Origin of the sequence: Methylobacterium sp. 17Sr1-1, assembly GCF_003173775.1 — a bacterium.
GTDB lineage: Bacteria > Pseudomonadota > Alphaproteobacteria > Rhizobiales > Beijerinckiaceae > Methylobacterium.
In genome coordinates this window covers 3663645-3891742 of record NZ_CP029552.1, presented here as the reverse complement: position 1 = coordinate 3891742, position 228098 = coordinate 3663645, and the positions used below count along the sequence as shown (strand labels likewise).

Below are 228098 nucleotides of genomic sequence, written 5' to 3'. Positions count from 1 at the left end.
GTGGTGATCCTGCTCGTCCTCCTCGTCACCGGCACCTTCGTCGGCGGGCAGATCCACGCCTTCGCGGAGGCCGCCTACGGGCGGATCGCGACGGGGTTCTGAGGGCCCCAACCCCCGCGCAAGCTAGCCGTGGCACACCCGTCCGCGACAATCCGCGGAGGGTGGTGGGATCATGGCGGTGGGCGCGGCAGTGGCGGTCGAGCGCAAGTCGCGGCGGGATTTCGGCTTCGCGGCCGGCATCGTGGCGATCCTGGCGGTGCTGTTCCTGCCGGTGCCGGCGGTCCTCATCGATGTCGGGCTCGCCTTCTCGATCGCCCTGTCGGTGCTGATCCTGATGGTGGCCCTCTGGATCCAGAAGCCGCTCGAATTCTCGTCCTTCCCGACCGTCCTGCTGATCGCCACCCTCCTGCGGCTGGCGCTCGGCATCGCCACGACGCGATTGATCCTGGCCAACGGCCAGAAGGGCGTGGACGCCGCCGGCCACGTCATCCAGGGCTTCTCGCAGTTCGTGATGAGCGGCGACTTCGTGATCGGGATCGTGGTCTTCCTGATCCTGATCACGGTCAACTTCCTCGTCATCACCAAGGGCGCGACCCGCATCGCGGAGGTCGGCGCCCGCTTCACCCTCGACGCGATCCCCGGCAAGCAGATGGCGATCGACGCCGATCTCAATGCCGGCTTGATCGACGACAAGGAGGCGCAGCGGCGACGCCGCGAACTGGAGGAGGAGAGCGCCTTCTTCGGCTCGATGGACGGCGCCTCGAAATTCGTGCGCGGCGAGGCGGTGGCCTCGCTCATCATCATCGCGGTCAACGTCTTCGGCGGCATCATCATCGGGACGACGCGGCACGGCCTGCCGCTCGGCACCGCCGCCGACATCTTCACCAAGCTCTCGGTCGGCGACGGCCTCGTCTCGCAGATCCCGGCGCTCATCGTCTCGCTGGCCGCCGGCCTGCTGGTCTCGAAGGGCGGCACGCGGGGCACCGCCGAGCAGGCGGTGATCGGGCAGCTCGGCGCCTATCCGCGGGCGCTCCTCGTCGCGGCGGCGATGATGGGCGTGTTCGCCCTCGTGCCGGGCCTGCCCTTCCTGCCCTTCACGGCGCTCAGCGGCCTCCTGTTCTTCGTCGCCCGCACCATCCCCCGCCGGCTCCAGGCCCAGGCCAAGGCGGCCGAAGCCAAGGCCAGGGCCGAGGAGGCGGTGAAGCAGGCCGAGGCGAAGGAGAAGGATTCGGTCAAGGACTCGCTCAAGACCCCGGAGATCGAGCTCTGCCTCGGCCGCCAGGCCGCCTCGCAGATCCAGGCTAGCCAAGCCGAGCTGACCCACCGGGTCGCCAAGATGCGGCGCAAGTTCGCCCGCCAATACGGTTTCGTGGTGCCGGACATCAAGGTCTCGGACAACCTCGCCCTGCCGCCGAAGAGCTACCAGATCCTGATCCACGGCACCGTGGCGGCGAGCCAGGAGATCCGACCCGGCGAGATGCTGGTGGTGGTCGGCGACGGGCCGAAGCCCGACGTGCCGAGCGACGAGGTGCGCGAGCCCGCCTTCGGCCTCAAGGCGCTGTGGGTGATGGATTCCTATGCCGGCGAGGTCCGCCGCGGCGGCTTCGAGCCGATCGACGGCGCCTCGGTGCTGCTCACCCACCTCTCCGAGGTGATCCGCAACAACCTGCCGCAATTCCTCTCCTACAAGGACATGCGCGGCCTGCTCGACCGGCTCGATCCCGAGTACAAGCGCCTGCTCGACGAGATCTGCCCGTCGCAGATTTCCTACTCGGGCTTGCAGGCGGTGCTGAAGCTGCTGCTCGCCGAGCGGGTGTCGATCCGCAACCTGCACCTGATCCTGGAGGCCATCGCCGAGATCACTCCGCATGCGCGCCGGTCCGAGCAGATCGCCGAGCACGTGCGGATGCGCATGGCGCAGCAGATCTGCGGCGACCTCGCCGAGAACGGCGTGCTCAGCGTCCTGCGCCTCGGCGCCAGCTGGGACCTGTCGTTCCACCAGAGCCTGAAGCGCGACGCCAAGGGCGAGGTGGTGGAGTTCGACATCGACCCGCGCCTCGTCGAGCAGTTCGGCACCGAGGCCTCGGAGGCGATCCGCGCCCGGATGCGCGAGGTGCACGGCTTCGCCCTCGTCACCGCCCCGGACGCGCGGCCCTACGTGCGGATGATCATCGAGCGCATCTTCCCGACCCTGCCGGTGCTCTCGCATCTCGAGATCGCCCGCGGCGTCGAGATCAAGTCCCTGGGCACCGTCTCGTGACGAAGATCGGGCCGGACAGCTTCCTCGCCGTCTTCCTGATCTTCTGCCGCGTCGGCGGCTGCCTGCTCGTCGTGCCGGGCCTCTCGAGCCCGCGGGTGCCGCAACAGGTCCGGCTCCTGATCGCCGGCGCCGTCTCGCTGGCCATCGCCCCCCTGATCGTGCCGCAATTCGAGCCGCGCCTCGCCGGCCAGATGCCGATGCAGACGCTCGCCTGGATCGTCAGCGAGACCCTGACCGGGCTGATGATCGGCTTCCTCGGCCGGATCTTCATCCTGGTGCTGGAGACGGTGATGAACGCGACCTCGACCATGGTGGGCTTCGGCGGCATGCCGGGCTCGCCGGTCGAGGGCACCGACCCGGTGCCGGCGGTCGAGGGGCTGATCCTGCTCACCGCGACCGCTCTGCTCTTCGCCGCCGACCTGCACTGGGAGCTGTTTCGCGGCCTCGTCGAGTCCTACGCCCGCATCCCGCCCGGCGAGGGGCTCGGTAGCCAGCTGATGCTGACCCGAATCGTCGACCAGGTCGCCAGCGCCTTCATGTTGGGGCTGCGCATCACCGCGCCGTTCATCATCTACGCGATCCTGGTCAACCTGGCGGCGGGCTTCGTCAACAAGCTCACGCCGACGATTCCGGTCTACTTCGTCGCCACGCCGTTCGTGATGTTCGGCGGTCTCCTCATGCTTTACTATCTCGCGGGCGAGTTCATGACGCAGTTCCTCCTCGGCTACGCGGCCTGGCTGGTGCGCGGATGAGGACGACCGGCGACCGGCTGAAGCGCGCGCAGCGCCTCGTCACGGTGCAGGAGCAGATGCGCCGCGCGGCGGAGATCGAGCTCGCCGCCACGCGCGAGCGCGCCGCCGGGATCGAGGCCGACCGGGTGCGGCTGCTCGCGGCCCTCGCCTCCTCCGATCACGGCCCGATGCTGCTGGAGGCGACCGCCCGGCGCCTGCGCGGGCTCGCCGCGCAAGCCACCGCGGTCGAGGCGCAGGCCGCCGCGCAGGCCGACGCCGTCCGCGAGCGCGGCCTCGCCCAGAAGCGGGCCGAGGCACTCGCCGAGCGTAGGGCCGACGACCATCGCCGCGAGGCGGACAAGCGCGACGACCTCGAACGCCTCGACGGCCTGGCCGCGCGTCCCGCCCGTCCCGACGCAAGCCTCCCGTAAGCCAGGGCCGCTAAGACCTCGTTCACCCTTCAATCCGGACCCGGCTGCCGATGAGCATCTCCCCGCCCTCCGACATCGTGCTCGACGTGGCCCGGGCCGCCGATCCGTCGCGCTACCAGGAGGCCGCCGCCAAGCTGTCGCAGCCGGGCAGCGCCGGCGCCACCGCCTTCGCGGACGCGGCCCGCGACGTCGGGCTCTCGACCCATATGCCGCTCGATGCCCGCGGCACACTCCTGACCATGCAGAACCAGACCGCGCTCACCGGCGCCGGCAGCGATCCCTACAAGAAGTTCGAGGGGCTGGTGCTGCAGCAATTCGTCGAGGCGATGATGCCGGAGAAGTCCGAGACGGTGTACGGCAAGGGCAATGCCGGCGGCATCTGGAAGTCGATGCTGGCCGAGCAGATCGGGACCCAGATCGCCAAGGCCGGCGGCATCGGCATCGCCAAGATGCTGAACGCCGCCCATCCCAACACTCCGGCCACCGCGCCGGCGGACGCCGCCAATCCCGCGGCCAAGGTGTGACCGCCATGCTGCTCGCCTGCATCAAGCGGCTCGAAGCCGTCGTCGAGGAGGAGACCGAGGCGCTGGAGGCGCATGCCCCCGCCGACCTCGACGACCTCAACCGCCGCAAGAGCCAGGGCCTCCTCGAACTCACCCGCCTCACCCGCGGCCTCGACGTCGCGGCGCTCGACGCCACCGTGGCGATCCACCTGGCGCGCCTGCGCGACAAGCTCGCCCGCAACCAGCAGGTCGTCGCCCTGCACCTGCGGGCGCTGGAGGAGATCGACGACACCCTGACCCAGGTCGCGCTGGCCGCGGATTCCGACGGCACCTACTCGGCGCGGACGAGCCCCCGGCCATGAAGATCCTGATCACCGGCCTGTGGATCTGCGCCGTCACCATCGCCTCCTGCTACGGCGCGGTGACCTTCGGCGGCGGCATCTTCTCGGGAAAGAAGACCGAGCCGTACCTCGAGGGCTTGCAGTACCAGAAGCTCGCGCCGATCAACATCCCGATGATCGCCGACGGGCGGGTGCAGGGCTACGTCATCGCCGTGCTGGTCTTCACGGCGGACGCCAAGCTGATGCACACCCTGCCGGTGCCGCCCAACGCCTTCGTGGTCGACGAGGCCTTCCGCCAGATCTACGGCGACACGGCCCTCGATTTCCGGAAATTGGCGAAATACGACATCACCAAGCGGCTGGCCGAGGTGCGGGCGAAGGTGAACGAGCGCTTAGGGGGCGACGTCGTCAAGGACGTGCTGGTGGACGAGATCAACTTCGTCGCGAAGCGGGAAGTGCGGTCGTAGAGTTGCGTTAGCACCTCCAGCGAACACTCCGCCCCTTTCCCGGACGACTGCAGCGAAGCGGAAGGAGATCCGGGAAAGGGGGCGTGGCCGTCGAGGGGGCTCCTACCCCCTGAACACCGAGGTCAGCTGCTGCCCGCCCCGGCTGATCGTCACCTCCCACATCGGAGCGGGGGTGCGGGTCATGCGATCGAGGTCCTTGGTGGTGGAGACCGGCGCGCCGTTCACCGCCACCACGAGGTCGCCCTTCTGCAGGCCGGCCTGGTTGGCGAGGGTGCCGCTCTCGACCTCGGCGATGATGACGCCGTCGCCCTGCGACTGCGCCGGCAGGTCGAGCTGCAGGTCCTCGGCCACCGCCGGCGACAGGTTGACGGCCGTGGCGCCGAGGAAGGGCGAGCGGCTCTTCACCTTCAGGGTGTCGCGGGGCCGCGTCTCCGGCGCCGGTCCCAGGCGCACCGGCACCGTGGTGCGGGTGGCGCCGCGCAGGACCGTGAGCTTGGTCTCGCCCTTGATGCCCTTCAGCGCGAAGCGGTAGCCGAAGGCCTCCGGATCGTCGACCGACTGGCCGTCCACCGCCAGGATCACGTCGCCGCGCTTCAGGCCCGCCTCCTCGGCCGGGCTCTTCGCCTGCATCGAGGCCACCAGCACCCCGGTCGGGTGGTCGAGGCCGACGCTGTCGGCGATGTCCGGCGTCACGTGCTGGAGCCGGGCGCCGAGCCAGGGCCGGCGCACCGTCTTGGCGCCGCCCTTGGCGGTCTCCACCACCGCCTTGACCATGCTGGCGGGAATCGCGAAGCCGATGCCGTGGCTGCCGCCGGATTGCGAGTAGATCGCCGTGTTGATGCCGACGAGGCCGCCGTTGAGGTCGACGAGCGCGCCGCCGGAATTGCCCGGGTTGATCGCCGCGTCGGTCTGGATGAAGAACTGGTAATCGGCCGAGCCGACCTGGGTGCGGGCGAGGGCCGAGACGATCCCCTGCGTCACCGTCTGGCCGACGCCGAACGGGTTGCCGATGGCGATCACGAAGTCGCCGACCTGCAGGTGCTCGGAATCGCCGATCTCCATCGGCGTGAGGCCGCCGCCCGGGCTCTTGATCTTCAGGATGGCGAGGTCGGTGCGGGGGTCGCGCAGCAGGATCTGCGCCTCGAACTCGCGCCGGTCGTTCAGCGCCACCTTCACCTCGTTCATGTTCTCGATGACGTGGTTGTTGGTGACGATCAGCCCGGAGGCGTCGACGATCACGCCCGAGCCGAGGGAGCGCTGCGCCCGCTCCTGCGGCAGGTTCGGGCCCGCGTCGCCGAAGAAGCGGCGCAGGAACTCGTCCATGGCGCCGCGATTGGCGGCGCGCTTCTCGACATGGGTGCCGTAGACGTTGACCACCGACGGCGCCGCCCGCTTGACCAGCGGCGCGAAGGAGAGCTGCACCTGCGCCTTCGATTCCGGGACGGCCCGGTTGTCCTGCCGAGTCTCCTGGAGGGCGCGGAACGGCGGCACCGACTCGGCCTGCGCGGCCGCCGGTCGGGCGACCCCGAGAAGGAGCGCGGCGAGCAGCAGGGAGGTCGTCGGGCGGTGCATCGGCATTCGGGTCCTTGCGTGTCTGGGTGCTCTCTCACATGACAGCTTTGCGCTGAAAAGAGGGCGCCTCGGCCGCACCGATCATCCCCGCATAGAGGTCGCGCAGCGCGCCCGCATGGGCGGCGAGCGTCATCGGCGCGTCCCAGTAGCGCGCATGGGCCGCTTCGCCGAGGCGGCGCACCAGGGCGTCGTCCCGCAGCCGGCCGAACACCTCGGCGAGCGCCGCGACGTCGGGCCCGACAACGAAGCCGGTCTCACCGTCCCGGATCTTCTCGCCGGCGCCGGCCCGGTCGGAGGCGACCGCCGGGATGCCGGCGGCGAGCGCCTCGTAGATCGTCAGCGGCCCGGTCTCGAGCCAGCGCGCCGGCGCCGCGACGGCGCGGGCCCGGGCGCGCAGCAGCGCCTCGACCTCGGCGGGCGCGCGCCAGCCGATCACCTCGGCCCCCGGCACGGCGCGCAACTCGTCGGCGAGCGGCCCGTCGCCGATGAACAGCGACGGCAGGCCCGCCCGATGGGCTCCTTGCGCCACGAGGTCGGCGCCCTTCTCGCGGGTGAAGCGGCCGACGAAGGCGATCGCGTCGCCGGCGGCCGGATCGGCCGGGGTGGTGCGCGCCACCCGGACCGGGTTGTCGATCCGATGGTGGCGGAACGGGGCGCCCCGCATCATCGGTTCGAGCCGCGCCCGGCTGCCGTCGGAGACGTGGACGAGATCGAGGGCCGGGAAGCACCGCGCGATCGCCGCCACCTGCGCCAGGGCGCGGGCCACCCGCACCGCCTTGTGCACCCGCGATTGCGGATCGCACGGCGCTGCAAGGCAGGCGGGCGAGAACGGGCGCAGGCCGCAGGGCTCGGCCTTGTCGAAGCGGTAATAGACGCCGTTCGGGCAGACCAGGAAGTAATCGTGCAGCGTGACCGCGACTGGGATCCCGGTGCGGGCGAGCACCGGAAAGATCGCCGGCGAGAGCGCGCGGGTCCATTGGTGCAGGTGCAGCACGTCGGGCCGCACCGGCAGGGCCGCCAAAGCCGCGCCGAGGCGCCGGGCCGCCTCGCGGTTCCAGATCCCCTCGACCGCGCCGCGCCAGGCCGGGCGCTCCCACACGTCGGTGAGGCCCAACCCCACCCGCCGGATGCCCGGATGATCGAGCATCGGGTCGGCCGGCCCGTCGGCCCCGTGAATCAGCGTGACCTCGACGCCGGCCTCGGCGAGACCGCGGGCGGATTCGATCGCGACCTTCTCGGCACCGCCCTTCGGCGTGGCGAAATTCGTCAGGATGGCGGCGTGCATGGGAGGAGCCCTCTCGTGCCGCGATCCTAGCCCGCGCGGCGCCACCGCCCGGTTAAACGACCATCCGGACGCAACACGCCGGGGGCCTGCGCGTTAGCTGGGCAGTCCGTCCCTTGGCCGGGACGCCCTATTGGAGGAAGGCCCCGATGGGCAACGACACCAAGACCCCGAACCAGGATCAGGCGGGTTTCCGCCGCGACAGCGCCTCGCCGGAGGACAAGGCGCGGCCGGAGAACCAGCAGAGCAAGCTCAACGAGCGCCTCGACGAGGCGCTGGAGGAAACGTTTCCGACGAGCGACCCGGTCTCGGTGAAGATCACGAAGTAGGATGGGTTCTGCTTAATCTGTTCGGAAAATATAACGCGCGTCTCCCCTCTCCCGTGTGGGAGAGGGGCCGTGGGGATCGAAGATCCCGCGTGAGGGTGGCTCGGGTTCAGAATTAAACACTCAGGGTGAAGCTGCGCAACTCAATGGTCTCAGCCTTACACGGAGGCCGAGCCACCCTGCGCGATCTTCGATCGCCCCTACCCCTCTCCCAAACGGGAGAGGGGATCCCGCGGCCCCTTTTTTCCAGCACCGCTCTCAGCGAGAGCTTGGCCCTCACTGCACTTCGAGCAGGCGCCGGGCGATGACCTGGGCCTGGATCTCGGCCGCCCCCTCGAAGATCGACAGGATGCGGGCGTCGCAGAGCAGGCGGCTCACCGGATATTCGAGGGCGAAGCCGTTGCCGCCGTGGATCTGCAAGGCGTTGTCGGCCGCCGCCCAGGCGACGCGGGCGGCGAGCAGCTTCGCCATGCCGGCCTCCAGGTCGCAGCGCTTGCCCTCGTCCTTCTGGTGCGCGGCGAAGTAGGTGAGCTGGCGGGCGATGGCGATCTCGACCGCCATCATGGCGAGCTTGTCGGCGACCCGCGGGAACGAGACCAGCGGCTTGCCGAACTGCACCCGCTCCTCGGCGTAGCGCAGGCCGACATCGAGGGCCGACTGGGCGACGCCGACCGCGCGGGCCGCGGTCTGGATGCGGGCCGATTCGAAGGTCTGCATCAGCTGGGCGAAGCCCTTGCCCTCGACCCCGCCGAGCAGGTTGCCCTCCGGCACCGCGAACCCGTCGAAGGCGAGCTCGTACTCCTTCATGCCGCGATAGCCGAGCACCTCGATCTCGCCGCCCGACAGGCCGTCGACCGGGAAGGGATCCTCGTCGGTGCCGCGGGGCTTCTCGCCCAGCAGCAGCGACAGGCCCTTGTGGCCCGGCTCCTCGGGCTTGGTGCGCACCAGCACGGTCATCAGGTCGGCACGGACCGGATGGGTGATCCAGGTCTTGTTGCCGGTGATGCGCCAGGTGTCGCCGTCCTTGACCGCCTTGGTGCGCAGGGACGCGAGGTCGGAGCCGGTATTCGGCTCGGTGAACACGGCGGTCGGCAGGATGTCGCCGGAGGCGATCTTCGGCAGGAAGCGCTGCTTCTGCTCCTCGGTACCGCCACCGAGGATCAGCTCGGCGGCGATCTCCGAGCGGGTGCCGAGCGAGCCGACGCCGATATAGGCCCGCGACAACTCCTCCGAGACCACGCACATCGAGATCTTCGGCAGGCCCATGCCGCCGTACTCCTCCGGGATGGTCAGCCCGAACACGCCGAGCTCGGCCATCTGGCCGATGATCTCGAGCGGGATGTAGGCATTCTGCTGGTGCCACTCGTGGGCGTGGGGCGCGACCTCGGCCTGGCCGAACCGGCGCATCTCGGTGCGGATCGCCTCCATGTCCTCGTCGAGGCCGGTCTCGCCCACCGTGGCGGAGCCCTGGCCCTCGCGGATCAGCCGCACCAGGGCGGCGCGGTTGGCGGCGGTGTTGCCCTCCGCGATCAGGGTCTCGACGGAGTCCGAGCGGTGGCGCGCGACTTCCTGGGCCTTGAGGCCGAGCGACGAGGTCGGGCGCACCATCTCGCCCTGGCTCATCGGGATGCCGCCGAAGAGTTGCTCCAGGTACTCGCCGAGGCCGATGCGCACGAGGAGCGTCTCGGTCTCGCCGAGGCGGCCCTGGGCGGCGAGGTGGGCGGCATAGTTGCCGAGCTGGGTGATCGCCTCGGCGTAGGTCGAGAGCCAGGCGAGGCCGTGGGCGGCGTGCTGCTCGGCCTCCAGGCGCTCGGCCGAGAGGCGGCCGTCGGGCCCGAGCAGGCCGGCGCGCACGCGCCGCGCCGCATCCGCCGCGAGGGCCTTGGCGGCGAGGCCGGCGTCCTGCGCCAGGGTGACGAGATCGGTCGGGGCGGGGGCGGCCTGGGCGGACATCGGTCAGGTCTCCGGTCGATTTTGCTGCGGCGCATACAAATAGCGGCGAATCGCCGATCTGTAGAGGGGCCGGCCTGCCGCTGGGATCGGACTTTTTGGGAAACGGGCGTTATTGCGCCGTGACGCCGCCGTCGATCACCATCTCGGCCCCGGTGACGAAGCCGGCCTCGTCCGAGGCGAGGTAGGCGGCAAGGCCCGCGATCTCCTCGGCGGCGGCGTTGCGGCCGAGCGGCACCGAGGCCTGAAGGCGCTGGCGCAGCTCCTCCGGGCTGTAGCGGCTGCCGGCGGCGAGATCGCGCAGCATGTCGGTCTCGGTGAAGCCCGGATGGATCGAGTTGCAGCGCACACCGTAGCCCTGCCGCGCGCAGTGCAGCGCGACCGACTTGGTGAGGAGCCGCACCGCCCCCTTCGAGGAGTTGTAGGCCGCGAGGTTGTGCCCGCCGACGATGCCCGAGACCGACGAGAGGTTGATGATCGTCCCGCCGCGGCCGGCCGGCGGCTTCATCGCCCGCACGGCGTGGCGGCAGCCGAGGAAGGTGCCGTCGACATTGACCGACTGGACGCGGTGCCAGTCCTCCAGGCTGACCGACTCGATCGAACCGACGACCGCGATGCCCGCATTGTTGACCAGCACGTCGAGGCCGCCGTGGCGGCCGACCGTGCGGTCGACGGCCCTGGCCCAGTCCTCGTTGCTGGTCACGTCGAGGAGGCAGGGATGGAAGGCCGGGTTCTCCGGGGCCACACGCGCGGCCTCCGCCTCGTCGCGATCGGCGAGGATCACCGCCGCCGCGCCCTCGCGGGCGAAGCGCCGCGCGATCGCGAGGCCGATGCCCCGCGCGCCGCCCGTGACCAGGGCGACCTTGCCGGCCAGACGCTGCATCCGGAACCTCCCACCTGCTCCGCCTCTTTCCGGGCGGCAACTGAAGGTGATGCGCGTATGAGCCGCCCGCAAGCCCGATCGGTCAGAACTTCACCGCCGCGCCGCCCCGCACGGTGTTGACGTTCAGCTTGTGGCCGTCGAAATCGTTGAACAGGATGTACTGGTACTCCGCCCGCAGCAGCAGGTTCGGGGTGATGGCGTATTCCAGGCCCGCGCCCGCCGCGATGCCGCCGACGATCTTCTCCTTGGACGGCGTGAAGATGTCCGGTGGGGCGAGGACGCTGCTGCCGGGATTGTCCTGAGAGAAGGTCGTGTAGCCGGAATGGCCGACATAGACCGGTTTTGCGGGGGGAGTGAGCGCCTGGTTGCTGCGATAGGCCGCTTGATCGTACTCGTAGCCGCGCACCGCCACCGTCTCGGCGATCTGGGCCCGGCCGATGGCGAAGCCGCCGGTCAGGAACGGCATGAAGCCGGCGACGGTGTAGCCGACGCGGGCCCGGATTGTGGCGTAGTCCTTGATCTGCGTCGTCGCGTCGCCGGAGAGGTCGGCTCCTCTGAGATAGCCTGTGGCGTCGACCATCTCGCGGCCGATGGCGTCGCTGCTGCGGCCCCTCAAGCCGGAATGGGTGTAGTCGACCTCGACGCCGATCACGGTCTCGTCGAACTGGTAGTTCACGCCCGCGTAGGCGCCGAAGGTCGTCCCGTCCCGCCGCGCGTCCCGCGCGTGCAGCAAGGTGGAGGCGCTGAGGGTGGATTCGATCGCGGTGGCGCGCAGGGCCTGGGCGACCGTCGACTGGAAGACGTTGCCGAAGCCGAAGCTCGCGCTCGACCAGCCACCGTGACCGCCGACATAGATGCCGTCCCAGACATCGACGACCGGCGCGGCGGCCGGTTCGAATTCGCTGCCGCGCAGGGCACCGAAATCGAGGTCAGCGGCCCGCGCGGTCGTCGTCGCCGCAACGCTCAGGCTGACCAGAACACTGCCGACGAGAAAACCAAAGCTCGCGAAACGCATCTGGGCCGCCCCTCGGCTGGTCGATCGGCAAAATTTGCCGTGCCGCTGGCAGGATCATGTCTCGGTAACCTTAATGTTCGGTTACGGACGGTGGAATGACGCTAGGGAAATTCCGGAGCGCCGGTCGCGCGGCGCACCGAGCCTGCGGCGCCCGTGCAAGGGGACCAGGGCTCGCGTCATACGATGTCCGCTCGATCCGCTTAGGTAAAGATCGAGCGCGTCTCCCCTCTCCCGAGTGGGACAGGGGCCGTGGGAATCGAAGATCCCGCGTGAGGGTGGCTCGGTCTCCGCGATGACCCTGAACCGTCGAGCTGCCAACACGACGATCTCGGCTCTACTCGCAAGCCGAGGCACCCTCGCGCGATCTTCGATCGCCCCTACCCCTCTCCCACACCTTGCAGCGATACCGGGCAAGGATCTCTGGCAAGCCCGGCATCGCCCGGAGAGGGGATCCCGCGCTCGACTTGCGTCGGAACTGACCAGACGGAGACGGTATCACTCCTCCCCCTCGACCAACGACCATTCCCTGACCCGCGCCAGGTGGTCGTAGTCGGAATAGGCCTTGGCGTATTTCGGATAGGGCCGCGACAGGTAGGCGGCCTCGCCGGCCATGAAGGCGCCGACGAGCTGGCGCAAGCCCGCGACATGAGCCTCGACCAGATCGGGAAGCGTGCGCCCGTCGCCCCGCGGGGCCTTGAGCGGCACGGGATCGAGGGGCGTCTTGCCGCCGCCGGCCCGGATGTAGAGCAGGTCGGGCGTGTCGCGCGCCGGATCGAGGCCCCGGAAGGCGCCGGCCCGCAGCATCGCAGCCTCAAGGGTCAGCTGGGGCGAGAAGCCGGCGAAGACCTCGCGGGTGCTTGGCGGCTGGCCGGTCTTGAAGTCGATGATGGTGTGGCCGCCGTCGCGGCGGGTCTCGATCCGGTCGGCCCGGGCGCGCAGGGTCAGGACGTGGCCGCCCGGGATCTCGAGCGTCCAGCGCCCGCCGGATTCCGCGTCCACGCGCCGGAGGCCGGGGCGGCGCTCCGCCTCCCAGGCGAGGAACGCGTCGGCCAGCCGCACGAAGCGCGGCCACCACTCGGCGTAGAGCTCCGGATAGGCGTCCGAGATCGGCGCGAAGGCGTTGGCGGCGAGCGCGTAGAGGACCTGCTCGGCCTGGTCGGGGGCGGGCAGCGCCTCCGGGTACCGCTCGGCGAAGCCGCCGAGCACATTGTGCACGATGGTGCCGCGGTCGCTGGCGCTCGGCTGCACCGCCACCGGCTCGAGCGCGTCGAGGCCGAGCACGTGGCGGGCGAAGATCCCGTAGGGGTCGCGCACCAGGGTCTCGATCTCGGTGACGCTGAGCGAGCGCGGGAAGAGGGCCGGGTCGGGCCGGGGCGCCGGCCGGCGCAGGCGCGGCGGCAGCGGCTCCGTGCCGGCATCGAGTGCGGCCGCGAGCGCCCGGAAGCGCTGCCCGCCCTGCACGAGGCCGGCCCACGCCCCCTCGCCCGCGAAGGCGCGCAGGCGCTGGAGGAAGCGCGACGGCACGGTCGGCGCGCCCTCGCGCTTGTGCGCCCGGGTGACGACGGCGTCGGAGCAGCCGAGGGCCTGGACGAAGTCGTGCGCGGTCTGGCCGAGGCGCTTCTCCGGCGAGGGCAGGCCGACGCGGTGGCGCATCGGCCGGTTGAGGAAGGCGTCGGTCTCGGCCTTGGGCGGCCACACGCCCTCGTCGAGACCGCCGAGCACCACCCGATCGACGGAGAGGAGCCGCGCCTCGAGGAGGCCGAGGATGCGCAGCCGCGGATGCGGGCTGGCATTGCGCCGCGACACCACGCGCTCGCGGGCGAGGGCGGTGAAGAAGGCGGGATAATCGGAGAAGCGGCCGGCCAGCAAGCCGGGCTCGGCCAGCTCCATGTCGTCGAACAGGGCGTCGAGCACCGTGACCGAGGCGTCGACCTCCTCGTCCTCGTCGGGCTCGGGGCCCTCCATGAGGAGGTCGCAGGTGGCGCGGTGGCGCTGCGCGATGGCGATCAGGTCGTCGGGGGCGTCGTCCTCGTCGGCGAAAAAATCCCGGAAGGCGACCGAGAGGCGCAGCAGCAGCTCGTCGGCCGCCTCCCACTCCTCGGCGGTCAGGCGCCGACGCGGGCGAGGATCGTGCGGCCGCTCCTCGGTCCGGGCGAGGCGGAGCGCCTCCTCGATGCCCGAAAAGCCCTTGGCCGGGGCCGGGCCGCGCAAGACGCCGATCTCGAGCGCGCTCGCCGCCCGCTCGACCTCCGCGCGGGTCAGGCCGAGGCGCACCAGCGGGTGGGCGAGGAGCGCCAGCACTCGCTCGGGCTTGGCGTCGAGCGCCGCGACGTCGGCGGCGAGCCGCGCGAGGCGCCCGGCGGGGCTGCGTGCCAGCGGCTCACCGGCCGAATCGTCGGCGACGATGCCCCAGCGCTTGAGCTCGGCGGCGACCCGGAGCGCCAGGGCGCGGTCCGGGGTGATGAGGGCGGCGGTGCGGCCGGGCTCGTCCAGCGCCTCGCGCAAGGCGACCGCGATGGCGAGCGCCTCCTCGCGCTCGTCGGCGGCCTCGACCACCCGGATGCCGGCGGCGCCCTCGCGGGCGAGTTGTTCACGGTGAGCCGGATCGAGATCGGCCCAGGCATCGGTGGTCTCGGCCGGGCGCAGGGCCTGGGACAGCAGCCCGGCCCGGGACGCGGCGGCCGGTTCCGGGGTGCCGAGCGGGATCACCGCCGCCCGATCGAGGGCGAGGCCGTCCTTGCTCAGGAGGCGGTGGAGCACCGCCTGTGGATGGGCATGCGCCGCCGCCTCGCCGTCGCCGGCCGGATCGATGGCGGTCCAGCCGGCTTCATCGAGGTCGCGGTCGAGGCCCGGCAGCACCACGGCGCCGCGGGGCAGCCCGGCGATGGCCGCGATGAGCCGGGCGGTGGCCGGCACCGAGCCGGTCGAGCCGGCGACGATCACCGGATCGGCCGGGCGCTCGCGGGTCAACCGCGCGGCCTCCGCCAGCACCAGGGCGCGGCCGCGCGCGGTCGGATCGCTGACGCCGCGATCGGCCAGGATCTGCGGCCAGTGCTCGGCGGCGATGCGCACGAAATCGAGGGTGAGGGAGAAGTAGCGCGAATGCTCGGCCTCGACCGCGCCGGCGATGTCGTTCCACGGCAGGCCCTCGACGGTGAGGGAATCCATCAGCCCTTCGAGGTCGGCGGCGAGGCCGACCGCGTCGGCGGGCGAGGACGGCACCCGGAACGGCACCTCGTCGCCGAGCGGCAGGAGCTGGCGGTCGACGGTGCCGGCCCAGGCCTGGACGAGGCGCGCCAGGATCAGCCGGCGCTCCAGCGACGGGATCGGCGGGCGCAGGATCTCGTCGCGGCGCTCCCCCGCGGGCGCGGCGAGCAGGTCGAGCTCGGCCTCGTCGGCCTCGCCGAGGGGCACCATGCGCGGCAGGAGCGCCGCCGGGCCGCATTCCCTCGCCAGGATCGCGGCGAGCGCCCGGGCGGCGCGGCGGGTCGGGAGGTAGAGGGTGACGGCGGCGAGCCCGAACGGCCCGGCGGCGAGGTCGCCGACGAGCCGGCCGGAGAGCAGCCCCTCGGCCAGGGTGTCGAGGAAGCGAGAGCCCGGCGCGATGGTGAAGACGTGGCCCTCGCTCACCGGGCGGTCTCGCGCAGGAGGTAGCGCACGGTCTTCGCCCCATCATGGATCGCGGCCGAGCCGACCTCCGTGAAACCGAGGGCGGCGTGGAAGGCGTCGGAACCGGGGTTGGGCGGCACGCGGTTGACCTCGCAGGCGATCCGCCCGTGGCCGGCGGCGTCAGCGCGGGCGAACAGGTCCTCGTAGAGGGCACGCGCCAGCCCGCGGCCGCGCTGCGCCGGCGCGGTGACGATCCGGTCGACGTACACGAAGCGCGGGTAGCGGGCCTGGAACCAGCGGAAATTGGGGCTGGCGTAGCGGGCGTCCTGGTCGAGGGCGATCAGGAAGGCGGCGAGACCCTCGGGGCCGGTGACGGCGGTGGCGAGGAAGGCCTGGTCGATGAGGGCGCGGAGCGCCGCCTCGTCGAGGTGGGAGGTTTCGGCGGCGTGGGCGGTGTTGAGGGTGAGAACTGGGCCTAGATCGTGCAGCGGACGAATGGAGAAATCGGGGATCATGCGAGGTCCGTGTGATCTGTCCCGGCGAAGTAAGCCGCGGGATCCCCTCTCCCATGTGGGAGAGGGGTAGGGGTGAGGGTGCTACGGTTCTGAGTCAGGCTTCGACCGTCCAGCTCCCAGCACGACGCTCAGCGTTACACACTGAAGCGTGTCACCCTCACCCCTACCCCTCTCCCACACGGGAGAGGGGATCCCGCGCCATATTCTTGAAGGTGGTCGAGCGCCGTCTGATGCCGCCTACGGCTGCGTCGCGCTCGCCCGCACCCGCTCCTCGGCCTCGCGCAGGGCCTCCGGCGTGCCGACATGGAGCCACTGCCCGTCGAGCCGCAGCCCGAACAGGCGCTCGGCCGCGATGGCGCGGTCGAACAGGAGGTTGAGGGAGAACGACCCCTCCGGCGTGTCGGCGAACAGTTCCGGCTTCACGATCGCGACGCCCGCATAGACGAAGGGGGAGACCTCGCGCTCGGCCCGGCGGGTCAGGCGCCCCTCCTTGTCCATGTGGAAGTCGCCCGGGCCGTCATAGCCGAGGCTGGTCGCGGCGGAGGCCAGGAGGAGGAGCATGTCCATCCGCTCCGGGTCCCAGGCGGCGACGAGGCGGCGCAGGTTCGGCTGCGGCCCTTCGAGCCAGAACGAATCGGAGTTCAGCACCATGAACGGCGCCGGGCCGAGACGCGGGAGCGCCTTCTTCACGCCGCCGCCGGTCTCGAGCAGCTTGTCGCGCTCGTCCGAGATGGTGATGGCCGGCCCCGAGCGGCGGCGCACCAGGTGCGCCTCCATCAGGTCGGCGAGGTAGTGCACGTTGACCACCGCCTCCGGGATGCCGGCCTCGGCGATCCGGTCGAGGGCGTAGTCGACCAGCGACTTGCCGGCGACCTCGACCAGGGGCTTCGGGGTGGTGACGGTGATCGGGCGCATGCGCTTGCCGAGGCCCGCGGCCAGCACGAAGGCGCGCGTCACGGCGGGAGCAGGTGTGTCGGTCATCGCGGGCGGTGGTTCGTCACGGTTCGGGGCAGAGGCGCGGCAGGTGCGCGGCGTACCAGGCCCGCACCCCGGCGAGCGCCGGATGGGCGAGGTTGCGGGCGAGGTAGCCCTCGATGCGCGGCAGGTGGGCGAGGTAGCCCGGCTTGCCGTCGCGCCGGTCGAGGCGGGCGAAGATGCCGAGGATCTTGGTCGCGCGCTGGGCCCCCAGCACCGCGTAGGCGCGGGCGAAGCCCTGCATGTCGAACTCGGCATCCCGCATCTTGCGTTCGCGGGCGTAGAGGCCGAGCAGGCGCAGCTCGAACTCGGCGCTGGCATCGACCCGCGCGTCCTGGAGCAGCGAGGCCACGTCATAGGCCGGGTGGCCGAGGACCGCGTCCTGGAAGTCGATCAGGCCGATGCGCTCAATCCCGTCGCGCTCGGGCAGCCAGATCAGGTTGGGCGAGTGGTAGTCGCGCAGGGTCCAGGTCCGGGCCTCGGATTCGAGGCCTTCCAGCGCATCGCTCCAGGCGGCGACGAAGGCGGCCTTGGCGTCCGGCGCCAGCGGGATGTTGGCGACGAAGGGCGCGTACCATTCGGGCAGGAGCTCGGCCTCGAACAGCAGCGCCTCGCGGTCGTAGGGCGGCAGGACGTGGTCGCGGCCCTCGGCCACCGGCAGCACGCCGGGCAGGGTCGTGCCGTGCAGGCGCGCCAGCACCTTCACGGCCTCGGCGTAGCGCTCGGGCCGGGGCCCGTTCTGGTCGACGACCGGCTCGGTGCCGAGGTCCTCGAGGATCAGGAGCCCCGCCTCCAGGTCCTCGCCGAGGATCTTCGGCGCGCTGAGCCCCAGGGCCCGCAGGCCGCGATCCATCGCCACGAAGGCGTGCACGCTCTCGGCGAGGTGGACGATGGCGCTGTAGGGCTTGCCGTCCCGCACGGGCGGCCCGTCGGGCTTGGGCGGCGAGATCATCAGCACCGCTTTTGCGCCGTCCGGGTTGGTCAGGCGCTCGTAGGAGCGGCTCGACGCATCGCCCTGCATGTGGGCCCGCTCGGCCTCGCCCCAGCCGGAGCGGTCGAGCAGCACGCGGAGCGCCCGGGCCCGCATCAGCCGGCCGCCGAGGCCCCCGCCGCCGATCAGGCGGGCGAGGCGCGCATCGTCGCCGAATTCGGGCTTGAGGGAGAGGTCGATGGCCAGCGTCGGGCCGTGGCGTGGCGGCAGCCGGTCGGGCCACTCGACCAGCGCGATCGCCCGCTCGGTCATCTCGTCGAAGCCGAGCTCGACCAGTTCGTCGGGCCCGCGCAGGCGGTAGAGGTCGGCGTGGACGACCGCCTGCCCGCCCCGTCCCTCGTAGGGCTGGAGGAGCGTGAAGGTCGGGCTCGGCACGTCGAGCTCGGGATCGCCGACGATCTCGCGGATGATGGAGCGCGCCAGCGTCGACTTGCCGCCGCCGAGCCCGCCGGAGAGCGCCACCAGGTCGCCGGGCCGCAGGATCTCGGCGAGGAAGCGGCCGAGATCCTCGGTCGCGCTCTCGTCCGGCAGCACGATCTCCCAGGGTGTGCGCTCGGCCATGCCCTCCTGGTCCACTCCGCCATCCTCGCTCACGGGCCCGTCACGGGCGTCGGGTCCCGGTCATAGCCCATGAACCTTAACCTTTCGAATCGTCGCGTTTCCCGCGGCCGCGGGGTCGTGCGGCACCCTGACCGGGATGATCGGCCAGGGACGATCGACGGACGACAACGCGGCCAGGGTGCCGGAATATCCCGACCCCGTCACCCGCCGGCACGAATCGCTGTCCCCGGCGGCCGCCCTGCCGGCTACTCGGCCGCCGCCAGATGGGCCTCGCCGTCGCCGACCGGGAAGGTGCAGGCGACCCGGGTGCCCGCGCCGGGGGAGGACGCGATGTCGATGCGACCGCCATGCAGCTCGACGAAGGAGCGCACGATCGACAGGCCGAGGCCCACGCCGCGGTGGCGGGTGCCCAGCGTGTGGCTCTCGAAGCGCTCGAACACCCGCTCCATCACCTCCGGCGGCATGCCGCGGCCCTGGTCGATGACCTCCAGCACCAGGCTCTCGCCGTTCTTGCGGGCGCAGACACGGACCTGCTGGCCCGGGGCCGAGAAGCCGACGGCGTTGGAGAGCAGGTTGAACAGGATCTGGCGGATGCGCTTGCCGTCGGCGACGAAGCTGCCGATGTCCGGCGGCACGTCGAGGACGAGGGCGATGTCGGCCTCCGCCAGCCGGTCGCCGATGCCGCGCACCGCCGCCGCGATCGTGGTCTGCACGTCGACCCGCTCGCGCGTCAGCTCCATCGAGCCGGCATCGATCGAGGCGAGGTCGAGGATGTCGTTGATGATGACGAGGAGCGCCGCCGAGGAGCGCATGATGTGGTCGGCGTACTCGCGCTGGCGCGGGTTGAGGGCGCCGACGGTCTCGTCGCCGAGGAGCTCGGTGAAGCCGATGATGTTGGTGAGCGGCGAGCGCAGCTCGTAGGAGACGTGGTGCACGAACTCGTCGCGCAGGCGGGTGGTGCGCTCCAGCGCCTCGTTCTTGTCGGTCAGCGCCCGCTCGACGTTGACGCTCGCCGTCACGTCGATGTGGGTGAGCAGCGTCGCCCCGTCCGGCAGCGGCTCGGCGGCGCAGTCGAGCATCGTGCCGTCGGCGAGCGCCAGCCGGCAGGCGAGGCCGCGGCGGGCATCGACCACGCCGGTCACCGCCTCGCGGATCTGCGTCCACGGCTCCTCGGCCGGGCTCAGGGTCCGGCAGACCGCGATCACCTGGTCGATGTGGGGCTGGACCTCCAGCATCTCGGGGCCGATGCGCCAGACCTGCGCGAAGGCGCGGTTGGCGAATTTGAGCCGCCCGTCGGTGCCGAACACCGCCACCGGCTCGCGCAGGGTGTCGAGCGTCTCGCTCTGCACCTGCATCAGCACGTTGTAGCGCGATTCGAGGTGGACCCGCTCGGACACGTCCTCGAACAGGTAGGTCAGCCCGCCCTGCGGGTTCGGGTCGGCCAGCACGCGCAGGGTCCGCCCGTCGGGCAGGTGCCACCAGGTCTCCTGCGCCTCGGCCGCCCGGTAGGCGGCGAGCACGCCGGCCTTCCAGCTGCGGAAATCCGCCTGCTCGGGCAGCTTGCGGGCGTTGCGCAGGGCGTCGAGGATCTCGCCGTCGAGGGGCCGGCTCTCCAGGAAGGCGGGATCGAGGTCCCAGAGCTGGCGGTAGGCGGCGTTGTGGAAGATCAGCTGCTGGCGCGCGTCGAACATCGCGACGGCGGTCGGCAGCTGGTCGAGGGTGCGGACGTTGGCGTCCATCTGGCGCTGCAGGTCGGCGCGGACGCTCTCGAGCTCCGAGACGTCGACCGCGATGCCAACGGTGCCGGCCTCGGTCGCGACCTCGGTGACGTCGAGGGTGCGGCGCGCGCCCGCCACCACGGCGGAGACCCGCAGGGGCCCGGCGCCCCCCGGGAGCGGCGGCGCTCGGCCTCCTCGCGGGCGGTGCGCTCGAGGAGTTCGGCGCCCTCGCGCACGGCGCGGGCGGCGTCGCCGGCCTCCGCCGCGGCGGCGTAGGCCGCGTTGGCCCAGGCCAGCCGCCCGTCGGGGCCGCGGTGCCAGACCGGCTGCGGGATCGCGTCGAGGAGGCCGGACAGGGCCGAGAGGCCGTGGCGGGTCTCGTCGAGGGTGGCGCGCAGCTCGACCAGTTCCTGGCGCTCGCCGGTGAGTTCGCGCAGGCGCAGGAGCGCTTGGCCGCCCACAGCCTGCCCCTGCGCCTCGACGGTGCGGCCCTGGAGCGTGCGCACGGTGCGGCGGAAGCGCTCGCCGCGGCCGCGCAAGCTCTCGACCGCGGCGTCCAACGCCGCGGCGTCGGCGGGCACGAGCCAGGCCCCGAAGGCGAGCACCCGGCGCACCGAGCCCGGCCGCGACCCGTCCGCGGTGATGCCGACATCGCCCTCGACCAGCGGCTCGCCGCGGGCGTCCCAGGTCACGACGACCTGCGGCTCGGAGCCGAGCAGGAGATCGGCCCGGTCGTGGGCGCCGCGCAAGTCGGCGAGTTCCGCGTTCAGGGTGTGCTCGCGCCGGGCCCAGCGGGCGCGCTCGCGCAGGTAGAGCAGCGACAGGATCGTGGCGAAGATCGTCAGGCCGATCAGCACCGCGAAGCCGACGGCGTTGTGCGCGTGCAGCCCCGGTGCGGTCTCCGCCGCCTGAGCGGCGGCCGCGAGACCGAGTGCGCCGCCCAATACGCCGGCGCCCGCGCGGCCGCCGAGCCGTCGCGGCGTACGTCCAACCCCCATGATCCGTCCGTCTCCACGCGAACCGGCGCACCGGCCCTCGACCGGACCGGTGCGCCACACGACCTGAACGCTACGCCACGATGAACGCCGGGAGCCGCGTCCGTCATGCGGACCGGCTCCCCTCCCCAGAGATTCGCCCGGAGTTTAGCGCGGTGCGGATTCAGCCCGGAAGGGGTGAATTGGGGGGAAGCCGGGCCGGGCTGCACGGAGCAGCGTCAAGAGCACAGAAATGCCACACCTTGGACAGAACAAAGGCAGAACCCAGGTTCCAGCCTCGACCGTGCAACCGCCACCTTGAACCGTACACGCAAAAAGAAGAGCCCGGCCTGGCGGCCGGGCTCCCCATTCCATCACTTGGTGACGGGCGCGATCTTAGAGGACTTCACGATCGCGCTGCAACCGCGAAGCTCTCCAAGTCTTTCGTTGACGCATTTTCTTCGACGAACCGGCAACCACTTCGTCGGAAAATGCTTTAGTAACGGTAGTGGTCGGGCTTGAACGGGCCGCTCTGCTTGACGCCGATATAGGCGGCCTGGTCCTCGCGCAGCTTGGTCAGCTTGACGCCGATCTTCTCGAGATGCAGCGCCGCGACCTTCTCGTCGAGGGCCTTGGGCAGGGTGTAGACCTTCTTCTCGTACTTGCCCGGGTTGGTCCAGAGCTCGATCTGGGCCAAGGTCTGGTTGGTGAAGGAGGCCGACATCACGAAGGACGGGTGGCCCATGGCGTTGCCGAGGTTCACCAGGCGGCCCTCCGACAGGAGGATGATACGGTGGCCGTCGGCGAACTCGATCTCGTCGACCTGCGGCTTGATGTTCTGCCACTTCAGGTTCTTGAGACCCGCGACCTGGATCTCGTTGTCGAAGTGGCCGATGTTGCAGACGATCGCCCGGTCCTTCATCGCCCGCATGTGGTCGAGGGTGATGACGTCCTTGTTGCCGGTCGCGGTCACGAAGATGTCGGCGCGCGGCGCGGCATCCTCCATGGTGGTGACCTCGTAGCCCTCCATCGCGGCCTGGAGCGCGCAGATCGGATCGACCTCGGAGACCAGCACGCGACAGCCGGCGTTGCGCAAGCTGGCGGCCGAGCCCTTGCCGACGTCGCCGAAGCCCGCGACCATCGCGACCTTGCCGGCCATCATCACGTCGGTGCCGCGGCGGATGCCGTCGACCAGCGATTCGCGGCAGCCGTAGAGGTTGTCGAACTTCGACTTGGTGACCGCGTCGTTGACGTTGATCGCCGGGAAGAGGAGCTTGCCCTCCTTGGCGAGCAGGTACAGGCGGTGCACGCCGGTGGTGGTCTCCTCCGAGACGCCCTTGATCGACTCGGCCAAGCCCGCGAACCAGCCCTTCGGCTTCTCGGCCAGCATGCGCTTCAGGAGCGCGAAGAAGATCTCCTCTTCCTCCGAGCCCGGCTTGTCGAGGAAGGCGGTATCGCCGTTCTCGGCGCGCAGGCCGAGATGCACGAACATCGTGGCGTCGCCGCCGTCGTCGAGGATCATGTTCGGCATGCCGCCGTCATGCCACTCGAACAGCTTGGCGGTGTAGTCCCAGTAATCCTTCAGGGTCTCGCCCTTGATGGCGAAGACCGGGATGCCGGCGGCGGCGATCGCGGCGGCGGCGTGGTCCTGGGTCGAGTAGATGTTGCACGAGACCCAGCGGATGTCGGCGCCGAGAGCCTTCAGGGTCTCGATCAGCACCGCGGTCTGGATCGTCATGTGCAGCGAGCCGGCGATCTTGGCGCCCTTCAGCGGCTGGCTCGCGGCGTATTCCTCGCGCACGGCCATCAGGCCGGGCATCTCGGTCTCGGCGATCGCGATCTCCTTGCGGCCGAAATCGGCCAGGGCGATGTCCTTGACGATGTAGTCCGTGTTGCTCGGCATGGTCGGTCTCCCGTGTCGGCCGCTTCGGCTGCGCCTATACCAGCCGCCCGGCGGGGAGGCAATCAAGATATAAAGATGTCTTTATGCGACTGGTTCGAGGGTGGAGGGGCCACCGCACCGACCGCGTCCGCCCGCGATTTGCAGCCGCGCTTGCACGCAACTTGCAGACGTCAGGCGCGTAACGCGGCCGGACCGGCCGCGCGCCAGCCGGGGTCCTCTTCGATGCGTCATGCCTCCCTCTCGCGCCGCCAGCTCATCGCCGGCGCCTCGGCCCTCGCGGCGCTGGGACCCACCGGCGCCGTTCTGGCTGAAGGGACGGCGTCCGGCAGCCTGACCTACGGCATCTCGCTGTTCGACCTGCCGCTCACCACCGGCCAGCCCGACCGGGGTGCGGGCGGCTACCAGTTCACCGGGCTCACCCTCTACGATCCGCTGGTCGCCTGGGAGCTCGACGTCGCCGACCGGCCGGGCAAGCTGGTGCCCGGGCTCGCCACCTCGTGGGAGAGCGACGCCGCGGACCGCCGCAACTGGGTCTTCCGCCTGCGCGAGGGGGTCAAGTTCCACGATGGCTCGGCCTTCGACGCCGACGCGGTGATCTGGAACTTCGACAAGGTGCTCGACGCCAAGGCACCGCACTACGACCAGCGCCAGGCCTCGCAGGTGCGCCCGCGGCTGCCCTCGGTGGCGTCCTACAAGAAGCTCGACGCCATGACGGTGCAGGTCACCACCAAGGCGGTCGACGCGCTGTTTCCCTACCAGATGCTGTGGTTCCTGATCTCGTCGCCGGCGCAGTACGAGGCGGTGGGGCGCGACTGGACCAAGTTCGCCTTCCAGCCCTCCGGCACCGGGCCCTACCGCCTCGCCGCCCTGGTGCCGCGGGTGCGCCTGGAGCTCGTGCCGAACACGACCTACTGGAACCCCAAGCGCATGCCGCGGCTGGCGAAGCTCACGCTCGCCTGCATGCCGGAGGACCTGTCGCGGGCCAACGCCCTCCTGTCGGGCAATGCCGACCTGATCGAATTGCCCGCCCCCGACGCGGTGCCGCGGCTGAAGGGCGCCGGCATGCGGGTGACCGGCAACGACACGCCGCATGTCTGGAACTACCACCTGTCGATGCTGGAGGGCAGCCCGTGGCGCGACCTGCGCCTGCGCAAGGCCGCCAACCTCGCCATCGACCGCGAGGGCGTGGCGGCGCTGATGGGCGGGCTCGCGACGCCGGCGGTGGGCCAGGTGCAGCCGTCGAGCCCGTGGTTCGGCAAGCCGGGCTTCCAGATCAAGTACGACGTCGACGCGGCGCGCAAGCTGATGAAGGAGGCGGGCTACTCGGTGCAGAACCCGCTGCGCACCAAGTTCATCATCCCGACCGGCGGCTCGGGACAGATGCTGTCGCTGCCGATCAACGAGTTCGTGCAGCAATCCTGGGCCGAGATCGGCATCGCGCTCGAGTTCCAGGCGGTCGAGCTGGAGGTCGCCTATACCGGCTGGCGCCAGGGCGCCGCCGATCCGTCGATGAAGGGCATCACCGGCGGCAACATCGCCTACGTCACCTCGGACCCGCTCTACGCCATCCTGCGCTTCTACGATTCGAAGCAGGTCGCGCCGACCGGCGTGAACTGGAGCCACTACCGCAACCCGGAGGTGGACAAGCTGTGCGACGCGGTGCGGGCGAGCTTCGACCCGGCCGAGCAGGACAGGATGCTGGCGCGCATCCACGAGATCGTGGTCGACGACGCGGTGCAGGTCTGGGTCGTGCACGACACCAACCCGCACGCCCTCTCGGCCAAGGTGAAGGGGTACACCCAGGCGCAGCACTGGTTCCAGGATCTGACGACCCTGGGGTAAGCGGTCCGCGACCGGCCGACGGTTCTCAGCCGCGCAGGGCCGCGTAAAGCCGCCCTGCCCGGCGATCGGCCTCGACCTCCGCGCGCGCACCGACGAGCCGCGGCCTGCGCCGGTCGGCGAGCGCGTGCACCGCCATCGTCTCGCTCCGCCCCCGCAGCCGGTACGACCCGAGCGCCTCGACCGTGATGCCCTCGGGCAGGAGCGGCAACTGGCCGAGGACCGCCTCCGAGATCAGCACGTCCCTCCGGGTCTCCCGGCACAGGCCTTCGAGCCGGGCGGTCGCGTTCATGACGTCGCCGAAATACGCGATCTTGTGCCGGTCGACGCCGACCTCGGCCGTCACCACGCTGCCGCCGTGGAGGGCCGTGCGCAATTCGGGCACCAGGCCGAAGCGGGCGAGCCAGCCGTCCCGGTCGGCGTCGAGGGCGCGGCGGATCGCGAAGACGCAGGCGACGCACCGCGCCTGTTCGACACCGCGCGCGAGCGGCCAGGAGACGATGACCTGATCGCCGATATAGTCGTCGACCTGGCCGCGGTAGCGGCGCACCGGCTCCGCGATCGCGGAGAACACCGCGGTCAGCAGTTCCTGCGCGGCGATGTCGCCGTGCCGCTCCGCATAGGCCGTCGACCCGGCGAGGTCGAGGAACAGGAAGACGCGTTCCTCCCGGACCGGGCGGTGGTAGCGCCCGAGGATGAGGTTCACGAAGGTCGCAGCCCCGATCAGGTCGCGCACGCGCAGGACCGAGACGATGATCGCCGACATCGCCAGCGCGAACGGAATGGTCGAGAGCTTCGGCGTGATCGCTCCCATCAGGGGCTTGTCCACGATGCCGAGCGTCCAGAGCGCCAGTCCCGTCAGCCCCATGCCGACGACGATGACCAGCACCAGGCTGATCTCGGCGGCCGCGAAATAGGCCAGGGTGGGCAGCCGCCGCAGACGCTCGCTGTAGCCGGCGAGGAAGACCCCGCGCTCATACGCGATGGCGAGCACGCCGATGCACGTCCCGTAGAGCATCCCTGGGACATTCGGCCCGTCGCTGAACAGCAGGCCGTGCAGGGCCCCGAACGAGGCGCTGACGGCCGCGATGATGATCCAGAAGGTCGCGGTGCCGGTCGACATCGTCTTCCTCCGCTCGGGAGCGAGAGCGTATCGATGGACTAACATGAGCGGCGACACAACGATCACTGGGGATATCGCGAGCTCGACCGCACCGGCTTCGTGCGGCAGCGCACCGGGCGATGACGCGATTGCTGGAACGTCGCTGCTCGCGCGGATCGGCGTCCACGATGAGCAGGGCGGACGACGTGGCGCAGCACTGGTTCTAGGAATTTAACTCTGGTGTAGTCATCGAACCGCGGCGTCCGTCAAACCCCTTGTCGTCCCGGGGCTCGACGAAGTCGAGAACCCGGGATCACGGTGGAGAGAGTTCGAAACCGCGACGATAGGCAGAGGCCGCCTCTCTCACGCCGCCCCGAACACCCGCGCCACATCCCCCTCCCCCATCACCCGGTACTGCTCGGGCTCCAGGTCCGCCGGCAGGTCCAGCGCGCCGATCCGGTCCCGGTGCAACGCCGCGACGTGGTTGCCGACCGCCGCGAACATCCGCCGGACCTGGTGGTAGCGCCCCTCCGTCAGGGTCACGGCGGCGCGCGTCGGCTCGTGCACCTCCAGGGTCACCGGCAGCAGCGGCTTCTCCTCTCCCTCCAGCATCAGCGTGCCGGAGGAGAAGATCGCACCCTCGTCGCCGCGCAAGGGGCGATCCAGCGTCACCTGGTAGCGCTTCGAGACGCTGGCCTTCGGCGAGATGATCCGGTGCAGCAGCGCCCCGTCGTCGGTCAGCAGCAGGAGGCCGGAGGTCTCCTTGTCGAGGCGGCCGATCGTGGAGAGGGCCGGCTCGCGCTGACGCCAGCGCGGCGGCAGCAACCCGTAGACCAGCGGGCCGGCCTCCTTGTGCGAGCAGGTGACGCCGAGGGGCTTGTGCAGCATCAGCGCCACCCCGGGCAGCGGGTCGAGGGGCTTGGCCTGGACCGTGAGGCGGGCCGGCAGATCCGGGTCGAGGGCGATGCGCTGGTCGGCGTCGCGCAGGGGCGAGCCGTCGAGCACCACCTTGCCGGCGCGGGCGAGCATCTGGATCTCGCGCCGCGAGCCGTAGCCGAGATTGGCGAGCAGCCGGTCGAGCCGGACCGACGCCACCTTCGCCTTGCCGGTCATCGCAGGCTGCTCATGTCTCGCTGCTCACTTGCGCGCCTCATGGATCTTGTAGCCCTGCGCGGCGGCCCGCTGCGTCACCTCGCGAAACACCTCCCCCAGGGTCGCCTCGTAGGGCAGATGGGTGTTGGCGGTGAGCCACAGCGTCCCGCCCGGCCGCAACGCCGCCGCGGCGCGGCGGATGAAGGCCTGGCCGAGCGCCCGGTCCTCGGTGCCGCCGTCATGGAAGGGCGGGTTCATCACCACGAAGTCGAGGCGCTCGGGCACGGCGTCGGCCGCGCGGGCATCGGCCCATGTCACCGTCACGCGCGGATCGTCGACGTTGCGCCGCGACGCCTCGACGGCCCGGCGATCGTTGTCGACCAGGGCGAGGGCGGTCACCTTGGGCGAGGCCAGCACGGCGTGGGCGAGGATGCCGAGGCCGCAGCCGAGATCGGCGCCGCGTCCGGACAGGACGGGCAGGGTCTCGATCAGCAGGGCGGTGCCGGGATCGATCCGGTTCCACGAGAAGATGCCCGGCTGCGTCCACAGGCCGAGCTCGTCGAGGCGCCGCGGTGCACCCTCGCCGATCGCCTCGTCGAGCCCGGTCGGCGCGTCGGGCCGCACCGTGCGGACGATGCGGTGGTGGCTCTTGGCGCTCTCGTCGAGGCGGCAGCCGAAGGCCGAGAGTTCGCGGCCGAGCCGCGAGCCGCCCCGGTCCTTCGGAGCGAGCACGGTCAGCGGCGCCCCGGGCGCGAGCGCCCGGAGCCCCAAGGCCAGCACGTGGCGGCGCTCCAGGGTGCCGGGCGGAGCCAGCATGGTCAGGCCGGGGAGCGAGCCCGGGACCAGCTCGTCCAGGGCGGTGCCGCCGGGCACGAGCGGCGAGAGCTGCAGGGCGTCGTGCGCCACCTCGGCGAGGTCGGCGGGCGGGTGGCCGTAGACGCCCGGCCGGGAGAGAGCGAGGTCGGTCACGATCAGCCGCGCGGGAATTCCAGGCCCATCTCGCGATAGCGCTCCGGATCGTCGGCCCAGTTCTCCCGCACCTTCACGAACAGGAACAGGTGGACCTTCGCCTCCGCCGCCTCGGCGATGTCGATCCGCGCGGCCTGGCCGATGGCCTTGATGGTCTGGCCGCCTTTCCCGAGGACGATCTTCCGCTGGCTCTCGCGCTCGACGAAGATCGTCTGCTCGATCCGCACCGAGCCGTCGGGCCGGACCTGCCACTGGTCGGTCTCGACGGTCGAGGAATAGGGCAGCTCCTCGTGCAGCCGGTCGTAGATCTTCTCCCGCGTGATCTCGGCGGCGAGCATCCGCAGCGGCGCGTCGGAGACCTGGTCCTCGGGATAGAGCCAGGGGCTCGGCGGCATCCGGGTCGCGAGTTCGCGGCGCAGGTCGTCGACCCCGTCGCCGGTGAGCGCCGAGATCATGAAGATGCGCTCGAATTGCACCCGCTCGTTGAGCGAGGCGGCGAGCGCCAGCAACTTTTCGCGTGCGATCAGGTCGATCTTGTTGAGCACCAGGTATTTCGGGCGCTTCAGCTCGGGCATCCGGTTCAGGATCGCATCGACCTCCTCGTCCACGCCTTTCCGGGCGTCGATCAGGAGGCAGACCGCGTCGGCGTCCGCCGCGCCGCTCCAGGCCGAGGTCACCATCGCCCTGTCGAGGCGACGCTTGGGGGCGAAGATGCCGGGCGTGTCGACGAGCACGATCTGCGCCGCGCCCTCCATGGCGATGCCGCGGATCAGCGCCCGGGTGGTCTGCACCTTGCGCGAGACGATCGACACCTTGGTGCCGACGAGACTGTTGAGCAGGGTCGACTTGCCGGCATTCGGCACGCCGATCAGGGCGACGAAGCCGGCCCTGGTCTCCTGCGGCGGTCCGGATTCCTCGGGGCCGCCCGCATCAGTCTCGGGAATCGTGTCGTCCGTCATTCTGCCTGCTCCCCGGGCTCGTCCCCGGTCCACAGCCCCTCGCGCTCCAGCAGCGCGCGCGCGGCGGTCTGTTCGGCCAGGCGCTTCGAGCCGCCGATGCCGATGCCGGGCGCGACGCCGGAGACCCGGGCCTCGATACGAAATTGCGGCGCGTGGTCGGGCCCGGCCCGCTCCACCACCACGTAGGCCGGCGTCGGCCAGCCCTGCGCCTGCGCCCATTCCTGCAACGCGGATTTCGGGTCGCGGCTGCGCGTCCCCTCCGTCTGGCGGTCGGCCTCGAAGGCGCGGTCGATCACCGCCTTGGCGGCGCCGTAGCCGGCATCGAGGAAGACCGCGCCGAGGATCGCCTCGCAGACGTCGGCGAGGATCGCCGAGTTGCGGCGCCCGCCGCCATGAACCTCGCCGCCGCCGAGGTTGAGATGGGGCCCGACCTCCCAGGCATTGGCCACCATGGCGCAGCTCTCGCGCCGCACGAGGCTCGACAGGCGCCGCGACAGGTCGCCCTCGTCGGCGCCGGGCAGCGCGTTGTAGAGCCCGTCGGCGACCGCCAGTCCGAGCACCCGGTCCCCTAAGAATTCCAGGCGCTGGTAGCTGCCGCGGCCGTTGGTGGCGCTGACATGGGTGAGCGCCCGCACCAGGAGGTCGCGGTCGGCGAAACGGTGGCCGATGCGCTCCTCCAGCACCGACAGGTCGGGCCGGCGCCGCATCCCGCGCTTGCGCCGCGGCGGGGCCTCGCCCGGGGCGGGGGCAGGCGGCTCGGCCTGCGGCGTGGCGGCGTCGACGTCGCTCAACTCCTCGCGCTCCCGTCAGTGAATCGGCTTGAACAGGCGGTTCCAGCGCACCGTCCACGGCCAGTTCCAGATCTGCCAGGCGGCGGCGCCCTCGTCGATCGAGAAGAAGATCACCTCGGCGCGGCCGATCAGGTTCTCGTACGGCACGTAGCCGACATTGCCGAGGTCGCGCGAATCGGTGGAGTTGTCGCGGTTGTCGCCCATCATGAAGAAGTGGTTCGGCGGCACGGTGTAGACCTGGGTGTTGTCCCACAGGCCGCGGTCGCCGTCGCGCTCGATGATCTCGTGGGTGACGCCGCTGGGCAGGGTCTCGCGGTATTGCGGCACCAGGGTCGGCTGGCCGAAGGCGTCGGTGGTCGAGTAGTCGGCGATGCGCTCGCGCTTGACCGGCCGGCCGTTGATGTTGAGCACGCCCTCGATCACCTGGATCTTGTCGCCCGGCAGGCCGATCACCCGCTTGATGTAGTCCGTAGCGTTGTCCTTCGGCAGCTTGAACACCACGATGTCGCCCTGCTTCGGCGACGCGCCCCAGATCCGGCCCTTGACCTCGAACGGTAGATACTCGCTCAAGGGCAGCGAGTACTTGGAATAGCCGAGCGAGTACTTCGAGACGAAGAGGTAGTCGCCGATCAGCAGGGTCGGGATCAGCGAGCCGGACGGGATGTTGAACGGCTGGAACAGCAGGGTGCGGACCACGACGGCGATCAGCAGCGCCTGGACGCCGACCTTGACGGTCTCCTTGATCGAGTCCCAGAGGCCGGCATCCTTGCCGCGTTTCAGGTCCTGGTCCGTGCGTGCGCGATCCATACTCGTTCTCTCCGGCGGTCCGTGCAGCTATCGCCTGGGCACCCGCCGAGGGCACGCGGCCGGCTTTATGCGCGGTGCGGGGGGTCTAGACCAACGCTTGCCCGCCCGCAACGCGGTGCGGCAGCCGCGACCGAATCACCCCTCAGCAAGTCTCCCCTCAACGACTCGCTTTTCCGCGCGTCACGCTTCCGGGAGCGCCTCGATGATGACGAAGGCCTGGGCGAGGGGGGGATCGTCGGTCAGCGTCACGTGGACCACCGGGCGGTGGCCCGGCGGGATCAGGGTGGCGAGGCGCTCCGCCGCGCCGTTGGTGAGCCGCATGGTCGGCCGGCCGCCGGGCAGGTTCACCACCTCCATGTCGCGCCAGAACACGCCGTGGCTCATGCCGGTGCCCAGCGCCTTGGAGCAGGCCTCCTTGGCGGCGAAGCGCCGCGCGTAGGACGGCGCGCGGGCGGCGCGCCGGTCGCTGCGGGCGCGCTCGGCCTCGGTGAAGACCCGTTGGGTGAAGCGGTCGCCGAAGCGCTCCAGCGAGCGCTCGATGCGGCGGATGTCGCAGAGGTCGGAGCCGATGCCGACGATCATGCCACTTTCCCCGTCGGCGCATCCTGCCCGGTTCGCGCCTGCCGGCGGCCGGCCTCCATGGCGGCCCGCATCGCCCGGATCGCCGCCGGCAACCCGTCGAAGAGTGCCTCGGCCATCAGGGCGTGGCCGATATTCAGCTCGCGGATCTGGGCCAAGGCCGCCACCGGGCCGACGCTGTCGACCGTGAGGCCGTGGCCGGCATGGATCTCGAGCCCGAGGGAATGCCCGTGCTCCGCCGCCCGGGCGAGCCGCGCGAGCTCGGCCCGGATCCTGGCCTCGTCGCCCGCGATCACCGCCTCGCAATAGGTGCCGGTATGCAGCTCGACCACGGGAGCGTCGAGCGCGCGGGCGGCGTCCATCACGTGCACCTCCGGCTCGACGAACAGCGAGACCCGGATCCCCGCCGCATTCAGCCGCGCGATGGCCGGCGCCAGGTGCGCGCGACCGCCGACGATGTCCAGCCCGCCCTCGGTGGTGCGCTCCTCGCGCTTCTCCGGCACCAGGCAGGCGGCGTGGGGCTTCAGGCGGAGCGCGATGCCGAGCATCTCCTCCGTCGCCGCCATCTCGAAGTTCAGCGGCCGGTCGATCTCGCGCATCAGCCGCTCGACATCGGCGTCGCGGATGTGGCGCCGGTCCTCGCGCAGGTGGGCGGTGATGCCGTCGGCCCCGGCCGCGATCGCCGCGTGCGCCGCGCGCACCGGATCCGGCATCGTGCCGCCGCGGGCGTTGCGCAGGGTGGCGACGTGATCGACGTTGACGCCGAGGCGGAGGGGAGAGGCGGGCATCGGACGAGCTTCTCGGACGGTGTCTCGGAAGGAACGCCCGCGATGTAGCGCTGCCCGGACGCTGCCGCCAGCCGCCCGTATGGTGGAACACACCCCCCGGAGAAAGCGCGCGGCAGCCGGGCATCCGCCTGGACACCTCGCCCGCTGCGCCGCACTGTGGGCGCTCCGCGACGCGGGACCGGATGCCCTCCAGGCGCCAAGACCCCGCCGCGACAACCCGACGACCGATGCTCGGGCGGGCCGCCGCGCCTGCCCCGGAGGCCCACGATGTCTGCTCGACGGCTCGACCGCGGCGGTGACGCGCCCGCCCGGCTGCCCCTGCCGCCCCGCCCCCACAACTTCGCCGCGTTCCTCCCTCATCCGGCCCCCTCACCGTCGGAACCGCCGGCCGCGGTTGCCGGTTGGACGCTTCGTATGACCCAGCGAGAGACCCGCTTGTCAGCAACCCTGCGGACGATTCTGGCGGCCGCCGCCGCGCTCTCCGCCGTGACGGCGGTGCAGGCGCAGCAGGGCTCGGCCCCCGTGGAGGCTCCGAAGCCCCCGGTCGCGGCGCCCGCCCCGGCCTCCACGCCGGCTCCTGCCGCTCCGGCCGCGCCAGCTCCGGCGACGCAAGGACCGTCCGCGCCGGCCCCGGCGAACCAGCCCCCCGCGAACCCGGCGCCCGCCGCGCAGAATCCGGCGATCCCGCCCGGCACGCCAGCGACGGTTCTCGACACCCAGGATTACGACGGCGTCCTCGGCAAGCCGGTGCGCAGCGCCGCCGGCGAGGATATGGGCCGGATCATCGACATCATCGTCGACAAGGACGGCCGCCCGCGGGCCGCGATCATCGATTTCGGCGGCTTCCTCGGCGTCGGCTCGCGCAAGATCGCGGTCGACTGGCGCGCCCTGCACTTCTCGGCCGACAACAAGCCCGGCCGCGCGGTGCTGCAGCTGAACCGCAACCAGGTGCGCGTCTCGCCCGAGTACAAGCCCGGCGACCCGATCGTGGTGCTGGGCCCGGCCGGGCCCGTGCCGGCGCCTGCCTCGGCCTCCGTCCCGGCAGCGCCGGCGCCCTCCGCCCAAGCTCCCGCGGCATCGGCTCCCGCGACGCCCGCCCCCGCGGCGCCGGCGCCCAACGCGGCCGCACCCGCCACGCCTCCGGCCCCCGACGAGGCCGCGGCGCGCAACCCGCCGGACAAATGACGCGACCGCGCCCGGCCCATCGCCGCCCCCTCGCCCACCGCGACCGGGAGATCCCCCGCGCCGAGATGCGGCCGGATCCCCGCCCGGACTCGGCCCGCGACCGGGACCGGGCTGGCGCGTCCCTGGGCCGGCGGCGGGAGAAGCCGGCGCCCTCGCTCACCAGCAGCCGCGGGCTCGACGCCTTCACGTTCTTCGTCGCCAACCTCCAGACCGGCTTCGGCCCGTTCATCGCGGTCTATTTCACCTCGCAGAGCTGGACCCAGTCCGATATCGGGCTGGTCCTCACCATCGGCGGGCTGTTCAGCCTGTTCGGGCAGGTGCCGGGCGGCGCCTTCGTCGACTGGGTGCGCTCGAAGCGCTTCGTAGCCGCCCTGTCGGTGGCGGTGATCGGCGCCTCCGCCGCCGGCCTCGCCCTGTTTCCGACCTTCCTGATCGTGGCGCTCTCGATGGCGGCGCACTCGATCGCGAGTTGCACGCTCACCCCCGCCATCGCGGCGATCAGCCTCGGCCTCGTGGGCCATGCGGGCTTGGGCGAACGGCTCGGGCGCAACGCCCGCTTCTCCTCGATCGGCAACGCGCTCGCCGCCGCCGGCATGGGCGCCTGCGGCTACTACCTGTCGAGCGAGGCGGTGTTCTACGTCACGGCTGCGCTCGCGCTGCCGACGCTCGCCGCCCTGTGGTTCGTCCGCGCGAGCGAGATCGACCTGGCGCGCCCGCAAAGTTCCGAGGGCGGCCAGACGCCGAGCGGCTGGGAAAGCCTGAAGCTCGTCGTCACCAACCGGGCGCTCCTGTGCTTTGCCGCCTGCATCACCCTGTTCTTCGTCGCCAACGCGGCGATGCTGCCGCTGGTCGGCAGCGTGCTCACGGTCCGCACGAGCCAGACCGCCACCATCCTGATCGCCGCCTGCATCATGGCCCCGCAGCTGGTGATGGCGCTGATCGCGCCCGCGGTCGGCCGCGCCGCCCAGGCCTACGGCCGCCGCCCACTCCTGATCCTGGGCTTCGCCGCCCTGCCGATCCGCGGCCTGCTCTTCGCCTACACGGACGTGCCCGAATTGCTGGTCGCGGTGCAGGTCTTCGACGGCATCTCGGCCGCGGTGCTCGGCGTGATGGTGCCGCTGGTCGTGGCCGACTGCACCCGCGGCACCGGCCGCTTCAACATGGCGCTCGGCGCCGTCGGCACCGCGATGGGCCTGGGCGCCGCCGCCAGCACCACGCTGTCGGGCTACATGGCCGACCATTTCGGCTCCCACGCCGCCTTTCTGGGCCTCTCGGCGGTGGCCTTCGCCGCCCTCGTGCTGATCGTCGCGATCATGCCGGAGACCCGGCGGGCATGAGAGGCATGAGGGCCGCGGGAAAGCGGTGTGCATTGCAGCGCCGCTCAACTCCCGTTCAGAATCGGCGGATTAAACGACAGGCAGCACCATTCGCCTGCAACATAAGGTGACGCTTGCGCGTTGCGAGAAGCGGGTGGGGCCTGCGGGAGAGGGTGGAGAGACCGCGGCGGGATTCTTGCATCCCGTCCCTCTCCCGACCGTGGGCCGCACGCGTGCGAAGAACCGGGATCGATCGCCACGATGGATGACCTCTGCGCGTACGCCAACCGGCCCTGGGCCTTCGTGGCCCGCTACCTGCGCCGCCGCATCGTGCCCCACGCGGCCATCCTGGTCGCGGTGCTCGGCGCCGTGGCCTGCTCGGTGAGCACCCAGTATGGGCTGAAGGGCGTCGTCGACGCCCTCGGCAAGGGACCCGAGGCGAACCTGATCTGGCCGGCGCTCACCGTGCTGATCTGCTTCATCGCCGCCGACAACATGCTGTGGCGGGTGGCGAGCCTGATCGCCAGCTTCACCTTCGTGAACGTGACCGGCGACATCCGCCGCGACCTCTTTCAGCACTTGACCGGCCACTCGCCGTCCTACTTCGCGGACCGGCAGCCCGGCACGCTGGCGAGCCGCATCACGGCGACCTCGAACGCGATCTTCACCGCCGAGAACATGTTCGTCTGGAACGTGATGCCGCCCTGCGCGGCGGCGTTCGGGGCGATCCTCTACGTCGGCAGCGTGAGCGTGCCGATGGCCCTCGGCCTGCTCGTGATCTGCGGCGGCGTGGTGGTGCTGATGTTCCGCATCGCCGCCGCCGGCAAGCCGCTGCACCACGACTTCGCCGAGAAGGCGGCTTCCGTCGACGGCGAGATGGTCGATCTCGTGAGCAACATGCCGCTCGTGCGGGCCTTCTCGGCCTACAAGCGCGAATTCGCCCGCTTCGACGAAACCATCGGCACCGAGATGAAGGCGCGGCGCCGCTCGCTCCTCTACCTCGAGCGCCTGCGGATCATGCACGCCCTGATCACCGTCGTGGCGGTGCTCGGCCTGCTGTTCTGGGCGATCAAGATGTGGGAGGCGGGCGCCGCCACCGCCGGCCAGGTGGTGCTGGTCTGCACGCTCGGCATCACCATCCTGGCGGCGACCCGCGACCTCGCGGTGGCCCTCGTCGACGTCACCCAGCACACCGCCCGCCTGTCGGAGGCCCTGCGCACGCTGCTGCAGCCGCACGACCTGCGCGACCACCCGGAGGCGAAGCCTCTGGTCGGCGAGGGCGCCCGCATCACCTTCGAGAACGTGGCGTTCAACTATCCCGACGGCCGCGAGGTGTTCGGCGACTTCAACCTCGACATCCAGCCCGGCCAGCGCGTCGGTCTCGTCGGCCGCTCCGGCGGCGGCAAGTCGACCTTGTTCACCCTGCTCCAGCGCTTCTACGACCCGCAGGGCGGCCGCATCCTGATCGACGGCCAGGATATCGGCCGGGTCACGCAGGAATCGCTCCGCGAGGCGATCACGGTGGTGCCGCAGGACATCTCGCTGTTCCACCGCTCGTTGCGCGAGAACATCCGCTACGGCCGGCCGGACGCCTCGGACGAGGACGTGTGGGCCGCGGCAGAGGCCGCCCGCTGCACCGACTTCATCAACGACCTGCCGGGCGGCTTCGACACCATCGTGGGCGACCGCGGCGTGAAGCTCTCGGGCGGCCAGCGCCAGCGCATCGCGGTGGCCCGCGCCATCCTGAAGAACTCCCCGATCTTGCTCCTCGACGAGGCCACGTCTGCTCTCGACACCGAGTCGGAGGAGGCGATCCGCGAAGCGCTCGGCAACCTGATGAAGGGCCGCACCACCATCGCCATCGCGCACCGGCTCTCGACCCTGAAGGACTTCGACCGGATCGTCGTGCTCGACGGCGGCCAGGTGATCCAGGACGGCTCCCCCGACCGGCTGGTGCATCTCGACGGGTTCTACCGCGACCTGATCCAGCGCGAGACGATCAAGCTGTCGCGCGAGGCGGCGTAGGGGCCGCGCGCCCGGCAGGGCTTCCTCTCCGAAGCAGTCCCCTTCGCGGGGACAGGGGCCGGCTCGCATCGCGTGAGCCGGCGCTTTGTCGTTGGCGGTGGTTCGGAATCCTGTCAGCGGAGTCGCGGGCCCGTTGTAAGATGCTGCACCCAACTATCACGAAAATCATGCGGCTATCCTGCGGGTTGCCACGAACACTCCGCCCTTTCCGGGCCCGGTACGGGCCTGCACGACTGGAGCGAAGCGGAAGGAGATCCGGGATCCAGCAGAAGAAGTGCCGCGAAGCGGCTCTATTCTTGCAACGTTGCAGACACAAGGACGCTTCGCGACGTTTTGCGCTGGATCCCGGATCTCCTTCCGCTGGCGCTCCAGTCGTCCGGGAAAGGGCGAGGTCTACCCGGGACCGTCAGCTCTTCGGCGCGATCTCACGCCTTGGTCCGTCTCCCGCCGGCAACGGTCCCGAACGCGTCAAGCACTTGCTGCTTAACCGAAACCGCCTTTGCGAATGGAAGTCGGCCTCCTGACTGGGAGCAGGTTTTCGCACGCAACGGCATCGTCCCCTCCCCCCGCGACCACCCGTCCCCAAACCCCCCATACTCCCTTGGGGAACGACCCCACACTGGAACGGTTATCGGGTATGCCGCCCGGCTCGTGGGCCGCGCGCCCCTTTCGGCGTGCGCCGGTGCCGGGCCTCCTCACGATCGATGGCAGACCCATGCTGAGCGAAAGCGGCTCCTCCGCCCCACCGGGCACGATCCCGGTCACCCTCACGGTCAACGGGCAGGAGCGCAAGCTTCAGGTCGCGCCCTGGACCACCCTCCTCGACCTCCTGCGGGAGGAACTCGACCTCACCGGAACCAAGAAGGGCTGCGACCACGGCCAGTGCGGCGCCTGCACGGTGATCGTCGACGGCAAGCGGATCAACTCCTGCCTGGCCCTGGCGGTGCAGAAGGACGGCGCCGAGGTCACCACCATCGAGGGTCTGTCCTCCGGCAGCCTCCACCCGGTCCAGGCGGCCTTCGTCGAGCACGACGCGTTCCAGTGCGGCTACTGCACGCCGGGCCAGATCATGTCGGCGGTGGCGCTGATCGAGGAAGGCCGCGCCCGCTCGCGCGAGGAGATCCGCGAGCACATGAGCGGCAACATCTGCCGCTGCGGCGCCTATTCCAACATCGTCGATGCCGTCGAGGACGTGCTGAAGAACAAAGCATCGTCGTTCCGGGAGGCCGCGGAATGAACCGGTTCGACTATACCCGCGCCGGCACCGTGCAGGAAGCCGTGCAGGCGCTCGCGGCCGATCCGTCGGCGCGCTTCATCGCCGGCGGCACCAACCTCGTCGACCTGATGAAGTACAATGTCGAGCGGCCGGGGCGCCTCGTCGACATCACCCGCCTGCCGCTCGACGAGATCGTCCAGCACGAGGGCGGCCTGCGGCTCGGCGCGCTGGTGCCGAACGCCACCCTCGCCTACGACCCGCTGGTCAACGAGCGCTATCCCCTGCTCGCGAGCGCACTCCTCGCCGGAGCCTCGCCGCAATTGCGCAACGCCGCCACGACCGGCGGCAACCTGCTCCAGCGCACCCGCTGCTATTATTTCTACGACGAGGGCACGCCCTGCAACAAGCGGGAGCCCGGCAGCGGCTGCCCGGCGATGACCGGGGTCAACCGCATCCACGCCATCCTCGGCGCCTCGGACACGTGCATCGCCACCCATCCCTCCGACATGTGCGTGGCCCTGGCGGCCCTCGAAGCGACCGTGCAGGTCGAGGGGCCGAACGGCCGGCGTGCCATCCCCTTCGCCGAGTTCCACCGCCTGCCGGGCGACGAACCTGACCGCGACACGACGCTCCGCCACGGCGAGATCGTGCTCTCGGTCGACCTGCCCGACGAGGACTTTTCGAAGCACTACACCTACCTGAAGCTGCGGGACCGGCTGTCCTACGCCTTCGCGCTGGTCTCGGTCGCCGCAGCCCTCGAGATGGACGGCGACACGATCCGCACCGCGCGCCTGGCGCTCGGCGGCGTCGCCCACAAGCCCTGGCGCAACGGGGAGGCCGAGGCGCGCCTCCAGGGCAAGCCGGCCACGCCCGAGACCTTCCGCGAGGCCGCGGACGTGATCCTGGCCGAGGCACGGCCCTACACCCACAACGCCTTCAAGGTCGAACTGGCGCGGCGCGCCATCGTGCGGGGCTTGGTCCAAGCCGCCGCCGGCACGCCGCAATCCCAGACCGACAAGCGCATCGCCTGAGGACCCGCATGGCCACTCCCTCGCATTACGTCGGCACCGCCCGGAGCCGGCTCGATGGCCCCGCCAAGGTGACCGGCGCCGCCAAATACGCCGCCGAGTTCACCGCCCCCGACCTCGCCCACGGCGTGGTGGTGTCGAGCGCCATCGCCAAGGGCCGCATCACCGCGATCGACGCGAGCGCCGCCGAGGCGGTGCCCGGGGTGATCAAGGTGTTCACCCACGAGAACAGGCCGCGCACGGCCTGGCTCGACTACAATTACCGCGATCAGGTCGCGCCCCCCGGCTCGCCGTTCCGGGCGCTCAACGGGCCCGAGATCGTCTATGGCGGCCAGCCGGTGGCCCTGGTGGTGGCCGAGAGCTTCGAGCTCGCCCGCTACGGCGCCACCCTGGTCAAGATCACCTATGCCGAGGAGGCGCCGAACACCGACCTCGAGAAGAACCGCGATGCGGCCTACGTGCCGCCGAAGAAGCGCTCCGGCATCAAGCCGCCACCGGACCCGCGCGGCGACGCCGCGGGCGCCTACGACGCGGCGCCGATCCGCTTGAGCCACGAGTACAAGCAGGCGATCGAGCACCACAACCCGATGGAGCCGCACGCCTCGACGGTGGTCTACGAGGGCGAGGGCAAGCTCACCATCCACGACAAGATCCAGGGCGTGAACAACACGCAGGGCTACGTCTGCAGCGTGTTCAACCTGAAGCCCGACGACGTGCGGGTCATCACTCCCTATGTCGGCGGCGGGTTCGGCTCGGGCTTGCGCCCGCAATACCAGCTCTACCTCGCGGTCTCGGCCGCCCTCGACCTCAAGCGCTCGGTCCGGGTGGTGCTGACCCGCGACCAGATGTTCACCTTCGGCTACCGGCCGGAAACCTACCAGACCGTGGCCCTCGGCGCCGACGAGGACGGCCGGCTCCAGGCCCTGACGCACGATGCGGTCGCCGGCACCTCGACCTTCGAGGATTACCAGGAGGCGGTCGTCAACTGGTCGGGCCTGCTCTACCACTGCCCTAACGTCACGCTCGACTACAAGCTCGCCAAGATCGACACCTACACCCCGTCCGACATGCGGGCGCCGGGCGCCGTCACGGGCATCTTCGCCCTCGAATGCGCGATGGACGAGCTCGCCTACGCGACCGGCGTCGATCCGCTCGAGCTGCGCCTGCGCAACTATGCCGAGCGCGACGAGGGTGAGAGCAAGGACTTCACCTCGAAGGCCCTGCGCGCCGCCTACGAGCAGGGCGCGGCGCGCTTCGGCTGGTCGAAGCGCAAGGCGGAGCCGCGGTCGATGCGCGACGGGCGGGAGCTCGTCGGCTGGGGCATGGCGACCGGCGTGTGGGAAGCCATGATGATGCAGTCGAGCGCGAGCGCGACGCTCACGCCCGACGGCAAGCTCGAACTCGCCTGCTCCACCGCCGATCTCGGCACCGGCACCTACACGATCCTCGCCCAGATCGGCGCCGACGCGCTGGGTCTCCCCCTCGACCAGGTCACCACCCGCCTCGGCGACACCGCGCTCCCCGAGGCGCCGCTCGCCGGCGGCTCCTGGACCGCGGCCTCCTCGGGCGCCGCCGTGCAGGCGGCCTGCCGCACGGTGGCGGAAAAGCTGTTCGGCTACGCCCGCGGGATGGCGGAATCACCCCTCGCCAACGCCGATTTCGCCCACGTGACCTTCGCCGACGGCGAGATCCGGCTCCAGACCGATCCCTCGCGCAAGGTGTCGATCGCCGAGGCGATGCGGGCCGGCGGCACCGACAGGATCGAGGCGACCGAGAAGGTCAAGCCGAGCATGCTCACCAACATGCGCTTCTCGGCCTACACCCACTCGGCGGTCTTCGCCGAGGTGAAGATCGACGAGGATCTCGGCGTGGTGCGGGTGACGCGGGTGGTGAGCGCCATCGCGGCCGGCAAGATCCTCAACCTCAAGACCGCCCGCAGCCAGATCCTCGGCGGGGTTGTGATGGGGATCGGCGCGGCGCTGGAGGAGGAGTCGATGCTCGACCACACCCTTGGGCGGATCATGAACCACAACCTCGGCGAGTACCACGTGCCGGTGAACGCCGACATCCACGACATCGAGGTGATCTTCGTCGACGAGCACGACGACAAGGTCAGCCCGCTCGGCGTCAAGGGACTGGGCGAGATCGGCATCGTGGGGGCCGCCGCGGCCGTCGCGAACGCGGTGTTCCACGCCACCGGCAAGCGGGTGCGCGAGCTGCCGATCACCATCGACAAGATCATCGGCTGACCCATCTCGTATCCCGAAGGGGAGCAAGGGCGGGGCCTTCAGGGTCCCGCCCTTCGCGTGTGTGGACCGGGGGAGCATTGCCCATGGACGTCAACAGCGTCACGGCCGGCGAGGTCGAGATCACCTACGAGGCCTCGGGGCCCGACATGGGCCAGCCGGTCCTGCTGCTGCACGGCTGGCCGGACGATCCGCGCACCTTCGACGGCGTGGTTCCGAAGCTGAACGCCGCGGGCTGGCGCACCATCGTGCCCTACTGGCGCGGCTGCGGGCCGACGAAGTTCCTGAACGCCGAGGGCCCGAAGACCGGCGAGACCGCGGCGCTCGCCACCGACATCCTCGCCTTCATGGATGCCCTCGGCTTCTCGCGCCTGCCGGTGGTCGGCCACGATTGGGGTGCGCGCGTCGTCTACCTGCTCGCCGCCGCCCGGCCGCAGCGGGTCTCGTCCATCGCCGCCCTGTCAGTGCCCTGGGCGCCCGGCCGGATCGGCGTGCCGCCGCTGCCGCAGGTGCGGGCCTTCTGGTACCAGTGGTTCATGAACACCGAGCCGGGCGCCGCCTTCGTGCGCGAGAACCCGCTCGCCTTCGCCCGCGAGCAATGGGTCGCCTGGAGCCCGCCCGGCCCCTGGTTCACCGACGAGACCTTCGGCAAGACCGCGCCGTCGTTCCAGAATCCGGACTGGGCCGCCGTCACCCTCAACTTCTACCGCTCGCGCTGGGGCGCCGACGCGCCCGACCCGCGCTTCGCCGAGTTGAGGCAGGCGGCGGAGGAGGCGACCGGCATCGCGGTGCCGACTCTGGTGATCCACGGGGCCGAGGACACCTGCCTGCTGCCGGCCTCGTTCTCAGGGCAGGAGAAGCATTTCACCGGGCCGTATCGTCAGGTGCAGCTCGATGGTGTCGGCCACTTCCCGACCCGGGAGGCGCCGGACCAGGTGGCGGAGGCGCTGCTGACGCATCTGGGCGAGGTCGGGCAGCACTGACGAGCCGGATCGCGGCCGGTCATCCACCCGGCGACCGGGCCCGCATCCGCTCCGCCAGGAAATCGACGAGGACGCGCACCCGCGCCGGAACCGTCGCACCGCCGACGAACACCGCGTGGATACTCTCGCGGTCCTGTGGGTTGTAGGCTTCGAGGAGGGGGACGAGCCGGCCGCTCGCCACCTCCTCCTGGATGTGGAAGCTTCCGACCCGGGTGACGCCCACCCCCTGCACCGCGAGCTGCACCAGCGTCTCGCCGCTATTGGCCGTGAGGTTGCCCCGGACCGCGAGCAGAAAATCGCGCCCCGCCTCGCGGAAGGGCCAGCCGGGCTCGATGCGCCGGAAGCTGAAATCCAGGCAATTGTGTCGCGCGAGATCGGCCGGGACCCGAGGCACGCCGGCGCGGGCGAGGTAGGACGGGGCCGCGACGACCATGCGCCCGGTCTCGCCAAGGCGGCGGGCGGTCAGCGGGCTGTCGGCGAGAGGGCCGAAGCGGATCGCCACGTCGACCCGCCCCCCGAGCACATCCGCGATCTGGTCGCTCAGATCGATCTCGACGGCGATCTCGGGATAGCGCGCGACGAACTCCGCCAGCAACGGCACGACGACCAGGCGGCCGTGGGCCGTGGCGGCGCTGACCCGGACCTTGCCGCGCGGCGAGGCCTGGTCGGCGATGGTGCTCTCCACCTCGTCGAGATCGGCCAGGACGCGGCTCGCCGCACGCGCATAGGTCTCGCCCTCCGCCGTGAGGTGCAGGCTGCGGGTCGTCCGCACGATCAGGCGCACGCCGAGCCGGGCCTCGATCCGCGCGACGATGCGGCTGACGGCGGACGGCGTCAGGCCGAGGGCGCGGGCGGCGCCCGACAGGCTGCCGGCCCGCACCACGGCGGCGAAAGCCGCCATTTCCCCGGCCCGATCGGTCGCGTCCCGCCTCACTCATGACTCCAGCGCACAAATCCTGGTCCGCGAGCCTGACTACCGCCCCTGCCAATCGTCAAGACAATGCCGGTTCGGAACAAGCGGGAGTCTTTCATGACGATCAACCCACCCCTGCTGGCGCTCGCGATCGGCGCCTTCGGCATCGGGGTCACCGAATTCGCCCCGATGGGCATGCTGCCGACCATCGCCGCCGATCTCGGGGTCTCGATTCCGGCGGCGGGCCTGCTGGTCAGCGCCTACGCCGTCGGCGTCCTCGTCGGGGCGCCGCTGATGACGCTGCTCTTCGCCCGCACGCCGCGCCGGACCCTGCTGATCGGGCTGATGGGCGTGTTCACCCTCGGCAACCTGCTCTCGGGGCTGGCCGAGGGCTACATCACGCTCCTGGCGGCGCGGATCGTCACCTCCCTCAACCACGGCGCCTTCTTCGGCGTCGGCGCGGTCGTCGCGGCCGGCGTGGTGCCGGCGCAGCGGCGCGCCTCCGCGGTCGCCGCGATGTTCTCGGGGTTGACCGTCGCGACGGTCGGCGGCGTGCCGCTCGCCGCCTGGATCGGCGAGATCCTGGGCTGGCGCACCGCCTTTCTCGGAATTGCGGCCATCGGCGGCGTGGCGATGCTGGCGCTGCGGCTCTCGCTGCCGCCGCTTCCCGTTGAGGCCGGCACCGACATGCGGGCGGAACTGCGCACGCTGCGGCACGGCTCCGTGCTCTCGGCCCTGCTGCTGACGGTGCTCGGCGCCAGCGCGATGTTCACCGTCTTCACCTACATCGCGCCGATCCTGCGGGTGGAGACCGGGGCCGGCTCCGGCTTCGTCACGGCGATGCTGGTCGTCTACGGGCTCGGCCTCACCATCGGCAACGGGCTCGGCGGGCGTCTGGCGGACCGCTCCCTCGACGGGACCCTGATCGGCGCGCTGGCGAGCCTCATCGTGCTGCTGGTGCTGTTCGCGGCGTGCATGCGCTCCGCCTGGGCCTGCGGGCCGCTGATCTTCCTGTGGGGGGTCGCGAGCTTCACCATCGTCCCGCCGCTCCAGATGCGGGTGGTGAGCGCGGCAGCCGCCGCCCCGAACCTCGCCTCGGCGATGAATATCGGGGCCTTCAATCTCGGCAACGCGATCGGAGCCGCCCTCGGCGGCTTGGTGATCGATGCGGGCCTCGGCTTTCCGGCGGTGTCGCTGGCGGGCGCCGCCGCGGCCGGAACGGCGCTCGCCCTGATGCTCGGCCTGCGGCGCAGGACGCCGCGATCACCTCTCGCCACCGCGCGCGGTTGACCCAAAGGCAGAGCTGGCCCGATCCTTGGATGGACCCCGTGCTCACTCTCGCATAGGCGCGTATGATGGACCTCACGACCCTCCTCGCCTTCGCGGCCGCCTTCCTGGTCTTCGCCGCAAGCCCCGGGCCCGACAACATGACCATCGTCGCCCGCACGCTGTCGCACGGACCGGCCGCCGGCCTCGCCTACGGGTTCGGCATGGTGGTCGGCATCCTGGCGGTCCTCGCCCTCGCCGCCAGCGGGCTCGCGGTCGTGGCGCAGGAGATGGGGCTGGTCATGACGGTCCTGCGCCACCTCGGTGCCGCCTACCTGATCTTTGCCGGGATCCGCCTCTGGATCGCGGAGCCGGTGCTGCCGGCGGAGCGGGTGGGCGGCCCACGGCCTGGCCTGGCGGAGAGCGTCCTCACCGGACTCGCCCTGAACCTCGGCAACCCGAAGATGCCGCTGTTCTACCTCGCCCTGCTGCCGAACGTGGTCGGCGCCGCCCTCGCTCCGTCGCAGGTCGGGATTCTCGCCGGCGTGATCCTAGCGGTCGAGGTCCTGGTGATCGGCGGCCACGTCGTGCTGGCCGGCCGGCTGCGCCGCGCCTTGCGCACCCGCGCGGCCGTCCGGCGGGCGAACCGGGTTGCCGGCGGGGTCATGGTCGGGGCCGGGGTGGCGGTGGTCGCGGCGCGCTGACGCGGCGGGGCCTTCCGCTCCGGGACCCGGTCTGCGACGAGACGGCCTTCGATCCGTCGCGAGCCGCCCTGACGATGTCCCGTGCCGAACGCCTGCTCGACCTCATCCAGGTGCTGCGCCGTCACCGCAACCCGGTGAGCGGCCGGCAGCTCGCGGAGATGTTGGGCGTCAGCCTGCGCACCCTCTACCGCGACATCGCCAGCCTTCAGGCGCAGGGAGCGCCAGTCGAGGGCGAGCCGGGCCTCGGCTACGTCCTGCGCCCCGGCTACATCCTGCCGCCGCTGATGTTCCGCGAGGAGGAGATCGAGGCCCTGGTCCTCGGCATGCGCTGGGTGGCGGGGCGGGCCGACACGCCCCTCGCGGCGGCCGCGGACGACGCGCTGGCGAAGATCGCCGCGGTCCTGCCGCCGGACCTGCGCGACCGGCTCGACGCCTCGACCCTGATGGTCGGCCCCGCCGAGGCGGCGCCGGAGCGCGTCGACCTCGCGTCCCTGCGCGGCGCCATCCGGTCGCAGCACAAGGTGGCGATCCGCTACCGCGACGCCGGCGGGGCGGAATCCGAGCGGGTGGTCTGGCCCTTTGCCCTCGGCTTCTTCGAGCGGGTGCGGGTCGTCGTCGCCTGGTGCGAGGCGCGGGACGATTTCCGCCATTTCCGCACCGACCGGATCGAGACCCTGGCCCTCACCGGGGAGCGCTATGCCCGCTCCCGCCACGCCCTGCTGCGGGAGTGGCGCACCCTCCAGGGCATCGTCCCCTGATCGCTGCTGCCGGAATCTGTCAGCGGGGCCGCGTAGATCCCGGGGGCACCGCACCAGACCGGAGCCCCCACGATGCTTCAGCCGACCTACACCCTCCTCTACGTCGACAACCCCGAGGCGAGCGGCCGCTTCTATGCCGCCCTGCTCGGCCGCGCCCCGGTCGAGGCGGGCCCGACCTTCGTGCTGTTCGCCTTCGAGAACGGATTGAGGCTCGGCCTGTGGTCCCGCCACACCGTCGTGCCGGCCGCGGCGGCGGCCGGCGGCGGGACCGAGGTCGCCGTCACCGTCGCGGACGACGCCGCCCTCGCGGCGGTGCATGCCGACTGGGCGGCCCGCGGCCTGACGATCCTCCAGGCGCCGACCGAGATGGATTTCGGCCGCACCTTCGTCGCCCTCGATCCCGACGGACACCGCCTGCGCGTCTTCCGGCCCGGCTAGACCTCTGTCCTTTTTCGTCCGCTTCCGGTCCGGACGCGGCCTTTCGGACTCGGGGGCGGGGCCTATCCTGGCGCCGTCCCACCCGCTAAGGATCGAGCCATGCCGGACACCGCCCTCCTCGTCATCGACGTCCAGGAATCCTTCCGCCACCGTCCCTACTGGGACGAGGCGGATTTGCCCCGCTTCCTCGACCGGACACAGGCCCTGATCGACGGCGCCGTGGCGCGAAACGTCCCCGTGCTGCAGGTCTTCCACGTCGAGGAGCAGGGGCCGTTCTCCCTCGCCTCCGGCCATGTCCGCACGCTCGAGCCCCTGCGGCTGACCCCCAACGCGGTGTTCCACAAGCGGCGCCACAGCGCGCTGGTCGGCAGCGGCCTCGAGGTCTGGCTGAACCAGCATGGCATCCGCCGGCTGATCGTCAGCGGCATCCGCACCGAGCAGTGCTGCGAGACCACCACCCGCCACGCCTCCGACCTCGGCTACGCGGTCGATTACGTCGCGGAGGCGACCCTGACCTTCGCGATGACCGATGCCGCCGGGCGGCGCTGGAGCGCCAACGAGATCCGGGCCCGCACCGAGCTGGTGCTGGCCGGGCGCTTCGCCCGCATCGCCACCGTCGACGAGGCCTTGGACGGGCCGGCCTCGCGCCTCGCCGCATGAGCACGACGGCGGACAACTCGGCCGCCTCGCAGGCCATCCTGCCGGTCTTCGTGGTGTGTCCGCCGCGCACCCTGCTCCTCGACGCGGCCGGGCCCGTCGAGGTGTTGCGCAAGGCCAACCTGCTCCAGGACCGGGTGCAGTTCCGCGTCAGCCATGTCGGGCCGTGCGCGGAAGTCACGAGCTCGACCGGACTCGGGATCGCGGGCCTTCGGCCCCTGCCCGCGCCGCTGCCGGAGGGGGCGACCGTGGTGCTCGCCGGCACGGCGGAGCGGGTCCTCGACGATCCCTCGCTTCCCGGCGACCATGAGCGCGCCGCCGAGGCGGCGATCGTCGCCTGGCTGCGGGAGACGATCAGGCCGGGCCACCGCCTGGTCTCGATCTGCTCCGGGGCCCTGCTGGCCGCCCGGGCCGGGCTCCTCGACGGGCATGCCTGCACCACCCATCACGCGGCCTGCGCCGAACTCGCGGCGCTCGCTCCCGAAGCCCGGGTGCTGGAGGACCGGCTGTTCGTCGAGGACCGCGAGCGGCTGACCAGCGCCGGCATCACCGCCGGCATCGACCTGATGCTGCACCTCGTCGCGCGCCTCGTCGATCCGGCCTGCGCGGCGGCGGTGGCGCGCTACCTCGTGGTCTACTTGCGCCGGGCCGGCAACGACCCGCAGCTCTCGCCCTGGCTCGACGGGCGCAACCACCTCCACCCGGCGATCCACCGGGTGCAGGATGCGGTGAGCGCCGATCCGGCCCGGGCCTGGAGCCTGGAGGCGCTCGCCGACATCGCCGCCACCAGCCCGCGCCACCTCTCGCGACTGTTCAACCGTCATGCGGGAATGAGCCTGCCGAGCTACATCAACGGCTTGCGGGTGGCACTGGCCCGCGACCTCCTGGCCCAGACCCGCCTCGACATGGAGCGGGTGGCCGAGCGGGCGGGCTTCGCCTCGCCGCGCCAGCTCCGCCGGGCCTGGGGCCGCCTGCACGACCGCCCGCCGAGCGCGCTGAGGGAGGGTTGACGTTCAGGCGAGCAGCGCGTCCCGGTCGAGCCCGAGCGCGCCGGCCACCTCGGTCAGGGCCCGGTGCTCGGACGGGCTGATGCCCTCGAAATCGGCGACGTCGGCGGCGATGAGGAAGACGCTCTGGCGCTGCTCCGCCGGGCGCTCGGCCAGAGCCTCGATGAAATGCATGTTCTGCATCCGCCCGGCCCGGGTGCGGGCGCGGCCGATCGCGTCGTAGAGCTCCTCCTCCAGCATCAGGCTGTCGTAGCCCTTCTCGAGGATCGGATCGGCCAGCATGCCCTTGAGCGCCGCCTCGAACTCCGCCCCCGCGACCTCGCCGTCCGCCACGATCACGTTGGCGCAGGCCGACACCGCGGCCCGCATCAGCGGGGCGTCGCCCGCATAGGCCGTCACCGTCTGCTTGAACCGGCCGAAGGCCGCCTGAACGAGGCTCATCGGTCTCCCTTTTCTCGTCGATCCGTCGCGCCCTGCTTAGCAAGCGCGGGGAGACGAGAAAATCGGCAGCCTGCCGCAGCGCAGCACGAACCTCTCACAGTTCCTGCCGCACTCACAGTTCCTGTCGGACTTGGGCGTGGGCCAACAGCGCGAACAGGCCGGTACCGCCGACGACGTTGCCGACCAGCGCCGGCAGGATCATCCCGCCGAGCACGTGCCCGGGGCCGGCCTCGCCAGAGACGAGCAGCAGGAACGCCTCCGCCGCGCCCGCCACCACGTGGGTGAAGTCGCCGAGCACGATCGCGAAGGTGAGGGTGAAGACGATCCAGAATTCGCTCCCGCCCGACGCCGCCCGCAACCACGCCACGGTGGCGATCAGGAAGCCGGCCGGGATGCCCTGGAGCAGCATCTCCGACGGCGTCTTGTGCATCAGGCTCTCGCGCGACACCGCCAGCATCGCGTCGAGGAGGCCCGGGCTCACCAGGTGGCCATGGGCGTTGAGCGCCGCCGCGGCGCCGGTGCCGACGAGGTTGCCCAGCAGCACGATCCCCCACAGCCGCGCGGTCGCCGCGAGCGCCCGCCGGCTCGGCCGGGTGACGAGGGGCAGCACGGTGACGATCGTCTGCTCGGTGAAGAGCTGCAGCCGCCCCAGGATCACGATCAGGAAGCCGAGCGGATAGCCGAGCTGCGAGACCAGGGTGCGGGCCGCCATGTCGGGCGGCAGCTTGTGGTGCAGCGCGCCCTGCGCGATCACCGAGGCCGTGATGGCGATGCCGGCCGCGACGCCGGACCAGAACAGGGAGCCGGCCGGGCGCTCCAGTTCCTCCTCGCCCTGCTTGCGCACCGCCTCGTGGACGACCGTGGCGCGGGGCGCCGAGCGGTCCTCGATCTCGCCGCGCTCCGCCTCGTCCTGGTCCGCCTCGTCCTGGTCCGCCATGTGATGCCGCGCCGCACGCCGAGGGTTGATGGAGCGGGTTCGACGCGCGGCCTCTGCCCCGGTTCCGCGCCCCTCCCCGCCGGTTGCGGGCGGCCGGGCGCCGGTGCTACCCGTCGGGTGACCGGATCGAAGAACCGGAGGGGGAGGCAAGCGTGGATGCAGACGAGCGCGGCCCGGGGCGGGCCCTCGCCCCTCGGCCGTCCTCCGCCCCGACGCCGCCGCGCGCGCCGGCCCAGGCGGCCCAGGCGACCCCCGCCGCCCCGACCCGCCTGACCGCCCGGCTGCAGCGGGCCTTCGCCATCGCGGACCTGCGCGACCAGGCCGCCCGGCGGCTGCCGAAGGCGGTGTTCGACTTCATCGACGGCGGCGCCGAGGACGAGCGGACCCTGCGCGACAATGTCGAGGCCTTCGATTCCTGGATGCTGATGCCGCGGGTCGGCGTCGATGTCGGTACCCGCGACCTCTCCCGGTCTATCCTGGGCGCCCCGTCGTCCCTGCCGATCATGATGGCCCCGACCGGCCTCGCCGGCTTCTTCTGGCCCGACGGCGAGGTGGCGGGGGCGCAGGCCGCCGCCCGGGCCGGCATTCCCTACTGCCTGTCGACCAACTCCGTCGGCTCGATCGAGCACGTGGCGCAAGGAGCGCCCGAGGGCGAGCGCTGGTTCCAGCTCTACTTCCTGCGCGACCGGGACTGGATGCAGGCGCTGCTGCGCCGGGCCGCCGCGTCGCGCTACCGGGTCCTGTGCCTCACCGTCGACCTCGCGGTGCAGGGACGGCGCGAACGCGACCTGCGCAACGCCTTCACCATGCCGCTGCGGCCGCGCCTCTCCACCGCCCTCGACCTCGCCCGCCGCCCGGCCTGGCTCGCCGGCGCCGCCCGGTCGCGGCTGGGCTTCGGCAACTTCCAGGTGGCGGGCAGCGGCTTCACCAGCGTGGCGCAGCACGTCGCCTCGCTGTTCGACCCCTCGGCGAACTGGGACGACATCGCCCGCATCCGCGACCAGTGGCGCGGCCCGATGGCGCTGAAGGGCCTCCTGCACCCGGCCGACGCCGAGCGAGCGGTGGCGCTCGGGATCGAGGCGGTGATCGTCTCGAACCACGGCGGCCGCCAGCTCGACGACGTGCCGGCGGCGATCGCCGCGCTCCCCGACGTGGCCGACGCGGTGGGAGCCCGCGCCGAGATCATCCTCGACGGCGGCGTGCGCCGCGGCACCGACGTAATCAAGGCGCTGGCGCTCGGCGCCACGGCCTGCAGCCTGGGGCGGCCGTTCCTGTGGGGCCTGTCGGCCGGCGGGTCCGAAGGCGTCTCCCGGGCGATCGAGATTTTTCGGAGCGAACTCGACAACGCCATGACGCTGCTCGGCACGCCGACCCTCGACGCGATCACGCGGGATCACCTGCGGGCGCGGCGGGGTGGCGGGTGGTGAGGGAGACGCCGTACTCCCACGACCATTCCCGAGACAGTCCGGCGTCTCGCGTTTCTCCTCCTGACGATCCCATCTACGACCTCATCCTGAGGTGCCGGAGCGCAGCGGAGGCCTCGAAGGAGGCCTCCAGGGATCACAGAAATTTCTGGAGGCCTCCTTCGAGGCCGACCGATCTTCGATCGGCCGGCACCTCAGGATGAGGTTGTGAGTGAGATAAGGTAAGAGCGGCCGGCAGGCCGCGACGGAGCAAGCCCTTTACGCCGCGTGCCGCCCCGCCTCCGCTCCGAAATGCCCGATATAGCGCTTGGCGATGGCGTCCACCGGCAGCACCACGAACACGTCGGTGGTGCCGAACTGGCGATCGACCACCGCGCCGTCGCCGAAGGTGGCGCCGACCCGGAGATACCCCTTGATCAGCGGCGGCAGGGCCTGGAGGGCGGCCTTGGGGTCGATCGCCTCGCGGCTGAGGCGGTCCATGGCGACGTGGCGGCCCGGCAGCGCCCGGGCGCGCCAGCCCTCGGGGGCGCGGGCGAAGTGGTGCAGGAAGCTCAAGGGCAGGGCCAGGCGCTCGGGGTCGGTGCCCTCCAGGCTGGCGCAGCCGAGCATCGCGTCGATGCGGTGATGCAGCACGTAGGTCCAGATGCCGTGCCAGAGCAGCTCGACGGTGCGCTTGGTGCGGTAGGGCTTGAGCACGCAGGAGCGGCCGAGCTCCAGCACCCGCTTGCCGGCATTGGCCTCCAGCACCGGGCCGAGATCGTATTCGCCGGCAGTGTAGAAGCCGAAATGCCGGTCGGCCTGCTCCTGGCGCAGCAGCCGGTAGGTGCCGACGACCCGGGGTTTCGACTTGCGGAAGGGCTTTTGTTCCTGCGCGGCGTGGTCGATCACCAGGAGGTGGTCGCAGACCGCGTCGTATTCGTCGGCGTCGCGGCGCTTGAGCATCGCCATGCCGGTCGGGATCGCCGCCATCTCCTCGTAGAACACCCGGTAGCGCAGGCGCTGGGCCCGCTTGACCTCCTTCGGAGTGGTCGCGAGGCGCACTTCGAGGGAGCCGATGCGGCCGAGCACCGGGTCGAGGCCGGGCGTCTCGAAGTGCTTCAGGCGGGGGAAGATCCGCGCGGGCTGGGCCAGTCCCTTGAGGTGGATGCCGCCCTCCGCGGCCCGGCCGATGAGGCGCGCGAGGGGAATGCCGGGCGGAGCATGGCGGCCGTCGCCGGCCGGGCCGCGGGTGAGGAACGGAACCATGATCGAGGCATCCCGTGCGGCGCCGACCGATCCGGCGCCAAGAGTCCGGCGCCGGGCGGGCTTGAGCGCCCTGCGCGGCGACAAGACACCACGAAACCCCGCACGGGAATATGACAGGGGTTTACGAAGTCCGTGAACCAGTTGGCGGGGCGGTGCCGCCCCGCCGCCAAAAACCCGTCAGACGAACTGGTTCAGGCCCGGGATCGAGCCGACGATCGGCCCCATCACGTCCTCGCCGGCCTTCTCGCGGCCATAGGCGAACAGCTCGCGGCCGAGCGGCTGCATCTGGCCCATCGGCACGCCGGCCGACATCAGCTTCTGGCCGAGCGCCATCACGCCGCCGCCCATCATGCCGCCGAGCATGCCCATCAGGCCGCCGCCGCCCTCGCCGGGGCCGCCGTCGCCCGATTGGGCGATCGCCGCGTCGGCGCCCGGCATGGCGGCGATCAACTTGTTGACCTCCTCGGCCGGGCCCTCCTTCTGCAGGAAGGCCAGGATGAGCCCGATCGCCTTCTGGGCCGTGGTCGCGTCGAGTCCCGTGGCCTGCGTCACCCGGGCAACAAGCTCTTCCATCGTGGTCTCCCGCTCCTCCGGCTCAAGCCGTCCGGCCCGCCGCCGGGCGGTCTTCGGCGAAGGAGGACGGGAAATCAAGGCGGGGCGGCGAAACCGGGGGCGATGCCGTTGACAGGCGGCGCGCGCACCCGTAACGGTGCCATCTGGCGCGCGGGCTGCACGGTCCGCGCGCCGTCGCGTTCGCGATGGTCTGATCCAGACCCCCGAGCGTCAATTGTCAAAAAGACGACCCCGGCAGGGTGCCGGAGGCCGGATGGAACACGGACGAGAACGATGTTCGCAGTGATCAAGACCGGCGGCAAGCAGTACCGCGTCGCCGCCAACGACGTCATCACGATCGAGAAGCTCGAGGGCGAGGCCGGCACCGCGGTCACCTTCGGCGAAGTGCTGCTGTTCACCGACGGCGCCGGCGCGACCCAGGTCGGCGCCCCGCTGGTGTCGGGCGTCAGCGTCGCCGGCGAGATCGTGAAGCAGGCCCGCGGCCCGAAGGTCATCGCCTTCAAGAAGCGCCGCCGCCAGAACTCGCGCCGCAAGCGCGGTCACCGCCAGGACCTCACCGTGGTCCGCGTCACGGGCATCAGCGCCGCGTAAGCTGGCCGCGAGCCCTTTTTCCAGAATTCAGGAGTTAGCCCCATGGCTCACAAGAAGGCAGGCGGTTCGTCCCGCAACGGTCGCGATTCGGCTGGTCGTCGTCTCGGCGTGAAGAAGTTCGGCAGCGAGTCCGTCATCGCCGGCAACATCATCGTGCGTCAGCGCGGCACCAAGTGGCATCCCGGCGTGAACGTCGGCATGGGCACCGACCACACCCTCTTCGCGCTCACCGACGGCCGCGTGCAATTTATCACCAAACGAGGCCGCGCCTTCGTAACGGTCGTCGCCAACGACGCCGCCCCGGCCCTGGAGGCCGCAGAGTAACCCGACGGAGCCAGTGACGAGGGAGCTCCGCCGGTGTCCCCACACCGACCCGGCGACTCCTGCTCATCTTAGGCCCGATACGGCCAAGCTCCGAGCGAGATCACGAGGGGAAGGTGGGGCAACCACCTTCCCTTTCGTCGTTCTCGCAACCGTGCCCGAGCGGGAGGCTCTGGGTTCGGATCGGAGTCAGGCGATGTTTCCCGACCTCACCCGCGACGATGTCTTCCGGCTCGAGACCCGGAGGCTGTGGCTGCGCTGGGCCCGTCAGGCCGACGCGCAAGCCCTCGTCCGTTTCGCCGGTGAGAAAGCCGTAGCCGGGATGACCGCGCGCATTCCGCATCCGCTCGATCCGCCGACCGTGGACAGGTTCATCCTCGAATCGCGGCAGGCCAATGCGGACGGGCGGGCACTCGTCATGGCGATCACGCCGCGGCGGCACCCGACCCAGGCGATCGGCATCGTCAGCATCGAGCCCGATCCGGACGGCGCGCCGCATCTCGGCTACTGGCTCGGCACGCCGCATTGGGGCCAGGGCCTCGCGACGGAAGCCGCGCGGGCGATGATCGACGCCTTCTTCGCCTATACGGAGGGGAGCGAGCTCACCTCGTCGGCCCGGGTCGTCAACCCGGCCTCGCGGCGGGTGCTGGAGAAGTGCGGCTTCGCCTCGGTCGGCTCCGGCCTGCAGGCCTTCCCGGCCCGCGGCGGCGTCTTCCCGGTCGACCGTTTCCGGCTCGACCGGCGGGCCTGGGACAGCCTGAAGACCTGGCACGCCGCCGGCCTCGTCTTCGAGCGTCACGACCGGCCGGAATGCCGGGCCGGCGCCTGATCTGATACAATCATTGCGGTCGGGGTCCCTCCCCGGCCGCCCCTGAGTCATTCTGGAGTGATCCCGTGAAGTTCCTCGACGAGGCCAAGGTCTACGTCCGCTCGGGAGACGGCGGCGCCGGCTGCGTCTCGTTCCGGCGGGAGAAGTTCATCGAGTTCGGCGGGCCCGACGGCGGCGATGGCGGCCGGGGCGGCGACGTCTGGATCGAGTGCGTCGAGGGGCTGAACACCCTGATCGACTACCGCTACCAGCAGCACTTCAAGGCGCGCAAGGGCGAGCACGGCTCGGGCCGCAACCGCGCGGGGGCCAAGGGCGAGGACGTGGTGCTGAAGGTGCCGGCCGGCACCGAGATCCTGTCCGAGGACCGCGAGACCCTGATCGCCGACATGACCACGGTCGGCCAGCGGGTGCGTCTCGCCAAGGGCGGCAATGGCGGCTTCGGCAACGCCTACTTCACCACCTCGACGAACCGCGCCCCGAAACACGCCAATCCGGGACTGGAAGGCCAGGAGCACTGGCTCTGGCTGCGCCTCAAGCTCATCGCCGATGCGGGCCTCGTCGGGCTGCCGAACGCCGGGAAGTCGACCTTCCTGGCGGCCGTCACGGCCGCGAAGCCCAAGATCGCCGACTACCCCTTCACCACCCTGCATCCGGGCCTCGGCGTGGTACGGGTCGACACCCGCGAATTCGTGCTCGCCGACATCCCGGGGCTGATCGAGGGCGCGCACGAGGGCATCGGCCTCGGCGACAAGTTCCTGGCCCATGTCGAGCGCTGCCGGGTGCTGCTCCACCTCGTCGAGGGCACGAGCGAGGATGCCGGCGCCGCCTACCGGCTGGTGCGCACCGAGCTCGAGGCTTACGGCCACGGCCTGGAGGAGAAGCCCGAGGTGGTCGCCCTCTCGAAGGCGGACGTCCTCGATCCCGAGACCCTGGCGCTCCAGGTCGAGCGGCTTGAGGCGGAGACCGGCCAGAAGCCGCTCGTCCTGTCCTCGGCGACGCGGCAGGGCGTGACCGAGGCCCTGCGCACCCTGATGGCGCGGATGGACGAGGCGGCGGCGGAGGCACCGGTGGAGCGGGCGGCCTGGCAGCCTTGAGGTTGACGCGCGTCACGCGGTAGCCTCCGCGCAGACGGGAGATGCCCCATGGCCGAGCCTCTGATCATCGACAGCAACGAGACGCTGCGGCTGGTCCGCCGTCTCGCGAAGCGTCTCGGGACAACCCCGGACGACGCCGTCGCGCAGGCGCTACGGGCCTATGACGAGACGTCGGCGGCGCGTGCCCTGATGGCTCCGCGGCAACCCCTTCGGGATCGGGAAGCCTTCATCGCCGACATCCTGGCGCACGGCGCGGCTGTCAGGGCCAAGCTGCCGCCGGGGACGAACTCCGATCACAGCGACCTCTACGACGAGGATGGCCTGCCGCGATGATCGCGGTCGATACGTCGGCGCTGCTCGCCATAGCCTTCGGCGAGCCGGAGGCGCAAACCTTTCTCGCCGCTTTGGCGCGGGAAGACTGTGTCTTGGGCACACCGACAGCCCTGGAAGCGCATATCGCCGTCGAGCGCCGCGGCGAGCCCGATGCGACAGCCATCCTGCGTGATCTCATGGTGCTCTCGAATCTTACACTCCTCCCTTTTACGGCAGCCCATACCTTCATCGCTCAACAGGCATTCGATCGGTACGGGAAAGGTCGCGGGCATCCCGCGTCCTTAAATTTCGGCGACTGCTTGTGCTACGCGATCGCCAAGCGTGACAATCTTCCTCTGTTGTTCAAGGGGAACGATTTAAGCAGGACGGACCTCGTGCCTGCCGTGAGCGTACGGCCATGAAAACCGCCCTCGACCAAGTTCGCGACCTCGTGAGGCTGGCTTCGGTTCTCTCGGTCGAGAGGATGGCAGAAGCGTAAGAACTCGGATCGCAACGGAGTGGCTGATGGCGAAGCGTCCTGTCATCGATTCCGCCGATATCGCCGAGCGGATGGCGGAGTGTCCTGAGACGACGTCCGACGGCGTCGCGCGCCCCTTGCACGAATCCGGCGCACATGCCGTCGCAACGGCGTTCCTCACTCCTGCCCAACGGGAGGAGTACGACGCCCTGCGCGTCCTCGTGAAGGACGTGGCCCGGTATCGGCTGCCGGGTGCCACCTCGGAGCATTCCGACTTCTACGACGAGAACGGTCTACCGGTATGATCGCCCTCGACACGCCCGCTCTCCCGTGACACTCGGCCCCATGCTCACGATTCCAGCGCCCCGCCCGCCCGAGACCCCCACCCTCGACCAGTTCCGCCGCGTCGTCCTGAAGGTCGGCTCGGCGCTCCTCGTCGACCGGGCGCGGGGGCGGCTGCGGCATGCCTGGCTAGCGGCTCTGGCCGAGGACATCGCCGACCTGCACGGCCGCGGCGTCGACGTGCTGGTGGTCTCCTCCGGGTCGATCGCGCTCGGGCGCACGGTGCTCAACTTCGCCCCGGGCCCCCTGCGGCTGGAGGAGAGCCAGGCCGCCGCGGCGGTGGGGCAGATCGCGCTCGCCCGGCACTGGTCGGAGGCGCTCGCCCATCACGGCATCGTCGCCGGCCAGATCCTGGTGACGCCGCAGGACACCGAGGAGCGCCGGCGCTACCTCAACGCGCGGGCCACCACGCTCAAGCTCCTGGAGGAGCGCGCCGTCCCGGTCGTCAACGAGAACGACACGGTGGCGACCTCGGAGATCCGCTACGGCGACAACGACCGCCTCGCCGCCCGCGTCGCCACGATGATCGGCGCCGACCTGCTGGTGCTGTTCTCCGACATCGACGGGCTCTACACCGCCCCGCCGGCGAGCGACCCGGGCGCCGAGCACCTGCCGGTGATCGCCCGGATCACCCCGGAGATCGACGCCATGGCGGGAGGGCCCGCCTCGGAACTGTCCCGCGGCGGCATGCGCACCAAGGTCGAGGCGGCCAAGATCGCGGTCGCGGGCGGCACCCACATGATGATCGCCGACGGGCGCCCGAAGAACCCGCTCAAGGCGGTGGCGGCGGGCGCGCGCTGCTCGTGGTTCCTCGCCGGCTCGACGCCGGGCGCGGCCCGCAAGACCTGGATCGCCGGTTCGCTGGAGCCGCGCGGCACCCTGACGATCGATGCCGGCGCGGCCCGCGCGCTCCAGGGCGGGGCGAGCCTACTGCCGGTCGGCGTGGTACGGGTCGAGGGCAGCTTCAGCCGCGGCGACGCGGTGACGATCCGGGCCCGCGACGGCGGGGTTCTCGGCCGCGGCCTCGTCGCCTACGACAGCGACGATGCCGGGCGCATCCTCGGACGGTCGAGCCGGGAGATCGAGGCGGTCTTAGGCTATCCGGGCCGGGCCGCCATGGTGCACCGGGACGACCTCGCCCTGGTGGGCGACTGACCCGCGGCCGGACGGTCCATCCCTTTTCAACGACGAGGCGCCCGCCCCTCCCCCGGCGGTGGAGAGACGAGCGATGCGGCGTTCCCCCGTGCCCGGCGCGGCGCTGGCGGCCTGGACCGAACTGGACACCGGCCCGATCCCCGGCGGCGGCTCCTTGAGGCTGGTGCGGCGCGACGACGAGTACCTGATCGTCGTCGAGGGCATGGAGCTGATGGGCAGCCATCGCAGCGGCTCGGAGCGCGACCTCGCGATCCTCGCCTGTGCGCAGTTGCGCGACCATCCGGCGCCGCGGGTGCTGATCGGCGGGCTCGGCATGGGCTTCACCCTGCGGGCGGCGCTCGCCGAGCTCGGGCCCGACGCCAAGGTGGTCGTCGCCGAGCTGGTGCCCTCGGTCCTGGCCTGGGCCCGCGGGCCGCTGGCGCACGTCTTCGGCGCCTGCCTCGACGACCCGCGGGTCGAGATCCGCGAGGGCGACGTCACCCGGGTGATCCAGTCCGGGCCGCAGGCCTGGGACGCGATCCTGCTCGACGTCGACAACGGCCCGCGCGGCCTGGTCAGCCGGGCCAACGACCGGCTCTACGATGTCTGGGGCTTGAAGCGGGCGCGCTGGGCCCTGCGCCCGGGGGGCCTGCTCGGAATCTGGTCCGGCTGCCCGGACCGGAAGTTCAAGGCCCGGCTCCAGCGCACCGGCTTCTCGGTCGTGGAGCACCGCCTCCGCTCCGAGCGCCCCGGGCGGACCCCGCACGTGGTCTGGATCGCGACGCGCCCGGCCGAGGGCGTGTGATATGATTTCCGATCAAACCACGAAGTAAAGATGAAGTGCGTCTCCCCTCTCCCGAGTGGGAGAGGGGTCGTGGGGATCGAAGATCCCGCGTGAGGGTGGCTCGGCCGCCGCAGTGATCCTGACCCGTCGAGCTGCGCAGCTCGACGTTTGTTGTCTTATTCGGACACCGAGCCACCCTCACCCCTACCCCTCTCGGGAGAGAGGATCCCGCGCTTTTCCGGTATCATAATAGATTCGGCGGATATCGCCGAGACGCGGAAGCACGGCAATCCTGCCGCACCCAGCGAGGGCCTTCGAAAACACTGACGCCCACCCCTCTTGTGCCTGCTTTCTCGTGCCTGCTTTCTCTTGCCGATCGGCACGGCCATGCTACGCACTCTGCGGCCAAGCTTCGCACGGCGCGGCGTCCCGGGCTGTCTTCCAAGTCTCCCCTCGCATGCCTCTTCCCGGTCTTCTCCGCGGCCTCCTGATCGCGCTGGCACTCCTGCTCGGGCTGGTCCTCCCGGCGTCGGCCCAGACCGACGACACCCGCCGCACCGAACTCACCACCGGGATCGCGGCGGCCCGGGCGGAGGCCGAGCGGCTGCAGGGCGACTTCAAGGGCCTGCTCGGCCTGCGCGACCGGGCCGAGGCCCTGATCGCCGTGGCCAAGGCCTTGCGGCGGGAGGCGGAGGCGGGTCGCAGCCGGCTCCAGGCGCAGCTCGCCGAGATCGGGCGCGCCGCGGTGCCGGAGGCCGCCGCCGCCGAGAAGCGGCAGGTCGAGGCCGAGCTGGCGCAGGTCGAGGCGCGGCTGCGGCAGGACGGTCAGAGCCTGCGGACCGCCGAAGACCTCCTGGCCCGCGCGACCGAGGCGCGGCGCGCGCTGTTCGCCCGGCGCCTGCTCGCCCCGAGCCCGAGCCCGCTCACCCCGGCCTTCTGGGGTGAGCTCCTCGACCGGGCCCTGCCACAGGTCGGCGAGCGGCTGGCGGACCTGCGGGCGCGGGCGGCGGAGACCGGCCTGGACGACGAGGAGATGCTCGGCGCGGCCTTGGTGCTGGTCCTCGGGCTGATCCTCTACGGGATCGCCCGCTCGGCGGGTCGGCGCCTGGCGCGGCGCTGGCGGCGCGTCTGCGAGCGGGCGGGCATCGGTCCGCGCCGGGCGGCGGCGGTCCACGCCATGATCGACCTCGTCGTCACGGTGGCCCCGGTGCCGGTGGCCCTCGGCCTCCTGATCCTGCTCAACGAGGACATGGACCTGTCGCCCGGCAGCGTCGATTCCCTCGCGGTGCGGCTGCTCGCGGCCATCGCCGGCGCGATCCTCGGCACCGGCATCCTGCGGGCGCTGGCGGCGCCGCACGATCCCGCCCTGCGGCTCCTGGCGGTCGGCGACCCGGCGGCCCGGACCATCCATCGCACCGGCACCGCGATGCTGCTGATCTACGCAGGATACCTCGTCCTCGCCGAGTTCGCCGTCATGGCGCGGTTCCGGCCGGCGATCGGCGAGGCCGCCACGATCCTCGCGGTGCTCGCCTGCTGCGCCCTCCTCGCCGGCGCCCTGGCGCGGCTCGCCCATGCCGAGCCTCCAAACGCGGAGCCCCCGGACGGGGCCGCGCTGGCGGCGATGCCGGCGGCCGCACCAGTCGGCTTCCTCGGGGCGCTAGGGCCCCTCGTCTGGGCGGTGACGGCGGCCGCCGTCGCCTGCGTGCTCCTCGGCCTCACGGCGCTCGGCGACTTCCTGGTCGGGCGCCTCCTCGTCACCGGGGTGCTGGTGGCCTTGGGCTGGATCGTGCTGATCTGCGTCGACGCGCTCTCGGTGGCGCCTGAGGACGTCGCCCGCTCGGCGCGGCTGTCGCGGCTGTGCCGCACCGTCTCGCTCCGGCCCGGAACGCTGGCGCTCGCCTCGATCGCGCTCTCGGGCCTGCTGCACGCCCTCGTCGTCGGCGCGATGGCGTTCGTGGTGATCGGCCCGTGGAGCCTCGCCCACGGCGAGCTGAACCCGTTCCAGGACGCCTTCCTCGGCACCACCGTGGCGGATCTGCGCGGCTGGCTCGGCGCCGCCGGCCTCGCGCTCCTGGCCTTCGGCGCCGGCCTGCTGGCGACCCGCCTCGCCACCGGGTGGCTCGACCGGCGCTTCCTGCCCCATACGCGGCTCGATGCCGGGGCGCGCTACTCGGTCATCACGGTGGTTGGCTCAGGCGGCCTCGCCCTGACGCTGGTGATGGCGCTCGGCCAGCTCGGGGTGAACCCGCAGAGCCTCACGGTGATCGCCGGCGCCCTCTCGGTCGGCATCGGCTTCGGCCTCCAGAGCATCGTGTCGAACTTCGTCTCGGGGCTGATCGTGCTCGCCGAGCGGCCGATCCGGGTCGGCGACCTCGTCACCGTCAAGGGCGAGGAGGGCCGGGTGAAGCGGATCAGCGTGCGCTCCACCCTGATCGCCACCGGCGACCGCACCGACCTCGTGGTGCCGAACACCGATCTCATCACCTCGATCGTCCGCAACAAGACCCTCACGGACGACACCCAGCGCCTGCGCGTGCCGCTGATCCTCGACAAGGAGACCGACGTCGAGGTGCTGCACGAGATCCTGCTGAAGGTGGCGGAGCGCCACCCCAACGTCGCGGCCCATCCGGCTCCGAGCGCCCTCCTGATGCGGATCGGCGAGCACGGCCTCGAAGTCGAGGTGCGCTGCTTCCTGGTCGATCTCGCGGCGAGCGACGCGACCCGCAGCGAACTCAACACGATCTGGCTGACGCTGTTTCGCCGCGCCGGCATCAAGCTCGGCGGGCCGCCGGCGGCCTGACGGGCGGCGGCTCAGGGCGCGACCGTCAGGGCGCCCCGAGGAGCGGCGCGCCCGCCGCCGCCGCGATGGCGAGAACGAGCGCCACGGCCAGCATCAGGGAAATCGCGCGCCCGCTCATCGGGCGCTCCCAAGCCAAGCGCTCCCAAACCGTCCGCGGCCACTGTCCGACATTCGACTCGATCATGACGAAATGACTCAACGACGCCCGGGCCCCGGCACAGTCCGACGCCGGCGCAGCGGCATCATCGTAGCAGCTTCGGCCAAGTGCGGGGCCCGGCAACCCATGGTCTGCGTCTCAAAAACATGTGCGAGCGTCTCGAACCGACGCGTCTCCGGCACGATCGGCAATGCCGACCGGCGTTCAATCGTCCCTCGACCGTGCGGCAGGCCGGAGCCGTTCGAGACGTCCGGTCGGATCATGGACGAACCTCCGCTGAATGACGCAGAGCACGGGACGGTGTGTCCCTGGGACGTCCCGCATCTCGTCCGACGTAGATTTTGATGTCTCTGCGTCTCAAATGGAGAATATCGGCTGGACAGCGGTAGACGTTTTCGCGACAACCGGGGCGATCCTCACGGTCAAGCTTGTGGCGACCGGCCTGGATCCCCCCCTCATCAACCGCCCTCCTGACAGTGGACGCGGCCGCCGGCCGGCCGTCCGCGCGAGCCCGACGTGATGCGCATCATCGCCGCCAGCCTGAGCTTCCTCGCCCTGACCGCCTGCGGGACCGTGACCCGCGGCACGACCGAACCCGTCACCTTCCTGTCGGAGCCGCCGGGCGCCGCGATGCGCACCTCGTTCGGGCCGGGCTGCCCGGTCACGCCCTGCACCCTCGAAGTGCCGCGCAAGCAGGAATTCGTCTCGACCTTCTCGCTGCCCGGCCACGCCGACGTGCAGGTGCCGGTCACCACCACGGTGAGCGGGACGGGCGGCGCCAGCATGGCGGGCAACGCCCTCCTCGGCGGCGTCATCGGCGCCGGCGTCGACGTCTATAACGGCACCGCCCTGGACCATACGCCGAACCCCGTCATCGGCCGGATGGTCCCGTTCTCCTCGCCGCTTCCCGCCCGCCGCCGCCGCACCGCTCCGCAGAGCTGACGGAGGCCGCCTCCGGACGATTGCGCGCAATAGTTGCGATCCCGGGGCAATGCACGGGACAAGTGCCGTCTGCGACGCCCGCTCCGTCGTCGGCGGATTGACGCAGCGTTCCCGTTCCCGCATCCAAGCGTCAACAGGACGGCCTTCGGGCGGGAGGCAGGCGAACGCCACGCGATGGCCCACTCGGCGACGATCGACTTCACGCTCGAGCGGCTCGCCGCCGAGCAGCAATTCGCCCTCTGGCACGACCTGGTGCAACCTCTTTTCCGGGTCGGGATCGAGGACGACGCCAGAGCCGCGTTCCGGGCCGAGATGCGGGCCATGCCGGTGGCCGACGCCCTGCTGACGACCTGCACCTCGCGGGCGCAGACCTTCGAGCGCGGCATGGGCGACGTCCGCAGCTCCGGCTGGGACCACGTCGTGATCCAGCACTACGTCGCCGGCGGCTTCACGGGGTCGTGCGGAGACCGGGCCGTCTCGGTCGTGGCGGGGGACATCAACGTCCTCGACCTCAACCGCACCCTGCACACGCGGGCGACGGATTTCTCCAACCTCACGCTGATCCTGCCGCGGGACCGCCTGCCGCTCGCCGGCGCGAACGACCTGCACGGGCGAGCGATCGACCGGGGCAGCGGGCTGGCGGCGGTGATCGGGAGCCACCTGCGCAGCCTGGCCGAGCATGCCGGGTCCCTCACCCCCCGGGAGGCGGGTGCCGCCCTCGACGCGCTGTGCCTGCTCCTGTCGGGCAGCGACCTCAAGCAGGCCGATCCGCTCGTGCGCGCCGCGGCCGGCGCCAGCGTCCACGACCGGGTCTGCGCCTATATCGACCGCCACCTCGACGACCCGGGCCTGAGCCCCGCCGGCATCGCGGCGGCCTGCCGGGTCTCGCGGGCGACCCTGTACCGCCTGTTCGGCTTCGAGGGCGGCGTCATGGCCTACATCGCCGGGCGCCGGCTCGACCGGGCGTTCATGGCCCTGAGCCGGCCCGATGACGGGCGCAGCAGCATCGCGCAGGTGGCCTTCCGCAGCGGCTTCACCAGCGAAACGCATTTCAGCCGTTCGTTCCGGAGCCGGTTCGCGATGAGCCCGCGGGACGCCCGCCGCCGCGCCCACGAGGGTCTGCACCCGGCCGGCGCGGCGCCCGGCCTCGGCCCGCGCGACTGGGTGCAGGCGATGCGGCGCCTGCGCGAGACCATCTGAGTCAGGGACCGAGCCCTCGTCAGGGCAGGGCGCCGATCAACTCCTTGGCGCGGGTCATGGTGTCGTTGCAGGCCTGTGCGTCGCCGGCACGGTCCTGATCCCGCGCCGCGGCGATCAGGCCGCGCGCGTCGGCGATGCGGCCGGCCTGCGGCACGGTCGCGGGGTCGCTCGGCCGTCCCGCCGGCGGGGCCGCGAGCGCCTTGGGCGATCCCTGCGTCGTCGGTGTCTCGCCGGTCACCGCCGCGGCGCCGGGGCTCTCGAGACGGCGCTCGATCGTGGCGATCTGCTCCGCGCAGGGCGTCGCGGCGGCCGCGGCGGCACCGAGCGGGACCAGGATCGATGCGGCGATGATTGTCCCGCGCATGGGGGCGTCCTCCTGCCTGAGGCCGCCTCTCCGGGGCGGCAGCCCCGGGCAACGGATGACCCGACGTCCGGTTCGTGCGGCCGGGGCCGGCGCCGGTGTCGCACGGCGTCCGACCCCCGCCCCTCCGGCGCTTCCGCCGTCAGTTCCGACCGTCGCGCGGCGCCATGGCGGTGACGAGGCGCAGCACCTCGCCGCGGGTCGCGGGGTCGGTGATACGGCTGAAGGCGCGCAGGAGATCGATCGCCTGGCGCTCGAAGGTCATGCGGCCGTCGGTCACGCCGCCGTCAGCCGGCCCGGCGCCGGCGGCCGGGTCGATCGAGACCCCGAGCAGGGACTCGATCTCGCGCAGGCGCCGGATCGACACGCCGCCGGCCCGGACCGCGTCGTCGTCGCGGGAGAAGCTCGGCCGGCGGCCGGAATCGATCACCCCATCGGACATCGGCATCTCCTGCCCTCCATGGGCCGTCGTACCCACGATTCGTGCTGCGGGCAGCCGCGTCCTCGGCCGCCGCACCGTGAAAGTCTGATTATTGTCGTGATCGTTCGCAGACAAACAAATCGATTGAGTTCACCGAGATGTGATGAACGACCTGACCCCAAAGGGGGATCGCTCCGACACCCGGCGCCGCCGGCCGGGTCCAGCCATTCCCGACCGGCATGCCTCGCACGGCCGGCATCGCCTTACAGAGGATCAGCCCCCGAAGGACCATGAGCTGAGCGAACGATGAAGATGTCACCGAGGCGTGCCGGCCGAGACCAGGACCAAGCCTCTTCGTCGAGCAAAGCCTCTTCGTCGGGCGAAACCTCTTCGACCGGCGAGGCCGCCTCGCCCCGCGCGCAGGCGTCGCTGGCGCTCCTCGTCGCCGTGACCATGACCGGGACGGTGGCCCTGCACATCTTCGTGCCGGCACTCGCGGCGGCGGCGGCCGATCTCGGCACGACGCCGGTCGCCGCGCAGCTGACGATCACCCTCTACCTCGTCGGCCTCGCCTGCGGGCAATTGGTCTACGGGCCGCTCTCTGACCGGTTCGGCCGCCGCCCGGTGCTGATCGCCGGCCTCTCGCTCTATCTCGCCGGGCTGCTGCTCGCGATCCCCGCACCCTCGATCGAGGTCCTGATCGTCGCCCGGGTGCTGCAATCGCTCGGCGCCTGCGGCTCGCTGGTCCTCGGCCGGGCGATGGTGCGCGACGTCTCGACCGCCGCGGACGCCGCCCGCAAGATCGCGATCCTCACCATGGCGATGACGCTGACGCCGGCCCTGGCGCCCGCGATCGGCGGCCTCGTCGCCGGCGCCTTCGGCTGGCGGGCGGTGTTCGTGGTGCTGGCCGCGGTGGTGGCGCTCCTCGGCGCGCTGGTGGTGCTGACCCTGCCGGAGACGAACCGGCGGCCGGTCGCGCTGCCGGGGATCGGCGCGGTGGCGGGCGCCTATCTGCGCCTGCTGCGCAACCCCGCCTACCGGGCCTACCTGCTCGCCGGGGCCTGCGCCGGCACCAGCCTCTACGCCTTCCTGGCGGTGGCGCCGTTCCTCCTCGTCGACCGGCTCGGGCGCTCGTCGCAGGAGGTGGGGCTCGATTGCCTGATCGTGACGGCCGGCATGGTGGTCGGATCGGCGGTCGCCGGGCGCCTCGCCGGCCGGATGCCGATCCAGCGCGCCGCCCGGATCGGCAACGGCATCTGCCTTCTCGCCGCCCTGGCGCTGTTGGCGGTCGACCGCAGCGGGCATCTCACGGTGGCGACGCTCCTGGCGCCGCTGGTGCTCTACGCGGTCGGCATCGGGCTCCTCGGGCCGAACGCGGTGGCGGGGCTGATGAACGTCGATCCCCACGCCGCCGGCTCGGCCTCGAGCCTCTACGGCTTCATGCAGATGGCGCTCGGCGCCCTGTTCACCCTCGTGGTCGCCACCTGGCACGACGGCTCGGCGACCCCGGTGGCGGCGACCCTGCTCGGGGCCTCGGTGATCGCCGCCCTCTCGCTGCGGCGGGCGTGACGCCGGCCTGTGAACACGCGTTAACCTTTTCTTAACTCGGCAATTGCCCTCGCGGACCCGCCGTGCGACCAACTCGTTAACGAGAGCTTAACGGTTGCGAGTACCAGATGCGTATCGCGGGTCGCACGGGCGGAATCGGAATCGCGCAGGTCCTGGCCGTGGCCGCCGGGCTCATGGCCTCGGCGAGCGGAGCGGGCAGCCAGACCCTGGCGGCGCTCCCGGCGGTCACCATCCCGGCCGCCACCGTGGGCGAGGCCCGGCCGGTTCCGGCCTGGGTCGAGTTCTGCGCCCGCTACGCGTCGGAATGCGCGGTGGATGCGAGCGAGCCGGCGCAGGTGACCCTGACCCCGCGGCTGTGGCAGACGGTCACCGGCATCAACCGCCAGGTCAACACGTCGCTTCGCGCCGTCACCGACCAGGAGCATTGGGGCGTGCCGGACCGCTGGGACCTCGCCGAGGACGGCTCGGGCGATTGCGAGGACTTCCAGCTCCTCAAGCGCAAGCTGCTCGCCCAGGCCGGGCTGCCGCGCCGCGCGATGCGGATGACGGTGGTGATCGACGAGAAGGGCGAGGGCCACGCCGTGCTGATGCTGCGCACCGACCGCGGCGATCTGGTCCTCGACAACAAGACCAGCGCCGTGCTGCCCTGGCACAAGACCGGATACACCTTCATCAAGCGCGAGGGCGACGAGAACACCCGGTGGGTCTCCCTCGGCCGGGCGGTGTCGCCGGTTGTTACCGCGAATCGCTGAGGCCGGTCCCGTACCGGGCGGCCAGAACCTCGCTGGCGAGTTCGGCGCTGCCGTTGGTCCAGGGCAGGGCCAGCACCACCCGCACGCCGGGCGCCGGGGCCGGGGCGTGCGGCCGCGCCATCGGCACGGTGATCGGCGCCGGGTCGAGCGCCGGGCGCAAGGTCAGGGCGACGGCCTCCCGTCCGCCCCGGCTCAACAGCACACCGGACCCGATCGCCAGGATGAGCGCGGCCTGGAGACCCAACCGCCGTACAGTCCGAAACATGTGAGAACACCCGCCTGTCGTGCGGCGACGTGTTGTCGTCCGTCGCTCGCCCGGGACACACCCTCGGCCCGCGTCGCTTAACGGCCGGTCTTCATCGGGCATGGCCGGTTCTTCCGGCTTCCGGGATGCTGAACGGAGGTTTTACACTGCCCTTCATCATCCCCTAACCTTGACAGGCCGCGAACGCGGCGGCGCGGCGGCGTGGGTGGGCCGGAGCCGGTTGCCGCGCTATACTCGTCGTCATGACGAAGCGGGCGGAGCCGGGAACGATGCGGATGGGGTGGCCCGGATGAGGTGGCCGACTGGACGGGAACTGTCGCGCCTCGTTCTCTGCAGCCTGCTCGCGGGCCTGAGCGCGCCGGACGCGGCCCGGGCGCAATACTCCGACGACGGCTACGGCTATCGCCGCGCGCCCGCCTACCGGCCAGCCCCCGCGCCCGAGCCGCAGCGGCAATTCTTCTGGCCCTGGGAGGATCGCCCCACGGCGCAGCCCCAGGCGCAGCCGGATCCCGGCCGACCGGCCTATCGCGGCGCCTACCGCACTCCCCGCCCGCGGCGTGAGCGCGAACGGGAGCGCGAGCGCGAGGTGATGCACAGCCGCGAGGGCCGCTCGGTGCAGCGGCCCAAGCCCCGCCCGGCACCCGTCGTGGCGCGGCCCGCCGCGCCGAAGCCCAAAACCGATCCGCGTACCCAGATCGCGGTGTTCGGCGATTCCCTCGCCGAGCTCCTGGGTCAGGGCCTCGACACCGTCTACGAGGCGAATCCGGACGTGGTGGTGATCCGCCGCGCCAAGGGCGACAGCGGCCTCGTGCGCAAGGACGTGGTCGACTGGCCGAAGGCGGCGGAGGATTACCTCAAGTCCAACCCGAAGGTGTCCTACGCGGTGGTGATGGTCGGCGCCAACGACCGTCAGCCCCTGCGCGACGGCGACCAGACGATCGAGCCCCTGAGCGAGCGCTGGCGCGCGCTCTACCGCGACCGGGTCGACGCGCTCCTGAAGGTCTTCACCGACCGCAAGGTGCCGGTGGTCTGGGTCGGCGAGCCGCCGATGAAGAGCGAGACCCTCTCGGCCGACATCACCTCGCTCAACGAGATCTTTCGCGATCGGGTGCAGCGGACGGGCGGCGTCTACGTCGACATCTGGCCGGCCTTCGTCGACGAGAACAACCGCTACGCCGCGACCGGGCCGGACCTCGAGGGGCAGCAGGCCAAGCTGCGCACCTCCGACGGCGTGCACTTCACCCAGGCCGGCGCCCGCAAGGCGGCCCACTTCGCCGATGTCGAGATCAAGCGGCTCCTCGAGGCGACGACCGGCGCGCCCTCCCTCCCCGACGCCGTCTCGCCGCTCGCCCCGGAAGCGCCGGCGCCGGTGCCAGCGCCGGCTGCCGCGGGTGAAGCGAAGCTCGACGACGACGCGGCGATCGACCGGCTCATCACCGCGATGCTGCCGAGCCTGCCCGAACCGCCGGGCATTCCGGCCCTGCCGGTCAAGCCCGCCGCCGGCCCGGTCCTGCCGCTGACCCGCAACGAGGTCGCGCCGGGCGGCCAGCTCGTCACCGGCCGCCCGCGGATCGACCGCGACACCGGCTACACCCTGGAGCGCAGCCTGACCCGCGGTGCGGCCCCCCCGCCCCAGCCGGGGCGGGCGGACGACTTCCGCTGGCCGCGGGGGTGAACCCGCGCATGAGGGGTCGGGCGGTGGACGCTCCGGTTACATCCGGGCCGTCAGCGTCGCCAGCACCGAGAACGGCGCTCCCGGCAGGTTGTTGAACTGATTGAACGGCTGCTCGATGTAGCGCGCGTCGGTCAGGTTCTTCAGGTTCAGCGAGAACCGGGCATGCTCGTTGAGGTCGTAGAACACGGCCGCGTCGACGCGGGTATAGGCGCCGACCTTGTAGGTGTTGCTGACGTCGCCGAAGCGCGAGCCGACATAGGTCACCCCGACGCCGAGCCCGAGACCGCGCCAGGCGCCCTCCTGGACCTGATAGGTGGTCCAGAAGCTGCCGCTGAACAAAGGCGCCGCCTCCAGCCGGTTGCCGACCGGGATGGTGCTGTCGCGCGTCACCCGGGCATCGGTGTAGCCGACGCCGCCGATGATCTTCCAACCCGGCAGGATCGTGCCGGCGAGGTCGGCCTCGACGCCCTTCGAGCGCTGCTGCCCGGTGATGATCGAGAAGCCGGTATTGACCGGATCGTTGGCCGCGACGTTGTTGCGGGTGATGTCGAACACCGAGGCGGTCAGGCTGAGGTCGGGCGTGAAGTCGAAGCGGGTGCCGACCTCGATCTGCTCGCCGGTCTCGGGCGCCGGATTGACGGCGTTGAAGACGTTCGCCGTCTGCGGCTTGAACGAGGTCGTGTAGCTCGCGTAGAGGGCCAGCGGCTCGGCGACCCGGTAGATCAGGCCGATCCGCGGCGACACGCCCGACAGTTCCTGGTCCGGCGGGATCGTGCGCGAGGTCGGCGTGCGGCTGAAGTAGAACTGCGTGCCGGTGTCGTAGCGCACGCCGAGCAGGAGCTGCAGGCCATAGCCGAGGTCGATCTGGTCTTGGGCGTAGAGCCCGGTCAGCTCGTTCTTCTGCTTCAGGTCGCTCTGGAGCGAGAGCGCACCCGGCAGCGCGAGGCCGGCGACGGGATTGAGGAAGCTCACCGAGGCGAGCGCCCCCTGCGTGGTGACCGCGCGCCGGTAGCCGTTGAAATACTCGACGCCGAGGAGCGCGGTGTGGCGCAGGCCGAGGAAGTCGAACTTCGCCACAAGTTCGGTCTGGCTGTCGACGGCGGCGTAGGTCGAGGTGGCGGCGGTGGTGCGGCGCTGGACAGTCAGCCCGTTGGCCGAGACGCCGGTGGCACGGGAGGCGATGGCGTCGAAGCTGCCGCTCTGGGCGTTGAGCACCTGGCGCAGCATCAGGTGCTCGTTGAAGTCATGCTCGACTTTTAGCGTACCGAAATTCGCATTGGCATTGTAGCGCGAGAACGGCTCGCCGTAGTAGCGCGAGATGTTGTCGAGCGGCACACGGCCGTTCCGGGCGATCAAGCCCTCGTCGTAGACCGTGTCCTGGCGGGTGAACTCGCCGATGAACGAGACCCGTGTGTCCGGACTCGGGTTCCAGGTCAGCGACGGGGCGATGAAGAAGCGGGAATTGTCGCGACCGGCGAGGTCGCGGAAGGTCGGGTCGACCTGCGTTCCGAAGCTCAGGCGGGCCGCCACCCCGTCGGCACCGGGCACCGGGCCTGAGGCCGAACCCTGGACGCGCCGGAAACCGAAGCTGCCGCCCTGGATGCTGGCATCGGCGGTGGGCACCAGGCTCGGCTGGCGCGTGACGATGTTGATGACGCCGCCGGGATCGCCCCGTCCGTAGAGCACCGAGGCCGGCCCCTTGAGCACCTCGATCCGCTCGACATCGGCGAGGTCGCGCTGGACGGGATAGAAGTTGCTGGCCTGGTTCATGAACACGCCGTCGATGGCGTAGGTCTGGGTCCGGAAACCGCGGATGATGAAGGTGTCGCTGCGGCCCTGGATGGTGCCGCCCGGCTGCACGTTGCTGACGTTGAACAGGGCGTCGGTGAGCCGCGTCTCCGCGCGGTCGACCAGGACCTCGCGCGGCACGACGTTGACGGTCTGAGGAATGTCGCGCAGCGGCGTGTCGGTCTTGGTCGCGGTGGCGCTGCGGGTCGCGCGGTAGCCCTGGACCGGGCCGTAAGCGGTCTCGGTGGAGACCGGGATCCCCGCAGCCTGCGACGGGCCGGCGACCGTGATGGTGTCGAGGGCGATCTCGCCGGACTCCTGGGCCCATGCCCCGCCCGCCGCGAGGCCCGGCGCCGCGCCCGCGAGCAGCGCGAGGAGCAGCGGCGAGCGGCGCCGTTTCGCGGGGCGATGGGGAGAGCGCACGGGAACCTCGGGCGGAAGAAGCGTCTCACCCGCGGGTAATCGCGTGAGCCCCGGCAATCAATCGCTTCGTCCGCGCAAGCATTTGAACCATTCCAGGCCCGGTCGCTATCGGTCCTGGTGTTGCGTCAGCGCATCAATCATGGGGATGGAAGCTGCGTCAGGCCGGTGGATAACTCGGTCTGCATTCTGCAAACTGGAATAGATCTAATCCACCTCCCCGCCACGTGGACAGCCTACCCTGGAGGTCTACCACCCTCCTCGTCATCCCGGGGCCGCGAAGTGGAACCCGGGATCCCTAACCGCTGACGCTTGAGGACAGGGCGGAGGGCATTCGGCTGAAGCCTGCACCGTCAGCGGTCAGGGATCCCAGGTTCTCGCCGAGGCTCGCCCCGGGATGACGTTCTGGCGCGGCAGCGGAGTGCTCGACATCCTCCGAACGCGAACGGGACCCGCTCCGGTCCGGAGCGAGTCCCGTCGATCGATCAGGAGGATCTCGGGATCCCGCCGCCTCAGAGCGGCAGGGTCGTCGCGCCCATCAGCGCCTCGTCGATGGAGCGGGCCGCCTGCCGGCCCTCGCGGATCGCCCAGACCACCAGGGATTGGCCGCGGCGCATGTCGCCCGCCACCCAGACCTTGTCGGTCGAGGTGCGGTACTGGCTGTCGTCGGCGAGCACGTTGCCGCGCTTGTCGCGGGCGACGCCGGACTCCTCGAGCAGGCCCTTGGCCACCGGGCCGGCGAAGCCGATCGCCATGAAGACGAGGTCGGCCGGCAGCAGGAACTCGGAGCCGGCGATCGGCTTGCGGGACTCGTCGACCCGGGCGCAGACCACGCCCTTCACCTTGCCCTTCTTGCCCTCGATGCGCAGGGTCGCGGCCTGGAACTCGCGCTCGGCGCCCTCCGCCTGGCTCGACGAGGTGCGCATCTTGGTCGCCCAGTACGGCCACACGGTCAGCTTGTCCTCGCGCTCCGGCGGGCGCGGGCGGATGTCGAGCTGGGTGACCGAGAGAGCGCCCTGGCGGAAGGCGGTGCCGACGCAATCCGAGGCGGTGTCGCCGCCGCCGATCACCACCACGTTCTTGCCGGCGGCCAGGATCGGCTCCTCGGCCGTGGCGGGCTCGTGGCCGACGCGGCGGTTCGACTGCACGAGGTAGGGCATGGCGAAATGCACGCCCTCGAGCTCCTGGCCGGGCAGGCCGGGATCGCGCGGGGCCTCGGCGCCGCCGGCGAACAGCACGGCGTCGAACTCGTTGTGCAGGCTGGCGAAGGAGCGGTCGACGCCGACATTGACGCCGTAATGGAACTGCACGCCCTCAGCCTCCATCTGCCGCACCCGGCGGTCGATGTGGCGCTTCTCCATCTTGAAGTCGGGGATGCCGTAGCGGAGGAGCCCCCCGGCCTTCGGCTCGCGCTCGAAGACGTGGACGTCGTGGCCGACGCGGGCGAGCTGCTGGGCCGCAGCGAGGCCGGCCGGACCCGAGCCGATCACCGCCACCGTCTTGCCGGTCTTCGCCTCGGCGGGCTCGGGCACGACCCAGCCCATGCTCCAGGCCTTGTCGGCGATCGCCTGCTCGATGGTCTTGATCGCCACCGGCTGGTTCTCGAGGTTGAGGGTGCAGGCCTCCTCGCACGGCGCCGGGCAGATGCGGCCGGTGAACTCCGGAAAATTGTTGGTGGAGTGCAGGTTGCGTGCCGCCTCCTCCCAATCCGCGTTGAAGACGAGGTCGTTCCAGTCCGGGATCTGGTTGTGGACCGGGCAGCCGGTCGGGCCGTGGCAGAACGGGATGCCGCAATCCATGCAGCGCGCCGCCTGCTTCTTCAGGTCGTGCTCGTCGAGCGGCAGGGTGAATTCGAGGAAGTGGCGCACGCGGTCGGCCGCGAGCTGATACTTCTGCTCCTGCCGGTCGAATTCGAGGAAGCCTGTGACCTTGCCCATCGGTGGAGTGCTCAGTTCGTGAAGTGATCGGGCCGGCGGCGGGTCTCGACGACCCCGGCGACGGTGGCGGAAGTGGGGAGCGCCTCCCCGCAACGGGTGAGCCAGGCCCGGATGGCGGGCCGGGCCGAGAGATCGAATCCGCCCTCGTCGGCGAATTGCGTATAGGCGAAGAGTGCGACGTCCGCGATGCTGACGGCGTCGCCGACGAACCACGCGGCGGCGGTCAAGTGTCGCTCCATCAGGTCGAGGGCGGCCTCGCCGCCGTCCACCCTTCTCGGGTCGCGGGTCGCGGCCGGTTCGCCGCGGTAGCGCATGTGGAACCGGCAGACCGCGATGGTCGGCTCGTGGCTGTACTGCTCCCAGAACAGCCACTCGTCGATCTTGGCCTGGGTCCAGGGATCGTCGGGCAGCAACGCGCTGCCACGGGCGAGGTATCGGATGATCGCGTTCGACTGGGCGAGCGTCCGGCCGTCCGGGAACTCGACGCCCGGCACCTGGCCCATGGGGAATCGGGCGAGGTACTCGGGGGTGCGGCTCTCACCCCGCATGATGTCGACCGGAATCCACGTATAGGGAAGCCCGAGGTGATCGGCGACGTACCGCACCTTCAGGCAGTTGCCCGACATCGTGTCGCCGTAGATCTTCACCTCTGAAAGCTCCCCTTACTCGGCGTCGCGCAGACTGTCGTGCTTCTGCAGCCATTGCCGCAGCGCCGTGTCCAGAACCATCTCCCAACTGCTCCCGAACGCGCGGAAGCGGTCGAGCAATTCGACCGGAAGCTCGACCGATTCGAGCCGGCCGCTCTCGCCGGGCTCGCGGCCACGGCGGATCAGCTTGCCGCCGTCGTAGTGGAAGGCGCGCTCAAGGAACTCGTCGGTCAGCTCCGGTGCGTCGTCGGGATCGTGCCAAACCTCATCGGAGGAGGTGAGCGTATCGGGCTTGCTCGCGGTCATTGGCCTTCCTCATGCTGATGATCCGGCGGTCGTCCCCGCGGTCGGTCCACACGACGACGACCATCCGGCCGTCGAGACGGCCATAGGTCTGCGTGCGTACCTCCCCATAATCGGCCCTCCGGTCCACGATGTTCAACGTGCGGCCGGCGAACACCTCCTCGCAACGCGCGAAGTCCAGCCCCCGCTCGTGCAGGGTTCGCTCCCGCTTGGCCGGGTCGTAGACGAGTGCCACGGCCCGGCCTCACAGATGCGCCGCTACTCCGCCGCCACCGGCATCCGGGCCCGCTCCATCTCGCGAAGCGCCCGCCGGTACTCGACCGGCATCACCTTCACGAACTTGGTGCGGTAGGTGTCCCAGTTGTCGATGATCGCCTTGGCGCGCACCGAGCCGGTATACTTCAGGTGGTTGTTGATGAGGCCGACCAGGCGCTCCTCGTCGTGGCCGGACATGTCGGCCAGGATGTCGATGCGCCCCTTGGTCTCGAGGTCGCCGTCCTGGTGGAAGCGGCGCATGAACTCGTCCTCCTCCTCGACCGGCTCGAGATCGACCATCGACAGGTTGCAGCGCTTGGCGAAGGACCCGTCCTCGTCCAGCACGTAGGCGATGCCGCCCGACATGCCGGCCGCGAAGTTGCGCCCGGTCTCGCCGATCGACACGACCACGCCGCCGGTCATGTACTCGCAGCCGTGGTCGCCCATGCCCTCGACCACCGCGATGGCGCCCGAGTTGCGGACCGCGAAGCGCTCGCCGGCCGAACCCCGGATGTAGGCCTCCCCCGCGATGGCGCCGTAGAGCACCGTGTTGCCGACCATGATGGTGCGGTCCGACGGCGAGCCGAGGGCATCCGAGGGCCGGATGATCAGCTTGCCGCCCGACAGGCCCTTGCCGACGTAGTCGTTGGCGTGGCCGGTCAGGCTGAGCGTCACGCCGGCGGCGAGCCAGGCGCCGAAGCTCTGGCCGGCGGTGCCGGTGAGCTTCACCGTCAGGGTGTCGTCGGGCAGACCCTCGTGGCCGTGCGCCTTGGCGACCGCGCCCGACAGCATCGCGCCCGCCGCCCGGTCGGAGTTGCGGATCACGTCCTCGACGGTCGTCGCGACGCCGGTCTCGATCGCGTCGCCGATGGCGGCCAGCAGCCGCCGGTCGAGGACTTGGTCGATCGGGTGCTTCTGGGTCTCGACGTGGCGGAGCGCGACCGTCTCCGGCACGTCAGGCTTGTGGAACAGCCGGGTGAAGTCGAGGCCCTTGGCCTTCCAGTGCGAGATCGCCGCGAGCTTGTCGAGGTATTCCGAGCGCCCGATCAGGTCGTCGAGCTTCGTGACGCCCAGGGACGCCATCAGCTCGCGCACCTCTTCGGCGACGAAGAAGAAGTAGTTGATGACGTGCTCAGGGGTGCCCTTGAAGCGCTTGCGCAGCACCGGATCCTGCGTCGCGACGCCGACCGGGCAGGTGTTCAGGTGGCACTTGCGCATCATGATGCAGCCGGCCGCGATCAAGGGCGCGGTCGAGAAGCCGAACTGGTCGGCGCCGAGCAAAGCCGCGATCAGCACGTCCCGGCCGGTGCGGATGCCGCCATCGGCCTGGAGCGCCACCCGGCCGCGCAGGTGGTTGAGCACCAGGGTCTGCTGGGTCTCGGCGAGGCCGATCTCCCAGGGGCCACCCGCGTGCTTGATCGAGGTGAGCGGCGCCGCGCCCGTGCCGCCGTCGAACCCCGAGATGGTGATGTGGTCGGCGCGCGCCTTGGCGACGCCGGCCGCCACCGTGCCGACGCCGACCTCCGCCACCAGCTTGACCGAGACCTCGGCCGCCGGGTTGACGTTCTTGAGGTCGAAGATCAGCTGGGCCAGGTCCTCGATCGAGTAGATGTCGTGGTGCGGCGGCGGCGAGATCAGGCCGACACCCGGGGTCGAGTGGCGGACCTTGGCGATCTTGGCGTCGACCTTGTGGCCGGGCAGCTGGCCGCCCTCGCCGGGCTTCGCGCCCTGCGCCACCTTGATCTGCATCATGTCGGCGTTGACGAGGTACTCCGCCGTGACGCCGAAGCGGCCCGACGCCACCTGCTTGATCGCCGAGCGGCGCGAGCGGCCGTCCGGCAGCGGCCGGTAGCGCTCGCGCTCCTCGCCGCCCTCGCCCGAGTTCGAGCGACCGCCGAAGGAGTTGACGGCGATCGCCAGCGTCTCGTGCGCCTCCTTCGAGATCGAGCCGTAGGACATCGCGCCGGTGGCGAAGCGCTTGACGATCTCGACCGCCGGCTCGACCGCGTCGATCTCGACCGGGGCCCGGCCGATCTCCGCCGCGCTCTTGATCCGGAACAGGCCGCGGATCGTCTTGAGGTGGTTCTCCTGCTCGTTCACCATCTTGGCGAAGGCCCGGTAGCGGTCGGGCAGGTTGAGCCGCACGGCGTGCTGGAGCGTCGCGACGGTGTCGGGCGTCCAGGTATGGGCCTCGCCGCGCAGGCGGTAGGCGTACTCGCCGCCGACGTCGAGGGCGGTGCGGTAGACCGGCGCGTCGCCGAAGGCGTCGCGGTGGCGGCGCACCGTCTCCTCGGCGATCTCGGCCATGCCGATGCCTTCGATGGTGGTGGCCGTGCCGAAGAAGTCGCGCTCGACGAAGGTCGAGTTGAGGCCGATCGCGTCGAAGATCTGCGCGCCGCAATAGGACTGGTAGGTCGAGATGCCCATCTTGGACATCACCTTGAGCAGGCCCTTGTCGATCGACTTGATGTAGCGATAGACGATCTCGTCGTCGGTGAGTTCGGGCGGCAGCTCGTCCTTCATCGCGATGAGCGTCTCGAAGGCGAGGTACGGGTTGATCGCCTCGGCGCCGTAGCCGGCCAGGCACGCGAAGTGGTGCACCTCGCGCGGCTCACCCGATTCGAGCACGAGCCCGACCGAGGTGCGAAGCCCCTTGCGGATCAGGTAGTTGTGCACCGACGCGGTGGCGAGCAACGCCGGGATCGGGATCCGGTCCGGGCCGACGGCGCGGTCGGAGAGCACGATGATGTTGTAGCCGCCGCGCACCGCGGCTTCAGCGCGGTCGCAGAGGCGGTCGAGCGCCCCGTCCATCGCCTGCGCGCCGGTCTCGGCCGGATAGGTGATGTCGAGGGTCTTGGTGTCGAAGCGGTCCTCGAAATGGCCGATGCAGCGGATCTTCTCCAGGTCCGCGTTGGTCAGGATCGGCTGGCGCACCTCGAGACGCTTCTTGCGCGAGGTGCCCTCGAGGTCGAGGATGTTCGGCCGCGGCCCGATGAACGAGACGAGGCTCATCACGGCCTCCTCGCGGATCGGGTCGATCGGCGGGTTCGTCACCTGCGCGAAGTTCTGCTTGAAGTAGGTGTAGAGGAGCTTCGGCTTGTCGGAGAGCGCCGAGAGCGGCGTGTCCGTGCCCATCGAGCCGACCGCCTCCTGGCCGGTCACGGCCATCGGCTGCATCAGGAGCTTCAGGTCTTCCTGGGTGTAGCCGAAGGCCTGCTGGCGATCGAGCAGCGACACGTCGGTGCGCGACTCGCGCGGCTGCACCGGGCGCAGGTCCTCGAGCACGATCTGGGTGCGCTTCAGCCACTCCTTGTAGGGATGGGCGGCGGCGAGCTCGCTCTTGATCTCCTCGTTCGAGACGATGCGGCCCTTCTCCAGGTCGATCAAGAGCATCCGGCCCGGCTGGAGGCGCCAGGACGAGACGATCTTCTCGTCCGGGATCGGCAGCACGCCCATCTCGGACGCGAGCACGACGAGGCCGTCGTCGGTGACGAGGTAACGGGCGGGGCGCAGGCCGTTGCGGTCGAGGGTGGCGCCGATCTGGCGTCCGTCGGTGAAGCAGAGCGCGGCCGGGCCGTCCCACGGCTCCATCAGGGCGGCGTGGTACTCGTAGAAGGCGCGCTGCTCCTCGCTCATCAGCGGGTTGCCGGCCCAGGCCTCGGGCACGAGCATCATCATCGCGTGGGCGAGCGGGTAGCCGCCCTGCACGAGGAATTCGAGCGCGTTGTCGAAGCAGGCGGTGTCGGACTGGCCCTCGTAGGAGATCGGCCAGAGCTTCGAGATGTCGTTGCCGAACAGCTCCGAATCGACGCTGGCCTGGCGCGCCGCCATCCAGTTCACGTTGCCGCGCAGCGTGTTGATCTCGCCGTTATGGGCCACCATCCGGTAGGGGTGCGACAGGCGCCAGGTCGGGAAGGTGTTGGTGGCGAAGCGCTGGTGCACGAGCGCCAGGGCCGAGACGAAGCGCTCGTCCTTCAGGTCGAGGTAGTAGTGGCCGAGCTGGTTCACCAGCACCATGCCCTTGTAGACGATGGTGCGCGAGGACAGCGAGACCGGGTAGAACTCCTTCAGCCGCTCGTCCTTGAGGGTGTAGACGGCGTTCGAGATCACCTTGCGGACGAGGAACAGCCGGCGCTCGAAGGCGTCCTGGTCGGCGCTGGAGGCCGGGCGGCCGATGAACACCTGGCGGTGGCGCGGCTCGCTCGCCTTCACGCTCTCGCCGAGGTCGCTCGGATCGACCGGCACGTCGCGCCAGCCGAGCAGGGCCAGCCCCTCGTCGGCGATCGCCTTCTCGACGATCGCCTCGACGGTCTTGAAGCCTTCCTCGTCCCGCGGCATGTAGAGCTGGCCGACGCCGTAATGGCCGGCCTCCGGCAGCTTGATGCCGAGGCGCTCGGCCTCCGCCGCGAAAAAGCCGTGCGGGACCTGCACCAGGATGCCGCAGCCGTCGCCCATCTTCGGGTCGGCGCCGACGGCACCGCGATGGTCGAGGTTCTCCAGGATCTGCAGGCCCTGCTGGACGATGGCGTGGCTCTGGCGATTGTGCATGTCGGCGATGAAGCCGACGCCGCAGGCATCCTTCTCGTTGCCCGGGTTGTAGAGGCCCTGGCGCGCCGGCAGGGCCGGATCGCGCACGACGAGGGCGGGGACCGCCTGCCCGCGGGTGGGGTGCTGGGACTGGTCCGTGCCGCTCATGGTCTGGTCTCCCAAGGTCCGGTCTTAAGGGCGCGCGGGCGAGCGCGCGGGTTTCTGTCGATGGTGGCCGGTGCGCTCCTCCGCGCACCGCCGGTCAGGATTGCCTGCCGCAGGGGCGGGCATGCCTGCCGCAGAGGCAGGCCCGCCGCTCCGGGCAGGTATACCCGCATCATCGAGCGGGCGAAGTAGTGCGGACAGCCGCAGGGGCGCCGCGGGCGGGCGGGCCGAGGGCACGGCCGCCGCCTGTGTTGTTCAGTCCGCGGGAGGGTCGGTCGCGTCTCGCGAAGGGAGCGCCCGCACCTCGCGAGCGCCCGGCAGGCTGGTGGTCAGCCCGCGTGCGCCCGCACCGCCCGAATGGCGGCGCGTTTGGTATCTCGTTTGGCTATCGTGCAAGCCACAAGCCAGCGCCCTTGCGACCCGGGGGCGCGGGGCCCGACCGGGAAAATGGGACAGCGGTACTGTCCTAACTCGCGGAACCTGCCAGATTTCAACCGCTCCAGCAAGAGGCCATTCCGTCCAGGCTTGTGCTTTTCTTGCGTTTCGCGCGCCACACCCGCAACGAAACACCGAATCCGGCAGGGAGCGCGCATCTTTCCCCCGCGGGAGACGACCGGCGGCACATGCGAGGCAAGACATGCGAGGCATGATCCGGCGCGCCTCGCTCCGGCCGGTCCCACCCGTCATGATGCTCGGAAGGACGATGGCAGGGGCTTGGTCACGCATGAATTTCGCGAGCGACAACGTGGTGGGGGCGAGCGCTCCGATCCTGGAGGCGATCGTGCGCCACAATGGCGGGGCGATGCCGGCCTACGGCGCCGACCCGCTGACGCTCGGGCTCACCCCACGCTTCCGCACTCTGTTCGACCATGCCGACCTCGCGGTCTTCCCGGTCGCCACCGGCACCGCGGCGAACGCGCTGGCGCTCTCCGTGATGGTGCCGCCCTTCGGCCTGTGCGTGTGCCACGAGGAGGCGCACGTGATGGAGGACGAGTGCGGCGCGCCGGAATTCTACACCCACGGCGCCAAGCTGCACGGCCTGCCCGGAGCCGGCGGCAAGATCGCGGCCGAGACCCTCGGCCATTTTCTCTCCGGCCTGACCCGGCACGTGAAGCAGATGCCGCCCCGGGCGCTGACCCTGTCGCAGCTCACCGAGAGCGGTCAGGTCTACACGGTCGAGGAGATCTCGGCCCTCGCCCGCATCGCCCATGACCACGGGCTCACCGTCCACATGGACGGGGCGCGCTTCGCCAACGCCCTTCAGGCTCTCGGCTGCTCGCCCGCCGAGATGACGTGGCGCGCCGGCATCGACGTCCTGTCCTTCGGGGCGAGCAAGAACGGCGCGCTCGCCGCCGAGGCGATCCTGGTCTTCCGCCCCGACCTCGCCGAGACGCTGGAGTTCCGCCGCAAGCGCGCCGGCCACATCTTGTCGAAGGGCCGGTTCCTCGCCGCCCAGCTCGACGCCTATCTCGACGGCGACCACTGGCTCGCGAACGCCGCCCACGCCAACCGGATGGCGGCGCGGCTCGCCGCGGGCCTGAGTGACGTTCCGGGGGTGCGCCTGGCCTGGCCGGTCCGGGGCAACGAGCTCTTCCCGATCCTGCCGGCCGGGCTCGACGCGGCCCTGCGCCGGGGCGGGGCGGTCTATTACGACTGGACGAGCCGCAGCCTGCCGGCGGGCGAGACGGTGCGTGAGGGCGAGCGGATGATCCGCCTGATCACCGCCTTCTCGACGACGGAGGCGGAGGTGGAGGAGTTTTTGGGGTTGGCGCGGCGGGCGTGAGACTGGCCGGAGAAAGGATGTAGCGCGGGCTTCTCCTCTCCCCGCGGGCGGGGAGAGGGCTGTGTTCCCGTTCAGGGAACGCAGCGAGGCGCAGCCGAGGGTGAGGGGCCTCGACGCGTGAGACTCTTCTGGAAACACCCCCTCACCCTCGCCCTTCGGGCTTGCCGAGCCGCCTGGACGGCGGCTCGGCCCTCTCCCCGCCCGCGGGGAGAGGGAAACCAGCGCTCGTTCTTATCCCTGGACAGCCCCATGCCGCGGGCGGCGTCACACCGCCCCCTCCTCCCCCGGCGGCGTGACCCGCGGGCGCTCGTGATAGAGCAGGTACAGCCCCGAGGCCGCCACCACGGCGCCGCCGATCACCGTCCAGTGGTCCGGCAGGTGGCCGAAGATCAGGAAGCCGAGGAGCACTGCCCAGAGCAGATGGGCATAGGCGAAGGGCGCCAGCGTCGAGGCGGGCGCCCGGCGATGCGCCAGGATCAGGAGCCAGTGCCCGAGCGCCCCGAAGAAGCCGACCGACAGGATGCCGAGCCAGGTCGAGGGCTCGGCCGGCGTCTCCCACAGGAAGGGCAGGAACGGCGCCGTCAGCACCGAGCCGACGAGGCCGGTGTAGAACATCGTGGTCTCGGGCGGATCGTGGGCGGCGAGCATCCGCGTCACCACGATGTAGACCCCGTTGACGAGGGCGGTCACCACCGCGAGCAACGCCGCCGGGTGCATCCCCGACACGCCCGGGCGGCTCACCACCAGCACGCCCGAGAAGCCGACCAGCACCGCGATCGTCCGCCGCCAGCCGACCCGCTCGCCGAGGAGCGGCCCGGCGATCAGCGCCACCACCAGGGGCGAGGCGAAGGTGATCGAGGTCACCTGCGCCAACGGCAGGTAGCGCAAAGCCACGAACGAGCACATCGTCGCCGTCACCAGGCACAGCGAGCGCAAGACCTGGAGCCCGGGCTTTCGCGTCCGCATCAGCCCGACGATGTCGCGCCGCGCGGCGAGGAAACCCGCCACGATCACGAAGCTGACGAGGTAGCGCACGGCGACGATCAGCATCGGGCTCATCGTCCCGCTCAGGAACTTCGCCGAAGCGTCGATGGAGGCGAAGCCCGCCACCGCGCTCACCATCAGGGCGATGCCGGTCAGGGTCTCCCGCTGGCCCGCCTCCCGCAGGCCTCCGCTGCCGCGCATGCCCCGCCTCCCCCCTCGCGTCATCAAGTCTTGACTTAGACCGGAACTCCGTTCAAATCCAGAACCGCGTTCCAGATTTGAGAACGCGAGACTCGAGCACGACAGATGGCCGGCTCCCTGCTGCGGCGCGCCCTGGACCTGGTGGAACTCCTCGCGAACCATCCGCGCGGGCTGCCGCTCCAGACCATCGCCGAGACGCTGGATATCCCGAAGAGCGGCGCGCACCGGCTTCTGGCCGAGCTCGCCGAGCATTCTTACGTCGTGCAGGACGGCGAGACCGGCCGCTATCTCCTCACCACGAAATTCGCGACGCTCGGCCTCAAGCATCTCTCGCGCACCGGCGTGGTGGACGTGGCGCAATCGGTGCTCAACCGGCTGGCGGATGTCAGCGGGGAACTCGCGCGTCTCGCGGTGGTCGATTACCCGCGCCTCGTCTGGGTGGCGAAGGCGCAGGGTGCGCGCACGGGCCTGCGCTACGACGGCGACATGGGCACCGAGGCGCGGCTCTCGACCTCCTCGACCGGCATCGCGTGGTTGGCGAGCCTCACCGATGAGGAGGCTTTGAGCCTCGTGATGCGCCAGGGCCTCGGCACGCCCGAGGAATGCGGCCCCAACGCGCCGCGCACGGTCGCCGCCCTGATGGCGCTGGTGAACGAGGCCCGCGCCCGCGGCTACGCCTGGGTGCAGGACACCAACACGCCGGGCGCCGCCGCGATGGCGGCCAACATCGTCCATCCGCAGACCGGCCGGGCGATCGGCAACCTGAGCGTCGCCGGCCCGAGCCTGCGCCTCGGGGAGGCGCAGCGCGACGCCATCGCGCCGGACCTGCTGGCCGCCGCCGCCGACCTGTCGTCGGTCGGCGCCTTCTCCGAGTATCTCGGGGCGCTCGGCGGCCGGACCAAGGTCACGTCCGGATGACACCCTGAAATGGCCCGTGCCCGGCGACGGTGGTAGATCCCGCGGGCGCGTCGAACGACCGGGCCATCAAGACCCGACCGAGGATCACCCCTCGCACGACCCGCCTCCGCCAAGGAGCGCACAGGAGGAAACGATGACCCACGCCGACAGCGAGTTCCTGCAGAGGGACCGCTCGATCCATCCGCCGGCCTTCACGCCGGACTACAAGACCAGCGTGCTGCGCTCGCCGCGTCGGGCGATGCTGTCGCTGCAATCCTCCCTGTCGGAGGTGACCGGCCCGGCCTTCGGCCATTCCGAGCTCGGCCCGCTCGATAACGACCTGATCCTCAACTACGCCCGCGAGGGCGAGCCGATCGGCGAGCGGATCTTCATCCACGGCCATGTCCGCGACGAGAACGGCCGGGGCATCCCGCACACCCTGGTCGAGTTCTGGCAGGCCAATGCGGGCGGGCGCTACCGCCACCGCAACGACCGCTACCTCGCGCCGATCGACCCGAATTTCGGCGGCTGCGGCCGGACGATCACCGACGAGAACGGCTTCTACTACTTCCGCACGATCAAGCCCGGGCCCTATCCCTGGCGCAACAACCTCAATTCCTGGCGCCCGGCCCACATCCACTTCTCGGTGTTCGGCACCGGCTTCGCCCAGCGCCTGATCACCCAGATGTATTTCGAGGGCGACCCGCTGATCTGGCGCGACCCGATGGTGCTCGGCATCCCGGACCGCTCAGCGGCCGAGCGGTTGATCGCCCCCCTCGATCTCGGCGCCGCGGTGCCCCTCGACATGCTCGCCTACAAGTTCGACATCGTGCTGCGCGGCCGCCAGCAGACGTTGTTCGAGAACAAGCTCCAGGGGAACTGACGATGGTCCAGCCGCTTCCCGTCCGCCTCCAGGAAACGCCGTCCCAGACCGCGGGCCCCTACGTCCATATCGGGCTGATCCCGCACCAGGCCGGCTTCGACATCTTCGAGACCAACTTCTCCAACGTGCTCGCCGGCCCGAGTACCCGGGGCGAGCGCATCCGCATCGAGGGCCGGGTCTTCGACGGCGCGGGCTCGCTGGTGCGCGACGCCTTCATCGAGATCTGGCAGGCCAATTCTGCGGGCCGCTACAACCACCCGGCCGACCGCCAGGAGGGCAAGCCCCTCGACGAGAGCTTCCGGGGCTGGGGCCGTACCGGCTCGGACTTCGACACGGGCGTGTGGTTCTTCGAGACGGTCAAGCCCGGCCCGGTCGACGGTCGTAAGGGCCATCGCCCGATGGCCCCGCACATCAACCTCTGGATCGCCGCCCGCGGCATCAATATCGGCCTCCAGACCCGGCTCTACTTCGCCGACGAGGCCGAGGCGAATGCCAACGATCCGGTGCTGAACCTCGTCGAACGCGGTCCCCTGCGCGACAGCCTCTTGGCGAGGCGCGAGGAGCGGGACGGCAAGGCGGTCTACGTCTTCGACATCTACCTCCAGGGGCCGAACGAGACCGTCTTCTTCGACGTCTAGTTTTTTATCTTACACGATTTCCGCTCAATCCATCCGAATGAAGGTGGAGCGCGTCTCCCCTCTCCCGTGTGGGAGAGGGGTTGGGGGTGAGGGTGGCTCGGTTTCCGCAAGAATCCTGGACCGTTGAGCTGCCCGGCTCGACGCTCGGCGGATTCTTTTGAAACCGAGCCACCCTGCGCGATCTTCGATCGCCCCGACCCCTCTCCCACACCTTGCAGCGATACCGGGCAAGGATCTCTGGCAAGCCCGGCATCGCCTGGAGAGGGGATCCCGCGTTTTCCTCGGCATCAGCATCGATCAAATCGACACTCCCTCACGACAGCAACAACAAGGAGCCCCCCATGAACCCCGTCGTCATCGCCGTCGCGATCACCGGCTCGGTGCCGCGCAAGAAGGACAACCCGGCGGTGCCCACGACCGTCGCCGAGCAGATCGAGTCCACGCACCAGGCCTTCGAGGCCGGCGCCACCCTCGTCCACATCCACGTCCGCAACGACGACGAGTCGCCCTCCTCCGATCCCGAGAAATTCGCCGCCGTGCAGGAGGGCGTGCGCAAGCACTGCCCCGGCATGATCGTGCAGTTCTCGACCGGCGGCCGCGGCCGCGACCCGAGCGCCCGCGGGCTCTCGCTGGTCCATAAGCCCGACATGGCCTCGCTCTCGACCGGCTCGGTCAACTTCCCCACCATCGTCTACGAGAACCACGCGACGCTCGTGGACAACCTCGCCGGCTTGATGCGCGAGCACGGCATCCGGCCCGAGATCGAGATCTTCGACCTCTCCCACATCCACGGCGCCAAGCGGCTGATCGAGGAGGGGCTGATGGATGCCCATCCGCACGTCCAGTTCGTGATGGGCGTGAAGAACGCGATGCCGGCCGACGAGCACCTGCTCGACATCCTGCTCGCCGAGACCCGCCGGGTGATCCCGGGCGCGACCTGGACCGCCGCCGGCATCGGCCGCGAGCAGGCCCGCGTGATGGGCTGGGCGCTCGCCCGCGGGGCCGACGCGGTCCGCACCGGCCTCGAGGACAACGTCCGGGTGACCAAGGACCGCCTGGCGGCGAGCAACGCCGAACTGGTCTCGCTGGCCGCCGAGATGGTGACCCGCCACAACCGCAAGGTCGCGACGCCGGCGGAGGCGCGCGCCCTCCTCCATCTCAAGCCCGTGGCGTGATCCGATGACGCTCTCGGCCCTCGACTCCGCCCTGCTCGGGCCCCTCTTCGCCACGGACGCGATGCGCGCCGTCTTCGCCGACGAGGCCCGGGTGGCGGCGATGCTGCGGGCCGAGGCGGCCCTCGCCCGGGCGCAAGCGGAGGCCGGCCTGGTGCCGGCCACCCTCGCCCCCGCCATCGAAGCGGTCAGTTCGACCGCGCTCGATCCGGCGGCACTCGGCCGGCGCACCGCCGTGTCGGGCGTGCCGGTCATCCCGTTCGTCAAGGCGGTGCAGGGCGCGCTCCCCCCTGAGCTGGAACCCGCCTTCCACAAGGCGACCACCACCCAGGACATCGCCGACACCGCCCTGGTGCTTCAGGTCCGCGACGCCCTCGACCTCGTCGCCGCCGACCTGAAGGCGATCCTCGACGGGCTCTCCGGCCTCGCCCGCCACCACCGCGAGACTCCCTGCGTCGGCCGCACCTACGGCCAGCACGCCGCCCCCGTCACCTTCGGCTTCAAGGCGGCGATCTGGGCGCTCGGCATCGCCGAGGTGGCCGCCCTCCTGCCGGCCCTGCGCGACCGGGTGCTCACCGCCTCCCTCGGCGGTCCCGTCGGCACGCTCGCCGGCCTCGGCGAGACGGCGGAGGCGGTCGGCGACGGATTCGCCGCCGCGCTCGGCCTGCATCCGGACCTCGCGCCCTGGCACACGCGGCGCGCCCGCATCGCCGAGACCGGCGCGTGGCTCGCCCTGCTGATGGGGGCGCTCGCGAAGTTCGCCACCGACGTGGCCCATCTCGCCACCACCGAGGTCGGTGAGGTGGCCGAGCCCTACGTGCCGGGCCGCGGCGGCTCCTCGGCGATGCCGCACAAGCGCAACCCCGTCTCCTCGACGGTGATTCTTTCGGCCTTCGGCGCCGCCAAGGGCACGAGCCTGACTCTCCTCGACGGGATGGCGGCGGCCCACGAGCGCCCGGCCGGCGCCTGGCACGCCGAGTGGCACGCCCTGCCGACCCTGTTCGGCCTCGCCTCCGGCGCTTTGCGCGAGGCGCGCGGCCTCGCGCAGGGGCTGGTGCCCGACCCGGTTCGGATGCAGCGCAACCTCGACCTGACGCAAGGGCTCCTCTTCGCCGATGCCGCCGCGAGCCGGCTGGGCCCGGTGATCGGCGCGAAGGCCGCCCACGCCCTGGTCGAGGAAGCCGCCGGCGCGGTCCGCGACGGCAAGGGCTCGCTCCGGGAGGTGCTGCGCGCCCGACCCGAGGCGGCCGGCGCCGATCTCGATGCCGCCTTCGATCTGACCCCCGCCATCCGCGCGGGGGCCCGCACCGCCGACCGGGCGCTGGCGGAGGTCTCGCGCCTCGCCGCCTTCCTGCATTCCGCGTGAACCCGAGGTTCCCATGCCCCAGATCGAGGCCAACGGTACCCTTCTGAACTACGAGCTCTCCGGCCCGAGCGGCGCGCCGGTGGTGGTGTTTTCCAACTCCCTCGGCACCTCCCTGGCGATGTGGGATCCGCTGGTGCCGCACTTGCGCGGCCGCTACCGGGTGCTGCGCTACGACACCCGCGGCCACGGCGCCTCGCAGGTCCGCGACACGCGCATCGAGGTCGAGGACCTGGCCGAGGACCTGATCGGCCTGCTTGATGCCCTTGAGATTCCCCGCGCCCACGTGGTCGGGCTGTCGCTCGGCGGCATGACCGGCCAGGCGGCGGCGAGCCGCCATCCCGACCGGGTCATCAGCCTGACCCTGATGGCGACCGCCGCCTTCATGCCGAGCGAGGCGTCGTGGAACGAGCGCGCCGAGCTGGTGCGGGCGAAGGGCACGGCGGCGATCGTCGAGGCGACGATGACCCGCTGGTTCACGCCCGACTTCCCCGCCTCCAGCCCCGACGCGGTGGCGCCGGTGCGCGGGCAATTCACCGGCACCGATGCGGCCGGCTACGCGGTCTGCTGCAACGCCATCGGCCGCATGGACCTGCGCCCGGTGCTGAACCGCATCACCTCGCCGACCCTGGTCATCGCCGGGCGCGACGATCCGGCGACGCCGCCGGCCATGGCGCAGGAGATCTGCGACGGCATCCGCCACGCCGAGCTGGTGGTGCTGCCGAACGCCGCCCACCTCCTCTCCGTCGAGCAGCCGGCGGCCACCGCCGCCCATCTCCTCGCCTTCCTCGACCGGCATCGCGAGGCGCCCGACACCGCGACCGGTGCGGTGGCGTTCGAGACGGGGCTGACCAACCGCAAGAGCGTGCTCGGCGACGCCCATGTCGAGCGCTCGCTCGCCGCGGCGGGCGGCTTCGCCGGGCCGTGGCAGGACTTCATCACCCGCACCGCCTGGGGCGAGGTGTGGGGCGACCCGCGCATCCCCTGGAAGACCCGCTCCTTCGTGACGCTCGCCATGATGGTGGCGCTCGGCCGCGAGGAGGAGTTCAAGCTCCACGTCCGCCCGGCCCTGCGCAACGGCGTCACCATCCCCGAGCTGCAGGCGCTGCTGATCCAGACCGCGATCTATGCCGGGGTGCCGGCGGCGAACGGCGCCTTCCGCTGGGCCCGCGAGGTACTCGGCGACGACCTCGCCTGAGCCGATGCGCCGGGGCGGCCGGGATGATAGGACAAGCTCATCCTGCCGCCCCCAGTTGTTAGATCATGGACGCCGTCACGCCCCGCCCCTCCCGCACCAAGGATCCCGAGCGGACCAAGGCCGACATCCTGGCGGTGGCGACCGAGGAATTCGCCGCCTTCGGGCTCAGCGGCGCGCGGGTCGACGCCATCGCGGAGCGCACCCGCACCTCGAAGCGGATGATCTACTACTATTTCGGCGGCAAGGAGGGCCTGTACCTCGCGGTGCTGGAGAAGGCCTACGCCGACATCCGCCAGGTCGAGGCCGATCTCGACCTCGGCAATCTAGGCCCCACCGAGGCGATCCGCCGGCTCGTCGAGTTCACCTTCGAGTACGACGACGCCCATCCGGACTTCATCCGCCTCGTGGCGATCGAGAACATCCACCGGGCCGAGCACCTGTCGGGGTCGGAGACGATCCGCGGGCTCAATCTCGGGGTGATCCAGAGCATCACCGACATCATCGCCCGCGGGCAGGCCGACGGCCTTTTTCGCGCCGACGTCGATCCCCTCGACGTCCACCTGATGATCAGCGCGCTCTGCTTCTTCCGGGTCTCGAACCGCCACACCTTCGGGGCGATCTTTTCCGTCGATCTCGACGCGCCCGACTTGCGGGCCCGCCACAAGCGGATGGTCGGCGATGCGGTGATCGGGATGCTGGCCTTGCGCTGATCCGGCCGGGAACCGGATTCGGCGCGGGGCGATTGTTCTTCCAAGATTGCATGACATCTTCTGGAGGAGAGCCCGATGACCAGGGGCACCAGCCGCCTCATCCTGCTCGCCGTCCTGGCCGCCTCGCCGGTCGTGGCCCAGGTCACGGATACGCCGCAGCGCAGCCGCGAGCAGACCCCCAACATGCCGCCGACCCACGAGACCCTGCCCGAGAAGGTCCGGCCGGGCGATGCGGATTCGACTGGTACCGTGCGGCCGACGACGCCGGCGCCGGATCCGAAGACCAGCGACGGGGTGTTGCGGCCGCAGAAGGGGTGAGGAGGGTCTGAACGACCTTCTACGGGGCCGCAAATTACACGCGACGCCCTTTCCCGGACGACTGCAGCGTCAGCGGAAGGAGATCCGGGAAAGGGGCGTTGCGACTTGCTCGATAACGTTAGAACCGCGCCGTCAAAAACACCCGCACGTTCCGCCCCGGCAGCACGATCTCGTCCTTCTTGAACGAGGCCGAGTTGCGGATGACGTCGTTGAGCAGGTTCGTGCCCTGCACGCCCAGCGTCACCTCGCTCCAGCCGGTCACCGCGGGATCGAAGGCCTTGGTGTAGCTCACTTCCGCCCGCAGGTTGTCGTAGCCGGGCGTGCGGGTCTCGTAGGGCGCGGTCTCGGTATGGGCGAAAGCGTGGAGCAGGTTCACCCGCGCGTACCAGCCCTCCGCCCGCAGGAAGACGCCGCCGCCGACCCGATGCGGCGGGATCCGCGGCACATAGGTGCCGTCGTCGAAGGTGGCGCGCACGAAATCGTACTGCGCCTCGATGCCGGCGAATCCGTTGCCGATTGGGAGAAGGTCGAGCTGCGAGCCGATCTCGGCGCCCGCGAAGGTGGCGTTCTGCTGCGAGTAGACGACCTGGGCGAGCTCGTCGTCGCTGCCACAGCTGCCGAAGTCGTCGCCGCAGCGCAGGCCGGTCAGGCGCTTGTAGATGAAGCCGGTATAGCGGGTGTAGTAGCCGGTGGCGTCGAGGCGGAACGGGCCGACGGCGCGGCGGATGCTGGCCTCGATGGTGCGGGCGCGCTCCTTCTTCAGGTTCGGATCGCCGATCTCGAAGGTCTCGGTCGCATCGTGCGGGCCGCGGGAATAGAGCTCGAAGGCGGAAGGCGCGCGCTCGACATACTGGCCGGTCAGGCTCGCGACGAAGCCGTCGGGCAGGTCCTGCAGCACGCCGAAGCTCGCGCTCTTCGGGGCGAAGCGGCGGCGGCGCCCGTAGGCGATCGGGTCCTCGCCGTCCACCGGCACGTAGTCGCCCGGGAACAGCGTCGCGGTGCCGGTGGAGCGCGCGCCCTCGATCCGGCCCGCCGCCTGAAGGCGCAGGCCCCGCTCCAGGCGCAGTTCCTCGAACAGGTAGACGGCATTGCTCCGCGAATCGGTCGGCGCCAGGAGGCCGCCGGCCTCCCCCGAGGTGCCGATCAGCCGCCGGTCGGCTTGGAGACCGAGCGCGCCGGTGAGCGTGCCGAGGCTGGTGAGGACCGGCACGTGCTGGATCTCGAGCCGCCCCTCCGCCTCGCGGCTCTTGAAGGCCGCCTGGATGCCGTCGATCCCGTCACCGCCGATGCCGGTCTCGTTGTGCTTGTAGGTCGAGCCGCCGAGCCAGAACCGGACCGCCTCGATCGGCCCGTCGACCGGGCGATACTCGCCCTTGGCCTGGAGCTTGTCCTGGGTCGGATCGAGCCGGGTGCGGCTCTGCGCGGCCTCGCCGCCGGGGATCTGGTAGAGCGCGTCGTAGTGGCTGAACGACAGGCCGACGAAGCCGCGGTCGAACAGGTACGACATCCCGACCGCGCCGCCCTGCGACTCGTTGGCCGAGTTGCGCTGGATGCCGAGCGGCGTGCTGTAGCTGTCGGCGGCGGTCTTGAACGCGTCGGCGTGGAAGGCGACCGATGGGCCGGCGGCATCCACGGTCGCGGCGGCGTTGCGGCCGTTATCGACCGAGGAATAGCCGGTGGTCACCTGGCCGGCGATGCCGTTCGGCGGGACGAGCGTCGGGATGCGGTTGTTCTCCGCCGAGACCACGCCGCCGATCGCCTGGCTGCCGTAGCGCAGGGAGGCCGGGCCGCGGATCACCTCGATGCGGTTGGCGACGAGCGGGTTGATCGGCACGGCGTGGTCCTCGCCGAGATCCGAGACGTCGTGGACGCCGATGCCGTTCTCCTGGATCCGCACCCGGCTGGTGTCGAGGCCGCGGATGATCGGCCGGCTCGCCGCCCCCGGCGCGTAGGTGGTGGCGGAGAGGCCGGGCCGGTCGAACAGGGCGTCGCCGAGCGTGCGCGGCTGCTGGCGGACGATGTCGGCCTGGGTCACCACCGTGACCGGCGAGAAGGTGGTGGTGACGACCGGCAGCACCCCGGCCGGGAAGGTGCCGGGGACTCCCGCCCCCGCCCCGCCGCCGGACGGCGCCGCCGCGATCGGGCTCGGCGAGGCGACGTCGATCGTATCGAGGGCGATCTCCTCGGCGTGGGCCGGCCCCGCGAGGGTCACGGCTGCCACCAGCAGCACCGGACCCGCCCCGAACGATCCTACCTTGCCCATGCCCGCCCCCGTGAATGGTATAACGTTGCATTCACGCGACGAGCGGCAGGCTGGCAAGCGAAGACTCGGCGCATCCCGCACGAGGCGCGCCGAGCGTAACGTTATTACAACACGGGGGAGTATCGGCCCGCGGCGCAGTCCGGCCGCCTCATCGAGCCGCCAGGTCCCACCGTGTCAGCGGGCCGCGAGGTCCCGCCGAAGGGTCGGCAGCCCGATCCCGGCGGCGTCGAAGCCGCCATCGACGGCGAGCGTCTGCCCGGTGACGTAGCTCGCCCGCGGACCGCACAGGTAGACGATGGCGTCGGCGATCTCCCGCTCCAGGCCGTAGCGGTTGAGCGGCACGGCGTCGTGGTAATCGGCGCGGATCGCCGGGCTGTGGACCTCCTTCGCCATCGCGGTATCGACCGGGCCCGGCGCCACCGCGTTGACCCGGATGTTCAGGTGGGCGAGTTCGACCGCCTGCTGCTTGGTCAGGTGCTTGAGCGCGGCCTTGCTGGTGCCGTAGGCGACCCGCAGGGTCGAGGCGCGCTGGCCGGAGATCGACGTGATGTTGACGACAGCCCCGCCGCCGCCCCGCGCCATCACGGGGGCCGCCGCCTGCACGCACAGGAACGGGCCGGTGAGGTTGACGGCGAGCACCCGGGCCCATTCGGCGTGGCTGGTGTCGAGGAGCGGCTTGAACACCGCGGTGCCGGCGTTGTTGACGAGCGCGTCGAGCCGGCCGAACCGGGCCTCGACGGCCGCGACCGCCGCCGCCACGGCGTCCGGGTCGGCGACGTCGGCGGTGAGCGCCAGGGTGGTGTCCGGCCGGCCGAGCTCGGTCACGGCCTTGTCCTGCGCCGCGCCGTCGATGTCGAGGAGCGCGACGCGCCAGCCCTCTTCGAGGAAGAGTTGCGCCGTCGCCAGACCGATGCCCCGCGCCGCGCCGGTGACCAGCGCGACCTTGCTCTCGCCCGCCATCATGGATCCTCCCGTTGTTGTGCCCCGTGCATCGCGGCAGGGGCCCAGGAGGTCAAGCGTTCAGGAGATCAAGCCGGATCGTCCCAGGGAGCGTTGCGGGCCATGAAGCTCTTCGCCGAGCCGGCGGCGGGATCGACGAAGATCACGTCGGTCGGCGCGCGCCGAGGCGTGTCGACGGAGAGGAAGACCACCGGCTCCTCCAGGAGCTGCGGCAGGGCGTGGACCACGCCGCGCTCGAAGAACAGGAGCTGGCCCGGGCCGAACTCCGCCTCGTCGGAGGCGTCGCCGATCCAAAACGTGCCGCGGCCGGAGAGCACGTAGAGGTACTCGTCGCAGCCCTCGTGGTAATGGGCCGGCGTCGGGCGGTAGACGCGAAACACCCGGGCGCTCGCCGCCGGCCGGTCGGTCAGGTAGGTGTCGACGAGCATCGTGGTGGCGCTCACCGGCAGCGCGGCGGCGATCGCCCCAATATCGAAGCGGCCCTGCTCCCGCGCCGGTTTCCCCGTCTCGGCCATCGTCCATCCTCCCCGTCCATCATCTCAACCCACCAAGCTAGCGCGGTCCGGCCCGCCGCGGGAGGGGCTTTGGCGCTAGGTCCGTGTGCATCGGTCGCGGACGATTTTCCGCTGCGCATTAATCCCGGATCTTGACGGAATACCGGTGCCGGCTACCCTCACGGGTAATTCGCCGCCAAAAGGCGAAGCTCATCATAGAGGAGGAGAGTGGATGTCAGCATCCATGTCGCGCCTTGACCACGAGGCGGCAACGCCATGCCGCTGAAGAGGCGCGCCTTTTACTGGATGAACGGGGCGGCCGTTGCCTTGTGTCTAGGCTGCGTCCCGGCCATGGCCGGCGACATCGACGTCGTGCACGCCTCCGTCGCCCCCACCGGGACGATCGGGTCGGACATCCCCCTCCATCTGACGGTGATGAACCGCGCGGCGGAAGCCGATTCCCTCGTGCGCTTCCGCTGCCCCTTCGCGAATTTCAGCGAGCGCGTGACGGTCGACAAGGGCGGCGAGGGCCCGCCCTCGAAGCGCCCGGTCCAGACCATCGCCGTCAAGGCGTCGGGCGAGACCGCGCTGACCCCGGAGGGGATGCACGTGATGCTGCTCCAGATCCGCCAGCCGCTGGCCGCGGGCGAGCGCTTCACCTGTTCGGCGAGCTTCCGCAAGGCCGGCGCCGTCGAGGTGCCGGTGGAGGTCCGCGCCGGTCCCTGAGGCCGACGCCGCGACCAGGTATATTTTCCTAAACACGCCCGGCCGCGAGGCGGCCCGCGCCGAGGCGAGAACAGACCAAAAGGCTGCCAGGAGGAAACACCATGACGACGTCCCGTACGGCGCGGCGCATCCTCGCCGCGACCTCCCTCGCCGCCCTCGCGGCCGCCGCCCTGCCCCTCTCCCCGACCTTCGCCGCCGAGGGCGGCGTCACGCAGGAGCGCCTGCTGAACGCCGACAAGGAGGAGGGCAACTGGATCCAGCACCACAAGAACTTCGCCGGGCACCGCTACTCGACGCTGACCCAGATCAACAAGGACAACGTCAAGAACCTCAAGGTCGCCTGGACGATGCATCTCGGCGGCATCGAGGGCGGCGGCATCTGGAGCCACGGCGGGCTCGAGGGCACGCCGATCGTCGAGAACGGCCTGATGTACGTCACCGACGGGTGGGGCTCGGTCTACAAGATCGACACGCGTGGCGGCGAGGGCAAGCTCCTCTGGAAGATGGACCCCAAGACCGACCGCGAATGGGCCGGCGCGGTCGCCTGCTGCGGCGTCAACAACCGCGGCGTCGCGCTCTGGGGCGACCTTGTCGTCAGCCACACCCTCGACGGGCGCCTGATCGCCACCAACAAGGAGACCGGCCAGGTCGCCTGGCAGCGCCAAGTCGCCGATCCCGACAAGGGCGAGACGATCACCGGCGCGCCGCTCATCGTGAAGGGCATGGCGATCTCCGGCGTCGGCGGCGCCGAGTACGGCATCCGCGGCTGGATCGCCGCCACCGACCTGAAGACCGAGAAGGAGGTCTGGCGCACCCACACCATCCCGGGCAAGGGCGAGCCGGGCTACGAGACCTGGAAGGGCAACAACAACGCGGCCGTCAGCGGCGGCGGCTCGACCTGGGTCACCGGCACCTACGATCCGGACACCGACACGATCGTGTGGGGCGTCGGCAATCCGGGCCCGGACTGGGACAACGCCTACCGCCCGGGCGACAACCTCTACACCGACTCGACCCTGGGCCTCGACGCCCAGACCGGCAAGATCAAGTGGCACTTCCAGCACACGCCGAACGACCCCTACGATTATGACAGCGTGTCGGAGAACCTCCTGGTCGATGTCGGCGGGCGCAAGCTCGCGATCGAGGCCGACCGCAACGGCTTCGGCTACGCCGTCGACCGCACCACCGGCCAGTTCGTCTGGGCGACGCCCTTCGTCAAGAAGGTGACCTGGACCAAGGGCATCAACCCCGACACCGGCAAGCCGTTCGAGTACGACCCGAACAAGGACGTGCAGCGCTACAACCCGGCGGCGACGCCCTCGGCCGAGAACAAGAACGCCGATTTCTGCCCGGGCAACATGGGCGGCAAGAACTGGCCGCCGACCGCCTACAATCCGAACCTGCAATATTGGTACATCCCGGTCATCGAGAGCTGCAACCGCGTCACCCACGAGGCGATGACGCAGGCCAACCTGAAGCCGCGGGAGTTCTTCACCGGCGGCGGGCCGAGCCAGCCGTTCCGGATCACCGGCAGCGTGACGGCGATCGACGTGAAGACCGGCAAGGTCGCGGGCAAGCACGAGACCCAGTTCCCGCTGCTCGGCGGCATGCTGGCGACGCCGGACCTCGTCTTCACCGGCGAGCCCTCGGGCGGCGTGATGGCCCTCGACGCCAAGACCCTCGACAAGAAGTGGGAGTTCCGCACCGGCGGCGGCGTCAACGCGCCGCCGATGACGTTCACGGTCGACGGCAAGCAATACGTCGCGATCCTGGTCGGCCTCGGCGGCGCCTGGGACAAGTGGTTCATCGACTCGACCCCGGAGCTGAAGAACATCCAGACCGGCTCGATGCTCTACGTCTTCGCGCTCTGACCGGGCGTCCTTGCAAGGCGGGGCGCCACGTGCGCCCCGCCGCTCACGGGGTTCATGCGGATGCGGAAATTGGTGTTGCCGGCGCTGGTCGCCGGCCTCGCGCTCGCCTCGGGCGGGGCGTCGCTGAATTCGGCTTGGGCCCAATCGGCCCGGACCGGCGCGGGCGAGGGCGATCTCGCGGTGTTCAAGAAGGCCTGCTCGGGCTGCCACAAGTGGCACGGCGGCGGCGGGGGCGGCTATGGCGGCGAGGCCCTGTCCCTGCGCAAGACGCAGCTCGACAAGGAGCAGGTCGCCGAGGTGGTGCGTTGCGGCCGGCCCGGGACCGGCATGCCCTACCACCTGCGCGGCGCCTACGATTCGGTGAAGTGCTACGACTCGCTGAAGGCCGACATGGGCAGCAGCATGCCGCCGGAGACGGCAGTTTTTCTGCGCCCGGCGGAGATCGACGCAGTCGCCACCTACGTGACCACCCAGCTCAAGGGCAAGGGCGACCCGACGATCGGGGAATGCACCGCTTTCTTCGGAGCGACGTCCCGGGCCTGCGACATCTACCGCAAGAAGGAGGGCTCCGATGCCCCGGCCGTCTCGCACTGAGCTCACGGTTCTCGCCGCTCTCCTCTGCACCGGGCCGGCGCTCGCCGCCGGTCCCGAGATCGCGGACCTGCGCGATCTCCGGGTCGGGATGCCGGTCGCGGAGATCGCCGTTCACGGCTACGGCGACCTCGCCTGCCGCGAGGGTCCGCCCCGTACGCTGGCGGCCTGGAGCGACTGGCGCGCCTGCCCGGCGGACGCGTCGGGCCGCCACGCCATCGGCTTCGTCTACGCAGACGGCACCACCCGCAACGGCACCCGGGTCGCCGGGCACCCGGCCCGGCTGACCTTGCTCGTCGGCGACGATGCCCGGATCGCCGGACTGGTGATCGAAACCGACGACGCGGTGCCGCTCTACCTGCGCAAGAAGGGTCACCTCCTCGGCATCCAGGCCCGCGGCCACTGGGGCGAGGACGGCTGGGCCTGCGCCGAGGGCAAGCCCACCGGCGACGAGACGCCGCTCGGCGAGACCTTCGTCAAGGAGGAGTGCCGCAAGAGCCTCGGCGCGAAGAGCGTGACGGTGACCCGCGACCTCTACGGCCACCAGGGCGCCGACCCGCGCGCCTTCATCAGCCGCACGAAGATCGTGGTGGCGGCGACGAAGTAGAGCCGCCACCCGCCTGGCATCAAGCCGCCCGGATCGTCGCCAGGAACTGCGCCACCTCCCCGGTCAGCTGCTCGCTCCGCCGCGACATCGCCGCGGCCGAGGCGAGCACCTGGGCGGCGGCGGCGCCGGTCTCCTCCGAGGTCCGGGCGACCGTGCCGATGGTGCCGGTGACCTCGCCGGTGCCGGCGGCGGCCTCGGCGACGTTGCGGACGATCTCCTGCGTCGCCGCCCCCTGCTGCTGCACGGACGCCGCGATCGCGCTCGCCACCCCCGAGATCTCCTCGATCCGCGCCGTGATCCCGTCGATCGCCCCGACCGCCCGCCCGGTCGAGGACTGGATCGCCGCGATCTGGCTCGTGATCTCCTCGGTGGCCCGCGCCGTCTGACCGGCCAGTTCCTTGACCTCGGCGGCGACCACCGCGAAGCCGCGTCCCGCCGGACCGGCCCGGGCCGCCTCGATGGTGGCGTTCAGGGCCAGCAGGTTGGTTTGGCTGGCGATCGAGGAGATCAGCGCCACCACGTCGCCGACCCGGGCCGCGGCCCCGCTGAGGTCCTGGACCAGCGAGACCGTCTGCGCGGCCTCCGCCGCCGCGACCCGGACGAGGTCGGCCGAGCCGTCGACCTGCCGGCTGATCTCGGCGATCGACGAACCGAGCTCCTCGGCCGCCGCCGCGACGGTGTGCACGTTGGCGGCGGTGTGGCCGGCGGTCGCCGCGACCGCGTGGCTGCGGTCGGCCGTGCGGCTGGCCGTGGCCGCCATGGTCTGGGCGCTCGCCTGCATCTCGTCCGCGGCCTGCGCCACGCCGCCGACGACCGCGCTCACCGCCCCCTCGAACTGCTCGGCGAGCCGGTGCAGGTCGGCCCGGCGCCGCGCCTCCGCGCCGGCGCGCGTGGTGGACGCCTCCGCCTCGAGCGCCCGGTTGCGGACAAGGCTGTCCTTGAACACCGCGACGGCGCCCGCCATCGCGCCGATCTCGTCGCGGCGCCCGGCGCCCGGGATCGCGGCGTCGAGATCGCCCTCGGCGACGCGGCCGATCGCCTGCGCCATGCCGGTCAGGGGGCGGATCACCCGCGTCGCCACGAGGACCAGCACGCCGAGGCCGACCGCGACCGTCGCCGCGAGGGCGGCGAGCGCGAGGGCGAAGCCCCGCTCGGCCTCCGCACGACGCTCGGTCAGGATGGAGGCCGCCCGGTCGAAGGCGGTGTCGCGCAGGCGCAGGACCGGCGGCCAGATCGGCACCGCCCGCTCGCGGTAGCCGGTGCCGTCGAGCGGGAAGGCGCCGGTGTCGAAATGGGGCAGCAGGTCCTTCTTCAGCTCCGAGAACACCTGGACGTAGCCGCGGCGCATCCCTTCCATGGCGGTCACCACCGCCTCACCGGCGGCCGGGTCGGCGGACGCCTTCTCGAGGCCGGCGAGCAGCTGGTCGACGCGGCCCTGGAACGTCCAGAACTCGACTCGCTGTGCCGGCGTCACCGGCTTGCGGGGTACGACGAGGTTCTGGAGGAAGCCGGCCTGCCGTCCGCCGATGTCGCGCAGGTCGCCGGCCATGGCGGCGACCGCGATCCAGCGGTTGGCCCGGCCGTCGGCCGCGGCGAGGTCGCGCGTCAGCTCGCCGGCCGTGGCGGCGGCCTTGTCGCTGATCTCCGCCATGGCCTTGCCGAGGGCGCCCGCCCCGTCGCCGCGCTGCTCCGGCGGCAGGGCGAGCCGGTCTCGCGCCAGCTGGCGAGATGCACCGAAGGCCGCCTCGATCTCTGCGGCCCTCGCCTGGAGCGGGCCCGCCTCCGGCAGGGCCGCGGCACCGGCCTCGACCGCCCGGCGAAGCGCGGCCACGGCGTCGTCCGAGCGGCGGCGCAGATCGGCGAGCCCGGCATGCCGCGAGGCCTCGTCGAGTGACGCCGTCGGCAGGAGCAGGCCCCACACCCCGCGCTCCATGTTGACGGATTGCGGGATCGCCGCGAGGGCCCGCACCACGTCGAGGCGGAGCAGGCCGCGGTCGATCTCGTCGATCCGGGACCGGTGAAGCAGCGCCATGCTGGCGGCCAGGACGCAGGCGATCGCGCCGATCGTCACGATGGATGAGAATAGAAGCCGCTTGATGCTCATGAGTCGCGTTTCCCCTGTGAGAGCAAGCGTAGATCGGCCGATCTAATCAAACCTTACCGCAGGGGATCATCCAACGAATCCTGGATCACCGCTGCGCGGAATCTTGGCGCGTCCGTGCGCAGGGTCGGCGCGGGCGGCCCGCCCGACGCAACCTGTCTACCGGGCAACGGCCGCTTCAGCCGCGGTTCAACGCCGGGGCGCGAGGATGCTCCCATGCCGGCGGTCATCACCGCCCCCGCTTCGCCAGCCAAGAGCCCCGTCATGACCGTGCGCCCCCCGCGCCCGACCGCCCGCCCCGCCCTCGGCGCCCTCGCCCTTCTGGTCCTCGCCGGCCCGGTCGCCGCGGCCGATCTCGACGACTATCCGCCGCCCCGCTTCGAGGGCCGGGGCGAGTGGCGCGCCCCGCCCCCTCCCCCGCCGCGCTTCGTGCAGGGGCCCGGCCCGTGCCGGGTCTTCGTCAAGCGCCACATCGACGCGTATGGCGACGAGGTGGTGCGCCGGGTGCGGGTCTGCGACGAGGGCCCCGGGTACCGCGACGGCGGCTACCGGGACGGCCCGCCGCCCTGGCACCGCCATCGGCACTGGGACGACGAGCCCGGGCCGGGGCGCTGGTAGCGCCTCACGCGACGATCGGGATCTCTTCCCCGATCGTCACCTCCGTCCGGTCGATCCGGCAGGTGAAGGCGTGGGCCGCCACCCCCGCCGCACGGGCGCGCCGGAACGCGGCGTCGAAGCCCGGGTCGAGATCGCCCGCGACCGAGAACCGTTCGGCCCGCATCTGCACCACCCAGATCACCAGGGCGCGGCCGCCCTGGCGCACCACCTCGGCGAGCTCGTCCATGTGGCGGGCGCTGCGGGCGGCGACGCAATCCGGGAACTCGGCGAGGCCGGGCCGGCGCATCAGGTGGCAGTTCTTCACCTCGACATGGATCGGCCCGGCGGCGTCGCCAGCCAGGAAATCGACCCGGCTCGCTTTTCCATAAGCCACTTCGGCCCGCCAGGACGTGGCGCCGGCGAGCGGCGGAAGACGCCCCTCGCGAAAGGCCTCGGCCACCAGGGCGTTCGGCCGGGCGGTGTTGATGCCGACCCATTGCGGCCCGCCGGGCAGGTCCGCCTCGACCAGCTCCCACGACCAGGCGAGCTTGCGGGCCGGATTGGTGGAGCCCGAGAGCAGCACCGGCCGGCCAGGCTCGACGAGGCCCAGCATCGCCCCCGGATTGGCGCAATGCGCGGTGACGAGGCGGCCGTCCGCCAGCTCGACGTCGGCGAGGAAGCGCTTGTAGCGGCGCACCAACCGCCCCTCGGTCAGCGCGCCGGGGAAGTGCATGGGGTGACGGATTCGATGGGCATTCCCGGCGCTTAACCGGCGCGGGCCGAGGTGTCACGCTTGAGCCCCGGGAGGCACCGCGATAAGGCGGGCGTAACCCTGTCGCCGCCGCGGCGGCGGGCCGCCAAGAGCGCCTCAACGGCGCCTAAGGAAATCCCCAGATGCCTGACGCCAGCCCCGCCCCGGTCACGGCCGCCATCCTGGTCATCGGCGACGAGATCCTGTCCGGACGCACCAAGGACAAGAACATCGGCTACATCGCCGAGTACCTGACCAATTCGGGCATCGACCTGCGCGAGGTGCGGGTGGTGCCGGACGTGGCCGAGGAGATCGTGACGGCGGTCAACGCCCTGCGCGGCCGCTACACCTACCTGTTCACCACCGGCGGGATCGGGCCGACCCACGACGACATCACGGCCGATTGCGTGGCGCAAGCCCTCGGCGTCGGCATCGACGTCGACCCGCGGGCGCGTGCCATGCTGCTCGAGCGGATCAAGCCGGAGGACCTCAACGAGGCCCGCCTGCGCATGGCCCGGATCCCGTTCGGGGCCGAGCTGATCGAGAACCCGATCTCGAAGGCGCCGGGCTTCATGATCGAGAACGTGATCGTGATGGCGGGCGTGCCCTCGATCATGCAGGCGATGATGGATTCGGTCGCCCCGCGGCTGAAGACCGGCGCGCGGGTCACCGCAGAGACGATCGAGGCCGGCAACCTGCCGGAGGGCGGCTACGCCGAAGGGCTGGCGCTCATCGCCAAGGCGCATCCCGGCGTCTCGATCGGCTCCTACCCGTCGATGACCCCGGTGGGCTTCCGCAACCAGATCGTGGTGCGCGGACGCGAGCCGGAGGCGCTCGCTGCGGCGCGCACCGAGATCGAGGCGCTGGTCTCGCGCCTGCAAGCCGAACGGACCTGACCATGGCTTCTCCGAGCGACAAGGCTTTTCCCGTCTCCTGGGACCAGTTCCACCGCGACGCCCGGGCGCTGGCCTGGCGGCTCGCCGGCGCCGGACCGTTCGAGGCCATCGTGTGCATCACCCGCGGCGGGCTGGTGCCGGCCGCGATCGTGGCGCGCGAACTCGGCATCCGGCTGGTCGAGACGGTGTGCGTGGCGAGCTACCACGACTACCAGGAGCAGGGCACCCTCAAGGTGCTCAAGGACGTGGCGCCGAGCATCCGGGCGATCAGCGACGGCCGGGGCCGCGGCGTGCTGGTCCTCGACGACCTCACCGACACCGGCAAGACCGCCCAGGTGGTGCGCGCCATGCTGCCGGAGGCGCACTTCGCCACGGTCTACGCCAAGCCCGCCGGCCGGCCCCTGATCGACACCTTCGTCACGGAAGTGAGCCAGGACACCTGGATCTACTTCCCGTGGGACATGGGCCTGTCCTACCAGGCGCCGATCCAGCCCGGAACGTCCGGTTAAGGTATTCCACCCCCTAACGCGGTCCGGCGAATGCGCCGGACCCGATGAGCGAGGTCTTGGTCCTGTCCGCGGGACCGGTCCAGGGCCGGCCAGATCGATAAAATTGTGCGGATCCATTTCAGCGCCGCCGAGCAGGTCGGGGGCCAGTCTCCTTCATAACGAAGGGGATGGCGCAGATGACCACGGGTTTCGAGCGGCAGGTGAAGCGGGTTCTGGTCGGCGCCGGCATGCTCGCGGCGGCCCTGGTGTCGTCCCCGAGCAACGAGGCGGCGGCCCAGACCCTCGCCGCCCTGCCGATGCCGAGCGCCGGCGCCCCGGATCTCGGCCATGCCCGGCCGATCGTCGGCTGGGTCGAGTTCTGCGCCCGCTACGCGTCGGAATGCGCGGTGGATGCGAGCGAGCCGGCGCAGGTGACCCTGACCCCGCGGCTGTGGCAGACGGTCACCGGCATCAACCGCCAGGTCAACGCGTCGCTTCGCGCCGTCACCGACCAGGAGCATTGGGGCGTGCCGGACCGCTGGGACCTCGCCGAGGACGGCTCGGGCGATTGCGAGGACTTCCAGCTCCTCAAGCGCAAGCTGCTCGCCCAGGCCGGGCTGCCGCGCCGCGCGATGCGGATGACGGTGGTGATCGACGAGAAGGGCGAGGGCCACGCCGTGCTGATGCTGCGCACCGACCGCGGCGATCTGGTCCTCGACAACAAGACCAGCGCCGTGCTGCCCTGGCACAAGACCGGATACACCTTCATCAAGCGCGAATCGCAGGACGCGACCGCCTGGGTGTCGTTAGGGGGTGCCACCGCTCCGACCGTCACCGCCAATCGGTGACAGTACGAATCAGCCGAAGAATCTGCGTACCGAATTGGAACCAAAGTGCGGCAGGGGCGTTTACTGGGGTTTAAATTTTTCGGTTGAGCGCCGTCCGCCCCCGTGGCAGCTTGGATGCAAGAACCAAGCGACGAGTCGATGGGGCAATGCGGGCAGTGATGGACGGCCTCGGCCGGGCGAGCCATGTCGACGTGCGGCATGTCGATCGCCAGGGCCTCCTGAAGCGCGGCGCCCGGGCGGCGCAGGTGGGACTTCTCGGCACGCTGCTGCTGATCGGCGGCGCGACCGCCCAGGGGCAGACCCAGACCCTCGCGGCCCTGCCCGATGCCAGCGTGGCGATCGAGCGCGGCGGGGCGGCGAAGCCGGTGAGCGCCTGGACCGATTTCTGCACCCGCTACCCCGCGGAATGCGCCGTCGACACCAGCGAGCCGGCCACGCTGACGATGACGCCGGCCCTGTGGCGCACGCTGACGGCGGTGAACCGGCGCGTCAACGGCCGCATCCGCCCGGTGATCGACCAGGACCACTGGGGCGTCGTCGACCGCTGGGACTTTCCCGATGACGGCATGGGCGATTGCGAGGATTACCAGCTCCTCAAGCGTCGGATGCTGGTGGAGCGCGGCCTCGCCCGCCGCGCCCTGCGGATGACCGTTGTGATCGACGAGATCGGCGAGGGCCACGCGGTCCTGATGGTCCGCACCGACCGCGGCGACTACATCCTCGACAACAAGACCAACGCGATCCTGCCCTGGCAGCGCACCGGCTACACCTACGTGAAGCGCGAGGGCCAGGACGGCCTCGCCTGGGTGGCGCTCAACGGCGTGACGTCGCCGGTCACCACGGCGAATCGCTGAGGGCGACAGGCGCAGCGACGTCGATCCGACGAGCTGCGCAGATCTGGCCAGACAACCTTGAAACCCTCCGCCTCGTCCCGGGGCCGCGAAAGCGGAACCCGGGATGACGCGGAGAAGCTCAGATCGCGGGTTGAGCGAGCAGGGCTCTCAAGCACCCGAAACCAGGTGCGCCAGGTCGAGCACCACCCGGCCCGAGACCAGGCTCCAGCCGCAGGCCAGCATCGTCGCCAGCATCACGAACGGGATCGGGCGCCCCTCGATCCGCCGCCCGCGCACGGTGTTGCGCAGGATGATGAACGGCGCCCCGAAGGCGAGGACCGGCAGGGAGGCGATGGCCACGAGGCCGCCGCCCGACAGGAGGCCGAAGCTCGCGCGCCGCGCCGTCGCCCATTCGAAGGCGCTCGCCAGGAGGCCCGCGAAGGCGAGGCCGAGCACGAGGGTCTGGATGTTCTCGAGGGCGGAGGGCGAGAGGTTCATGGGAGGTTAAACTCCGGCAAGCGCGTTCGTCCCACCCTGCGCCAGGTGCGATTTGGGGTTATGGTTAATTTTTCGTTATCCACAGATCTCTGAAGCCGGTCCCGTTGCGGGATTCCCCTCGGCATGGGTCGCCCGCGCCACAGAAATTCATCCCATGACCGGGTTCCGGTAAGGAGCCGTTAACGGTCGGAGCCGAACGTTCCGGGACATGCCCGCTCCGGGCATCGATCGAACGAATCGGAGGCGGGCGCCATGGGGCCTGCACTGAGCGCCACCGTGGCGCGCCTCGAACGGGACGTGATGCACGCGGCGCGGGTCGGCCGTCCCACCGTTCCTCCTGTCACCGGCCATCCGGTCGACCGGCGCCTGATCCTGGCGGCGGCCCTGGGCCTCGCCGGTTCGCTCGCCCTCACGGGCGTCGTCGCGGCCTGGCTCGCCCGCCCGATGGCCCCGGCCGGACCGGTGGTGGTGAGCGCCCTGACCGCCCGGCCCCTGGTCCTGCCGGCGGCCTGGATCGTGCGGCCCGGCGCCGCCGCGGAGGCGACCCCCGAGCGGATCGACCTCGCGATCCCGTGGACCGAGCTGACCGGCAGCGCCCTCCCCGGCCTGATGCGGGTGACCGCGACCCGGGCACCGGAGACCGAAGCGCCGCTGAGCCCGGCCCGGCGCTACGCCCGCTTCCTGACCGCCGAGGCGCAGCCGCTCACCGACGGCCTGATGCGCCGGCGCTTCCGGGCCGGCACGCCGTTCGAGGGCGAGGATCTCTATCTCGCGCAGGGCGAGGGCAGCCGGTTCGCGGCGCGCTGCGCCACCGAACGGGTGCCGGAGCCGGACGCCGCCTGCCTCAGCGAGATCCGGGTCGGCAGCGTGAGCCTGCGCCTGCGCTTCTCGGCCGACCGGCTGCCCTCCTGGAGCGCCGGCCTCGCGGGGCTGGAGCGGCTGTTCGGCTCCAACCCCTGACGCGGGGGACTACTCGTCCAGATCGGTGTCGAGGATCGCCATCGAGAAGTTGAACGAGCGGTCGCCGTCCTCGTCGTCGACCGACAGCACGCCGACGAATTCCTCGCCGATATAGACCTCTGCCGAATCCGTCTTCTTGGGACGGGCGACGAGCCGGATGTTGTGGTTGGCGAAAGTGCGGCGAAGGTAGCCTTCCACCTTCGTCATCTCGGTCTTGTTCACGCTGGCCTCTTCACGTGCTTAAGGCTCGGCCGCGACCGTGCCCCGAGCGGGCGCGGGCCTCGGCCGCCTTCAACCAGGACCCCGAGAGCCGTGGGCGGGCTCGGGATGCGACGACGACCCTCCCCCGCCGGGCGTGCCGCGCGGGCGGTCCACGGGGGCTCGGATCGGTAGGGCCCCCGCCTTGCCACGGCGGGGCCGGGCGGGCAAGGCGGGGTAGGCAAGGCAGCCGGCGCCCGGCCGTCAGATCCCGTCCATCAGGTGGATGAACTGATCCATCGCCCGCGCCGGGTCGGAGCAGCCGGCCGAGCCGACGACGCGGGCCGGCACGCCCACCACCGTGGTGCAGGGCGGCACCGCCTGGAGCACCACCGAGCCGGCGGCGACCCGGGCGCGGGCGCCGACCTCGATGTTGCCGAGGATCTTGGCGCCGGCGCCGATCATCACGCCTTGCCGGATCTTCGGGTGGCGGTCGCCGCCGTGCTTGCCGGTGCCGCCGAGGGTGACGTCGTGCAGCATCGAGACCTCGTCCTCGATCACCGCCGTCGAGCCGACGACGAGGCCGGTGGCATGGTCGAGGAAGATGCCGCGGCCGATCCGCGCCGCCGGGTGGATGTCGGTCTGGAAGACCTCCGACGAGCGGCTCTGGAGGTAGAGCGCGAGGTCGCGCCGGCCGCGGGTCCAGAGCCAGTGGCTCAGGCGGTGGGCCTGGATGGCGTGGAAGCCCTTGAAGTACAGGACCGGCTCGATCGCCCGGCCGGCTGCGGGATCGCGGTCGATCACCGCGCCGATATCGGCCCGGAAGGCCTGGCCGATGCCGGGATCGTCCGCCACCGCCTCGCCGAAGCTCTGGGCGATCAGGTCGGCGGTCAGGGCCGCATGGCCGAGCCGCGAGGCGACGCGGTGCGCCACCGCCGATTCGAGGGTGGCGTGGTTGAGGACGCTGGCGAACAGGAAGGAGGCGAGGCGCGGCTCGTCGCGCATCACGGTCTCGGCCTCCTGGCGCAGCCGCCGCCAGACCGGATCGACGGTGCCGGCGACCGGATCGGCGCCGGAGAGGGTGGGAGCGGGGCTGGGCGACAACGGCCTTCTCCTCGGCAGCGGCGGCGGGCGAACGATTCCCTAGCCCGCCCTACATAGCGCGACGGCATTCTGCTGGGATAGCGTGGCGAGGCCCCCGATCTCGATCAAGTCCCCGGTTGCGGAATCGTGCCGCGGGGCAGCCCCGCCCTCAATCGCCGTCGGGCCGGAACACGTAGCCCATCCCCCTGACGGTCTTGATGAAACGCGGATTGGCCGGGTCGGGCTCGACCTTCTTGCGGATACGGTTGATCCGCACGTCGATCGCCCGGTCGAACGCCTCGGGGTCGCGGGCATCGGCGAGGTCGAGCAGGCGCTCGCGGGTCAGCACGCGCTTGGGGTTGTCGAGGAAGGCCTTGAGCAGGGCGTATTCGGAGCGGGTCAGGATCTGCTCGCTGCCGGCCTCGTCGCGCAGGCGCAGGGTCTCGGTGTCGACGATCATCCGGCCGAAGCGGACGCCGTTCTCCTGCCGGATCTCGGGCTGGATCCCTGGCTGAACCGGCTCGGGAACGGTGCCGCGCGCCTGCGCCGCCCGGCGCAGCACCGAGCGGATGCGCGCCACCAGTTCGCGCAGCTCGCAGGGCTTGGGCAGGTAATCGTCCGCCCCGAGCTCGAGGCCGACCACCCGGTCGATCGGGCTCGCGGTGGCGGTGAGCATGATGATGGGAATGGTCGAGCGGCCCTTGAGGTCGCGCACGATCGACAGCCCGTCCTCCTCCGGCATGTTGAGGTCGAGGACGATCAGGTCGGGGGCGACCTCGGCGAGGCGCCGGCGCAGGGCGCGGCCGCCGTCGCACAGGCTGACCTCGAACCCGTGCATCCGCAGGTAGTCGCCCACCATGGCCCGGGCATCGGGCTCGTCGTCGACCACCACGACGTGCGGGGCGGCACCCGTCATCACGCCGCTCCCGGACGGGCCGACCGCCCTCGTCCCCGCCTCGCCACCATCGCGCGCCCCCGTGCCGCAGCGGCCCCGAAATCCCGGGTCGCCGGTGACGACAATGCCGTCTTGGGTGCATTCCGTCCACGTGCCGTGCCGCCGGCCGGGGCGCAGCACCGAATTTGTCCTCAGGTCCATCCGTCGCGGTCTCCCGCTTCGAGTCAGGCGAGGATCCCGGCCAGCCGCTCGGCGATCCGGGCGCGGGACGCGGCCGAGAGGGCGCCGGGCGCCTCGGCCTCGATCAGGGCGGCGATCTGCGCCCGGCTCGGGCGCCGCGGGCGCGAGTCCTGCAGGAGCGCGTCCAGGGCATCGAGATCGCGCTGCCAGGGCGCATCGTCGGGCAGCGGAGCGGCGATCGCGCCGACATGTTCCGGGACCACGTGAAGCATGGCGTGCCTCCCTGTTCTGCAAGCGCGGCGCTTGTAGGCGGGCTCTGTTGCACGATCATTACGTGGTGAACGTCGTCGCGCGGGATGTGCTCTCGCGCACCCGACGTGCCGTGTCGTCGCTGGGGCGGGCGCCCGATCATCCGGTGGTCGCGCGGCGGCGGCGTCGATCCGCCGAACGGTCGAGCCCTGACAAGTCATATTGGAGCGGGCCGGTTCGTCTGTCGTGAGCTTGTCGTTTCGCGTCCTCCCGGCCAGGATGCCGGCGCGAAGCTTCGCGCGCCGCCGGCGCGGCCGGGGCCACGTGCACGGACGGTTGATGAGCGACGACGACATCCTCTTCCTGCTGCCGGACGACGAGCCCGGCGCGGACCTGCAAGCTGCCGCCTGGCCGGTGATGGTGGTGGACGACGACCCCGCGGTGCACGAGGGCACCCGCTTCGCCCTCTCGGGCTACGGGCTCGACGGGGCGGGGCTGGAGCTCATCTCGGCCTACTCGGCGGCCGAGGCCCGCTCCCTGCTCTCGGCCCGGCGCGGCATGGCGGTGATCCTGCTCGACGTGGTGATGGAGACCGACGATGCCGGCCTGCGCCTCGTCGATTTCGTCCGGCGCGAGCTGAAGGACGACACGGTGCGCATCATCCTGCGCACCGGCCAGCCCGGCCAGGCGCCGGAACGCCGCGTCATCGTCGATTACGACATCAACGACTACAAGGCGAAGACCGAGCTCACCGCCGACAAGCTGTTCACCAGCCTGACCGCGGCGCTCCGCGCCTACCAGCAGCTCAAGCGCCTGGAGGAGACCCGGCGCGGGCTCGAGATCATCATCGACGCCGCGCCGATGCTGCTCGACTACAAGTCGATGCAGCGGCTCGCCGAGGGCGTGCTGACCCAGGTCTCCTCGCTCCTCAACGTCGCCTGCGAGGGCATCCTGGTCCTGCGCGAGCAATCCGGCCCGCAGGACGCGGTCAGCGTGCTCGCGGGCTCGGGCTGCTACCAGCACCTCGCCGGCGGCGACGGGCAGCGGCCCCTCGACGACGACGTGCGGGCGATCGTCGCCCAGGCCTTCACCGAGCGGCGCCACACCTTCGGCGACCGCTGGTCGACCCTCTACGTCCACACCGCCAGCGGCAGCGAGATCGTCGCCCTCCTGAAGGCGGACCGCTCGCTCTCCGAGACCGACCGTGCGCTCATCGGCCTGTTCACCTCGCGCCTGTCGGTCGCCTTCGACAACGTGATCCTCTACGAGCAGTTGCAGCGGGCCAATATCGGATTGGAGCAGCGGGTGGTGGAGCGCACCGCCGAACTGATGCGGGCCAACCGCCGGCTCGCCATGCAGCGCTCGGACCTGCGCCGCGCCAACCAGCTCAAGACCGAGATCATGGGCACGGTCGCCCACGACCTGAAGAACCCGCTCGCCGTCATCCTCGGCCGGACCGAGATGCTGGGCGACATGATCGAGGCCAAGCCGCCGCCGACCGAGGCGATGCACGCCCAGATCGGCCATATCCGCGAGACGGCGCGCCGCCTCACCGGCATGATCGAGACCCTGATCGCCGACGCGATGACCGACGCCCTCGACATCGTGCTGCGGCGCGAGCCGGTCGACTTCGCCGCCCTCGCCCGGGAGGTGTCGCAGGCCAACGCGCCGCTCGCCGAGACCAAGGGCCAGACCCTGCGCTCGGACATCCCCGACAGCCTCACGCTCCACGGCGACGCCGAGCGCCTGCGCGAGGCGATGGACAACCTGATCTCGAACGCCATCAAGTATTCGCCGACGGGCGCCGAGATCGTCGTCTCGGTGGCCCAGGAGGCGACGGAGACGGTCTACGCCGTGCGCGACCACGGGCCCGGCCTGTCGCCGGAGGATATCGGCCGGCTGTTCGGCCGCTTCCAGCGCCTCTCGGCCAAGCCCACCGCCGGCGAGGGCTCGACGGGGCTCGGGCTGTCGATCGTCAAGCGGATCGCCGAACTGCATGGCGGGCGGGCGACGGCCGAGACCCACGCGCCCGAGCCGGGCTCGACCTTCGCGATCCGGTTGCCGAGCGGGACCGGGGACTTGGCGTAGAGTCATCAACGGGCGTTGACTGTTCGTCAACGGGCCATACAATTCAGCCCAGGAGTGGGGCGAGGAGCTTCCGCTCCTCGCCCCTTTTCGGTGGGGTTGGCTACCCGAGACTAAAGCGGAGGATCAGAGTCACGCTGGTCCTCCGCACTCGTTTGTAGACCACCGAAACGCGAAAGCGTGGCAAAAACCACACCATCGGCGCCTCTTGGGTTCGTCATCGGCGATGCTCCCGCCCGGAGACACCCGGCCGCTTGCCGGATGGGGGGCCGTGACGCCCTGGCGCTTTCCACTCGATCACGCGGTCAGATGACCATCGGTCAGATCCGCCCGCAAGACGCCCTGCCGGCTTGCCTCACCCGGCGTCGCTCGCCCCAAGCCCCTGCGACTGCGGGTCCGTCACCGCATCCCGGATCGGGCTCTTCGCCTTCGGGGTGATCTTCAGGGCGGTGAGCGCCAGCGGATCGAGGCCGTGATCGGCCTCCCCGCAATACGTCACGAGCTGGTCGCGCATGCGCGGGGTCCAGAACGCCGTGACGTGCTTGTGGATGCCCGCCACCGCTTCGTCCTCCGGGTAGGAGCGGAAGAAGGCGGCGATCTGGTTCGCCATGCGGACGAGCTTCTCGTTGGGATCGACGGCGCTCATTGCGGATCACTCTTGGCGAGACTCACGGGACGGTCAGGCGCTCGGGCGCGGTGAACAGGGTGACGGTGTCGTGGCGGGCGATCGCCGCCAGGGTCAGGCCGTGCAGGGCGGCGCGCTCGACGGCAAGCGAGGTCGGGGCCGAGATCGCCACTAGGATCGCCGCGCCGAAGCTCGCCGCCTTCTCGACCATCTCGAATGAGCAGCGGCTGGTGATGACGATGAAGCCGTCCGCAGGCGCAGTGCCGGCCCGCAGGAGCGCGCCGATCAGCTTGTCGAGGGCGTTGTGGCGGCCGACATCCTCGCGCACGGCCAGCACTTCGCCGTCGCGGGTCGCCCAGGCGGCGGCGTGGACCGCCCTCGTCTCGCGGCCGAGCACCTGGAGGTCGTCGAGGTCCTGCAACGCCCGCTCGACCGCCGAGAGGGACACCGTGACATCCTCCGCCGCGCGCCGCTCGGCCCGGGGGATGTCCTTCAGGTCGTCGATGCCGCAGACGCCGCAGCCGGTGCGGCCCGACAGCGCCCGCTTGCGGGCGAGGTGCTCGCGCAGGCGCCCCGGCGCGAGGTCGACGACGAGGCGCAGGCCCCCCTCGCCGTCCTCGACCACGGCGCCGCGGATCTCGTCGGCACCGGCGACGATCCCTTCCGTCAGGCTGAAGCCGTAGGCGAAATCTTCCAGGTCGGCCGGCGTCGTCATCATGACGGCGTAGGGCACGTCGCCGTAGATCACGTTCACCGGCATCTCGACGGCGAGCGGGCGCGTCCCGTCCCGCTCCTCGCCGCGCCCATAGGCGACGACGCGGGTCGGGACGGAAGAACTAGTCGCGACGCCGCTACTCGGCGGCATCGAGGCTCTGTGCGATGCGGGTGAGGGAGATGTCTTCCTCATAGAACCGGGCCTGCCAATCGGAGGGCCGGTTGGTACGCCGAACCTGCACCGCCGTCACCTTGTACTCGGGGCAGTTCGTCGCCCAGTCCGAGTAGTCGGTGGTGATGACGTTGGCGCCGGTCTTGGCGTGGTGGAAGGTGGTGTAGACCACGCCGGGCTGCATCCGCTCGGTGACCCGGACCTTGAGGGCGATGTCGCCCGACCGGCTCTCCAGGCTGACGAGGTCGCCGTCGACGATGCCGCGGCTCTCGGCGTCGAAGGGATGGATTTCCAGCACGTCCTCGGGGTGCCACAGGGAGTTGGCGGTGCGCCGCGTCTGCGCCCCGACATTGTACTGCGACAGGATCCGCCCGGTGGTCAGGATCAACGGGAACTTCCGCGTGGTGCGCTCGTCGGAGGCGACGAACTCGGTCAGCATGAACCGGCCCAGCCCCCGCACGAAGCGGTCGACATGCATCATCGGCGTGCCCTGCGGCGCCTTGTCGTTGCAGGGCCACTGGACCGAGCCGAGTTCCTCCAGCTTGGCGTAGGAGACGCCGGCGAAGCTCGGGGTGAGGGCCGCGATCTCGTCCATGATCTCGGACGGGTGCGTGTAGCTCATCGGGTAGCCCAGCGCGTTCGAGAGCAGCATCGTGCCCTCCCAGTCGCCGTAGCCGCCCATCGGCGCCATCACCTGGCGCACCCGGCTGATCCGCCGCTCGGCATTGGTGAAGGTGCCGTCCTTCTCCAGGAACGAGGCGCCCGGCAGGAAGACGTGGGCGTATTTCGCGGTCTCGTTGAGGAAGAGGTCCTGGACGACGATGCATTCCATCGCCCTCAATCCGGCCGTGACGTGGTGCGTGTCGGGGTCGGACTGGGCGATGTCCTCGCCCTGGATGTAGAGCCCCTTGAACGTGCCGGCGACGGCCTCGTCGAGCATGTTGGTGATGCGCAAGCCGGGATCGGGCGAGAGCTGCGCCCCCCACAGGGCCTCGAAGGTCTCGCGGGTGGCGTCGTCCGAGACGTGGCGGTACCCGGTCAGCTCGTGCGGGAACGAGCCCATGTCGCAGGAGCCCTGGACGTTGTTCTGGCCCCGCAGCGGGTTCACGCCGGCGCCCGGCTTGCCGATATTGCCGGTGGCCATGGCGAGGTTCGCCATGCCCATCACCATGGTCGAGCCCTGGCTGTGCTCGGTGACGCCGAGCCCGTAATAGATCGCCGCCGCGCCGCCCTTGGCGTAGAGCCGCGCCGCCGCCCGCACCTCGACCGGGTCGCACCCTGTCAGGTCCTGCACCGCCTCCGGGGCGTGGCGCTCGTCGGCGATGAAGCGGGCCCAGATCTCGAAATCCTTGAGGTCGCAGCGGGCGCGGACGTAAGATTCGTCCACCAGCCCCTCGGTCACGACGACGTGGGCGAGCGCGTTGACGATCGCCACGTTGGCGCCGGGCTTGACCGGAAGGTGATGCGCCGCCCGGATGTGGGGCGACTTCACGAGGTCGATCCGGCGCGGATCGATCACGATCAGCTTGGCGCCCTGGCGCAGGCGCTTCTTCATCCGCGAGCCGAAGACCGGGTGGCCGTCGGTCGGGTTGGCCCCGATCACCAGGATCACGTCGGATTGCTCGACCGACTTGAAGTCCTGGGTGCCGGCCGAGGTGCCGAGCGTCGACATCAGGCCGTAGCCGGTGGGCGAGTGGCAGACCCGGGCGCAGGTATCGACGTTGTTGTTGCCGAAGCCGGCCCGCACCAGCTTCTGGACGAGGTAGGCCTCCTCGTTGGTGCAGCGCGACGACGTGATGCCGCCGATCGAATCGCGCCCGTACTGGGCCTGGATGCGCTTGAAGGCGGAGGCTGCGTGGGAGATCGCCTCCTCCCACGTCACCTCGCGCCAGGGATCGGTGATACGCTCCCGCACCATCGGGGTGGTGATGCGGTCCTTATGGGTGGCGTAGCCGTAGGCGAAGCGGCCCTTGACGCAGGAATGGCCTTCGTTGGCCTTGCCGTCCTTGTAGGGCACCATGCGGACGATCCGGTCGCCCTGCATCTCGGCCTTGAACGAGCAGCCGACGCCGCAATAGGCGCAGGTCGTCACCTTGGAATGCTCGGGCTGCCCCATGGCGATGACGGACTTCTCCTGAAGGGTCGCCGTTGGGCAGGCCTGCACGCAGGCGCCGCAGGAGACGCACTCCGAATTGAAGAAATCGGTCGGCCCGGCCGCCACCCGCGAGTCGAAGCCGCGGCCGGCGATGGTCAGCGCGAAAGTGCCCTGCACCTCCTCGCAGGCCCGGACGCAGCGGTTGCAGACGATGCACTTCGACGGGTCGTAGGCGAAGTACGGGTTCGACTCGTCCTTCGGGAGATACAGTTCGGAATTCTTCGAGACGTGGTTGGCGCCGTCATAGCCGTAGCGCACCTCGCGCAGGCCCACCGTGCCGGCCTGGGTCTGCAGCTCGCAATCGCCGTTGGCCGAGCAGGTCAGGCAGTCGAGGGGGTGATCGGAGATGTAGAGCTCCATCACGCCTTTGCGCAGGCGCGCGAGCTTGTCCGACTGCGTGTGCACCACCATGCCGGCCTCGGCCGGGGTGGTGCAGGAGGCCGGCGTCCCGCGCCGCCCGTCGATCTCGACGAGGCAGAGGCGGCAGGAGCCGAAGGGCTCGAGCGAATCGGTGGCGCAGAGCTTCGGGATCTGGGTGCCGGCGTGCATCGCCGCCGCCATCACGGAGGTGCCGGCGGGCACCGTGACGCTCTGGCCGTCGATCGTCAGCGTCACGGTCTGGTCCGAGACGCGGATCGGGGTGCCGTAGTCGATTTCCTTGATGAGGGCCATCGGACGCGTCCTCACTCGGCGGCCAGCGGCAGACGGGCGCCGCGGCCGGAAAAATCTTCCGGGAAATGGGTGAGCGCGCTCATCACCGGCACGGGCGTCAGCCCGCCCATGGCGCAGAGCGAGCCGTCGGTCATGACCTCGCAGAGGTCGGTGACGAGGGCGAGGTTTTCGCGGGGCGACTCGCCGGCGATCACCTTGTCGATCGTCTCCAGGCCGCGCACGGCGCCGATCCGGCAGGGCGTGCACTTGCCGCACGACTCCGCGGCGCAGAACTCGAAGGCGAAGCGGGCCTGGCGGGCGAGATCGACGGTGTCGTCGAACACCACGATGCCGCCGTGGCCGAGCAGGCCCTTCTTGGCCGCGAAGGCCTCGTAATCGAGGGGCGTGTCGAACAGGCTCTCGGGGAAGTAGGCGCCGAGCGGCCCGCCGACCTGCACCGCCCGCACCGGCCGGCCGGAGGCGGTGCCGCCGCCGAACTCCTCGATGACCTGGCGGAGCGTCAGCCCGAAGGCGGTCTCGATCAGGCCGCCGCGCTTGACGTTGCCGGCGAGCTGGATCGGCAGGGTTCCGAGGGAGCGGCCCATGCCGTAGGCGGCGTAGGCCGGTCCCCCATGCTCCAGGATCCACGGGACGGCGGCGAAGGAGAGCACGTTGTTGACGAGCGTCGGCCGGCCGAACAGGCCTTTCAAGGCCGGGATCGGGGGCTTCGCCCGCACGATGCCGCGCTTGCCCTCCAGGCTCTCGAGCAGCGAGGTCTCCTCGCCGCAGATATAGGCGCCGGCGCCCAGGCGCGCCTCGAGGTGGAAGGCGCGTCCAGAGCCCATCACGTTCGCGCCGAGGAAGCCGGCCCGCTCCGCGGCTTCGATCGCGGTCTCCAGCGCCGCGAAGGCGTGGGGGTATTCGGAGCGGCAGTAGATGTAGCCCCGCGTCGCCCCGACCGCGACAGCCGCGATGGTCATGCCCTCGATCAGCGTGAGGGGATCGCCCTCCATCAGCATCCGGTCGGCGAAGGTGCCGGAATCGCCCTCGTCGGCGTTGCAGACCACGTATTTCTGCTCCGCCTCGGCCAGCATCACCGTGTGCCACTTGATGCCGGTCGGAAAGCCGGCGCCGCCGCGGCCGCGCAACCCCGAGGCCTTCACCGCCTCGACGGTGCCGGCGGGCCCGGCCGCCAGGGCGGACTCCAGCCCGCGATAGCCGCCATGGGCCCGGTAATCCTCGACCGAGGCGGGATCGACGATGCCGCAGCGGCAGAAGGTCAGGCGCTGCTGGCGCGCGAGATAGGGATGGTCCTCCGGCCGGCCGATGCGGAGCGGGTGGGCGCCGCCCTCGGTGAGCCCGGCATCGAGCAGCGCCTCGACGTCGCCCGGCCCCACCGGCCCGTAGGCGATGCGCCCGTCCGGCGTCGCGACCTCCAGCAGCGGCTCCAGCCACAGCATGCCGCGCGAGCCGGTGCGGACCAGGGTGATGTCGAGGCCGCGCGCTTCGGCTGCGCGGGCGAGCGCCTTGGCGACCCGATCCGCACCCAGCGCGAGGCTGGCGGCGTCCTTCGGCAGGTAGAGTGTGATGCTCACGCGGCCCGCTCCGTCAGCGCATCCGCCAGGGTGTCGAGATCGAGGCGGCCGACCGGCTCGCCGTCGACAAGCGCCGCCGGGCCGCAGGCGCAGAGCCCGAGGCAGAAGACCGGCTCCACCGTCACCCGCCCGTCCCGGGTGGTGCCGTGCCAGGCGACGTCGTAGCGGGCCAGCACGTCCTCGTGCAGGGCGTCGGCGCCCATCGCCTGGCAGGCCTCGGCCCGGCACAGCTTCACGGTGTGGCGGCCCGCCGGCTCACTGCGAAAATCGTGGTAGAAGGTGAGGCAGCCGTGAACTTCCGCCCGCGACAGGTTCAGCGCCTCGGCGATCAGCGGCACGGCCTCCCGATCGACGTAGCCGAAGGTGTCTTGCAGCGCATGCAGGATCGGCAGCGTCGCGCCCTCGCGATGGGCGTGGGACGCGACGATCGCGGCCGCCCGGTCGGCGTCCCAGGGCTCGCGGCCCGCTCCGCGGCCAAGGTCGTGGCTCGGCATGGTTTCCAGCCCAGATCGTTATCGTTCTAGGCTGGAGCGTGGGCGGCCCGGGCCGCCGGATCAACCGGGCGGTTCCGGTGAGGCAACAAGGAATTTTTGTTGAACTGACTTTCCACGAGGGAGAAAGCACGAACGACCGTGGAGTCTGCGACGAAAGTTCAGGGTCGGGATCCGACCGTCGAGCGGTGCGCGCGGATCGCGGCGGTGGCGTTCACCTCATGGCCTCGAGGCGCTACCGGTCGACCGCGCCGAGATGGTGCGATGCAACGCGATATCGGTCGAGGCTACGATGTCTCCGGCTAACGCATCCATTCGGGCCGATCGACCAACTCGGGTCCCGTGACATCCTCGATGTCATCCTGGGGCCGTGCAGAGGAACACGGGATGACCGTGTTGACGGCGATCCGGTCGCGACGTCTCGGAGGCTTGGTCAATCCCAGCGGGGCGAGGGGCAAGGACGCTCTCTGGTCCCGCCCTCGACCTCATCCTGAGGTGTCAGTCGATCTGAAATCGACTGACCTCAAGGGAGGCCTCCAGCGGATCGCGGAGGTTTCTGGAAGCCTCTTTCGGGGCTGCTGCGAGGAGCAGCACCTCAGGACGAGGTCGTGGGTGGGATTGGAGGAGAGTCCTCAGGACCCTCCTCGCGTCTCCGGCACCCTCGCCAGCCGGCGGCACGACCACCGCCTCACGCCGCCCTGACCGTCGCCAGGAACCGTTGCACCTCGGCAGCGAGGTGCTCGGACTGGCGCGACAGCTCGACGGAGGAGGTCAGCACCTGGCCCGCCGCGGCGCCGGTCTCCTCGGAGGCCTGGGCGACCCCGGCGATGGTGTGGGTGACCTCGCCAGCACCGGCCGCCGCCTGGTTGACGTTGCGCACGATCTCCTGCGTCGCGGCGCCCTGCTCCTCCACCGCCGCGGCGATCGAGGCCGCCACGGTGTTGATCTCGCGGATCCGCCCGGTGATGCCGCCGATCGCGGCCGCCGCCTGGTCGGTCACGCCTTGGACCTCCCCGATCTGGCGCGCGATCTCCTCCGTGGCGCGGCCGGTCTGGTTGGCGAGTTCCTTGACCTCGGCCGCGACGACCGCGAACCCGCGCCCTGCCTCGCCAGCGCGCGCCGCCTCGATCGTGGCGTTCAAGGCCAGCAGGTTGGTCTGGCTGGCGATCGAGGAGATCAACCCGACCATGTCGCCGATCCGGCCCGAGGTCTGGCGCAGGGCCTGGACCAGCTGGCCGGTCTGGTCGGCCTCCGTCACGGCGGCCTGGGCGAGCTGGGCCGAGCCCGAGACTTGGCGGCCGATCTCCTGCACCGAGGCGCCGAGTTCTTCCGCAGCGGCCGCCACTGTGTTGACGTTGGCGCTCGCCTCCTCGGCGGCGGCGGCCACGGTGGTCGACTGGCTCGCGGTCTCGGTGGCGGTCGCGGTCATCTGCTGGGCGGTCGCCTGGAGCTCTGTCGCCGAGTCCGAGACCTGCCGGACGATGCCGCCGACGGCGTGCTCGAAGCCGTTCGCGAGGTCCAGCATCGCCTGCTGGCGCGCCGTTGCGGCGGCCTCGTCGGCGCGCCGGCGGATCTCCGCCTCCTCGGCGGCCTTGCGGGCGACCATCGCCTTGATGCCCTCGACCGCCCGGGCAACCGCCCCGACCTCGTCGCGGCGCGCGGCCTCCCGGATGCTCGCGTCCACGTCGCCCCGCGCCATGCGGTCGAGCACCCCGACGAGGCTCTTGAGCGGCCGGGTGATGCCGAGGATCGCCACGGTCGCGGCGGCGGCGAGGCCGAGGAAGATCGCGGCGGCGCTCGCGGCGATCAGGGCCTGGCGCGTCGCCTCGGTCTCGCCGTGGAGACGGGCGGCACCGGAATCGAGGTAGCGCTCGAGATCGGCGGCGAGGCCGTTGCCCGCGTCGATCATGGCGGTGAAGGTCGGGTCGAGCGCGTTGTGGACGAGCGTGAGCGCCTCGGCATTGTGGTTCGCCCGCCCGAGGCGGCGCACTTCGGTCACGTTCCGCACGAAGGTCTCGACCCGGGCCGCCTGTGCGTCGACCAGTTCCCTGAAGGCTGGCGCCTGGACGCGCAGGGCGTCGATCGATTTCGCGACGGTGGGCACCGCGGCGTCGAAGCCGGCATTGGCCGCATCCATCTGCGCGTTGTCGGTCTCGGCGATCAACCGGTAGACCCAGTAGTTCAGCTCGAAGATCGCGCGGTTGAGCCGGCGGGCATTCGTCGCCGCCTTGCCTTCGCGCAGCACGAAGGTGCCGTAGGTGGCGTCGATGGTCGCCATTCGCGATTGCGCGAACCAGACGCTGCCCGCGGTGATCGCACCGATCACCAGCACGATGCTGATGATCTTTGACAGAATTCCTATATTTGACAGCTTCAGCATGGCGTTCACCGGCTGCACATCGTGGGTGCAGGGAACTCCACTCCATAGACATTAAACATGCATTTAGCCGGCAAGTTTAACGGGTGAAACGTACGAGGGCCGAAAGACCCTGCGGCAGTCACCCGGTGTTCGCGCGGCCCTGCTCAGAGCGCCGCCACCTCCGCCGCGAGGCCCGGCGCGATCGCCCGTGCCTCGGCCAGGAAGGCGGCGACGAGGGGGGTCATGGGATCGCGCTCAGGGACCACGAGGCCGATCGTGTGGCTGACATCCGGCTCGGTGATCGGCACCGCCCGCACCCGCTCGGTGAGGCGGAAGGTCTCGGCGAGCGCCGCCGGCATGATGCTCGCCCACTTGGCGGTGCGCACGTGGGTGACGAGCACGATCATCGAGTTCGACTCGAGAAGGGGCGCCGGCTCGGCCCCGGCGGCGCGCAGGTGCCGGTCGATGATGCGGCGGTTCTGCATCGCCGGGGTCAGGAGGCAGAGCGGGATGCGGCCGACCTCGGCCCAGGTCACGCTCGCGCGTGCGCCGTAGATCCCGTCGGCGGCGGTGAGCAGGCGGTAATGCTCGCGGTAGAGCGGCAGGGCCGTGACGCGCCCCAGCGGCTCGTCCTCGATGTAGGTCAGCCCCGCATCGAGTTCGAGATTGGCGATCTGCCGGGTGATCTCGTGCGAGGTTGCCGATTGCACCGAGAAGCGCACCGCCGGGTGGCGGGCGCGGAACGGGGTGGTGAGTGCGGCGACCATCGGGGTCGCGGTCGGCACCGCCGCCATCCGGAGCGTGCCCGACAGGCCCCGGCGCAGGGCCGCCACCTCCTGGCGCATCGCCCGGGCGTCGCCGACGATGCGCCGCGCCCAGTCGAGCACCCGCTCGCCCTCCGGGGTGAAGCCCTGGAAACGCGAGCCGCGTTGCACCAGGAGCACACCCAGGCGCTCCTCGAGCTGCTTGACGCCGGCCGACAGGGTCTGCTGCGACACCCCGCACGCCTGGGCGGCGCGGCCGAAATGCTGCTCCTGGGCGAGCGCCAGGATGAACTCGAGACGATCGATCATCGAAGGGTGGAGGCCAGGTCCGGCGTGTCGCGATAGCCCCGAGCCGTCGCGCGCGCTTTTGCGGAATCATTCGAGCCTCACGACGAATGTCCAGTGCCCACAGGCGAATTCGGAACGCCGATGCGACGCCAACGCCGTTGCGCTTGCGGCGCCATTGTGGTGAGAGACGCCGACCGGGTCTCGGCCGGCTTCACGGCCGCAGGGCGGCGGGCCGACACCGTGAGGCCGAGATTGACGGCGCTCCCGCCGCGCGGGCAGCCGTTACCGGCAGACAGCCTGTTGGGGAGCATCGAGGGCACCATGGGGATGGCGAGGGCGCAAGGACGGCCGAAGGGCCGCGGATTCTGGGGACGCGCCGCGGCGCTGGCAGCGACCGGGATCCTCGGCACCGCCACGGCCGTGTCGGCGGCGGGCGTGGGCCAGCCGGTGCCGTGGCAGATGGACCTGCAGCGGCCGGTGACCGAGGTGGCGACGGAGATCTACAATTTCCACCATCTCCTGAACTGGATCATGCTCGTCATCGTCCTGTTCGTGCTCGGCCTGCTGATCGCGGTCGTGGTCAAGTTCAACGAGACCAAGAACCCGACCCCGTCGCGCACCACCCACAACACGATGCTGGAGGTCGCCTGGACGATCGTTCCGGTGCTGATCCTGGTGGCGATCGCGATTCCCTCGTTCCGGGTGCTGCGCACGCAGCTGTCGGATCCGAAGGCCGACCTGATGGTCAAGGTCATCGGCCACGCCTGGTACTGGTCCTACGAGTACCCGCAGGATGTCGGCGGCTTCAAGTTCGACGCCAACCTGCTCGAGGGCGAGGACCAGGTGAAGTCCGGCCAGCCCAAGCTGCTCGCCACCGACAACGAGATGGTGGTGCCGGTGAACAAGATCGTGAAGATCCAGGTCACCGCCGCCGACGTGATGCATTCCTGGGCGATGCCGTCCTTCGGCTTCAAGATCGACGCGATCCCGGGCCGCCTCAACCAGTTCTGGTTCAAGGCCGAGCGCGAGGGCACCTATCACGGCCAGTGCTCCGAGCTGTGCGGCCAGCGCCACGCCTACATGCCGATCACCGTGAAGGTGGTGAGCGAGCAGGCCTTCCAGGCCTGGACCGCCGAGGCCAAGACCAAGTTCGCCCGCACCGACGGCGGCGCCAAGTTCGCGGAAGCGCAATAAGGCCGTTCGCGGACGCCGACTGATTTCGTGACGCGGGGCGGCGCGACGGGCGCCCCCCGCCCCTTTCGACAGACCGACCGAGACATTCCTCGAAGAGGCTGACCCCATGGCTCAAGCCGTCACGGCAGGGCACGACCACGCCCACGACCACACCCCACCGTTCTTCACGCGCTGGTTCAACTCGACCAACCACAAGGACATCGGCACCCTCTACCTGCTGTTCGCCTTCTCGGCGGGCATCGTCGGCGCCTTCCTGTCCTTCGGCATCCGGATGGAGATGGAGGCCCCCGGCCTGCAGTACTTCTCCAATCCGCAGACCTACAACGTGTTCGTGACCGGGCACGGCCTCATCATGGTGTTCTTCATGGTGATGCCGGCCCTCATCGGCGGGTTCGGCAACTGGTTCGTGCCGCTGATGATCGGCGCGCCGGACATGGCGTTCCCGCGCATGAACAACATCTCGTTCTGGCTGACGGTCGCGGGCTTCATGAGCCTCGTCTGCTCGCTGTTCGTCGAGGGCGCGCCCGGCGCGGTCGGCGCCGGCACCGGCTGGACCGTCTACCCGCCGCTCTCCACCGCCGGCCATCCCGGCCCGGCCGTCGACTTCGCGATCTTCGCCCTGCACCTGTCGGGCGCGGGCTCGATCCTCGGCGCCATCAACTTCATCACCACAATCCTGAACATGCGCGCGCCGGGCATGACCCTGCACAAGATGCCGCTGTTCGCCTGGTCGATGCTGGTGACCGCGTTCCTGCTGCTGCTGTCGCTCCCGGTTCTCGCCGGCGCGATCACGATGCTGCTCACCGACCGCAACTTCGGCACGACCTTCTTCGACCCGGCCGGCGGCGGCGACCCGATCCTGTACCAGCACCTGTTCTGGTTCTTCGGCCACCCCGAAGTCTACATCATGATCCTGCCGGCCTTCGGCATCGTCTCGCACATCATCTCGACCTTCTCCCGGAAGCCCGTGTTCGGCTACCTCGCGATGGCCTACGCGATGGTGGCGATCGGCGTCGTCGGCTTCGTGGTGTGGGCGCACCACATGTACACGGTCGGCCTGACGCTCCAGACCCAGTCCTACTTCGTATTCGCCACCATGGTGATCGCGGTTCCCACCGGCGTGAAGATCTTCTCCTGGATCGCCACGATGTGGGGCGGCTCGATCCGCTTCACCGCCGCCATGCACTGGGCCGTCGGCTTCGTGTTCCTGTTCACCGTCGGCGGCGTCACCGGCGTGATCCTGGCCAACGCCGCCGTCGACCGCTACCTGCACGACACCTACTACGTCGTCGCGCACTTCCACTACGTGCTGTCGCTCGGCGCGGTGTTCATCATCTTCGCCGGGGTCTACTACTGGTTCCCGAAGATGACCGGCCGCATCATCCCCGAGTGGGCCGGCAAGCTGCACTTCTGGCTCGCCTTCATCGGCGCCAACGTGCTGTTCTTCCCGATGCACTTCCTCGGCCTCGCCGGCATGCCGCGGCGCTATGCCGACTACCCGGAGGCCTTCGCGGGCTGGCACTGGGTGGCCACGATGGGCGGCCACATCTTCGCCCTCGGCATGGTCGTGTTCGTGATCGGCGTGGTGCTCGCCTTCCGCTCGAAGGAGCGGGCTGCGGACAACCCGTGGGGCGAGGGTGCCACCACCCTCGAGTGGACCCTGACCTCGCCCCCGCCCTTCCACCAGTACGAGACCCTGCCGGTGATCGTGGACGAGCCGTCCCACGCCCACTGACACGAAGGACGACGGTTCGCCGCGGAAAAACCGCGGCGGACCAACATAGCGCGGAGACTTCCCGGCCCGGCCGGCGCAAGTCTCCCGCGGGAGATCCGGGGACCGGCACGGTCCCGGCTCTTCCCCCGAGCGCCCGGAGGGGCGTTCCGGCGAGGAGCGCGACACCTTCACATCCCTTCCCACGATGGCCGCGACACCCAGCATGACCTCCCTGACGAACAGCGCGATCTCCGACCGTCCCTTCACCGAGGCGAGCAGCTCCGGCGGCGAGGTCGCGGATTACTTCGCGCTCCTGAAGCCCCGGGTGATGGCGCTGGTGATCTTCACCGCCCTCGTCGGGATGACGGTGACGCCGTCGCACGTGAACCCGGTGATCGGGGCGATCTCGCTCCTGATGATCGCGGTCGGGGCCGGCGCCTCGGGCTGCCTCAACATGTGGTGGGACGCCGACGTCGACGCGGTGATGACCCGCACCCGCACCCGGCCGATCCCGGCTGGGCGGATCCAGCCGGGCGAGGCGCTGTCCTTCGGTCTCACCCTCTCGGTCGGCTCGGTGCTGGTGCTCGGGCTCGCGGCGAACTGGCTGTCGGCGGGGCTGCTCGCCTTCACCATCGTGTTCTACGCTGTGATCTACTCGATGTGGCTGAAGCGCTCGACGGCGCAGAACATCGTGATCGGGGGTGCCGCGGGCGCCCTGCCGCCGATGATCGGCCAGGCGGTGGTCACCGGCTCGATCGGGATCGAGGGTACGGTCCTGTTCCTGATCATCTTCATCTGGACCCCGCCGCATTTCTGGGCGCTGGCGCTGGTCAAGGCCGGCGAGTACGCCCGGGCCGGCATCCCGATGATGCCGAACACCGCCGGGCCCGACTCGACCCGCCGCCAGATCCTCGCCTACTCGGTGCTGCTGGCCCCGCTCGGCCTCGCGCCGGTCTTCCTCGGCTTCGGCGGAATGATCTACGGCGTCGTCGGCCTGATCGGCGGCCTCGCCATGGTGGCGCTCAGCGTCCAGGTGCTGCGCCGGCGCGAGGGCGAGGCGGCCAACAAGGCGGCGATGAGCCTGTTCGGCTTCTCGATCCTCTACCTGTTCCTGCTCTTCTCCGCCCTGCTGGCGGAACAGGGCCTCGGGCTGTTCCGGCCGGTCTTCGGCTGAGCGCCCTCCCCTTCGGTCGACGCAGCGATGAGTGCGGTGCCCCAGCAACTGACCCCCGACGAGATCCAGCGCCGGCGCAAGCGCTCCATCGCGATCGCGATGGTGCTCGCCGCCCTGGTCCTGATCTTCTACGTGCTGACGATCGCCAAGCTCGGGCCCCAGGTCCTCAACCGGCCGCTGTGACGCGAAGAGGCGATGCCGCCATGACCGATGCGCGCAACCACCAGCAGAAGCGGGCCCGCAACACGGCGCTCGCCTGCCTCGGCATCGTGGTCGGGATGACGGCGCTCGCCTTCGCCTTCGTCCCGCTCTACGACCTGTTCTGCAAGGCGACCGGCTACGACGGCACGCCCTTGCGGGGCGCGGCCGCCGCCGGTCCGGCAAGGCAGAGCGACTCGCAGGACAGCATGCTGGTGCATTTCGACACCAACGTCGCGCCGGGTCTCCCCTGGCGCTTCGCGGCGGAGACTCCGCAGATCGAGGCGCAGCTGGGGGCCACCAAGACGGTGTTCTTCCGCGTCACCAACACCGGCAGCGTGCCGAGCACCGGCATCGCGACGTTCAACGTCCAGCCCGGGCTGACCGGCGGCTACTTCGTCAAGGTGCAGTGCTTCTGCTTCAACGAGCAGACGCTGCAGCCCGGCGAGACCATGGACTTCCCGGTGGTGTTCTACCTCGAGCCCGGCATCAAGGCCGATGCGAACACCCGCGACCTCACCGAGATGACCCTGTCCTACACCTACTTCGCGTCGAAGAACGGCCAGCCGCAGGCCGCCCTCGCGACGCCGGCGGGGACGAAGGCCAATTGACGGGATGGGCCAATTGACGAGGTGACAACCCCGCCGGGGCGGCATTAAAGCGTAGCCGCGAGCGCCGACGGCGAAGAAAGCCGGGGCGCCGGGAGCGAGCCGCCCCGCGTCAAACGAGATTCACGGCCGGCGCGGGGCGCGACCGGTCGCAAGAGCAGGCAGGAGACCCGACACGATGGCCGAGGCGCACGGGAAGCATCACGACTACCACCTCGTCAATCCGAGCCCGTGGCCGCTCGTCGGCTCGATGAGCGGCTTCACGATGACGACGGGCGCCGTCCTGTGGATGAAGAGCCTGACCATCGCGAATCTCGCGGTCGGTCCCTACGTGTTCTTCGCCGGCCTGATCGGCGTGCTCTACACCATGCTGAGCTGGTGGCGGGATGTCACGCACGAGGCCAATACCGGCGATCACACCCGCGTGGTGCAACTGTCGCACCGCTATGGCATGATCATGTTCATCGCCTCCGAGGTGATGTTCTTCGTCGCCTGGTTCTGGGCCTATTTCGAGGCCGCGCTCTATGCCGGCGACCCGATCCAGGCCTCGCGGGTGGACTTCACCGGGGGCATGTGGCCGCCGAAGGGCGTCGAGGCGTTCGACCCCTGGCACCTGCCGCTGCTCAACACCCTGATCCTGCTCACCTCGGGCACGACGATCACCTGGGCCCACCACGCCCTGCTGCACGGCGACCGCAAGGGCGTGAAGTACGGCCTGTGGCTGACCATCGCGCTGGGCGCGCTGTTCTCCTGCGTCCAGGCCTACGAGTACGGCCACGCCCATTTCGGCTTCTCGGGCAGCATCTACTCCGCCACCTTCTTCATGGCGACCGGCTTCCACGGCGCCCACGTGCTGATCGGCACGATCTTCCTGGCGGTCTGCCTGTACCGGATCTACCTCGGCCAGTTCACCCCCAAGCAGCACCTCGGCTTCGAGTTCGCTGCCTGGTACTGGCACTTCGTCGACGTGGTGTGGCTGTTCCTGTTCGCCGCCATCTACGTCTGGGGCTCGGGTGTCGGCCACGCCGCCGCGCATTGAGCCAGCACCTCACGCGCCAGGATCATGAGAGGGCGGCGAGAGCCGCCCTTTTCTTATGACGAGAAACCCCCAGATCGCGTTGGCACCCCCGCGTTCAGGAGTTGAGCCCATGGACGAGAACCGCACCGTCGATTCCCCGGCGACCGTGGGCCTGCGCGGCCGCTGCCCGCGCTGCGGCGAGGGGCACCTGTTCAAGGGCTTCCTCAGCTTCCGTCCCTCGTGCGAGGTCTGCGGGCTCGATTTCCGCTTCATCGATTCCGCCGACGGTCCGGCCTTCTTCGTGATGTCGATCGTCGGCATCGTGGTGGTGGCGCTGGCGATGTGGGTCGAGTTCGCCTACGAGCCGCCGATGTGGGTGCATGCCGCGCTCTGGGCGCCGCTCTCGATCGTCTTGAGCCTGCTCCTGGTCCGGCCGCTCAAGGGCATGATGGCGGCGCTGCAATATTCGAACAAGGCGGCGCAGGGGCGCTTCCGGTGACGGCGCCGGCCGGCTCCGCGGAGCGGCGCGCGGCCCTGCGCGATCTCGTCGTCCCCGCCCTCGCGAGCCTGGTCTGTCTGGCGATCCTGATCGGCCTCGGGGTCTGGCAACTCGAGCGCAAGGCCTGGAAGGAGGCGCTGATCGACCGGATCGTCGCCCGCTCGCGCATCGAGCCGCCAGCGCCGCTGCCGGCCTTCGAGGGCTTCGATCCCGCCCGTGACGAGTTCGAGCGGGTGCGCGCCACCGGCCGCTTCCTGCAGGACAAGGAGACGCTGGTCCACGGGCTGGCGCCGGGCGACACGCCGGGCCGGGCGCTCCAGGGCTACTACGTCGTGACCCCCTTGGCGCTCGACGACGGCCGGACCGTGCTGGTCAACCGCGGCTTCGTGCCGACCGAACTCAAGGATCCGGCCCGCCGCGCTGCCGGACGGGTCGAGGGGGAGACCACCGTCACCGGCATGCTGCGCCAGAGCGAGGCGCGGGCGATGTTCGTGCCGGCGCCGAACCCGCAGACCGGCGAGTGGTTCAACCGCGACGTACCCGGCATCGCGGCGGCCAAGGGCTTGTCGGGCGTCGCTCCCTACCTGATCGAGGCCGACGCCACGCCCGTTCCCGGCGGCTGGCCGAAGGGCGGGCAGCTGCGGGTCGACCTGCCGAACAACCACCTGCAATACGCCTTCACGTGGTTCGGCCTCGCGCTCTGCCTTGTCGGGGTGTTCACGGCCTTCGCCCTGCGGCGCCTGCGGGACGAGGCCGTGGACCCTGCCGCTCCGTCACCGGCCTCCCCGCCGCGTCCTTAAAACAGCCGCGTTGTCGATGTCGGGTCCGTCCATGTCCGGTTCAGGCCGCCGGGCGCCTCCTGCCGCAGGCCTCGTCCCGGCCCCTGGTCATCGATGAACGCGATCCTCATCAAGCTGTTTGCCACGGCCCTGACGCTGAGCCAGGTCACCACCCGTCCCGACGCGATCCGGACCCAGTTCGATCCGGGCAAGGACGGCCCGGCGGTGGTACAGCTCCTGCGCGACGGCTGCGCCCACATGCGCAAGGCCTTCGACATCGAGGACATCAACCTCGACGACCTGATCTCGACCGCGATGGAGGATCCGAAGGCGGTCGCGGGCGAGTCGAAGCTGCTGCACGGCCTCGACATCGGCGAGCTGAACACAAGCTACAAGCAATTCTGCAAGGGCGAGAACCCGGCGAACTCGCCCTTCGAGGCGCGGGCCGTGATCGAGTTCTACAACAAGGCGGTCACCGACCTGCCGGACGCCAATTCTCTCAAGACCCTGCGGCTGCCGGGCGCGACCACGATCCTCGACGGGCGGGGCCAGCGCTTCTCCGAGACCTTCGAGCCCAACGGCCGGCGGGTCGCGGTGCCGATCGGCGAGATCCCGCCGCTCGTCCAGAAGGCGTTCATCGCGGCGGAGGACAAGCGCTTTCTCACCCATCGCGGCATCGACGAGCGCGGGGTGATCCGCGCCTTCATCGGCAACCTCGCCTCGCCGGGCCGGCCGCAGGGCGGCTCGACCATCACCCAGCAGGTCGTGAAGAACCTCTCGGTGGGCGACGACGTCACCTACGAGCGCAAGATCCGCGAGATGATCGTCGCGGCCCGGGCCGAGCGGGTGATGACGAAGCCCGAGATCCTCGGCCTCTACCTCAACGGGATCTATCTCGGCCGCGGCGCCTACGGCGTCGAGATGGCGGCGCGCAGCTATTTCGGGAAGTCGGTCAAGGATCTCAACGTCGCCGAGGCGGCTTTGCTCGGCGGCATGCCGAAGGGCCCGAACTTCTACAATCCCGACCGCTACCCCGACCGGGCGCGGGAGCGCCGCGCCTACGTGCTCACCCGCATGAAGGAGGAGGGCGCGATCACGGAAGCCGAGATGAACACGGCGCTCGCCGCACCCCTCGGCCTCGCGCCGCTGGAGCGGCTGCGCCAGGATGCCGGGTTCCACTTCGTCGACCACCTCGCCCGCGAGGCGCGTACGCTCGCCGGCCTCGATTCGCTGACGGCGGGCGCCTACACGGTGCGCTCGACCCTCAATGCCGGCCTCCAGGAGGCGACCGAGGGCATCCTCCAGGAGAGCCTGTCACGCTACGAGGCCGCGACCGGCCGCGCGCGTTACGAGGGACCGGAGGCGAACCTCGCGGATGCCGTGCGCCGCATCGAGTCCGCCGGAACCCCGCCGGCACCCGAGCCCGCTCCCGTTCCGACCCCTGAGCCGAAGGGGAAGAAGGGATCGAAGCAGGCCAAGGTCGTGAAACCCGCCGGGCCGAAGCCCGCCTGGCAGCGGGCGCTCGAGACCGCGCGCCTGCCGCTCTACGACGTGCACTGGCCGGCAGCCGTGGTGCTCTCGACCGGCGGCCAGGGCGGCGTGCGGGTGGGCCTCGCCGACGGGCGGGTCGCGAGCCTGAACCCGGGCGCGGCCCGCGGGCGGCTCTCGCCCTACGACGTGGTGCGGGTGAAGGTGTGGGAGGGCAAGGGCGCCCCGCGGGCGGATCTGCGCATCCGCCCGCAGGTCCAGGGCGCGGTCCTGGTGCTGGAGAACCGCACCGGGCGCATCCTCGCCATGGCGGGCGGCTTCTCCTATCCGTTGAGCCAGCTCAACCGGGTGACGCAGAGCGTGCGCCAACCCGGCTCGACCCTGAAGCCCCTCACCTACCTCGCCGCGCTCAATGCCGGCCTGCAGCCCAACACCCTGGTGATGGATGCCCGCGTGACCCTGCCGCCGATCGGCGGGGTGGGCGATTCGTGGTCGCCGAAGAACTACGAGGGCGGCGGCGGCTCCGGCCCCATCACCCTGCGCCGCGGCCTGGAGCACTCGAAGAACCTCGTCACCGCCCAGCTCCTGCGCGGCGGCATCGCCGAGAAGGCGCCGGCGAGCCTCCAGAAGGTCTGCGACATCGCGCTGGAAGCCCAGCTCTACGCGGAATGCGAGCGCTACTACCCCTTCGTGCTCGGCGCCCAGCCGGTGCGGATGATCGATCTCGCGACCTTCTACGCCGCCGTCGCCAACGAGGGCGAGCGCCCCTCGCCCTACGGCCTGGAGAGCGTGTCGCAGGGCGACAAGGTTCTCTTCCAGCACGCCGACCGGCCCCTCGCCCGCATCGGCTCGGCCGACCGGGTGGCGTTCTACCAGTTGAAGAGCCTGCTTCAGGGCGTGACCCAGCGCGGCACCGCCGCCGCGCTCGGCCGGTTCTCGCCATACGTCGCCGGCAAGACCGGCACCTCGGAGGACGAGAACGACGCCTGGTTTTCCGGCTTCACCAACGAGATCACCATCGTGGCCTGGGTCGGCTACGACAATGCCGACGGCAAGCGCCGCACCCTCGGCCGCGGCCAGACCGGCGGCCATCTCTCGGTGCCGATTTTTTCCCAGGTGCTCCAGGCCGCCTGGGCCAACGGGGTGGCGAAGTCCCCGCTTGCCGGCCCGAGCCCCGAGGCCAAGCGGCTGATCGCCGACGAGCCGATCGACCTGCGCTCCGGCAGCCGGGTCGCCGGCGGCGGCTTCATGGAGCATTTCCGCCTCACGGTGGACGGGCGCCTCGCCGAGACCCGCTTCAAGCTGGTGCCGCAGGAGCAGATCTACGCGATGCGGCCGGACAGCGAGCAGGACGGCGACGCGCTGGAGGGCGGTCTGCCGGGCGAGAACCCGGGGCGGATGCCCGACGAGGCGCCGGATGCCGACCGCTACGACCCGTTCGGCGCCCTGTTCGGCCGGCCCGAGCCGCGCCCCTATGCCCGCCGGGCCCAGCCGGTCCCCGCGCCCGAGCCGTACTGGCCGGGAGCGCGCAGCCGCTCGCCCTTCGGCGACGAGGACGAGGGCATCCGCCGACCGCGCCGGCGCGACCCCGACTACCCGTTCGGCGACGACCCGAATTACTGACCTCCAGACAGGACGATTTTCCGTGCGTGACAGCCTGACGGCGCACCCGCGCCTCTTTCCGCTCGTGCTCGCCGCTCTTCTCGCGGCCTCCCCCGCGCTCGCCGATTACCGCACCAAGGACGTGCCGGCGGTGACCGGCCTCGATCCGGCCGGCATCGCCCCCAACACGATCGCGTTCACCGATCACCGCGACAATCCGGCGAGCCCGGAGAGCGGCCTCGTGCCCTTCACCGAGTGGGGCAAGCGCAGCCCGGCGCAGAAGGCGCTGCTCGCCCCCCACCCGGCCTACGCCGAGCCGGACTACGTTCAGACGGTGAACGGCGTCGCCAAGCCCCGGCACGAGGCGCTGAAGGTCTACGTCGCCGAGGCGCGGTTCATCGTAGCCCGCAGCGCCGACCGCATCGACCTGAAGCGCTTCGCCACGATCCCGTTCCTGTCGCGGATGGACCCGGCGATCAAGCACAAGGCCTTGAGCCCCGCGGACGCCACCCCGACCAAGGACCCGGCCGCCGCCTTCGCCCGCCGGCCCGACCGGCCGTGGTGCGAGGCGCCCGACACCACCTGCATCGAGTCGCGCTACGACCTCGAGGGCAAGCTGCCGCTCGGGGTCAAGCTGGCGAACAAGCTCGAGGACGGGGGCAAGAAGATCGCCGAGTTCGTCTCGTTCCAGAGCGAATTGCGGGTGCTGCCGCCCGACGAGGCGGCCAAGCTCGTGCAGCTGACCAAGATCGAGGCGCCGGTGGCCGGCGCGATGGAGCAGAACATCTTCTGGGTCAACCAGATCCTGCGCTTCGGCAAGTTCCTGGCGGTGATGCAGCCGGTGGCGGCCGACCCGAACAAGACGGTGGTGACCGCCTACATGACGCTCGGCATCAAGGCCGACGTGCTCGACCGCAAGAAGGAGTACGAGCGGGTGCCGGTTTTGCGCAACCTGCTGCCGGCCCAGGTGCTGATGGGCAATTCCTCGTTCAACACCGGCACCTCGATCAGCGCCGGCCTGCCGACCTACGCCCGCAACCGCATCGCGGCCTTCGCGGATGCGCTGGCGAAGGAGTGATCGGCTTCGAACGTGGTCTCTGTCGTCGAAAATAGAGCGCGGGATCCCCTCTCCCGTTTGGGAGAGGGGTAGGGGCGATCGAAGATCGCGCAGGGTGGCTCGGCTTCAGTATAAAGCGCTGAGCGTCGAGCTGCGCAGCTCTGCGGTCAGTGCTCAATCCTGAAACCGAGCCACCCTCACCCCCGACCCCTCTCCCACACGGGAGAGGGGAGAAGCGCTTGATTTTTATTCGGAAAGATCAAGTAGACCGCGATCCATCAACCTCCGCCAGGACCAGCCGCTCGCGCCGGAACCGGTGGAAACACGATCCTCACCCGCAAGCCCGGCTCACCGCCCGCCCCGTCGTGCAGCGTCACCGCCGCACCGATCCGGTCGGCGAGCGCCCGAACGACGGCGAGGCCGAGGCCGCTGCCCTCCGGTCCGTCGCTTCGCGCGATGCGGTAGAACCGCGAAAACACCGCCTCGCGGTGCTCCGGCGGAATGCCCGGCCCGTCATCCTCGACCTCGGCGAAGGCGCCCACGCCCGAGTCCGCCACCCGCACCACCACCCGGGCGCCGGTCCCGGCGTAGCGGATCGCGTTGTCGATGACGTTGCTGAGGATCTCGCCCACCAGGGTCGGGTGGCCCGTCACCATCACGGGCCCGTCGGGCCCCTCGTACTCGACCTCGATGCCGGCGCGAAGCGCCCGCGGCACGTGGTCGGCGAGCACCGTCGCGGCGATTGTTGCGAGATCCAGCTCCGTCAGGGCGATCGCGCCCGGATCCTCGTCGGCCCGGGCGAGCGCCAGGAGCTGCGCGAGCAGGTGCTCCAGGCGACGCGCCGCGCCCTCGATGTCGTCGAGGGCGGCGCGGCCCTCCGGCGCCGTGCCCGCCTCGTGCCGGCGGGCGAGATCGACGTGCATGCGCAGGACGGCGAGCGGCGTGCGCATCTGGTGCGAGGCGTCGCCGGTGAAGCGGCGCACCGCCCCCATCACCTCGTCGAGCCGCCCCAGCAGCGTGTTGAAGGCGAGGACCGGCGCCCTGGCCTCCACCGGTACCGCCGAGACGTCGAGGGGCTGGAGGCTCACCGCGCCGGGGGCGGCGCGCCCGGCAATCTCGGCGCTCAGGCGGTCGAGGGGCGCGAGGCCGCGGCCGATCCCGTACCAGGTCAGGATTCCGACGAGCGCCAGGAGGACGCCTTCGAGCAGGACGAGGCCGCCGAGGAGCCGGAGTTCGAGGCTGCTGCGCGCGTCCCGCGTCTCGGCCACCTGCACCAGCACCGCGCCGGGCTTGCCGTAGACCCTCCGCGCCCGGGCGGCGATCCGGACGGCCGCGCCGCGCATCACCGCGTCCCGGTGCCGGGTGGGGCCGGGCTCGACCTCCTCGTCGGGGCGGGGCAGGTCGCGGTAGCCGGTGACGAGCTGACCGCGGTAGCTGACGCTGTAATAGACCCGGTCCTGCGACTGGCTCTCCAGCATGCCGAGCGCCACCCGCGGCAGGTCCACCGTCACCTCGTTGTCCTCGTCGAGCGCCAGGCGCTCGGCGATGGCCAGCACCGAGCCGTCGAGCAGCCGGTCATGCGTCGTCTCGACCACGTCCCGGATGACGAGGGCGCCGCCGAGGCCGAGCACCCCCGCCAGCACCGCGGCCGGCAGGAGCATCCTGAGCATCAGCCCGCGCCGGAGGGAAGGCGGGCGCCGGCTCATCGGGCGTCGAGGAGGTAGCCGAGGCCGCGGATCGTGCGGATCTCCGGCCCGTCCGGCTGCAGCTTCTTGCGCAGGCGCGCGACGTAAAGCTCAAGGGCGTTGGGCGCCACCTCGTCGTCGAAGCCGAACACCTCGCCGGCGAGCCGCTCCTTCGGCACGACCTGCCCGGCCCTCGCCATCAGCACCTCCAGCACCGCGAGCTCCCGGCGCCGCAAGGACAGGACCTCGCCGGCGAGGGTGACGGCTCCCGACGAGCGGTCGAGGACGAGGCCCCCGCATTGCAGGACCGGGCTGCGCTGGCCCTGGCCGCGCCGGATCAGGGCGCGCACCCGCGCCTCGAACTCGGGCAGCGCGAAGGGCTTCGCCAGGTAGTCGTCGGCCCCGAGATCGAGCCCGTGCACCCGGTCGGTCATGCCGTCGCGGGCGGTGAGGATCAGCACCGGGACGGCGCTCGCCGCCCGGATGCGCCGCAGCACCTCGAACCCGGACAGGCCCGGCAGGCCGATATCGAGCACGATCAGGCTGTAGGGCTCCGACAGGGCGATTCCCGCCGCCGCCGTGCCGTCCGGCTCGTGATCGGCCGCGTGCCCGGCCGCCCGGAGCGCCGCCACGAGGCCGCGCGCCAGGGCCGCGTCATCCTCCACGACGAGCACCCGCATCCCGCCGTCCCCTCCCCTTCGGATCGTCGCGCGCCCTCGCCCCGGCGACGAGGAATCGCCGCCCGGGTTAGGAGATCGCCGCGCGAGCCTGTAGCGTGCGATCCTCGCCGCGGCGACCGCCGCGGGCAACCGGAAACCTTGGGGCAGGAAGAGGTTTTTGAGAGTGAGGACCCTGACGGCCGCATGGGTGAGCCTCGCCCTCCTCCTCGGCTCCGCCTGGATCCCGATTGCTCGCGCCCAGGTCGACCCGCCCGTCGACGCGCAGGCCGCAGGCCGCGCCGAGGCCGTGCGGGAGGGCACGGTCGTGGTGCGCGCGACGACCGACGAGGCGGAGGCCTCGGCTCTTCTCGCCGGCTTCCGGCAACGCTTTCCGGCCGTCGCGGTGTCGTATTCCAAGATGAACTCGTCGCGGCTCTACGACGAGTTCCTGGCCGAGGCCGGATCGGGCGGGGGCACGGCGGACGTCCTCTGGAGCTCGGCGATGGATCTCCAGATCAAGCTCGTCAACGACGGCTACGCCGAGCGCCACGTCTCGGGCGAGACCGACGGGTGGCCGGCCTGGGCGGTGTGGCGCAACGAGGCCTACGGCATCACCGCCGAGCCGGTCGCCATCGCGTATAACCGGAACTTGCTGCCCGAGGCGCGGGTGCCGCGCAGCCACGCCGAATTCGTCCAGAGCCTGATCCGGCATCCCGAGGAGTGGCAGGGCAAGGTCGCGACCTACGACCCCGAGCGCAGCGGCGTCGGCTTCCTGTTCCTGACCCAGAACCTGGAGGTGACGCCGCGGACCTGGGACGCGGTCCGGGCTCTGGGCCAGGTCGGGGTGAAGCTCTACACCGCCACCGCCACGATGCTCGACCGGGTCTCCGCCGGCGAGGCGCTGCTGGCCTACGACGTGCTCGGCTCCTATGCGCGCGAGCGGGCGAAGCAGGATCCGGCCGTCGGGGTGGTGCTGCCGAGCGACTACACGCTCGTCACCTCGCGCATCGCGCTCATCCCGAAGCAGGCCCGGCACAAGGCGGCGGCCCGGCTGTTCCTCGATTACCTGCTCTCCCGGGAAGGCCAGGCGCTGCTCGCCGCCCGCTCGGTCACGCCCGCCCGCGCGGACGCCCGCGCGCCCGACGATCCGATGACCCGCGCGGCCGCCCTGCGGCCGATCCCGGTCGGGCCGGAGCTCCTGACCTCCCTCGACCAGATCAAGCGCAGCCGGACGCTGCGGCAGTGGAGAAGGGCGATCGAGGGGCGGTGAGGGGCAGCATAACTTCGCTTTGAAGATTAAGCGCGGGTCTCCCCTCTCCCGTGCGGGAGAGGGGCCGGGGGTGAGGGTGGCTCGGCTTCCGCAATGATCCTGAACCATCGAGCTGCGCAGCTCGATGCTCAGTGCTGAATTCTGAACCCGAGCCACCCTCACCCCTACCCCTCTCCCACTCGGGAGAGGGGATCCCGCTCTTGATTCTCGAAAGGGTTTTCCCCTGAGGAGCCCTGCTGACCGCGGGGATAGGGGGAAGTCCCCGCGCCGATTTCTTCCACCCGAGCGCCCCGCCCGCCCCGCGACAGGTTACTGACAGTTTCGCTCCCTACCGTGCAACTCAACGAGCACGGAGGAAACGATGCAAGTCACGGGCATGCTGCACGGCGCGAATCTCCTGCAATTCGCAGGATTTCCCACGGCCGAGGTGCTGGGGCCGGACGCGAGCGAAGAAGAGATCAAGGGCCTGATCGATCGCCACGGCTCGGTCTTCATCAAGCCGGTGTTCAAGGGCGGCGTCGGCAAGAAGGGCAAGGCGGGCCTCCTCGGCCGCGCCCACGACCTGAAGACGGCTCTGCGCGAGAAGGAGCGGCTCTACTTCGTCGAGCATCGCCACGGCAACGTCGTCGCCAAGGCCAACGGCGTCACCTTCGAGGGCGCCGTGCCGGCCGAGCACGAGGTCTATTTCTCGATCTCCGACAGCACGCGCTACCGCGCGCCGACGATGACCCTCACCCACAAGGGCGGCGTCGACATCGAGGAGCTCGACAAGGGCGAGGTCGTCCAGGTCCCGTTCGATCCGCTGACCGGTCTCAAGGCCTTCGTGGTGGCGAACGCCCTCTCGGAGCTGAACGCCCCGAAGGCGCTGATCTCGCCCCTGGTGCAGCAATTGCCCAAGCTCTGGGAACTCTATCACGGCTTCGGCATGACCACGGTCGAGCTGAACCCGATCCGGATGCGGCCCGACCGCAACGGCCGGCTCACCCCGGTGGCCTGCGACTTCAAGTGCGGCTTCGACCGCGACGACCCGCGCTGGCAGCGGCTCGGCCTGCCCGGCCACCTGTTCTCGGTCGATTACTCGGACTTCGAGGCCGAGATCAACCAGCTCCGGACCTACCAGGGCCAGAGCGACGTCTGCATCATCAATTCATCCGGCACCATCCTGGCCCCGACCTTCGGCGGCGGCGCCAACTCGCTGGTCACCGAGATGCTCGGCGACGACGCGATCATCTCCTCGGATTTCGGCGGCAACCCGCCCTACGAGAAGATGAAGGAGGTGGCGCGCATCTGCTTCAAGCACTGGCTGAAGCAGTCGAACGTCCTGTTCATCATCGGCGGCAAGTCGAACAACACCGACATCTTCGAGACCTTCCGGGCGATGGCCGACGCCCTGCGCGAGCATGTCGGCCGGCACGGGCCGACCCCGCTCTACATCGTCGCCGGGCGCGGCGGCCCGAACCTCATCCGCGGCATGGGGGCGCTGCGCGACACCGCCGAGGCGCTCGGCCTGCCCTACCGGCTGTTCGGCTTCGATTCGGACATGAGCGAGGTCGTCGCCTACGCCCGCCAGGCCGATCAGTGGATGCGCCAGGGCGGCCGCGAGCAGGTGGCCCGCGCCATCGGGCTGGCGAAGCCGGTGCTCGAAAAAGCGTCGCTCCAGGCGGCCGAATAGGAAGGGGAGGACACCATGCACAAGCCAGGCATCGGCAGCTTCAAGTACTACGTCGGCATCAGCTCGCTCGACCAGGTCGCCACGCGCGAGGACCGGGTCTGCGTGCTCAACATCCTGGGCGGCGAATCGAGCGACGTCACGCCGGTCGGCCACGCCTATTCGGGCGGCAACGTGGTGTTCGGCACCTCGCCCGGCCGCCGCGGCCAGGTGCTGGAGACCCCGCTCGGCACCATCCCGGTCTACAACAACGTCCGCGAAGGCCTGGAGGCCGGGCACCGCTTCAATTGCGGCGTCGTCTACCTGCCGCCGTCGGGTGCCCGCGACGGCGTCGCCGAGCTGATCCGGGTCAATCCGGACCTGCGCAAGATCTTCATCGTCACCGAGAAGCTGTCGGTCCACGACAGCCGCGAGATCCGGGCGCTCGGCCAGCAGAACGGCATCGACATCTTCGGCGGCAACAGCCTCGGCGTGGCCGATGCCCACCATCAGGTTCGCATCGGCGGGGCGCTCGGCGGCGACGGCCCGGGCGAGGCGCTGAAGGCCGGCTCGATCGCGATCTTCTCGAACTCGGGCAACTTCACCACCACCATCGCCACCTACCTGCGGATGAGCGGCTGGGGCACCACCACGCTGATCTCCTGCGGCAAGGACGTCTACATCCAGTACGCGGCGCCGGAATTCGCCTTCGCGCTCGCCAACGACGCGCGCAGCAAGGCGGCGGTGCTCTACGTCGAGCCCGGCGGCTACTACGAGCAGGACGCGCACTTCACCAAGCCCGTCGTCGCCTGCGTCGTCGGGCGCTGGAAGAGCCGGCTCACCCGGGCGGTGGGCCATGCCGGCGCCATGGCGGGGGGCGACGACGACGCCGCCGCCAAGGAGCGGTGGTTCATGGACAAGTTCGGGGTCGACGGCGTGTTCACGCCCGAGAACCCGGTCGTCTCGGCCAAGGGCGCGGTGGTCACCAACATCGCCCATATCCCGGCGGCGCTCACCGCGGTGATGCGCGAGAACGGCGCGCGGCCCGACTTCGCGCCCGAGAGCAACCTCGCCCTCAAGCCGTGGTTCGGCTCGAATGCCGGCCTGACCCTGCCGCCGGAGCTCGACTTGGCCCCCGTCGAGGCGATGGCGCCCTACGGCGAGCAGATCGCCCGGCTCAACCGCCAGGTCGGCGTCGTGCTGCCGCGGCAAGCGATGAAGGACGCCTCGGGCGCCTCGCAGATGGACCCGAAGACGCAGGTCACGAGCCTCAACGGCGTCTCGATGCTGGAGGCGGCACGCCTGCCGATGGAGTCGAACGTCGTCCTCGCCCTGCTGCGCGAGCAGGCGAGCGAGAACGACCGCGCCCTGGTCAACGCAGGCATAGCCGCCGGCGTCAACATGCATGGACGCCCCGAGCTCGCGGCGGCCGAAGCCTCCCGCGAGGCCGGCAACGCCCCGAACGTGGTGCTGGCGGCGGCGGCCAGCCTCGTCGGCCCGCGCCGCGCCGAGGCCGCCCGGCGGCTCTGCCGCCTGCTGACCGATCGCTTCGCGGAAGCCGGGCTGCCCAACGCCCTCGACGAGGGCTTCGACCTCGCCAAGGTCGCGGCGGATGCGGAACTCGCCGGGCTCCTCGTCGGGCGCGAGCCGGACCCGCAGGCAGAGGCGCTCCTCGCCGGTCTGGACGCCCGCGGCGCGCGCTCGGTCTTCGTGCGCTACCTGCGCGGCCTCGACGGTCACCCGACCCGCGAGGCGGTGCTGGCGGCGGTCGCCACGACGCTGACCTGGGGCCCGCTGATGCGCAAGCGCATCTCGCGCCTCACCGCCGAAAGCCTGCCCTGGTGGCTGCAGCTCTTCGGCACGCTGCTGGGCGCCGCGGTGCCGGCGGAGCTGCACAAAGCGGACGGGTTCTGCGGCGTGGCGCAGGCCGACCTCCTCGGGCGCCTGAGCCTCGGCGAGATCGGCTGCCTCGCGCTCCTCGGCCGCGCCGGCACGGCGGACGACGTCTTCGTGTTCGAGACGCTGATCGGGCTCCTCCTGTCGAACGGCCCGGGCACGATCTCGGCGCAAGGGTGCAAGGGCGCGGTCTCGGCCGACGGGCCGGAGAGCCCGGAGCGGGTGCAGCTCAACAAGGCGATGATCGGGTTCCTCACCCATGCCGGCTACACCCATGGCGGCAACGGCTACGAGGGCATCGCCTTCCTGATCGAGCAGTTCCGCGACGCAAACCTCTCGGATCCCGCCGATCCGGATCACGGCGTCGACCTGAAGGCGGTCGCCGAGCGGACGGTGGCGGAGTATGCCCGCTACAAGTCCGACCGGAAGAACGCCGGCAGCCTCGACATCCAGAAGATCCCGGGCGTCCACCACCCGGTCTTCAAGGACAAGGCAGTGAACCACGATCCCCGCGAGGTCTGGATCCACGATCTGCTGACTGAGCGCGGCGACTACAACGCCTTCCACGCCTATTACCGGACCCTGGTGCAGGCCCTGTTCGACGCCGGCGTGTCGCGCACTATCTACTGCGTCAACATCGACGCGGTGATCGCGGCCCTGCTGCTGAAGATGCTGTGGCAGCCCTACCGCGACGGCACCCTCTCCGGCTCGGCGCTCGAGACCGCGGCGTTCACGATCTTCCTGTTCGCCCGCATGCTCGGCTGCGCGGCGGAGGTGGACGACCACATGAACCGCGGCCGCAACATGGACACGCGGACGGCCGCCTCGCGCTGCCAGTTCGTGGCCTGACGGCGCGTCCTTCCCGCATCGCCCCCGGGTCGGGCCAGCACACATCATCCTGTGAGAGTTGGCTTGACTCGGGGCTGCCGTAGTGTGAACAGTCCATCATCTTCCAGAACCTGAATAATTCCCTACGGCAGGAACGGGATCACCTGAAAAACGGCCGGACAGGCCTCAAGAATATCACTCGAAGCGGATCGCTCGGAAGAACAGCGTTCGGGAGGACATCGATGGCATCTGGAACCGTGAACCTCGCCAAGCCCGGCGAGACCCCCGCCCCGGCGGCCGAGATGGGCGCGGCGCGCTCCCAAAAATTCTGGCCGCAGGGCTGGTGGCGGCTGATGGACATCAAGATCGGCATCATCCCGGTCCCGGTCTACCTGATCCTGGTCGTGCTGCTGACGATCCTGACGCTCGAGCGCGAGATCAAGCCGGATTCGCCGACGATGATCGCCGTCCTGGTGCTCGGCGGCTTCACCTGCGCCGAGATCGGCAAGCGGCTGCCGATCCTGCGCAACATCGGCGCCGGCGCCATCTTCGCCACCTTCATTCCGTCGGCCCTCGCCTACTACAAGCTGATCCCGCCGCAGATCGAGAAGTCGATCATCGACTTCACCAAGTTCACGAACTTCCTCTACCTCTACATCGCGGCGATCATCGTCGGCAGCATCCTCGGCATGGACCGCGGCGTGCTGATCAAGGGCTTCCTGAAGATCTTCGTGCCGCTCGGCATAGGGTCGATCGCGGCGGGTATCGTCGGCACCCTGGTCGGGACGGCGTTGGGCTTGGGCGCCTACCACACCTTCTTCTTCATCGTCGTGCCGATCATGGCCGGCGGCGTCGGCGAGGGCGCGATCCCGCTCTCGATCGGCTACGCGGCGATCCTCGGCGCCTCGCAAGGCGACCTGTTCGCCCAGGTGCTGCCGCCGGTCATGCTCGGCAGCCTCACCGCCATCGTGTTCTCGGGCATCCTGAACTTCGTCGGCAAGACGTATCCGCACCTGACCGGCGAGGGCCGGCTGCAGCCGGGCGAGCACGACGACATGGATCCCAAGGACGAGGCCGTGACGGCCGAGAAGGGCGGCGGCGCCATGGACGTCTCGACCATCGCGGCGGCGGGCCTCACCGCCGTGACGCTCTACCTCCTCGGCGTGATGCTGCACCACGTCATCGGCCTGCCGGCGCCGGTCGCGATGCTGTTCCTGGCGGTGCTCGCCAAGCTCACCAGCGCGGTCTCGCCCCACCTCCAGGCCGGCGGCTTCGTGGTCTACAAGTTCGTGCAGACCGGCATGACCTACCCGCTGCTCTTCGCCATCGGCGTCTCGCTCACCCCCTGGGACAAGCTGATGTCGGCCTTCACGGTGCCGAACCTGATCACCATCATCGCGACGGTGTTCACCCTGATGGTCACCGGCGCCTTCGTCGGCCGCCGCCTCGGCATGTACCCGATCGAGGCCGCGATCGTGAATGCTTGCCACTCGGGCCAGGGCGGCACCGGCGACGTTGCCATCCTCACCGCCGCCAACCGCATGCAGCTGATGCCCTTCGCCCAGATCGCGACCCGCATCGGCGGCGCCGTCACCGTCACGGTGGTGCTGGTGGTGATGCGGTGGATCGCCTGACAGGCGGGGCTGAAAGGTAATTCCATGAGGACGCGCCGCATCGTTCACGGTGCGGCGCGTTCCGTTGCCGAACTCTCTCGTCACGAGAAGAGGCGCGGATCTCTCCTCTCCCCGCCCGCGGGGAGAGGAGAGATTCCAGCGCCAAAGTCTATGTCTGGACAGCTCCGCCGCCCGCCCAGAGAAGCCTACCGGGAGACGCCGCATGACCGACCCGCGAATCTCCGCCGACGCCCTGCTCTCCTTCGTCACCGCGATCTATACCGCCTCCGGCCTGAGCCCCGACGACGCGCAAATCTGCGCCGACAGCCTCGTCCAGGCCGATCTCTTGGGCCACCAGTCGCACGGCGTGATGCGCCTGCCCTGGTACGCCGCCCGCCTGGCGTCGGGCGCCTGCGATCCGCGCGCGATCCCGGAGGTCGTGGTCGATGCCGGCGGGCTCGCGGTGATCGACGGGCGCGAGGCGATGGGCCAGGTCGTGGCCGCACGCGCCATGGACGAGGCGATCGCTAGAGCGCGCGCCCACGGGATCGGCGCCGTGGCGGTGCGCCACTCCAACCATTTCGGCACCGCCATGTACTTCACCCTGCGGGCGGCGCGGGCCGGGTTCATCGGCTTCCTCTCCACCAATGCCAGCCCCGCCATGGCCCCCTGGGGCGGGCGGGTGAAGGCGCTCGGCAACAACCCGTGGTCCTGGGCCGCCCCGGCGGGCCGGCACGCGCCGCTCGTCCTCGATATCGCCAACACGGCGGTGGCCCGCGGCAAGGTCTACCTCGCCCGCCAGCGCGGCGAGGCGATCCCGCTCGGCTGGGCCATGGACGCGGAGGGCCGGCCGACCACCGACCCGCAGGCGGCGATCGACGGGCTGATCGCCCCGATGGCCGGGCACAAGGGCTACGCGATCTCGGCTGTGATGGACGTACTCTCGGGCGTCCTGACCGGCAGTGCCTTCGGGGCGGGCGTCGCCGGCCCCTACCAGGCCGAGCGCCGCAGCGGCGCCGGGCACCTGGCGCTCGCCATCGACATCGCGCGGCTCCAGCCGCTGGCCGAGTTCGAATCCCGCATGGAACGCTTCATCGCCGAGATGAAGGCGGTGCCGCTCGCGGCAGGGGCCGAGGCGGTGTTCTACCCCGGCGAGATCGAGGCCCGGGCCGATGCCGCGAACCGGCGCGACGGCCTGCTCCTGCCCGAGGACACCCGCGCCGACCTGCACCGGCTGGCGGAGGCCCATGGCCTCGATCCTGCGTCGCTCGCGCCCATGCCCTGACGCACAGTCAGACTCACCCTTCCATGCCCTCCCCGCGACCGAGCCGCCGATGACCGACCCCTCGTCCGCCCCTTGCGCCCCCGATGCCGGCTGGGGACCGCCGGTGATCCGCACCATCGCCATGCCGGCCGACACCAACCCGGCCGGCGACATCTTCGGCGGCTGGCTGATGGCGCAGATGGACCTCGCCGCCGGCAACGTGGCGGCGCGGCGCGCCCGGGGCCGCTGCGCCACCATCGCGGTCGAGGGCATGACCTTCCTGCAGCCGGTGGTGGTCGGCGACGAGGTCAGCCTCTACGCCCACATCGTCTCGGTCGGCCGCTCCTCGATCCGCATCCAGATCGAGGCCTGGCGCCGCGCCCGGGAGAGCGAGGAGACCATCAAGGTCACCCAGGCGCTGTTCACCTTCGTGGCGATCGACGAGAACCGCCGCCCGCGGCCGGTGCCGGCGGACGCGACGGGCGCCGGCCCGGCCTGAGCCCAAAGGCCTGCCGTCCCCGGTCTTTTCCCGCCCGCCGATCGCGCGCAGAATGGGACAAAAGATCGGGGAGGACGCGATGCGCTCTGCCGTGATGGCGCATATCGACGAGCTCGTGCGGGCCGCGAGCGACGGCGGCGGCGCGCGCGATCCGCTGATCGACCAGTCCTGGCGGCGCTGCATGGCCGAGTACCGCCTCGACCCCGCCGCCCCCCGGCGCGCCTACATCCACAGCCAGGCCCGCCTGCGCGAGCACCGCGACGCCCTCGACGACCTGATCCGGGTGGCGCGCTTCGGCGTCGAGGCGCTGTACCGGCAGGTCTCGGGCCTCGGCTACGTGCTGATCCTGGCCGACGCAAGCGGCGTCGCCGTCGACTTCATCGGGGACCCGAGCCGCGACGGCGATCTGCGCCGCGCCGGCCTCTATCGCGGCTCGGACTGGAACGAGCACCTCGCCGGCACCTGCGCGGTCGGCACCTGCATCGCCACCGGCGAGGCGCTGTCGGTCCATCTCGACGACCATTTCGCCGGCGACCATATCGGGCTCACCTGCACGGCCGCTCCCGTCTACGCCGCCGACGGGACGCTGGCGGCCGTCCTCGACATCTCGGCGCTGCAGGCGCCGGCGCCGAAGGCGAGCCAGCACCTCGCGCTCCAGCTCGTCACCTCCTTCGCCCACCGCATCGAGACCGCGAGCCTGCATAACGGCTTCCGGCGCGAGTGGATTCTCCACCTGTCGCGCTCGCCCGAATTCGCCGACATCGAGCCCGAGCTGGCGCTCGCGGTCGATGCGGGTGGGCGCATCCTCGGCTTCAACAGCCGGGCGCGGGCGCTGATCGACCGCGCGCTGCACCGCCCGCGCGGCCCTTCCGATCTCCGCCACGCCGGCTTAGGCCTGCGCCTCGATGCCCTGTTCGAGGCCTCGGTCGACGACCTGCCGCTGTTCACCCGGGCGGTGCCGGTCGAGCGGCGGGTGCTGCGCCTGCGCGGCGGCGAGCGTTTCTACGCCCTGGCGCTGGAACCGGCAGAGGCTCCGGCTCGGACGCCCGCCCGCAGCAAGCGGCCGGCCCGGCCGCCCGTCCTCGCGGATGATGCGACGCTCGGTCCGATGGCGCGGCAGGCCGCGCGGCTGTTCGAGGCGGGTGTGGGCCTGCTCGTCGGCGGCGAGACCGGCACCGGCAAGGAGTTCTTCGCCAAATCGCTGCACCGGGCGTCCTCCCGTGCCGCAAAACCTTTCGTCGCGGTCAATTGCGCGGCTTTGCCCGAGACCCTGATCGAATCCGAGCTGTTCGGCCACGAACCGGGCGCCTTCACGGGCGCGGCGGCCAAGGGCCGGACCGGGCTGGTGCAGCAGGCCGAGGGCGGCACCCTGTTCCTCGACGAGATCGGCGACATGCCGCTCTCGGCCCAGACCCGCCTCCTGCGCGTGCTCGCCGAGCGCGAGGTGACGCCGGTCGGCGCCGCGACGCCGCAGGCGGTGGACATCCGGGTGATCGCCGCGACGCATCGCGACCTCGCCGCCCTGGTGCGGGAGGGCCGGTTTCGCGAGGACCTGCTGTACCGTCTCGCCGGCGCCCGCTTCGTCCTGCCGCCCCTGCGCGAGCGCGGCGACCTGACCGCGCTCACGGCGCGGCTGCTGGCGGGACGGCCGGGCTCCCCGCGCCTCTCCGCCGAGGCTGCCGCGGCCCTCGCGCACCATGCCTGGCCCGGCAACGTGCGGGAACTCGTCAGCGCGCTCGACTATGCCTGCGCGCTCGCCGAGGGGCCGGAGATCGGCCTGTCCGACCTGCCGCCCACGGTGCTGCCCGGCGATGCCGGGGCCTCCCCGCCCGCGGCGGCCCCGACCGGTGACGACGCGCTGGACGCGGCCCTGCGCCGGCGCGCCTGGAACGTCTCGGCGGTCGCTCGCGACCTCGGGCTCGACCGCTCCACCGTGCACCGGCGCATGCGCCGGCTCGGGCTCGTCTCGCCGAATCACGGAGGATGAGGGGGATGCGTCACCTGTGGCGGGGCTGGTCCCATGCAACAGGTGGGGCGCCACAGGTGGGGCGGCGGATCATGGCCGTCGGACCTGTTCGAGCCGCCGGCTGCATCGACTCCCGCGCCTTTTTTTGACGATCCCTGCACCCACGCTCGCAATCATACCCTCCCCTTTCCCGGACGACTGAAGCGTCAGCGAAAGGAGATCCGGGATCCAGCTCAGGACGTGCCGCGAAGCGGCTCCATATTGGCACTGGTGCAGACAGAAGGACGCTTCGCGACTTCTTGTGCTGGATCCCGAAGCTGCTTTCACGTCGTTGCCGTCGTGCAGGCCCGTTCCGGGCCCGGAAAGGGGACCGGGATTGAAACAGAACGTCCGTTGATCTGGATCGGCAATGCATCGCTGCCGTCTGCCGGGCTCCGCGCGAACGAACTCCGCCCGCTGCCTGGAACGACAATTCCGTCCCCCCGCTCCCTGGCACACCGCTTGCGCAACCCTCCCCGCATAACACAAGGAGGAAACCCCATGGACGCCATGGTTCGGGACGTCGAGCGCCTGTCGCCCACGGACGCGCGGGTGATCGCCTGGCTCGACCGGTTCGAGGCCGCCCTCAAGGCGGGCGACGCCGGGGGAGCCGCGGAGCTGTTCGCCGAGACCTGCTTCTGGCGCGACCTCGTCGCCTTCACCTGGAACATCACCACGATGGAGGGCCGCGGGGCGATCCGCGACATGCTGGAGGCGCAGCTCGGCGCCGTCTCGCCCGGGGGTTTCACCCTGGAGGAGGCGGCGAGCGAGGCGGACGGCGTCACCGAGGCCTGGATCGCCTTCGAGACCGCGACCTTGCGCGGGCGCGGCTACCTGCGCCTGAAGGGCGACGAGGCCTGGACGCTGCTCACCGCGGCGCGGGAACTCAAGGGACACGAGGAGCCGGGCGGGACGCGGCGCGAGCGCGGGGTGCATCACGGGGTCGAGCCCGGGCGGCGCTCGTGGTCGGAGCGGCGGCGCGACGAGGAGGCCGAGCTCGGCCGCACCCGCCAGCCCTACGCGCTCGTGGTCGGCGGCGGCCAGGGCGGCATCGCCCTCGGGGCGCGGCTGAAGCGCCTCGGCGTGCCGGCCCTGATCGTCGACAAGCACGACAGGCCGGGCGACCAGTGGCGCAGCCGGTACAAGTCGCTGCACCTGCACGACCCGGTCTGGTACGACCACCTGCCCTACCTGCCCTTCCCCGATCACTGGCCGGTCTTCGCCGCCAAGGACAAGGTCGGCGACTGGCTGGAGATGTACACGAAGGTCATGGAGCTGAATTACTGGTCGAAGACGGAAGTCCATTCCGCCCGCTACGACGAGGCCGCGGGGGAATGGGAGGTCGCGCTGACCCGCGACGGCGAGCGGCTGACGCTGCGGCCCAAGCAGCTCGTGCTCGCCACCGGCATGTCGGGCGTGCCGAACCTGCCGACCTATCCGGGCATGGAGCGCTTCCGGGGCGAGAGCCACCATTCGAGCCGCCACCCGGGCGGCGAGGCCTATCGCGGCAAGCGCGCGGTCGTGATCGGCTCGAACAACTCGGCCCACGACATCTGCGCCGATTTCTACGAGAACGGCGCCGACGTCACCATGGTGCAGCGCTCCTCGACCCACATCGTCAAGTCGGACACGCTGATGGAGCTGGCGCTCGGCGGCCTCTACTCGGAGGAGGCGCTCGCCAAGGGCATCACCACCGACAAGGCGGACATGCTCTTCGCCTCGGTGCCCTACCGCATCATGCACGAGTTCCACGTACCGGTGTACGAGGAAGCCAAGAAGCGCGACGCCGACTTCTACGGACGGCTCGCGAAGGCCGGGTTCAAGCTCGATTTCGGCGACGACGAGTCCGGCCTGTTCATGAAGTACCTGCGGCGCGGCTCCGGCTACTACATCGACGTCGGCGCGTCCGACCTGATCGCCGACGGCCAAATCAAGCTCGCGCAGGGCAAGGTGCGCGAGATCACCGAGGACGCGGTTCTGCTGGAGAACGGGACGCGGCTGCCCGCCGACGTGATCGTCTACGCCACCGGCTACGGCTCGATGAACGGCTGGGCGGCCAGGCTCATCAGCCAGGAGGTCGCCGACAAGGTCGGCAAGTGCTGGGGCCTCGGTTCGGACACCACCAAGGATCCGGGACCCTGGGAGGGCGAGTTGCGCAACATGTGGAAGCCGACCCGGCAGGAGGCTTTGTGGTTCCACGGCGGCAACCTGCACCAGTCGCGCCACTACTCGCTCTACCTCGCCCTGCAGCTGAAGGCCCGGATGGAGGGGCTGGACACGCCGGTCTACGCGCTCGCCAAGACGCACCACACGGCCTGACCGGCGGCTCCCGCGCGGTGCGCCCCGCGGGAGCCGATCCCGCACGTGGAGCGGCGTCTCGTACGATCTCCGCTTGATCCGGTCAGATAAGGATTGAGCGGAGACCGTCTCAGAAGCGCGCCTCCGTCAGGTGCGCGAGCTGGGCGCCCACCTCGTAGGCGGCCTCCTTCAGCCGCCGTCGCGGCGCCGCCACCGGATCGGTGACCGGAAGCGGCAGGTCGCCCTCGCCGATCTCTCCCTGGACGAGACGGGCGAGGCAGCGGCCGAAGACCGTGCCGGGCGCGATGCCGCGGCCGTTATAACCGCTGAACGCGATCACGTTGCGCCCCAGGCGGTGGAAGCGCGGCAGGTTGTTGGCGGTCATGCCGATCTGGCCGTACCACTCGGTCTCGAACGGCACGCCCGCGAGTTGCGGAAACAGCCGCGCGAGCGCCCGCCGGCCCCAGCCGCGGTGGATCGCCAGGCCCGGACCGCGCAGGGCCCCGACGCTGCCGAAGACGAGCCGGCCCCGGCGGTCGAACCGGAACGAGCTGAGCACGCTCCTGGTGTCCCAGGCGCCCTGGCGCTCGGGCAGGATCGAGCGGCGCAGGTTGTCGCTCAAGGGGGCGGTCGCCATGTTGAAGTACGGCAGGTGGACGAGCTCGGCCCGGATCTCCGGCCAGACCGCGCTGGTATAGGCGTTGGTCGCCACGATGACGTGGGCCGCCTCGACGCTGCCTTGCGGCGTGTCGAGGCGCCAGCCCATGCCGTCGTCGGCTGCGGCGACGACGGGGCTTGCCGTGTGGATCCGGGCCCCGGCTGCGATCGCGGCGCCCGCGAGCCCCCGGGCATAGGCGAGCGGCTGGATCGTGCCGGCCCGGGCGTCGAGGAGCGCGCCCGCATAGGCCCGGGTCCCGACCATCCGGGCGGTCTCCTCCGCGTCGAGGAGCCGGACGGGCGCGCCTTGCGCCTGCCACTGGCGGGCGCGTTCCTTGACCTCGGCGAGGCCCGCCGGGCCGACGGCGCAGTGCAGCGTGCCCTGCCGCTCGGGCTCGCAGGCGATCCCGTGCCGCTCGACGAGCGCGAAGACGTCCGCCGGCGCGCCCCCGAGGAGGTCGAGGAGGCGCGCGCCGTAGAGCGGCCCGAGCGCGCCCGGCAAGTCGTCGGGCATGACCCACATCCCGGCATTGACGAGGCCGACATTCCGGCCCGAGCCGCCGAACCCGATCTCGACCCCTTCGAGGACGGCGACGCGGGCGCCGCCCTGCGCGAGGTGGAGCGCGGCGGACAGGCCGGTGAAGCCGGCGCCAACGATCGCCACGTCGACTGCGCTCCGCCCGTCGAGGGGCGTCGTCGGCGGGGCCGGGGGCGCCGAGCGCTCCCAGAGGCCATGGCTGCGCGGATCGTCGTTCATGGTTCGCCACTCTCGGGACGGGACGCTCCGGGGATCGCGGCGGACCACCCGGCGGGACAGGCATAGCCGATCTCAGGATCATGTTCGCTGGGCTTTGGTCCCCGGCGGCGTACAATGGTGGGCGCGATCACTGCTGGAAGGACTCCGGTCATGGACGGCACCTGGTCCCTGCTCTTCGCCCCGCCCCCGGTCGCCGTGTTCGCGGCCCGGCTCGGATCCCGCGCGATCGAGCGCGGCGCCGCGCAGATCGACCGGGGTCGGCAAGTCCTGCGTTTGCAAGTCCTGCGTCGGCAAGTCCTGCGTCGGCAAGTCCTGCGTAAGGCTCGCCCCATGAACCAGGATTGGGGGACGGTGCGCGAGCCCATGAGGGGGTGAGATCCTTGAGGGTGAAGTCCCCGGGACGGTCAAATGCCGGATCCGGGCCGGCACCGGCTCGGGCGTCCACGGGTCGCGACATCCCGGACATCGGCGCGTGACGACGAGGCGGCACAGAACCCGCCGAGAACGAGCGTCGAGGTCTGGCGCATACGAGGCCGACATGGCGCTCTACGCCGCCACGCGCGCCGGGCGGGCGGTGGTGCATCCGGTGTGACGGCGCCGACGAGGTCCCGTGGGATCGGTCGCCGCGCCTGTTGCCCCCCGACGCATAGGGCGCAATACTCGCCGGGGATACCAACAAGAAACCGATGCTGCGGAGGACGCCGAATGCGAGTCTTGAATGTGCTGCGGACCGCGAGCGCGGCCGCGGCCCTGTCGTTCTTCGCACTCACGGCGCTCGCCGCCGATTACCCCGCGCCCCGGGAGGGCGACTGGACGATCAAGGACTTCAAGTTCCACACCGGCGACGTGCTGCCTGAGCTGCGCCTGCACTACACCACGGTCGGCGATCCGAAGGGCGAGCCGGTGGTCGTCCTGCACGGCACCACCGGTTCGGCGGCGAGCATGCTGACGCCCGGATTCGCCGGCGAGCTGTTCGGTCCCGGCCAGCCGCTCGACGCGGCCAAGCACTACATCATCCTCCCGGACGCGATCGGCCACGGCCGATCCTCCAAGCCCTCCGACGGGATGAAGGCGAAGTTCCCGCGCTACAATTACGACGACATGGCCGAGGCGCAGTACCGGCTGATCACGGAGCATCTCGGCCTCAAGCACGTCCGGCTGATCATCGGCAACTCGATGGGCGGCATGCATGCCTGGATCCTCGGCGTGAAGCATCCCGGGTTCATGGACGCCCTCGTGCCGATGGCCTCGCAGCCGAGCGAGATGGGCAGCCGCAACTGGATGCTGCGCCGGCTCCTGACCGAGACGATCCGGCGCGACCCGACCTACGCGAACGGCGAGTACACGGCCCAGCCGCCCGCCCTGCGGGTCGCCAACGTGTTCTTCGCGCTCGCCACCAGCGGCGGCACGCTGGCGCTGCAGAAGCAGGGGCCGACCGGGGACCTCGCCGACAAGCTCGTCGATGCCCGCCTGGCGGCGCCGTTCAACGCCGACGCCAACGACTACATCTACCAGTGGGATTCGTCGCGCGGCTACAATCCCTCCCCGGGCCTCGGGGCGATCGAGGCGCCGGTGCTCGCCATCAACTCGGCGGACGACGAGCGCAACCCGCCCGAGACGGGAATCATGGAGCGCGAGGTGAAGCGCCTGAAGAACGGGCGCCTGTACCTGATCCCGGCCAGCACCGAGACCAGCGGCCACGGCACCACGGGCTTCGCCAAATTCTACAAGCAGCAGCTCCAGGACTTCCTGCAAGCCGCGCCGAAGCGGGCGATGTAGGCCGTCCGCGAACCGGCACGGAGGCGGCGGCGGCCCGAGCGGGCGCCGCCGGAGCGAGACGGGAGGCCGCGATGCACGGGACCCTGGACCCTGTCGGCGCCACCGGCGGGAGCAACCTGGAAAGGACCCTGCGCGGCGCCGTCTCGGGCGAGGTGCTGACCGGCCGGTTCGACCGCGGCCGCTACGCCGCGGATGCCTCGATCTACCAGATCTTTCCCCGCGCCGTGGTCCTGCCGCGGAATCCTGAGGACGTCGCGGCCGTGCTCGCGGTTGCCGCGAGCCAGGGCGTGCCGGTGATCCTGCGCGGCGGCGGCACCTCGCAGAACGGGCAGCCGATCGGCGACGGCATCGTGGTCGATTGTGCGCGCCACCTCGACCGCGTGCTCGCCTACGATGCGGAGGCCGGCACGGTGACGGTCGAGCCCGGCATGGTGCTGGAGCGCCTGAACGCGCGGCTCAGGGCCGACGGCTGCTTCTTCCCGGTCGAGCCCTCGACGGCGAGCCGCTGCACGATCGGCGGCATGGCCGGCAACAATGCCTGCGGCGCCCGCTCGCTGCTCTACGGCAAGATGGTCGACAACGTGCTCGGCCTCGACGGGCTGCTGGCCGACGGCACCCCGTTCCGGCTCTCCGCGCAGGCGGTGTCGGGGATCGAGGAGCTGTCCCGCCGCATGCTGGCGCTGGCGGAGTCCGAGCGCGACGAGATCGTCCGGATGTTCCCGCAGGTGCAGCGCCGGGTCGGCGGCTACAACCTCGACGCGCTGCTCGGGGATCGCCCGAACCTCGCCCACCTCCTCGTCGGCTCGGAGGGGACGCTCGCGGCGACCACCGCCGTGACCTTGAGGCTCGCGCGCCTGCCCGCCCACCGGGCGATGGGGGTGTGCCACTTCCCCTCCTTCCGCGCGGCGATGGAGACGGTGCCGGCCCTCGTGGCGCTCGGGCCCGCGGCGGTCGAGCTCGTCGACAACAACGTGCTGGTGCTCGGCGCCGACATCCCGCTCTTCCGCGCGACGCTGGCCGACATCACCCGCGGCCATCCCGACTGCCTGCTACTCGTCGAGTTCGCGGGCGAGGAATCCGCGGCGCTGGCGGCGTGCTTGCGCCGCCTCGATGCCTGCATGGCCGATCACGGCTTTCCCGATTCCGTGGTGGAGGTGCGCGAGGCCGCCCGCCAGCGGACGGTCTGGGAGATGCGCGAGGCCTGCCTCAACATCATGATGTCGATGCGCGGCGACGCGAAGCCGGTGTCGTTCATCGAGGATTGCGCCGTCCCGCTCGAACACCTCGCCGACTACACCGATGCGGTCACGGCGTGCTTTGCCCGCCACGGCACCACCGGCACCTGGTACGCCCATGCCTCGGTCGGCTGCCTGCACGTGCGCCCGATCCTCGACCTGAAGCGCGCCGGCGACGTCGCCAAAATGCGGGCGATCGCCGAGGAGACGGCGGAGCTGGTGCGCCGCTTCAAGGGCTCGTACTCGGGCGAGCACGGCGACGGCATCTCGCGCTCGGAATTCGTCGAGCCGCTGTTCGGCCCCCGCCTCGCCCGCGCCTTCGAGGCGGTGAAGGACGCCTTCGATCCCCACAACCGGCTCAATCCCGGCAAGATCGTCCGGCCGCTGCGGATGGACGACCGCAGCCTGATGCGCTTCTCCGAGACTTATCGCGTCACGGCGCCGGCTCCCGCCCTCGACTGGTCGGACTGGGGCGGGCTCGGCGGCGCGGTCGAGATGTGCAACAACAACGGCACCTGCCGGAAGCTCGCCGGCGGGGCGATGTGCCCGTCCTACCGGGTCACCCGGGACGAGGAGCACCTGACGCGGGGCCGCGCCAACACCCTGCGCCTCGCCCTCTCGGGCCAGCTCGGGCCCGACGCCCTCACCGCGCCGGAGACCAAGCGCGCGCTCGATCTCTGCGTCTCCTGCAAGGCCTGCCGCCGCGAATGCCCGACCGGCGTCGACATGGCGCGGATGAAGATCGAGGTGCTGCACCACTACCACGCCCGGCACGGGCGCCCGCTGGCTGAGCAGGCGCTCGCCCATCTGCCGGCCTATGCGGGCGCGGCGGCCGCCATCGCCCCCCTCCTCAACCTGCGCGACCGGGTGCCGGCGCTCGCGCGCCTGTCGGAGCGGGTGCTGGGGCTCTCCGCCGCGCGCACCTTGCCGCGCTGGCGCCGGCCCTGGCGCGAGACGGGCCGGATCGCGCGCACCGCCGACGTCGCCGGCGACGGCCTCGACCTCGTCCTGTTCGGCGACACCTTCAACCGCGCCTTCGAGCGCGAGACGCTGGAGGCGGCGGAAGTCGTGCTGCGCGCGGCCGGCTACCGGCTCCACCGGGTCGGAACCGGCGGAGCGCGGCCGCTCTGCTGCGGGCGCACCTACCTGGCGACCGGCGACACCGACCGCGCCCGGGCCGAGGCCCGCCGCACCCGCGACGCGCTCCTGCCCTTCGTGCGGGAAGGTGCCCGGATCGTCGGGCTCGAACCGGCCTGCCTCCTGACCTTCCGCGACGAGTTCGCGGCGCTCCTGCCGGACGGGGAGACCCGGGCGCTCGCCGGGGCGGCCCTGCTGTTCGAGGAGGTCCTGGCCGCCGACCTCGCGGGAGGCCGCGTCGCCCTGCCCCTCACGGATCAGGGCGGGCGGGTCGCGCACCTGCATGGCCATTGCCACCAGAAGGCGTTCGGGGCGATGGGCGCGGTCGAAGCCGTTTTGCGCGCCGTGCAGGGGCTCGATGTGCGGGTGATCGACTCGGGCTGCTGCGGCATGGCCGGCGCCTTCGGCTACCGGGCCGACACGCAGGACGTGTCCCGCGCCATGGCCGAGCTCGCGCTGTTCCCGGCCCTGCGTGCCGCCGGCCCCGACGACCTCGTCGTCGCCGACGGAACGAGCTGCCGCCACCAGATCCGCGACGGGCTCGGCCGCGAGGCGGTCCACGTCGCCCGGGTGCTCGCGGGAGCGATGCGGTCCGATCGGGGCCAGGACCGCGACGGTCCGCGGCGCCAGGACCGGCCGTCACACCTCATCGGGCGTAGCGGGTGAAGACGAAGTCGCGCGCCTTCACCCGCGCCTCGTGGCAGGCAAAGCAGGTCTCGTGCTGCCCCTCGTCGACCGGCCTGCCGTCGATGAAGCGGCCGAAGCCCCAGCCGCCCGTGGCGGGGTAGCGCGCCGCGTCCTTGACCATGACCTGCACGGTCGTGGCGGGGCCCGGCACCGTCGCCGTGTCGAAGTCGGGCGAGCGCGTGCGATGCCAGGCGAGCTTCACCAGGACGGCGCCGTCCGGGAACGGCAGCGTGCCATCGCGAAAAGCCTTCACCGCGAGGTCGTTGCCGACGACGGCCCGCAGCTCGTCGAGCGGCGCGTCCTCGAGCGCGGGCGCGATCAGGCGCCAGTCGCGATAGCCGTCCGGGACGGTGACGCCGTAGATCGGCGAGGCCGGCTTCGCCGCGTCGTCGGCCGCCGCGCCCAGGCCGAGGCCGGCGGCGGCCAGGAGCGGAACGGCCAGGAGCGGCATCGCCAGGAGGTGGGAGGGCCGGTCAGACGCCATCGACGTCCACCACGGCCTGCGCGAAGGCCTGCGGCGCCTCCTGCGGCAGGTTGTGCCCGATGCCGCCCGTGAGCGTGCGGTGCGCGTAGCGCCCGGAGAACTTCTTGGCGTAGGCGGCGGGGTCGGGATGGGGCGCGCCGTTCGCGTCGCCCTCCAGGGTGATCGTCGGGATCGCGATGGTCGGGAAGGCGGCGAGCTTGCGCTCGGTCTCGTCGAACCGCGCCTCGCCCTGCGCCAGGCCGAGGCGCCAGCGGTAATTGTGGATCGAGACCGCGACGTGGTCGGGATTGTCGAAGGCCGGGGCCGAGCGGGCGAAGGTGGCGTCGTCGAACCGCCATCGCGGCGAGGCGAGCTCCCAGATCAGCCGGGCGAAGTCGCGGGTGTAGCGGGCGTAGCCCTCGCGTCCCCGTTCGGTCGCGAAGTAGAACTGGTACCACCATTGCAGCTCGGCCTTCGGCGGCAGCGGCATCGCGTTCGCCTGCTGGCTGCCGATGAGGTAGCCGCTCACCGAAACGAGGGCCCGGCACCGCGCCGGCCACAGGGCCGCAAGGATGCAGGCGGTGCGCGCCCCCCAATCGTAGCCCGCCACGAGCGTCCGCTCGACCCCGAGCGCATCGAGGAAGGCGACCGCGTCGTGGGCGAGGGCCGCCTGTTGGCCGTTGCGCGGCGTCGCCTCGGAGAGGAAGCGGGTCGCGCCGTAGCCCCTCAGGTAGGGGATCAGCACCCTGTAGCCCGCCCGCGCCAGCACCGGCGCGACCTCGGCATAGGAGTGGATGTCGTAGGGCCAGCCGTGCAGGAGCAGGACCGGCCTGCCCTCCACCGGGCCCGCCTCGGCGTAGGCGACGTCGAGGTCGCCGGCCCGGATCCGCTTCAGTGGGCCGAACGCCGCGGCGGGGTCCGGGGAGGCGACGCCCTGCGCCGCGGCCGGCAAGATCCCGGCGACCGTGCCGGCGGCGAGCGCCGCACCGAGTTGTCCGAGGAGCCGGCGGCGTGCCGGTTCGACTGCGTGATCCATGTGACGACCCCGGTTCAGGACGCGAACGATCCGGTCGTCTTCCCGACGAATCCCGGGCGACGGTCGTTGCCGCGTCGACGCCGGCACTAAGTCGCCGGATGTTGTGCCGCATGTGTGCGCGAAGGTCGATTTTGTAAGCGCATGTATGGTGCGTGGGTGGCCCTTGGGTGTGGCGGGCCATCCGGTCCCGCCTCAACCGAGGGTGACCGTGGCATCGAGCCCGCCGCCGTCGCGGTTGCGCAGGGTGAGCCGGCCGCCGATCGCGGCGGCGAGCTGCTCGGCGATGGCGAGGCCGAGGCCGGTGCCGCCGGTGTCGCGGCTGCGCGATTCCTCCAGCCGCCAGAAGGGCAGGAGCACCGCCGCGAGCTGGTCCGCCGGGATGCCGGGACCGCGGTCGAGAACCGCGATGGCGATTCCACCCTCGCGCGCCGCAACCGCGATCTCCGCCGCGCCGGCGTAGCGCAACGCGTTGTCGATCAGGTTGACGAGGATGCGCCGCAGGGCCTGCGGACGCGTGGTCACCGTGGCGTCCGTCAGGGCGGTGATGCTGACATCCCGCCCGCCATCCTGGTAGTCGAAGACGAGGCTCTCGACGAAGGCGCGCAGGTCCAGGCGGGCCGAGGGCTCGACGTCGCCGTGCACGCTGCGGGCATAGGCGATGCCCTCGCGCACCAGCGCCTCGATCACGGTGAGGTCGTGGAGCAGCCGGTCCTGGTCGGGTCCCTCGGCGCCGGTCTCGACCCGCAGCCGCATCCGGGTGATCGGCGTCTGGAGGTCGTGGGAGATCGCCGCCAGGATGCGCACGCGCTCGTCGAGGTGGCGAGCGATGCGAGCCTGGAGCGCGTTGAAGGCTTTTCCCGCGCGCGCGACCTCGTCGGGCCCGTCTTCCGCGAAGCGGGTCGCCGGCCGTCCGGGCTCGAGCCGGTCGGCGGCCTCGGCGAACCGGGTCAGCGGGCGCACCGCCAGCCGGACGGCGAGCCAGACGCAGGCCGCCAGAACGAGGAGCTGCACCGCCAGCGCGACCGGCAGCCACGACGCGACCGTGCGCCGTGCCGGCCGCACGTCGAGGGTCAGCACCGCGCCGTCGGCGAGCACGACGTGCCCCTGCAGCCGCTCGACCGGCCCCGGCACAGCGTCGAACCGCACGGAGAAGCGCGGCTCCAGGGCGGCGCGGATCTCGTCCGCGATCATCAGCGCCCGCGCCGGGAGGGCGGCGTCGCCCGGCGCGCCGGGGCCGAGCGCGTAGCGATAGGTCGGCCGGTCGAGGAGCGGCAGCCACCCGGCCCGCTCGGGGTCGGGAAGCCGGTCGAGCAGGGCGACCGCGACGGCGACGTCGCGCTGGAGCGTCGTCAGCATCACCGCCCGCGCCGACTGGTCCCGCTCCAAGAGCATGATCGCGAAGGCGAGCCCCTGCCCGCATAGCAGCCCGGCGAGCAGGATCAGGAAGAGCCGGCTGCGCAGGCTGCCGGGCCATCGCGCCTTCATCCTTCGCGCGCCTGCGCGATGACGACCGGCATCGCCAGGACGTAGCCCTCGCTGCGCACGGTCTTGATGTAGGCCGGCTCGCGGGCGTCGTCCCGTAGGCGTTGGCGCAGGCGGCTGACGAGGAGGTCGATCGAGCGGTCGAACAGCTCGGCCTCGCGGCCCTGCGTCAGGTTGAGGAGCTGGTCGCGCGAGAGCACCCGCTGGGGGTGGTCGAGCAGCACGCGCAGCAGCCGGTACTCGGCGCCGCTCAAGGGCACCACCGTCCCGGCCGCGTCGATCAGGTGGCGGGCGGTGGTGTCGAGCCGCCAATCCCCGAAGGCGACGAGCCGGCCGGCCTCCGTCACCTGGAGGTTGGGCGGCAGCATCCGGGTGCGGCGCAGGACGGCCTTGATCCGGGCGAGCAGCTCGCGGGCCGAGAACGGCTTCACCAGGTAGTCGTCCGCACCCATCTCCAGGCCGACGATCCGGTCGGTCTCGTCGCTGCGCGCCGTCAGCATCAGGACCGGCGTCGTCCTGTGCCGGCCCACCCGCAGCTCCCGGCACAGGACGAGGCCGTCGTCGCCCGGCATCATGATGTCGAGCACGATGAGATCGACCCGGTCCGCGTCGAGGAAGGCGCGCATCTGCCGACCGTCGGCGGCGAGGCTCACCCGCAGGCCGTTCTTCCGGAGATAGCCCGAGACCATCTCGCGGATGTCGCGGTCGTCGTCGACGACCAGCACGTGATCGATGTGCTCCAACGCCCCCTCCCACGCCCTTCCCCCGGGATAGCCGGGTCGCGCCCCTCCGGCGAGCCGGTTCCGGTAACACCCTGTAGCGGACCGGGCCTCGTCCCGAGGCGGCGGCTCCGCGCCCGCTACAGACCGATACAAGGATGCGGCGCGCCGCACACGGGCGGGACATGCGGGACTGGTGAGAGGGCATCCAGACCAAGCCGGAGCTTACCCGTGACCCTCGCCCTCGCCGCCTATCTCGCGGGCGTGCTGACCATCCTCAGCCCCTGCATCGTCCCGGTGCTGCCCTTCGTCCTCGCACGGGCCGACCGACCTTTCCACGCCGGCACGCTGCCGTTCCTCGTCGGCCTCGGCGCGGCCTTCGTCGCGGCGGCGGGGCTCGCCGCCATCGGGGGCACCGCCGTGGCGCGGTTCGGTACCGCCGGCCGTGTCCTGGCCTTCGGCCTGCTCGCGCTCTTCGCAATCTCGCTCCTGTCGCGGCGCGCCGCGGCGTGGCTGCACCGGCCGCTGGTGCGCCTCGGCGAGGTCCTGTCGCGGCGCGCGGCCATCCCGGGCGGGGCTTTGGGCTCCATCGGCCTCGGCGCCGCCACCGGCCTCCTGTGGACGCCCTGCGCCGGGCCGATCCTCGGCCTCGTCCTCACCGGCGCGGCCCTGAACGGGCCGGGCTGGCAGACGACGGCGCTGCTCGCCGCCTACGCGTCGGGCGCCGCCACGACGCTCGCCGCCGCGGCCCGGCTCGGCACTGCGCTCGCCGCCCGGCTCCGCCCGCATCTCGGGCTCGGCGAGGGGCTGCGCCGGATCGCCGGGGCCGCCATGCTGGCGGGGCTCGCCGCGGCCGCCCTCGGGGCCGACGCGGAGTGGCTGGCGCGCTATCCCGGAGCGGGCACGATCGCCGCGGAGGATGCGCTCCTGGCGACGCTGCGGGTCGAGCCCGCGCGGGCCGATCCGGCCGCGGACCCCGCGCGCAGCGGATGGCCGGTCGAGGGCCGCCTGCCGAGCCTGTCGGGCGCCACGCACTGGCTCAACGGGGAGCCGCAATCGGTCGAGGGCCTGCGGGGCCGGGTGGTGCTGGTCCATGTCTGGACCTCATCCTGCATCAACTGCATCCGCACCCTCCCCTATCTGCGCGACTGGGCCGAACGGTACCGGGCGCAGGGTCTCGCGGTGATCGGCGTCCACGCGCCGGAATTCGCCTTCGAGCACGACGTCGACACCGTCGCCGCGGCGATCCGGCGTTTCGCGCTGCCCTATCCGGTGGCGGTCGACAACGGGTTCCGGATCTGGCGCGGCCTGCGCAACGCCTACTGGCCGGCCCTGTACGTGGTCGACGCGGAAGGCCGCATCCGCCACCACCAGTACGGCGAGGGTGGCTACGACCGGTCCGAGGCCGCGATCCGCGACCTCCTGGCCGAGGCCGCGGGCCGGCGGGCCGCCGACGAACCCATGACGCGGCCGCGCGCCGCCGGCATCGAGGCCGCGCCCGATCTCGCCCATCTCGGATCCGCCGAGACCTATCTCGGCTCGGACAAGACCGAGAACTTCGCCTCGCCGGAAGGAGTCTCGCCCGGTCCGCGCCCCTACACCGCCGGCCGGCCGGGGCTGAACGCGTGGTCGCTGTCCGGCACCTGGGCCGTCGAACCCGAATACGCCCGCCTCGCCGCACCGGACGGAAGCGTGACCTACCGCTTCCGGGCCCGCGACCTCCACCTCGTCGCCGGGCCCGGACCGGACGGGCGGCCCGTCGGCTTCGACGTGACCCTCGACGGTGAGCCGCCCGGGGCGGATCACGGCGTCGATGCCGGATCGGACGGCGCCGGCACCGTGTCGGCGACGCGGCTGTACCAGCTCGTCCGCCAGTCCGGCCCGGTGCGCGAGCGCAGCTTCGCGATCCGCTTCCACCGTCCCGGCGTCAGGGTCTACGCCTTCACCTTCGGCTGAGCCGGCCCGGAAGCACGCAAAAGATCATTTGCGAGAGATTTCTCGTAGAGATCCCCTTTCCCGGACGACTGAAGCGATAGCGGAAGGAGATCCGGGAAAGGGATGGCTTGCGAGGGACCGATATCCGCGTCCTCGCTCGCGCCGAGCGGTCGCCGGCCGCGCCCGCATCACGCCGCAGGACTTCCCTCCACGGGCCGCCGCGTCGGCCCGGTCCAGCGGCCGGCGAAGTCGTTGGCCTCGAAATCGGCGGCCACGAAGGCGATGAACGACCGGACCTTGGCCGAGAGATGCTTGCGCGTCGGATAGGCGAAGTTGATCCGCAGCCGCGGCAGGTCCCAGTCGTCGAGCACCGGTACGAGGCGTCCGGCCATGACGTCGTCGTGCACGATGTAGGTCGGCTGCACCAGGATGCCGTGGCCGTTCAGGGCGGCCGCGCGCAGGATCTGGCCGTCGTTCGATTCGAGCAGGCCGTGGGCCGGTACCCGCACCGTCTCGGCCCCGCGGGTGAAGCCGAGCTCGTTCGGGTTGTTGGCGTAGACGTAGAGCAGCAGGGCGTGGCGCGCGAGGTCTTGCGGATGGAGCGGCGCGCCGGTCCGCGCCAGATAGGACGGGGCGGCCGTGAGGATGCGGCGGGTCTCGGCGAGGCGCCGGATGGTGATGGCGCGGTCGGGCTCGAACTCGCGGGTGCGGATCGCGACGTCGATCCCGGCATCGATCAGGTCGACGTAGCGGTTCGAGACTTCGACGTGGACGCGCACGTTCGGGTAGAGCGCGTGGTAGGCCGGCAGCCGCGGCGCGATGTGCAGGAGCGCGAAGGAGAGCGAGGCGCTGACCCGGAGCAGGCCGCTCGGATCGAGCGCCGCCCCGGTCAGCTCGGCCTCGCTGTCGGCCACCTCCGCCAGGATGCTGCGGGCGCGCACCAGGAGCTTGCCGCCCTCGTCGGTGAGCGAGAGGGTGCGGGTGCTGCGCCGCACCAGCAGCACGCCCAGGCGCTCCTCCAGGGCGGCGAGCGTGCGGCTCGCCGCGGCGATCGACAGGCCGCGGGCCTGCGCCGCCCCGCTGATGCTGCCGGTCTCGGCGACGGCCACGAACAGGTCGAGCTGGCCGAGGCGGTCCATCTTTCCGGATCCTGCAAAACTGATTCACGCGCAGACCATCTTATGCCCCGACAGCGGAAAACCTAACAATCGGGAAACGGGGCTGCGGCGGATCGGGACGAGCCGGATGATCAAGCACATCGTGATGTGGCGGATGGCCGGGTCCTCGCCGGCCGAGAAGGCGGGCAATGCCGAGCGGGTGCGCGCCGCCTTCGAGGGCCTGCGCGGCCGGATCCCCGGGCTCCTCCATCTGGAGGTCGGCCTCGACGAGAGCCGGATCGACTACGCCTGCGACGTCGTCCTCTACACCGAGTTCGACAGCCAGGCGGCCCTCGACGCCTACCGCGACCATCCCGAGCACGGCCGGGTGCGGGCGGAGCTGGAGGGCCTGCGGATCGGCCGGCACCAGGTCGACTACGCAGTGGGGGCCTGACGATGGAGGCGTTCCGCTTCCCCGGCCTGCCGACCCGCGTGGTGTTCGGCCACGGCACCCTCGCGGAGGTGCCGCGCGAGATGGAGGCCCTCGGCCGCTCCCGCGCGGTGGTGCTCGCGACGCCCGGGCAGCGGGGCCAGGCCGAGGCGCTCGCCGGCCTTCTGGGGGACCGCGCCGTCGGGGTGATCGCCGAGGCGGTGATGCACACGCCGGTCGCCGTGACCGAGGCGGCGGTGGCGCGGGTGCGGGCGCTGGACGCCGATTGCGTGATCGCCGTCGGGGGCGGCTCGACGACGGGGCTCGGCAAGGCGATCGCGCTGCGCACCGACCTCGACCAGATCGTGGTACCGACGACCTATGCCGGCTCGGAGATGACGCCGATCCTCGGCGAGACCCGCGACGGGGCGGAGCCGGGCCAGCGGGCCAAGACGACGCAGAAATCCCAGAAGATCCTGCCGGAGGTGGTGGTCTACGACGTCGACCTCACCCTCGGCCTGCCCGCGGGCCTCTCGGCGACCTCGGGCCTCAACGCCATCGCGCACGCGGTCGAGGCGCTCTACGCGCAGGACCGCAACCCGATCGTCTCGCTGATGGCCGAGGAGGCGATCCGGGCGCTCGCCCGGGCGCTCCCGATCATCGCGGCGGCACCGCAGGACCGGGCGGCGCGGGCCGACGCGCTCTACGGGGCGTGGCTCGCCGGGGCCTGCCTCGGCACGGTCGGCATGGCGCTGCACCACAAGCTCTGCCACGTGCTCGGCGGCGCCTTCGATCTGCCCCACGCCGAAACCCACACGGTCGTGCTGCCCCACGCCGCGGCCTACAACGCCCCGGCCGCGCCCGAGGCCATGGCCCAGGTCGCCCGCGCGCTCGGCGCGGCGGACGGTCCCCGCGGCCTCTACGACCTCGCCGCCTCGCTCGGCACGCCGACCTCGCTTGCGGCGATCGGCATGCCGGAGGCGGGGCTCGACCGGGCGGCCGAGGCGGCTGTGGCGAACCCGTACTGGAACCCGCGGGCGCTGGACCGCGAGGCGATCCGCCGGCTGCTCGACGACGCCTTCCACGGGCGGAGTCCGGATTGCGGCGTGTAAGATCTGGGGCATTCTCCGACGGAGTGGATACCGGTTCGTCGCAGAAAATGCGGCAAAATCAATGACCTGGAGCACTGTCCGATTGCAGCGCGATCCGACGGTGCTCCAGGGGCGGGCGCCGCACGAGCGCCCGAGCGGGAAACGCCCAGGACGGGAGAGGCGCCGATGCGCGACTTCAACGAGCACACCATCACTCAGGCCGTGGTCGACCGCTTCGCCGAGACGCCGGATCCGCGCCTGAAGGCGGTCCTGACGAGCCTCGTGCGCCACCTGCACGACTTCGTCCGCGACGTCGACCTGACCTTCGAGGAGTGGCAGGCCGGCATCGCCTTCCTGACCCGTACCGGGCAGCTCTGCGACCAGCATCGGCAGGAATTTATCCTCCTGTCCGACACGCTCGGCGTCTCGATGCTGGTCGACGCGATCAACCACCGCATGCCCGAGGGCGCGACCGAGACCACGGTGCTCGGCCCCTTCTACGTCGAGGAGGCGCCCGAGCGCCCGAACGGCGCGGACATCGCCGGCCCGCTCGAAGGCACGCCGCTCCTCGTCACCGGCTCGGTCGCGTCCGCGGACGGACGGCCGCTCGCCGGCGCCACCGTCGATGTCTGGCACGCCGACGACGACGGATCTTACGACGTGCAGCAGCTCGATGCGCTCGGCGGGCTCGCCGGCCGCGCGCAGTTCCGCACCGACGCGCAAGGCCGCTTCCACTTCTGGTCCGTCATGCCGGCCTGGTACCCGATCCCCGCCGACGGGCCGGTCGGCGAGATGCTGAACGCCACCAGCCGCCACCCGAACCGCCCGGCGCACGTGCACTTCATGATCGCGGCACCCGGCTACGAGACGCTGATCACCCACGTCTTCGCCTCCGACAGCCCGTGGCTCGAATCGGACGCGGTGTTCGGGGTCAAGACCTCGCTGATCGCGGACTTCGCCGAGCATCCGGCGGGGCCGGCGCCGGACGGGCGGGCGATGGAGCGGCCCTTCCGGCACCTGTCCTACGATTTCGGCCTGAAGGCCGCCTGACCGCTTCGACCTTACGGGGCCGAGACCCGGACGAAGACCCCGGCGAACGGGGCCGTCGCCACCATCCACCAGGGAGGACACCACCATGAGCGAGGCAACGACCGGCGCCGTCGGCGCCGTCCCGGCCGAGGGCCGGGGAAGCTGGATCTCGGAACTCGGGCCGAAGGAGAAGCGGACGCTCGGCGCCTGCGTCGGCGGCTGGGCGCTCGACGCGATGGACGTCCAGCTCTACAGCTTCGTGATCCCGACGCTGATCGCCACCTGGGGGGTGACCCGGGCCGAGGCCGGGGCGCTCGGCACCGCGGCGCTCCTCACCTCCGCGATCGGCGGCTGGCTCGCGGGCTTCCTCGCCGACCGCTGGGGGCGGGTGCGCACGCTGCAGATCGCGATCCTGTGGTTTGCCGGCTTCACCTTCCTGTCGGGCCTCGCCCAGAGCTTCGAGCAGCTCTTCGTCGCCCGCGCGCTGATGGGCCTCGGCTTCGGCGGCGAGTGGGCGGCGGGCGCGGTTCTGCTCGGCGAGACCATCCGGCCCGAGCACCGCGGCAAGGCGCTCGGCACCATGCAGTCGGGCTGGGCGCTCGGCTGGGGCGCGGCGGCCCTGCTCTACACCCTGTTCTTCTCGCTCCTGCCGCCCGAGACGGCGTGGCGCGCCCTGTTCTTCGTCGGCATCGCGCCGGCGATCCTGGTGTTCTTCCTGCGCCGCTACATCGAGGAGCCGGAGGTCTACCGGGAGTCGCAGGCGCGGATCGCCGAGACCGGCGACAAGCCCTCCTTCTTCGAGATCTTCCGGCCGCCGCTCCTGCGCATCACCTTCCTCGGCGCGCTGATGAGCACGGGCGCGCAGGGCGGCTACTTCGCGGTGACGACCTGGCTGCCGACCTTCCTGCGCACCGAGCGCGGCCTGTCGGTGATGAATTCCGGCGGCTACCTCGCGGTGCTGATCGTCGGCTCGTTCTTCGGCTACCTCGCGGGCGCCTACCTCGCCGACCGGATCGGCCGGCGCGCCACCTTCCTGGTCTTCGCGATCGGGGCGGGCGTGGTGGTGACGACCTACACGATGGTGCCCTTCGGCGACGCCGCGATGCTGGTGCTCGGCTTCCCCCTCGGCTTCTTCGCGTCCGGCGTGTTCAGCGCCATGGGGGCCTTCTTCACCGAGCAGTTCCCGACCCGGGTGCGCGGCGTCGGCCAGGGCTTCGCCTACAATTTCGGCCGCGCGATCGGGGCGGTGTTCCCGACGCTGGTCGGGGTGATGTCGGCCTCGATGCCGCTCGGCCAGGCGATCGGGCTGTTCGCGGCCGCCGCCTACGCCACCATGGCGGTCGCGGCGTTCCTCCTGCCCGAGACCAAGGGCAAGGCCCTGACGGCGTGACGAGGAGAGACCACATGCAGACCGGCTGGATCGGCCTCGGCAAACTCGGCGCGCCCATGGCAGGCCACTTGGCGCGCCACCTCGTGGCGGCGGGGCAGCCCCTCCTCGCCCTCGACCGCGATCCCGGCCGGCTCGCCGCCGTGCCGGGGGCCGAGGCCGCCACCCTCGACCGGATTGCAGATTGCAGCCTCGTGATCACGAGCCTGCCCGACGACGCGAGCCTGCGCGCCGTCGCCCTCGGGGCGGAGGGGTTGCTCGCCCGGATGAGGCGGGACGCCGTGCTCGTCGAGACCAGCACCGTCTCGCCGGAGACGAGCGCGGTGCTGCGGCGGGCGGCCGAGGCGCGGGGCGTCCTCACCCTCGCGGCCCCCGTCTCGGGCTCGACCGCGACCGCGGAGGCCGCCGCCCTGACCCTGTTCTGCTCCGGGCCGGAGGCGGCCCTGGAGCGGGTCCGCCCGCTGCTCTCGACCTTCGCCCGCACCATCCACGTGGTCGGCGCGGGCGAGGAGGCGCGCTACCTCAAGCTCGCGATCAACCACTTCGTCGGCTCGACGGCGCAGATCGCCGCCGAGGCGCTGACCCTCGCCCGCAAGGGCGGGGTCGCCTGGGAGACGATCCTGGCGGTGCTGGGATCCTCCGTCGCCGCCTCGCCGCTCGTCGCCTACAAGCTCGATCCCCTGCGGCGGCGCGACTTCGCCCCCGCCTTTTCGATCGCCCAGATGCTCAAGGACATGAGCCTCGCGGTGGCGGCCGGCGAGGCGTCCGGCGTCGCGATGCCGGTGGCGGCCCTGGTGCGCGACCTCTACGCCGAGCAGACCGGCACCGACCTGCGCGACCTCGACTTCTTCGCCGCCCTCCTCGCCGCCGAGCGCCGCGCCGGCCTCGGCGAGCCCGCGTGACCGGGAGACACAGGATGCCCCACTACGCCCTCCACGCCCTCGACCATGACGGCGCGCTCGACCGGCGGCTCGCCCATTACGAGGCGCACAAGGCCTATCTCGGCGGGCCGCTCCCGGTGCGGATCGTGGTGTCGGGTCCGCTCCTCGCCGGGGACGGCGAGACGATGATCGGCAGCCTGTTCATCGTCGAGGCGCCCGACCGGGCCGCGGTCGACGCCTTCCACGCCGCCGACCCGTTCAAGGCGGCGGGGATCTGGGCCCGGGTCGAGATCACGGCGTTCCGGATGCGCCAGGTCGCACTGGCGCAGGACTAGGATGCTTGGCGCCGGCGGCGCCGATCGAACACGCTCCCGAGGAACCGCAAAGATGTCCCTGGTTCTCCATACCGTCGTCTGCAGCACGCGCCCGGGCCGGGTCGGCCTGCCCGTCGCCCGGTGGTTCGACGAGGTCGCGCGGCAGAACGGCCGGTTCGACGCCCGCCTCGTCGATCTGGCCGAGTTCGCCCTGCCGATCTACGACGAACCGAAGCACCCCGTGCTCCAGCAATACGCGCACGATCACACCAGGCGCTGGAGCGCGAGCGTCGATGCGGCGGACGCGTTCGTCTTCGTCATGCCGGAATACAATTACGGCCCGCCGCCGTCGCTGCTGAATGCCTTGAACTACGTCTACAAGGAGTGGAACTACAAGCCCGCCGCCTTCGTCAGCTATGGCGGCGTCTCGGGCGGCTTGCGCGCCGTCCAGCTCGCCAAGCAGACCCTGACGACGCTCAAGATGGTTCCGATCGTCGAGGCGGTCGCGGTCCAGATGGTCGCCCAGCACGTGAAGGACGGGCAGTTCTCGCCGCTCGAGGTCCACCAGACCTCCGCGACGGCCATGCTGAACGAATTGAATCGCTGGGCCGAGGCGCTCACGAGCCTGCGCCGGCCGGCGGCGTAAGGGCGCTTGGCACGAAGCGGGGAGCCGAAGCCCTGACGTCCACCGGGCAATGATACCGGTCGGGCAGCCGCAGGGCTGGCCTGGGGGATGGAGAGGCGCGCCCCTCCCCGCTTCCTGCGAAGGCAGGGCTATCCGGGGAAAAGAATGGTGTGGGAACCCTCCTCTCCCCGCGGGCTACGGCCTTGACGGAAATGGTTCGGCGTCTGTGAGTTGGGCGTCTTTGCGGTTCAGCGAGGACAACCGATGCGAGGCTTTGGATCGGGCGACGTACGCACCGAGGCCCGGGGGGCGTGGCTGTTTGAGCGGATCGTCACCACCGGCAGCGTGGTGCTGAGCACGGTGGGCGGCAGCGAAGCCGGTACGGCGGCCGCCCATCGCTACCTTTCCTCGCCCTGCGCTGACTGGCAGGGCATCCTGCAGGCTTTTGCAGCCCGCACGGCCCAGGCCTGCGCCGGGCGTCCGATCGTGGCCGTCCAGGACACGAGCGAGATCAACTTCACCCCAGCTGCTGCTGGCCGCCATGGCCTGGGGCCGGCCGGCAACGGCCGCAATCCCGGCTTCTTCCTGCACCCGGTCATCGCCGTCGATGCCGAGGACGAGGCGGTGCTGGGCTTGGTCGACGCCCAGCTCTGGACCCGCGCCGCCCGCCAGACGGCGCCACGTCACCGGCGGCCAGTCGAGGACAAGGAGAGCCAGCGCTGGATCACCGGAGCGGCCGCTGCCGCGACGGCTTTGGCCGACACGGCCCGGAGCTTGATCGTGGTCGCCGACCAGGAGGGCGACATCTACAGCCACTTCGCCCGTCGGCCCGCGGGCAGCGATCTTCTGGTGCGGGCACGCCATGACCGGCCACTGGTTGAAGGGGGCAGCCTTCAGGACAAGGCGTCATGGCCCGTCGCGACAACCGGCACCGTGGAGGTGCCGGCTCGCCCTGGGGTGCCGGCCCGCATCGCCAAGGTGAGGCTGCAGGCCGGACCGGTCGAGGTGGTCCGTCCCTCCGGCCCAGGCGCCCGCGAGCCGGCCAGCCTGAGGCTGCATGGCGTCTGCGTGCAGGAACTCGAGCCGCCTGTGGGCGTGACGCCCTTGTGCTGGCGGCTTCTGACGACGCGGGCGGTGCCGGATGCCGCCGCCGCGCAGGACATGGTGCGGCTGTACCGGTTGAGGTGGCGGATCGAGGAGGTGTTCCGCGCTCTCAAGCGCGACGGGCTCGGCCTGGACGAGACACAGGTGCGGGTGCCAGACAAGCTGTTCCGGCTGAGTGCCTTGGCGCTGGGAGCCGCCGTGCGGATCCTGCAGTTGGTCGATGCCCGCGACGGCAGCCGACGACCGATGCAGGACGTTCTGGATAAGGCGGCTCTGCCAGTGGTCGCGGAACTGGGGCGGGCCTGCGAGGGCAGCACGGACCGCCTGCGCAACCCTCACCCCGTCGGCAACCTGAGCTGGTTAGAGTGGATCGTGGCCCGCCACGGCGGCTGGAACGCTCCCAACTCGCCACCCGGTCCCAAGGTCGTCGCGCGCGGATGGGAGCGCTTCTCGGCCATGCTCGCCGGTGCCCTCCTCGCGAGAGACTCACTTCCGTCAAGGCCGTAGCCCCGCGGGCGGGGAGAGGCCTTCACCCGCCTTGTCGTGGGTGAAGGGAGCCCGCAGGGCGAGGGTGAGGGGGTCTCGACGGGTAAAGCTCCTCCGGACACACCCCCTCACCCTCGCTCCGGCTTTGCCGCCGCTTGCTGCGTCTCCTGAACGGAGACACAGCCCTCTCCCCGCCCGCGGGGAGAGGGGAAAGCCCGCGCCTTCTCCGTTCCCCGGACAGCCCTGCATCCGCGGGGAGAGGAGACGTCCCGCGCCTGTTCCTGTCCCCCGACCACCCTGCCGCCAGCCCCTTGGCGGCCGGGCCTCCGGCTTGCGATTCCCGTCTCATGCCCACGATGGCAGCGATCGAGCCGGGACCAGACCTGAGCTTCCGCCTCGCGCTCCGCACCCGTCGCCGCACCGTGTGCAGACCCGGGAGGTACGGCTCCGCGGCCGCGTCACGCGGACTGGCGTGCTTCGAGCCAGCCGCATTGCGAGCGTCCAACGCCCCTCCCCACCCGCATCGTTAACCAACCTTTAAAGAACGGATCCAAATCGGCAGAATTTGCCGCCCCCGGCCCCGTCGCTGTCATGACGAATGCGTACACCGATGTTAGGAATTTAGTAACGATCCAGGGGCCGCCGCCATGACCATGCATCTCGTCAACAACCAGGACGCCGTCGATCTCGCCCAGATCATCAACGATGCATGGGCGCATCCCGAGCAGCTGTATATCGGCATGGAAGGGCCGGTCCGCGCGGCGGTGACCGAGGCGATGGCCCGGCTCGACGACGGCACCCTGCGCGTCGCCGAGAAGGTCGACGGCACCTGGCGCGTCAACGAGTGGCTGATCAACGCCCTGATGGTCGCATCCCATATCGGCGACTACTCGCTCGTCGAGGGCGGCCCCGGGGCGGCCTGCTGGTGGGACAAGGAGCACTCGAAGTTCGCCGGCTGGGGCGAGGCGCAGTTCCGGGCCGCCGCCTTCCGGGCCCTGCCGGGCTGCTTCGTGCGCTACAGCGCGCACGTCGCCCGCAAGGTCGTGCTGCTGCCGAGCTTCGTCAGCTGGGGGGCGCGCGTCGACGAGGGCACGATGATCGACTCCTGGGCCACCGTCGGCTCCTGCGCCCAGGTCGGCCGCAACGTCCACATCTCGGCCGGCGTCGTCCTCGGCGGGGTGATCGAGCCGCGCCAGGTGCGCCCGGTCGTCATCGAGGACGATTGCTTCGTCGGCGCGCAGTGCAGCGTCGTCGAGGGGATGATCGTCGGCGAGGGCTCGGTGATCGGCGCCGGCACCATCCTGTCCGCCTCGACCAAGATCATCGACCGGGCGACCGGCGAGGTGTTTCGCGGCGCGGTGCCGCCCTATTCCGTGGTGGTGCCGGGCTCGCTGCCGGGCCAGCCGCTGGCCGACGGCTCGCCGGGCCCGCTCCTGCACTGCGCCGTGATCGTCAAGCGCGTCGACGCCAAGACCCGCGCCAAGGCCTGCGTGAACGACCTGTTCCGGGCGTGATCGCGGCGACCGGGCCCCGGCACCGGGGTCCGGTCGCGATGCCGGGCCCCGTCGCCGGGGCCCGGCCGCGATGATCGGATCCGCAGCCCTGCGGGTCCTCTTCGAGGACGGGGCTCTCGCATGCCGGCTCAGACGATCCACCCCCTTCGCCTCGCCGTGGGAGGGCTCATCGCCCTCGCGGTCGCGATGGGGATCGGCCGCTTCTCCTACACGCCGATCCTGCCGGCGATGGCCGCCGACCTCGCGCTGACCAAGGCGCAAGGGGGCCTCCTGGCCTCGGCGAACCTGCTCGGCTACCTCGTCGGCGCGCTCGGGGCGGCGCTGCCGGCCTTACGCGGCTCGCCGCGGCGCTGGTTCGTCGCGTCCCTGGCGGCGAGCGCCGTGAGCACGATCCTGATGGCGGCCGCAGGCGACGTTCCGACCTTCCTGGCGCTCCGGTTCGCCGGCGGCGTGGCGAGCGCCTTCGTGCTCGTCTTCGCCTCGACGGTGATCCTCGACCGGCTCGCCGCGATGGGGCGGTCCGGGCTGTCCTCGCTGCATTTCGCCGGGATCGGGGCCGGCATCGTCCTCTCGGCGCTCCTGGTGAACGCGGCCGGGGCGCTCGGCGCCGACTGGCGCGGCGCCTGGCTGGCGGTCGGGCTGACCGCCCTCCTCGCCACCCCGGTGGTCGGCGCGCTCGTGCCGCCGGATGCCCGCGCCGCCGCCCCGGCCGCGGAGCGGGGCGGGCTCGCCCTCGACCGGCCGCTCGCCGCGCTCCTCGCCTCCTACTTCCTCTTCGGCCTCGGCTACGTCACCACCGCGACCTTCCTGGTCACGATCGTCCGGGGCATGCCCGACCTCCGCCCCTTCGAATCGGTGATCTGGCTCGTCGTCGGCGTGTCGGCGGTTCCCTCGGTGGCGTCGTGGACCTGGCTGAGCCGCCGGATCGGCGTGGTGCCGACGCTGAGCCTCGCGCTCGCCGCCGAGGCCGTCGGCGTCGTCGGCAGCGTCGTGGCGACCGGCGTCGGCGGCGCGGTCGTGGCGGCGGCGCTCCTCGGCGGGACCTTCGTGCCGATCACGGCGCTCGGGATCATGGCCGCCCGGTCCCTCGCCGGGGCCCGCCGGCGCCAGGTCGTCGCGGTCATGACCGCCTCGTTCGGCCTCGGCTCGATCATCGCGCCGACGATCGCCGGAGCGCTGGCCGATCTCACGGGCAGCTTCGTGCTGCCGAGCTTCCTCGCCGCCGGAGCGCTCGCGCTCGCAGGCCTCCTCGCCCTCGCGGCCGAGCCGCGCCGGGCCGCCGGCCCGGGCGCCCTGCCCCAGGCGAGCGGTGCCTGAGATCATGTTTGATTGGTCTCTAAAGACATATCATCCTCCGCGTCATTCCGGGGCCGCGTAGCGGAGCCCGGAATCCAGAACCGCCGATGGATGAGAAAAAGGCGGGATGCGTGCCGCTCTATCCGATCCCACCTGAGCGTCTGGATTCCGGGCTCCGCTGCGCGGCCCCGGAATGACATGCAGGGTGGCAACTCCGCGGTCTGCCATCAACCGTGCCCCGGGACAGCGGGGTTTCAGCTCGCGGCCCGGATACCCGCCACTGGGCCGGAGGCCGAGTTCCCCGAGATCCCGGACGCCGCCACGGCCTCCAGCACCCGCAGGATCGGCTGGGGCCGTCCTAGCAGGTAGCCCTGGACCTGCGTGCAGCCGGCCTCGCGCACCAGGGCGAGCTGTCGGGCGGTCTCGACGCCCTCCGCCGTGGTGCACATACCGAGCTCGGTCGCGAGGCCGGCCAGCGCCTTGACGATCGCCGCGCTGTCGGCCCGCTCGGGCATGTCCTGGACGAAGGAGCGGTCGATCTTGATCTTGTCGAGCGGGAAATGGTGCAGGTGGCTCAGCGACGAGTAGCCGGTGCCGAAATCGTCGAGCACGATCCGCACCCCGAGCGCGCGCAGCCCCTCGAGCGATTTCTTGTTCTCGTATCCCTTGGTGAACAGGGCCGTCTCGGTGATCTCGAGCTCCAGCCGCTGCGGGTCGAGGCCGGTCTCGGCGAGGATGCCGGTGACGTCGGCGACGATGGTGGCGCTGGCGAGCTGCAGCGGCGAGAGGTTGACGGCGATTCTCAGACCCCGGGGCAGCACGGCGAAATCGGCGCAGGCCCGGCGCAGGACCCAGGCGCCGATCTCGACGATCAGCCCGGTCTCCTCGGCGATCGGCACGAACAAGGCCGGGCTCACCGCCCCGCGCTCCGGATGGTGCCAGCGCAGCAGCGCCTCGTAGCCGCACAGGGCATCCGCCGCGATGTCGTAGATCGGCTGGTAGGCCAGTTCGAGCTGGTGGCTCGCGAGCGCAACCCGCAGGTCGGCCTCGATCTCGAGCCGCTCGCGCAGCCGCGCGCCCATATCCTCCGCGAAGAGGCAGGCGGTGCCGCGGCCGGCGGCCTTCGCCTGGTAGAGCGCGAGATCGGCGTGCTTGAGCAGCGTGTCGCCATCGAGGTCGCCCGCGGCCGCGACCGCGATGCCGACGCTCGCGCCGGTGACGACCGCGTGGCCGAACACGTCGAAGGGCCGGCGCATCTCGGCGATGAGGTGCCGGCTCAGCGCCTCCGCCTCGGCCGGCAGGTCGGGCGAGGCGCAGATCAGCGCGAACTCGTCGCCGCCGAGCCGGGCCACGATCCTGCGGTGGCCGGTGCAGGCCCGCAGGCGCTCCGCCACCAGGCGCAGGAGCTCGTCGCCGGCCGGGTGTCCCAGCGTGTCGTTGACGTCCTTGAAGCGGTCGAGGTCGAGGTACAGGACCGCGACGCCGTCCGCCCCCGAGGCCGGCCGCAGGGCCGCCTCGAGCTCGCTGCGGAACAGCACGCGGTTCGGCAGCCGGGTCAGGGGATCGTGGTGGGCCAGGAAGCGGATCCGGCTCTCGCGCTCGCTCAGGATCGCGTTCTGCCGCATCGCCTCCTCGGCGGCCTCGTTGGCGCGCTGGTTGGCGGCGGCGAGGTCGGCGAGGGCGTGCCGCATCGCCGTGATGTCGGTGCGGATGCCGACGGTGCAGCCGTCGGCGGTGCGGCGCTCGGTGATCAGCAGCCACTGCCCGCCGGGGAGCTGGCGCTCGACCGTGCCGCTGCAGGCGCGGTGCCAGGCCACCGTCTCGCGCACGAACTCGTCGATGCGCCCCTCCGCCTGCGGGTACTGCCCGACCTCGGCACCCCGGCGGATGACGTCCTCGAAGCGCGCGCCCTTGACGATGAAGGGCGCGCTCGGGGCGTAGAGGTCGCAGTAGCGCTGGTTCCACGTCACGAGGCGGTCGTTCTCGTCCCACATGACGAAGCCGTCCGACATCGCCTCGATCGCGTTCGTCAGGACCATGCTGGCGCGGGTGCGCTCGGCGTCGAGGCGCTCGCGCCCGCGCAAGGCGACGAGGAGCGCCACCGCGAAGGCGGTGATCAGGACCGCCCCGGCGCCCGTCGTGGCCAGCAGCCGCACGCTGTCGCGGCGCCCGTCCGCCAGGGCGACGTCCTGCGGGACGGTGAGCCCGACGAAGATGGTGCCGTACAAGGTCGGCCGGACGACCGCGAAGGACGGGTCGGATCCGCCGGTTCCGGGCAGGTCGAAGGTGCGCCCGTCGGCCCGCAGGCCGTCGAGGCTCAGGGCCTGCACCCGGCCCATATTCACCTCGTCGTGGGGCAGGCTGGCGATCAGCTGGCCGCCCCGGCGCTGCAGCGCCACGCGGAAGCCCGGCTGGAGACCGGTCTCGGCGAGGCCCCGGGTGAGGACCGGCAGCGGCACCTCCGCGACGGCGAGGATCTCGCCGGCCTGCGGCAGCTCGGTCAGGCGCCCGACATAGAGCGACCAGTCGCCCGTGACCGGGTTGCGCACCGGGCCGAAGATCGCGCTCGATCCGGTCGTCCGGGTCTGGTTGAACTCGGCCATGCCGAACGGGAGCGGCCGGCCGGCCCCCCGCTGCCGGGTCGCCGCCCAGACCGTCCCGTCGGCCCGGACGAGGTAGAGGTCGCGGAACGCGAGGGTCTGGAAGTTCAGGCCGCGCAGGAGCTGGGCCGCGGCAGCCGGCGTGATCGCGGCGCCGGGGCCCAGGCCGGCGAAGAGGGCGGGCAGGCTGGCAAGCGCCCCGTCGACCTGCAGCACCTGGCGGTTGAACGCCGCCTCGACCGCCTGGGCCGCGCGCTCGAGGCCGGCCCGCGCCGCCTGCCGGGCGGTCCGGTCGGCATTGTGCAGCAGCAGTGCGGTGCCGGCCGCCAGCAGCAGCAGGATGAGGCTCGTTCCGGCGGCGATCGCCAGCTTGATTCTGCGCCACATCATCAGTCGCCAACCGCCGTCCGAACCACCGCCCTACTCCGCCTTCGCCGTGACCCCGAGCGCGGGCTTCAGCGTCTCGTTCCAGATGCCGACGCAGGCCTCGCCGCAGCGCTCGATCCAGCGCGGCAGCACCGTCTCGGTGAGGAGGCGCTGGCGGCGCTCGGCGTCGCGCGGGGAGAGCGGCACGAGCGTCATCGCCTTGCGCGGCGCCCCCGGGCAGGCCGTCTGGGTGGCGCAGGCCAGGCCGCGCGCGGTGTCGTCCTCCGCCTGCTTCCAGATGCGCTGCTCCAGGTCGGCCACGCCCCGGCGCACCTCGTCGCGCAGGTCCGCCGGGAGCGCCCGCCACGCCGCGATGTTGGCGCCGAAGAACGACATGCCCCAGCTGATCGCCATGGCGTGGACGTGGGTCGCGACGCCCGAGAGGCCGATCTCGTAGCCGCTCAGCGTCCCGGTGATCGCGCAATCGGCGACGCCGTCGCGGAGCGCCGCCACCGTCTCGGCGAACGGGATGATGACCGGCATCGCGCCGAGGGCGGCCATCAGCTCGGACTGGCCCACCGACGAGGTCCGGATGCGCCGGCCCGCCAGGTCGGCGAGACCCTCGAACTTGCGGGTGCAGAACAGGACCTGCGCCGGATAGGCGTAGATGCCGAGGAGCTCGATGCCGTAGCGCTCGCGCAGCACCGCGCGCAGGTGCTCGCGGTAATGCCCGACATTCTGCCGCAGGGCCGTCATGTCGGGGTTGAGCGCCGGCAGGTCGACGGCGTTGAGCTCGGGCTCGTCGCCGGCCGCCACGGCGAGGAGCGCCGTGCCGAACGGCACGACGCCGAGCCGCATCAGCTGGAGCATGTCCTCGCCGCGCAGGCCGCTCTCGTTGAACGGGCGGATGCTCACCGTCAGGCGGCCGCCCGTGCGCTCGCCGATCTCGGTCTGCCAGAACGGCTGCTCGAGCTGCCGGTACTGGCTGACGCCGGCAAGGCCCCCGACCACCGTCAGCCGCACCGGCTCGCCGGCCAGGGCCCCGGACGCGGGCAGGCCCAGGATCAGTCCCAGGATCAGGCCCATGACCGGCGCCGCGGCCAGGGCCGTCAGGCACGCCGCCACCCGTCCCCGCCGCCGGGACCGGTGGCCGGTCGGGCGCGTCGATCCCGCGCGCCTCGTGATGGGTGGCTCGGCCATGAGCTGGGCTCCAAGCTGGGCTCCTGCCCCGCGGCATCGTTCATTGTTCCAGTATCGCCGCGACATGTTATGATTTCGCTAACTGACCGCCTCCACCTGAACTTTCATCGGCTCTCGATGTGCGTGCGGTCGCGCATCGAGGTGAGTAAAATTGTTATGGCTTGCGGGCTGCGCCGGCCTCGGCTCCTGAGGTGCCGCACCAGATCGTCGAGAGTTGGAGCGCAAGGATCTGGTATCATCGCGGACGATGTGCTGGCGACGCCGGGGCGTTGATCTTCGCCGCCGCGCGGCGACCGCCCTGCCCTGGTCGCTCCTCGTCTCAGGCTCGACGCTGACGGCGCTGCCTCGTCATGTCGAGGCGGACGGCGCGGGACCGATCGGGCCCGCCAGGCGAGGCGGTGTCCGCCTGGATCCGGACGCCGGGGCCCGGGATCGCCGGGCCCCGACGCCCGCTCATGGATAGCGCACCGGCGGCGGATCCTCGGGCAGGGGGATGAACTCGGCGTCGTTCGGCACCGTGTCGAACCGGCCCTGGCGCCAATCCTCCTTGGCCTGGGCGATCCGCTCGGGCCGCGAGGAGACGAAGTTCCACCACAGGTGCCGCGGTCCGTCCATCGGCTCGCCGCCCAGCACCATGAAGCGCGAATCCTCGGTCGCCCGCACGCTGATCCGGTCGCCGGGGCGGAAGACCAGGAGCTGGCCGGGACCGAAGCCGTCACCGGCGATCTCGATCGCCCCCGACACCGTGTAGATCGCCCGCTCGTCGTAATCGGGATCGAGGGGCAGGACGGCGCCGGCCTGGAGCGCCACGTCGGCATAGACCATCGGTGTCGAGGTCCGCACGGGTGAGCGCGCGCCGTAGGCCTCGCCGGCGATCAGCCGGACGGTCTTGCCCTCAGCTGAGACGATCGGCAGCGCGGCGGCGTCGTAATGCTCGAAGGCCGGGGCGGTCTCCTCGTCCCGCGCCGACAGGGCGACCCAGCTCTGGAGGCCGAACAGCCGCGAGCCGGTCTGCCGCAGGGCGCTGCCGGTGCGCTCCGAATGGGTGATGCCGCGCCCCGCCGTCATCCAGTTCAGCTCGCCCGGCCGGATCGGCAGCTCGGTGCCGAGGCTGTCGCGGTGCATGATCTCGCCGTCGAACAGGTAGGTGACGGTGGACAGCCCGATATGCGGGTGGGGCCGCACGTCCATGCCCTGGCCGAGCAGGAACTCCGACGGGCCCATCTGGTCGAAGAAGATGAAGGGCCCGACCATCCGGCACTGGGTCGAGGGCAAAGCCCGCCGCACCGCGAACGAGCCGAGATCGCGCGAGCGCGGCACGATCAGGGTCTGGATCGCGTCGCAGCTGAAGCGGTCGCCCGGGACCGGGTCGTCGGCACTGTGCCAGCTCATCGTCATCCTCCTCGAACCGGGGGCGCCGTATCGATGCGGGCGCGTCCGAACGGCTGCATCTTGCGGCCCGGCCGGCCGCTTGAAAACGGAAACGATCGAAACGCATCGTTTCGCCTTGCGCGATGACGGGGCGCGGCCGTTCTGACGCCGCGGCATGCAAGCCCCGCGCAACCCCGCGGATGCACCCTCCGGCGCTCCCGACAGGAGGTACCCGAGCCATGGGCGGAGACGCGCGGACGGAGGAGCAGGCGGCCGAGCGCCTGGCGCATCATCTCCTCCGGGAAGCCTATGGCGATCTCGCCGCGGTGCTCCTGAGCGCCAATGCCAAGGCGGCCGAGAGCCTGTTCTACGCCATCGAGAAGCGCAGCGCGGACGCGCTCCGGACGTTCGTCGCGGAGAAGAGCGAAGGGGCCGCCTCGACCCGCATCGCCCGCGCCGCCGGCGGCGAGCTCGACGCGCTGTTTCAGGCCGCGCACGGCCGCACCGGCATTCCGGCCTCGCGGCGGGTGGCCTGAACGGCCTGGGAGAGGTGTCGGCGCGTCTCTCGCCGGCTCCCGCCCCCTGCCCCGACGCCTGCGACGGGCCGGCCCCGACGGGGGAGCCTCCCGACGGCTCTCGGCTCGCAAGCCCGGCCTCTCGGGTCGAAACTCATCAGCGTGACCGCGAGAAAGGCCGGCGGGGGTGGGTAGCGGCCGTTCGCAGCGTGAGAGCCTTGCGTCTGACGGGCGGACCCAAGCGGACGATCCGGCCATCCTGGCGAGGTCCCTCCGGCGGGTCGGACTTGCAGTCCGCGCGTCAGGCCGCGAGTTGCTGGACTGCGTCCCGGGCTGAGGCGAGCGCCTTCGCCTTGTTGTGGTCGCCTCCTGCAAGCCCCTCGGCTAAGATGAATTCCGGCTGCGTGATGCCCATGAAGCCGAAGACAGACCGCAGATAGCTCTCGGCATGCTCGGCCGACGCCGCCGCGCTTTCAGGACCATAGAAGCCACCCCGAGCCACGGCAACGATCACGCGCTTGCCACCGGCCAAGCCCTCCGGCCCGTTCGCGCCGTAGTGGAAGGTCTTGCCCGGCACGGCGAGGCGATCAATCCACGCCTTGAGCTGAGACGGGATGGTGAAGTTGTACATAGGCGCGCCAATGACGACCACATCGGCGGCGAGGAACTCTTCCAGCATCCTGTCGCTGGCGTCGCGGGCAGCCTGCGCGACCGCATCGAGCGGCCCTGCGATGGCGGAGACCGGGTGCGCGCTCGGCAGGGTCGCTGGCGTGAGATGCGGCAGGTTCTCGGCGACGAGATCGCGGTAGGTGACCTCGACCTGAGCAACCTTGGCAAGCCGTTCGACGATGAGGGCGGACAGATCGCGCGAGACCGATCCGCCGGCGAGGATGCTGGCGTCGATGTGCAAGAGTTTCATTGGAGAACCAAGTTCCGTTATGTGACCGGGTCATGATATGGTCCCGGTTGAAGCCCGCAAGACGGCACATGAATGATACCGAGGTAACATGGATGTAACCGCTCCTTACCCGCATTCATCGACCGAATGCATAAAAGCTTCTCACGTTCTTTCGCGTATCGGCGACAAATGGAGCGTACTAGTAATTATGCTTCTGCGCCAGAAATCGTGCCGATTTAGCGAATTGAAGCGAGGCATCAGCGGAATCTCGCAGAGAATGCTGACTTTGACATTAAGAAATCTTGAGAGAGATGGGATTGTGCGCCGAACGGTCACGCCCTCCATCCCTCCCCGGGTGGATTACGAACTCACCCAGATGGGCCACTCCCTCGCTGAGCCGGTCCAAGCGCTCGGCAGCTGGGCTTTCCGACACTTGGCGCAGATCGATGCCGCACAGGCTCGTTACGATGCCCAGGTCGATGCGCACTGAGCGCAGGGTGTGACTGCACAAGAGGGTTGACTGACATCCAGGCCAAGTCGCCCGCCTTCCGGCCGCTTCGGTCATGGCGACGCGCCGGCAGGAGGCTCCGAAAGGGGTCGCACGCAGCCCCCCAAGGTCAAGCCGATAAGGTTTCGACCCCGGCCTGCCGTCATGTCCCGGACCACCCGTGATCGCGCAGTGCTCCGGGCATGGTCCGAAGACGCAAAGGCCGGCGCCGAAAGTCTCAGGCGGATGAAGCTTGGGAGCGTTTGCGCTCGGGTGGGAAGTTTGGCACGACTAGGGGTGCGGATCCGCGCCGGTGCGCGGGCCCGCTCAACAGGGAGGGAGGCCCGCTTCGCGCGGATACGGCCGCTCGCCATCTCGGCCGTCCGACGTCGCGGGAATGCCCGACAATCAAGGACGGTAGAATGACCGCACTCCTGCTCATCATCGTGGGCGGCCTCTGCGCCATTGCCTACGGCATCGTCACCATCAACGACGTCATGCGGCGCGATGCCGGCACGCAGCGCATGCAGGAGATCGCCGGCGCGATCGCCGAGGGCGCCCAGGCTTACCTGCGCCGCCAATACGCGACGATCGGGGTCGTCGGCGTGGTGCTGTTCGGGCTCCTCGCCTGGCTCCTCGGCCTCAAGGTCGCGATCGGCTTCCTGATCGGCGCGGTCCTGTCGGGCGTCGCCGGCTTCATCGGCATGAACGTCTCGGTCCGGGCCAACGTGCGCACCGCCCAGGCCGCGGCGCAGTCGCTCGGCGCCGGCCTCTCGGTGGCGTTCAAGTCGGGCGCCGTCACCGGCATGCTGGTGGCCGGCCTCGCGCTCCTCGGCGTGGCGCTCTACTACACCTATCTCACCCGCTTCGCCGGCCTGAACCCGTCGAGCCGCGAGGTGATCGACGCCCTCGTGGCCCTCGGCTTCGGCGCCTCCCTGATCTCGATCTTCGCCCGCCTCGGCGGCGGCATCTTCACCAAGGGCGCCGATGTCGGCGGCGACCTCGTCGGCAAGGTCGAGGCCGGCATTCCCGAGGACGATCCGCGCAATCCCGCCACCATCGCGGACAATGTCGGCGACAATGTCGGCGACTGCGCCGGCATGGCGGCCGACCTGTTCGAGACCTACGCGGTGACCCTCGTCGCCACGATGGTGCTGGCGGCGATCTTCTTCTCGGGCCAAGTCGATGTCGGCGGGCGCAACGTGCTCGAGACGATGCTGCTCTACCCGATGGCGATCGGGGCGGCCTGCATCGTGACCTCGATCATCGGCACGTTCTTCGTGCGGCTCGGCTCGAACCAGTCCATCATGGGAGCGCTCTACAAGGGGCTGATCGGCGCCGGCGCGCTCTCGATCGTGGCGATCGCCGGCCTCAACCTCGTGCTGTTCGGCGGCTTCTCGACCCGCTTCACCACCACCGGCGGCGACAGCTTCACCTCTCTCAGCCTGTTCCTGTGCGCGGTGGCCGGCCTCGTCATCACGGCGCTGATCGTCGTCATCACCGAGTACTACACCGGCACCCGCTACCGGCCGGTCAAGTCGATCGCCCATTCCTCGGTCACCGGCCACGGCACCAACGTGATCCAGGGCCTGGCGATCTCCCTCGAATCCACCGCCCTCCCGGCGATCGTGATCGTCGCCGGCATCATCGTCACCTACTCCCTCGCCGGCCTGTTCGGCATCGCCATCGCGGTCACCGCCATGCTGGCGCTCGCCGGCGTCGTCGTCGCCCTCGACGCCTTCGGGCCGGTCACCGACAATGCCGGCGGCATCGCCGAGATGGCGGGGCTGCCCAAGGAGGTGCGCAAGTCCACCGACGCGCTCGACGCCGTCGGCAACACCACCAAGGCGGTCACCAAGGGCTACGCCATCGGCTCGGCGGGCCTCGGCGCCCTGGTGCTCTTCGCCGCCTACACCTCGGACCTGAACTACTTCATCAAGAACGCCTCGGCGACCCAGTACCGGTTCTTCCAGGGAGTCACGGTCGATTTCTCGCTGCAGAACCCCTACGTGGTCGTCGGCCTGCTGCTCGGCGGCCTAATCCCGTACCTGTTCGGCGGCATCGCCATGACGGCGGTGGGCCGCGCCGCCGGGGCGGTGGTCGAGGAGGTCCGCCGCCAGTTCCGCGAGAAGCCCGGCATCATGCAGGGGACCGAGCGGCCCGATTACGGCCGCGCCGTCGACATGCTGACCCGGGCGGCGATCAAGGAGATGGTGGTGCCCTCGCTGCTGCCGGTGCTGTCGCCGGTGGTGCTGTTCTTCGTGATCCAGGCCATCGCCGGCAAGGGCCAGGCCTTCGCGGCGGTGGGTGCGATGCTCCTCGGCGTGATCCTCACAGGCCTCTACGTCGCGGTCTCGATGACGTCGGGCGGCGGCGCCTGGGACAACGCCAAGAAGTACATCGAGGACGGCCACCACGGCGGCAAGGGCTCCGACGCCCACAAGGCCGCGGTGACCGGCGACACCGTCGGCGATCCCTACAAGGACACCGCCGGCCCGGCGGTGAACCCGGCGATCAAGATCACCAACATCATCGCCCTGCTGCTGCTGGCGATTTTGGCGCATAGCTGACGGGAGGCGGCCGGGGGAATGCCCCCGGTCGCACCCGTCTTTGTTGGTTCATGAGCAACCCGATACGATAGGGCGCTCAGCGGGACACACCCGACCACGTTGCAGGCCGTCTTCGCCGATCCGGTGCGTGCCGACATCGTATGGCAGGATATCGAGGCGATGAGTCTCGCCCGCGGCGCTGAGGTGCAGGAAGGCCGCGGCTCGCGAGTTCGGGTTGCATTGTCGGGAGTCCACGCCGTGTTTCATCGTCCGCATCCGCAGAAGGAAACGGATCGCGGTGCCGTGAAATCCGTTCGCCGTTTCCTGATCGAAGCGGGTATCGCACCATGACCGTCATGCACCATGGCCCCTACCAAGCGATCGTCGAGTACGACGACGGGGCTGGGCTCTTTCATGGCGAAGTCGTCAATCTGCGCGACGTGATCACCTTCCAGGGAAGATCCGTCGACGAATTGAAACAAGCGCTCTCCGAGAGCATCGACGATTACATCGAATTCTGCCGCGCCCGGGGAGAAGAACCGGAGGAGCCGTTCTCCGGGCATCTCGTGGTGCGCGTCGATCCCAAAACCCACAAGGCGGCGGCCGATGCGGCGCAGCGTGCCGGGATCAGCTTGGAGACCTGGGTGGCGCGCGCACTCGATGCGGCAACGGCGTAAGTGACGTCTCAAGGCCGCCCGGCGAACCGAACGGCCCCGCCCCTGTCCGCGCCGCGGGCGATCACACCTGCGCCTGCCCGCCATCCACGAACAGCTCGATCCCGTTGACGAAGCTCGCATCGTCCGAGGCCAGGAACAGGGCTGCCTTGGCGATCTCGTCCGGCTCGCCGACCCGGCCCATGGGGATCTGCGCGGCGAGGTGATCCAGCAGGCCCTGCTGCTGGGCCGCATCCGGCCCGGCGAGGTCGACGAGGCCGGGCGTGCGGGTCGCGCCGGGGCTGAGCGTGTTCACCCGGATGGCGCGCCCCTTGAGGTCGAGGATCCAGTTGCGGGCGAGCGCCCGCACCGCCGCCTTCGAGGCGGCGTAGACGCTGAAGGCCTGCGTGCCTTCCGTGCCCGCCGTCGAGCCGGTGAGGATCACCGAGGCGCCGGGCGCGAGCAGCGGCAGCGCCTTCTGCACCGTGAACAGCACGCCCTTCACGTTGCGGCCGAACGTGTCGTCGAACTGCGCCTCCGTGATCTCCCCGAGCGGCAGCATCGAGCCGCCGCCGGCATTGGCGAACAGCACGTCGATGCGGCCGGCCTCCGCCCGCACCTGCGCGTAGAGCCGGTCGAGGTCGGCGAGCTTCGAGGCGTCGGCCTGCACGCCGGTGGCCGCGGGGCCGATCGCCGCGACGGCCGCGTCGAGCTCCGCCCGGCGCCGGCCGGCGACGAAGACCCGTGCGCCCTCCTGCGCGAACAGCCGGGCGGTCGCCAGACCGATGCCGCTGGTGCCGCCGGTCACCACGGCGACCTTGTCGGTGAGCTTGCCTGTCATGACCCTGTACTCCCGTTCGGGTGCGTGGGCAGGACCATGGACCGACGTTAGCTCTTGCGATACGGCAACACGCGCAAACCATCGTTGCAGATCTGTCGATGTCGAAGCTGCCGGATTTCGAGGGGCTCGCCCTCTTCGCCAAGGTCGCGGAGGAGCGCTCCTTCGCGGGCGCCGCCCGGGAAGCGGGCGTGTCGGTCGCCACCGTGTCCCGGGCCATCGGCCGGCTGGAGGCGCGCCTGGGCGGGCGGCTCGTCAACCGCAGCTCGCGCCGGCTGGCGCTGACCGCGCTGGGCGAGCAGGTGGTCGCGGGCGCCGCCCGGTCCTTCCGCGAGGCGCAAGACGCGGAGGATGCGGCGCGCGACCTGTCGCGCCGGCCGCGCGGCACGGTGCGGCTCGCGGTGCCGATGTCGTTCGGCCTGCGCTGGGTCGCGCCGCTGCTGCCGGACCTGCTGCGCCGCTACCCGGAGCTCGTCGTCGACCTGCACCTCTCGGACGCGACGGTCGACCTCATCGGCGAGGGGTTCGATGCAGGCTTGCGGATCGCGGCCCTGCCGGATTCGAGCCTCGTGGCGCGGCGGCTCCGGCCCGTCTCGGCCCTCGTCGTGGCGGCGCCCGCCTATCTGGCGCGCCACGGCCGGCCGGAGCATCCGAAGGACCTGAGGCCGGATCACTGCCTCGGCTACGCCTATCGCGCCCGGCAGGGCATCTGGCACTTCACCGGGCCGGAGGGCGCGCAGGCGAGCGTCGTTCCCGCCGGCCCCCTGCGGGTGACGAATGCCGACGCCCTGCTGCCGGTGCTGCTCGACGGGCTCGGCGTGGCCGAACTCCCGGACTTCATCGCCGCCGAATACCTCGCCGACGGGCGCCTGGAGACGTTGCTTCCGGGCTGGCACCTGCCGGGCGGCGCGCTCTCCTTCGTCACGCCGAGCGCGCAGGCGCGGCCAGCGAAGGTCGAGGCCCTGGCAGAGTTCTTCGCCGCGCGGCTCTCCGGCACGGGCTCAGGCGCATGAGGCAGGCGGCGGTCAGCCCAGTCCGACCGCGGCCCGTGCCTCCGTCAGCCGGGCCGCGTAGCGGGCGATCAGGTCGACCTCGAGGTTGAGCCTGTCCCCGACGCGGCGCTCGCCCCAGGTGGTGACGGCGAGGGTGTGGGGGATCAGCAGCACCGTGAAGGTGTCGCCCTCGACGCCGTTGACGGTGAGCGAGGTGCCGTCGAGGCAGACCGAGCCCTTCTCGGCGATGAACCGCGACAGGGCGGGCGGCGCCCGCAGCACGAAGCGCTCGCTCGGCGCCCAGACATCGCCGGCTTGGCCCGTCACCGGCTCGCGGGCGACGATCTCGGCCAGCCCGTCGACGTGGCCGGTGACGAGGTGGCCGCCGAGCTCGTCGCCGATCTTCAGCGAGCGCTCCAGGTTCACCCGGGTGCCGGGGGCCCACGTCCCGACCGTGGTGCGGGCCAGGGTCTCGGCGGCGGCATCGACCTCGAAGGTGCAGCCGCCCGCGCGCGGCGTCACCGTCACGGCGGTGAGGCAGGGGCCCGCGCAGGCGATCGAGGCGCCGATCAGGATGCCAGCGGGATCGTAGGCACAGTCGATGGCGATGCGCTTGAGCTTGGAATCGCCGGAGACCGCGGCGACGCGGCCGACATCCGAGACGAGGCCGGTGAACATCTACGGGCTCCGTACGTGGCAGGTGAAGAGATCGGTGCCGATCCGGACCTCCTCCGCAATCCTGAACTCTGCGGAGGCGAGGCGGGCGGCGAGGTGCGGGCCGACCGCCGGCAGGCCGGGCTGGCCGAGGACGCCGTCGCCGGTGACGAGCAGGCACTCGTCGACGAGGTCGTCGCGGGCGAGCGCGTCGGCGAGCGTCGGTCCGCCCTCCGAGCAGACCCGGGTCAGGCCGCGGGCGCCGAGGAAGCGCAGGGCGGCGGCCAGGTCGATGCGCCCGTCCGCCGTGACCGGCACCCGCTGCACCTCGGCGCCGGCAGCGCTCAAGGCGTCCGCTGCCTTGTCGGAGCCGTGCGGGCCGGCGAGGATCAGCGTCGGGACGGTGGCGCTGGTGCGCACCAGGCCGGCATTCGGCGGCGTACGCAGGCAGGGATCGAGGACGATCCGCAGCGGCGAGCGCGCCGCCATCCCGGGCAGGCGCACGGTGAGCTGGGGATCGTCGGCCAGCACCGTGCCGACGCCGACCATGATCGCGTCGCAATGCGCCCGCTGCAGGTGGATCTCGGCATTGGCCCGGGGCCCGCTGATCATCAGCCGCCCCTCCCCGCCCGCGGCGAAGCCGTCGGCGGTGCGGGCGAGCTTGAGGAAGACGGCCGGCCGCCCGCGGGTGATCCGGCTCACGTGCCCGCGCTGGTCGCGCGCGGCCTCCGCGCCGAGGAGCCCGACCGAGACGGCGATGCCGGCATCAGTCAGCCGCGCATGGCCGCGCCCGGCGACCCGCGGATCGGGATCGTCCATCGCGCTCACCACCCGGGCGACGCCGGACGCGATGGTGGCGTCGGCGCAAGGGCTGGTGCGGCCGTGATGCGAGCAGGGTTCGAGGGTCACGTAGAGGGTGGCGCCGCGGGCGGCCTCGCCGGCCGCCGCCAGGGCCACCCGCTCGGCATGCGGCCGGCCGCCGGGTTGGGTCACGCCCTGGGCCAGGATGCGCTCGGCGCCCGGCGGACCGCCGACCAGCACCGCGCCGACGGACGGGTTGGGCCAGGCCTGGCCGAGATGGCGCCGGCCGAGCGCCAGGGCGAGGCGCATGTAGCGCCGGTCGACCTCGTCCTGGGTGAAATCCCGGGCGCTCACGACGCGCGGCTCCGCGGCCGCCGGGCCGGCGACGTCTCCTCCGGCGGGGCGGCCTCGTCGGCCGCCGCCTGGGCCGCGCCGGCGGCGAGGTGGCCGAGAAGCTCCTCGAAGTCGCGGGCCTCGCGGAAATTCTTGTAGACCGAGGCGAAGCGCACGTAGGCGACGTCGTCCAGGCCTTTCAGCCCCTCCATCACCGCCTCGCCGATCGCCTCGCTCGTCACCTCGGCCTCGCCGGTGCTCTCGAGCCGGCGGGTGATGCCGCTGACCAGCCGCTCGATCCGCTCCGCCTCGACCGGGCGCTTGCGCAAAGCGGTCTCGACCGAGCGCTGGAGCTTGTCGCGGTCGAACGGCACCTTGCGGCCCGAGCGCTTGACGACGACGAGCTCGCGCAGCTGCACCCGCTCGAAGGTGGTGAAGCGGCCGCCGCAATCCGAGCACGTGCGCCGGCGACGGATCGCCGAGCTGTCGTCGCTCGGCCGGGAATCCTTCACCTGCGTATCGAGGCCGCCGCAATAGGGGCACCGCATCGGCCGCCCGTTCCTCTGTATACGAAAAAGGGCCGGTCCCGTGCGGGACCGGCCCCGGAAGGGGCGTGTTCTAGAGTGCTCCCGGCGGATAGGAAAGCCGGGAGAGCGCCGGATCAGCCGTAGATCGGGAAGCGATCGGTGAGGGCATGCACCTCGCGCTTGGCAGCCTCCTCGGCGCCCGCATCCCCCGCCTCGCCAGCGCGGTGCAGGCCGTCGAGCACTTGCACGATCAGCTCGCCGACCTTCTTGAACTCGGCGACGCCGAAGCCGCGGGAGGTCGCGGCCGGGGTGCCGAGCCGGATGCCCGAGGTGATGGTCGGCTTCTGGGGATCGAACGGCACGCCGTTCTTGTTGCAGGTGATGCCGGCACGGGAGAGCGCGGCTTCCGCCGCCTTGCCGGTCAGCTCCTTGGCGCGCAGGTCCACCAGCATCAGGTGGTTGTCGGTGCCGCCGGACGTGATGTCGTAGCCGCCCGAGATGATGGTGTCGGCGAGCGCGCGGGCGTTCTCGACCACCTGGCGGGCATAGACCTTGAACTCCGGCCGCAGGGCCTCGCCGAAGGCCACCGCCTTGCCGGCGATGACGTGCATCAGCGGCCCGCCCTGGAGGCCGGGGAAGATCGCCGAGTTGAGCTTCTTCGCCAGCGCCTCGTCGTTGGTCAGGATCATGCCGCCGCGCGGGCCGCGCAGGGTCTTGTGGGTCGTGGTGGTGACGACGTGGGCGTGCGGGAACGGAGACGGGTGCGCGCCGCCCGCCACCAGGCCGGCGAAGTGCGCCATGTCGACGAAGAACACCGCGCCGACGCTGTCGGCGATCTCGCGGAACTTGGCGAAGTCCCAGTGGCGCGGATAGCCGGAGCCGCCCGCGATGATGACCTTCGGCCTGTGCTCCTGGGCCAGGCGCTCGACCTGCTCCATGTCGATGCGCTGGTCCTCGCGGCGCACGGTGTAGGAGACCGGCTTGAACCACTTGCCCGAGACGTTCGGGGGCGCGCCGTGGGTGAGATGGCCGCCCGCCGCGAGGTCGAGGCCGAGGAAGGTGTCGCCCGGCTGCATGGTGGCCATGAACACGGCCTGGTTCGCCTGCGAGCCGGAATTCGGCTGCACGTTGGCGAAGTCGCAGCCGAAGAGGCGCTTGGCGCGCTCGATGGCGAGGTTCTCGGCGATGTCGACGAACTCGCAGCCGCCGTAGTAGCGCCGGCCCGGATAGCCCTCGGCGTACTTGTTGGTCAGCACCGAGCCCTGCGCCTCGAGCACCGCGCGCGAGACGATGTTCTCCGAGGCGATCAGCTCGATCTCGTGCTGCTGGCGACCGAGTTCCTTGGCGACGGCGACGGCGAGTTCCGGATCGGCATCTTCCAGCGACGCGGAGAAGAACGAGTTGGACCGGGAAGTGGCGGCGGTGCCCACGCTCATGATGGCCTCGGGGTTCGTCGGGAGCCGCCCGGCCGGAGCGCCGGAGCGGAAGTCAATGATCGGGATCGGCCGGCTTCTACACGCGGGCGGCGCGAGAGTCCAAGCAGGAGTCCCGGGCCGGGACCCGGACCTTCCGTCGCGTCCGCATCCAGGCCCCGGACCTCGCATCGGGCCGATCGATGCCGGTGACCGGTCCCTCGGGGCCGATCCGCGCCCAGAGTGAATTTGAAATGCCCGGATGGAAACTCAAAAATATTGAAGACGCCCCCGATGAAAATTCACGCCCGGCCGGACGCCTCCCTGGCCCGATCCGGGACATGCCGTGCCGGTTCGGCCGATGGTCGTCGCGGGATCAGTCGCGCAGATCAGCGCCGGCGTCTCCGAACCGAGAACAGTCACTTCCAACAAGATCTGCGTTTTAATCCGCATTCACGGAAATTTTATCGACAGTCTTTCCCGTACGAAAATCCGTGTCGATCAGGACACTCGGCACGAGAAACGGAAGCGATACGAGTCATAAGCACGGCGGAAACACGGCACCGTGTCCCGGCGGTCCTTGGCAGCGCAAAGACGTGGCCGCACAGATCGTCCGCGTTTTGATCGCACGAGAGGGGAAACCGGGTTTCATGCTCAAGTCTTTGCTCACCGCCGGCACCGCCGTCGCCCTGTCCGTCGGCGCCGCGTCCGCCGCCGACCTTCCCCGGCGCGCCGCGCCGCCGCCGGTCTTCACGCCGGTGCCGGTCTTCACCTGGACCGGGGCCTATTTCGGCATCAACGCCGGCTACGCCTACACCGAGGCCGACCGGGTGAGCACCGTCGGCATCGGGGCGCTCCAGTCCAACGTCAATAACGGTCTGCGCCGGGCCAGCGTCCCCCTGGCGCAGGACGGCTTCACCGCCGGCGGCCAGGTCGGCTACAACTACCAGTTCACGCCCGGCTCCGGCATCGTCGTCGGCCTCGAGGCCGACGCCGCCTACACCGACCTGAACCGCCGCCGCACCGAATCGATCTTCCTGCCGGCGTTCAACCCGAACCAGCTGACCAACACCTACCGGGCCGATCTCAGCTTCCTCGGCACGGTGCGGGGCCGGATCGGCTACGCCTTCGACCGGTTCCTGGTCTACGGCACCGGCGGCTTCGCCTACGGCGACGTGACCCAGACGGTCGCCTTCCGGACCGGTGTGCCGCAGACGTATTTCGGCAGCCGCTCGCGGATCGAGACCGGCTACGCGTATGGCGGCGGCGTCGAGTACGCCATGCCGACCGACTCGTTCCTGAACTTCTTCAAGTCGAACGCCGTGACGGTGAAGGTCGAATACCTGCGCTACGACCTCGGCAGCCGCAATTTGCTGGTCGCCTCGACCGGCGGCCCGGGCGTCGGCTACCTCTCCCGCTTCCGCACCGAGGGCAGCCTGGTGCGCGCCGGCCTGAACTTCAAGTTCGGCACGTTCTGATCTCCGGACCGCCCCGGGCTCCACGGCCCGGGGCCATCGTGGTCAGTAATGCGGCGGCGGCGGCTCGTCGCCGGCCTCCGCCGGGCGCTCGGCCATCTCGCGCACCCGCTCGCGCAGGGCGGCGACGTGCCGCGTCAGGGCGTCGATGGCGCTCCACTGCTCGGTGACGATGCGGTTCAGATCCTCGATCGTGGCGTCCTGGTGGGCGATGCGGGCCTCCAGCGCGTCGAGGCGGGCTTCGGGATCGGGGGTCATGGCGGGGGTCCACTCACGCGAAAACGGCCCGGGCGCGAGGCCCGGGCCGTCGTCAGGTCGATGCGTCGGCGCGGCGATCAGTTGGTCTGGTCGTCGTCGGCGTCGGGGTTGAAGTTGCGCGGGCCGGCGGCGGCGGCGGCCATCGAGGCGGTCGGGGCGCCGGCGCCGTCGCGCTTGTAGATGTCGTCGCGGAACTGCACGAGGCCGTCCGGGGTCGACCACGCGGTGATGTAGGTCCAGTAGACCGGGATCGGCGCCAGCGGCCGGGCATCGACCCGCTGGCCGCCCTGGATGATCGCCTCGATCGTGTCCGGGTTGGCGTTCGGGGTGCCCTGCAGGATCCAGGACACGTAGTCGCGCACGTTCTGCACGCGCACGCAGCCCGACGAGACGAAGCGGAAATCGTCGCCGAAGATGCCCTTGGCCGGCGTGTCGTGCATGTACACGCCGTGCGGGTTCGGGATGTTGATCCGCACGAAGCCCATCGAGTTCAGGTCGACGCCCGGATCCTGGCGGAAGCGGTAGCGGGTCGCCTCGTCGGAATGCCAGTTGACCTGGGCCGGCGGGATCTCGCGGTCGCCGTTGAAGATGCGGATCTTGTTGTCCGTCAGGTAGGACGGATCCTTCTGCATCTTCGGGATCAGGTCCTTCTTGATGATCGAGGCCGGCACGGTCCAGTAGGGGTTGAAGTTCACCTCCTGGATCTTGGCGTTCATGATCGGCGACTGGCGGTCGATCTTGCCGACGCCGGCGGCGTGGCGGGTCGCGACGTGGTCGCCCTCGACCGTCTCGACGAGGGCCGCCGGGATGTTGACGATGACGTAGCGCTCGCCGAGGCTGCCCGAATAGGAGCGCAGCCGCACCGCGTTCAGCTCGAGCTGGCGCAGGCGCACGTCGGCCGGGACGTTCATCGCCTGCACGGTGGTGACGTTCATCGAACCGGTCTGGTTCAGGCCGTGGCGGGCCTGGAACCGGCGCACCCCGGCCTCGACGTAGGAATCATAGACCGGCGAGGAGCCGGCGGCCGGATCGAGGTCGCCCGACGCGATCAGGCGCTGGCGCAGGGACGTCACCGCCGGGCTCTTCGAGCCGACGCGCAGGCGCTCGGCGCCCGACACCGACTGCCAGCCGCCGCGGGCCACGATGTCGCGGTAGCGCTCGACCATCTGCTCGGTCGCCGCCAGGGTCTGGGGCGAGAGGATCGGCGTGTTGGAGCGCTGCACCCGCATCGTCGCGGCGGAATCGTAGTTCTGCGCCCACTCGGCCTGGGCCAGCGACCCGCCCCGGTCCTGCGCCACGGCCGGAAGGGCGGCCGCGGCCAGGAGAGCCAGGCCGAGCGAACCGGTGAGGGAAACGCGTGTCAGCATGGGAAATCTGCTCTCGAACCTGTGACGCGGGACGCTTGACGGCGGCAGACTTTCTGGCTGCCGTGTTGCGCCCCATTCTATGGCCCGTGACGGTGCCGGGATGCGGTTAAGACACTATGAGGAGCGGGCCAGATTGTGGCACCGGGCGGGCGCTGCTGTGGAGCCGCGAGCTGGGCTGTGGACTGCGGTAATTGTGCAACGCGCCGTGCAGGCCGCCGTAGGGGTATCGCGGGCGTGGCGAAGCCGGAGCGCCTCGGCTATGTCTGGCGGATGAGCGGAATCGGGCAGGCACCGGGCGGGACGTGGGCGCGCTGGCGCGGGGTCGCCGCCGTGCTGTCGCTGTACGGGCTGGTGCTGCAGGCCTTCCTTGCCGGCCTTGCCCCGGCCCCGGTCACGGCGGGCGCCGGCCTCCTCTGCCAGTCCCACCGGGCCCCGGCGGACCAGATTCCATCGGGCAAGGCGCCGCTCGTCCATGCCCATGCCTGCTGCACGGTCGCCTGCCAGGCTTACCCGGCCCCGCCGGCCCCGGCGATGGCGGCGGCCTGGCCGCCCCGGATGGCCGTCGTCCTGTTCTGGTCGGTCGCGGCGGCGGACCCGGCCCGCGCTGCGCCGGCCCGGCCGGCCTCCGCCCGCGGTCCGCCCGCGGCGTGACGATCCGGCGTCGCGCCGATCCTCCCTGACGTCACGCTCCTCCCCTACGCTTCACCCGGACCCGACATCATGACCTTTCCGCTTCGCGCCGGCCTCGCCGCCGCCCTCTCCCTGGCTGCCGCCCCGGCACTCGCCCACGCGGTCCTCGCCGTGACCCAGGCGAGCCCGAACCAGACCTATCGCGGCGTGGTCCAGATCGGCCACGGCTGCGACGGCAAGGCGACCACCGGCCTCACCGTCACGATCCCCGACGGGGTGATCGCGGCGAAGCCCATGCCGAAGGCCGGCTGGGAGCTCAGCACCGAGAAGGGCGCTTACGCCCGCGCCTATCCGTCCTATCACGGCACGGTCTCGGAGGGCGTGAAGACGATCACCTGGAAGGGCGGCTCCCTGCCCGACGACTTCTACGACGAGTTCGTGTTCCAGGCCCGCCTCACCGACGCGGTCGCGCCCGGCGGCACGGTCTACTTCCCGGTGCGCCAGGATTGCGACGGCACGGTCGTCGACTGGCGCGAGGTGCCCGCCGCCGGCCAGTCGGCCCGCGACCTGAAGACTCCGGCCCCGGGTGTGCGCATCGTGGCGGCGGCCGCCGCCGCGCCGGCCGCGCCGGCCTCCGTCAAGGCCGGCGATCTCACCATCGAGGCGCCGTGGATCCGCGCCACGCCCGGCGGCGCCAAGGTGGCGGGCGGCTACCTGCAGGTCACCAATACCGGCAAGGAGCCCGACCGGCTGGTCGCGGCCTCGATCCCGCTCGCGGGCCGGGGCGAGGTGCACCAGATGGCGATGGACAAGGGCGTGGCGAAGATGGCCCCGGTGGAAGCCGGCCTCGTCATCAAGCCCGGCGAGACCGTGGTGCTCAAGCCCGGCGGCTACCACCTGATGTTCATGGACCTGACCGGCCCGGTGAAGGCGGGCGAGCCGATCGAGGGCACCCTCACCTTCGCCCGCGCCGGTACCGTGGCGGTGCGCTTCGCCGTCGGCGCCATCGGCGCGTCGGCGCCGGAGGCCGGGGGCGGGCACCAGCATCATTGACGGGGCGAGGCGGCGATCGTTCGCGGTCGCCGCCTGCTGTCGCTCGATCGACGTCCGGACGCGTCGAACCAGCAAAGTGGCTCGGTCACGACGTCGTCCGCTCACCCCCGATCCAGCCCCGCAGCGGCGAGCAGCGCCTGGTCGAGGCCGTCGCTGCCGGCCGACAGCGCCTCGCGCAGGTCGGCCTCGCCGGCGTAGATCATCACGTCGCAGACGTCGTGCGCCGGATCGTCCCCGAGATGCAGGCAGGTGCGGATCACGTAGCGGTCGTCCGGGGTGCGGTAGAGCGTCTGCGTGACCGGGACGGGATCGCCGGGCCGGCTCGTCGCCCGGGCGATCGGGACGGCGAACAGGCTCACCGGATCCGGCCCGCCCTCCGGCCCGCCGACGAGGGGACGCGGCTCGGGGTCGTGCCGATCCGGTATGGTCATCCTGCGGCCTCCGTCATCCTGCCGTCATGCGCCTTCGGCAATGGAGTTGAGTAAATTCGACAGCGATACACCCTAGAGTCACCAATCCGGTGACAGAATATCAACTTTTAGTTTCAATTGCGGATGGCTGCGCCCCCGATGAACTCTCGTCGACCGGGCGACGATAGCGGAAGAGCCCGTCCGCCGCCCGTCATTTTTGGGGCGGGCCGGCGCGAGACCCAGACCTTTACAGTAAAGTGTTGGCGACCCGGTCGTCCGGCGAGCGCCGCGGTCACGCCTCGGCTGCCGTCCCGTCGAGGGGGGCGATCGGCTCGTCCTTGATCTGGTCGAGGGCCAGCGCCGTGCGCACCGTGCGCACGTTGGGCAGGCCGGTGAGATGGCCGACGAGCTGCTGGAAGGCGCCGAGATTCGGCGCGACGCATTTGAGCAGGAAGTCGGTCTCGCCCGAGAGTGTCCAGCATTCCCGCACCATCGGCCAGTCGCGCATCTCGGCCGCGAAGGCGGCGAGCTCCGCCTGGCCTTGCGCCGCGAGCTGCACCATGGCGAAGCACACCACCTCGTAGCCCAGCGCCTTCGGCTCCAGCAGGGCGCGGTAGCCGCGGATGATGCCGGCTTCCTCCAGGGCGCGCACCCGGCGCAGGCAGGGCGGCGCCGACAGGCCGACGCGCCGCGCCAGCTCCACGTTGGTGATGGAGCCGTCGGCCTGCAACTCCCGGAGGATCGCCCAGTCGATGGCGTCGAGGCGAGCGGGCAAGGCGGCGGGGGATCCTGGCGGGCGAGGGGTCGGTCCCGGTGAGTAGCCGCCCGCCGGGGCCGGCACAAGGTGACGCGACGGCGGTTGCCCGCGGCCGGCCCGTCTCTTATGGGGGGCTGTCCCGCGTGACTGGCGAGGTTCAAGGTGGTCCAACCACCGGGGAGCGCGGGACGACAGCCGCCGCTCGCCTGGGCACCCTCCCCGCACCGACCGACGGGTGACCCATGACGCCGACGTCCTCCGACCTCTCTCTTCCCGCTGTCCTCGACCGCCTCGACCGCCTGACCGACTGGGAGAAGCGGCCCCGGGGCGGGATGCGGGTCGGGCTCGATCCGATGCGCGACCTGCTGGCCCGGCTCGGCGCGCCGCACGAGCGCCTGCGGGTGGTCCATGTCGGCGGCACCAAGGGCAAGGGCTCGGTCTGCGCGCTGATCGAGGCCGGGCTGATGCGGGCGGGCCTGCGGGTCGGGCGCTACGCCTCGCCCCACGTCGAATCGGTCACCGAGCGGGTCTGCCTCCAGGGCCGGCCGGTGGAGGAGGCGCGCCTCGCCCGGGCGCTCGCCCGCGCGCTCGACGCCCACGAGGCGGCGCGCCGCGACGACACGGCGGGCCGGGACGCGACCTGGTTCGACGTGCTCACCGCCGCGGCGCTGGCGATCTTCGGCGAGGCGGAACTCGACTGGGCGGTGATCGAGGTCGGGCTCGGCGGGCGCCTCGATTCGACCAACGCGGTGGCGAGCGAGGTCGCGGTCGTCACCAACGTGGCGCTGGAGCATACCGAGATTCTGGGCACCACCCGCGCGGCCATCGCCGCCGAGAAGGTCGGCATCCTCAAGCCCGGCACGATGCTCGTCACCACGCTGCCCGCCGACGACGAGGCCGGGGCGGTCGCCGCCACCCGCGCCGCCGCCCTCGGCTGCCCGGTGCTGCGGCCGATGATTCCCGCCGGCGCCTCGATCGAGGAGGAGAACGCCGCGCTCGCCGGCCTCGTCCTCGACCATCTCGGCGGAAACGGGTCGCGCAGCCGCGACGGCGCTCCGTTGCGCGCGAGCCTCCTGGACGCCGAGGCCCGCGCGGGCGCCCGCCTGCCGGGGCGGCTCGAGCGCCGGCACATGTCGACTGCGGCCGGGGCGGTACCGGTAGTGCTCGACGGGGCGCACGTGCCGTTCAACCTCGCGGCGGTGCTGCGCGACCTCGCCCGCGCCTCGGATCTCTCCGGGCCCTGCATCGCCCTGGTGGCTCTCGCCGGCGACAAGGACGCGGCGGGTTTCCTCGCGGTGCTGGCACGGCACGGGGCGAGCGTGGTCGCGACCGAGATGCCCGAGCGGCGCGGGCACCCGGCCGCCACGCTCCGGGCGCTCGCCGCGGCGGAAGGGATGGAGGCCGAGGCGGTGGCCGAACCGGGCGCCGCGCTCACCCGGGCCGCGGACCTCGCCGCGCGGCGCGGCGGCTGGCTGCTGGTGACCGGCTCGCTCCACCTCGTCGGGGCGTTGCGGGCGGCGACGGGGGCGGTTGCGCAGGCCTGAAAGACCGTCAGGCCGTCGAGTCGCACAAGTGCCCGACAACGGTCGCGACCCGCAGGGTCATCCCGGGGCCGCGCAGCGGAGCCCGTGATGACGATGGAGGGTCAATCCTTCGCCGGCCGGTTCGACGGATCCTACCGCAGCACCGCCAGTGCCAGCGGCACCAGCACCGCCGTCAGGAAGGCGTTGAGCCCCATGGCGATGCCCGCGAAGGTGCCGGCGACCTCGCTGACCTGGAAGGCGCGGGCGGTGCCGATGCCGTGGGCGGCCAGCCCCGCCGCGAAGCCGCGGGCGCGGTAATCCTTCATGCCGAGGCGGTCGAGGAGCGGCGTCACCACGATGGCGCCGAGGATGCCGGTGAGGATCACCAGCACGGCGGTCAGCGTCGGGTCGCCGCCGAGCGCCGAGGTGATGCCCATGGCGACGCTCGCGGTGACGGATTTCGGCGCCAGCGCGATCAGGATCGCGTCCGGCACGCCGAGGAGCTTGGCCGTGCCGATGCCGGTGACGAGGGCGACCGTGGAGCCGACGACGAGGGCGGCCAGCATCGGCACCAGCACCCGGGTCACGGTCTTGCGGTGCTCGTAGAGCGGGATCGCCAGTGCCACCGTGGCGGGGCCGAGCAGGAAGTGCACGAATTGCGCGCCCTCGAAATACACCGCGTAGGGCGTGCGGGTGACGATCAGCACCAGGCCGACCATCCAGATCGCGTGCAGCACGGGGTTGGCCAGCGGGTGGCGGCCGGTGGCGGCGGAGACCCGGTCGGCGACGACGTAGGCGGTGAGCGTCACGGTGAGCCACAGGAGCGGCGTGCGCGACAGGAACACCCAGAGGGCGAACTCGCCCGTCACCGCCCGGTCCGCCGCGCGACATAGGCGAAGGTGTAGACCGTGGCGACCAGCGCCAGCACCGTCGAGACCACCAGCGCCGCCGCGAGCGCGAGGCCGTGGGCGGCCAGCACGTCGAGCCGGCCGATCACCCCGGCGCCCGCCGGCACGAACAACAGCGAGAGATGGGCGAGCAGCCCCTTGCCGGTGCGCTCCAGCGTGCCGTCGGTGAGCGGCGCCGGCAGCCCGCCGGGGCGCCGGTCGCGCAAGGTCAGCACCCCGAGGAGCAGCGCCATGCCGAGGACCGGGCCCGGGACCGGCAGCGCGAAGGTGCGGGCGAGGATCTCGCCGACGAGCTGGCAGAGCAGCAGCAGGGTCAGGCTGAGGATCATGAAGCGGCGATCATGACGCGGTCTGCGCGGCGGCCTGCACGCCCGCCCCGGCGAGCCAGTGGTCGAGGAACGCGTCGAGCCAGGCCACCACGCGGCCGTCATGCATCAGCCGGCCCTCGATCTGCCGCGCCCGGTCCTGCGCGCCGGGCAGGCACAGGCGCTCGGCGGCCCGCACGGTCCAGCGGCAGATCATCGCGTGGGTGACCTCGGGATGGAACTGGAGGCCGAAGGCCGCCGGCCCGACCCGGATCGCCTGGGTCGGAAAGTCGTCGCCGGTGGCGAGCGTGTCGGCGCCCGCCGGGCAGGTGAAGCCCTCCCGGTGCCAGTGATAGACGTGGGACGGCCAGGGCTGGCCGATCTCGCCTTCCAAGTCGCGCCCCGCCGCCGTCGGCAGGAGCGGATAGTAGCCGATCTCGGCCTTGCCGTCGGGATGGGCGCAGACCGTGGCGCCGAGGCACTTCGCCAGCATCTGCGCGCCGAGGCACAGGCCGAGGAAGGGGCGCTCCTCGCGCAACGGCACCTGGATCCAGTCGATCTCCCGGCGCACGAAGTCGTCGCCGTCATTGGCGCTCATCGGCCCGCCGAAGATCACCGCGCCGGCATGGTCCCGCATCGTCTCCGGCAAGGGATCGCCGAAGCGGGGGCGGCGGATGTCGAGGGAGTGGCCGCGCTCCTGGAGCAGCCGGCCGAGGCGGCCGGGGGTCGATTGCTCCTGGTGCAGGACCAGCAGCACGGGCTTTCGCCCGGATGGCGGCATCACGAAGGGGCTGACCATCGCCGGCTACCGGACCGGGACCTGCGGCAGCGGCAGGCCCGCCAGGGCGACCGCCCGGGTGGCGGTGATCGCGGCGTCGTCGAAGCCGAGGAGCTGGCCGACGCGCCAGACGAGATCGTCCTCGAATTCGTGCACCTGCCCGTCGGCGGCGGCGACCGCCCAGGCGAGGCCGAGGAGCCCGCGCCGCTCCTCCTCCGGCACGTCGCGGCCGATCATCTCGACGAGTTCGGCCACGTCGCGGGTCTCGTCGTCGAAGCCGATGGCCCGCTCGATCAACGCCCGCGCCCGCGCCTCGTCGGGGGCGAAGCGGTGGGTGAGGAGGCGCGCGAGCCGGTCGCGCTCCACCGCGGCCAGCGTGCCGTCGACCCGGGCCACGTGGACGAGCAGGGCGACGGCGGCGAGGTGCTGCTCCGCCTCCGGGTCGGGCGGCGTGGCGGGCGCGCCGAACATCTCGGCGGCGTAGGCGCGAAGGCGGGCGATCAGGGGCATCGGGGAGATGTGGGCGGGGATTTTCGATCGTGCAACGCCATGGTCCGGAATCGCCGGCCCAGCGTCAAGCGCTCCGCGCGCCGGGGCGCCGCCCCGAGCCCTGCATCCGCTTTCTGCACAGGCCCGTGCTGGTGCATGTGGGTCAGGCGGTCGCCCGCACGGTGCGGCCGAACATGCGGGACCACAGGCCGCTGGCGATCGCCGACTTGTCGAGCTCGTGGATGTCCTGCGAGTACTGCCCGGTATAGAGCTTCACGATCATCCGGTCGCGGCACTCGCCCTCCAGGGTGTAGCGGACCTTCATGGCGAAGCCGCCCCCCGCCAGGCGGGACACCGCTTCGACGGTGCCGCGCAGGTGCGGGAACCGCTCCATCTCGACGATCACCGAGTCTCCGGCCCGCAGAGCCGGCTCTCCGTCGAACTCGACGATGCCGCCGTCGAGCGAGAGGCTGGTGATCCGGCCGGCGAAGGCCGCGTCCTCGTGCTCGATCCGGGCCGGCTCGTTCGTCGCGAAGCTGTCGAGGAGCGGCCTCGGCTTCTCGAAGCAGATCAGGGACGCCACCATCAGCACCGCGATGTTGACGACCGCCCACCAGGCCGAAACGACCGAGAACTCCCCCTCCCCGATCCGCGACCATTCGGGCACGATGTTGACGACGAGGCCGAGGGCCGTGACGGCGATCCAGAACGCGATCGAGAAGAAGGTGTAGGCGTCGAACGCCGATTCCTCGTTGCCCGAGCCCTTGGGCGTCACCCGGAACGGCACGCCGAAGGGCTTCACCAGGCTGGAGATCACCACCGGCAGCATGCGGAAGGTCGCGAAGGCGCCGACCGCCGAGGAGACCAGCGGCAGGTAGCGGGTCGGCGTCAGCCAGCCCATCAGCAGGAAATAGGCCGCCAGCACCGGCAGCTGGTACCAGACGATGTCCTGCGTGCCGGTGAAGTAGAGCGGCGCGGCGCCGGTCCAGAGATAGACCGCCGGCACCACCAGGATCACGAAGCGGACGGTGTACTGGACGAGCCAGGACAGCGGCAGGAACATGAAGCGCTGGAACAGGGTGAGGCCGGGGCCGCGCAACGGGCCGTTATGCAGGTAGATCGTCTGGATGCCGCCGCGGCACCAGCGGCCGCGCTGGACGAAGTAGCCCTTCAAGTTCTCGGCGGCGAGCCCCATCGACAGGCGCTCGTTGAGGTAGCGGGTCTTGTAGCCGCGGTTGAGCAGCGCCAGGGTGGTGAGCAGGTCCTCGGTGATCGAATCGTGCGGGAAGCCGCCGATCTCGTCGAGGGCCGAGCGGCGGGCGATGGAGCACGAGCCGCAGCAGAAGCTGACGTCCCAGGCGTCGCGGCTCGCCGCCATCTCGTCGAAGAACAGGCGCTGCTCGTCCGGCCACACCTTCTCCAGGCTGAGGTTGGACTGGACCGGGTCCTTGTTGAAGAAGTGCTGCGGCGTCTGGACGATGCCGATCGTCGGATCCGCGAAGAACGGCACCGTGCGGCGCAGGAAGTTGCGGTAGGGCACGAAATCAGCGTCGAAGATGGCGATGAACTCGCCCGACGAGACCGTGAGGCCGTTGTTCATGTTGCCGGCCTTGGCGTGGGAATTGTCGGGCCGGGTGACGTGGATCGCGCCCTTGCTCTCGCAATACTCCCGCAGCCAGTCGCGGCGCTTGTCGTCGAGGACGTAGACCGTGAGCTTGTCGCGGGGATACTCGAGGGCGAGCGCCCCGACGATGGTGCGCTCCAGGACGTCGATCGGCTCGTTGTAGGTCGGGATGAACACGTCGACGGTCGGCAGCTCGGCGGCGTCGCGGGCAAAGAAGTCCCGTTCGCGCCGGTCGGCCTCGGCGCTGCGGTCGACGGTGCGGCTCATCGCGACCAGGAACAGCAGGATGTCGGCGAAGGCGCCGAGCTCGACCAGGAAGACGAACCACGTCCAGACGAAGCCGAAGCTCCAGTCCACGGGGTAGGGCAGCACCGTCGCGGTGAAGCGCCAGACGAGGTAGCGCAGGGCGATTCCCAGCACGACGAGGCAGGTGATCGCCCGCGACCACGTCGCGTTGCGCGGCCAGTTCAGGCTGAACAGGAAGAAGAACGCGACGACGAAGAGCGTCGGGGCGAGGTCTACGAGATACTGAACCACAGGCTCTTCAACCCATTCAGGAACTGATACTTCTTGGTGGCGCGGGCGATCCGGACCTGCACCGAGCGGCCGACCTGGCAGAAATTCGCGAAGTCGCGCTGCATCGGGCTCTGCGCGAGGGCGACGCGGATGCGGGCGCTCTTGCCGCGGCTCTCCGGCTGGACGGCGGCGAGCACGGTCTCCTCGACCGCCGCGCTCGACCCGCGCACCGAGAGCACCGTGCCGGGGATGATCTGGCTGCTGCCCAGCAGCCGCACCTCCGCGGCCGCGCCGGGATGGATGTCGTCGTAGTCGATCTCGTTGACCAGGATGTCGACGAACAGGTCGCGGCAATCGAGCAGCCGTGTCAGCTCGTTGCCGACGACGACGTTGGACCCGGCGACGACGTTGTTGCGCCAGATCACGCCGTCGAAGGGCACGCGCACCACCGCGGTCGAGAGCCGGTCGTTGCGGTCGCGCTCGAGTTCGATCTGGCGCTCGAGCTGCTGGATGCGGGCGCGCTCGGCCCGGGCCTGCATCTGCACGTTGGCGAGCTGGATCGCCACCTCGTCCTGGCGCTGCTGCGAGTAGGGCACGTCGTTGCGGCCTTCGCCGACGAAGGTGCCCTTTCGGAGCGCCTCCAGCTGGCGCGAGAGGCGCTCCAGGTCGGCCCGGGCGATCGCCTGCTCGCTGGTGGCCGCGACCGAGGCGGCGCGCGCCTGCTCGACGGAGCTGCCGGCCACCACACCGGTGGCGCCGAGCGTCGTCTTGCGCACCAGGTCGGCCTGCGCGGAGACCTGCTGCGCCTGCGCCGCCGTGATCCGCTGCTGGCGGATGACGATCTCCTGCTGCACGCTGGTGATGCTGGCCTGCTGGTACTCCCTCAGCCGGGCGGCGAGGTCGGTCTTGATGGCGGAGAGCGAGCCGATCTGCCCTTCGAGGGCGCGCAGGCGCTCGCGCGTCGCGCCGAGATCGGCCTCCAGCTGCGCCTCCGCCGTGCGGGCGATGCGCTCGTTCCGGATCCGGAACAGCTGCGTGCTCTCGGGAACGGCGGTCCCGACCTTCGGGGGCGTGTCGGACACCACGCCCTCGATCGGCGCGGCGATCACGGTGAAGCGGGCATTCACCGTCCCGTCGAGGCTGGTATAGCCGGTCAGCGCCGGCAGCACCGCGAGCACCGCCGCCCCAAGCAGCAGCGCACCGATGAGGATGCGCATCGCCCGGCTATTCCACAGCATTCCCGAAGCCCCGTTCTGTTTCGTATCGCCACTATCAACGATCGAGCGGGAATTCGGTTCATTTGTTAAAGGTTAAAATTTTCATATAATTGATATATACATCATGACTGGAATCAAGTCCGACAACACGATCAGACGCGGTTGCTCACCAAAGGTTTATCGGGCCTTGCGCCAAGGTCGATCCATCTCGAAAAGATGACGAGAAGACCGATCGGCGAAAGCTGCGCTCGATCCGCTTTTTCAACCGAAGATTGTGAATTCTGGATCGTGCGGGCGCGCTGCCGACCGCTCGCGCGGTACTATCGATCTTGGACAAGCCGCTTGTCGCCCGGACCAGCCATGCGCGGACGACTGGCGTGTACACATGAGACGGAGCAGGCATTCACGTCAGAAGCGGATACAAAGAATGACCGAACTATCGACAATTCTCCACGTCATCCCGGGGCTCGACGAAGTCGAGAACCCGGGATCCGCCGACGGAGCAGGATGAGGCGGAACGTCGGCTGCTTCGTTCGGCCTCGTCGTCAGATATGGATCCCGGGTTCGGCTCTCGCGGTCCCGGGGCGACGATGGAGGATGTCGCCTCAGCCGGTGAGTCAAACAGGCATTCGACCCACGCAATTCTGCGCCGAAAGCCTCCTCCGGGAGGACCGGGACCGTCGCCGAACTGTCCCGCAGCCCATCCGTCACGACAAACGACGCCGATCGTCCGTCCCCGGACGCGAACCCCTACGGGAACATCGCGTCGACGGCGTCCTGCGAGACGGCGGCATCGCCTGGAAGGGCGGGACCGTTGAGGAGGGAATCCTCGCCCTGGCGCCGCTCCGCGGCCGATTGCGACGGCGAGGTGGAACCGGACCAGAGCCGCATCATCTCGGCGACCCGCTCCTCGACGAGGACGATGGTCCGCACGACCTTCGCGATCCGCTGCCCGGTCAGGTCCTGAAAGTTGCAGGCCTCGAAGATCGTCTGCATCTGGGCCTGGATCGCCAGGGCGTCGTCCCGGGTCGCGTCGTCTCCGGCTCGCCGGGCGATCCCGCCGGCCAGCGCATCGACCGTCTCCGAGGCCGTCAGAATCGTGTCGGTGGCCTGCTCGGTGCCGCGCACGACGGCGTTGAGCTCGTCGCGGGTGCGCCCGGCATCCTGCTCCTCCCGGATCTCGGCGATCTCCTGCCGCGTCCGGGCGATCGCCTCGGAGATCGCCAATACGTGGCTCTGCAGGAGTGCGGTGCTGTCTTCGAGCGATCCGAGTTTCGCCGTGCCGCTGTTCATGATTCCGGGACGCTATACGCTATGATGACGCCGCCCACGGTAGCCGGCCGGGATTAAACCTTTACGAATATCGAGGATGCGCACCGCGCAGCGCTTGGGCGACGACGACCGCTAAGGGTGATCCGGCGGATCGGCCGGGAGCGGACGGGGCGATGCCCGCAGGCACGCCCGGCCGGTGCGGCGGTGGTCAGATCAGGTAGACGGTGCCGTGCAGCCCGAACACCTTCGGGCAGTTGGTCGCGTCGGCCAGGGCCTGGGCGGTCGCGAGGTCGATGTTGCGCTCGGCCGCCAGCTCGGCCACGGTCTTCCAGATCGGCATTGCGCTCTCCATCAGGGATGTCATCCGGGACAAGCGCGCCATCCCGCCGTTGGTTGCACGCGGCGCGACCGCCGGGCGCCCTCGCCTCACGGAGGGACCGGCTGACCGTCCCAGGCGAAGACCCCGCCGGAATCGCCGATCTGCAGTCCGTCGAGGACCCGCACGAGATGGGCGGCGCTCTCCTCCGGCGCGAACAGGCCGGGCCCCGGATCCGGGCGGAACGGCCGGGACAGGGCCGTCTGCACCGTCCCGGGATGGAGGCCCGCCACGATCAGCTCCGGATGGGTGCGCGCGGTCTCGACGGCGAGGGTGCGCAGGACCTGGTTCAGCGCCGCCTTCGAGGCGCGGTAGGCGTACCATCCGCCGAGACGGTTGTCGCCGATCGAGCCGACCCGCGCCGAGAGGGCGGCGAAGACGCTGCGCCCCTTGCGCGGCATCAGCGGCAGGAGGTGCTTGGCCACCAGCGCCGGGCCGATCGCGTTGACGGCCATCACGGCGGCCATCGCGGCCGGATCGAGGGCCCGGATCGCCTTCTCGGGGGAGACGCCCGGCCCGTGCAGGATGCCGCTCGCGACGATGACGAGGCCGACCGGCCCGGCCTCGCCGATTGTCCGCGCCGCTGCCGCGACGGATTCCTCGTCGGTGACGTCGACGGGCACGGACCGCACGGGATCCGGCTGCGGCGCGGGCGTGCGCGACAGGGCGAACACCGCCTCGTGCGCCCCGCTTGCGGCGAGCGCCGCCACGAGGGCTCCCCCGATCCCGCCCGAGGCCCCGACGACGACCGCACTGCTCATGCGACACCTTCCTGCAGGGGGACGAGGCACCCGCGCGGCGCCCCGCCGGATCCGGGCCTCACGCCGAATTCCGGAGAACGCCGCTGCGGCTCAAGCCGCGCGCCAGGCACGGCCGCAGCGGGAGGAACAGGCGGTAGGCCGCCTCCGCGAGGAGCAGCACGGGACGACAACCCAGCACCCGGACCTCGACGAGCCGGCCGAGCCAGCGCCAGGCCGGCAGACGGCGCCACAGGCGGGCGAAGGCGGCCGCGCCGGACACCAGGCGCCCATCCGCCTCGCGCACGTGGAACCGCGCCTGCGCGGCGGCCCGGTCGAGCCCCGGGCCGAGGGACGCGTCGTCATGCAAGGTCGCGAGATCGACGAAGCGCACCCGCTCGGCTCCGGCACAGCCCCGGTAATGCCCGATCTCGGTCCGGCAGAGCGGGCAGGCCCCATCGTAGTAGACGGTCAGATCGTCCGGCACGCTCACCCTCTCGCCGCTGCCGCAAGGTCCACCTCGATCGAGATGGGCGCGCGGGGACGTTCGTCAGGGTGGACCGGACGCGCGATAAGGTCGCGCCAGGTTCTTCATCGGCCGGGCTTCCGAGAAAATACCCGGCGACGAGACCGGCGCGGGCGTTCCCCTCTCCCCGCGGGCGGGGAGAGGGTCGCTTGCAGCTTGTCGTGCAAGCGACGAGCGGAGGCGAAGCCGAAGTGAGGGTGAGGGGGTATCGACGCGTGAGGCTCCTCCGGAAACACCCCCTCACCCTCGCGGCGAACCTGCGGTTCGCTGCGCGGGCTCCCTGAGCCCCTCCGGAGCTCAGGCCTCTCCCCGCCCGCGGGGAGAGGAGGAAACCCGCGCTTCTTCCGCTGCCGGACAGTCCCGGACATGCCGGCGCCCGCCCCCGACGCTCACGCCGCCCCGGGCAGCCGGTAGTCGCGGAACTGGTCCCGGAGCGTCGTCTTCTGGATCTTGCCGGTGGCGGTGTGGGGGATCGCCTCCACCACCACCACGTCGTCGGGCATCCACCACTTGGCGATGCGCGGCGCCATGAAGGCCAGGATGTCGGCCTTGTCGGGGGTGCGGCCCTCCTTGGGCACCACGATCAGCAGCGGGCGCTCGTCCCATTTCGGGTGCTGCACGCCGATCACCGCCGCCTCCGCCACGTCCGGATGGCCGACCGCCAGGTTCTCGAGGTCGATCGAAGAGATCCACTCGCCGCCGGACTTGATCACGTCCTTCGAGCGGTCGGTGATCGCCATGTAGCCGTTGGAATCGATGGTGGCGACGTCGCCGGTGTCGAAGAAGCCGCGATCGTCGAGGATCGGCTCGTCCGAGCGGAAATAGGCCTTCGCGACCGCGAACCCGGAGACCTTGAGCCGCCCGAAGGTGGTGCCGTCCCAGGGCAGGTCGCGGCCCTCGTCGTCGGTGAGCCGGAAGTCGACGCCGAACGGGGCGTAGCCCTGCTTCATCTTGAGATCGAGGCGCTCCTCGCCTTCCAGATGGGCGACCTCGGGCTTGAGCGAGCAGTACGAGCCGATCGGGCTCATCTCGGTCATGCCCCAGGCGTGGTCGACGGTGACGCCGTATTCGCGCTCGAAGCGCTCGGTCATCGCCCGCGGGCAGGCCGAGCCGCCGATCACCACGCGCTTGAGGTGGGTCAGGCGCTGGCCCGTCGCGTCGAGGTGCTGTAGCAGGCCGAGCCAGACGGTGGGCACCGCCGCCGTCACCGTGACGCCGGTGGTCTCGAGGATGTCGAGCACCGAGGCGCCGTCGAGCTTCGCCCCCGGCATGACGAGCCCGGCGCCGGACATCGGCGCCGCGAAGGCGAAGCCCCAGGCATTGGCGTGGAACATCGGCACCACCGGCATCGCCATGTCGGTGGGCTTCAACGCGATGAAGGCCGGGTTGTTGACCATCAGCCCGAGCAGCACGTTCGAGCGGTGCGAGTAGAGCACGCCCTTCGGCAGGCCGGTGGTGCCCGAGGTGTAGCAGAGGCCGGCGGCGGTGTTCTCCTCGAAGGTCGCCCAGGCGAAGTCGCCGTCGGCCTCGGCCAGCCAGTCCTCGTAGGCGACGGCGTTGCGCAAGGCGGTCTGCGGCATGTGGGCGCCGTCGGTGAGGATCACGAAGCGCTCGACCGTCGGCAGCTTGTCCGCCAGCCGCTCGACCAGGGGCACGAAGGTCAGGTCGAGGAGGAGGATCCGGTCCTCGGCGTGGTTGATGATGTAGGCGATCTGGTCCTCGAACAGCCGCGGGTTGACCGTGTGATAGATCGCCCCGATGCCGGTGATCCCGTACCAGGCCTCCAGGTGGCGCCAGGTGTTCCAGGCGAGCGTCGCGATCCGGTCGCCGAGGCGGATGCCGTCGGCGGAGAGCCGCTTCGACAGGCGCAAGGAGCGCTGGCGGACCTCGGCATAGGTGGTCGTGTGCATCGGTCCCTCGACCGAGCGCGAGATGACCGGGCGGGCGCCGTGCTGGATCGCGGCGTAATCGATGATGCGGTGGATCAGCAGGGGCCAGTCCTGCATCAGGCCGAGCATGGCGTGTCGTCCTTCCCTTGGGCTTCCTCAGGGGAGCCGCGCTCGTCGTCGCGGCCCTCGTCGCCGGGGCTTGTGCGCCCGCGGTCTTGCGGCCGTTAGCTTATGGCAGCGGTGCGGGGGCGGCTAGAGCGGGCCGGAGAGCGGCGGCTCCGGCACAGGATACGACCTTGGACTGAGACCGTGGCCCGGGGCGGCATCCGGGCGGGGAGCGGCGGGCCAGGAGAACAGGATCGTGAGAACGGGATCGTAGGGACGGGAGGGTTCTGGCGCCGGGATGGTTCTGATGTAAACTATCTCGATGACCGCATCCTCGCGCCCCCACCGAGCGGCTGGGGCAGACGCCCCGGCCGAGGCCGACCCGCTGCGGGTCTGGTTCCGCTTCATCCGCCTGCACCGGCGCGTCTCGGCCGCGGTGGCGGCGGAGCTCAAGGCCGTCGGGCTGTCGATCCCGCAATTCGACGTGCTCTCGACCCTGTCCGAGCGCGAGGGCCTGACCCAGCAGGACCTGGCCGAGCGGCTCTACGTGACGAAGGGCAACGTCTCGGGGCTGATCGATCGCCTGGTCGAGGCCGGCCTGGTCGAACGCCGCCCGATCCCCGGCGACCGGCGCTCCCACGCCCTGCACCTGACCGAGGCCGGGCTGGCGCTCGCCCGCACCGGCATCGCGGCCCAGCAATCCTACGTCACCCGGACGCTGGGCCGCCTGCCCCCCGGCGACGTCGCCGAACTGGAGCGGGTGGTGCTGGCCTGGCGCGACGCCGCCCGGGCCGACGGCGGCTGACCCCGCTTCCGGAGCACTTCACGCCACCGTCCGCTTCTCCACCTCGATGACGACACCGTTCGGCGTCATCCGCTCGCGGGAAAACAGCCGGTCGCCGGGCAGGAAGACGCCGAGCGGCTCGTCCCGGTCCGGCAGCACCACGGTGGCGCTGTAATTGACGAAGACCAGCACGTGCCGGCCCTGCGCCAGGGAGGCGGCCGCCCAGCGCTTGAGCTGGCCGTAATAGGGCTCCCTCCGCCAGACGGTCGGCTGGCTCGGATCGACCTGGACGTGCAGGAAGCGCGTCGTCGGGTCGAGGCTTAAGACCATCTTGGCCTTGTCGGGCTTCCATTCCGGGCCGAGCCAGCCCTCGGTCATCCAGAGGCAGAAGAAGGCGCGGCAATGGCCAGGCCGGGTCTCGTGGATGCCGCAGCCGCGGCCGGGCTTGGCGTGGCGGCACCATTCCCCGGCCACGCTCTCCACCGCCGGCACGTCGTAGACCTTGCAGCACAGGGTACAGGCGCCGCAGGCCCGGCCGGGCGCGGGCGTCGAGACGATTTGGGCGGGGTCGAGCATGCGCGTCGGTCTGACCAGGAATGTGCGGGCGGCCCGCGAGAGCGGCCCGGGTTGTGCGTCGGCATCGCGCCGCTAGTGTGACGGCGCAAGCGAATTCTGCTCCGCCGCGACAGGGCTCGGTCCGAGCCCGGATCTGAGGCCGCGCCGGGACCGTCCGGCGCTCCCTCGCGAAAAGGAAAGTGACAGAGACGATGCTCTCGAACCTCGCCACCCGCGACGTCGAAACCCTGATCCACCCCTACACCAACCTCGCGGCCTTCCGGCAGACCGGGCCGCTGGTGCTGGAGCGCGGCCACGGCGTCTGGGTCTACGACACCGACGGACGGCCCTATCTCGAGGGCATGGCGGGCCTGTGGTGCACCGCGCTCGGCTATTCCAACGAGGAGCTGGTCGAGGCCGCCCGCGAGCAGATGTCGCGGCTGCCCTTCACCCACCTGTTCTCCGGCCGCAGCCACGACCCGGCGATCGAGCTCGCCGAGACCCTGAAGGAGCTGGCGCCGATCCCGGTCTCGAAGGTGTTCTTCACCTCCTCGGGCTCGGAGGCCAACGACACCCAGGTCAAGCTGACCTGGTACCTCAACAACGCGCTCGGCCGGCCGCAGAAGAAGAAGATCATCGGCCGGCACAAGGGCTATCACGGCGTCACGGTGGCGTCGGCCTCGCTCACCGGCCTCACCGCCAACCACGCCGACTGGGACCTGCCGCTGCCGGGCTTCCTGCACGCCGCCTGCCCGCACCACTATCGCGGCGCGGAAGCCGGCGAGAGCGAGGAGGCCTACTCGGCGCGCCTGGCGGCCGAGCTCGAGGAGATGATCCTGCGCGAGGGGCCGGAGACCGTGGCGGCCTTCATCGCCGAGCCGGTGATGGGTGCGGGCGGCGCCATCGTGCCGCCGAAGGGCTATTTCGCCGCGATCGAGCCGGTGCTCGCCCGCTACGACGTGCGCCTGATCGCCGACGAGGTGATCTGCGGCTTCGGCCGGCTCGGGACCTGGTTCGGCTCCGAGGCCATGGGCATGAAGCCCCACAGCCTGTCCTTCGCCAAGGCGCTCACCTCGGCCTACATGCCGCTCGGCGGCGTCACCGTCGACGAGACGCTGTATCAGGCGATGCAGGACCAGAGCCGCAAGATCGGCACCTTCGGCCACGGCACCACCTATTCGGGTCACCCGGTGGCGAGCGCGGTGGCGTTGAAGACCATCGAGATCTACCGGCGCGACAAGATCATCGAGGGCGCGGCCGAGAAGGCGCCGCACTTCCAGCGCCGCCTGTCGGCCCTGGAGGAGCACCCGCTCGTCGGCGAGGCGAAGGGCCTCGGCCTGATCGGCGGCCTCGAGATCGTCGCCGACAAGGCGACGAAGCGCCAGTACGACCCGAAGGCGGGCGTGGCCGCCCGCTGCGTCGCCTTCGCGCAGGAGGAGGGCCTGATCGTCCGCTTCCTCACCGGCGACCGCGTCGCGGTCTGCCCGCCCCTGGTGATCCGCCCGGACGAGATCGATACCCTGTTCGACCGGCTCGGCACCGCCCTCGACCGCACCCAGGCCTGGATCCGCGAGCAGGGCCTGACGGCTGTCTGAGCCACCTGGCGAACCGGACGGGCCGGGGGAGACGATCCTTTGGCCCGTCCGGCCTCCCTCCGGCGGGACCGGTCTTCGCTCACGGCAGGCGCAAACGCCGCGTCATGCCGCGCGGCCGCGGGACGGCGCGCGCGACGTTACAGTTAACCACGGCCGGTGGCCCGCCCTACCACGAACCCTGCCGCAGTACCGCCGCACTATGTCGGCGGACCATTTTCCTGAAATGTCCGCGCGTTACGCGCACCGCGCGATGACCGCACAACCGTCGCGCCCGCCGCTAGGAATATATACAAAACTGTCCTTTTAAGGCTAATTTAAGCCTTCCGGTCCAAGTCTTGGATGATTTTCGATCTCAGCCAAGAGTGCGGCATGTTCCGGAAGCAACGTGAGACGGTGTCCGACGCGACGTTGGCCGCATTCGACAAGTCTTTGGCCATCATCGAGTTCGATCTCGACGGCAAGGTCATCCAGGCCAACACCAACTTCCTCAGCCTTCTCGACTATCGGCTCGACGAGATCGTTGGCCAGCATCACCGGATGTTCGTCGATCCGGAGGCCTCCGCCGCGCCGGACTACGCCGAGTTCTGGGCGAAGCTGCGTAGCGGTCAGTTCTTCGCCGACGAGTTCCTGCGCTTCGGCAAGAACCGCAAGCGCATCTGGCTCGAGGCGACCTACAACCCGGTCCTCGACGCCTCCGGCAAGCCGGTCAAGGTGGTGAAGCTCGCCGCCGACATCACCAAGAAGAAGAACGAGATCAGCCGCCTGCTGACGATGATCGAGGGGATGCCGGTCGCGGTGATGACCGCCGATCCGCACAACGAGTTCCGCATCGACTACATGAACGAGGCCTCGCGCCGCACGCTCGGTCCGCTGGGGCAGTACCTGCCGGTCTCGACCGACCTGATGGTCGGCACCTCGATCGACGTGTTCCACAAGGACCCCTCGCACCAGCGCCGGATGCTGAAGGATGCGAGCCGGCTGCCGCACCGGACCAAGATCAAGCTCGGGCCGGAGACGCTCGACCTCCAGGTCTCGGCGATCATGGGGCCGGACGGCACCTATCTCGGGCCGATGCTGACCTGGGCGGTGGTGACCGCGCAGGTGAACATGGCCTCCGACGTGTCGCAGGTGGTGAGCGCGATGGGGGCGGCCGTCGAGGAGATGCAGCGCTCCGCCGCCGGCCTCGGCCACTCGGCCGATGAGGCGCGCGAGCGTGCCGCCACGGTGGCGGCGGGCTCCGAGGAGATGACCGCCTCGATCCAGGAGATCTCGAACCAAGTCGGGCGGGTCTCCGAGCGGGCCCAGCAGATCGCCGCCCAGGCCGAGGCGACCGACGCGACGGTGCGCACCCTCTCGAACAAGGCGCGCGAGGTCGATTCGGTCGTCGGCATGATCTCGACCATCGCCGACCAGACCAACCTGCTGGCGCTCAACGCCACGATCGAGGCGGCCCGCGCCGGAGCGGCGGGGCGCGGCTTCGCGGTCGTCGCGGCGGAGGTCAAGGAGCTGGCCGGCCAGACCGCCAAGGCGACCGGCGAGATCACCCAGCGCATCGGCGACATCCAGGGCGCGACCGGCGAGGCGGTGGCGGCGATCGCCACCATCACCAACGCGGTGGCGGAGCTGTCGCGGCTGACGCTCGCCATCGCCAGCGCCGTCGAGCAGCAGGCGGCCACGACGCAGGAGGTCTCGACCAACATCGTGGCGGTCTCGAACGCGGCGAGCGCCACCGGCCGGATCGCGGAATCCGTCCGCATGGTGTCGGAGAGCCTGGCCGGCCATTCGGGCGGGCTGACCGGCAGCGTCGAGAAGTTCCTGAAGACCGGCTGACGCGGTCGAGGACCACGGCGCGGGGACGAGGGCGGCGGAGCTGGGCTCCGCCGCCCGTCTTCGTCACAGCGGGATGTTGTCGTGCTTCTTCCAGGGCTGCTCGCTCTCCTTGGTGCGGAGCATGGCGAGCGCCCGGGCGATGCGGCGCCGGGTCGAGTGCGGCATGATCACCTCGTCGATGTAGCCGCGCTCGGCGGCCACGAACGGCGACATGAAGCGCTCCTCGTACTCGGCCGTGCGGGCCGCGATCTTGTCCGGATCGCCGAGATCCTGGCGGAAGATGATCTCGACCGCGCCCTTGGCGCCCATCACGGCGATCTGGGCGGTCGGCCAGGCGTAGTTCACGTCGCCGCCGACATGCTTCGACGCCATCACGTCGTAGGCGCCGCCGAAGGCCTTGCGGGTGATGACGGTGACGAGCGGCACCGTCGCCTGGCTGTAGGCGAAGAGGAGCTTGGCGCCGTGCTTGATCAGCCCGCCATATTCCTGCGCGGTGCCCGGCAGGAAGCCCGGCACGTCGACGAAGGTACAGATCGGGATCGAGAAGGCGTCGCAGAAGCGCACGAAGCGGGCGGCCTTGCGCGAGGCGTCCGAGTCGAGGACGCCCGCCAGCACCATCGGCTGGTTGGCGACGAAGCCGACGGTGCGGCCCTCGATGCGGCCGAAGCCCGTGATGATGTTGCGGGCGTAGGCCGATTGGATCTCGAAGAAGTCGCCCTCGTCGACGACCCGCCGGATCAGCTCGCCCATGTCGTAGGGCTTGTTCGGGTTGTCGGGGATCAGGGTGTCGAGGCTGCGGTCGAGGCGGGCGGGATCGTCGAAGCTCTCGATCTCCGGCACGCCGGCCTGGTTGTTCGCCGGCAGGAAGTCCATCAGGCGCCGGATCTGCAGCAGCGCCTCGACGTCGTTCTCGTAGGAGCCGTCGGCGATCGAGGACTTCGAGGTGTGGACCTTGGCGCCGCCGAGCTCTTCCGCCGTCACCACCTCGTTGGTCACGGTCTTGACCACGTCCGGCCCGGTCACGAACATGTAGCTCGTGTCGCGCACCATGAAGATGAAGTCGGTCATCGCCGGCGAGTAGACGTCGCCGCCGGCGCACGGCCCCATGATCACCGAGATCTGCGGGATCACGCCGGACGCCGTGACGTTGCGCTTGAACACCTCGCCGTAGCCGCCGAGCGCCGCGACGCCCTCCTGAATGCGGGCGCCGCCGGCATCGAACAGACCGATGATCGGGGCGCGCATCTTGAGCGCCATGTCCTGGACCTTGATGATCTTCTGGGCGTGCGCCTCGGAGAGCGAGCCGCCGAAGACCGTGAAGTCCTTGGAGAACACGAAGACGGCGCGGCCGTTGATGGTGCCCCAGCCGGTGATGACGCCGTCGCCCGGGATCTTCTGCTTCTCCATCCCGAAATCGATCGAGCGGTGCTGCACGAACATGTCGAACTCCTCGAACGACCCGGAATCGAGGAGGAGCTCGATGCGCTCGCGCGCGGTGAGCTTGCCGCGCTTGTGCTGCGCCGCGACCCGGCTCTCGCCGCCGCCGACCCGCGCCTGCGCGCGCCGCTGGTCGAGCCGATCGAGAATGTCCTTCATGCTGTCGCCCATTCCTGAAGAAGAGTCGCGCGCCCGCCGGAGAGGCTGCCGACGTAGGGACTTGCCCCGCGTCAGACTTGGCAGTGAAGCGGCCTTAGCACGCGCCGGGGTGCGGCGAAAACACGGTCTTTTCGGGCGAGGCACAGGTCTCGGTGGGGCTGGCGCAGGCCCGGAACGGACAAGGCCGCGCCCTCCCCTCGCGGGGGTGGCGCGGCCCTCGACCCGACGATTCGACGTTTCGGTTCAGGAGAGACCCTGGCCCGGCTCCTCCTCGCGGGCGAGGCGCAGCAGGCTCTGGCCGTAGTTGGTCTTGGCGAAGAGCTGACCGCGGGCCACCACCTGCTCGCGGGTGATGAAGCCCTGCAGGTAGGCGATCTCCTCCAGGCAGGCGACCTGCATGCCCTGGCGGTGCTGGATGACGCGCACGAACTCGCCCGCTTCGAGCAGGTTGTCGTGGGTCCCGGTGTCGAGCCAGGCATAGCCGCGCGACATGCATTCGACGTGGAGCTGGCCGCGGTCGAGATAGGCCTGGTTGACGTCGGTGATCTCGAGTTCGCCGCGGGGCGAGGGCTTCACCGCCGCCGCGATGTCGAGCACCTGGTTGTCGTAGAAGTACAGGCCGGTCACCGCCCAGGGCGATTCCGGGTTCTTCGGCTTCTCGACGAGCTTGGTGGCCCGGCCCTGCTTGTCGAGGGTGACGACGCCGTAGGCCTCCGGGTGGTCGACGTGGTAGGCGAACACCGTGGCGCCGGTCTCGCGCTCGCGGGCCTTGGCCAGGAGCTGGCGCATGCCGGCGCCGAAGAACAGGTTGTCGCCGAGCACCAGCGCGACCGAATCGTCGCCGACGAACTCGCGGCCGATGATGAAGGCCTGGGCCAGCCCCTCCGGCTTCGGCTGCAGCGCGTAGGAGATGCGGATCCCGAACTGCTCGCCGGTGCCGAACAGGCGCTTGTAGTTGTCGATGTGCTCCGGCGACGAGATCAGCAGGATGTCACGGATGCCGGCCAGCATCAGCACCGAGACCGGATAGTAGATCATCGGCTTGTCGTAGACCGGCAGCAGCTGCTTGTTGATCGCCAGCGTCGCCGGGTGCAGCCGCGTGCCGGATCCGCCGGCGAGCACGATGCCCTTCATGGTGTGATTCTCCTTCAGGCGCGGTTCGCCGCGGGACCGATCAGCTGGTCCAGGATGTCGTCGAGGGCTTCGCTCCACGGCCGGGGCGTGAGGCCGAAGGCGCGAGTCAGCGTCTCCGTCGAGAGCTCGGAATTGGCCGGCCGGGTAACCGGGGTCTTGAACGCCGTGCTGGGGATCGGCTCGACCGGCACCGCGCGGGCGCCGCGTGCCGCCGCACCGGCCATGATGGCCTTCGCGAAGTCGTACCAGGTCGTCGCCCCGGCATTGACGCAGTGATAGGTGCCGGCGGGCGCCGCCGCGTCCGCGGCGAAGCGCAGGGCGATCGCGCCAAGCGCGGCCGCGAGATCGCCGGCCGAGGTCGGGCAGCCGCGCTGGTCGTCGACCACCGTCAGCTTGTCGCGCTCGGCGCCGAGCCGCAGCATCGTCTTGACGAAGTTCGCCCGGTGCGGGCTCACCACCCAGGCCGTGCGCACCACCGCGTGGCGCGGGTTGCCGGTGCGCACCGCCATCTCGCCGGCGGCCTTGCTGGCGCCGTAGACGCTCACTGGGTTCACGGGGGCGTCGGCGGGGTAGGCGCCTTTGCCCGAGCCGTCGAACACGTAGTCGGTCGAGACGTGGATCAGCGGGATGCCGGCCTTCGCCGTCTCCGCCGCCAGATAGGCGGGAGCGAGCGCGTTCAGCCGCCAGGCCGCCGCCACGTCGCTCTCGGCCTTGTCGACCGCCGTGTAGGCGGCGGTGTTGATCACCGCCGCGTAAGCGCGCTCGGCGACGGCGCGGGCGACCGCCGCCTCGTCGGTGATGTCGAGGGCCTCCCGGGTGGGGGCGTGGATGACCACGTCCGCCCCGAAGGAGTGCCGCTGCAATTCGGTGCCGACCTGGCCGCCGCCGCCGAGGACGAGGATGTCCCGCGCCATGGCGTTACTCCGCGCTCAGGCCGAGACGCTCGCCGGAATAGCGGCCCTCGCGGATCGGACGCCACCAGGACTCGTTGTCGAGGTACCAGCGCACGGTGTCCTCGAGCGCCTGCTCGAAGGTGCGGGAGGGCTTGTAGCCGACCTCGGCCTCGGCCTTGCTCGGGTCGATGGCGTAGCGCCGGTCGTGACCCGGGCGGTCGGTGACGAACTGGATCAGGCGCTCGTGCGGGCCGGCCTCGGGACGCAGCCGGTCGAAGATGGCGCAGAGCGTCTTCACCACGTCGAGGTTGTTGCGCACCGAGCGGCCGCCGAGCAGGTAGGTCTCGCCGATCCGGCCCTTCTCCAGCACCGCGACGAGGCCGCGGGCATGGTCCTCGACGTGGATCCAGTCGCGCTCGTTCTGGCCGTCGCCGTAGACGGGGAGGTTCTTGCCCTCCAGCGCGTTGAGGATCATCAGCGGGATCAGCTTCTCGGGGAAGTGCCGCGGCCCGTAATTGTTCGAGCAGTTGGTCACCAGCACCGGCAGGCCGTAGGTCTCGTGCCAGGCCCGCGCCAGGTGGTCGGAGGCCGCCTTCGAGGCCGAGTAGGGCGAGCGCGGGTCGTAGCGGCTGTCCTCGGTGAAGAAGCCGCCCGGGGGCAGCGAGCCGTAGACCTCGTCGGTCGAGACGTGGAGGAAGCGGAAGACGTCGCGCTCCGCGCCTTCCAGCCTGTTGTAGTAGGCACGGGCCGCCTCCAGCATCACCTGGGTGCCGACGACGTTGGTGCGGATGAAGGCGCCCGGCCCGGTGATCGAGCGGTCGACGTGGCTCTCGGCGGCGAGATGCATCACGGCCTGGGGCCGGAACTCCTCGAAGAGGCCCGCGACCTTCTCGTGGTCGCAGATGTCGGCCTCCGCGAAGCGATGCCGGTTGTCGCCCTTGAGCGGCATCAGGGAGATCGGGTTCGCCGCGTAGGTGAGCGCGTCGAGGGTCAGGACCTCGTGGCCGAGGTCCTGGACGAGGTGCAGGACCAGGGCCGAGCCGATGAAGCCGCAGCCGCCCGTGACGAGGATGCGCATGGGGTGGGTGATCTCCGAGGGAAGGGGGTCGGCCGCGGGGGCGTCAGAACAGCGGGGGCAGGTCGGCGAAGCGGGGCGCGACCTTGTCCTTGGCCGAGAGCTGGGCCTCGGCCTCGCTCACCGGCCAGTCGATGCCGAGATCCGGATCGTTCCAGAGCAGGTTGCCATCGTGCTCGGGGCTGTAGACGCCGCCGGCGACCTTGTAGGCCACCATCGTGTCCGGCTCGAGGGTGCAGAACCCGTGGCCGAAGCCGATCGGCACGTAGAGCTGATGGCCGCTCGCGGCGTCGAGGCGGGCGGCGACGTGCCGGCCGTAGGTGGGCGAATCGCGGCGCAGGTCGACCACGACATCGAGGATCGCGCCCGAGAGCGCCCGGATCAGCTTGGCCTGGGCGAAGGGATGGCGCTGGAAGTGCAGGCCGCGGACGGTGCCCTGTTGCGCCGAGAAGGACTGGTTGTCCTGGATGAAGTGGTCCTCGATCCCGTGCGCCGCCAGGATGTCGGCCCGGTAGGTTTCCGAGAACCAGCCGCGCGCATCGCCGTGCCGCTTCGGGACCACGAGCTTCACCGCCGGGATCGCCTGATCGATGACCTGCATTCCTGCCCACCTTCCGAAATCGCACGGCCTGGCGAATACCGGGGCTCATGCCCCGCAATCATGGCATAACCGCGTCGGCCGGCCCTGCCAGGGGCGTAGTCCCGCAGCCTCTACTTCGACGATGCGAGATGAGCAAGGTCGGCTGATGCCGACCGGGATCAGCCGCAAGAGGCGACACTGCATCACGGCCGGCGCGCCGCGCGCAGGACCGGCTTTCGGCGGAGCGCCATTGCGGGATCACCGCGGCAATATTTGCGATGACGGCGCGAGGCGCTCGTTGAACGGACAGAGATGGCCGCGGCCGGGCGATCCCGCCCGACCACGTCTGCATCTTCCGCGTCGCGCAGGTCCGGCCTGCAGCCTTAGAGCATCACGCGTGACGCCTCGATGTCGACACCGGGCGCCCGCGCGGCATCATCCGTCTCAAGCGGCCGCGAGCGCCGCCGTGATCGCCTCGAGGGCGGCCTCGGCCGCCGCGCCGTCGGGACCGCCGGCCTGGGCCATGTCGCGGCGTCCGCCGCCACCCTTGCCGCCGAGCCGCTCCGATCCCGCCCGCACCAGGGCGATGGCGTCGAAGCGGCCGGTCAGGTCCTCGGTCACCCCGACGACGAGGCCGGCCTTGCCGTCCGGCGCCACGCCGACGATCGCCACGATCCCGGAGCCGAGCCGCTTCTTGCCCTCGTCGGCCAGGCTCTTGAGGTCGCGCATCTCGACCCCCTGCACGACGCGTGCCATCAGCTTGGTGCCGGCGACGTCCTGCACGGCGTCCTCGCCCCCGCTGCCGCCCCCGCCCATGGCGAGCTTGCGGCGCGCGTCGGAGAGTTCGCGCTCCATCCGGCGGCGCTCGTCGAGGAGGGCCGCCAGACGCTCGGGCGCCTCGGCGACCGACACCTTGAGCAGGCCCGCGAGCGCCGCGAGCTGGCGGCTCTCGCCGGCGAGGTGGCGGCGGGCGGCGTCGCCGGTCATCGCCTCGATCCGGCGCACACCGGCGCCGACGGCGCTCTCGGCGAGGATCGTGACGACGCCGATATCGCCGGTGCGCCCGACATGCGTGCCGCCGCAGAGCTCGATCGAGAAGGTCTTGGCCCGGCCGTCGGGGGCATGATCGCGGCCCATCGAGACCACCCGGACCTCCTCGCCGTACTTCTCGCCGAACAGCGCGCGGGCGCCCGACGCGATGGCGTCGTCGACCGCCATCAGCTTCGTCACCACGGGCTCGTTCTGGAGCAGCACGCGGTTGGCGATCTCCTCGACCTGCGCCAGTTCGTCGGGCTCGATCGGCTTCGGGTGGCTGATGTCGAAGCGCAGGCGCTCGGGGGCGACGAGCGAGCCCTTCTGGGCGACGTGGTCGCCGAGCACCTGGCGCAGGGCCTCGTGCAGCAGGTGGGTGGCGGAGTGGTTGGCGCGGATCGCCGAGCGGCGGCCGTGATCCACCTTCAGCTCGACCGGCTGGCCGAGGCTCAGGGCCCCCTCCTCCACCGCGACGTGGTGGACGAAGAGATCGCCGAGCTTCTTCTCGGTCGCCGTGACGCGGGCCTTGAGACCCTGGCCGGTGATCGTGCCGGTATCGCCGACCTGGCCGCCGGACTCGCCGTAGAACGGCGTCTGGGTGACGACGAGGAGGCCCTCCTCGCCGGCCGCGATCCCCTCGACCTCGTCGGCGCCGCGCACCAGCGCGGTGACGACCGCCTCGGCCTCCTCGGTGTCGTAGCCGAGGAACTCGGTGGCGCCGGTGCGCTCGCGAAGGGCGTACCACAGGGTCTCGGTGGCCGCCTCGCCGGAACCCGACCAGGCGGCTCGCGCCGCGGCGCGCTGGCGCTCCATCGCGGCCGAGAAGCCGTCGGTGTCGACGGCGATCCCGCGGGACTTGAGCGCGTCCTGCGTCAGGTCGAGGGGGAAGCCGTAGGTGTCGTAGAGGGTGAAGGCGGTCTCGCCCGACAGGCTCTGCCCCTCCGAGAGGTCGCGGGTCTCGGCGTCGAGGATCGAGAGGCCGCGCTCCAGCGTGCGGCGGAAGCGCGTCTCTTCCAGGCGCAGGGTCTCGGCGATCAGGCTCTCGGCCCGCGCGAGCTCGGGGTAGGCCTGGCCCATCTCGCGCACCAGCGTCGGCACCAGGCGATACATCATCGGATCGCGCGAGCCGAGGAGCTGGGCGTGGCGCATGGCCCGGCGCATGATCCGGCGCAGGACGTAGCCGCGGCCCTCGTTGCTCGGCAGCACCCCGTCCGCGACGAGGAAGGACGAGGCGCGCAGGTGGTCGGCGATGACCCGGTAGGAGGCGGTCTGCTTGCCCTCGGGCGCCCGCCCGACCTGATGCGCCACGGCGTCGATGAGGCTGCGGAACAGGTCGGTGTCGTAGTTGCTCTTCACGCCCTGGAGGATCGCCGCCATGCGCTCGAGGCCCATGCCGGTATCGATCGAGGGCCGCGGCAGGTCGACCCGGTTGCCGGGCTCGATCTGCTCGTACTGCATGAACACCAGGTTCCAGAATTCGAGGAAGCGGTCGCCGTCCTCCTCCGGGCTGCCGGGCGGGCCGCCCCACAGCTCCGGGCCCTGGTCGATGAAGATCTCCGAGCACGGCCCGCAAGGACCGGTATCGCCCATCTGCCAGAAATTGTCGGAGGTGCCGATGCGGATGATGCGGTCGTCGGAGAAACCGGCGATCTTGCGCCACAGGGTGGCGGCGTCCTCGTCGTCGGCGTAGACCGTGACCAGGAGCTTCTCGGGCGAGAGCCCGAATTCCTTCGTGACGAGGTTCCAGGCGAGCTCGATCGCCAGCGGCTTGAAATAGTCGCCGAACGAGAAATTGCCCAGCATCTCGAAGAAGGTGTGGTGGCGCGCCGTGTACCCGACATTGTCGAGATCGTTGTGCTTGCCGCCGGCGCGCACGCATTTCTGAGCCGTGACGGCGCGCTGGTAGGGCCGCTTCTCGACGCCGGTGAAGACGTTCTTGAACTGCACCATGCCGGCGTTGGTGAACATCAACGTCGGATCGTTGCGCGGCACCAGCGGCGAGGACGGCACCGCTTCGTGGCCGTGCTTGGCGAAGTAGTCCAGGAAGGTGGACCGGATCTCGTTGACGCCACTCATGGGAAGAATCGTCTCTGCGGAAGGCGGGCCGGGCGGGCGGGCTCAGGACATCGGCGCATCGCGGGCGGCCCGCGGATGCATCCGCGTGTCTTTAGTCACGCGCTCCCCCCGTGTCGAGGCGGGCCCGGGCCGCTATCTGAGCCTGACGCAAGCGCGGCCGCCGGCCCGCCCGGCAGGACCCGTGCCCCATGACCGACGAAATCCGCCTCCTCGCCTTCTCGGCCGCCCTCGGCTTCGTCCACATCGTGGCGGCCTCCGCCTCCGGCCTCGGCCAGCGTGGCGGGCTGACCTGGGCGGCGGGCAACCGCGAGAGCGAGGGCGAGGTCACCGGGGCCGCGGCGCGCCTCCAGCGCGCGTCGAGGAACTTCTTCGAGACCTTCCCGCTCTTCGCCGCCCTGGTGCTGGCCGCGTCGGTCTCAGGGAGGCAGGGCGGCGCGGTGGCCTGGGGCGCCACGCTCTACTTCTGGGCCCGGCTCCTCTACCTGCCGATCTACGGCTTCGGCATTCCGTGGATCCGCACGCCGGTCTGGGGAGTCGCGATCGTCGGCATCGGCTTCGTGTTCGCCGGGCTGTTCGGCTGGGCCGGGCCGGGCGCTCCGTGACGAAAAAGGGCCGCCGCGCTCGTCGCGCGGCGGCCCCGGATATCGCCGGACCCGATCCGTCGGATCAGGCCGATCCCTCGTCGAGGTCGTCGGCCGTCGGCGTCGCGTTCTCGAGGATCTTGTCGGCGACCAATCCCGAATTCTGCCGGATCGAGGCCTCGATCTTGTTGGCGATGTCGGGATTGTCGCGCAGGAAGCCCTTCGAGTTCTCGCGGCCCTGGCCGAGGCGCTGGCTGTCGTAGGAGAACCAGGCACCCGACTTCTCGACGATGCCGGCCTTGACGCCGAGGTCGATCAGCTCGCCGACCTTCGACACGCCCTCGCCGAACATGATGTCGAACTCGACCTGCTTGAACGGCGGCGCCACCTTGTTCTTGACCACCTTGACCCGGACGCTGTTGCCGATCGGCTGGTCGCGGTCCTTGAGGGTCGAGATGCGGCGGATGTCGAGCCGCACCGAGGCGTAGAACTTCAGCGCGTTGCCGCCCGTCGTGGTCTCGGGGCTGCCGTACATCACGCCGATCTTCATCCGGATCTGGTTGATGAAGATGACCATGCAGTTCGAGCGCGAGATCGAGCCGGTGAGCTTGCGCAGGGCCTGGCTCATCAGGCGGGCCTGGAGGCCCGGCTGCTGGTCGCCCATCTCGCCCTCGATCTCGGCCCGCGGGGTCAGCGCGGCCACCGAATCGACCACCAGCACGTCGATGGCGCCGGAGCGCACCAGGGTGTCGGTGATCTCGAGGGCCTGCTCGCCGGTATCGGGCTGCGAGATCAGGAGGTCGTCGAGGTTGACGCCGAGCTTGCGGGCATAGACCGGGTCGAGGGCGTGCTCGGCATCCACGAAGGCGCAGACGCCGCCCTTCTTCTGGGCCTCGGCGATGGTGTGGAGGGCGAGCGTGGTCTTGCCGGAGGATTCCGGCCCGTAGATCTCGATCACGCGCCCGCGCGGCAGGCCGCCGACGCCGAGCGCGATGTCGAGGCCGAGCGAGCCGGTCGAGACGACCTCGACCTCCTGCACCTTGTCGCCCTTGCCGAGCCGCATGATCGAGCCCTTGCCGAAGGCGCGCTCGATCTGGGCGAGGGCGGCGTCGATCGCCTTCGACTTGTCTTTGTCCATGGTCGGGTTTTCCACCAGTCGCATCTGGGGCTGAGCCATCTCGGCGGGTCCTTATGGCAGGAGGGGCGGCAAGTCTCAATCGCGCGGCTGGGTTTTATGTACTCGTTTTGTTCTCAATCGGCAAGGGCGGATGGGAAAATCGCCGGGGGATTAGGACGCATCGAGGGAGCGCAGCAGGTTGGCGTTCGACCAGGACGGCCAGCCGGTCCCGGCGAAGTCGCGGTCGTGGCTCCAGATGTCGGCATCTAGCAGCCAGGCGCAGGCGAGGAAGTGGGCGTCGCTGGTCGAGCCGTTGCGGAAGGCGACGGCGTGAGAGAGGACGTGCGTGGCCTCGGGCAAAGACTTGGCATAGGCCGCCGCCTCAACGATCGCGAGATCGCGCAGAATCGCTTCTGTCTGCGCCGTCATCGTCTCGCGCACGCCCTTCAGGTCGTGGAGCACGCCTAGGGCCTCTTCGACGGATCGGACCGATGTGACGAGTTCTCTCCGCGCCCGAATGATCTCGAAGGCGGGGCGGGATCGTCGCCCCAGGGCGACGCTCAGGATGATGTTGGTATCGACGACGATGATCGGAGACGGAGGACGGGGCGCTCTCACGGAGACGATCGATCAGATCGTCACTCGGCGCCGCGCTCGGCCAGTAGCCGATCGATCACGGCGTTCTCCTCTGGTGTCCGACGCGCCGCCGCCGCATCGATGTCGGCCAGCACCTTGCGCATGTATTCCGGAGGCACGCGATGAAGCGGTAGCAGGATGCCGACGGTCTGGGTGCCGTTCTTGATCGGCACGGCATGCGGCAGCGCCTGGATGGCGCCAGCCGACATCTTCTGGAGTTCGCGCATGCTGATCGCGCTCTTCATGGCCGCCTCCTCGTTACATACATGGATGTAAGCCCGGAGGGTGGCGGCCACAAGGATGCGGGGCCCTTCACCCCGCCATCGTGGTCTTCACCGTCTCGACGAGCTGCTTGAGGCTGAAGGGCTTGGGCAGGAAATTGAACTCCTCGCCGTCGGGCAGGTTCTTGCGGAACGCGTCCTCGGCGTAGCCGGAGACGAAGATCACCTTCAGGGCCGGGTGGGTCTTGCGGAGTTCGCGCAGCAGGGTCGGGCCGTCCATCTCGGGCATCACCACATCGGAGACGACGAGGTCGACCGGCACGTCGCGCTCCTGCATGATCTGAAGCGCCTCGAGGCCGGAGGCCGCCTCGAGCACGGTGTAACCCTTCGCGGTGAGCGCCCGGCCATTGACGGCGCGGACCGGGTCCTCGTCCTCGACGAGCAGGATCGTGCCGACGCCGGTGAGGTCGCGGGCCGGCGCCTTCGCGGGCTCCGCCGCGGGCGCGGGTGCGGCCGCCGCCGGGGCGGCGCCGGGCGTGGGCGGGGCGATCTCGGGCAGCGTCTCCGGCGCCTCCACCTCCGGCACCGGCACGTGGCGCGGCAGGTAGATGGCGAAGACCGTGCCCTGGCCGACGGTCGAGCGCACGTCGATGTAGCCGCCGGACTGCTTGACGATGCCGAACACCGTCGAGAGGCCGAGGCCCGTGCCCTTGTTGACCTCCTTCGTGGTGAAGAACGGCTCGAAGATCTTCTCCATCACCTCCGGCGTCATGCCGGTGCCGGTGTCGCTGACCTCGATCAGCACGTGGTCGGCGCCCGGCAGGCCGTTGAGGCGCAACGCCCCCACGGCCTCCGCGGTCATGTTGGCGGTGCGGATCAGGAGGCGCCCGCCCTCCGGCATCGCGTCGCGGGCATTGACCGCGAGGTTCACGATCACCTGCTCGAACTGGTTGACGTCGGCCTTGACCGGCCAGAGGTCGCGGCCGTGTTTCAGGTCGAGCTCGACCCGCTCGCCGAGCAGGCGCTTCAGCAGCAGGGTGAGGTCGGAGAGCGCCTCGCCGAGATGGATCACCTCCGGCCGCAGGGTCTGGCGGCGCGAGAAGGCCAGCAGCTGCCGCACCAGGCTCGCGGCCCGGTTGGCGTTCTGCTTGATCTGCATGATGTCCTGGAAGGCCGGGTCGGTCGGCCGGTGGCTCGCCAGCAACAGGTCCGAGTAGCCGATGATCGCCTGCAGCACGTTGTTGAAGTCGTGCGCGATGCCGCCGGCGAGCTGGCCGACCATCTCCATCTTCTGGGCCTGGTTGACCTGCTGCTGGAGCTGGTGCTGGGCCGTGGTGTCGAGGGCGTAGAGGATGACCGCGCCCTCGGCGCCGCCGGCGCTGCCGGCCGGGCTGAGCCAGATCCGGGCCGAGCGGTTGACCGGCGCCGAGACCCCGACCTCGACCGGCGGCACGTCGCCCCGCCCCTCCGCCGCGGCGCGCGCCGCCGCGTCGATCACGTGGCGGTCGCGCTCGACGATGAAATCGCGCACCGGGGGACCGGCCTCGGAGCCGTCGCCGGTGCGCGGCAGGGTGCCGAACAGGCGCGCGAACGAGGCGTTGGCGCGCACCAGCCCCCCGTCGGCGGCGAGCGTGGCGACCGCCACCGGGCTGGTGTTGAAGAACCGGTCGAAGCGCAGCTCGGCCGCCTGCTGGGGATCGTCGCTCTCCTCGCCGGCGGAACGGTTGAGCACGAGGGTGCGCGAATCGCCCGGCCTGCCGTCCTGGCCGTAGGCCACGCGGTGGTAGAGCCGGGCCGAGAGCGGGTGGCCGTTGCGCCGGCGCAGATCGAGGTCGAAGCGGTCGGTGCGGACCTCGCCGGGCTGGCCGTTGCCGCCGATCAGCACCGGCCCGAGGTCGTCGGGCAGGATCTCGGACAGGCGCAGGCCCCCCGAGCCGACCTGCGCCAGGTCGTGGCCGAGCCAGGCGGCGAGCGTCGCGTTCATGTAGACGACCGAGCCCTTGGGATCGACCGCCATGAATCCCGCCGGCGCGTGGTCGAGGTAGTCGATCGCGTGCTGGAGCTCCTGGAAGACGTTCTCCTGGCGCTCGCGCTCGTGGGTGATGTCGGCGACGCTCCACAGGGAGACGGGGCGGCGCGGCAGCGGCAGCGGCCGCACGCCGATGCGGAACCACGCGAAGTCGCGCTCCGCCGCGCCGCCCGGCGGGGGCGCCATGCGGATCTCCTCGGACAGGGAGCGGCCCTCGCGCGCAGCCTGCGCCAGGCGGTAGACCGCCTCCGACACCTCCGGCGAGCCGACGAAGACCCGCTCCACGGGGCGCAGGTTGGTGAAGGTGTCGCTGCCGGCGAGCTTCAGGTAGGCGGCGTTGGCGTAGATCGGCCGGCCGCCCTCCTCCATGGCGATCATGCCGTCGGGGGCGGCGTCGACCACCGCCTTGGTGACGTCGTTGCGGGTGCCCTGGCCGGTGAGCTGGATCGCCCCGATGGCGAAGGCGAACAGGCAGAACACGCCCGCCATGGCGAGCAGCGCGAGCAGGCCGAGGATGATCGGCTGCGCCTGCTCGTTGGCGACGAAGCTCAGGCCCACCGCCGCGCCGACGAGCAGGCCGGCGAGCAACAGGAGCAGGCTGACCCGGCCGGGCCGCTCGGAGCGGTCGAGGGCGGCCTCCGCCGCGGATGAGCTCAACTCCGGCATGTCGCCTCGACACTCCCCACGGGCCGGACTTCGCGTTCGGGCCCCGATCCTGTCACGGCCATCGGCCGGTCTCCCGCGTTCCCTAGCAGGCGCGGCGTTTCCGTGGAATGAACCCGGTTCGTTCCGGGCGCGGATCCGCCGGATCAGTGCCCCGCGCGACACTCCCGCCGCCAGAGCGTTGTCCGACGAAGTGGAGACCGGTTCGTCGTAGAAAACGCGGCAAAGTCAAAGATCTGGAGCGCTCAGTGCCGCCGGCGCAGGCGCAGCACGTAGCCGATCACCTCGGCCACGGCGCGATAATGCTCAGGGGGCACCGCGGCGTCGATCTCGACGGTGGCGTGGAGCGCGCGCGCCAGCGGCGGGTTCTCGACCACCGGCACGCCGTGCTCGCGCGCCACCTCGCGGATGCGCAACGCCAGCGCGTCGACGCCCTTGGCGACGCAGACCGGCGCGGCCATCCCGGCCTCGTAGCGGAGCGCCACCGCGTAGTGGGTCGGGTTGGTGACGATCACGCTCGCGCTCGGCACCGCCGCCATCATGCGCTTCTTGACCCGCTGCATGCGGATCTGGCGCAGGCGGCCCTTCACCTCCGGGTTGCCGTCCTGCTCCTTCAGCTCCTCCTTGAGCTCCTGCTTCGACATCCGCAGGCGCGCCCGCCAGCGGAAGCGCTGGTAGACCGCGTCGCCGAGGGTGACGACGACGTAGGCCGCCAGCACCGCGCCCATCAGCCGCAGGCACAAGGTCAGGGTGGCCTGGAGCACCCCTTGCGGCTCGAGCTGCGCGAAGGCCTCGAGCCGGTCGCGGTCGCCCCACAGGACGAGGCCGGCGGCGACGCCGACGAGCAGGATCTTGACGACGCCCTTGCCGAACTGGAACCACGCCTCCGGGCCGAATAACCGCTTGGCGCCGGCCATTGGCGAGACGCGGGACCATTTCGGTGCGAGCGTCTCGGTGGTCCAGACCAGGGGGTGCTGGAACAGGCCGCCGACGAGGCCCGCCGCCGCCACGGCCCCCATCGGCACCGCGAGGGCGACGAGCCCGGCGACGAGGGCCCGGCGGCCGAAGGCGAGGTAGCCGGCGGGATCGGACGGCACCTCGTGCAGGTGGGCGAGCAGGCCGCGCAGGTCGGCGAGCAGGCCGCGGGCGAGGGGCGCGGCGGCGATCATCAGCACCAGCGTGAAGGCGCCGAACATCAGGAAGGTGTTGACCTCCTGGCTGGTGGCGACGTCGCCGCGCTTGATCGCGTCGTCCAGGCGTCGCTGGGTCGGGTCTTCGGTGCGGTCTTCCTGGTCGGCCTGCTCCGACATCCCCTCACGCCCTCCCGAGATCGGCCAGGAAGCGGCCGAGATCGTCGACGAACACCCCCATGACGACCCCGATCGTGGCCAGGAAGACCAGCATGCCGATCAGGATCGAGGCCGGGGTCGCGACGAAGAACACCTGCATCTGCGGCATCAGGCGCGACAGCACGCCGAGGCCGAGGTTGAACAGGATGCCGAAGGCGATGAACGGCGCCGAGATCTGCACCGCCAGGGTGAAGCCGCGGGTCACCGCCTGGACCGCGAAGGCGGCGGCGTCGCCTGTGGCCGGCATGCCGACCGGCGGCATCAGGGCGTAGGAATCGCGGATGCCGGCGAGCGCCAGGTGGTGCAGGTCGGCGGCGAGCACCAGGGTCAGGCCGAGCAGGCTCAGGAAACTGCCGAGCGTCGCCTGCTGGTTGCCGAGCGACGGATCGACCGTCATCGCGTAGGCGAGGCCGAGCTGCTGGGCGATGATGGTGCCGGCGGTCTGGAGTGCGGCGATCACCGCCCGCACGCTCAGGCCCAGCACCAGCCCGACCGCGATCTCGCCGATCAGCACCCCGATCAGCGCCGTGCCGGCGCCGCCGGGCTCGGGGCCCGCGCCCCCCGGCAGCAGCGGGCGGGCGACCGGAAACAGCACGAGCGAGAGCAGCACCGCGAAGGCGAGGCGCAGGCGCGGGCTGACCATCGCCTCGCCGATGCCCGGCATCAGCATCACCAGCGTGCCGACCCGCGCGAAGGTGAGAAGGTAGGCCGAGGCGAGGCCGGGCAGGAGGAGGTTCACGGCGAGAGGTTCACGGCCGGCGATCCGGGGGTTGGCGATCGGACGTCTTGGCCGGACTTCTTGGCCGGAATCCGCGCCCGCTCAACCCCCCGTGGCGATCCGCGCGGCGATCCGGGTCATGTAGCCGGCGAGCGCGTCGCCCATGAAGGGCAGCATCAGCATCATCGCGGCCAGCACCGCGACGATCTTGGGCACGTAGATCAGGGTCTGCTCCTGGATCTGGGTCAGGGCCTGGAACAGCGACACCGCCAGGCCGACGACCAGGGCGACGACCATCGGGGGGCCGGCGACCTTCAGGAAGGTGACGATGCCGTCGCGCGCGACGTCGAGGATGGCGAGGCCGGTCATCGGCGGAGACGAATCCTTAAATCTGCATCCGCATGATGTCCTCGTAGGCCGAGATCACCCGGTCGCGCACCGCCACCAGGGTCTGGAGCGCGGTCTCGCTCTCGGCCACCGCGGTCACCACGTCGACGACGTTGGCCTTGCCGCCGGCGACCGCGAGCGCCTGCTCGTCGGCGCGCTTGCCGGCCTCCGCCACCCCGTCGAAGGCGGAGGACAGGAGCTGGGTGAAGCCGCCCTCCCCCGCGCCGGCCACGCCGGAGGCGGGCGTGCGGGCCATGTTCTGGATCGCCGCGTAGGCGCCGGCGGCGAAAGCGTTGCTGGTCATGGTCAGGCCTTCAGGATGTCGATGGTGCGCGACACCATCCGGTTGGTGAGCGTGACCATGTTGAGGTTCGCTTCGTAGGAGCGCTGGGCCTCGCGCATGTCGACGGTCTCGACGAGGACGTTGACGTTGGGCATCCGCACCGTGCCGTTGGCGTCGGCGGCGGGGTTGCCCGGGTCCTGCTTGGAGCGGAACGGCCCCTGGTCGCGGCGCACGCGCCCGAGATCCACCACCGAGGCGTCGAGCTCGCGGTCGACGTGGTTGGTGAAGGTCGGGATCTTGCGCCGGTAGGGCTCGGCGGCGGCGCTGGCCGGCGCCGAATCCGCGTTGGCGATGTTCTCCGAGATCACCCGCATCCGGCCCGACTGGACCTTGAGCCCGGAGGCCGCGATGCCGATCGCCTTGTTGAAATCCATGGAACCCACCTCGGGTCGGGCTGACGACGGAAACGGGGGACGGCCGGTCGTGGCGGACCGGCGACGGCGGCGACGGAGGCGGGCGGCTTACTTGCCGACCGCGGTCCGCAGGGTCTGCAGGCTCTTGCGGTAGAGCAGGCTGGCGAGCTGGTAGTCGCCCTGGTTGTCGGCGGCCTTCAGCATCTCGTCCTCGAGGCTCACCGCGTTCCCGCTCGGCATCATCTCGAAGCGCGTGCCGGTCCGCTCCTCGGCCGGCGAGGCCTGGCCGGTGCCGGCGAGGTGCACGAGGCTCGTGCGCTCCAGGCCGACGCCCGGCAGGCCGGCGGCGGCGAGACTGCCGTCGGGACGGAAGCGCGGCGCCTTGAGCTCGCGCGCCCGGAAGCCGGGCGTGTCGGCATTGGCGACGTTCTCCGCCAGGACCTTCTGGCGCGTCTGCTGCCACTGCATCCGGTTGCGCAACATCGCGACGAGGGGGAGATCGGTGACCGACACAGGCGGGCCTTCCGGGTTTCGACCGGCACAATCTGCCTAGCGCATGGTTAAAACCTGGTTAAGACGATGCCTGTCCGCGGGTCCCGCGCGGCTGTTCCGCAACGCCTCTCAAAGCTGTTAACGATATGTAAACGTCCCCTGCGCAGGCCGGCCACAGCCGTGCTAGAAGGCTCCCCATCGTCGGCGTACCCCGCGTGCGCCTCATCTGAGAGACCGCGCTTTGCTCTCCTCGATCCTCGGGACGGACGGTTCGCCCTTGCTCTCCTACCTGATCGTCTTCCTGATCATGGTCGTGCTCCTCAGCCTGTTCGCTTTCGGGGCGAAACGGTTCGCCCGGGGGCGCCTCACCCTGGGAGGCAATGGCGCAACCAGCCGCAGCCGGCAGCCGCGGCTCGGCATCGTCGACATCTACGAGCTGGATCGCCAGCGCCAGCTGATCCTGTTGCGGCGCGACAACACCGAGCACCTGCTGCTGGTCGGCGGTCCCAACGACGTGGTGGTGGAGCGCAACATCGTGCGCGCCGGCGCCGCCCGGGTCTCGGCGGAGCTGGCCGACCGCCCGGAGCCGGAGGCCGAGGCCCCGCTCCCCCTGCCGGCCGGCACCGAGCCGGCGCCGCTGCCCCCGCCCTTCCCCGAGCCGGAGCTGCCGCGGCCGTCCGCGCCGGAGCCGGAGCGGGTCGCCGCCACCTTCGCGCCGGGCCCGCGGCCGGACATCCCGATGCCGGATCCCGGGCCCGAGCCGTCGCGGCCGGCCTCGCGCTTCAACGCCTCGCGCCGGGTCGAGCCGCCGAGCCTGCGTGCCGCCCGCCAGACGCCGCCGCCCCTCGAAGTACCGCCCGCCGAGCCGCCCCCGTTCACGGCACCCGTGCCGCCGGTGGTGCCGGTTCCCCCGCCGATGCCGGAGCCGGCCCTGCCGCCCGAGCCGGCACCCGCCCCGGCCGGCACCCGCGGGGCCGAGCCCCGCAACGTCGACGCGGCGATCCTGAACGACATGGCCCGCCAGCTCGAGGAGGCCCTGCGCCGTCCCTCCTCGGCGGTGGCGCCGGCCCGCCCGGCCGCTCCGGTGGCGAGCCCGCCGCCGGAGCCGGTCGCGGTGCCGCCCGTGCCCGAACCGGCCCTACCGCCGCCTCCGCCGGAGCCAGAACCCGAACCGGAGCCCGCGCCGCCGGAGCCACCGCTTCCGCTGCCCGAGCCGCCGCCCCCGCCGCCCGAGCCCGAACCGGCCCCGCCGCCTCCGCCGGAGCCCGAGCCCATCCCGGAGCCGCCTCCCCCTCCTCCTCCGCCGCCGGAGGAACCGGCCCCGGCCGCGAAGCCGGCCTCGGTCCAGAATCCCTTCTCGGTCGAGGAGATCGAGGCCGAGTTCGCCCGCCTCCTCGGCCGGCCGCTCGACAAGCGCTGACGCCCTGCGTCCGGGCTGTTGCACCGGAACCGCGCCCGCCCGCCCTCGCAGGGGTGCGGCGGGCGCGGCGCTTGCGGGCCGCACCGGCGCGGCCCAGGGTGCGCCGCCATGGCGCCCCCTCGTTCCCGCTCCCTCCCGATTCCCCGTCTCGCGACGCTCTGCCGCGCGGCCCTGGCCCTGCTGCTCCTGTCGGGCGGAACGGCCGTGGCGCAGAGCCTGACCGTCGATCTCGGCCCGAGCGGCGGCGTCACCGAGCGAGCCCTGCAGCTCGTCGCCCTCATCACCGTGCTGGCGCTGGCGCCCTCGGTCCTGGTGATGGCGACCTCGTTCACCCGCATCGTGGTGGTGCTGTCGATCCTGCGCTCGGCGCTCGGCACCCAGACGGCGCCGCCGAACGCGGTGATCGTCAGCCTGTCGCTGTTCCTCACCGCCTTCGTGATGGCGCCGACGGCGCGGGAGGCCTACCGCACCGGCATCGAGCCGCTGCTCGCCGGGCAGATCCAGCAGACCCAGGCCTTCGAGCGGGCGAGCCAGCCGTTCAAGGCGTTCATGCTGCGCAGCGTGCGCGAGAAGGACCTGCGGCTGTTCCTCGACCTCGCCCGGGCCGGCACGCCGGCGACGCCGGAGGCGGTGGGCCTCGAGGTGCTGACTCCCGCCTTCATGATCTCGGAACTGCGCCGGGCCTTCGAGATCGGCTTCCTCTTGTTCATCCCGTTCCTGATCATCGACCTCGTGGTCGCGTCGATCCTGATGTCGGTCGGCATGATGATGCTGCCGCCCGCCACCGTGGCGCTGCCGTTCAAGCTGATCTTCTTCGTGCTGGTCGACGGCTGGACCCTGGTCGCCGGCTCCCTGGTGCAGAGCTACGGCAGCTGATCCGCCGCGATCCGGTCGGCCCGGCCGCCGCGCGGCACGAGCCGCAGGGCTTCGCCGGCGAGGTGGGCCGGCACGCCGCGGCGGATCAGCCGGTCGCGGCGGGCCCGGCGCGCCAGGAAGGCGGCCCGCGCCTCCGCCGCGTCGAGGAGCGGCCGCGCCCAGGCCTCGAACCAGGCGCTCTGCAGCGCGAGGCCAAGGAGGACGACCTCGCAGGCAAGGACCCGGCCGGCCGCCGCGACCCGTCGCGCCTGCTCGTCGAGGGCGGGCACGGGGTGCGGAGCAGCGGGCGGCACGGTCACCGGGACGGCACGGTCACCGCAGGACGGCGTCTGGACCCGCGCCCTCGCGGCCCGGCCGCACGGCCTCGATCACGTGAGGCTCGGGCAGTTGCGCATCGGGACTCTCCTGGGCGGCGGCCACCGCGATCCCCGTTCGCTCCGGAGCGGCGTCCACCGGATTGTATGGCCGGTTGTAGCAACGGCAGATCGCGCGCCAGAACGCCGCACGCTCCTCGGGCGCGAAACGGCGCAAGCAGTCGTCGAGGGCGTTCTGCCCGGCGCGCGCGAGGTGCGCGCGCACATCCTCGTCGAGCCGGTCGGGCTGGGCCGGCGTCGCGAGGTCGATCGGGCGCAGGTCGGGGTCGGGCAGGATCGACGGAGGCGGCGCGAGATCGCGGGCTGGTGCGATCGCATCGGGCACGGACGGCTCGGGCACGG

At 71.0% G+C, this 228098-nt stretch carries 207 protein-coding genes, 1 pseudogene and 1 riboswitch (1 of these 209 only partly in view); of the genes and pseudogenes, 106 read left to right on the top strand and 102 right to left on the bottom strand.

The annotated features are described in order from the left end of the window. The 7 genes from DK412_RS17485 to DK412_RS17455 all read left to right on the top strand — a co-directional run. Positions 1-102 carry the 3' portion of a flagellar biosynthetic protein FliQ gene (locus DK412_RS17485; protein WP_109972985.1) on the top strand. Its footprint begins 165 nt before the window's first position, so only the last 102 of its 267 coding nucleotides appear in the window; the start codon falls outside the window, past its left edge; its stop codon occupies positions 100-102. A 70-nt stretch (positions 103-172) separates the two neighbouring features. After that, positions 173-2260: a flagellar biosynthesis protein FlhA gene (gene flhA, locus DK412_RS17480; protein ID WP_109972984.1), complete on the top strand. Its 2088-nt coding sequence runs from the start codon at positions 173-175 to the stop codon at positions 2258-2260. Beyond that, positions 2257-3012 (top strand): flagellar biosynthesis protein FliR, encoded by a 756-nt coding sequence (gene fliR / locus DK412_RS17475; RefSeq protein ID WP_245447024.1) that lies wholly within the window; start codon positions 2257-2259, stop codon positions 3010-3012. The genes flhA and fliR (DK412_RS17475) overlap by 4 nt, the downstream gene beginning before the upstream one ends. Continuing rightward, complete coding sequence (locus tag DK412_RS17470) at positions 3009-3422, top strand: hypothetical protein (RefSeq protein ID WP_109972983.1); 414 nt, start codon at positions 3009-3011, stop codon at positions 3420-3422. Before fliR (DK412_RS17475) ends, DK412_RS17470 begins: the two co-directional genes overlap by 4 nt. A gap of 50 nt (positions 3423-3472) precedes the next feature. Beyond that, positions 3473-3946, top strand: coding sequence for a rod-binding protein (locus DK412_RS17465; RefSeq protein ID WP_109972982.1), 474 nt, complete (start codon positions 3473-3475; stop codon positions 3944-3946). Between the two features lie 5 nt (positions 3947-3951). Next, positions 3952-4287: a flagellar protein FlgN gene (locus DK412_RS17460; RefSeq protein ID WP_109975333.1), complete on the top strand. Its 336-nt coding sequence runs from the start codon at positions 3952-3954 to the stop codon at positions 4285-4287. Further along, the gene (locus DK412_RS17455) at positions 4284-4733 is read left to right on the top strand and encodes a hypothetical protein (protein WP_109972981.1); all 450 of its coding nucleotides are present in this window, start codon (positions 4284-4286) and stop codon (positions 4731-4733) included. Before DK412_RS17460 ends, DK412_RS17455 begins: the two co-directional genes overlap by 4 nt. A gap of 102 nt (positions 4734-4835) precedes the next feature. Here the strand turns inward: DK412_RS17455 and DK412_RS17450 are convergent, their stop codons facing one another. Continuing rightward, entirely contained in the window at positions 4836-6305 is a 1470-nt protein-coding gene (locus tag DK412_RS17450; RefSeq protein WP_109975332.1) for a DegQ family serine endoprotease, read from the bottom strand. A 34-nt stretch (positions 6306-6339) separates the two neighbouring features. Continuing rightward, positions 6340-7590, bottom strand: a complete 1251-nt coding sequence (locus DK412_RS17445; RefSeq protein WP_109972980.1) for a glycosyltransferase — start codon at positions 7588-7590, stop codon at positions 6340-6342. A gap of 146 nt (positions 7591-7736) precedes the next feature. On the opposite strand from DK412_RS17445, the gene DK412_RS17440 reads away from it, so the two are divergent. Beyond that, complete coding sequence (locus DK412_RS17440) at positions 7737-7916, top strand: hypothetical protein (RefSeq protein WP_109972979.1); 180 nt, start codon at positions 7737-7739, stop codon at positions 7914-7916. A gap of 273 nt (positions 7917-8189) precedes the next feature. Here the strand turns inward: DK412_RS17440 and DK412_RS17435 are convergent, their stop codons facing one another. The 9 genes and pseudogenes from DK412_RS17435 to ahcY all read right to left on the bottom strand — a co-directional run bounded on the left by DK412_RS17435 (position 8190) and on the right by ahcY (position 23007). Further along, complete coding sequence (locus DK412_RS17435; RefSeq protein ID WP_109972978.1) at positions 8190-9866, bottom strand: acyl-CoA dehydrogenase family protein; 1677 nt, start codon at positions 9864-9866, stop codon at positions 8190-8192. A 109-nt stretch (positions 9867-9975) separates the two neighbouring features. Continuing rightward, on the bottom strand, positions 9976-10746 hold the full coding sequence (locus DK412_RS17430) for a glucose 1-dehydrogenase (RefSeq protein WP_109972977.1): 771 nt from the start codon (positions 10744-10746) through the stop codon (positions 9976-9978). Positions 10747-10828: 82 nt separating this feature from the next. Continuing rightward, complete coding sequence (locus tag DK412_RS17425; protein ID WP_109972976.1) at positions 10829-11761, bottom strand: outer membrane beta-barrel protein; 933 nt, start codon at positions 11759-11761, stop codon at positions 10829-10831. A gap of 495 nt (positions 11762-12256) precedes the next feature. After that, positions 12257-15391 carry a double-strand break repair protein AddB gene (gene addB / locus DK412_RS17420; protein ID WP_109972975.1) on the bottom strand — a complete coding sequence of 1045 codons (3135 nt, stop codon included), beginning with the start codon at positions 15389-15391 and terminating at the stop codon, positions 12257-12259. Next, positions 15388-15885, bottom strand: a complete 498-nt coding sequence (locus DK412_RS17415; protein ID WP_109972974.1) for a GNAT family N-acetyltransferase — start codon at positions 15883-15885, stop codon at positions 15388-15390. The genes addB and DK412_RS17415 overlap by 4 nt, the downstream gene beginning before the upstream one ends. Before the next feature lie 237 nt (positions 15886-16122). Continuing rightward, positions 16123-16866, bottom strand: a complete 744-nt coding sequence (locus DK412_RS17410) for a nucleotidyltransferase family protein (RefSeq protein ID WP_109972973.1) — start codon at positions 16864-16866, stop codon at positions 16123-16125. A gap of 16 nt (positions 16867-16882) precedes the next feature. Continuing rightward, positions 16883-18412 (bottom strand): tRNA (adenosine(37)-N6)-threonylcarbamoyltransferase complex ATPase subunit type 1 TsaE, encoded by a 1530-nt coding sequence (tsaE, locus tag DK412_RS17405; RefSeq protein ID WP_204165391.1) that lies wholly within the window; start codon positions 18410-18412, stop codon positions 16883-16885. 245 nt (positions 18413-18657) lie between these two features. Beyond that, positions 18658-21128 (bottom strand): annotated as a pseudogene (locus DK412_RS17400) (ATP-binding protein). Between the two features lie 472 nt (positions 21129-21600). Then, positions 21601-23007, bottom strand: a complete 1407-nt coding sequence (gene ahcY, locus DK412_RS17395) for an adenosylhomocysteinase (protein WP_109972971.1) — start codon at positions 23005-23007, stop codon at positions 21601-21603. Positions 23008-23229: 222 nt separating this feature from the next. Between ahcY and DK412_RS17390 the strand changes: the two genes are divergently transcribed. Then, entirely contained in the window at positions 23230-24849 is a 1620-nt protein-coding gene (locus DK412_RS17390; protein ID WP_109972970.1) for an ABC transporter substrate-binding protein, read from the top strand. A 25-nt stretch (positions 24850-24874) separates the two neighbouring features. Here the strand turns inward: DK412_RS17390 and DK412_RS17385 are convergent, their stop codons facing one another. The 8 genes from DK412_RS17385 to DK412_RS17350 form a co-directional block, all read right to left on the bottom strand. Continuing rightward, a complete protein-coding gene (locus DK412_RS17385; RefSeq protein WP_109972969.1) occupies positions 24875-25969 on the bottom strand; it encodes an adenylate/guanylate cyclase domain-containing protein in 1095 nt (364 codons plus the stop codon). Positions 25970-26311: 342 nt separating this feature from the next. Continuing rightward, on the bottom strand, positions 26312-27061 hold the full coding sequence (locus DK412_RS17380) for a pseudouridine synthase (RefSeq protein ID WP_245447022.1): 750 nt from the start codon (positions 27059-27061) through the stop codon (positions 26312-26314). A 24-nt stretch (positions 27062-27085) separates the two neighbouring features. Beyond that, positions 27086-28009, bottom strand: a complete 924-nt coding sequence (locus DK412_RS17375) for a class I SAM-dependent methyltransferase (RefSeq protein ID WP_109972968.1) — start codon at positions 28007-28009, stop codon at positions 27086-27088. A gap of 2 nt (positions 28010-28011) precedes the next feature. Then, a complete protein-coding gene (era, locus tag DK412_RS17370; RefSeq protein WP_109972967.1) occupies positions 28012-28968 on the bottom strand; it encodes a GTPase Era in 957 nt (318 codons plus the stop codon). Beyond that, on the bottom strand, positions 28965-29675 hold the full coding sequence (rnc, locus tag DK412_RS17365) for a ribonuclease III (protein WP_109975330.1): 711 nt from the start codon (positions 29673-29675) through the stop codon (positions 28965-28967). Before rnc ends, era begins: the two co-directional genes overlap by 4 nt. A 99-nt stretch (positions 29676-29774) precedes the next feature. Beyond that, complete coding sequence (lepB, locus tag DK412_RS17360; protein ID WP_109972966.1) at positions 29775-30566, bottom strand: signal peptidase I; 792 nt, start codon at positions 30564-30566, stop codon at positions 29775-29777. A gap of 180 nt (positions 30567-30746) precedes the next feature. Continuing rightward, positions 30747-31148 (bottom strand): holo-ACP synthase, encoded by a 402-nt coding sequence (acpS, locus tag DK412_RS17355; protein WP_109972965.1) that lies wholly within the window; start codon positions 31146-31148, stop codon positions 30747-30749. Next, positions 31145-31933, bottom strand: a complete 789-nt coding sequence (locus DK412_RS17350; RefSeq protein ID WP_109972964.1) for a pyridoxine 5'-phosphate synthase — start codon at positions 31931-31933, stop codon at positions 31145-31147. Before DK412_RS17350 ends, acpS begins: the two co-directional genes overlap by 4 nt. Positions 31934-32368: 435 nt before the next feature. On the opposite strand from DK412_RS17350, the gene DK412_RS17345 reads away from it, so the two are divergent. The 7 genes from DK412_RS17345 (at position 32369) to DK412_RS17315 (ending at position 41932) form a co-directional block, all read left to right on the top strand. Further along, entirely contained in the window at positions 32369-33118 is a 750-nt protein-coding gene (locus tag DK412_RS17345) for a PRC-barrel domain-containing protein (RefSeq protein ID WP_245447020.1), read from the top strand. Further along, entirely contained in the window at positions 33115-34455 is a 1341-nt protein-coding gene (locus tag DK412_RS17340) for an MFS transporter (protein ID WP_109972963.1), read from the top strand. The genes DK412_RS17345 and DK412_RS17340 overlap by 4 nt, the downstream gene beginning before the upstream one ends. Positions 34456-34695: 240 nt before the next feature. Then, the gene (locus DK412_RS17335) at positions 34696-36459 is read left to right on the top strand and encodes an ABC transporter ATP-binding protein (RefSeq protein ID WP_109972962.1); all 1764 of its coding nucleotides are present in this window, start codon (positions 34696-34698) and stop codon (positions 36457-36459) included. A 715-nt stretch (positions 36460-37174) separates the two neighbouring features. Beyond that, positions 37175-37696 carry a (2Fe-2S)-binding protein gene (locus DK412_RS17330; protein WP_109972961.1) on the top strand — a complete coding sequence of 174 codons (522 nt, stop codon included), beginning with the start codon at positions 37175-37177 and terminating at the stop codon, positions 37694-37696. After that, the gene (locus DK412_RS17325; protein ID WP_109972960.1) at positions 37693-38706 is read left to right on the top strand and encodes a xanthine dehydrogenase family protein subunit M; all 1014 of its coding nucleotides are present in this window, start codon (positions 37693-37695) and stop codon (positions 38704-38706) included. Before DK412_RS17330 ends, DK412_RS17325 begins: the two co-directional genes overlap by 4 nt. A gap of 8 nt (positions 38707-38714) precedes the next feature. Next, complete coding sequence (locus DK412_RS17320) at positions 38715-40952, top strand: xanthine dehydrogenase family protein molybdopterin-binding subunit (RefSeq protein WP_109972959.1); 2238 nt, start codon at positions 38715-38717, stop codon at positions 40950-40952. Between the two features lie 83 nt (positions 40953-41035). After that, positions 41036-41932 (top strand): alpha/beta hydrolase, encoded by an 897-nt coding sequence (locus DK412_RS17315; protein WP_109972958.1) that lies wholly within the window; start codon positions 41036-41038, stop codon positions 41930-41932. 19 nt (positions 41933-41951) lie between these two features. Here DK412_RS17315 and DK412_RS17310 read toward each other — a convergent pair whose 3' ends face one another. Then, on the bottom strand, positions 41952-42866 hold the full coding sequence (locus tag DK412_RS17310) for a LysR family transcriptional regulator (protein ID WP_109972957.1): 915 nt from the start codon (positions 42864-42866) through the stop codon (positions 41952-41954). 96 nt (positions 42867-42962) lie between these two features. Here DK412_RS17310 and DK412_RS17305 point away from each other — a divergent pair, with 96 nt between their 5' ends. The 6 genes from DK412_RS17305 to DK412_RS17280 all read left to right on the top strand — a co-directional run bounded on the left by DK412_RS17305 (position 42963) and on the right by DK412_RS17280 (position 47678). After that, positions 42963-44135 carry an MFS transporter gene (locus tag DK412_RS17305; RefSeq protein ID WP_109972956.1) on the top strand — a complete coding sequence of 391 codons (1173 nt, stop codon included), beginning with the start codon at positions 42963-42965 and terminating at the stop codon, positions 44133-44135. A 65-nt stretch (positions 44136-44200) separates the two neighbouring features. After that, the gene (locus DK412_RS17300; protein WP_109972955.1) at positions 44201-44815 is read left to right on the top strand and encodes a LysE family translocator; all 615 of its coding nucleotides are present in this window, start codon (positions 44201-44203) and stop codon (positions 44813-44815) included. A gap of 74 nt (positions 44816-44889) precedes the next feature. Beyond that, positions 44890-45573: a YafY family protein gene (locus DK412_RS17295; protein ID WP_109972954.1), complete on the top strand. Its 684-nt coding sequence runs from the start codon at positions 44890-44892 to the stop codon at positions 45571-45573. A gap of 72 nt (positions 45574-45645) precedes the next feature. Continuing rightward, on the top strand, positions 45646-46011 hold the full coding sequence (locus DK412_RS17290) for a VOC family protein (protein WP_109972953.1): 366 nt from the start codon (positions 45646-45648) through the stop codon (positions 46009-46011). A 99-nt stretch (positions 46012-46110) separates the two neighbouring features. Further along, positions 46111-46671, top strand: a complete 561-nt coding sequence (locus DK412_RS17285; RefSeq protein ID WP_109972952.1) for an isochorismatase family protein — start codon at positions 46111-46113, stop codon at positions 46669-46671. Then, positions 46668-47678 carry a helix-turn-helix domain-containing protein gene (locus DK412_RS17280; RefSeq protein WP_109972951.1) on the top strand — a complete coding sequence of 337 codons (1011 nt, stop codon included), beginning with the start codon at positions 46668-46670 and terminating at the stop codon, positions 47676-47678. Before DK412_RS17285 ends, DK412_RS17280 begins: the two co-directional genes overlap by 4 nt. A gap of 3 nt (positions 47679-47681) precedes the next feature. Here the strand turns inward: DK412_RS17280 and DK412_RS17275 are convergent, their stop codons facing one another. Beyond that, positions 47682-48116: a tellurite resistance TerB family protein gene (locus DK412_RS17275; RefSeq protein WP_109972950.1), complete on the bottom strand. Its 435-nt coding sequence runs from the start codon at positions 48114-48116 to the stop codon at positions 47682-47684. A gap of 112 nt (positions 48117-48228) precedes the next feature. After that, positions 48229-49053 (bottom strand): formate/nitrite transporter family protein, encoded by an 825-nt coding sequence (locus DK412_RS17270; protein WP_109972949.1) that lies wholly within the window; start codon positions 49051-49053, stop codon positions 48229-48231. Between the two features lie 152 nt (positions 49054-49205). On the opposite strand from DK412_RS17270, the gene DK412_RS17265 reads away from it, so the two are divergent. Continuing rightward, positions 49206-50480 (top strand): alpha-hydroxy acid oxidase, encoded by a 1275-nt coding sequence (locus tag DK412_RS17265; RefSeq protein WP_162596232.1) that lies wholly within the window; start codon positions 49206-49208, stop codon positions 50478-50480. A gap of 255 nt (positions 50481-50735) precedes the next feature. Here the strand turns inward: DK412_RS17265 and DK412_RS17260 are convergent, their stop codons facing one another. Then, complete coding sequence (locus DK412_RS17260; RefSeq protein WP_109972947.1) at positions 50736-51722, bottom strand: GNAT family N-acyltransferase; 987 nt, start codon at positions 51720-51722, stop codon at positions 50736-50738. Between the two features lie 177 nt (positions 51723-51899). After that, a complete protein-coding gene (locus DK412_RS17255) occupies positions 51900-52295 on the bottom strand; it encodes a DUF2267 domain-containing protein (RefSeq protein ID WP_093571228.1) in 396 nt (131 codons plus the stop codon). Between the two features lie 273 nt (positions 52296-52568). Between DK412_RS17255 and rplU the strand changes: the two genes are divergently transcribed. From rplU to DK412_RS17195, 12 genes are all read left to right on the top strand, one after another. After that, entirely contained in the window at positions 52569-52886 is a 318-nt protein-coding gene (gene rplU / locus DK412_RS17250; RefSeq protein WP_048436258.1) for a 50S ribosomal protein L21, read from the top strand. Between the two features lie 42 nt (positions 52887-52928). Beyond that, the gene (gene rpmA / locus DK412_RS17245; RefSeq protein WP_109972946.1) at positions 52929-53210 is read left to right on the top strand and encodes a 50S ribosomal protein L27; all 282 of its coding nucleotides are present in this window, start codon (positions 52929-52931) and stop codon (positions 53208-53210) included. A gap of 193 nt (positions 53211-53403) precedes the next feature. Continuing rightward, a complete protein-coding gene (locus DK412_RS17240; RefSeq protein WP_109972945.1) occupies positions 53404-54036 on the top strand; it encodes a GNAT family N-acetyltransferase in 633 nt (210 codons plus the stop codon). 65 nt (positions 54037-54101) lie between these two features. Then, the gene (obgE, locus tag DK412_RS17235; protein WP_109972944.1) at positions 54102-55130 is read left to right on the top strand and encodes a GTPase ObgE; all 1029 of its coding nucleotides are present in this window, start codon (positions 54102-54104) and stop codon (positions 55128-55130) included. Positions 55131-55178: 48 nt separating this feature from the next. Beyond that, on the top strand, positions 55179-55463 hold the full coding sequence (locus DK412_RS17230) for a type II toxin-antitoxin system VapB family antitoxin (RefSeq protein WP_109972943.1): 285 nt from the start codon (positions 55179-55181) through the stop codon (positions 55461-55463). Then, positions 55460-55864, top strand: coding sequence for a type II toxin-antitoxin system VapC family toxin (locus DK412_RS17225; RefSeq protein ID WP_109972942.1), 405 nt, complete (start codon positions 55460-55462; stop codon positions 55862-55864). The genes DK412_RS17230 and DK412_RS17225 overlap by 4 nt, the downstream gene beginning before the upstream one ends. Before the next feature lie 103 nt (positions 55865-55967). Then, on the top strand, positions 55968-56225 hold the full coding sequence (locus DK412_RS17220; RefSeq protein WP_109972941.1) for a hypothetical protein: 258 nt from the start codon (positions 55968-55970) through the stop codon (positions 56223-56225). A gap of 40 nt (positions 56226-56265) precedes the next feature. Next, entirely contained in the window at positions 56266-57417 is a 1152-nt protein-coding gene (gene proB / locus DK412_RS17215; RefSeq protein ID WP_109972940.1) for a glutamate 5-kinase, read from the top strand. A gap of 73 nt (positions 57418-57490) precedes the next feature. Next, on the top strand, positions 57491-58201 hold the full coding sequence (locus tag DK412_RS17210; RefSeq protein WP_109972939.1) for a hypothetical protein: 711 nt from the start codon (positions 57491-57493) through the stop codon (positions 58199-58201). Positions 58202-58637: 436 nt separating this feature from the next. Next, the gene (locus DK412_RS17205; RefSeq protein WP_109972938.1) at positions 58638-60980 is read left to right on the top strand and encodes a DUF3772 domain-containing protein; all 2343 of its coding nucleotides are present in this window, start codon (positions 58638-58640) and stop codon (positions 60978-60980) included. Between the two features lie 676 nt (positions 60981-61656). Continuing rightward, positions 61657-62079, top strand: a complete 423-nt coding sequence (locus DK412_RS17200; RefSeq protein ID WP_109972937.1) for a translation initiation factor 2 — start codon at positions 61657-61659, stop codon at positions 62077-62079. Between the two features lie 174 nt (positions 62080-62253). Then, positions 62254-63279 carry a helix-turn-helix domain-containing protein gene (locus DK412_RS17195; RefSeq protein WP_109972936.1) on the top strand — a complete coding sequence of 342 codons (1026 nt, stop codon included), beginning with the start codon at positions 62254-62256 and terminating at the stop codon, positions 63277-63279. 19 nt (positions 63280-63298) lie between these two features. Here the strand turns inward: DK412_RS17195 and DK412_RS17190 are convergent, their stop codons facing one another. Together DK412_RS17190 and DK412_RS17185 are read right to left on the bottom strand one after the other, a co-directional pair. Next, the gene (locus tag DK412_RS17190; RefSeq protein WP_109972935.1) at positions 63299-63643 is read right to left on the bottom strand and encodes a hypothetical protein; all 345 of its coding nucleotides are present in this window, start codon (positions 63641-63643) and stop codon (positions 63299-63301) included. A gap of 139 nt (positions 63644-63782) precedes the next feature. Continuing rightward, the gene (locus DK412_RS17185) at positions 63783-64088 is read right to left on the bottom strand and encodes a hypothetical protein (RefSeq protein ID WP_162596231.1); all 306 of its coding nucleotides are present in this window, start codon (positions 64086-64088) and stop codon (positions 63783-63785) included. A gap of 279 nt (positions 64089-64367) precedes the next feature. Between DK412_RS17185 and DK412_RS17180 the strand changes: the two genes are divergently transcribed. Both DK412_RS17180 and DK412_RS17175 read left to right on the top strand, forming a co-directional pair. Beyond that, a complete protein-coding gene (locus DK412_RS17180; protein ID WP_245447018.1) occupies positions 64368-65630 on the top strand; it encodes a multidrug effflux MFS transporter in 1263 nt (420 codons plus the stop codon). 107 nt (positions 65631-65737) lie between these two features. Further along, positions 65738-66382, top strand: coding sequence for a transglutaminase-like cysteine peptidase (locus tag DK412_RS17175; RefSeq protein ID WP_109972933.1), 645 nt, complete (start codon positions 65738-65740; stop codon positions 66380-66382). Here the strand turns inward: DK412_RS17175 and DK412_RS17170 are convergent. Then, positions 66366-66647: a hypothetical protein gene (locus tag DK412_RS17170; RefSeq protein ID WP_109972932.1), complete on the bottom strand. Its 282-nt coding sequence runs from the start codon at positions 66645-66647 to the stop codon at positions 66366-66368. The genes DK412_RS17175 and DK412_RS17170 overlap by 17 nt on opposite strands. A 289-nt stretch (positions 66648-66936) precedes the next feature. Between DK412_RS17170 and DK412_RS17165 the strand changes: the two genes are divergently transcribed. Next, positions 66937-68322 (top strand): SGNH family hydrolase, encoded by a 1386-nt coding sequence (locus DK412_RS17165; protein WP_109972931.1) that lies wholly within the window; start codon positions 66937-66939, stop codon positions 68320-68322. A gap of 36 nt (positions 68323-68358) precedes the next feature. Here the strand turns inward: DK412_RS17165 and DK412_RS17160 are convergent, their stop codons facing one another. The 6 genes from DK412_RS17160 to gltB form a co-directional block, all read right to left on the bottom strand. Further along, complete coding sequence (locus DK412_RS17160; RefSeq protein ID WP_109972930.1) at positions 68359-70533, bottom strand: TonB-dependent siderophore receptor; 2175 nt, start codon at positions 70531-70533, stop codon at positions 68359-68361. A gap of 509 nt (positions 70534-71042) precedes the next feature. After that, positions 71043-72467 carry a glutamate synthase subunit beta gene (locus tag DK412_RS17155; protein ID WP_109972929.1) on the bottom strand — a complete coding sequence of 475 codons (1425 nt, stop codon included), beginning with the start codon at positions 72465-72467 and terminating at the stop codon, positions 71043-71045. Between the two features lie 11 nt (positions 72468-72478). Next, positions 72479-73114: a glutathione S-transferase family protein gene (locus DK412_RS17150; RefSeq protein ID WP_109972928.1), complete on the bottom strand. Its 636-nt coding sequence runs from the start codon at positions 73112-73114 to the stop codon at positions 72479-72481. 15 nt (positions 73115-73129) lie between these two features. Beyond that, positions 73130-73420 (bottom strand): BrnA antitoxin family protein, encoded by a 291-nt coding sequence (locus DK412_RS17145; RefSeq protein ID WP_109972927.1) that lies wholly within the window; start codon positions 73418-73420, stop codon positions 73130-73132. Beyond that, positions 73380-73652 carry a BrnT family toxin gene (locus DK412_RS17140; protein WP_109972926.1) on the bottom strand — a complete coding sequence of 91 codons (273 nt, stop codon included), beginning with the start codon at positions 73650-73652 and terminating at the stop codon, positions 73380-73382. Before DK412_RS17140 ends, DK412_RS17145 begins: the two co-directional genes overlap by 41 nt. A 23-nt stretch (positions 73653-73675) precedes the next feature. Further along, entirely contained in the window at positions 73676-78367 is a 4692-nt protein-coding gene (gene gltB / locus DK412_RS17135) for a glutamate synthase large subunit (RefSeq protein WP_109972925.1), read from the bottom strand. 721 nt (positions 78368-79088) lie between these two features. Between gltB and DK412_RS17130 the strand changes: the two genes are divergently transcribed. Further along, positions 79089-80147, top strand: coding sequence for a beta-eliminating lyase-related protein (locus DK412_RS17130; protein ID WP_109972924.1), 1059 nt, complete (start codon positions 79089-79091; stop codon positions 80145-80147). A gap of 264 nt (positions 80148-80411) precedes the next feature. On the opposite strand, the gene DK412_RS17125 is transcribed toward DK412_RS17130, so the two are convergent. Continuing rightward, a complete protein-coding gene (locus DK412_RS17125; RefSeq protein WP_109972923.1) occupies positions 80412-81332 on the bottom strand; it encodes a DMT family transporter in 921 nt (306 codons plus the stop codon). Positions 81333-81437: 105 nt separating this feature from the next. Between DK412_RS17125 and DK412_RS17120 the strand changes: the two genes are divergently transcribed. From DK412_RS17120 to DK412_RS17085, 8 genes are all read left to right on the top strand, one after another. Next, positions 81438-82250, top strand: a complete 813-nt coding sequence (locus DK412_RS17120) for an IclR family transcriptional regulator (RefSeq protein WP_109972922.1) — start codon at positions 81438-81440, stop codon at positions 82248-82250. Positions 82251-82383: 133 nt separating this feature from the next. Then, positions 82384-83112 (top strand): protocatechuate 3,4-dioxygenase subunit beta, encoded by a 729-nt coding sequence (gene pcaH, locus DK412_RS17115; protein WP_109972921.1) that lies wholly within the window; start codon positions 82384-82386, stop codon positions 83110-83112. Between the two features lie 2 nt (positions 83113-83114). Beyond that, positions 83115-83750 carry a protocatechuate 3,4-dioxygenase subunit alpha gene (gene pcaG / locus DK412_RS17110; RefSeq protein ID WP_109972920.1) on the top strand — a complete coding sequence of 212 codons (636 nt, stop codon included), beginning with the start codon at positions 83115-83117 and terminating at the stop codon, positions 83748-83750. Between the two features lie 341 nt (positions 83751-84091). Next, on the top strand, positions 84092-84925 hold the full coding sequence (locus tag DK412_RS17105; RefSeq protein ID WP_109972919.1) for a 3-keto-5-aminohexanoate cleavage protein: 834 nt from the start codon (positions 84092-84094) through the stop codon (positions 84923-84925). 4 nt (positions 84926-84929) lie between these two features. Beyond that, positions 84930-86288, top strand: a complete 1359-nt coding sequence (locus DK412_RS17100) for an adenylosuccinate lyase family protein (RefSeq protein ID WP_109972918.1) — start codon at positions 84930-84932, stop codon at positions 86286-86288. Positions 86289-86301: 13 nt separating this feature from the next. Further along, positions 86302-87483, top strand: a complete 1182-nt coding sequence (gene pcaD / locus DK412_RS17095; RefSeq protein WP_109972917.1) for a 3-oxoadipate enol-lactonase — start codon at positions 86302-86304, stop codon at positions 87481-87483. 65 nt (positions 87484-87548) lie between these two features. Beyond that, positions 87549-88193 carry a TetR family transcriptional regulator gene (locus DK412_RS17090; protein ID WP_109972916.1) on the top strand — a complete coding sequence of 215 codons (645 nt, stop codon included), beginning with the start codon at positions 87549-87551 and terminating at the stop codon, positions 88191-88193. Positions 88194-88268: 75 nt separating this feature from the next. Continuing rightward, on the top strand, positions 88269-88511 hold the full coding sequence (locus DK412_RS17085) for a hypothetical protein (protein WP_109972915.1): 243 nt from the start codon (positions 88269-88271) through the stop codon (positions 88509-88511). 118 nt (positions 88512-88629) lie between these two features. On the opposite strand, the gene DK412_RS17080 is transcribed toward DK412_RS17085, so the two are convergent. From DK412_RS17080 to DK412_RS17070, 3 genes are all read right to left on the bottom strand, one after another. After that, on the bottom strand, positions 88630-90774 hold the full coding sequence (locus tag DK412_RS17080) for a TonB-dependent receptor (protein ID WP_109972914.1): 2145 nt from the start codon (positions 90772-90774) through the stop codon (positions 88630-88632). Between the two features lie 174 nt (positions 90775-90948). Then, a complete protein-coding gene (locus DK412_RS17075) occupies positions 90949-91734 on the bottom strand; it encodes an SDR family oxidoreductase (protein WP_109972913.1) in 786 nt (261 codons plus the stop codon). A gap of 68 nt (positions 91735-91802) precedes the next feature. Continuing rightward, a complete protein-coding gene (locus DK412_RS17070) occupies positions 91803-92249 on the bottom strand; it encodes a cupin domain-containing protein (RefSeq protein ID WP_109972912.1) in 447 nt (148 codons plus the stop codon). Between the two features lie 330 nt (positions 92250-92579). Between DK412_RS17070 and DK412_RS17065 the strand changes: the two genes are divergently transcribed. The 4 genes from DK412_RS17065 (at position 92580) to DK412_RS17050 (ending at position 96023) form a co-directional block, all read left to right on the top strand. Continuing rightward, positions 92580-92954, top strand: a complete 375-nt coding sequence (locus DK412_RS17065) for a copper chaperone PCu(A)C (RefSeq protein ID WP_245447015.1) — start codon at positions 92580-92582, stop codon at positions 92952-92954. Between the two features lie 101 nt (positions 92955-93055). After that, entirely contained in the window at positions 93056-94825 is a 1770-nt protein-coding gene (locus DK412_RS17060; RefSeq protein WP_109972911.1) for a PQQ-dependent dehydrogenase, methanol/ethanol family, read from the top strand. A gap of 72 nt (positions 94826-94897) precedes the next feature. Beyond that, positions 94898-95419 carry a cytochrome c gene (locus DK412_RS17055; protein ID WP_348629403.1) on the top strand — a complete coding sequence of 174 codons (522 nt, stop codon included), beginning with the start codon at positions 94898-94900 and terminating at the stop codon, positions 95417-95419. Continuing rightward, positions 95397-96023, top strand: coding sequence for a hypothetical protein (locus DK412_RS17050; RefSeq protein WP_109972910.1), 627 nt, complete (start codon positions 95397-95399; stop codon positions 96021-96023). The genes DK412_RS17055 and DK412_RS17050 overlap by 23 nt, the downstream gene beginning before the upstream one ends. Positions 96024-96042: 19 nt before the next feature. On the opposite strand, the gene DK412_RS17045 is transcribed toward DK412_RS17050, so the two are convergent. After that, complete coding sequence (locus tag DK412_RS17045; protein ID WP_245447012.1) at positions 96043-98127, bottom strand: HAMP domain-containing methyl-accepting chemotaxis protein; 2085 nt, start codon at positions 98125-98127, stop codon at positions 96043-96045. A gap of 261 nt (positions 98128-98388) precedes the next feature. On the opposite strand from DK412_RS17045, the gene DK412_RS17040 reads away from it, so the two are divergent. Next, positions 98389-98742 carry a hypothetical protein gene (locus DK412_RS17040; protein ID WP_162596230.1) on the top strand — a complete coding sequence of 118 codons (354 nt, stop codon included), beginning with the start codon at positions 98389-98391 and terminating at the stop codon, positions 98740-98742. Positions 98743-98746: 4 nt separating this feature from the next. On the opposite strand, the gene sfsA is transcribed toward DK412_RS17040, so the two are convergent. After that, positions 98747-99454 (bottom strand): DNA/RNA nuclease SfsA, encoded by a 708-nt coding sequence (sfsA, locus tag DK412_RS17035; protein ID WP_109972908.1) that lies wholly within the window; start codon positions 99452-99454, stop codon positions 98747-98749. Positions 99455-99615: 161 nt separating this feature from the next. Here sfsA and DK412_RS17030 point away from each other — a divergent pair, with 161 nt between their 5' ends. The 4 genes from DK412_RS17030 (at position 99616) to DK412_RS17015 (ending at position 102558) form a co-directional block, all read left to right on the top strand. Further along, positions 99616-100368 carry a molybdopterin-binding protein gene (locus DK412_RS17030; RefSeq protein WP_109972907.1) on the top strand — a complete coding sequence of 251 codons (753 nt, stop codon included), beginning with the start codon at positions 99616-99618 and terminating at the stop codon, positions 100366-100368. A gap of 2 nt (positions 100369-100370) precedes the next feature. Next, positions 100371-100877 (top strand): xanthine phosphoribosyltransferase, encoded by a 507-nt coding sequence (gene gpt, locus DK412_RS17025; protein WP_109972906.1) that lies wholly within the window; start codon positions 100371-100373, stop codon positions 100875-100877. Between the two features lie 176 nt (positions 100878-101053). Continuing rightward, on the top strand, positions 101054-101704 hold the full coding sequence (locus DK412_RS17020; protein WP_109975324.1) for a transglutaminase-like cysteine peptidase: 651 nt from the start codon (positions 101054-101056) through the stop codon (positions 101702-101704). A gap of 146 nt (positions 101705-101850) precedes the next feature. Continuing rightward, positions 101851-102558, top strand: coding sequence for a transglutaminase-like cysteine peptidase (locus DK412_RS17015; protein ID WP_109972905.1), 708 nt, complete (start codon positions 101851-101853; stop codon positions 102556-102558). Positions 102559-102705: 147 nt separating this feature from the next. Here the strand turns inward: DK412_RS17015 and DK412_RS17010 are convergent, their stop codons facing one another. Beyond that, positions 102706-103035 (bottom strand): hypothetical protein, encoded by a 330-nt coding sequence (locus DK412_RS17010; protein WP_093567427.1) that lies wholly within the window; start codon positions 103033-103035, stop codon positions 102706-102708. A gap of 252 nt (positions 103036-103287) precedes the next feature. On the opposite strand from DK412_RS17010, the gene DK412_RS17005 reads away from it, so the two are divergent. Next, positions 103288-103995: a hypothetical protein gene (locus DK412_RS17005; RefSeq protein ID WP_109972904.1), complete on the top strand. Its 708-nt coding sequence runs from the start codon at positions 103288-103290 to the stop codon at positions 103993-103995. Between the two features lie 9 nt (positions 103996-104004). Here DK412_RS17005 and DK412_RS17000 read toward each other — a convergent pair whose 3' ends face one another. The 4 genes from DK412_RS17000 to DK412_RS16985 all read right to left on the bottom strand — a co-directional run bounded on the left by DK412_RS17000 (position 104005) and on the right by DK412_RS16985 (position 106623). Next, a complete protein-coding gene (locus DK412_RS17000) occupies positions 104005-104217 on the bottom strand; it encodes a DUF3126 family protein (protein ID WP_048428076.1) in 213 nt (70 codons plus the stop codon). A gap of 240 nt (positions 104218-104457) precedes the next feature. After that, the gene (gene cysE / locus DK412_RS16995; RefSeq protein ID WP_109972903.1) at positions 104458-105297 is read right to left on the bottom strand and encodes a serine O-acetyltransferase; all 840 of its coding nucleotides are present in this window, start codon (positions 105295-105297) and stop codon (positions 104458-104460) included. Between the two features lie 148 nt (positions 105298-105445). After that, positions 105446-106192, bottom strand: coding sequence for a response regulator (locus DK412_RS16990; protein ID WP_109972902.1), 747 nt, complete (start codon positions 106190-106192; stop codon positions 105446-105448). Positions 106193-106395: 203 nt separating this feature from the next. Continuing rightward, positions 106396-106623, bottom strand: coding sequence for a hypothetical protein (locus DK412_RS16985; RefSeq protein ID WP_093567432.1), 228 nt, complete (start codon positions 106621-106623; stop codon positions 106396-106398). Between the two features lie 316 nt (positions 106624-106939). Here DK412_RS16985 and DK412_RS16980 point away from each other — a divergent pair, with 316 nt between their 5' ends. After that, on the top strand, positions 106940-108688 hold the full coding sequence (locus DK412_RS16980) for a DUF3369 domain-containing protein (protein ID WP_109972901.1): 1749 nt from the start codon (positions 106940-106942) through the stop codon (positions 108686-108688). A gap of 352 nt (positions 108689-109040) precedes the next feature. On the opposite strand, the gene DK412_RS16975 is transcribed toward DK412_RS16980, so the two are convergent. The 7 genes from DK412_RS16975 to DK412_RS16945 form a co-directional block, all read right to left on the bottom strand. After that, positions 109041-109331, bottom strand: coding sequence for a formate dehydrogenase subunit delta (locus DK412_RS16975; protein ID WP_109972900.1), 291 nt, complete (start codon positions 109329-109331; stop codon positions 109041-109043). A 22-nt stretch (positions 109332-109353) separates the two neighbouring features. Next, positions 109354-110175 (bottom strand): formate dehydrogenase accessory sulfurtransferase FdhD, encoded by an 822-nt coding sequence (gene fdhD / locus DK412_RS16970; RefSeq protein ID WP_245447010.1) that lies wholly within the window; start codon positions 110173-110175, stop codon positions 109354-109356. Beyond that, the gene (gene fdhF / locus DK412_RS16965) at positions 110162-113023 is read right to left on the bottom strand and encodes a formate dehydrogenase subunit alpha (RefSeq protein WP_109972898.1); all 2862 of its coding nucleotides are present in this window, start codon (positions 113021-113023) and stop codon (positions 110162-110164) included. Before fdhF ends, fdhD begins: the two co-directional genes overlap by 14 nt. Positions 113024-113034: 11 nt before the next feature. Continuing rightward, the gene (locus DK412_RS16960; RefSeq protein WP_109972897.1) at positions 113035-114597 is read right to left on the bottom strand and encodes a formate dehydrogenase beta subunit; all 1563 of its coding nucleotides are present in this window, start codon (positions 114595-114597) and stop codon (positions 113035-113037) included. Further along, the gene (locus DK412_RS16955) at positions 114594-115091 is read right to left on the bottom strand and encodes a formate dehydrogenase subunit gamma (RefSeq protein WP_109972896.1); all 498 of its coding nucleotides are present in this window, start codon (positions 115089-115091) and stop codon (positions 114594-114596) included. The genes DK412_RS16960 and DK412_RS16955 overlap by 4 nt, the downstream gene beginning before the upstream one ends. A 685-nt stretch (positions 115092-115776) precedes the next feature. Beyond that, positions 115777-117468, bottom strand: coding sequence for a HAMP domain-containing methyl-accepting chemotaxis protein (locus DK412_RS16950; RefSeq protein WP_109975323.1), 1692 nt, complete (start codon positions 117466-117468; stop codon positions 115777-115779). Positions 117469-117611: 143 nt separating this feature from the next. Continuing rightward, the gene (locus DK412_RS16945; RefSeq protein WP_109972895.1) at positions 117612-118520 is read right to left on the bottom strand and encodes a LysR family transcriptional regulator; all 909 of its coding nucleotides are present in this window, start codon (positions 118518-118520) and stop codon (positions 117612-117614) included. A gap of 306 nt (positions 118521-118826) precedes the next feature. Between DK412_RS16945 and coxB the strand changes: the two genes are divergently transcribed. The 10 genes from coxB (at position 118827) to DK412_RS16900 (ending at position 129851) form a co-directional block, all read left to right on the top strand. Next, positions 118827-119693 carry a cytochrome c oxidase subunit II gene (gene coxB / locus DK412_RS16940; protein WP_109975322.1) on the top strand — a complete coding sequence of 289 codons (867 nt, stop codon included), beginning with the start codon at positions 118827-118829 and terminating at the stop codon, positions 119691-119693. A 106-nt stretch (positions 119694-119799) separates the two neighbouring features. After that, the gene (gene ctaD, locus DK412_RS16935) at positions 119800-121428 is read left to right on the top strand and encodes a cytochrome c oxidase subunit I (RefSeq protein WP_109972894.1); all 1629 of its coding nucleotides are present in this window, start codon (positions 119800-119802) and stop codon (positions 121426-121428) included. A 202-nt stretch (positions 121429-121630) separates the two neighbouring features. After that, on the top strand, positions 121631-122581 hold the full coding sequence (locus DK412_RS16930) for a heme o synthase (RefSeq protein ID WP_109972893.1): 951 nt from the start codon (positions 121631-121633) through the stop codon (positions 122579-122581). 36 nt (positions 122582-122617) lie between these two features. After that, the gene (locus DK412_RS30665; protein ID WP_165084845.1) at positions 122618-122764 is read left to right on the top strand and encodes a hypothetical protein; all 147 of its coding nucleotides are present in this window, start codon (positions 122618-122620) and stop codon (positions 122762-122764) included. 20 nt (positions 122765-122784) lie between these two features. Beyond that, positions 122785-123390 carry a cytochrome c oxidase assembly protein gene (locus tag DK412_RS16925; protein WP_109972892.1) on the top strand — a complete coding sequence of 202 codons (606 nt, stop codon included), beginning with the start codon at positions 122785-122787 and terminating at the stop codon, positions 123388-123390. A gap of 175 nt (positions 123391-123565) precedes the next feature. Then, positions 123566-124426, top strand: a complete 861-nt coding sequence (locus tag DK412_RS16920) for a cytochrome c oxidase subunit 3 (protein WP_109972891.1) — start codon at positions 123566-123568, stop codon at positions 124424-124426. Between the two features lie 109 nt (positions 124427-124535). Further along, on the top strand, positions 124536-124904 hold the full coding sequence (locus DK412_RS16915; RefSeq protein WP_109972890.1) for a DUF983 domain-containing protein: 369 nt from the start codon (positions 124536-124538) through the stop codon (positions 124902-124904). Further along, positions 124901-125704 (top strand): SURF1 family protein, encoded by an 804-nt coding sequence (locus DK412_RS16910; RefSeq protein ID WP_109972889.1) that lies wholly within the window; start codon positions 124901-124903, stop codon positions 125702-125704. Before DK412_RS16915 ends, DK412_RS16910 begins: the two co-directional genes overlap by 4 nt. 93 nt (positions 125705-125797) lie before the next feature. Beyond that, positions 125798-128794, top strand: a complete 2997-nt coding sequence (locus tag DK412_RS16905; protein WP_109972888.1) for a transglycosylase domain-containing protein — start codon at positions 125798-125800, stop codon at positions 128792-128794. A gap of 64 nt (positions 128795-128858) precedes the next feature. Then, on the top strand, positions 128859-129851 hold the full coding sequence (locus DK412_RS16900; RefSeq protein ID WP_245447769.1) for a hypothetical protein: 993 nt from the start codon (positions 128859-128861) through the stop codon (positions 129849-129851). Positions 129852-130108: 257 nt separating this feature from the next. On the opposite strand, the gene DK412_RS16895 is transcribed toward DK412_RS16900, so the two are convergent. Both DK412_RS16895 and DK412_RS16890 read right to left on the bottom strand, forming a co-directional pair. Then, the gene (locus DK412_RS16895; protein ID WP_245447008.1) at positions 130109-131500 is read right to left on the bottom strand and encodes a sensor histidine kinase; all 1392 of its coding nucleotides are present in this window, start codon (positions 131498-131500) and stop codon (positions 130109-130111) included. Between the two features lie 32 nt (positions 131501-131532). Beyond that, on the bottom strand, positions 131533-132195 hold the full coding sequence (locus DK412_RS16890) for a response regulator transcription factor (RefSeq protein ID WP_109972885.1): 663 nt from the start codon (positions 132193-132195) through the stop codon (positions 131533-131535). 163 nt (positions 132196-132358) lie between these two features. Here DK412_RS16890 and DK412_RS16885 point away from each other — a divergent pair, with 163 nt between their 5' ends. The 8 genes from DK412_RS16885 to DK412_RS16850 all read left to right on the top strand — a co-directional run bounded on the left by DK412_RS16885 (position 132359) and on the right by DK412_RS16850 (position 145516). Beyond that, positions 132359-133444: an ABC transporter substrate-binding protein gene (locus DK412_RS16885; RefSeq protein WP_109972884.1), complete on the top strand. Its 1086-nt coding sequence runs from the start codon at positions 132359-132361 to the stop codon at positions 133442-133444. Between the two features lie 361 nt (positions 133445-133805). Then, complete coding sequence (locus DK412_RS16880) at positions 133806-135116, top strand: ATP citrate lyase citrate-binding domain-containing protein (RefSeq protein WP_109972883.1); 1311 nt, start codon at positions 133806-133808, stop codon at positions 135114-135116. 15 nt (positions 135117-135131) lie between these two features. Further along, positions 135132-137837, top strand: coding sequence for a CoA-binding protein (locus tag DK412_RS16875; RefSeq protein WP_109972882.1), 2706 nt, complete (start codon positions 135132-135134; stop codon positions 137835-137837). 221 nt (positions 137838-138058) lie between these two features. Beyond that, complete coding sequence (locus DK412_RS16870; RefSeq protein ID WP_245447007.1) at positions 138059-139450, top strand: 2-hydroxycarboxylate transporter family protein; 1392 nt, start codon at positions 138059-138061, stop codon at positions 139448-139450. A gap of 202 nt (positions 139451-139652) precedes the next feature. Next, positions 139653-140714 carry an Ldh family oxidoreductase gene (locus DK412_RS16865; RefSeq protein WP_109972881.1) on the top strand — a complete coding sequence of 354 codons (1062 nt, stop codon included), beginning with the start codon at positions 139653-139655 and terminating at the stop codon, positions 140712-140714. 49 nt (positions 140715-140763) lie between these two features. Continuing rightward, the gene (locus DK412_RS16860) at positions 140764-141192 is read left to right on the top strand and encodes an acyl-CoA thioesterase (protein WP_109972880.1); all 429 of its coding nucleotides are present in this window, start codon (positions 140764-140766) and stop codon (positions 141190-141192) included. Between the two features lie 79 nt (positions 141193-141271). Next, the gene (locus DK412_RS16855) at positions 141272-143179 is read left to right on the top strand and encodes a sigma-54-dependent Fis family transcriptional regulator (RefSeq protein ID WP_109975320.1); all 1908 of its coding nucleotides are present in this window, start codon (positions 141272-141274) and stop codon (positions 143177-143179) included. 528 nt (positions 143180-143707) lie between these two features. Continuing rightward, a complete protein-coding gene (locus tag DK412_RS16850; RefSeq protein WP_109975319.1) occupies positions 143708-145516 on the top strand; it encodes an NAD(P)/FAD-dependent oxidoreductase in 1809 nt (602 codons plus the stop codon). Positions 145517-145625: 109 nt separating this feature from the next. Here the strand turns inward: DK412_RS16850 and DK412_RS16845 are convergent, their stop codons facing one another. Continuing rightward, positions 145626-146909, bottom strand: coding sequence for an FAD-binding oxidoreductase (locus DK412_RS16845; protein WP_109972879.1), 1284 nt, complete (start codon positions 146907-146909; stop codon positions 145626-145628). A gap of 150 nt (positions 146910-147059) precedes the next feature. Between DK412_RS16845 and DK412_RS30660 the strand changes: the two genes are divergently transcribed. The 3 genes from DK412_RS30660 (at position 147060) to DK412_RS16830 (ending at position 151726) form a co-directional block, all read left to right on the top strand. Continuing rightward, a complete protein-coding gene (locus DK412_RS30660; RefSeq protein ID WP_204165390.1) occupies positions 147060-147284 on the top strand; it encodes a hypothetical protein in 225 nt (74 codons plus the stop codon). A 330-nt stretch (positions 147285-147614) separates the two neighbouring features. Further along, positions 147615-148688, top strand: a complete 1074-nt coding sequence (locus DK412_RS16835; protein ID WP_109972877.1) for an alpha/beta fold hydrolase — start codon at positions 147615-147617, stop codon at positions 148686-148688. A gap of 71 nt (positions 148689-148759) precedes the next feature. Then, entirely contained in the window at positions 148760-151726 is a 2967-nt protein-coding gene (locus DK412_RS16830; RefSeq protein WP_109972876.1) for an FAD-binding and (Fe-S)-binding domain-containing protein, read from the top strand. On the opposite strand, the gene DK412_RS16825 is transcribed toward DK412_RS16830, so the two are convergent. The 4 genes from DK412_RS16825 to DK412_RS16810 form a co-directional block, all read right to left on the bottom strand. Beyond that, positions 151707-152231 (bottom strand): cytochrome P460 family protein, encoded by a 525-nt coding sequence (locus DK412_RS16825; protein WP_245447004.1) that lies wholly within the window; start codon positions 152229-152231, stop codon positions 151707-151709. The genes DK412_RS16830 and DK412_RS16825 overlap by 20 nt on opposite strands. Continuing rightward, entirely contained in the window at positions 152221-153246 is a 1026-nt protein-coding gene (locus DK412_RS16820) for an alpha/beta hydrolase (protein WP_109972874.1), read from the bottom strand. The genes DK412_RS16825 and DK412_RS16820 overlap by 11 nt, the downstream gene beginning before the upstream one ends. Before the next feature lie 192 nt (positions 153247-153438). Further along, complete coding sequence (locus tag DK412_RS16815) at positions 153439-154731, bottom strand: HAMP domain-containing sensor histidine kinase (RefSeq protein ID WP_109972873.1); 1293 nt, start codon at positions 154729-154731, stop codon at positions 153439-153441. Next, complete coding sequence (locus tag DK412_RS16810; RefSeq protein WP_109972872.1) at positions 154728-155471, bottom strand: response regulator; 744 nt, start codon at positions 155469-155471, stop codon at positions 154728-154730. The genes DK412_RS16815 and DK412_RS16810 overlap by 4 nt, the downstream gene beginning before the upstream one ends. 207 nt (positions 155472-155678) lie before the next feature. On the opposite strand from DK412_RS16810, the gene DK412_RS16805 reads away from it, so the two are divergent. Next, positions 155679-157403, top strand: coding sequence for a cytochrome c biogenesis protein CcdA (locus tag DK412_RS16805; RefSeq protein WP_109972871.1), 1725 nt, complete (start codon positions 155679-155681; stop codon positions 157401-157403). Positions 157404-157570: 167 nt separating this feature from the next. On the opposite strand, the gene DK412_RS16800 is transcribed toward DK412_RS16805, so the two are convergent. After that, on the bottom strand, positions 157571-158521 hold the full coding sequence (locus DK412_RS16800) for a LysR family transcriptional regulator (RefSeq protein WP_109972870.1): 951 nt from the start codon (positions 158519-158521) through the stop codon (positions 157571-157573). A 106-nt stretch (positions 158522-158627) separates the two neighbouring features. Between DK412_RS16800 and DK412_RS16795 the strand changes: the two genes are divergently transcribed. The 10 genes from DK412_RS16795 to DK412_RS16750 all read left to right on the top strand — a co-directional run bounded on the left by DK412_RS16795 (position 158628) and on the right by DK412_RS16750 (position 168657). Continuing rightward, complete coding sequence (locus DK412_RS16795; protein ID WP_109972869.1) at positions 158628-158933, top strand: Dabb family protein; 306 nt, start codon at positions 158628-158630, stop codon at positions 158931-158933. A 2-nt stretch (positions 158934-158935) separates the two neighbouring features. After that, on the top strand, positions 158936-160021 hold the full coding sequence (locus tag DK412_RS16790; protein WP_109972868.1) for a maleylacetate reductase: 1086 nt from the start codon (positions 158936-158938) through the stop codon (positions 160019-160021). A gap of 165 nt (positions 160022-160186) precedes the next feature. Beyond that, positions 160187-161050 carry an intradiol ring-cleavage dioxygenase gene (locus DK412_RS16785; RefSeq protein WP_109972867.1) on the top strand — a complete coding sequence of 288 codons (864 nt, stop codon included), beginning with the start codon at positions 160187-160189 and terminating at the stop codon, positions 161048-161050. Between the two features lie 85 nt (positions 161051-161135). Further along, positions 161136-162419 carry an MFS transporter gene (locus tag DK412_RS16780; protein ID WP_109972866.1) on the top strand — a complete coding sequence of 428 codons (1284 nt, stop codon included), beginning with the start codon at positions 161136-161138 and terminating at the stop codon, positions 162417-162419. A gap of 14 nt (positions 162420-162433) precedes the next feature. Beyond that, a complete protein-coding gene (locus tag DK412_RS16775; RefSeq protein WP_109972865.1) occupies positions 162434-163318 on the top strand; it encodes an NAD(P)-dependent oxidoreductase in 885 nt (294 codons plus the stop codon). Between the two features lie 14 nt (positions 163319-163332). After that, positions 163333-163632: a YciI family protein gene (locus DK412_RS16770; protein WP_109972864.1), complete on the top strand. Its 300-nt coding sequence runs from the start codon at positions 163333-163335 to the stop codon at positions 163630-163632. 52 nt (positions 163633-163684) lie between these two features. Then, on the top strand, positions 163685-164257 hold the full coding sequence (locus DK412_RS16765; RefSeq protein ID WP_109972863.1) for an NAD(P)H-dependent oxidoreductase: 573 nt from the start codon (positions 163685-163687) through the stop codon (positions 164255-164257). A 243-nt stretch (positions 164258-164500) separates the two neighbouring features. Beyond that, positions 164501-165847 (top strand): IS4 family transposase, encoded by a 1347-nt coding sequence (locus DK412_RS16760; protein ID WP_109971307.1) that lies wholly within the window; start codon positions 164501-164503, stop codon positions 165845-165847. Between the two features lie 626 nt (positions 165848-166473). Beyond that, the gene (locus tag DK412_RS16755; protein ID WP_244539363.1) at positions 166474-167340 is read left to right on the top strand and encodes a 2,3,4,5-tetrahydropyridine-2,6-dicarboxylate N-succinyltransferase; all 867 of its coding nucleotides are present in this window, start codon (positions 166474-166476) and stop codon (positions 167338-167340) included. Between the two features lie 120 nt (positions 167341-167460). Beyond that, positions 167461-168657 carry a YbfB/YjiJ family MFS transporter gene (locus DK412_RS16750; protein ID WP_204165389.1) on the top strand — a complete coding sequence of 399 codons (1197 nt, stop codon included), beginning with the start codon at positions 167461-167463 and terminating at the stop codon, positions 168655-168657. 233 nt (positions 168658-168890) lie between these two features. Here the strand turns inward: DK412_RS16750 and DK412_RS16745 are convergent, their stop codons facing one another. From DK412_RS16745 to DK412_RS16735, 3 genes are all read right to left on the bottom strand, one after another. Continuing rightward, positions 168891-171626 (bottom strand): EAL domain-containing protein, encoded by a 2736-nt coding sequence (locus DK412_RS16745; protein WP_109972862.1) that lies wholly within the window; start codon positions 171624-171626, stop codon positions 168891-168893. A 30-nt stretch (positions 171627-171656) separates the two neighbouring features. Further along, entirely contained in the window at positions 171657-172802 is a 1146-nt protein-coding gene (locus DK412_RS16740) for a TRAP transporter substrate-binding protein (protein ID WP_245447003.1), read from the bottom strand. Between the two features lie 453 nt (positions 172803-173255). Continuing rightward, positions 173256-174194: a pirin family protein gene (locus tag DK412_RS16735; protein WP_109972861.1), complete on the bottom strand. Its 939-nt coding sequence runs from the start codon at positions 174192-174194 to the stop codon at positions 173256-173258. Between the two features lie 218 nt (positions 174195-174412). On the opposite strand from DK412_RS16735, the gene DK412_RS16730 reads away from it, so the two are divergent. Beyond that, positions 174413-174709 (top strand): hypothetical protein, encoded by a 297-nt coding sequence (locus DK412_RS16730; RefSeq protein ID WP_109972860.1) that lies wholly within the window; start codon positions 174413-174415, stop codon positions 174707-174709. Between the two features lie 280 nt (positions 174710-174989). Here the strand turns inward: DK412_RS16730 and DK412_RS16725 are convergent, their stop codons facing one another. Continuing rightward, positions 174990-175607 (bottom strand): FMN-dependent NADH-azoreductase, encoded by a 618-nt coding sequence (locus DK412_RS16725; protein ID WP_109972859.1) that lies wholly within the window; start codon positions 175605-175607, stop codon positions 174990-174992. 88 nt (positions 175608-175695) lie between these two features. Between DK412_RS16725 and DK412_RS16720 the strand changes: the two genes are divergently transcribed. The 4 genes from DK412_RS16720 (at position 175696) to DK412_RS16705 (ending at position 179299) form a co-directional block, all read left to right on the top strand. Beyond that, on the top strand, positions 175696-176076 hold the full coding sequence (locus DK412_RS16720; RefSeq protein ID WP_109972858.1) for a helix-turn-helix domain-containing protein: 381 nt from the start codon (positions 175696-175698) through the stop codon (positions 176074-176076). A 419-nt stretch (positions 176077-176495) separates the two neighbouring features. After that, the gene (locus DK412_RS16715) at positions 176496-178643 is read left to right on the top strand and encodes a sodium-translocating pyrophosphatase (RefSeq protein WP_109972857.1); all 2148 of its coding nucleotides are present in this window, start codon (positions 176496-176498) and stop codon (positions 178641-178643) included. 99 nt (positions 178644-178742) lie between these two features. Beyond that, positions 178743-178973, top strand: coding sequence for a type II toxin-antitoxin system HicA family toxin (locus tag DK412_RS16710; RefSeq protein ID WP_109972856.1), 231 nt, complete (start codon positions 178743-178745; stop codon positions 178971-178973). Continuing rightward, positions 178970-179299, top strand: a complete 330-nt coding sequence (locus DK412_RS16705) for a type II toxin-antitoxin system HicB family antitoxin (protein WP_109972855.1) — start codon at positions 178970-178972, stop codon at positions 179297-179299. The genes DK412_RS16710 and DK412_RS16705 overlap by 4 nt, the downstream gene beginning before the upstream one ends. Before the next feature lie 61 nt (positions 179300-179360). On the opposite strand, the gene DK412_RS16700 is transcribed toward DK412_RS16705, so the two are convergent. Beyond that, on the bottom strand, positions 179361-180116 hold the full coding sequence (locus DK412_RS16700; protein WP_109972854.1) for an SDR family oxidoreductase: 756 nt from the start codon (positions 180114-180116) through the stop codon (positions 179361-179363). 98 nt (positions 180117-180214) lie between these two features. On the opposite strand from DK412_RS16700, the gene DK412_RS16695 reads away from it, so the two are divergent. Then, on the top strand, positions 180215-181126 hold the full coding sequence (locus DK412_RS16695) for a LysR family transcriptional regulator (protein WP_109972853.1): 912 nt from the start codon (positions 180215-180217) through the stop codon (positions 181124-181126). 12 nt (positions 181127-181138) lie between these two features. Here DK412_RS16695 and DK412_RS16690 read toward each other — a convergent pair whose 3' ends face one another. From DK412_RS16690 to glyA, 4 genes are all read right to left on the bottom strand, one after another. Next, complete coding sequence (locus DK412_RS16690) at positions 181139-181783, bottom strand: riboflavin synthase (RefSeq protein ID WP_109972852.1); 645 nt, start codon at positions 181781-181783, stop codon at positions 181139-181141. Continuing rightward, positions 181784-182869 (bottom strand): bifunctional diaminohydroxyphosphoribosylaminopyrimidine deaminase/5-amino-6-(5-phosphoribosylamino)uracil reductase RibD, encoded by a 1086-nt coding sequence (ribD, locus tag DK412_RS16685; protein WP_109975316.1) that lies wholly within the window; start codon positions 182867-182869, stop codon positions 181784-181786. Positions 182870-182910: 41 nt separating this feature from the next. Beyond that, positions 182911-183441: a transcriptional regulator NrdR gene (gene nrdR, locus DK412_RS16680; RefSeq protein ID WP_109972851.1), complete on the bottom strand. Its 531-nt coding sequence runs from the start codon at positions 183439-183441 to the stop codon at positions 182911-182913. 113 nt (positions 183442-183554) lie between these two features. Beyond that, on the bottom strand, positions 183555-184856 hold the full coding sequence (gene glyA / locus DK412_RS16675; RefSeq protein WP_109972850.1) for a serine hydroxymethyltransferase: 1302 nt from the start codon (positions 184854-184856) through the stop codon (positions 183555-183557). A 626-nt stretch (positions 184857-185482) separates the two neighbouring features. Between glyA and DK412_RS16670 the strand changes: the two genes are divergently transcribed. Further along, positions 185483-186310, top strand: a complete 828-nt coding sequence (locus DK412_RS16670) for a porin family protein (RefSeq protein ID WP_109972849.1) — start codon at positions 185483-185485, stop codon at positions 186308-186310. A gap of 42 nt (positions 186311-186352) precedes the next feature. Here the strand turns inward: DK412_RS16670 and DK412_RS16665 are convergent, their stop codons facing one another. After that, the gene (locus DK412_RS16665) at positions 186353-186565 is read right to left on the bottom strand and encodes a SlyX family protein (RefSeq protein ID WP_109972848.1); all 213 of its coding nucleotides are present in this window, start codon (positions 186563-186565) and stop codon (positions 186353-186355) included. 77 nt (positions 186566-186642) lie between these two features. Next, positions 186643-187932 (bottom strand): L,D-transpeptidase family protein, encoded by a 1290-nt coding sequence (locus tag DK412_RS16660; RefSeq protein WP_109972847.1) that lies wholly within the window; start codon positions 187930-187932, stop codon positions 186643-186645. A gap of 234 nt (positions 187933-188166) precedes the next feature. Here DK412_RS16660 and DK412_RS16655 point away from each other — a divergent pair, with 234 nt between their 5' ends. Continuing rightward, a complete protein-coding gene (locus tag DK412_RS16655; RefSeq protein WP_162596229.1) occupies positions 188167-188583 on the top strand; it encodes a hypothetical protein in 417 nt (138 codons plus the stop codon). 69 nt (positions 188584-188652) lie between these two features. Beyond that, the gene (locus DK412_RS16650) at positions 188653-189615 is read left to right on the top strand and encodes a DUF1775 domain-containing protein (protein ID WP_109972845.1); all 963 of its coding nucleotides are present in this window, start codon (positions 188653-188655) and stop codon (positions 189613-189615) included. 101 nt (positions 189616-189716) lie between these two features. Here the strand turns inward: DK412_RS16650 and DK412_RS16645 are convergent, their stop codons facing one another. Together DK412_RS16645 and DK412_RS16640 are read right to left on the bottom strand one after the other, a co-directional pair. Then, positions 189717-190046 (bottom strand): hypothetical protein, encoded by a 330-nt coding sequence (locus tag DK412_RS16645; RefSeq protein ID WP_109972844.1) that lies wholly within the window; start codon positions 190044-190046, stop codon positions 189717-189719. A gap of 271 nt (positions 190047-190317) precedes the next feature. After that, a complete protein-coding gene (locus tag DK412_RS16640) occupies positions 190318-190800 on the bottom strand; it encodes an Lrp/AsnC family transcriptional regulator (protein WP_109972843.1) in 483 nt (160 codons plus the stop codon). A gap of 115 nt (positions 190801-190915) precedes the next feature. Further along, positions 190916-191001, top strand: a riboswitch (ZMP/ZTP riboswitch). 23 nt (positions 191002-191024) lie between these two features. Between DK412_RS16640 and DK412_RS16635 the strand changes: the two genes are divergently transcribed. Further along, entirely contained in the window at positions 191025-192326 is a 1302-nt protein-coding gene (locus tag DK412_RS16635; protein WP_245447001.1) for a Mur ligase family protein, read from the top strand. Positions 192327-192457: 131 nt separating this feature from the next. Here DK412_RS16635 and DK412_RS16630 read toward each other — a convergent pair whose 3' ends face one another. The 11 genes from DK412_RS16630 to DK412_RS16585 all read right to left on the bottom strand — a co-directional run bounded on the left by DK412_RS16630 (position 192458) and on the right by DK412_RS16585 (position 203071). Next, positions 192458-193174 (bottom strand): LrgB family protein, encoded by a 717-nt coding sequence (locus DK412_RS16630; protein WP_109972842.1) that lies wholly within the window; start codon positions 193172-193174, stop codon positions 192458-192460. Further along, a complete protein-coding gene (locus DK412_RS16625; protein WP_109972841.1) occupies positions 193171-193542 on the bottom strand; it encodes a CidA/LrgA family protein in 372 nt (123 codons plus the stop codon). Before DK412_RS16625 ends, DK412_RS16630 begins: the two co-directional genes overlap by 4 nt. A gap of 10 nt (positions 193543-193552) precedes the next feature. Further along, on the bottom strand, positions 193553-194317 hold the full coding sequence (locus tag DK412_RS16620; RefSeq protein ID WP_245447000.1) for a glutamine amidotransferase: 765 nt from the start codon (positions 194315-194317) through the stop codon (positions 193553-193555). 6 nt (positions 194318-194323) lie between these two features. Next, positions 194324-194806, bottom strand: a complete 483-nt coding sequence (locus tag DK412_RS16615; RefSeq protein WP_093566563.1) for a TerB family tellurite resistance protein — start codon at positions 194804-194806, stop codon at positions 194324-194326. Between the two features lie 142 nt (positions 194807-194948). Continuing rightward, the gene (locus tag DK412_RS16610) at positions 194949-196946 is read right to left on the bottom strand and encodes a glycosyltransferase (protein WP_109972839.1); all 1998 of its coding nucleotides are present in this window, start codon (positions 196944-196946) and stop codon (positions 194949-194951) included. Then, a complete protein-coding gene (locus tag DK412_RS16605) occupies positions 196928-198142 on the bottom strand; it encodes an HlyD family efflux transporter periplasmic adaptor subunit (protein ID WP_245446998.1) in 1215 nt (404 codons plus the stop codon). The genes DK412_RS16610 and DK412_RS16605 overlap by 19 nt, the downstream gene beginning before the upstream one ends. 750 nt (positions 198143-198892) lie before the next feature. Next, entirely contained in the window at positions 198893-199435 is a 543-nt protein-coding gene (locus DK412_RS16600; protein WP_109972837.1) for a protein phosphatase CheZ, read from the bottom strand. Between the two features lie 187 nt (positions 199436-199622). Beyond that, the gene (locus DK412_RS31430) at positions 199623-199754 is read right to left on the bottom strand and encodes a hypothetical protein (protein WP_280953952.1); all 132 of its coding nucleotides are present in this window, start codon (positions 199752-199754) and stop codon (positions 199623-199625) included. 86 nt (positions 199755-199840) lie between these two features. Continuing rightward, positions 199841-200551 carry an SDR family NAD(P)-dependent oxidoreductase gene (locus DK412_RS16595; RefSeq protein ID WP_109972836.1) on the bottom strand — a complete coding sequence of 237 codons (711 nt, stop codon included), beginning with the start codon at positions 200549-200551 and terminating at the stop codon, positions 199841-199843. 58 nt (positions 200552-200609) lie between these two features. Further along, a complete protein-coding gene (locus tag DK412_RS16590) occupies positions 200610-201020 on the bottom strand; it encodes a DUF393 domain-containing protein (RefSeq protein WP_204165388.1) in 411 nt (136 codons plus the stop codon). A 422-nt stretch (positions 201021-201442) separates the two neighbouring features. Beyond that, complete coding sequence (locus DK412_RS16585; protein ID WP_109972834.1) at positions 201443-203071, bottom strand: long-chain-fatty-acid--CoA ligase; 1629 nt, start codon at positions 203069-203071, stop codon at positions 201443-201445. 298 nt (positions 203072-203369) lie between these two features. Between DK412_RS16585 and DK412_RS16580 the strand changes: the two genes are divergently transcribed. After that, positions 203370-203852: a MarR family transcriptional regulator gene (locus tag DK412_RS16580; protein ID WP_093566558.1), complete on the top strand. Its 483-nt coding sequence runs from the start codon at positions 203370-203372 to the stop codon at positions 203850-203852. An 18-nt stretch (positions 203853-203870) separates the two neighbouring features. Here DK412_RS16580 and DK412_RS16575 read toward each other — a convergent pair whose 3' ends face one another. Beyond that, complete coding sequence (locus tag DK412_RS16575; RefSeq protein ID WP_109972833.1) at positions 203871-204407, bottom strand: hypothetical protein; 537 nt, start codon at positions 204405-204407, stop codon at positions 203871-203873. Between the two features lie 191 nt (positions 204408-204598). Here DK412_RS16575 and DK412_RS16570 point away from each other — a divergent pair, with 191 nt between their 5' ends. Together DK412_RS16570 and DK412_RS16565 are read left to right on the top strand one after the other, a co-directional pair. Next, complete coding sequence (locus DK412_RS16570; protein ID WP_109972832.1) at positions 204599-205981, top strand: aminotransferase; 1383 nt, start codon at positions 204599-204601, stop codon at positions 205979-205981. Positions 205982-206350: 369 nt separating this feature from the next. Next, positions 206351-207811: a methyl-accepting chemotaxis protein gene (locus tag DK412_RS16565; RefSeq protein WP_109972831.1), complete on the top strand. Its 1461-nt coding sequence runs from the start codon at positions 206351-206353 to the stop codon at positions 207809-207811. 63 nt (positions 207812-207874) lie between these two features. On the opposite strand, the gene DK412_RS16560 is transcribed toward DK412_RS16565, so the two are convergent. The 6 genes from DK412_RS16560 to alaS all read right to left on the bottom strand — a co-directional run bounded on the left by DK412_RS16560 (position 207875) and on the right by alaS (position 216197). Further along, on the bottom strand, positions 207875-209407 hold the full coding sequence (locus DK412_RS16560; protein WP_109975314.1) for an acyl-CoA carboxylase subunit beta: 1533 nt from the start codon (positions 209405-209407) through the stop codon (positions 207875-207877). Positions 209408-209650: 243 nt separating this feature from the next. Further along, entirely contained in the window at positions 209651-210541 is an 891-nt protein-coding gene (rfbA, locus tag DK412_RS16555; RefSeq protein ID WP_109972830.1) for a glucose-1-phosphate thymidylyltransferase RfbA, read from the bottom strand. A 14-nt stretch (positions 210542-210555) separates the two neighbouring features. Beyond that, on the bottom strand, positions 210556-211455 hold the full coding sequence (rfbD, locus tag DK412_RS16550) for a dTDP-4-dehydrorhamnose reductase (RefSeq protein ID WP_109972829.1): 900 nt from the start codon (positions 211453-211455) through the stop codon (positions 210556-210558). Positions 211456-211459: 4 nt separating this feature from the next. Further along, complete coding sequence (gene rfbB, locus DK412_RS16545) at positions 211460-212512, bottom strand: dTDP-glucose 4,6-dehydratase (protein WP_109972828.1); 1053 nt, start codon at positions 212510-212512, stop codon at positions 211460-211462. A 43-nt stretch (positions 212513-212555) separates the two neighbouring features. Then, a complete protein-coding gene (gene rfbC / locus DK412_RS16540) occupies positions 212556-213110 on the bottom strand; it encodes a dTDP-4-dehydrorhamnose 3,5-epimerase (protein ID WP_109972827.1) in 555 nt (184 codons plus the stop codon). A 423-nt stretch (positions 213111-213533) separates the two neighbouring features. Beyond that, the gene (gene alaS / locus DK412_RS16535; protein WP_109972826.1) at positions 213534-216197 is read right to left on the bottom strand and encodes an alanine--tRNA ligase; all 2664 of its coding nucleotides are present in this window, start codon (positions 216195-216197) and stop codon (positions 213534-213536) included. 188 nt (positions 216198-216385) lie between these two features. On the opposite strand from alaS, the gene DK412_RS16530 reads away from it, so the two are divergent. Further along, entirely contained in the window at positions 216386-216799 is a 414-nt protein-coding gene (locus tag DK412_RS16530) for an MAPEG family protein (protein ID WP_109972825.1), read from the top strand. Between the two features lie 64 nt (positions 216800-216863). Here the strand turns inward: DK412_RS16530 and recA are convergent, their stop codons facing one another. The 10 genes from recA to flgB form a co-directional block, all read right to left on the bottom strand. Next, positions 216864-217955, bottom strand: coding sequence for a recombinase RecA (gene recA, locus DK412_RS16525; protein ID WP_048449888.1), 1092 nt, complete (start codon positions 217953-217955; stop codon positions 216864-216866). Positions 217956-218066: 111 nt separating this feature from the next. After that, positions 218067-218513 (bottom strand): PIN domain-containing protein, encoded by a 447-nt coding sequence (locus DK412_RS16520; protein WP_162596228.1) that lies wholly within the window; start codon positions 218511-218513, stop codon positions 218067-218069. Positions 218514-218533: 20 nt separating this feature from the next. Next, on the bottom strand, positions 218534-218776 hold the full coding sequence (locus tag DK412_RS16515) for a hypothetical protein (protein ID WP_109972823.1): 243 nt from the start codon (positions 218774-218776) through the stop codon (positions 218534-218536). A gap of 67 nt (positions 218777-218843) precedes the next feature. Continuing rightward, entirely contained in the window at positions 218844-221447 is a 2604-nt protein-coding gene (locus DK412_RS16510; RefSeq protein WP_109972822.1) for a response regulator, read from the bottom strand. Positions 221448-221689: 242 nt separating this feature from the next. Continuing rightward, positions 221690-222754, bottom strand: a complete 1065-nt coding sequence (gene flhB, locus DK412_RS16505; RefSeq protein ID WP_109972821.1) for a flagellar biosynthesis protein FlhB — start codon at positions 222752-222754, stop codon at positions 221690-221692. 4 nt (positions 222755-222758) lie between these two features. Continuing rightward, positions 222759-223532, bottom strand: a complete 774-nt coding sequence (gene fliR, locus DK412_RS16500) for a flagellar biosynthetic protein FliR (protein WP_109972820.1) — start codon at positions 223530-223532, stop codon at positions 222759-222761. 81 nt (positions 223533-223613) lie between these two features. Then, entirely contained in the window at positions 223614-223880 is a 267-nt protein-coding gene (gene fliQ, locus DK412_RS16495) for a flagellar biosynthesis protein FliQ (protein ID WP_093566543.1), read from the bottom strand. Positions 223881-223896: 16 nt separating this feature from the next. Further along, positions 223897-224202 (bottom strand): flagellar hook-basal body complex protein FliE, encoded by a 306-nt coding sequence (locus DK412_RS16490; RefSeq protein ID WP_109972819.1) that lies wholly within the window; start codon positions 224200-224202, stop codon positions 223897-223899. A gap of 2 nt (positions 224203-224204) precedes the next feature. After that, positions 224205-224615: a flagellar basal body rod protein FlgC gene (gene flgC / locus DK412_RS16485; RefSeq protein ID WP_093566541.1), complete on the bottom strand. Its 411-nt coding sequence runs from the start codon at positions 224613-224615 to the stop codon at positions 224205-224207. 87 nt (positions 224616-224702) lie between these two features. Next, the gene (gene flgB, locus DK412_RS16480) at positions 224703-225107 is read right to left on the bottom strand and encodes a flagellar basal body rod protein FlgB (RefSeq protein ID WP_109972818.1); all 405 of its coding nucleotides are present in this window, start codon (positions 225105-225107) and stop codon (positions 224703-224705) included. Positions 225108-225363: 256 nt separating this feature from the next. On the opposite strand from flgB, the gene DK412_RS16475 reads away from it, so the two are divergent. Next, on the top strand, positions 225364-226506 hold the full coding sequence (locus tag DK412_RS16475; RefSeq protein ID WP_109975313.1) for a hypothetical protein: 1143 nt from the start codon (positions 225364-225366) through the stop codon (positions 226504-226506). Positions 226507-226614: 108 nt separating this feature from the next. Next, positions 226615-227382 (top strand): flagellar type III secretion system pore protein FliP, encoded by a 768-nt coding sequence (fliP, locus tag DK412_RS16470; protein ID WP_109972817.1) that lies wholly within the window; start codon positions 226615-226617, stop codon positions 227380-227382. Here fliP and DK412_RS16465 read toward each other — a convergent pair. After that, positions 227370-227681: a hypothetical protein gene (locus DK412_RS16465; protein ID WP_162596227.1), complete on the bottom strand. Its 312-nt coding sequence runs from the start codon at positions 227679-227681 to the stop codon at positions 227370-227372. The two genes, fliP and DK412_RS16465, sit on opposite strands and share 13 nt — an antisense overlap. 13 nt (positions 227682-227694) lie before the next feature. Further along, a complete protein-coding gene (locus tag DK412_RS16460; RefSeq protein WP_245446996.1) occupies positions 227695-228096 on the bottom strand; it encodes a hypothetical protein in 402 nt (133 codons plus the stop codon). Positions 228097-228098 lie beyond the last annotated feature (2 nt).

Excerpts from the sequence above, each read along its gene's own strand:
- flhA (WP_109972984.1), top strand. The coding sequence starts at position 173 with ATGGCGGTGGGCGCGGCAGTGGCGGTCGAGCGCAAGTCGCGGCGGGAT.
- DK412_RS17470 (WP_109972983.1), top strand. The coding sequence starts at position 3,009 with ATGAGGACGACCGGCGACCGGCTGAAGCGCGCGCAGCGCCTCGTCACG.
- DK412_RS17465 (WP_109972982.1), top strand. The coding sequence starts at position 3,473 with ATGAGCATCTCCCCGCCCTCCGACATCGTGCTCGACGTGGCCCGGGCC.
- DK412_RS17460 (WP_109975333.1), top strand. The coding sequence starts at position 3,952 with ATGCTGCTCGCCTGCATCAAGCGGCTCGAAGCCGTCGTCGAGGAGGAG.
- DK412_RS17455 (WP_109972981.1), top strand. The coding sequence starts at position 4,284 with ATGAAGATCCTGATCACCGGCCTGTGGATCTGCGCCGTCACCATCGCC.
- DK412_RS17450 (WP_109975332.1), bottom strand. The coding sequence starts at position 6,305 with ATGCACCGCCCGACGACCTCCCTGCTGCTCGCCGCGCTCCTTCTCGGG.
- DK412_RS17445 (WP_109972980.1), bottom strand. The coding sequence starts at position 7,590 with ATGCACGCCGCCATCCTGACGAATTTCGCCACGCCGAAGGGCGGTGCC.
- DK412_RS17440 (WP_109972979.1), top strand. The coding sequence starts at position 7,737 with ATGGGCAACGACACCAAGACCCCGAACCAGGATCAGGCGGGTTTCCGC.
- DK412_RS17435 (WP_109972978.1), bottom strand. The coding sequence starts at position 9,866 with ATGTCCGCCCAGGCCGCCCCCGCCCCGACCGATCTCGTCACCCTGGCG.
- DK412_RS17430 (WP_109972977.1), bottom strand. The coding sequence starts at position 10,746 with ATGCAGCGTCTGGCCGGCAAGGTCGCCCTGGTCACGGGCGGCGCGCGG.
- DK412_RS17425 (WP_109972976.1), bottom strand. The coding sequence starts at position 11,761 with ATGCGTTTCGCGAGCTTTGGTTTTCTCGTCGGCAGTGTTCTGGTCAGC.
- DK412_RS17415 (WP_109972974.1), bottom strand. The coding sequence starts at position 15,885 with ATGATCCCCGATTTCTCCATTCGTCCGCTGCACGATCTAGGCCCAGTT.
- DK412_RS17410 (WP_109972973.1), bottom strand. The coding sequence starts at position 16,866 with ATGACCGACACACCTGCTCCCGCCGTGACGCGCGCCTTCGTGCTGGCC.
- tsaE (WP_204165391.1), bottom strand. The coding sequence starts at position 18,412 with ATGGCCGAGCGCACACCCTGGGAGATCGTGCTGCCGGACGAGAGCGCG.
- ahcY (WP_109972971.1), bottom strand. The coding sequence starts at position 23,007 with ATGCCGAGCAACACGGACTACATCGTCAAGGACATCGCCCTGGCCGAT.
- DK412_RS17390 (WP_109972970.1), top strand. The coding sequence starts at position 23,230 with ATGCGTCATGCCTCCCTCTCGCGCCGCCAGCTCATCGCCGGCGCCTCG.
- DK412_RS17385 (WP_109972969.1), bottom strand. The coding sequence starts at position 25,969 with ATGTCGACCGGCACCGCGACCTTCTGGATCATCATCGCGGCCGTCAGC.
- DK412_RS17380 (WP_245447022.1), bottom strand. The coding sequence starts at position 27,061 with ATGACCGGCAAGGCGAAGGTGGCGTCGGTCCGGCTCGACCGGCTGCTC.
- era (WP_109972967.1), bottom strand. The coding sequence starts at position 28,968 with ATGACGGACGACACGATTCCCGAGACTGATGCGGGCGGCCCCGAGGAA.
- rnc (WP_109975330.1), bottom strand. The coding sequence starts at position 29,675 with ATGCGGCGCCGGCCCGACCTGTCGGTGCTGGAGGAGCGCATCGGCCAC.
- lepB (WP_109972966.1), bottom strand. The coding sequence starts at position 30,566 with ATGGATCGCGCACGCACGGACCAGGACCTGAAACGCGGCAAGGATGCC.
- acpS (WP_109972965.1), bottom strand. The coding sequence starts at position 31,148 with ATGATCGTCGGCATCGGCTCCGACCTCTGCGACATCCGCCGCATCGAG.
- DK412_RS17350 (WP_109972964.1), bottom strand. The coding sequence starts at position 31,933 with ATGCCCGCCTCTCCCCTCCGCCTCGGCGTCAACGTCGATCACGTCGCC.
- DK412_RS17340 (WP_109972963.1), top strand. The coding sequence starts at position 33,115 with ATGACGCGACCGCGCCCGGCCCATCGCCGCCCCCTCGCCCACCGCGAC.
- DK412_RS17335 (WP_109972962.1), top strand. The coding sequence starts at position 34,696 with ATGGATGACCTCTGCGCGTACGCCAACCGGCCCTGGGCCTTCGTGGCC.
- DK412_RS17330 (WP_109972961.1), top strand. The coding sequence starts at position 37,175 with ATGCTGAGCGAAAGCGGCTCCTCCGCCCCACCGGGCACGATCCCGGTC.
- DK412_RS17325 (WP_109972960.1), top strand. The coding sequence starts at position 37,693 with ATGAACCGGTTCGACTATACCCGCGCCGGCACCGTGCAGGAAGCCGTG.
- DK412_RS17320 (WP_109972959.1), top strand. The coding sequence starts at position 38,715 with ATGGCCACTCCCTCGCATTACGTCGGCACCGCCCGGAGCCGGCTCGAT.
- DK412_RS17315 (WP_109972958.1), top strand. The coding sequence starts at position 41,036 with ATGGACGTCAACAGCGTCACGGCCGGCGAGGTCGAGATCACCTACGAG.
- DK412_RS17305 (WP_109972956.1), top strand. The coding sequence starts at position 42,963 with ATGACGATCAACCCACCCCTGCTGGCGCTCGCGATCGGCGCCTTCGGC.
- DK412_RS17300 (WP_109972955.1), top strand. The coding sequence starts at position 44,201 with ATGGACCTCACGACCCTCCTCGCCTTCGCGGCCGCCTTCCTGGTCTTC.
- DK412_RS17295 (WP_109972954.1), top strand. The coding sequence starts at position 44,890 with ATGTCCCGTGCCGAACGCCTGCTCGACCTCATCCAGGTGCTGCGCCGT.
- DK412_RS17290 (WP_109972953.1), top strand. The coding sequence starts at position 45,646 with ATGCTTCAGCCGACCTACACCCTCCTCTACGTCGACAACCCCGAGGCG.
- DK412_RS17285 (WP_109972952.1), top strand. The coding sequence starts at position 46,111 with ATGCCGGACACCGCCCTCCTCGTCATCGACGTCCAGGAATCCTTCCGC.
- DK412_RS17280 (WP_109972951.1), top strand. The coding sequence starts at position 46,668 with ATGAGCACGACGGCGGACAACTCGGCCGCCTCGCAGGCCATCCTGCCG.
- DK412_RS17275 (WP_109972950.1), bottom strand. The coding sequence starts at position 48,116 with ATGAGCCTCGTTCAGGCGGCCTTCGGCCGGTTCAAGCAGACGGTGACG.
- DK412_RS17270 (WP_109972949.1), bottom strand. The coding sequence starts at position 49,053 with ATGGCGGACCAGGACGAGGCGGACCAGGACGAGGCGGAGCGCGGCGAG.
- DK412_RS17260 (WP_109972947.1), bottom strand. The coding sequence starts at position 51,722 with ATGGTTCCGTTCCTCACCCGCGGCCCGGCCGGCGACGGCCGCCATGCT.
- DK412_RS17255 (WP_093571228.1), bottom strand. The coding sequence starts at position 52,295 with ATGGAAGAGCTTGTTGCCCGGGTGACGCAGGCCACGGGACTCGACGCG.
- rplU (WP_048436258.1), top strand. The coding sequence starts at position 52,569 with ATGTTCGCAGTGATCAAGACCGGCGGCAAGCAGTACCGCGTCGCCGCC.
- rpmA (WP_109972946.1), top strand. The coding sequence starts at position 52,929 with ATGGCTCACAAGAAGGCAGGCGGTTCGTCCCGCAACGGTCGCGATTCG.
- DK412_RS17240 (WP_109972945.1), top strand. The coding sequence starts at position 53,404 with ATGTTTCCCGACCTCACCCGCGACGATGTCTTCCGGCTCGAGACCCGG.
- DK412_RS17230 (WP_109972943.1), top strand. The coding sequence starts at position 55,179 with ATGGCCGAGCCTCTGATCATCGACAGCAACGAGACGCTGCGGCTGGTC.
- DK412_RS17225 (WP_109972942.1), top strand. The coding sequence starts at position 55,460 with ATGATCGCGGTCGATACGTCGGCGCTGCTCGCCATAGCCTTCGGCGAG.
- DK412_RS17220 (WP_109972941.1), top strand. The coding sequence starts at position 55,968 with ATGGCGAAGCGTCCTGTCATCGATTCCGCCGATATCGCCGAGCGGATG.
- proB (WP_109972940.1), top strand. The coding sequence starts at position 56,266 with ATGCTCACGATTCCAGCGCCCCGCCCGCCCGAGACCCCCACCCTCGAC.
- DK412_RS17210 (WP_109972939.1), top strand. The coding sequence starts at position 57,491 with ATGCGGCGTTCCCCCGTGCCCGGCGCGGCGCTGGCGGCCTGGACCGAA.
- DK412_RS17205 (WP_109972938.1), top strand. The coding sequence starts at position 58,638 with ATGCCTCTTCCCGGTCTTCTCCGCGGCCTCCTGATCGCGCTGGCACTC.
- DK412_RS17200 (WP_109972937.1), top strand. The coding sequence starts at position 61,657 with ATGCGCATCATCGCCGCCAGCCTGAGCTTCCTCGCCCTGACCGCCTGC.
- DK412_RS17195 (WP_109972936.1), top strand. The coding sequence starts at position 62,254 with ATGGCCCACTCGGCGACGATCGACTTCACGCTCGAGCGGCTCGCCGCC.
- DK412_RS17190 (WP_109972935.1), bottom strand. The coding sequence starts at position 63,643 with ATGCGCGGGACAATCATCGCCGCATCGATCCTGGTCCCGCTCGGTGCC.
- DK412_RS17185 (WP_162596231.1), bottom strand. The coding sequence starts at position 64,088 with ATGCCGATGTCCGATGGGGTGATCGATTCCGGCCGCCGGCCGAGCTTC.
- DK412_RS17180 (WP_245447018.1), top strand. The coding sequence starts at position 64,368 with ATGAAGATGTCACCGAGGCGTGCCGGCCGAGACCAGGACCAAGCCTCT.
- DK412_RS17175 (WP_109972933.1), top strand. The coding sequence starts at position 65,738 with ATGCGTATCGCGGGTCGCACGGGCGGAATCGGAATCGCGCAGGTCCTG.
- DK412_RS17170 (WP_109972932.1), bottom strand. The coding sequence starts at position 66,647 with ATGTTTCGGACTGTACGGCGGTTGGGTCTCCAGGCCGCGCTCATCCTG.
- DK412_RS17165 (WP_109972931.1), top strand. The coding sequence starts at position 66,937 with ATGAGGTGGCCGACTGGACGGGAACTGTCGCGCCTCGTTCTCTGCAGC.
- DK412_RS17155 (WP_109972929.1), bottom strand. The coding sequence starts at position 72,467 with ATGGGCAAGGTCACAGGCTTCCTCGAATTCGACCGGCAGGAGCAGAAG.
- DK412_RS17145 (WP_109972927.1), bottom strand. The coding sequence starts at position 73,420 with ATGACCGCGAGCAAGCCCGATACGCTCACCTCCTCCGATGAGGTTTGG.
- gltB (WP_109972925.1), bottom strand. The coding sequence starts at position 78,367 with ATGAGCGGCACGGACCAGTCCCAGCACCCCACCCGCGGGCAGGCGGTC.
- DK412_RS17130 (WP_109972924.1), top strand. The coding sequence starts at position 79,089 with ATGAATTTCGCGAGCGACAACGTGGTGGGGGCGAGCGCTCCGATCCTG.
- DK412_RS17125 (WP_109972923.1), bottom strand. The coding sequence starts at position 81,332 with ATGCGCGGCAGCGGAGGCCTGCGGGAGGCGGGCCAGCGGGAGACCCTG.
- DK412_RS17120 (WP_109972922.1), top strand. The coding sequence starts at position 81,438 with ATGGCCGGCTCCCTGCTGCGGCGCGCCCTGGACCTGGTGGAACTCCTC.
- pcaH (WP_109972921.1), top strand. The coding sequence starts at position 82,384 with ATGACCCACGCCGACAGCGAGTTCCTGCAGAGGGACCGCTCGATCCAT.
- pcaG (WP_109972920.1), top strand. The coding sequence starts at position 83,115 with ATGGTCCAGCCGCTTCCCGTCCGCCTCCAGGAAACGCCGTCCCAGACC.
- DK412_RS17105 (WP_109972919.1), top strand. The coding sequence starts at position 84,092 with ATGAACCCCGTCGTCATCGCCGTCGCGATCACCGGCTCGGTGCCGCGC.
- DK412_RS17100 (WP_109972918.1), top strand. The coding sequence starts at position 84,930 with ATGACGCTCTCGGCCCTCGACTCCGCCCTGCTCGGGCCCCTCTTCGCC.
- pcaD (WP_109972917.1), top strand. The coding sequence starts at position 86,302 with ATGCCCCAGATCGAGGCCAACGGTACCCTTCTGAACTACGAGCTCTCC.
- DK412_RS17090 (WP_109972916.1), top strand. The coding sequence starts at position 87,549 with ATGGACGCCGTCACGCCCCGCCCCTCCCGCACCAAGGATCCCGAGCGG.
- DK412_RS17085 (WP_109972915.1), top strand. The coding sequence starts at position 88,269 with ATGACCAGGGGCACCAGCCGCCTCATCCTGCTCGCCGTCCTGGCCGCC.
- DK412_RS17080 (WP_109972914.1), bottom strand. The coding sequence starts at position 90,774 with ATGGGCAAGGTAGGATCGTTCGGGGCGGGTCCGGTGCTGCTGGTGGCA.
- DK412_RS17075 (WP_109972913.1), bottom strand. The coding sequence starts at position 91,734 with ATGGCGGGCGAGAGCAAGGTCGCGCTGGTCACCGGCGCGGCGCGGGGC.
- DK412_RS17070 (WP_109972912.1), bottom strand. The coding sequence starts at position 92,249 with ATGGCCGAGACGGGGAAACCGGCGCGGGAGCAGGGCCGCTTCGATATT.
- DK412_RS17065 (WP_245447015.1), top strand. The coding sequence starts at position 92,580 with ATGGCCGGCGACATCGACGTCGTGCACGCCTCCGTCGCCCCCACCGGG.
- DK412_RS17060 (WP_109972911.1), top strand. The coding sequence starts at position 93,056 with ATGACGACGTCCCGTACGGCGCGGCGCATCCTCGCCGCGACCTCCCTC.
- DK412_RS17050 (WP_109972910.1), top strand. The coding sequence starts at position 95,397 with ATGCCCCGGCCGTCTCGCACTGAGCTCACGGTTCTCGCCGCTCTCCTC.
- DK412_RS17045 (WP_245447012.1), bottom strand. The coding sequence starts at position 98,127 with ATGAGCATCAAGCGGCTTCTATTCTCATCCATCGTGACGATCGGCGCG.
- DK412_RS17040 (WP_162596230.1), top strand. The coding sequence starts at position 98,389 with ATGACCGTGCGCCCCCCGCGCCCGACCGCCCGCCCCGCCCTCGGCGCC.
- sfsA (WP_109972908.1), bottom strand. The coding sequence starts at position 99,454 with ATGCACTTCCCCGGCGCGCTGACCGAGGGGCGGTTGGTGCGCCGCTAC.
- DK412_RS17030 (WP_109972907.1), top strand. The coding sequence starts at position 99,616 with ATGCCTGACGCCAGCCCCGCCCCGGTCACGGCCGCCATCCTGGTCATC.
- gpt (WP_109972906.1), top strand. The coding sequence starts at position 100,371 with ATGGCTTCTCCGAGCGACAAGGCTTTTCCCGTCTCCTGGGACCAGTTC.
- DK412_RS17020 (WP_109975324.1), top strand. The coding sequence starts at position 101,054 with ATGACCACGGGTTTCGAGCGGCAGGTGAAGCGGGTTCTGGTCGGCGCC.
- DK412_RS17015 (WP_109972905.1), top strand. The coding sequence starts at position 101,851 with ATGCGGGCAGTGATGGACGGCCTCGGCCGGGCGAGCCATGTCGACGTG.
- DK412_RS17010 (WP_093567427.1), bottom strand. The coding sequence starts at position 103,035 with ATGAACCTCTCGCCCTCCGCCCTCGAGAACATCCAGACCCTCGTGCTC.
- DK412_RS17005 (WP_109972904.1), top strand. The coding sequence starts at position 103,288 with ATGGGGCCTGCACTGAGCGCCACCGTGGCGCGCCTCGAACGGGACGTG.
- DK412_RS16990 (WP_109972902.1), bottom strand. The coding sequence starts at position 106,192 with ATGACGGGTGCCGCCCCGCACGTCGTGGTGGTCGACGACGAGCCCGAT.
- DK412_RS16985 (WP_093567432.1), bottom strand. The coding sequence starts at position 106,623 with ATGCTTCACGTGGTCCCGGAACATGTCGGCGCGATCGCCGCTCCGCTG.
- DK412_RS16980 (WP_109972901.1), top strand. The coding sequence starts at position 106,940 with ATGAGCGACGACGACATCCTCTTCCTGCTGCCGGACGACGAGCCCGGC.
- DK412_RS16975 (WP_109972900.1), bottom strand. The coding sequence starts at position 109,331 with ATGAGCGCCGTCGATCCCAACGAGAAGCTCGTCCGCATGGCGAACCAG.
- fdhD (WP_245447010.1), bottom strand. The coding sequence starts at position 110,175 with ATGCCGCCGAGTAGCGGCGTCGCGACTAGTTCTTCCGTCCCGACCCGC.
- fdhF (WP_109972898.1), bottom strand. The coding sequence starts at position 113,023 with ATGGCCCTCATCAAGGAAATCGACTACGGCACCCCGATCCGCGTCTCG.
- DK412_RS16955 (WP_109972896.1), bottom strand. The coding sequence starts at position 115,091 with ATGCCGAGCCACGACCTTGGCCGCGGAGCGGGCCGCGAGCCCTGGGAC.
- DK412_RS16950 (WP_109975323.1), bottom strand. The coding sequence starts at position 117,468 with ATGCTGAAGCTGTCAAATATAGGAATTCTGTCAAAGATCATCAGCATC.
- DK412_RS16945 (WP_109972895.1), bottom strand. The coding sequence starts at position 118,520 with ATGATCGATCGTCTCGAGTTCATCCTGGCGCTCGCCCAGGAGCAGCAT.
- coxB (WP_109975322.1), top strand. The coding sequence starts at position 118,827 with ATGGCGAGGGCGCAAGGACGGCCGAAGGGCCGCGGATTCTGGGGACGC.
- ctaD (WP_109972894.1), top strand. The coding sequence starts at position 119,800 with ATGGCTCAAGCCGTCACGGCAGGGCACGACCACGCCCACGACCACACC.
- DK412_RS16930 (WP_109972893.1), top strand. The coding sequence starts at position 121,631 with ATGACCTCCCTGACGAACAGCGCGATCTCCGACCGTCCCTTCACCGAG.
- DK412_RS16925 (WP_109972892.1), top strand. The coding sequence starts at position 122,785 with ATGACCGATGCGCGCAACCACCAGCAGAAGCGGGCCCGCAACACGGCG.
- DK412_RS16920 (WP_109972891.1), top strand. The coding sequence starts at position 123,566 with ATGGCCGAGGCGCACGGGAAGCATCACGACTACCACCTCGTCAATCCG.
- DK412_RS16915 (WP_109972890.1), top strand. The coding sequence starts at position 124,536 with ATGGACGAGAACCGCACCGTCGATTCCCCGGCGACCGTGGGCCTGCGC.
- DK412_RS16905 (WP_109972888.1), top strand. The coding sequence starts at position 125,798 with ATGAACGCGATCCTCATCAAGCTGTTTGCCACGGCCCTGACGCTGAGC.
- DK412_RS16895 (WP_245447008.1), bottom strand. The coding sequence starts at position 131,500 with ATGCTCAGGATGCTCCTGCCGGCCGCGGTGCTGGCGGGGGTGCTCGGC.
- DK412_RS16890 (WP_109972885.1), bottom strand. The coding sequence starts at position 132,195 with ATGCGGGTGCTCGTCGTGGAGGATGACGCGGCCCTGGCGCGCGGCCTC.
- DK412_RS16880 (WP_109972883.1), top strand. The coding sequence starts at position 133,806 with ATGCAAGTCACGGGCATGCTGCACGGCGCGAATCTCCTGCAATTCGCA.
- DK412_RS16875 (WP_109972882.1), top strand. The coding sequence starts at position 135,132 with ATGCACAAGCCAGGCATCGGCAGCTTCAAGTACTACGTCGGCATCAGC.
- DK412_RS16870 (WP_245447007.1), top strand. The coding sequence starts at position 138,059 with ATGGCATCTGGAACCGTGAACCTCGCCAAGCCCGGCGAGACCCCCGCC.
- DK412_RS16865 (WP_109972881.1), top strand. The coding sequence starts at position 139,653 with ATGACCGACCCGCGAATCTCCGCCGACGCCCTGCTCTCCTTCGTCACC.
- DK412_RS16860 (WP_109972880.1), top strand. The coding sequence starts at position 140,764 with ATGACCGACCCCTCGTCCGCCCCTTGCGCCCCCGATGCCGGCTGGGGA.
- DK412_RS16855 (WP_109975320.1), top strand. The coding sequence starts at position 141,272 with ATGCGCTCTGCCGTGATGGCGCATATCGACGAGCTCGTGCGGGCCGCG.
- DK412_RS16850 (WP_109975319.1), top strand. The coding sequence starts at position 143,708 with ATGGTTCGGGACGTCGAGCGCCTGTCGCCCACGGACGCGCGGGTGATC.
- DK412_RS16845 (WP_109972879.1), bottom strand. The coding sequence starts at position 146,909 with ATGAACGACGATCCGCGCAGCCATGGCCTCTGGGAGCGCTCGGCGCCC.
- DK412_RS30660 (WP_204165390.1), top strand. The coding sequence starts at position 147,060 with ATGGACGGCACCTGGTCCCTGCTCTTCGCCCCGCCCCCGGTCGCCGTG.
- DK412_RS16835 (WP_109972877.1), top strand. The coding sequence starts at position 147,615 with ATGCGAGTCTTGAATGTGCTGCGGACCGCGAGCGCGGCCGCGGCCCTG.
- DK412_RS16830 (WP_109972876.1), top strand. The coding sequence starts at position 148,760 with ATGCACGGGACCCTGGACCCTGTCGGCGCCACCGGCGGGAGCAACCTG.
- DK412_RS16825 (WP_245447004.1), bottom strand. The coding sequence starts at position 152,231 with ATGGCGTCTGACCGGCCCTCCCACCTCCTGGCGATGCCGCTCCTGGCC.
- DK412_RS16820 (WP_109972874.1), bottom strand. The coding sequence starts at position 153,246 with ATGGATCACGCAGTCGAACCGGCACGCCGCCGGCTCCTCGGACAACTC.
- DK412_RS16815 (WP_109972873.1), bottom strand. The coding sequence starts at position 154,731 with ATGAAGGCGCGATGGCCCGGCAGCCTGCGCAGCCGGCTCTTCCTGATC.
- DK412_RS16800 (WP_109972870.1), bottom strand. The coding sequence starts at position 158,521 with ATGGACCGCCTCGGCCAGCTCGACCTGTTCGTGGCCGTCGCCGAGACC.
- DK412_RS16795 (WP_109972869.1), top strand. The coding sequence starts at position 158,628 with ATGATCAAGCACATCGTGATGTGGCGGATGGCCGGGTCCTCGCCGGCC.
- DK412_RS16790 (WP_109972868.1), top strand. The coding sequence starts at position 158,936 with ATGGAGGCGTTCCGCTTCCCCGGCCTGCCGACCCGCGTGGTGTTCGGC.
- DK412_RS16785 (WP_109972867.1), top strand. The coding sequence starts at position 160,187 with ATGCGCGACTTCAACGAGCACACCATCACTCAGGCCGTGGTCGACCGC.
- DK412_RS16780 (WP_109972866.1), top strand. The coding sequence starts at position 161,136 with ATGAGCGAGGCAACGACCGGCGCCGTCGGCGCCGTCCCGGCCGAGGGC.
- DK412_RS16775 (WP_109972865.1), top strand. The coding sequence starts at position 162,434 with ATGCAGACCGGCTGGATCGGCCTCGGCAAACTCGGCGCGCCCATGGCA.
- DK412_RS16770 (WP_109972864.1), top strand. The coding sequence starts at position 163,333 with ATGCCCCACTACGCCCTCCACGCCCTCGACCATGACGGCGCGCTCGAC.
- DK412_RS16765 (WP_109972863.1), top strand. The coding sequence starts at position 163,685 with ATGTCCCTGGTTCTCCATACCGTCGTCTGCAGCACGCGCCCGGGCCGG.
- DK412_RS16760 (WP_109971307.1), top strand. The coding sequence starts at position 164,501 with ATGCGAGGCTTTGGATCGGGCGACGTACGCACCGAGGCCCGGGGGGCG.
- DK412_RS16755 (WP_244539363.1), top strand. The coding sequence starts at position 166,474 with ATGACCATGCATCTCGTCAACAACCAGGACGCCGTCGATCTCGCCCAG.
- DK412_RS16750 (WP_204165389.1), top strand. The coding sequence starts at position 167,461 with ATGCCGGCTCAGACGATCCACCCCCTTCGCCTCGCCGTGGGAGGGCTC.
- DK412_RS16745 (WP_109972862.1), bottom strand. The coding sequence starts at position 171,626 with ATGATGTGGCGCAGAATCAAGCTGGCGATCGCCGCCGGAACGAGCCTC.
- DK412_RS16740 (WP_245447003.1), bottom strand. The coding sequence starts at position 172,802 with ATGGCCGAGCCACCCATCACGAGGCGCGCGGGATCGACGCGCCCGACC.
- DK412_RS16735 (WP_109972861.1), bottom strand. The coding sequence starts at position 174,194 with ATGAGCTGGCACAGTGCCGACGACCCGGTCCCGGGCGACCGCTTCAGC.
- DK412_RS16730 (WP_109972860.1), top strand. The coding sequence starts at position 174,413 with ATGGGCGGAGACGCGCGGACGGAGGAGCAGGCGGCCGAGCGCCTGGCG.
- DK412_RS16725 (WP_109972859.1), bottom strand. The coding sequence starts at position 175,607 with ATGAAACTCTTGCACATCGACGCCAGCATCCTCGCCGGCGGATCGGTC.
- DK412_RS16720 (WP_109972858.1), top strand. The coding sequence starts at position 175,696 with ATGGATGTAACCGCTCCTTACCCGCATTCATCGACCGAATGCATAAAA.
- DK412_RS16715 (WP_109972857.1), top strand. The coding sequence starts at position 176,496 with ATGACCGCACTCCTGCTCATCATCGTGGGCGGCCTCTGCGCCATTGCC.
- DK412_RS16705 (WP_109972855.1), top strand. The coding sequence starts at position 178,970 with ATGACCGTCATGCACCATGGCCCCTACCAAGCGATCGTCGAGTACGAC.
- DK412_RS16700 (WP_109972854.1), bottom strand. The coding sequence starts at position 180,116 with ATGACAGGCAAGCTCACCGACAAGGTCGCCGTGGTGACCGGCGGCACC.
- DK412_RS16695 (WP_109972853.1), top strand. The coding sequence starts at position 180,215 with ATGTCGAAGCTGCCGGATTTCGAGGGGCTCGCCCTCTTCGCCAAGGTC.
- DK412_RS16690 (WP_109972852.1), bottom strand. The coding sequence starts at position 181,783 with ATGTTCACCGGCCTCGTCTCGGATGTCGGCCGCGTCGCCGCGGTCTCC.
- ribD (WP_109975316.1), bottom strand. The coding sequence starts at position 182,869 with ATGCGCCTCGCCCTGGCGCTCGGCCGGCGCCATCTCGGCCAGGCCTGG.
- nrdR (WP_109972851.1), bottom strand. The coding sequence starts at position 183,441 with ATGCGGTGCCCCTATTGCGGCGGCCTCGATACGCAGGTGAAGGATTCC.
- glyA (WP_109972850.1), bottom strand. The coding sequence starts at position 184,856 with ATGAGCGTGGGCACCGCCGCCACTTCCCGGTCCAACTCGTTCTTCTCC.
- DK412_RS16670 (WP_109972849.1), top strand. The coding sequence starts at position 185,483 with ATGCTCAAGTCTTTGCTCACCGCCGGCACCGCCGTCGCCCTGTCCGTC.
- DK412_RS16665 (WP_109972848.1), bottom strand. The coding sequence starts at position 186,565 with ATGACCCCCGATCCCGAAGCCCGCCTCGACGCGCTGGAGGCCCGCATC.
- DK412_RS16660 (WP_109972847.1), bottom strand. The coding sequence starts at position 187,932 with ATGCTGACACGCGTTTCCCTCACCGGTTCGCTCGGCCTGGCTCTCCTG.
- DK412_RS16650 (WP_109972845.1), top strand. The coding sequence starts at position 188,653 with ATGACCTTTCCGCTTCGCGCCGGCCTCGCCGCCGCCCTCTCCCTGGCT.
- DK412_RS16645 (WP_109972844.1), bottom strand. The coding sequence starts at position 190,046 with ATGACCATACCGGATCGGCACGACCCCGAGCCGCGTCCCCTCGTCGGC.
- DK412_RS16635 (WP_245447001.1), top strand. The coding sequence starts at position 191,025 with ATGACGCCGACGTCCTCCGACCTCTCTCTTCCCGCTGTCCTCGACCGC.
- DK412_RS16625 (WP_109972841.1), bottom strand. The coding sequence starts at position 193,542 with ATGATCCTCAGCCTGACCCTGCTGCTGCTCTGCCAGCTCGTCGGCGAG.
- DK412_RS16620 (WP_245447000.1), bottom strand. The coding sequence starts at position 194,317 with ATGGTCAGCCCCTTCGTGATGCCGCCATCCGGGCGAAAGCCCGTGCTG.
- DK412_RS16615 (WP_093566563.1), bottom strand. The coding sequence starts at position 194,806 with ATGCCCCTGATCGCCCGCCTTCGCGCCTACGCCGCCGAGATGTTCGGC.
- DK412_RS16605 (WP_245446998.1), bottom strand. The coding sequence starts at position 198,142 with ATGCGCATCCTCATCGGTGCGCTGCTGCTTGGGGCGGCGGTGCTCGCG.
- DK412_RS16600 (WP_109972837.1), bottom strand. The coding sequence starts at position 199,435 with ATGAACAGCGGCACGGCGAAACTCGGATCGCTCGAAGACAGCACCGCA.
- DK412_RS31430 (WP_280953952.1), bottom strand. The coding sequence starts at position 199,754 with ATGCCGATCTGGAAGACCGTGGCCGAGCTGGCGGCCGAGCGCAACATC.
- DK412_RS16595 (WP_109972836.1), bottom strand. The coding sequence starts at position 200,551 with ATGAGCAGTGCGGTCGTCGTCGGGGCCTCGGGCGGGATCGGGGGAGCC.
- DK412_RS16585 (WP_109972834.1), bottom strand. The coding sequence starts at position 203,071 with ATGCTCGGCCTGATGCAGGACTGGCCCCTGCTGATCCACCGCATCATC.
- DK412_RS16580 (WP_093566558.1), top strand. The coding sequence starts at position 203,370 with ATGACCGCATCCTCGCGCCCCCACCGAGCGGCTGGGGCAGACGCCCCG.
- DK412_RS16575 (WP_109972833.1), bottom strand. The coding sequence starts at position 204,407 with ATGCTCGACCCCGCCCAAATCGTCTCGACGCCCGCGCCCGGCCGGGCC.
- DK412_RS16570 (WP_109972832.1), top strand. The coding sequence starts at position 204,599 with ATGCTCTCGAACCTCGCCACCCGCGACGTCGAAACCCTGATCCACCCC.
- DK412_RS16565 (WP_109972831.1), top strand. The coding sequence starts at position 206,351 with ATGTTCCGGAAGCAACGTGAGACGGTGTCCGACGCGACGTTGGCCGCA.
- DK412_RS16560 (WP_109975314.1), bottom strand. The coding sequence starts at position 209,407 with ATGAAGGACATTCTCGATCGGCTCGACCAGCGGCGCGCGCAGGCGCGG.
- rfbA (WP_109972830.1), bottom strand. The coding sequence starts at position 210,541 with ATGAAGGGCATCGTGCTCGCCGGCGGATCCGGCACGCGGCTGCACCCG.
- rfbD (WP_109972829.1), bottom strand. The coding sequence starts at position 211,455 with ATGGCGCGGGACATCCTCGTCCTCGGCGGCGGCGGCCAGGTCGGCACC.
- rfbB (WP_109972828.1), bottom strand. The coding sequence starts at position 212,512 with ATGCGCATCCTCGTCACGGGCGGCTGCGGCTTCATCGGCTCGGCCCTG.
- rfbC (WP_109972827.1), bottom strand. The coding sequence starts at position 213,110 with ATGCAGGTCATCGATCAGGCGATCCCGGCGGTGAAGCTCGTGGTCCCG.
- alaS (WP_109972826.1), bottom strand. The coding sequence starts at position 216,197 with ATGAGTGGCGTCAACGAGATCCGGTCCACCTTCCTGGACTACTTCGCC.
- DK412_RS16530 (WP_109972825.1), top strand. The coding sequence starts at position 216,386 with ATGACCGACGAAATCCGCCTCCTCGCCTTCTCGGCCGCCCTCGGCTTC.
- recA (WP_048449888.1), bottom strand. The coding sequence starts at position 217,955 with ATGGCTCAGCCCCAGATGCGACTGGTGGAAAACCCGACCATGGACAAA.
- DK412_RS16515 (WP_109972823.1), bottom strand. The coding sequence starts at position 218,776 with ATGAAGAGCGCGATCAGCATGCGCGAACTCCAGAAGATGTCGGCTGGC.
- DK412_RS16510 (WP_109972822.1), bottom strand. The coding sequence starts at position 221,447 with ATGCCGGAGTTGAGCTCATCCGCGGCGGAGGCCGCCCTCGACCGCTCC.
- flhB (WP_109972821.1), bottom strand. The coding sequence starts at position 222,754 with ATGTCGGAGCAGGCCGACCAGGAAGACCGCACCGAAGACCCGACCCAG.
- fliQ (WP_093566543.1), bottom strand. The coding sequence starts at position 223,880 with ATGACCGGCCTCGCCATCCTCGACGTCGCGCGCGACGGCATCGTCACC.
- DK412_RS16490 (WP_109972819.1), bottom strand. The coding sequence starts at position 224,202 with ATGACCAGCAACGCTTTCGCCGCCGGCGCCTACGCGGCGATCCAGAAC.
- flgC (WP_093566541.1), bottom strand. The coding sequence starts at position 224,615 with ATGGATTTCAACAAGGCGATCGGCATCGCGGCCTCCGGGCTCAAGGTC.
- fliP (WP_109972817.1), top strand. The coding sequence starts at position 226,615 with ATGGCGCCCCCTCGTTCCCGCTCCCTCCCGATTCCCCGTCTCGCGACG.